The sequence below is a fragment of the Pseudomonas sp. HLS-6 genome, from assembly GCF_002753995.1.
GTDB classification, from domain to species: Bacteria; Pseudomonadota; Gammaproteobacteria; order Pseudomonadales; family Pseudomonadaceae; genus Aquipseudomonas; species Aquipseudomonas defluvii.
Map to the genome: position 1 here is coordinate 4,470,172 of NZ_CP024478.1, position 230,686 is coordinate 4,700,857.

The 230,686-nt window shown below is 59.2% G+C and carries 210 protein-coding genes, 7 tRNA genes, 3 rRNA genes, 1 other RNA gene and 10 pseudogenes (2 of these 231 running past the window's edge); 76 read left to right on the forward strand and 155 right to left on the reverse strand.

Features of this window, described 5'->3' with window-relative positions:
- From dnaJ to grpE, 3 genes are all read right to left on the reverse strand, one after another.
- Positions 1 to 842, reverse strand: partial view of a molecular chaperone DnaJ gene (gene dnaJ / locus CS390_RS21015; RefSeq protein WP_065758253.1) — the 5' portion only. 283 nt of this gene lie to the left of the window's left edge; 842 of the gene's 1,125 nt are visible here — the first part of the coding sequence; it begins with the start codon at positions 840 to 842; its stop codon lies beyond the left edge, outside the window.
- A 192-nt stretch (positions 843 to 1,034) separates the two neighbouring features.
- A complete protein-coding gene (dnaK, locus tag CS390_RS21020) occupies positions 1,035 to 2,951 on the reverse strand; it encodes a molecular chaperone DnaK (protein ID WP_065758252.1) in 1,917 nt (638 codons plus the stop codon).
- Positions 2,952 to 3,052: 101 nt separating this feature from the next.
- On the reverse strand, positions 3,053 to 3,619 hold the full coding sequence (gene grpE / locus CS390_RS21025) for a nucleotide exchange factor GrpE (RefSeq protein WP_065758251.1): 567 nt from the start codon (positions 3,617 to 3,619) through the stop codon (positions 3,053 to 3,055).
- A gap of 229 nt (positions 3,620 to 3,848) precedes the next feature.
- On the opposite strand from grpE, the gene recN reads away from it, so the two are divergent.
- Positions 3,849 to 5,522, forward strand: a complete 1,674-nt coding sequence (recN, locus tag CS390_RS21030) for a DNA repair protein RecN (protein ID WP_099775844.1) — start codon at positions 3,849 to 3,851, stop codon at positions 5,520 to 5,522.
- Between the two features lie 74 nt (positions 5,523 to 5,596).
- On the opposite strand, the gene fur is transcribed toward recN, so the two are convergent.
- Complete coding sequence (gene fur, locus CS390_RS21035) at positions 5,597 to 6,001, reverse strand: ferric iron uptake transcriptional regulator (RefSeq protein WP_065758249.1); 405 nt, start codon at positions 5,999 to 6,001, stop codon at positions 5,597 to 5,599.
- Between the two features lie 97 nt (positions 6,002 to 6,098).
- Here fur and CS390_RS21040 point away from each other — a divergent pair, with 97 nt between their 5' ends.
- A complete protein-coding gene (locus tag CS390_RS21040) occupies positions 6,099 to 6,620 on the forward strand; it encodes an outer membrane protein assembly factor BamE (RefSeq protein WP_065758248.1) in 522 nt (173 codons plus the stop codon).
- Positions 6,621 to 6,672: 52 nt separating this feature from the next.
- Here CS390_RS21040 and CS390_RS21045 read toward each other — a convergent pair whose 3' ends face one another.
- Genes CS390_RS21045 through CS390_RS21055 form a run of 3 tightly spaced genes read right to left on the reverse strand, consistent with a single transcriptional unit; the run spans position 6,673 to position 8,828 of the window.
- A complete protein-coding gene (locus CS390_RS21045; RefSeq protein ID WP_065758247.1) occupies positions 6,673 to 6,990 on the reverse strand; it encodes an RnfH family protein in 318 nt (105 codons plus the stop codon).
- A complete protein-coding gene (locus CS390_RS21050) occupies positions 6,983 to 7,417 on the reverse strand; it encodes a type II toxin-antitoxin system RatA family toxin (RefSeq protein WP_065758246.1) in 435 nt (144 codons plus the stop codon). Before CS390_RS21050 ends, CS390_RS21045 begins: the two co-directional genes overlap by 8 nt.
- Before the next feature lie 7 nt (positions 7,418 to 7,424).
- Positions 7,425 to 8,828 carry a sodium-dependent transporter gene (locus CS390_RS21055; protein ID WP_065758245.1) on the reverse strand — a complete coding sequence of 468 codons (1,404 nt, stop codon included), beginning with the start codon at positions 8,826 to 8,828 and terminating at the stop codon, positions 7,425 to 7,427.
- Positions 8,829 to 8,942: 114 nt separating this feature from the next.
- On the opposite strand from CS390_RS21055, the gene smpB reads away from it, so the two are divergent.
- Positions 8,943 to 9,425 (forward strand): SsrA-binding protein SmpB, encoded by a 483-nt coding sequence (smpB, locus tag CS390_RS21060; protein WP_065758244.1) that lies wholly within the window; start codon positions 8,943 to 8,945, stop codon positions 9,423 to 9,425.
- Positions 9,426 to 9,498: 73 nt separating this feature from the next.
- Here the strand turns inward: smpB and CS390_RS21065 are convergent, their stop codons facing one another.
- A complete protein-coding gene (locus tag CS390_RS21065; protein ID WP_065758243.1) occupies positions 9,499 to 10,266 on the reverse strand; it encodes a GntR family transcriptional regulator in 768 nt (255 codons plus the stop codon).
- Positions 10,267 to 10,520: 254 nt separating this feature from the next.
- On the opposite strand from CS390_RS21065, the gene CS390_RS21070 reads away from it, so the two are divergent.
- The 7 genes and pseudogenes from CS390_RS21070 to CS390_RS21100 form a co-directional block, all read left to right on the forward strand.
- Positions 10,521 to 12,209 (forward strand): lactate permease LctP family transporter, encoded by a 1,689-nt coding sequence (locus CS390_RS21070; protein ID WP_099775846.1) that lies wholly within the window; start codon positions 10,521 to 10,523, stop codon positions 12,207 to 12,209.
- Positions 12,210 to 12,359: 150 nt separating this feature from the next.
- On the forward strand, positions 12,360 to 13,184 hold the full coding sequence (locus CS390_RS21075; RefSeq protein WP_065758241.1) for a (Fe-S)-binding protein: 825 nt from the start codon (positions 12,360 to 12,362) through the stop codon (positions 13,182 to 13,184).
- Positions 13,181 to 14,635, forward strand: coding sequence for a LutB/LldF family L-lactate oxidation iron-sulfur protein (locus CS390_RS21080; protein ID WP_099775847.1), 1,455 nt, complete (start codon positions 13,181 to 13,183; stop codon positions 14,633 to 14,635). The genes CS390_RS21075 and CS390_RS21080 overlap by 4 nt, the downstream gene beginning before the upstream one ends.
- Positions 14,635 to 15,306, forward strand: a complete 672-nt coding sequence (locus CS390_RS21085) for a lactate utilization protein (protein ID WP_099775849.1) — start codon at positions 14,635 to 14,637, stop codon at positions 15,304 to 15,306. The genes CS390_RS21080 and CS390_RS21085 overlap by 1 nt, the downstream gene beginning before the upstream one ends.
- Positions 15,303 to 18,113 (forward strand): FAD-binding and (Fe-S)-binding domain-containing protein, encoded by a 2,811-nt coding sequence (locus CS390_RS21090; protein ID WP_099775851.1) that lies wholly within the window; start codon positions 15,303 to 15,305, stop codon positions 18,111 to 18,113. The genes CS390_RS21085 and CS390_RS21090 overlap by 4 nt, the downstream gene beginning before the upstream one ends.
- Before the next feature lie 124 nt (positions 18,114 to 18,237).
- Positions 18,238 to 18,629: a transfer-messenger RNA gene (gene ssrA, locus CS390_RS21095) on the forward strand.
- Between the two features lie 76 nt (positions 18,630 to 18,705).
- Positions 18,706 to 18,915 (forward strand): annotated as a pseudogene (locus CS390_RS21100) (integrase); the annotation flags it as partial.
- A 36-nt stretch (positions 18,916 to 18,951) separates the two neighbouring features.
- Here CS390_RS21100 and CS390_RS21105 read toward each other — a convergent pair.
- Positions 18,952 to 19,236 (reverse strand): DNA-binding transcriptional regulator, encoded by a 285-nt coding sequence (locus CS390_RS21105; RefSeq protein ID WP_177442425.1) that lies wholly within the window; start codon positions 19,234 to 19,236, stop codon positions 18,952 to 18,954.
- Positions 19,226 to 19,421, reverse strand: a pseudogene (locus CS390_RS21110) (hypothetical protein). Before CS390_RS21110 ends, CS390_RS21105 begins: the two are co-directional and overlap by 11 nt.
- Positions 19,422 to 19,774: 353 nt before the next feature.
- Here CS390_RS21110 and CS390_RS21115 point away from each other — a divergent pair.
- From CS390_RS21115 to CS390_RS25445, 8 genes and pseudogenes are all read left to right on the forward strand, one after another.
- Positions 19,775 to 20,251: a Bro-N domain-containing protein gene (locus tag CS390_RS21115; protein WP_099775853.1), complete on the forward strand. Its 477-nt coding sequence runs from the start codon at positions 19,775 to 19,777 to the stop codon at positions 20,249 to 20,251.
- 545 nt (positions 20,252 to 20,796) lie between these two features.
- Positions 20,797 to 21,485 (forward strand): annotated as a pseudogene (locus CS390_RS21120) (DUF3987 domain-containing protein); the annotation flags it as partial.
- Positions 21,469 to 21,798 carry a hypothetical protein gene (locus CS390_RS21125; RefSeq protein ID WP_099775854.1) on the forward strand — a complete coding sequence of 110 codons (330 nt, stop codon included), beginning with the start codon at positions 21,469 to 21,471 and terminating at the stop codon, positions 21,796 to 21,798. The pseudogene CS390_RS21120 and the gene CS390_RS21125, both read left to right, overlap by 17 nt.
- Positions 21,785 to 22,765: pseudogene (locus CS390_RS21130) on the forward strand (integrase domain-containing protein). Before CS390_RS21125 ends, CS390_RS21130 begins: the two are co-directional and overlap by 14 nt.
- Before the next feature lie 279 nt (positions 22,766 to 23,044).
- Complete coding sequence (locus tag CS390_RS21135; protein WP_177442426.1) at positions 23,045 to 24,115, forward strand: ABC-three component system protein; 1,071 nt, start codon at positions 23,045 to 23,047, stop codon at positions 24,113 to 24,115.
- Positions 24,103 to 24,606 (forward strand): ABC-three component system middle component 2, encoded by a 504-nt coding sequence (locus tag CS390_RS21140; RefSeq protein WP_218195290.1) that lies wholly within the window; start codon positions 24,103 to 24,105, stop codon positions 24,604 to 24,606. The genes CS390_RS21135 and CS390_RS21140 overlap by 13 nt, the downstream gene beginning before the upstream one ends.
- Positions 24,597 to 26,405 carry a hypothetical protein gene (locus CS390_RS21145; protein ID WP_099775857.1) on the forward strand — a complete coding sequence of 603 codons (1,809 nt, stop codon included), beginning with the start codon at positions 24,597 to 24,599 and terminating at the stop codon, positions 26,403 to 26,405. Before CS390_RS21140 ends, CS390_RS21145 begins: the two co-directional genes overlap by 10 nt.
- 551 nt (positions 26,406 to 26,956) lie before the next feature.
- A pseudogene (locus CS390_RS25445) lies at positions 26,957 to 27,082 on the forward strand (integrase); the annotation flags it as partial.
- Positions 27,083 to 27,177: 95 nt separating this feature from the next.
- Here CS390_RS25445 and CS390_RS21155 read toward each other — a convergent pair.
- The 19 genes and pseudogenes from CS390_RS21155 to CS390_RS21250 all read right to left on the reverse strand — a co-directional run bounded on the left by CS390_RS21155 (position 27,178) and on the right by CS390_RS21250 (position 54,927).
- Positions 27,178 to 30,216 carry a DEAD/DEAH box helicase gene (locus tag CS390_RS21155; RefSeq protein ID WP_099775859.1) on the reverse strand — a complete coding sequence of 1,013 codons (3,039 nt, stop codon included), beginning with the start codon at positions 30,214 to 30,216 and terminating at the stop codon, positions 27,178 to 27,180.
- Positions 30,217 to 32,262, reverse strand: a complete 2,046-nt coding sequence (locus CS390_RS21160; protein ID WP_099775861.1) for an EH signature domain-containing protein — start codon at positions 32,260 to 32,262, stop codon at positions 30,217 to 30,219.
- The gene (locus tag CS390_RS21165) at positions 32,259 to 33,023 is read right to left on the reverse strand and encodes an OmpA family protein (RefSeq protein ID WP_099775862.1); all 765 of its coding nucleotides are present in this window, start codon (positions 33,021 to 33,023) and stop codon (positions 32,259 to 32,261) included. Before CS390_RS21165 ends, CS390_RS21160 begins: the two co-directional genes overlap by 4 nt.
- On the reverse strand, positions 33,023 to 35,368 hold the full coding sequence (zorA, locus tag CS390_RS21170) for an anti-phage ZorAB system protein ZorA (RefSeq protein WP_099775864.1): 2,346 nt from the start codon (positions 35,366 to 35,368) through the stop codon (positions 33,023 to 33,025). Before zorA ends, CS390_RS21165 begins: the two co-directional genes overlap by 1 nt.
- 46 nt (positions 35,369 to 35,414) lie before the next feature.
- Complete coding sequence (locus tag CS390_RS21175; RefSeq protein WP_099775865.1) at positions 35,415 to 37,388, reverse strand: DUF262 domain-containing protein; 1,974 nt, start codon at positions 37,386 to 37,388, stop codon at positions 35,415 to 35,417.
- Between the two features lie 29 nt (positions 37,389 to 37,417).
- Positions 37,418 to 39,112, reverse strand: coding sequence for a restriction endonuclease subunit S (locus CS390_RS21180; protein WP_099775867.1), 1,695 nt, complete (start codon positions 39,110 to 39,112; stop codon positions 37,418 to 37,420).
- Complete coding sequence (locus CS390_RS21185) at positions 39,109 to 40,593, reverse strand: class I SAM-dependent DNA methyltransferase (protein WP_099775869.1); 1,485 nt, start codon at positions 40,591 to 40,593, stop codon at positions 39,109 to 39,111. Before CS390_RS21185 ends, CS390_RS21180 begins: the two co-directional genes overlap by 4 nt.
- 2 nt (positions 40,594 to 40,595) lie before the next feature.
- Positions 40,596 to 41,915 carry an HNH endonuclease gene (locus CS390_RS21190; RefSeq protein WP_256587523.1) on the reverse strand — a complete coding sequence of 440 codons (1,320 nt, stop codon included), beginning with the start codon at positions 41,913 to 41,915 and terminating at the stop codon, positions 40,596 to 40,598.
- 38 nt (positions 41,916 to 41,953) lie between these two features.
- Positions 41,954 to 44,329, reverse strand: coding sequence for an EcoAI/FtnUII family type I restriction enzme subunit R (hsdR, locus tag CS390_RS21195; protein WP_099775871.1), 2,376 nt, complete (start codon positions 44,327 to 44,329; stop codon positions 41,954 to 41,956).
- 249 nt (positions 44,330 to 44,578) lie between these two features.
- Positions 44,579 to 44,941 (reverse strand): annotated as a pseudogene (locus CS390_RS25450) (hypothetical protein); the annotation flags it as partial.
- 825 nt (positions 44,942 to 45,766) lie between these two features.
- Positions 45,767 to 47,302 carry an IS66 family transposase gene (locus tag CS390_RS21210; RefSeq protein WP_099773211.1) on the reverse strand — a complete coding sequence of 512 codons (1,536 nt, stop codon included), beginning with the start codon at positions 47,300 to 47,302 and terminating at the stop codon, positions 45,767 to 45,769.
- Between the two features lie 61 nt (positions 47,303 to 47,363).
- On the reverse strand, positions 47,364 to 47,690 hold the full coding sequence (tnpB, locus tag CS390_RS25455) for an IS66 family insertion sequence element accessory protein TnpB (protein ID WP_145991801.1): 327 nt from the start codon (positions 47,688 to 47,690) through the stop codon (positions 47,364 to 47,366).
- 5 nt (positions 47,691 to 47,695) lie between these two features.
- Positions 47,696 to 48,013 (reverse strand): transposase, encoded by a 318-nt coding sequence (locus CS390_RS21220; protein WP_079761861.1) that lies wholly within the window; start codon positions 48,011 to 48,013, stop codon positions 47,696 to 47,698.
- Between the two features lie 59 nt (positions 48,014 to 48,072).
- Complete coding sequence (locus CS390_RS21225) at positions 48,073 to 49,047, reverse strand: HNH endonuclease (RefSeq protein WP_256587524.1); 975 nt, start codon at positions 49,045 to 49,047, stop codon at positions 48,073 to 48,075.
- A gap of 227 nt (positions 49,048 to 49,274) precedes the next feature.
- On the reverse strand, positions 49,275 to 50,831 hold the full coding sequence (locus CS390_RS21230; RefSeq protein WP_099775873.1) for a methyl-accepting chemotaxis protein: 1,557 nt from the start codon (positions 50,829 to 50,831) through the stop codon (positions 49,275 to 49,277).
- Positions 50,832 to 51,243: 412 nt separating this feature from the next.
- Positions 51,244 to 52,500: an amino acid permease gene (locus tag CS390_RS21235; protein ID WP_099775875.1), complete on the reverse strand. Its 1,257-nt coding sequence runs from the start codon at positions 52,498 to 52,500 to the stop codon at positions 51,244 to 51,246.
- 316 nt (positions 52,501 to 52,816) lie between these two features.
- On the reverse strand, positions 52,817 to 53,416 hold the full coding sequence (locus CS390_RS21240) for an HAD family hydrolase (protein WP_065760943.1): 600 nt from the start codon (positions 53,414 to 53,416) through the stop codon (positions 52,817 to 52,819).
- Positions 53,413 to 54,282, reverse strand: a complete 870-nt coding sequence (gene tesB / locus CS390_RS21245; protein ID WP_065760942.1) for an acyl-CoA thioesterase II — start codon at positions 54,280 to 54,282, stop codon at positions 53,413 to 53,415. Before tesB ends, CS390_RS21240 begins: the two co-directional genes overlap by 4 nt.
- Positions 54,283 to 54,357: 75 nt before the next feature.
- On the reverse strand, positions 54,358 to 54,927 hold the full coding sequence (locus CS390_RS21250) for a GNAT family N-acetyltransferase (protein ID WP_065760941.1): 570 nt from the start codon (positions 54,925 to 54,927) through the stop codon (positions 54,358 to 54,360).
- Positions 54,928 to 55,023: 96 nt separating this feature from the next.
- On the opposite strand from CS390_RS21250, the gene CS390_RS21255 reads away from it, so the two are divergent.
- Complete coding sequence (locus CS390_RS21255; protein WP_065760940.1) at positions 55,024 to 55,935, forward strand: histone deacetylase; 912 nt, start codon at positions 55,024 to 55,026, stop codon at positions 55,933 to 55,935.
- 149 nt (positions 55,936 to 56,084) lie between these two features.
- Positions 56,085 to 57,323, forward strand: coding sequence for a TIGR03862 family flavoprotein (locus CS390_RS21260; RefSeq protein WP_256587525.1), 1,239 nt, complete (start codon positions 56,085 to 56,087; stop codon positions 57,321 to 57,323).
- A gap of 48 nt (positions 57,324 to 57,371) precedes the next feature.
- Here CS390_RS21260 and CS390_RS21265 read toward each other — a convergent pair whose 3' ends face one another.
- Positions 57,372 to 58,703 (reverse strand): DEAD/DEAH box helicase, encoded by a 1,332-nt coding sequence (locus tag CS390_RS21265; RefSeq protein ID WP_099776795.1) that lies wholly within the window; start codon positions 58,701 to 58,703, stop codon positions 57,372 to 57,374.
- A 98-nt stretch (positions 58,704 to 58,801) separates the two neighbouring features.
- Positions 58,802 to 59,734 (reverse strand): drug/metabolite exporter YedA, encoded by a 933-nt coding sequence (yedA, locus tag CS390_RS21270; protein ID WP_099775879.1) that lies wholly within the window; start codon positions 59,732 to 59,734, stop codon positions 58,802 to 58,804.
- 149 nt (positions 59,735 to 59,883) lie between these two features.
- Between yedA and CS390_RS21275 the strand changes: the two genes are divergently transcribed.
- The gene (locus tag CS390_RS21275; RefSeq protein ID WP_065760938.1) at positions 59,884 to 60,342 is read left to right on the forward strand and encodes an Lrp/AsnC family transcriptional regulator; all 459 of its coding nucleotides are present in this window, start codon (positions 59,884 to 59,886) and stop codon (positions 60,340 to 60,342) included.
- Here the strand turns inward: CS390_RS21275 and CS390_RS21280 are convergent.
- From CS390_RS21280 to CS390_RS21290, 3 genes are all read right to left on the reverse strand, one after another.
- Positions 60,339 to 60,944, reverse strand: a complete 606-nt coding sequence (locus CS390_RS21280; RefSeq protein ID WP_065760937.1) for a PolC-type DNA polymerase III — start codon at positions 60,942 to 60,944, stop codon at positions 60,339 to 60,341. The genes CS390_RS21275 and CS390_RS21280 overlap by 4 nt on opposite strands.
- A 19-nt stretch (positions 60,945 to 60,963) precedes the next feature.
- On the reverse strand, positions 60,964 to 61,443 hold the full coding sequence (locus CS390_RS21285; RefSeq protein WP_099775881.1) for an NYN domain-containing protein: 480 nt from the start codon (positions 61,441 to 61,443) through the stop codon (positions 60,964 to 60,966).
- Between the two features lie 94 nt (positions 61,444 to 61,537).
- Positions 61,538 to 62,287 carry a DUF2076 domain-containing protein gene (locus CS390_RS21290; protein ID WP_099775883.1) on the reverse strand — a complete coding sequence of 250 codons (750 nt, stop codon included), beginning with the start codon at positions 62,285 to 62,287 and terminating at the stop codon, positions 61,538 to 61,540.
- Between the two features lie 239 nt (positions 62,288 to 62,526).
- Between CS390_RS21290 and CS390_RS21295 the strand changes: the two genes are divergently transcribed.
- The gene (locus tag CS390_RS21295; protein WP_099775885.1) at positions 62,527 to 63,606 is read left to right on the forward strand and encodes an endonuclease/exonuclease/phosphatase family protein; all 1,080 of its coding nucleotides are present in this window, start codon (positions 62,527 to 62,529) and stop codon (positions 63,604 to 63,606) included.
- On the opposite strand, the gene hrpB is transcribed toward CS390_RS21295, so the two are convergent.
- Complete coding sequence (gene hrpB, locus CS390_RS21300) at positions 63,607 to 66,132, reverse strand: ATP-dependent helicase HrpB (RefSeq protein ID WP_099775886.1); 2,526 nt, start codon at positions 66,130 to 66,132, stop codon at positions 63,607 to 63,609. It lies immediately after the preceding gene.
- A gap of 118 nt (positions 66,133 to 66,250) precedes the next feature.
- Between hrpB and CS390_RS21305 the strand changes: the two genes are divergently transcribed.
- Both CS390_RS21305 and CS390_RS21310 read left to right on the forward strand, forming a co-directional pair.
- A complete protein-coding gene (locus CS390_RS21305; protein ID WP_065761251.1) occupies positions 66,251 to 66,670 on the forward strand; it encodes a polyribonucleotide nucleotidyltransferase in 420 nt (139 codons plus the stop codon).
- Between the two features lie 28 nt (positions 66,671 to 66,698).
- Positions 66,699 to 67,574 carry a cation diffusion facilitator family transporter gene (locus CS390_RS21310; protein ID WP_099775888.1) on the forward strand — a complete coding sequence of 292 codons (876 nt, stop codon included), beginning with the start codon at positions 66,699 to 66,701 and terminating at the stop codon, positions 67,572 to 67,574.
- 9 nt (positions 67,575 to 67,583) lie between these two features.
- Here CS390_RS21310 and CS390_RS21315 read toward each other — a convergent pair whose 3' ends face one another.
- On the reverse strand, positions 67,584 to 68,405 hold the full coding sequence (locus CS390_RS21315; protein WP_099775890.1) for a DUF6515 family protein: 822 nt from the start codon (positions 68,403 to 68,405) through the stop codon (positions 67,584 to 67,586).
- Between the two features lie 439 nt (positions 68,406 to 68,844).
- On the opposite strand from CS390_RS21315, the gene CS390_RS21320 reads away from it, so the two are divergent.
- Positions 68,845 to 69,321 carry an Lrp/AsnC family transcriptional regulator gene (locus CS390_RS21320; RefSeq protein ID WP_065761248.1) on the forward strand — a complete coding sequence of 159 codons (477 nt, stop codon included), beginning with the start codon at positions 68,845 to 68,847 and terminating at the stop codon, positions 69,319 to 69,321.
- 56 nt (positions 69,322 to 69,377) lie between these two features.
- Positions 69,378 to 69,581 (forward strand): DUF2788 domain-containing protein, encoded by a 204-nt coding sequence (locus CS390_RS21325; protein WP_065761247.1) that lies wholly within the window; start codon positions 69,378 to 69,380, stop codon positions 69,579 to 69,581.
- On the opposite strand, the gene CS390_RS21330 is transcribed toward CS390_RS21325, so the two are convergent.
- The 4 genes from CS390_RS21330 to CS390_RS21345 form a co-directional block, all read right to left on the reverse strand.
- Positions 69,578 to 70,207, reverse strand: a complete 630-nt coding sequence (locus tag CS390_RS21330) for a pseudouridine synthase (RefSeq protein ID WP_099775892.1) — start codon at positions 70,205 to 70,207, stop codon at positions 69,578 to 69,580. The two genes, CS390_RS21325 and CS390_RS21330, sit on opposite strands and share 4 nt — an antisense overlap.
- Positions 70,208 to 70,213: 6 nt before the next feature.
- Positions 70,214 to 71,686: an AMP nucleosidase gene (gene amn / locus CS390_RS21335; protein ID WP_371918209.1), complete on the reverse strand. Its 1,473-nt coding sequence runs from the start codon at positions 71,684 to 71,686 to the stop codon at positions 70,214 to 70,216.
- 66 nt (positions 71,687 to 71,752) lie between these two features.
- Positions 71,753 to 73,405 (reverse strand): acyl-CoA dehydrogenase family protein, encoded by a 1,653-nt coding sequence (locus tag CS390_RS21340; RefSeq protein WP_099775893.1) that lies wholly within the window; start codon positions 73,403 to 73,405, stop codon positions 71,753 to 71,755.
- Between the two features lie 79 nt (positions 73,406 to 73,484).
- A complete protein-coding gene (locus CS390_RS21345; protein WP_099775895.1) occupies positions 73,485 to 75,479 on the reverse strand; it encodes a sensor histidine kinase in 1,995 nt (664 codons plus the stop codon).
- A gap of 265 nt (positions 75,480 to 75,744) precedes the next feature.
- Between CS390_RS21345 and CS390_RS21350 the strand changes: the two genes are divergently transcribed.
- The 4 genes from CS390_RS21350 to CS390_RS21365 all read left to right on the forward strand — a co-directional run bounded on the left by CS390_RS21350 (position 75,745) and on the right by CS390_RS21365 (position 79,275).
- Positions 75,745 to 76,542, forward strand: a complete 798-nt coding sequence (locus tag CS390_RS21350) for a hydroxymethylpyrimidine/phosphomethylpyrimidine kinase (RefSeq protein WP_065761254.1) — start codon at positions 75,745 to 75,747, stop codon at positions 76,540 to 76,542.
- A gap of 36 nt (positions 76,543 to 76,578) precedes the next feature.
- A complete protein-coding gene (thiE, locus tag CS390_RS21355; RefSeq protein ID WP_099775897.1) occupies positions 76,579 to 77,205 on the forward strand; it encodes a thiamine phosphate synthase in 627 nt (208 codons plus the stop codon).
- Positions 77,206 to 77,220: 15 nt separating this feature from the next.
- Positions 77,221 to 78,501 carry a glutamate-1-semialdehyde 2,1-aminomutase gene (hemL, locus tag CS390_RS21360; protein WP_065761241.1) on the forward strand — a complete coding sequence of 427 codons (1,281 nt, stop codon included), beginning with the start codon at positions 77,221 to 77,223 and terminating at the stop codon, positions 78,499 to 78,501.
- A gap of 225 nt (positions 78,502 to 78,726) precedes the next feature.
- Positions 78,727 to 79,275, forward strand: coding sequence for a tetratricopeptide repeat protein (locus tag CS390_RS21365; RefSeq protein ID WP_065760372.1), 549 nt, complete (start codon positions 78,727 to 78,729; stop codon positions 79,273 to 79,275).
- Between the two features lie 19 nt (positions 79,276 to 79,294).
- Here CS390_RS21365 and CS390_RS21370 read toward each other — a convergent pair whose 3' ends face one another.
- A complete protein-coding gene (locus CS390_RS21370) occupies positions 79,295 to 79,621 on the reverse strand; it encodes a DUF1820 family protein (protein ID WP_065760371.1) in 327 nt (108 codons plus the stop codon).
- A 130-nt stretch (positions 79,622 to 79,751) separates the two neighbouring features.
- On the opposite strand from CS390_RS21370, the gene miaB reads away from it, so the two are divergent.
- From miaB to lnt, 5 genes are all read left to right on the forward strand, one after another.
- The gene (gene miaB, locus CS390_RS21375; RefSeq protein ID WP_099775899.1) at positions 79,752 to 81,080 is read left to right on the forward strand and encodes a tRNA (N6-isopentenyl adenosine(37)-C2)-methylthiotransferase MiaB; all 1,329 of its coding nucleotides are present in this window, start codon (positions 79,752 to 79,754) and stop codon (positions 81,078 to 81,080) included.
- Positions 81,081 to 81,204: 124 nt separating this feature from the next.
- Positions 81,205 to 82,206, forward strand: coding sequence for a PhoH family protein (locus tag CS390_RS21380; protein WP_065760369.1), 1,002 nt, complete (start codon positions 81,205 to 81,207; stop codon positions 82,204 to 82,206).
- Positions 82,199 to 82,693: an rRNA maturation RNase YbeY gene (gene ybeY / locus CS390_RS21385; protein WP_065760368.1), complete on the forward strand. Its 495-nt coding sequence runs from the start codon at positions 82,199 to 82,201 to the stop codon at positions 82,691 to 82,693. The genes CS390_RS21380 and ybeY overlap by 8 nt, the downstream gene beginning before the upstream one ends.
- A gap of 5 nt (positions 82,694 to 82,698) precedes the next feature.
- Positions 82,699 to 83,538 (forward strand): HlyC/CorC family transporter, encoded by an 840-nt coding sequence (locus CS390_RS21390; protein ID WP_065760367.1) that lies wholly within the window; start codon positions 82,699 to 82,701, stop codon positions 83,536 to 83,538.
- Positions 83,539 to 83,546: 8 nt separating this feature from the next.
- Positions 83,547 to 85,064 carry an apolipoprotein N-acyltransferase gene (gene lnt / locus CS390_RS21395; RefSeq protein WP_099775900.1) on the forward strand — a complete coding sequence of 506 codons (1,518 nt, stop codon included), beginning with the start codon at positions 83,547 to 83,549 and terminating at the stop codon, positions 85,062 to 85,064.
- Here lnt and CS390_RS21400 read toward each other — a convergent pair.
- A complete protein-coding gene (locus CS390_RS21400) occupies positions 85,061 to 85,822 on the reverse strand; it encodes a YdcF family protein (RefSeq protein ID WP_099775901.1) in 762 nt (253 codons plus the stop codon). The two genes, lnt and CS390_RS21400, sit on opposite strands and share 4 nt — an antisense overlap.
- Positions 85,823 to 85,936: 114 nt before the next feature.
- A complete protein-coding gene (locus CS390_RS21405) occupies positions 85,937 to 86,251 on the reverse strand; it encodes a hypothetical protein (RefSeq protein WP_099775902.1) in 315 nt (104 codons plus the stop codon).
- Between the two features lie 233 nt (positions 86,252 to 86,484).
- Here CS390_RS21405 and leuS point away from each other — a divergent pair, with 233 nt between their 5' ends.
- The 5 genes from leuS to CS390_RS21430 all read left to right on the forward strand — a co-directional run bounded on the left by leuS (position 86,485) and on the right by CS390_RS21430 (position 92,557).
- Entirely contained in the window at positions 86,485 to 89,091 is a 2,607-nt protein-coding gene (leuS, locus tag CS390_RS21410) for a leucine--tRNA ligase (RefSeq protein ID WP_099775903.1), read from the forward strand.
- A gap of 73 nt (positions 89,092 to 89,164) precedes the next feature.
- Positions 89,165 to 89,770, forward strand: coding sequence for an LPS assembly lipoprotein LptE (lptE, locus tag CS390_RS21415; RefSeq protein ID WP_065760362.1), 606 nt, complete (start codon positions 89,165 to 89,167; stop codon positions 89,768 to 89,770).
- Between the two features lie 36 nt (positions 89,771 to 89,806).
- Positions 89,807 to 90,844 carry a DNA polymerase III subunit delta gene (holA, locus tag CS390_RS21420; protein WP_065760361.1) on the forward strand — a complete coding sequence of 346 codons (1,038 nt, stop codon included), beginning with the start codon at positions 89,807 to 89,809 and terminating at the stop codon, positions 90,842 to 90,844.
- A 162-nt stretch (positions 90,845 to 91,006) separates the two neighbouring features.
- Positions 91,007 to 91,171 carry an alternative ribosome rescue factor ArfA gene (gene arfA, locus CS390_RS21425; RefSeq protein WP_065760360.1) on the forward strand — a complete coding sequence of 55 codons (165 nt, stop codon included), beginning with the start codon at positions 91,007 to 91,009 and terminating at the stop codon, positions 91,169 to 91,171.
- Between the two features lie 60 nt (positions 91,172 to 91,231).
- Complete coding sequence (locus CS390_RS21430) at positions 91,232 to 92,557, forward strand: lytic murein transglycosylase (RefSeq protein WP_065760359.1); 1,326 nt, start codon at positions 91,232 to 91,234, stop codon at positions 92,555 to 92,557.
- A gap of 110 nt (positions 92,558 to 92,667) precedes the next feature.
- On the opposite strand, the gene lipA is transcribed toward CS390_RS21430, so the two are convergent.
- The 12 genes from lipA to CS390_RS21490 all read right to left on the reverse strand — a co-directional run bounded on the left by lipA (position 92,668) and on the right by CS390_RS21490 (position 104,004).
- Entirely contained in the window at positions 92,668 to 93,702 is a 1,035-nt protein-coding gene (gene lipA / locus CS390_RS21435; protein WP_099775904.1) for a lipoyl synthase, read from the reverse strand.
- 2 nt (positions 93,703 to 93,704) lie between these two features.
- Entirely contained in the window at positions 93,705 to 94,352 is a 648-nt protein-coding gene (lipB, locus tag CS390_RS21440) for a lipoyl(octanoyl) transferase LipB (RefSeq protein WP_099775905.1), read from the reverse strand.
- Entirely contained in the window at positions 94,352 to 94,627 is a 276-nt protein-coding gene (locus tag CS390_RS21445) for a DUF493 domain-containing protein (protein WP_065760356.1), read from the reverse strand. Before CS390_RS21445 ends, lipB begins: the two co-directional genes overlap by 1 nt.
- 76 nt (positions 94,628 to 94,703) lie before the next feature.
- The gene (locus tag CS390_RS21450) at positions 94,704 to 95,864 is read right to left on the reverse strand and encodes a D-alanyl-D-alanine carboxypeptidase family protein (protein ID WP_099775906.1); all 1,161 of its coding nucleotides are present in this window, start codon (positions 95,862 to 95,864) and stop codon (positions 94,704 to 94,706) included.
- Positions 95,865 to 96,033: 169 nt separating this feature from the next.
- Positions 96,034 to 97,023, reverse strand: coding sequence for a septal ring lytic transglycosylase RlpA family protein (locus tag CS390_RS21455; protein ID WP_099775907.1), 990 nt, complete (start codon positions 97,021 to 97,023; stop codon positions 96,034 to 96,036).
- A complete protein-coding gene (gene mltB, locus CS390_RS21460) occupies positions 97,024 to 98,034 on the reverse strand; it encodes a lytic murein transglycosylase B (protein ID WP_099775908.1) in 1,011 nt (336 codons plus the stop codon). It lies immediately after the preceding gene.
- Between the two features lie 17 nt (positions 98,035 to 98,051).
- Positions 98,052 to 99,155, reverse strand: a complete 1,104-nt coding sequence (rodA, locus tag CS390_RS21465) for a rod shape-determining protein RodA (RefSeq protein ID WP_177442453.1) — start codon at positions 99,153 to 99,155, stop codon at positions 98,052 to 98,054.
- Positions 99,156 to 99,193: 38 nt separating this feature from the next.
- Positions 99,194 to 101,083 carry a penicillin-binding protein 2 gene (mrdA, locus tag CS390_RS21470; protein WP_099775910.1) on the reverse strand — a complete coding sequence of 630 codons (1,890 nt, stop codon included), beginning with the start codon at positions 101,081 to 101,083 and terminating at the stop codon, positions 99,194 to 99,196.
- Between the two features lie 16 nt (positions 101,084 to 101,099).
- Positions 101,100 to 101,567 carry a 23S rRNA (pseudouridine(1915)-N(3))-methyltransferase RlmH gene (rlmH, locus tag CS390_RS21475; protein ID WP_065760351.1) on the reverse strand — a complete coding sequence of 156 codons (468 nt, stop codon included), beginning with the start codon at positions 101,565 to 101,567 and terminating at the stop codon, positions 101,100 to 101,102.
- 9 nt (positions 101,568 to 101,576) lie between these two features.
- Positions 101,577 to 101,996, reverse strand: a complete 420-nt coding sequence (gene rsfS / locus CS390_RS21480) for a ribosome silencing factor (RefSeq protein WP_065760350.1) — start codon at positions 101,994 to 101,996, stop codon at positions 101,577 to 101,579.
- 48 nt (positions 101,997 to 102,044) lie between these two features.
- Positions 102,045 to 102,731: a nicotinate-nucleotide adenylyltransferase gene (nadD, locus tag CS390_RS21485; RefSeq protein WP_065760349.1), complete on the reverse strand. Its 687-nt coding sequence runs from the start codon at positions 102,729 to 102,731 to the stop codon at positions 102,045 to 102,047.
- A 1-nt stretch (position 102,732) separates the two neighbouring features.
- Positions 102,733 to 104,004: a glutamate-5-semialdehyde dehydrogenase gene (locus CS390_RS21490; RefSeq protein ID WP_065760348.1), complete on the reverse strand. Its 1,272-nt coding sequence runs from the start codon at positions 104,002 to 104,004 to the stop codon at positions 102,733 to 102,735.
- A gap of 156 nt (positions 104,005 to 104,160) precedes the next feature.
- Here CS390_RS21490 and CS390_RS21495 point away from each other — a divergent pair, with 156 nt between their 5' ends.
- Positions 104,161 to 104,847, forward strand: coding sequence for a DNA-3-methyladenine glycosylase (locus CS390_RS21495; protein ID WP_099775911.1), 687 nt, complete (start codon positions 104,161 to 104,163; stop codon positions 104,845 to 104,847).
- Between the two features lie 4 nt (positions 104,848 to 104,851).
- Complete coding sequence (locus CS390_RS21500) at positions 104,852 to 106,168, forward strand: bifunctional DedA family/phosphatase PAP2 family protein (protein WP_099775913.1); 1,317 nt, start codon at positions 104,852 to 104,854, stop codon at positions 106,166 to 106,168.
- Between the two features lie 4 nt (positions 106,169 to 106,172).
- Here the strand turns inward: CS390_RS21500 and CS390_RS21505 are convergent, their stop codons facing one another.
- From CS390_RS21505 to CS390_RS21515, 3 genes are read right to left on the reverse strand one after another with little or no spacing between them, the layout of a single operon-like run.
- Entirely contained in the window at positions 106,173 to 106,763 is a 591-nt protein-coding gene (locus tag CS390_RS21505; protein ID WP_065760346.1) for an LON peptidase substrate-binding domain-containing protein, read from the reverse strand.
- 9 nt (positions 106,764 to 106,772) lie between these two features.
- Positions 106,773 to 107,483, reverse strand: coding sequence for an LrgB family protein (locus CS390_RS21510; RefSeq protein WP_176717438.1), 711 nt, complete (start codon positions 107,481 to 107,483; stop codon positions 106,773 to 106,775).
- A 2-nt stretch (positions 107,484 to 107,485) separates the two neighbouring features.
- Entirely contained in the window at positions 107,486 to 107,848 is a 363-nt protein-coding gene (locus tag CS390_RS21515) for a CidA/LrgA family protein (RefSeq protein ID WP_065760344.1), read from the reverse strand.
- A 169-nt stretch (positions 107,849 to 108,017) separates the two neighbouring features.
- Here CS390_RS21515 and CS390_RS21520 point away from each other — a divergent pair, with 169 nt between their 5' ends.
- From CS390_RS21520 to CS390_RS21530, 3 genes are all read left to right on the forward strand, one after another.
- Positions 108,018 to 108,473, forward strand: coding sequence for a MaoC family dehydratase (locus CS390_RS21520; protein WP_065760343.1), 456 nt, complete (start codon positions 108,018 to 108,020; stop codon positions 108,471 to 108,473).
- Between the two features lie 91 nt (positions 108,474 to 108,564).
- Positions 108,565 to 110,292, forward strand: a complete 1,728-nt coding sequence (locus CS390_RS21525; protein WP_065760342.1) for a C13 family peptidase — start codon at positions 108,565 to 108,567, stop codon at positions 110,290 to 110,292.
- Positions 110,293 to 110,318: 26 nt separating this feature from the next.
- A complete protein-coding gene (locus CS390_RS21530) occupies positions 110,319 to 110,963 on the forward strand; it encodes an oxidoreductase (protein WP_099775914.1) in 645 nt (214 codons plus the stop codon).
- A gap of 39 nt (positions 110,964 to 111,002) precedes the next feature.
- On the opposite strand, the gene CS390_RS21535 is transcribed toward CS390_RS21530, so the two are convergent.
- The 4 genes from CS390_RS21535 to CS390_RS21550 form a co-directional block, all read right to left on the reverse strand.
- Positions 111,003 to 111,272: a YceK/YidQ family lipoprotein gene (locus CS390_RS21535; protein ID WP_099775916.1), complete on the reverse strand. Its 270-nt coding sequence runs from the start codon at positions 111,270 to 111,272 to the stop codon at positions 111,003 to 111,005.
- 20 nt (positions 111,273 to 111,292) lie between these two features.
- Positions 111,293 to 111,922: a flavin prenyltransferase UbiX gene (gene ubiX / locus CS390_RS21540; protein ID WP_065761866.1), complete on the reverse strand. Its 630-nt coding sequence runs from the start codon at positions 111,920 to 111,922 to the stop codon at positions 111,293 to 111,295.
- Positions 111,919 to 113,268: a UDP-N-acetylmuramate:L-alanyl-gamma-D-glutamyl-meso-diaminopimelate ligase gene (gene mpl / locus CS390_RS21545; RefSeq protein WP_065761865.1), complete on the reverse strand. Its 1,350-nt coding sequence runs from the start codon at positions 113,266 to 113,268 to the stop codon at positions 111,919 to 111,921. The genes ubiX and mpl overlap by 4 nt, the downstream gene beginning before the upstream one ends.
- 62 nt (positions 113,269 to 113,330) lie before the next feature.
- On the reverse strand, positions 113,331 to 115,256 hold the full coding sequence (locus CS390_RS21550) for a sigma-54-dependent Fis family transcriptional regulator (protein ID WP_099775918.1): 1,926 nt from the start codon (positions 115,254 to 115,256) through the stop codon (positions 113,331 to 113,333).
- A 267-nt stretch (positions 115,257 to 115,523) separates the two neighbouring features.
- On the opposite strand from CS390_RS21550, the gene CS390_RS21555 reads away from it, so the two are divergent.
- The 7 genes from CS390_RS21555 to CS390_RS21590 all read left to right on the forward strand — a co-directional run bounded on the left by CS390_RS21555 (position 115,524) and on the right by CS390_RS21590 (position 122,609).
- Positions 115,524 to 117,044: an aldehyde dehydrogenase family protein gene (locus CS390_RS21555; protein WP_099775920.1), complete on the forward strand. Its 1,521-nt coding sequence runs from the start codon at positions 115,524 to 115,526 to the stop codon at positions 117,042 to 117,044.
- A 279-nt stretch (positions 117,045 to 117,323) separates the two neighbouring features.
- Positions 117,324 to 117,782, forward strand: a complete 459-nt coding sequence (locus CS390_RS21560; protein ID WP_065761984.1) for a GNAT family N-acetyltransferase — start codon at positions 117,324 to 117,326, stop codon at positions 117,780 to 117,782.
- Between the two features lie 209 nt (positions 117,783 to 117,991).
- On the forward strand, positions 117,992 to 118,642 hold the full coding sequence (locus tag CS390_RS21565; protein ID WP_065761985.1) for a DedA family protein: 651 nt from the start codon (positions 117,992 to 117,994) through the stop codon (positions 118,640 to 118,642).
- 9 nt (positions 118,643 to 118,651) lie between these two features.
- Entirely contained in the window at positions 118,652 to 119,467 is an 816-nt protein-coding gene (locus CS390_RS21570) for a zinc-dependent peptidase (RefSeq protein ID WP_065761986.1), read from the forward strand.
- Positions 119,468 to 119,558: 91 nt separating this feature from the next.
- Positions 119,559 to 120,086 carry an inorganic diphosphatase gene (ppa, locus tag CS390_RS21575; protein WP_065761987.1) on the forward strand — a complete coding sequence of 176 codons (528 nt, stop codon included), beginning with the start codon at positions 119,559 to 119,561 and terminating at the stop codon, positions 120,084 to 120,086.
- A gap of 225 nt (positions 120,087 to 120,311) precedes the next feature.
- On the forward strand, positions 120,312 to 121,016 hold the full coding sequence (locus CS390_RS21580) for an XRE family transcriptional regulator (protein ID WP_099775922.1): 705 nt from the start codon (positions 120,312 to 120,314) through the stop codon (positions 121,014 to 121,016).
- Between the two features lie 387 nt (positions 121,017 to 121,403).
- Positions 121,404 to 122,609 (forward strand): integrase arm-type DNA-binding domain-containing protein, encoded by a 1,206-nt coding sequence (locus tag CS390_RS21590; protein WP_099775926.1) that lies wholly within the window; start codon positions 121,404 to 121,406, stop codon positions 122,607 to 122,609.
- Between the two features lie 101 nt (positions 122,610 to 122,710).
- Here the strand turns inward: CS390_RS21590 and CS390_RS21595 are convergent, their stop codons facing one another.
- A complete protein-coding gene (locus CS390_RS21595) occupies positions 122,711 to 123,268 on the reverse strand; it encodes a TetR/AcrR family transcriptional regulator (RefSeq protein ID WP_090519109.1) in 558 nt (185 codons plus the stop codon).
- Positions 123,269 to 123,447: 179 nt separating this feature from the next.
- Here CS390_RS21595 and tmexC point away from each other — a divergent pair, with 179 nt between their 5' ends.
- The 8 genes from tmexC (at position 123,448) to CS390_RS25115 (ending at position 133,152) form a co-directional block, all read left to right on the forward strand.
- Complete coding sequence (gene tmexC / locus CS390_RS21600) at positions 123,448 to 124,611, forward strand: multidrug efflux RND transporter periplasmic adaptor subunit TMexC (RefSeq protein WP_090519108.1); 1,164 nt, start codon at positions 123,448 to 123,450, stop codon at positions 124,609 to 124,611.
- Positions 124,612 to 124,626: 15 nt separating this feature from the next.
- On the forward strand, positions 124,627 to 127,761 hold the full coding sequence (tmexD, locus tag CS390_RS21605; RefSeq protein ID WP_090519107.1) for a multidrug efflux RND transporter permease subunit TMexD: 3,135 nt from the start codon (positions 124,627 to 124,629) through the stop codon (positions 127,759 to 127,761).
- A gap of 4 nt (positions 127,762 to 127,765) precedes the next feature.
- Complete coding sequence (gene toprJ / locus CS390_RS21610; RefSeq protein ID WP_090519106.1) at positions 127,766 to 129,199, forward strand: multidrug efflux transporter outer membrane subunit TOprJ; 1,434 nt, start codon at positions 127,766 to 127,768, stop codon at positions 129,197 to 129,199.
- Between the two features lie 316 nt (positions 129,200 to 129,515).
- Entirely contained in the window at positions 129,516 to 129,845 is a 330-nt protein-coding gene (locus CS390_RS21615; protein WP_099775928.1) for a hypothetical protein, read from the forward strand.
- Positions 129,846 to 129,942: 97 nt separating this feature from the next.
- The gene (locus CS390_RS21620; protein WP_099775929.1) at positions 129,943 to 130,911 is read left to right on the forward strand and encodes a DUF932 domain-containing protein; all 969 of its coding nucleotides are present in this window, start codon (positions 129,943 to 129,945) and stop codon (positions 130,909 to 130,911) included.
- Between the two features lie 72 nt (positions 130,912 to 130,983).
- Positions 130,984 to 131,988 carry a YqaJ viral recombinase family protein gene (locus tag CS390_RS21625; protein ID WP_099775931.1) on the forward strand — a complete coding sequence of 335 codons (1,005 nt, stop codon included), beginning with the start codon at positions 130,984 to 130,986 and terminating at the stop codon, positions 131,986 to 131,988.
- A gap of 91 nt (positions 131,989 to 132,079) precedes the next feature.
- Positions 132,080 to 132,979 carry a hydrolase or metal-binding protein gene (locus CS390_RS21630; RefSeq protein WP_099775933.1) on the forward strand — a complete coding sequence of 300 codons (900 nt, stop codon included), beginning with the start codon at positions 132,080 to 132,082 and terminating at the stop codon, positions 132,977 to 132,979.
- Entirely contained in the window at positions 132,976 to 133,152 is a 177-nt protein-coding gene (locus CS390_RS25115; RefSeq protein WP_177442427.1) for a hypothetical protein, read from the forward strand. The genes CS390_RS21630 and CS390_RS25115 overlap by 4 nt, the downstream gene beginning before the upstream one ends.
- Positions 133,153 to 133,368: 216 nt before the next feature.
- Here CS390_RS25115 and CS390_RS25545 read toward each other — a convergent pair whose 3' ends face one another.
- From CS390_RS25545 to CS390_RS21660, 5 genes and pseudogenes are all read right to left on the reverse strand, one after another.
- Positions 133,369 to 136,266 (reverse strand): EAL domain-containing protein, encoded by a 2,898-nt coding sequence (locus tag CS390_RS25545; protein WP_218195291.1) that lies wholly within the window; start codon positions 136,264 to 136,266, stop codon positions 133,369 to 133,371.
- Positions 136,267 to 136,309: 43 nt separating this feature from the next.
- Positions 136,310 to 137,875, reverse strand: a complete 1,566-nt coding sequence (locus tag CS390_RS21640; RefSeq protein ID WP_047306259.1) for a PAS domain-containing methyl-accepting chemotaxis protein — start codon at positions 137,873 to 137,875, stop codon at positions 136,310 to 136,312.
- A 234-nt stretch (positions 137,876 to 138,109) separates the two neighbouring features.
- Positions 138,110 to 138,580: pseudogene (locus tag CS390_RS21645) on the reverse strand (IS5 family transposase); the annotation flags it as partial.
- A gap of 59 nt (positions 138,581 to 138,639) precedes the next feature.
- Positions 138,640 to 139,907, reverse strand: a pseudogene (gene ltrA / locus CS390_RS21650) (group II intron reverse transcriptase/maturase).
- A 521-nt stretch (positions 139,908 to 140,428) separates the two neighbouring features.
- A pseudogene (locus tag CS390_RS21660) lies at positions 140,429 to 140,695 on the reverse strand (transposase); the annotation flags it as partial.
- A 17-nt stretch (positions 140,696 to 140,712) separates the two neighbouring features.
- Between CS390_RS21660 and CS390_RS25475 the strand changes: the two are divergent.
- Positions 140,713 to 140,949, forward strand: a pseudogene (locus tag CS390_RS25475) (DUF4113 domain-containing protein).
- Positions 140,950 to 140,962: 13 nt separating this feature from the next.
- Here CS390_RS25475 and CS390_RS21670 read toward each other — a convergent pair.
- The 3 genes from CS390_RS21670 to CS390_RS21680 all read right to left on the reverse strand — a co-directional run bounded on the left by CS390_RS21670 (position 140,963) and on the right by CS390_RS21680 (position 143,843).
- The gene (locus CS390_RS21670; protein WP_099775935.1) at positions 140,963 to 141,934 is read right to left on the reverse strand and encodes an inovirus-type Gp2 protein; all 972 of its coding nucleotides are present in this window, start codon (positions 141,932 to 141,934) and stop codon (positions 140,963 to 140,965) included.
- A 316-nt stretch (positions 141,935 to 142,250) separates the two neighbouring features.
- Complete coding sequence (locus tag CS390_RS21675) at positions 142,251 to 142,481, reverse strand: AlpA family transcriptional regulator (protein WP_033937793.1); 231 nt, start codon at positions 142,479 to 142,481, stop codon at positions 142,251 to 142,253.
- A 69-nt stretch (positions 142,482 to 142,550) separates the two neighbouring features.
- Positions 142,551 to 143,843: a hypothetical protein gene (locus tag CS390_RS21680; RefSeq protein WP_047306265.1), complete on the reverse strand. Its 1,293-nt coding sequence runs from the start codon at positions 143,841 to 143,843 to the stop codon at positions 142,551 to 142,553.
- A 357-nt stretch (positions 143,844 to 144,200) separates the two neighbouring features.
- Here CS390_RS21680 and CS390_RS21685 point away from each other — a divergent pair, with 357 nt between their 5' ends.
- Entirely contained in the window at positions 144,201 to 144,731 is a 531-nt protein-coding gene (locus tag CS390_RS21685) for a hypothetical protein (protein ID WP_234292963.1), read from the forward strand.
- Positions 144,732 to 144,892: 161 nt separating this feature from the next.
- Here the strand turns inward: CS390_RS21685 and CS390_RS21690 are convergent, their stop codons facing one another.
- From CS390_RS21690 to CS390_RS21710, 5 genes are all read right to left on the reverse strand, one after another.
- The gene (locus CS390_RS21690) at positions 144,893 to 145,360 is read right to left on the reverse strand and encodes an FAD/FMN-containing dehydrogenase (protein ID WP_065759156.1); all 468 of its coding nucleotides are present in this window, start codon (positions 145,358 to 145,360) and stop codon (positions 144,893 to 144,895) included.
- Between the two features lie 61 nt (positions 145,361 to 145,421).
- A complete protein-coding gene (locus CS390_RS21695) occupies positions 145,422 to 146,636 on the reverse strand; it encodes an RtcB family protein (protein WP_099775937.1) in 1,215 nt (404 codons plus the stop codon).
- Positions 146,637 to 146,736: 100 nt separating this feature from the next.
- Complete coding sequence (locus CS390_RS21700; protein WP_099775938.1) at positions 146,737 to 147,945, reverse strand: SGNH/GDSL hydrolase family protein; 1,209 nt, start codon at positions 147,943 to 147,945, stop codon at positions 146,737 to 146,739.
- Position 147,946: 1 nt separating this feature from the next.
- Positions 147,947 to 149,059, reverse strand: coding sequence for an SGNH family hydrolase (locus tag CS390_RS21705; RefSeq protein ID WP_065759158.1), 1,113 nt, complete (start codon positions 149,057 to 149,059; stop codon positions 147,947 to 147,949).
- A complete protein-coding gene (locus CS390_RS21710; RefSeq protein ID WP_065759209.1) occupies positions 149,046 to 150,449 on the reverse strand; it encodes an MBOAT family protein in 1,404 nt (467 codons plus the stop codon). Before CS390_RS21710 ends, CS390_RS21705 begins: the two co-directional genes overlap by 14 nt.
- A 242-nt stretch (positions 150,450 to 150,691) precedes the next feature.
- Between CS390_RS21710 and CS390_RS21715 the strand changes: the two genes are divergently transcribed.
- The 3 genes from CS390_RS21715 to dxs all read left to right on the forward strand — a co-directional run bounded on the left by CS390_RS21715 (position 150,692) and on the right by dxs (position 153,883).
- Positions 150,692 to 150,934 carry an exodeoxyribonuclease VII small subunit gene (locus tag CS390_RS21715; RefSeq protein ID WP_065759159.1) on the forward strand — a complete coding sequence of 81 codons (243 nt, stop codon included), beginning with the start codon at positions 150,692 to 150,694 and terminating at the stop codon, positions 150,932 to 150,934.
- Positions 150,931 to 151,818, forward strand: a complete 888-nt coding sequence (ispA, locus tag CS390_RS21720) for a (2E,6E)-farnesyl diphosphate synthase (RefSeq protein WP_065759160.1) — start codon at positions 150,931 to 150,933, stop codon at positions 151,816 to 151,818. Before CS390_RS21715 ends, ispA begins: the two co-directional genes overlap by 4 nt.
- 166 nt (positions 151,819 to 151,984) lie before the next feature.
- The gene (gene dxs / locus CS390_RS21725; RefSeq protein ID WP_099776799.1) at positions 151,985 to 153,883 is read left to right on the forward strand and encodes a 1-deoxy-D-xylulose-5-phosphate synthase; all 1,899 of its coding nucleotides are present in this window, start codon (positions 151,985 to 151,987) and stop codon (positions 153,881 to 153,883) included.
- A 63-nt stretch (positions 153,884 to 153,946) separates the two neighbouring features.
- Here dxs and CS390_RS21730 read toward each other — a convergent pair whose 3' ends face one another.
- The 11 genes from CS390_RS21730 to nrdR all read right to left on the reverse strand — a co-directional run bounded on the left by CS390_RS21730 (position 153,947) and on the right by nrdR (position 161,821).
- Positions 153,947 to 154,366, reverse strand: coding sequence for an MFS transporter (locus CS390_RS21730; RefSeq protein WP_065759162.1), 420 nt, complete (start codon positions 154,364 to 154,366; stop codon positions 153,947 to 153,949).
- A complete protein-coding gene (ribA, locus tag CS390_RS21735) occupies positions 154,363 to 154,980 on the reverse strand; it encodes a GTP cyclohydrolase II (protein ID WP_065759163.1) in 618 nt (205 codons plus the stop codon). The genes CS390_RS21730 and ribA overlap by 4 nt, the downstream gene beginning before the upstream one ends.
- A gap of 132 nt (positions 154,981 to 155,112) precedes the next feature.
- On the reverse strand, positions 155,113 to 155,844 hold the full coding sequence (locus tag CS390_RS21740) for an ABC transporter substrate-binding protein (RefSeq protein WP_065759164.1): 732 nt from the start codon (positions 155,842 to 155,844) through the stop codon (positions 155,113 to 155,115).
- Positions 155,845 to 155,856: 12 nt separating this feature from the next.
- Positions 155,857 to 156,354 carry a phosphatidylglycerophosphatase A gene (locus tag CS390_RS21745; RefSeq protein WP_065759165.1) on the reverse strand — a complete coding sequence of 166 codons (498 nt, stop codon included), beginning with the start codon at positions 156,352 to 156,354 and terminating at the stop codon, positions 155,857 to 155,859.
- 9 nt (positions 156,355 to 156,363) lie between these two features.
- The gene (gene thiL, locus CS390_RS21750; RefSeq protein WP_099775940.1) at positions 156,364 to 157,323 is read right to left on the reverse strand and encodes a thiamine-phosphate kinase; all 960 of its coding nucleotides are present in this window, start codon (positions 157,321 to 157,323) and stop codon (positions 156,364 to 156,366) included.
- Between the two features lie 18 nt (positions 157,324 to 157,341).
- On the reverse strand, positions 157,342 to 157,842 hold the full coding sequence (gene nusB / locus CS390_RS21755) for a transcription antitermination factor NusB (protein ID WP_065759167.1): 501 nt from the start codon (positions 157,840 to 157,842) through the stop codon (positions 157,342 to 157,344).
- On the reverse strand, positions 157,839 to 158,315 hold the full coding sequence (gene ribE / locus CS390_RS21760) for a 6,7-dimethyl-8-ribityllumazine synthase (RefSeq protein WP_065759168.1): 477 nt from the start codon (positions 158,313 to 158,315) through the stop codon (positions 157,839 to 157,841). Before ribE ends, nusB begins: the two co-directional genes overlap by 4 nt.
- An 89-nt stretch (positions 158,316 to 158,404) precedes the next feature.
- Entirely contained in the window at positions 158,405 to 159,496 is a 1,092-nt protein-coding gene (gene ribBA, locus CS390_RS21765; RefSeq protein WP_065759169.1) for a bifunctional 3,4-dihydroxy-2-butanone-4-phosphate synthase/GTP cyclohydrolase II, read from the reverse strand.
- Between the two features lie 18 nt (positions 159,497 to 159,514).
- Positions 159,515 to 160,180, reverse strand: coding sequence for a riboflavin synthase (locus CS390_RS21770; protein ID WP_065759170.1), 666 nt, complete (start codon positions 160,178 to 160,180; stop codon positions 159,515 to 159,517).
- Positions 160,181 to 160,223: 43 nt separating this feature from the next.
- Positions 160,224 to 161,354, reverse strand: coding sequence for a bifunctional diaminohydroxyphosphoribosylaminopyrimidine deaminase/5-amino-6-(5-phosphoribosylamino)uracil reductase RibD (gene ribD / locus CS390_RS21775; RefSeq protein WP_099775942.1), 1,131 nt, complete (start codon positions 161,352 to 161,354; stop codon positions 160,224 to 160,226).
- Positions 161,355 to 161,356: 2 nt separating this feature from the next.
- Positions 161,357 to 161,821 (reverse strand): transcriptional regulator NrdR, encoded by a 465-nt coding sequence (gene nrdR / locus CS390_RS21780; RefSeq protein ID WP_065759210.1) that lies wholly within the window; start codon positions 161,819 to 161,821, stop codon positions 161,357 to 161,359.
- Positions 161,822 to 161,927: 106 nt separating this feature from the next.
- Here nrdR and CS390_RS21785 point away from each other — a divergent pair, with 106 nt between their 5' ends.
- The 3 genes from CS390_RS21785 to trxA are packed head-to-tail and all read left to right on the forward strand — an operon-like array spanning position 161,928 to position 163,940.
- On the forward strand, positions 161,928 to 162,374 hold the full coding sequence (locus tag CS390_RS21785; RefSeq protein WP_065759172.1) for a YbaY family lipoprotein: 447 nt from the start codon (positions 161,928 to 161,930) through the stop codon (positions 162,372 to 162,374).
- Positions 162,371 to 163,036, forward strand: a complete 666-nt coding sequence (locus CS390_RS21790; RefSeq protein ID WP_065759173.1) for a methyltransferase — start codon at positions 162,371 to 162,373, stop codon at positions 163,034 to 163,036. The genes CS390_RS21785 and CS390_RS21790 overlap by 4 nt, the downstream gene beginning before the upstream one ends.
- 31 nt (positions 163,037 to 163,067) lie before the next feature.
- On the forward strand, positions 163,068 to 163,940 hold the full coding sequence (gene trxA / locus CS390_RS21795; RefSeq protein ID WP_099775944.1) for a thioredoxin: 873 nt from the start codon (positions 163,068 to 163,070) through the stop codon (positions 163,938 to 163,940).
- Between the two features lie 44 nt (positions 163,941 to 163,984).
- Here trxA and CS390_RS21800 read toward each other — a convergent pair whose 3' ends face one another.
- Complete coding sequence (locus CS390_RS21800) at positions 163,985 to 164,329, reverse strand: hypothetical protein (protein WP_099775946.1); 345 nt, start codon at positions 164,327 to 164,329, stop codon at positions 163,985 to 163,987.
- 130 nt (positions 164,330 to 164,459) lie between these two features.
- Here CS390_RS21800 and CS390_RS21805 point away from each other — a divergent pair, with 130 nt between their 5' ends.
- The 5 genes from CS390_RS21805 (at position 164,460) to CS390_RS21825 (ending at position 168,331) form a co-directional block, all read left to right on the forward strand.
- Complete coding sequence (locus CS390_RS21805) at positions 164,460 to 165,035, forward strand: DUF2796 domain-containing protein (protein ID WP_065759176.1); 576 nt, start codon at positions 164,460 to 164,462, stop codon at positions 165,033 to 165,035.
- Positions 165,036 to 165,755 carry an ABC transporter ATP-binding protein gene (locus CS390_RS21810; RefSeq protein WP_099775947.1) on the forward strand — a complete coding sequence of 240 codons (720 nt, stop codon included), beginning with the start codon at positions 165,036 to 165,038 and terminating at the stop codon, positions 165,753 to 165,755.
- The gene (locus tag CS390_RS21815; RefSeq protein ID WP_099775949.1) at positions 165,755 to 167,020 is read left to right on the forward strand and encodes an ABC transporter permease; all 1,266 of its coding nucleotides are present in this window, start codon (positions 165,755 to 165,757) and stop codon (positions 167,018 to 167,020) included. The genes CS390_RS21810 and CS390_RS21815 overlap by 1 nt, the downstream gene beginning before the upstream one ends.
- A gap of 11 nt (positions 167,021 to 167,031) precedes the next feature.
- On the forward strand, positions 167,032 to 167,544 hold the full coding sequence (locus tag CS390_RS21820) for a DUF3299 domain-containing protein (protein WP_065759179.1): 513 nt from the start codon (positions 167,032 to 167,034) through the stop codon (positions 167,542 to 167,544).
- 109 nt (positions 167,545 to 167,653) lie between these two features.
- Positions 167,654 to 168,331 carry an OmpW family protein gene (locus CS390_RS21825; protein ID WP_099775951.1) on the forward strand — a complete coding sequence of 226 codons (678 nt, stop codon included), beginning with the start codon at positions 167,654 to 167,656 and terminating at the stop codon, positions 168,329 to 168,331.
- 48 nt (positions 168,332 to 168,379) lie between these two features.
- On the opposite strand, the gene CS390_RS21830 is transcribed toward CS390_RS21825, so the two are convergent.
- The 11 genes from CS390_RS21830 to CS390_RS21885 all read right to left on the reverse strand — a co-directional run bounded on the left by CS390_RS21830 (position 168,380) and on the right by CS390_RS21885 (position 181,696).
- On the reverse strand, positions 168,380 to 169,309 hold the full coding sequence (locus tag CS390_RS21830; protein ID WP_099775953.1) for an NAD-dependent epimerase/dehydratase family protein: 930 nt from the start codon (positions 169,307 to 169,309) through the stop codon (positions 168,380 to 168,382).
- Positions 169,302 to 170,186 carry a sugar nucleotide-binding protein gene (locus CS390_RS21835; protein WP_065759182.1) on the reverse strand — a complete coding sequence of 295 codons (885 nt, stop codon included), beginning with the start codon at positions 170,184 to 170,186 and terminating at the stop codon, positions 169,302 to 169,304. The genes CS390_RS21830 and CS390_RS21835 overlap by 8 nt, the downstream gene beginning before the upstream one ends.
- A gap of 78 nt (positions 170,187 to 170,264) precedes the next feature.
- Positions 170,265 to 170,360 (reverse strand) — tRNA-Sec (locus CS390_RS21840).
- Positions 170,361 to 170,363: 3 nt separating this feature from the next.
- Positions 170,364 to 172,286, reverse strand: a complete 1,923-nt coding sequence (selB, locus tag CS390_RS21845; RefSeq protein ID WP_099775955.1) for a selenocysteine-specific translation elongation factor — start codon at positions 172,284 to 172,286, stop codon at positions 170,364 to 170,366.
- Positions 172,283 to 173,713 (reverse strand): L-seryl-tRNA(Sec) selenium transferase, encoded by a 1,431-nt coding sequence (gene selA, locus CS390_RS21850; protein WP_099775957.1) that lies wholly within the window; start codon positions 173,711 to 173,713, stop codon positions 172,283 to 172,285. Before selA ends, selB begins: the two co-directional genes overlap by 4 nt.
- 92 nt (positions 173,714 to 173,805) lie before the next feature.
- Entirely contained in the window at positions 173,806 to 174,729 is a 924-nt protein-coding gene (gene fdhE / locus CS390_RS21855) for a formate dehydrogenase accessory protein FdhE (RefSeq protein WP_099775959.1), read from the reverse strand.
- Positions 174,730 to 174,733: 4 nt separating this feature from the next.
- Positions 174,734 to 175,387, reverse strand: a complete 654-nt coding sequence (locus tag CS390_RS21860) for a formate dehydrogenase subunit gamma (protein ID WP_099775961.1) — start codon at positions 175,385 to 175,387, stop codon at positions 174,734 to 174,736.
- Positions 175,384 to 176,334, reverse strand: a complete 951-nt coding sequence (gene fdxH, locus CS390_RS21865) for a formate dehydrogenase subunit beta (RefSeq protein ID WP_099775963.1) — start codon at positions 176,332 to 176,334, stop codon at positions 175,384 to 175,386. The genes CS390_RS21860 and fdxH overlap by 4 nt, the downstream gene beginning before the upstream one ends.
- A complete protein-coding gene (gene fdnG / locus CS390_RS21870; protein WP_157767163.1) occupies positions 176,334 to 179,399 on the reverse strand; it encodes a formate dehydrogenase-N subunit alpha in 3,066 nt (1,021 codons plus the stop codon). The genes fdxH and fdnG overlap by 1 nt, the downstream gene beginning before the upstream one ends.
- 383 nt (positions 179,400 to 179,782) lie before the next feature.
- Positions 179,783 to 180,292, reverse strand: a complete 510-nt coding sequence (locus tag CS390_RS21880) for a single-stranded DNA-binding protein (RefSeq protein WP_065759190.1) — start codon at positions 180,290 to 180,292, stop codon at positions 179,783 to 179,785.
- Positions 180,293 to 180,301: 9 nt separating this feature from the next.
- Positions 180,302 to 181,696, reverse strand: coding sequence for an MFS transporter (locus tag CS390_RS21885; RefSeq protein ID WP_065759191.1), 1,395 nt, complete (start codon positions 181,694 to 181,696; stop codon positions 180,302 to 180,304).
- 129 nt (positions 181,697 to 181,825) lie between these two features.
- Between CS390_RS21885 and uvrA the strand changes: the two genes are divergently transcribed.
- Positions 181,826 to 184,660 carry an excinuclease ABC subunit UvrA gene (gene uvrA / locus CS390_RS21890; RefSeq protein WP_065759192.1) on the forward strand — a complete coding sequence of 945 codons (2,835 nt, stop codon included), beginning with the start codon at positions 181,826 to 181,828 and terminating at the stop codon, positions 184,658 to 184,660.
- Between the two features lie 58 nt (positions 184,661 to 184,718).
- Here the strand turns inward: uvrA and bfr are convergent, their stop codons facing one another.
- The 56 genes from bfr to tyrS all read right to left on the reverse strand — a co-directional run bounded on the left by bfr (position 184,719) and on the right by tyrS (position 228,361).
- A complete protein-coding gene (gene bfr / locus CS390_RS21895) occupies positions 184,719 to 185,183 on the reverse strand; it encodes a bacterioferritin (RefSeq protein ID WP_065759193.1) in 465 nt (154 codons plus the stop codon).
- Positions 185,184 to 185,338: 155 nt separating this feature from the next.
- Positions 185,339 to 186,787, reverse strand: coding sequence for a catalase (locus CS390_RS21900; RefSeq protein ID WP_099775967.1), 1,449 nt, complete (start codon positions 186,785 to 186,787; stop codon positions 185,339 to 185,341).
- Between the two features lie 172 nt (positions 186,788 to 186,959).
- A complete protein-coding gene (gene rplQ / locus CS390_RS21905) occupies positions 186,960 to 187,346 on the reverse strand; it encodes a 50S ribosomal protein L17 (protein WP_065759195.1) in 387 nt (128 codons plus the stop codon).
- A gap of 41 nt (positions 187,347 to 187,387) precedes the next feature.
- A complete protein-coding gene (gene rpoA / locus CS390_RS21910) occupies positions 187,388 to 188,389 on the reverse strand; it encodes a DNA-directed RNA polymerase subunit alpha (protein ID WP_017901544.1) in 1,002 nt (333 codons plus the stop codon).
- A 22-nt stretch (positions 188,390 to 188,411) separates the two neighbouring features.
- A complete protein-coding gene (rpsD, locus tag CS390_RS21915; RefSeq protein WP_065759196.1) occupies positions 188,412 to 189,032 on the reverse strand; it encodes a 30S ribosomal protein S4 in 621 nt (206 codons plus the stop codon).
- Between the two features lie 15 nt (positions 189,033 to 189,047).
- Positions 189,048 to 189,437, reverse strand: coding sequence for a 30S ribosomal protein S11 (gene rpsK, locus CS390_RS21920; protein WP_065759197.1), 390 nt, complete (start codon positions 189,435 to 189,437; stop codon positions 189,048 to 189,050).
- 30 nt (positions 189,438 to 189,467) lie between these two features.
- Positions 189,468 to 189,824, reverse strand: coding sequence for a 30S ribosomal protein S13 (rpsM, locus tag CS390_RS21925; RefSeq protein WP_065759198.1), 357 nt, complete (start codon positions 189,822 to 189,824; stop codon positions 189,468 to 189,470).
- Positions 189,825 to 189,955: 131 nt separating this feature from the next.
- On the reverse strand, positions 189,956 to 190,072 hold the full coding sequence (gene rpmJ, locus CS390_RS21930; protein WP_002555468.1) for a 50S ribosomal protein L36: 117 nt from the start codon (positions 190,070 to 190,072) through the stop codon (positions 189,956 to 189,958).
- 28 nt (positions 190,073 to 190,100) lie between these two features.
- The gene (gene secY, locus CS390_RS21935) at positions 190,101 to 191,432 is read right to left on the reverse strand and encodes a preprotein translocase subunit SecY (protein WP_065759199.1); all 1,332 of its coding nucleotides are present in this window, start codon (positions 191,430 to 191,432) and stop codon (positions 190,101 to 190,103) included.
- Positions 191,433 to 191,867 carry a 50S ribosomal protein L15 gene (gene rplO / locus CS390_RS21940; protein WP_065759200.1) on the reverse strand — a complete coding sequence of 145 codons (435 nt, stop codon included), beginning with the start codon at positions 191,865 to 191,867 and terminating at the stop codon, positions 191,433 to 191,435.
- Between the two features lie 3 nt (positions 191,868 to 191,870).
- Positions 191,871 to 192,047 (reverse strand): 50S ribosomal protein L30, encoded by a 177-nt coding sequence (gene rpmD / locus CS390_RS21945; protein ID WP_010220317.1) that lies wholly within the window; start codon positions 192,045 to 192,047, stop codon positions 191,871 to 191,873.
- A 2-nt stretch (positions 192,048 to 192,049) separates the two neighbouring features.
- On the reverse strand, positions 192,050 to 192,550 hold the full coding sequence (gene rpsE / locus CS390_RS21950) for a 30S ribosomal protein S5 (RefSeq protein WP_065759201.1): 501 nt from the start codon (positions 192,548 to 192,550) through the stop codon (positions 192,050 to 192,052).
- Positions 192,551 to 192,553: 3 nt separating this feature from the next.
- Entirely contained in the window at positions 192,554 to 192,904 is a 351-nt protein-coding gene (gene rplR / locus CS390_RS21955; protein ID WP_011531893.1) for a 50S ribosomal protein L18, read from the reverse strand.
- Positions 192,905 to 192,914: 10 nt separating this feature from the next.
- On the reverse strand, positions 192,915 to 193,448 hold the full coding sequence (gene rplF, locus CS390_RS21960) for a 50S ribosomal protein L6 (protein WP_065759202.1): 534 nt from the start codon (positions 193,446 to 193,448) through the stop codon (positions 192,915 to 192,917).
- Between the two features lie 12 nt (positions 193,449 to 193,460).
- On the reverse strand, positions 193,461 to 193,853 hold the full coding sequence (gene rpsH, locus CS390_RS21965) for a 30S ribosomal protein S8 (protein ID WP_010220313.1): 393 nt from the start codon (positions 193,851 to 193,853) through the stop codon (positions 193,461 to 193,463).
- 206 nt (positions 193,854 to 194,059) lie between these two features.
- Entirely contained in the window at positions 194,060 to 194,365 is a 306-nt protein-coding gene (gene rpsN, locus CS390_RS21970) for a 30S ribosomal protein S14 (RefSeq protein ID WP_065759203.1), read from the reverse strand.
- Between the two features lie 13 nt (positions 194,366 to 194,378).
- A complete protein-coding gene (gene rplE, locus CS390_RS21975; protein WP_009397500.1) occupies positions 194,379 to 194,918 on the reverse strand; it encodes a 50S ribosomal protein L5 in 540 nt (179 codons plus the stop codon).
- Between the two features lie 20 nt (positions 194,919 to 194,938).
- Positions 194,939 to 195,253, reverse strand: a complete 315-nt coding sequence (gene rplX / locus CS390_RS21980; protein WP_008374158.1) for a 50S ribosomal protein L24 — start codon at positions 195,251 to 195,253, stop codon at positions 194,939 to 194,941.
- A gap of 11 nt (positions 195,254 to 195,264) precedes the next feature.
- Positions 195,265 to 195,633 (reverse strand): 50S ribosomal protein L14, encoded by a 369-nt coding sequence (rplN, locus tag CS390_RS21985; RefSeq protein WP_002555479.1) that lies wholly within the window; start codon positions 195,631 to 195,633, stop codon positions 195,265 to 195,267.
- A 23-nt stretch (positions 195,634 to 195,656) separates the two neighbouring features.
- Positions 195,657 to 195,923: a 30S ribosomal protein S17 gene (gene rpsQ / locus CS390_RS21990; RefSeq protein ID WP_008374160.1), complete on the reverse strand. Its 267-nt coding sequence runs from the start codon at positions 195,921 to 195,923 to the stop codon at positions 195,657 to 195,659.
- 2 nt (positions 195,924 to 195,925) lie between these two features.
- Complete coding sequence (gene rpmC, locus CS390_RS21995) at positions 195,926 to 196,117, reverse strand: 50S ribosomal protein L29 (RefSeq protein WP_065759204.1); 192 nt, start codon at positions 196,115 to 196,117, stop codon at positions 195,926 to 195,928.
- Complete coding sequence (rplP, locus tag CS390_RS22000) at positions 196,117 to 196,530, reverse strand: 50S ribosomal protein L16 (RefSeq protein ID WP_003255479.1); 414 nt, start codon at positions 196,528 to 196,530, stop codon at positions 196,117 to 196,119. Before rplP ends, rpmC begins: the two co-directional genes overlap by 1 nt.
- A gap of 12 nt (positions 196,531 to 196,542) precedes the next feature.
- The gene (gene rpsC, locus CS390_RS22005; RefSeq protein ID WP_010220308.1) at positions 196,543 to 197,229 is read right to left on the reverse strand and encodes a 30S ribosomal protein S3; all 687 of its coding nucleotides are present in this window, start codon (positions 197,227 to 197,229) and stop codon (positions 196,543 to 196,545) included.
- 13 nt (positions 197,230 to 197,242) lie between these two features.
- Positions 197,243 to 197,575, reverse strand: coding sequence for a 50S ribosomal protein L22 (rplV, locus tag CS390_RS22010; RefSeq protein ID WP_003103908.1), 333 nt, complete (start codon positions 197,573 to 197,575; stop codon positions 197,243 to 197,245).
- Between the two features lie 11 nt (positions 197,576 to 197,586).
- Complete coding sequence (gene rpsS, locus CS390_RS22015) at positions 197,587 to 197,862, reverse strand: 30S ribosomal protein S19 (protein WP_002555486.1); 276 nt, start codon at positions 197,860 to 197,862, stop codon at positions 197,587 to 197,589.
- Between the two features lie 16 nt (positions 197,863 to 197,878).
- On the reverse strand, positions 197,879 to 198,703 hold the full coding sequence (gene rplB, locus CS390_RS22020) for a 50S ribosomal protein L2 (protein ID WP_065759205.1): 825 nt from the start codon (positions 198,701 to 198,703) through the stop codon (positions 197,879 to 197,881).
- Between the two features lie 14 nt (positions 198,704 to 198,717).
- A complete protein-coding gene (gene rplW, locus CS390_RS22025) occupies positions 198,718 to 199,017 on the reverse strand; it encodes a 50S ribosomal protein L23 (RefSeq protein WP_065759206.1) in 300 nt (99 codons plus the stop codon).
- Entirely contained in the window at positions 199,014 to 199,616 is a 603-nt protein-coding gene (rplD, locus tag CS390_RS22030) for a 50S ribosomal protein L4 (RefSeq protein WP_065759207.1), read from the reverse strand. Before rplD ends, rplW begins: the two co-directional genes overlap by 4 nt.
- Positions 199,617 to 199,628: 12 nt before the next feature.
- Positions 199,629 to 200,264, reverse strand: coding sequence for a 50S ribosomal protein L3 (gene rplC, locus CS390_RS22035; protein ID WP_065759211.1), 636 nt, complete (start codon positions 200,262 to 200,264; stop codon positions 199,629 to 199,631).
- 81 nt (positions 200,265 to 200,345) lie between these two features.
- Positions 200,346 to 200,657, reverse strand: a complete 312-nt coding sequence (gene rpsJ / locus CS390_RS22040; protein ID WP_003186070.1) for a 30S ribosomal protein S10 — start codon at positions 200,655 to 200,657, stop codon at positions 200,346 to 200,348.
- A 142-nt stretch (positions 200,658 to 200,799) separates the two neighbouring features.
- Complete coding sequence (tuf, locus tag CS390_RS22045) at positions 200,800 to 201,993, reverse strand: elongation factor Tu (protein ID WP_099775969.1); 1,194 nt, start codon at positions 201,991 to 201,993, stop codon at positions 200,800 to 200,802.
- Between the two features lie 30 nt (positions 201,994 to 202,023).
- A complete protein-coding gene (fusA, locus tag CS390_RS22050) occupies positions 202,024 to 204,156 on the reverse strand; it encodes an elongation factor G (protein ID WP_065761366.1) in 2,133 nt (710 codons plus the stop codon).
- 30 nt (positions 204,157 to 204,186) lie between these two features.
- Positions 204,187 to 204,657: a 30S ribosomal protein S7 gene (gene rpsG / locus CS390_RS22055; RefSeq protein WP_003246741.1), complete on the reverse strand. Its 471-nt coding sequence runs from the start codon at positions 204,655 to 204,657 to the stop codon at positions 204,187 to 204,189.
- A 120-nt stretch (positions 204,658 to 204,777) separates the two neighbouring features.
- Positions 204,778 to 205,149: a 30S ribosomal protein S12 gene (gene rpsL, locus CS390_RS22060; protein WP_003186084.1), complete on the reverse strand. Its 372-nt coding sequence runs from the start codon at positions 205,147 to 205,149 to the stop codon at positions 204,778 to 204,780.
- Positions 205,150 to 205,352: 203 nt separating this feature from the next.
- On the reverse strand, positions 205,353 to 209,552 hold the full coding sequence (rpoC, locus tag CS390_RS22065) for a DNA-directed RNA polymerase subunit beta' (RefSeq protein WP_065761367.1): 4,200 nt from the start codon (positions 209,550 to 209,552) through the stop codon (positions 205,353 to 205,355).
- A gap of 65 nt (positions 209,553 to 209,617) precedes the next feature.
- On the reverse strand, positions 209,618 to 213,691 hold the full coding sequence (rpoB, locus tag CS390_RS22070; protein ID WP_065761368.1) for a DNA-directed RNA polymerase subunit beta: 4,074 nt from the start codon (positions 213,689 to 213,691) through the stop codon (positions 209,618 to 209,620).
- 218 nt (positions 213,692 to 213,909) lie between these two features.
- Complete coding sequence (gene rplL, locus CS390_RS22075; protein ID WP_065761369.1) at positions 213,910 to 214,272, reverse strand: 50S ribosomal protein L7/L12; 363 nt, start codon at positions 214,270 to 214,272, stop codon at positions 213,910 to 213,912.
- An 80-nt stretch (positions 214,273 to 214,352) separates the two neighbouring features.
- Positions 214,353 to 214,853, reverse strand: a complete 501-nt coding sequence (gene rplJ, locus CS390_RS22080) for a 50S ribosomal protein L10 (protein WP_065761370.1) — start codon at positions 214,851 to 214,853, stop codon at positions 214,353 to 214,355.
- 200 nt (positions 214,854 to 215,053) lie between these two features.
- On the reverse strand, positions 215,054 to 215,749 hold the full coding sequence (gene rplA, locus CS390_RS22085; RefSeq protein ID WP_065761371.1) for a 50S ribosomal protein L1: 696 nt from the start codon (positions 215,747 to 215,749) through the stop codon (positions 215,054 to 215,056).
- Positions 215,749 to 216,180: a 50S ribosomal protein L11 gene (gene rplK, locus CS390_RS22090; protein ID WP_065761372.1), complete on the reverse strand. Its 432-nt coding sequence runs from the start codon at positions 216,178 to 216,180 to the stop codon at positions 215,749 to 215,751. The genes rplA and rplK overlap by 1 nt, the downstream gene beginning before the upstream one ends.
- A gap of 117 nt (positions 216,181 to 216,297) precedes the next feature.
- On the reverse strand, positions 216,298 to 216,831 hold the full coding sequence (gene nusG / locus CS390_RS22095) for a transcription termination/antitermination protein NusG (protein ID WP_065761373.1): 534 nt from the start codon (positions 216,829 to 216,831) through the stop codon (positions 216,298 to 216,300).
- Positions 216,832 to 216,840: 9 nt separating this feature from the next.
- Positions 216,841 to 217,209, reverse strand: coding sequence for a preprotein translocase subunit SecE (secE, locus tag CS390_RS22100; protein ID WP_065761374.1), 369 nt, complete (start codon positions 217,207 to 217,209; stop codon positions 216,841 to 216,843).
- Between the two features lie 45 nt (positions 217,210 to 217,254).
- Positions 217,255 to 217,330 (reverse strand) — tRNA-Trp (locus tag CS390_RS22105).
- Between the two features lie 54 nt (positions 217,331 to 217,384).
- Entirely contained in the window at positions 217,385 to 218,578 is a 1,194-nt protein-coding gene (gene tuf, locus CS390_RS22110) for an elongation factor Tu (protein ID WP_099775971.1), read from the reverse strand.
- Positions 218,579 to 218,663: 85 nt separating this feature from the next.
- Positions 218,664 to 218,739: transfer RNA gene (locus CS390_RS22115), tRNA-Thr, on the reverse strand.
- A 26-nt stretch (positions 218,740 to 218,765) separates the two neighbouring features.
- Positions 218,766 to 218,839: transfer RNA gene (locus tag CS390_RS22120), tRNA-Gly, on the reverse strand.
- A 23-nt stretch (positions 218,840 to 218,862) separates the two neighbouring features.
- Positions 218,863 to 218,947: transfer RNA gene (locus CS390_RS22125), tRNA-Tyr, on the reverse strand.
- A gap of 144 nt (positions 218,948 to 219,091) precedes the next feature.
- Positions 219,092 to 219,520, reverse strand: a complete 429-nt coding sequence (locus CS390_RS22130) for a hypothetical protein (protein WP_065761970.1) — start codon at positions 219,518 to 219,520, stop codon at positions 219,092 to 219,094.
- Positions 219,521 to 219,527: 7 nt separating this feature from the next.
- On the reverse strand, positions 219,528 to 220,277 hold the full coding sequence (locus tag CS390_RS22135) for a pantothenate kinase (protein ID WP_099775973.1): 750 nt from the start codon (positions 220,275 to 220,277) through the stop codon (positions 219,528 to 219,530).
- Positions 220,267 to 221,226, reverse strand: coding sequence for a bifunctional biotin--[acetyl-CoA-carboxylase] ligase/biotin operon repressor BirA (birA, locus tag CS390_RS22140; RefSeq protein ID WP_099775975.1), 960 nt, complete (start codon positions 221,224 to 221,226; stop codon positions 220,267 to 220,269). The genes CS390_RS22135 and birA overlap by 11 nt, the downstream gene beginning before the upstream one ends.
- A gap of 266 nt (positions 221,227 to 221,492) precedes the next feature.
- Positions 221,493 to 221,608: ribosomal RNA gene (gene rrf, locus CS390_RS22145) — 5S ribosomal RNA — on the reverse strand.
- 137 nt (positions 221,609 to 221,745) lie between these two features.
- Positions 221,746 to 224,636: ribosomal RNA gene (locus tag CS390_RS22150) — 23S ribosomal RNA — on the reverse strand.
- 243 nt (positions 224,637 to 224,879) lie between these two features.
- Positions 224,880 to 224,955, reverse strand: a tRNA-Ala gene (locus tag CS390_RS22155).
- Positions 224,956 to 224,985: 30 nt separating this feature from the next.
- Positions 224,986 to 225,062, reverse strand: a tRNA-Ile gene (locus tag CS390_RS22160).
- Positions 225,063 to 225,127: 65 nt separating this feature from the next.
- Positions 225,128 to 226,664 (reverse strand): 16S ribosomal RNA (locus CS390_RS22165).
- The 16S, 23S and 5S rRNA genes sit together here with 2 tRNA genes alongside, the layout of an rRNA operon.
- Before the next feature lie 497 nt (positions 226,665 to 227,161).
- Entirely contained in the window at positions 227,162 to 228,361 is a 1,200-nt protein-coding gene (tyrS, locus tag CS390_RS22175) for a tyrosine--tRNA ligase (protein ID WP_065759002.1), read from the reverse strand.
- 209 nt (positions 228,362 to 228,570) lie between these two features.
- Here tyrS and CS390_RS22180 point away from each other — a divergent pair, with 209 nt between their 5' ends.
- Both CS390_RS22180 and CS390_RS22185 read left to right on the forward strand, forming a co-directional pair.
- Positions 228,571 to 229,983, forward strand: coding sequence for a peptidoglycan DD-metalloendopeptidase family protein (locus CS390_RS22180; RefSeq protein ID WP_065759003.1), 1,413 nt, complete (start codon positions 228,571 to 228,573; stop codon positions 229,981 to 229,983).
- Positions 229,984 to 229,986: 3 nt separating this feature from the next.
- Positions 229,987 to 230,686, forward strand: partial view of an anhydro-N-acetylmuramic acid kinase gene (locus CS390_RS22185; RefSeq protein WP_099775977.1) — the 5' portion only. 398 nt of this gene lie beyond the right edge of the window; only the first 700 of its 1,098 coding nucleotides appear in the window; the start codon lies at positions 229,987 to 229,989; the stop codon falls past the right edge of the window.

Here is a 230,686-nt window from a genome sequence, read left to right on the forward strand (position 1 = left end):
TCGCCACCCAGCGCAGCATCGGTGTAACTAATCGGCACTTCGCAGTACAAATGCTTGCCATCACGCTGGAAGATCGCATGCTCGCGCACATTGATCACAACGTAAAGGTCGCCGGTAGGCCCACCATGGCTACCCGCCTCGCCCTCGCCAGACAGGCGGATGCGGTCTCCGGTATCGACACCGGCCGGCACCTTGACCGACAGCGTCTTGTACTCTTCGACACGCCCTTCGCCATGGCATGCATCGCAAGGATCGGTAATGATCTTGCCTTGGCCATGACAACGCGGACAGGTCTGCTGGACCGAGAAAAAGCCCTGCTGCATGCGCACCTGGCCAATACCACCACAGGTCGGACAGGTCGAGGGCGAAGAGCCCTTCTTGGCACCGGAACCCTCGCACGGCGAGCAGTTCACCAGTGTCGGCACACGGATATTGACCGTGGTGCCGCGCACCGCTTCTTCGAGGTTCAGCTCCAGGGTGTAGCGCAGGTCGCTGCCACGCTGGGCACCGCCACGGGAACCACCCCGACCACCACCAAAGAAGTCGCTGAACACATCACCGAAGATATCGGAGAAGTTCGCACCGCCAAAGCCAGCACCGCCACCACCCATGCTAGGGTCGACGCCGGCATGGCCATACTGGTCATACGCCGCACGCTTGCTGCTATCGGACAGCACTTCGTAGGCCTCGTTGGCCTCCTTGAATTTTTCTTCCGACTCTTTGTCATCGGGATTACGGTCCGGGTGATGCTTCATCGCCAGACGACGATAAGCCTTCTTCAGCTCCGCCTCGCTGGAGCCGCGCTCTACACCCAGAACCTCGTAATAATCACGCTTTGCCATAAGTCTTTGTACTCTTGAGGACGTTCGGCAAACCTCTGCGCTATTCGCGCTATGCCGCCAGCATTCAAACCCGGTCGAATGCCGTAAAAATTCGGGTATTCCAGACACGCCAACGCGGGAGCAAGCCCCCGCGCGGCGACATCCTACCAGCCACCGCTAAAATGCAGTCAACCGGCCGACAACCTGTAGTAATTACTTGTTGTCTTTGACTTCTTCGAACTCGGCGTCGACTACATCGTCATGCTTGCCAGCTTCTTCCGCAGGCTTGGCAGCAGCTTCAGGCTTCTCGCCCTGCTCAGCGTACATTTTCTGAGCCACTGGCGCGGAGACCTTCGACAGCTCTTCGACCTTGGCATCGATGGCAGCTTTGTCATCGCCTTTAACGGCAGCTTCCAGCGCTACGACCGCAGCTTCGATAGCAGCCTTCTCTTCGGCAGTGACCTTGTCACCGGCATCAGCGACCATCTTGCGAGTCGAGTGCACCAGCGCATCACCCTGGTTACGGGCAGCGGCCAGCTCTTCAAACTTGCGGTCTTCCTCGGCGTTAGCCTCGGCATCACGCACCATGCGCTCGATTTCTTCGTCCGACAGACCGGAGTTGGCCTTGATCACGATCGACTGAGTCTTGCCAGTGGCCTTGTCTTTCGCACCAACGTGCAGGATACCGTTGGCGTCGATGTCGAAGGTCACTTCGATCTGAGGCACGCCACGTGGTGCTGGTGGAATGTCAGCCAGGTCGAACTTGCCCAGGGACTTGTTCTGTGCGGCTTGTTTACGCTCACCTTGCAGCACGTGAATGGTCACGGCGCTCTGATTGTCATCAGCGGTCGAGAACACCTGCGACTTCTTGGTCGGAATGGTGGTGTTTTTCTCGATCAGCGCGGTCATCACGCCACCCATGGTTTCAATACCCAGGGTCAGCGGGCTAACGTCCAGCAGCAGAACGTCTTTCACGTCACCTGCCAGAACGGCACCCTGGATAGCAGCACCCATGGCAACGGCTTCGTCAGGGTTGACGTCTTTACGCGCTTCTTTACCGAAGAAATCGGTAACGGCTTTCTGTACCAGCGGCATACGGGTCTGGCCGCCAACCAGGATCACGTCGTTGATCGAACCTACGTCGATACCGGCATCTTTCAGCGCGATACGGCAAGGCTCGATGGTGCGCTGAACCAGGTCTTCAACCAGCGATTCCAGCTTGGCGCGGGAGATCTTCACGTTCAGGTGCTTAGGACCGGTGGCATCTGCAGTGATGTACGGCAGGTTGACATCAGTCTGCTGGCTCGAAGACAGCTCGATCTTGGCTTTCTCAGCGGCCTCTTTCAGACGCTGCATGGCCAGCGGGTCACCCTTGAGGTTCATGCCGCTTTCTTTCTTGAACTCGTCAACAAGGTAGTCGATCAGACGGATATCGAAGTCTTCACCACCGAGGAAGGTGTCACCGTTGGTTGCCAGTACTTCGAACTGGTGCTCACCATCAACCTCGGCGATCTCGATCACCGACACGTCGAAGGTACCGCCACCCAGGTCATAAACGATCACGGTGTGATCGCCCTTGGCCTTGTCCATACCGTACGCCAGCGCAGCAGCGGTAGGTTCGTTGATGATGCGCTTGACGTCCAGACCAGCAATACGACCGGCGTCCTTGGTAGCTTGACGCTGGCTGTCGTTGAAGTAGGCAGGCACGGTAATAACCGCTTCAGTCACTGCCTCGCCGAGGTAGTCTTCGGCGGTCTTCTTCATCTTTTTCAGGATTTCAGCCGAGATTTGTGGCGGCGCCATTTTCTGGCCGTTCACTTCAACCCAGGCGTCGTTGTTGTCTGCCTTGACGATCTTGTAAGGGACCATCTGGATGTCTTTCTGAACGACTTCTTCATCGAAACGACGACCGATCAGACGCTTTACTGCGTACAGGGTGTTGTGCGGGTTGGTGACAGCCTGACGCTTGGCCGACTGACCGACCAGAATCTCGCCATCGTTGGCGTAAGCGATGATCGATGGGGTGGTACGCGCGCCTTCGGCGTTCTCGATAACCTTGACGTTACCGTTTTCCAGAATGGAGACGCAGGAGTTGGTGGTCCCCAGGTCGATACCGATGATTTTACCCATGTTAACTCTCCCGAAACTTGAATAAGGTTGCCGCAGCAGTGCTGGCTAACTGCGGTAATACTTGAATGCTTGACACCTAAATGGGGACGCCCCGGACGATTTCAAGCCTGCTCGTCAATCGACGGCGAAACCGGCGCCGGCGCCTTGCTGACCACAACCATGGCTGGGCGCAGCAGACGGCCATTGAGCTGATAGCCCTTCTGGAACACTTTCAACACGCTGTTAGGCTCTACCTCAGCGCTTTCCTGCATGGCCATGGCCTGGTGATGCTCGGCATTGAACGGCTCGCCATGCGGGTCAATGGCTTCAAGGTTGAAGCGCTTGAGGGTGTCGTGGAACATTTTCAGCGTCAGCTCAATGCCTTCACGCATTGGGCGAATGCTTTCATCATCGGCGCTGGAAAGCTCCAGACCGCGCTCCAGGCTATCGATGACCGGCAGCAGGTCGCCAGCGAACTTTTCCAGGGCGAACTTGTGGGCCTTCTCGATATCCTGCTCAGCACGACGGCGAATGTTCTGCAGATCGGCTGCAGCACGCAGAGATTGATCCTGGGCCGCCGCCAGCTGCTCTTCGAGCACCTGAACGCGAGCATTGAGGTCGTCGCCGGTCGCGCCTGCGGATTTGTCGGCGTTCAGATTCTGTTCGTCCAGCATCTGTTCGTCAGCCATAAAATCTCTCCTTTCAATTTTGTCAGCGAGCTGAACTCGCGCATCTGCCGCCTATATGGGGTCGCAAAATGCAGGTTCAAGGGCTGAAATCAGCAGAAGCACACCCGCGCTATGATCACTCGCGATCAAAAGCCACCTCACTCAAGCAAACAGAGCTAAAACCAGGCATTGTCAGCCGATTTGAAAACACTGTATAAATAACCAGACTTAACACTTGGGAGCCGCCCCAATGCTGGTGCATCTGTCTGTACATAATTACGCCATCGTCGAACACCTGGACCTCGAACTGTCCCGTGGCATGAGCGTCATCACTGGCGAAACCGGGGCCGGCAAGTCGATCATGCTTGACGCCTTGGGCCTGACACTCGGCGACCGGGCCGACAGTGGCGTGGTACGCCCAGGCGCAGACAAAGCCGACATCCTGGCCACCTTCGACCTGGTCGACATCCCCGAGGCTCGAGCCTGGCTGGCCGAGCGCGACCTGGACACCGACGGCCCCTGCATCCTGCGGCGCGTCATCACTGCCGAGGGGCGCACCCGCGGCTACATCAACGGCACCCCCTGCCCGCTGAGCGACCTCAAGGCACTGGGCGAACTGCTGATCGACATTCACAGCCAACACGAACATCAGTCGCTGCTGAAATCCGACACCCATCGCCGCCTGCTTGACGAATACGCCGGCGCCACCGACCTCGCCCGCCAGGTGCAACTGGCGGCCCAGCGCTGGCGACAAACGCGCCAGGAACTGGAGCGCCTGTCCAATTCCAGTGAAGAACAGCAGGCTCGTCACCAGTTGTTGAGCTATCAACTGGAAGAGCTGGACAACCTGGGCCTTGGAGAAGATGAGCTGGAGCAACTGGAGCAGGAACACAAGAACCTGACCAACGCAGAGGCCCTGTTCGGCATTTGCCGCCAGGTCATCGACCATTGCAGCGAAAGCGATTCGGGCAATGTACTCAGCGCACTGACCGCCAGCCTCAACCGCCTGACCGCCGTACACAATGCCCCCAAAGCACTGGGCGAAGCTGCCAACCTGATTGCCAGCGCGCAGATTCAGGTCGAAGAAGCCGTAGGCGAACTCAATCGCTTCCTCGACAACTTCGATGCCGATCCAGCGCGCCTGCAACAACTGGAAGAACGCCTCGACACCATCTATACGCTGGCACGCAAGCATCGGGTTCATCCCACTGAACTGACTCAGTTGCAGTGCAAGCTGAGCAGCGAGCTTGGAACGCTCGACGCCAGTGATGAAGCCATCGAACGCTTGAGCGAAGAACTCGCCGCCTATGCCCGCCATTACCAGGAAAAAGCCAGTGAGCTCAGCACGCTGCGCAGAGCGGCCGCGGACAGCCTGGCCTGCGCCGTGGAGCAAGAAATCCAGCGCCTGGGCATGCCCGGGGGGCGTTTCAACATTGCACTGCAGGCCAGCAACAGTGACGAACTACTGCCCCATGGGTTGGAGCAGGTCGAACTGCTGGTCAGTGCCAACCCCGGCCAACCGCTCAAGGCGCTGGCCAAGGTAGCCTCCGGGGGCGAGTTGTCGCGCATCAGCCTGGCGATTCAGGTCATCACCGCACAAACATCACGCATCCCGACACTGGTGTTCGATGAAGTCGACGTAGGTATTGGCGGCCCGACAGCCGAGATCGTCGGCCAACTGCTACGCCGACTGGGCGAGCGCGGCCAGGTACTTACGGTTACCCACCTGCCGCAAGTCGCCGCCCAAGGCCATCATCATTTATTCGTACACAAAGTACGCAACAGTGATGCTACCCACACGGCGGTCGCCAACCTGAGCAAACGTGAGCGCGTGGAGGAAGTGGCACGAATGCTCGGCGGCATTGACCTGACCAAAGAGTCCCTGGCCCACGCGCGCAAAATGGTCGTCACCAGCAAGGCCTGAAATATCCACTCACCAAAAATCACGAAGGCGACCCCAGGGTCGCCTTCTATGCCGTGCCTTAATGCTGGAAACGATTAACGCTTCTTGCGCACATACAGCACCAGATTGTGATCCACGAGCTCAAAGCCATGCTCGGCAACAATTTCTCTCTGGCGCTTTTCGATCTCGCTGTCGAAGAACTCGATCACTTCACCGGACTCCACATTGACCATGTGGTCGTGGTGGCCGCCATCAGCGAGCTCGAATACCGCGTGACCACCATCAAAGTTATGACGGACCACCAGGCCTGCCGCTTCGAACTGGGTCAGCACCCGGTAAACAGTGGCCAAGCCGACGTCCTCGCCTGCCTCCATCAACGCTTTGTAGACGTCCTCGGCGCTCATATGACGCTGCTCGGTCGAGTCAAGCATCTGTAGAATTTTGACTCGAGGCAGGGTCACCTTGAGACCGACTTTGCGTAGTTCGCTATTTTCAACCATGGTCAGCTTTCTCGCCGATGCTGCTTCGCAGCTTCTCTTAATACGGGTATGATCGGGGTTTACGTTGTCCAGCCAAGATAGTGGAAGTCGCCCACCGATGCAAAACACCAAGCTCTTGCTAACCAGCCTCACGTTTGTGGGACTGCTCGCACTCGCCGGTTGTTCATTCCCCGGGGTTTACAAAATCGACATCCAGCAGGGCAATGTCGTAACGCAAGACATGATAGACCAATTGCGCCCGGGAATGACCCGCCGGCAAGTGCGGTTTATCATGGGCAACCCACTGATTCAGGACACGTTCCACCCTAATCGCTGGGACTACCTGTACAGCCTGCAACCTGGTGGCGGCCAACGCCAGCAGGAACGCATGAGCGTTTTCTTCAACGAGAACGACCAACTGGCCAACCTGTCCGGCGACTTTATGCCAGGCGTGAGCCGTGACCAGGAGATCCTGGGGAGCGACGGCAATACCACCATCAGCCCGGCGCGCGGCAACGAAGCGGCTAAAGAAAAGCCCGCCAAAGCCGGCTCGCTGGAAGAGAAGCTGCAACGCGACGTGGATACCATCGAAGTTATCCCAGTGCCCGTGCAGCAGCCGCTGGACACCTCGCCGCAATAAGGCACACATAAAAAAGCCCGGATCATTCCGGGCTTTTTTATATCCGTTGTTTTTAGCGCTTGGCTTTTTTGAACACCCGAGCCACCTTGGCTGCACGCTGCTTGCGCACCTCTTTAGGGTCAACAAGCAGCGGCCGGTACAACTCGATACGCTCCCCTGCCTCGACCAGGCGCTCAGCCGGATTGGGCACGACACGCCCAAAGATACCCAACGGGCACTCGCTCACGTCGACCCCTGCAAGCTGCTCGGCAATGCCGGACAGGCGCACCGCCTCGCTCACCGAAGTCCCTTCTGGAACACTGCACGCCAGCAACCACTGACGCTCGGCAGTTGCATAGACCACTTCAATTTCAAGCATCGTCTCAGCCATTGAGTTGCTTTGCCCGCTGACAGAACGCATCAACCAGGGTATTGGCGGCCTGATTGAAGAGTGGGCCCAAGGTGGCCCGCACCAGCGGACCAGCATAGTCGAACGACAGGTCAAGGCTGATCTTGCAGGCCTTTTCGTTCAATGCCTTGAACACCCAGACACCGTGCAACTGGTTGAACGGCCCCTCCTCCAGGTTCATTTCGATCGACTGCCCAGGCACCAGCACATTACGCGTCACAAAGCGCTGGCTCATGCCACCCTTGGCAACCTCGAGGCTGGCGCGCATCTGCGTATCACTGGCCTCAAGTACCGTGCTCGAAGAACACCAAGGCAGAAACTCCGGGTAACGCGCCACGTCATTGACCAGATCGTAAAGCGCCTGGGCAGGGTAAGGCAGCAGGGCCGAACGTTGAATATGGGTAGTCATCCAGGCGTCACTTCCAAAGCTGAGCGGCAAACACAATCAGAATGCCGAGGGGCGCCACATAGCGCATCAAGAAGAAGGTCAGAGCAAACAGCAGCGGGCTGCGCATGGCCAATTCCTCGCGCACCGCCTCACGCCCCATGATCCAACCCGCGAATATCACAAAGCACAAACCACCCAGCGGCAACATGATGCGCGAGGTAAAGAAGTCGATCACCCCGAAAAAGTCCAGGCCGGCCTTGGCGCCCCATTCATAGAGCCGAAAGCCACTTTCATCGCTCACAAAGAACTTTGCCTGCTGCCAGACGTTGAACGAGAACACCGTGCCCAGGCCCACCAACCAGCAACTGAATGCCAGCCACGTGGTGATCCAGCCACGCCGCACACCCGTACGCTCAACCAGGTAGGCAACCATTGGCTCAAGCAGTGAAATTGCCGAGCTCCAGGCAGCCACCGCCACTAGAACAAAGAATACGACGCCCATCAACTGGCCGAAGGCCACATTGCCGAAGGCGAATGGCAACGCGACAAACATCAACCCTGGCCCTTCGCTGGGGTTCAAACCGGCGGCAAACACAATTGGAAACAACGCCAGGCCGGCAAGCAACGATACAAAGGTATCAAGCAGGGCCACCGACACAATCGTACCGGCAATCGATGATTGCTTCGGCATGTATGCGCCATAAATCAGCAGAGAACCGACACCGACACTCAGCGAGAAGAACGCATGCCCCATGGCTGGAAGCAGGCCATCCATCAGGCGCGACGGATCGAAGTCGAACATGAAGTGCACGCCCTGCATGAAGTGCCCGGTGGTCAGGCTGTAGCCCAGCAGGATTACCAGCAGCAGAAACAGCAGCGGCATCATGATGCGTAGGCTGCGCTCCAGCCCGGCGACAACACCCCTGGCGATCACGACCGCAGACAGCGCCATGAACAGGCTGTGCCAGAGCACCAGGCGCCAAGGATCACTGATCACACCATTGAAGTAGGCGCCCACCTGGTCGGCCGTCACACCTTGAAAATCACCCCGCCCCATGTCGAGGATGTAGTCAAACGACCACCCGCCCACAACGCTGTAAAACGAGAGAATCAACAATGCGGTAAGCATGCCGGCGAAGGCCCACCAGGACCAGCGCGGCGAGTGACCGGTTTCAACTGCCAGATCACGCAAGGCATTGGCCGGGCTTTGCCGGGTACGCCGCCCGATCAAGGTTTCGGCCAGCATCACCGGAATACCGATCAAGGCGATGCAGGCAAGGAAAACCAGGACAAAGGCACCACCACCGTAAACCCCGACCATGTAGGGGAATTTCCAGATGCTCCCCAGGCCTACCGCTGCGCCTGTCGCCGCCAGCACGAATACCCAGCGACTGGCCCAGCCACCATGGACAGAAACCTTGTCCGTCGACATCGACACACTCAACTCAGAAAAAAGAGCGCGCATTGTCCGGGATTCACTCCGGCGGCTCAAGCGCACCGCAACCCCGTAGCCGACAGCGCAGCGACTGCCTATAATGCCGCCCCTATGGCTAAAAAAACGAAACACCCAACAGGGACCATCGCGCAGAATAAAAAGGCGCGACACGATTACTTCATCGAGCACAAGTTCGAGGCCGGTCTGGTCCTGGCCGGTTGGGAAGTAAAGAGTCTGCGTGCCGGCAAGGCGCACCTGACGGACAGCTACGTGGTGCTCAAGGATGGCGAGGCATGGCTGATGGGTAGCCATATCACGCCACTGACCACGGCCAGCACCCACGTCATTGCCGACCCGACACGTACCCGCAAACTGCTGCTCAACCGCCGCGAGCTCGAGCGCCTGCATGCGGCTGTGCAGCAGAAGGGCTACACCTGCGTCGCCTTGTCGATCTACTGGAGCAAGCACTTGATCAAGTGCGAAATTGCGCTAGGTAAAGGCAAGAAGGAATACGACAAGCGCGATACCCAGCGCGAGCGTGATTCCGACCGCGAACTGCAGCGCGCAGTGCGCAGCAAGGGCCGGGAAGACTAAGGCCTGGGGCGGGCACGCTCTAACGCCCGCCACACCCTGGCACCGGCATGGCCGGCCCCTGAAAAGCGGCCGGCTAGCGGCCTTTGCGGCGCTCGGCCCGGGCAACCCGTTGCACTTCCTGACGCACCTCTTCGAGGACTTCCTGCACATACAGAATGTGCCGGCTAGACACCTCACGGGCATCTTGCGCACGCCCCTCGACAATCGCCAGATACAAATCACGGTGCTGAGCAATCAGCATGTCGCGTGTCTCGCTGCGCTGCTTGTACATACCGCCAATGTTGGTCACAACGTTGCGCTTGAGCAAGTCGAACAACCCACGAATGGTATGCAGCAGAACAGCATTGTGGCTGGCCTCGGCAATCGCCAGGTGAAAACTCGCATCGGCAGCCCCCTCCTCGGCCCGGCTGACTTCATCGGCACGGGCGTAGCAATCCTGAAGCGCATCGAAGGCGGCTTTCAGTCGCTCGCGATCAACCTCGGTTGCACGAATCGCCGCATAGTAGGCACACGAGGCCTCCAGGGTGTGCCGGAACTCAAGCAGATCACGCTGCGCTTCAGGATTATTCTCAAGCAGCAGCAACAATGGATCACTGAACGTCGAACCCAGCGACTCAGCCACGTAGTTACCGCCACCCTGGCGACTCACCAGCATGCCTCGGGCCACCAGTTTCTGGATGGCTTCACGCAACGACGGCCGTGAAACACCAAACTGCTCAGCCAGCAACCGCTCGGCCGGCAATCGCTCGCCAGCAGTCAAAGTGCCTTCAAGAATCATCCCCTCAAGCCGTTCGACGATGTCATCGGACAAACGGCGCTGGCGGACCTGATCGAAAACCATCACGTACTCTCCACTATCCCGGGCACCTCCGGAGCCGCCTATTCTGGCGTATCCACACCCGATCGACACCCATCAGTTTGCATCTTTCCAGACCACTCAGGCGCCTTTTCCTACGTCCTGATACGAAAGTTTCGCCGAGGCAAATTGACACACCCCCGGCACGGCTTTTAACCTAGCGCCACGACATTGTAAATTGGTATTACCAATTAACCAACTGTCAGCGCACGACCAACAACAATTAGGGGCCACCCCATATGCAAACCTGGCAACAGATCTACAGTCCGCTTGGCAGTCTTGGCTTGTCCGCTATGGCGGCAGTCATCCCCATCGTGTTCTTCTTCCTGGCTCTGGCCGTATTCCGCCTCAAAGGCCACATCGCTGGCAGCATTACCCTGGCGCTGTCGATCCTGGTAGCGATCTTTGCGTTCCAGATGCCTGCCGACATGGCGTTCGCCGCTGCCGGCTATGGCTTTGCCTATGGCCTGTGGCCCATCGCCTGGATCATCGTCGCCGCCGTCTTCCTGTACAAATTGACGGTCAAGAGCGGTCAGTTCGAAGTCATCCGCAGCTCGGTGTTGTCGATTACCGACGACCAACGCCTGCAGGTGCTGCTGATTGGCTTCTGCTTCGGTGCGTTCCTTGAGGGTGCGGCCGGCTTCGGCGCGCCTGTGGCCATCACCGCAGCGTTGCTGGTAGGCCTGGGCTTCAACCCGCTCTACGCTGCCGGCCTGTGCCTGATCGCCAACACCGCGCCAGTAGCCTTCGGTGCCTTGGGCATCCCGATCATCGTGGCCGGACAAGTCACCGGCATCGACGCGTTCAAGATTGGCGCCATGACCGGTCGTCAACTGCCACTGCTGTCGATGTTCGTACCGTTCTGGCTGGTGTTCATGATGGACGGCCTGCGCGGCGTCAAAGAGACCTGGCCAGCAGCGCTGGTCGCCGGCCTGAGCTTCGCCGTCACTCAGTACTTCACCTCCAACTTCATCGGCCCGGAACTGCCGGACATCACCTCGGCCTTGGCCAGCCTGATCTCCCTGACCCTGTTCCTGAAGGTCTGGCAGCCCAAGCGCTCGTTCGCAACAGCCAACGCCAGCGTAGGCGCGGCTGCAGTTCAGAGCGCTGGTGGCTTTGGTCAGCCACGCACGACCCAGCCATCGCCTTACAGCCTGGGTGAAATTTTCAAAGCCTGGTCGCCGTTCCTGATCCTCACCGTGCTGGTCACCATCTGGACCCTGAAACCGTTCAAGGCGATGTTCGCCGCTGGCGGCTCGATGTACAGCTGGGTGTTCAACTTTGCCATCCCGCACCTGGATCAACTGGTCATCAAGAGCGCACCGATCGTTGCCAACCCAACGGCGATCCCGGCGGTGTTCAAACTTGACCCGATCTCGGCCACCGGTACGGCGATTTTCTTCTCTGCCCTGGTCTCGATGCTGGTACTGAAGATCAACGTCAAAACTGGTCTGACCACTTTGAAAGAGACCTTCTACGAGCTGCGCTGGCCTATTCTTTCGATTGGTATGGTGCTGGCCTTTGCCTTCGTCACCAACTACTCGGGCATGTCCTCGACGATGGCTCTGGTGCTGGCCGGTACAGGCGCTGCGTTCCCGTTCTTCTCGCCGTTCCTGGGTTGGCTGGGCGTATTCCTGACCGGTTCGGACACCTCGTCCAACGCACTGTTCAGCTCGCTGCAAGCCACCACCGCACACCAGATCGGGGTCAACGACACCCTGCTGGTTGCGGCCAACACCAGCGGCGGCGTTACCGGCAAGATGATTTCGCCACAGTCCATCGCCGTCGCCTGCGCCGCCACCGGCCTGGTCGGCAAAGAGTCGGATCTGTTCCGCTTCACGCTTAAGCACAGCCTGTTCTTTGCCACCATCGTCGGCCTGATCACCCTGATCCAGGCGTACTGGCTGACCGGCATGCTGGTGCACTGATTCACGTTACGCTTGATGCAATAAACCTGGCGCGGGCACGCTCGCGCCAGTTGTTCAACAACCCCGCCTGCAAGGTTGCCGAAAGCTTCGCTGGATAAAGTGCCGGCAGCACGCAGGATGGATAACCGGGCCCACCCGGAGACACGCCTGATGAGCGACCTGTTTTACAACGCCGTGCCTAACGCCACCCGCGTCGCACCGCCACTGCCCCAACCACGGGAATACCCACAACACAAACCCGCGAAGGTCTACCTGTTCGGTACCTGTGTGGTCGATCTGTTCTACCCGGAAGCGGGCATGGACGCGATCCGCCTGCTGGAGCGTGAGGGCATTCGTGTCGAGTACCCCCAAGGCCAGAGCTGCTGTGGTCAACCGGCTTACACCAGCGGTTACACCGAGCAGGCCCGGGAAGTGGCCAGGGCACAACTGGCGCTGTTTGCCGGCGATTATCCGGTGGTCGTCCCGTCGGGCTCGTGTGCGGGCATGATTCGCGAACACTATGCGGACCTGTTCCACGACGAACCGGCCACGCTGCAACAGGTCAAGGCGCTCGCGGCGCGTACCTATGAGCTGGCCGAATTCCTGCTGCATGTGTGCAAGGTGCAACTGCAGGACAGCGGTAATCCGGTCAAAGTGGCGCTGCACACGTCATGCTCGGCACGCCGGGAAATGAACACCCATGTACACGGGCGTGCGCTACTGGCACAACTGGGTAATGTGGAACGGGTCGAACACGACCATGAAAGCGAATGTTGTGGCTTTGGCGGCACCTTCAGCGTCCGTATGCCAGACATTAGCGGTGCAATGGTCGCAGACAAGACCCGCGCCCTGAAAGACTCCGGTGCCCACCAGGTGGTGAGCGCCGACTGCGGTTGCCTGATGAACATCAACGGCGCCCTGGAAAAACAGCGTGAAGCGCTACGCGGTCAACACTTGGCCAGCTTCCTCTGGCAACGTACCGGGGGTGGTCAATGAGCACGCCATCGCTGATTCCGACCGTCGAGGTGCAAGACGATTTTCGCGCTCGGGCTCACAAGGCCCTGGGCGATCAACAACTGCGGAACAACTTCCGCAGTGCCATGGACTCGCTGATGACCAAGCGCGCCGTGGCCTTCAGTGATGCTCATGAACGTGAGCATCTGCGCGCACTGGGTAACGCCATTCGCGCTCGTGCATTATCCAAGCTGCCCGACTTGCTCGAGCAGCTTGAGCAGAACCTGACTCGCAACGGTGTGAAGGTACACTGGGCGGAAACGGTGGACGAAGCCAATGGCATCGTCCTCTCGATCATCCGGGCTCACGAGGCCCGGCAAGTGATCAAGGGCAAATCGATGGTCAGCGAAGAAATGGAGATGAACCATGTCCTCGCTGAACAGGGCATTGAATGCCTGGAATCGGACATGGGCGAGTTCATCGTCCAGCTCGACCACGAGAAGCCTTCTCATATAATTATGCCGGCAATCCATAAGAATGCCGGCCAGGTCGCGTCCTTGTTCCACGACAAACTTGGCGTGGAGTACACCAAGGACGTTGACCAACTTATTCAGATCGGCCGCCGGGTGCTGCGTGAAAAGTTCTTCGAGGCTGATGTCGGCGTCTCCGGGGTCAACTTCGCCGTTGCCGAAACCGGCACCTTGCTGCTGGTAGAGAACGAAGGCAACGGGCGTATGTCTACCACCGTGCCGCCGGTGCATATTGCCGTGACCGGCATCGAGAAAGTGGTCGAGAACCTGCGCGATGTGGTGCCGCTGCTGTCGTTGCTGACCCGCTCCGCGCTTGGCCAGCCGATCACCACCTACGTCAACATGATCTCCGGCCCACGCAAGGCAGAAGAGCTCGACGGCCCACAGGAAGTCCACCTGGTGCTGCTCGACAACGGCCGCAGCCAGGCCTTCGCCGACAGCGAGCTGCGCCAGACCCTGAACTGCATCCGCTGTGGCGCCTGCATGAACCATTGCCCGGTCTACACCCGCATTGGTGGCCACACCTACGGTGAGGTCTACCCCGGCCCTATCGGCAAGATCATCACCCCCCACATGGTCGGCCTGGCCAAGGTTCCAGACCACCCGAGCGCGTCATCGCTGTGCGGTGCCTGTGGTGAAGTCTGCCCGGTGAAGATCCCGATTCCGGCCCTGCTGCGCCGCTTGCGCGAAGAAAACGTGAAAGCGCCGGACAGCCCGCATCAAGTCATGCGTGGCCAAGGCAGCAAGTACTCACGCAAGGAACGGATGATCTGGAACTTCTGGGCTCGCCTGAATACATCGCCTGGGCTTTACCGCCTGTTCGGTTTCTTCGCTACCCGCTTGCGCCAGTGGGTGCCGAACAACGTCGGCCCCTGGACACAGAACCACAGCGCCCCGAAACCGGCTGCCCGCTCGCTGCATGAGCTGGCGCGTGAACACCTGGCCAAGCAGGACAAGCACTGATGAGCGCAAAACAGAACATCCTCGCCAAACTGCGCAAGAGCCTCAGCGGCACCACACCGCTGGCCGACAATTTCGATGAAGCGCTGGTCACCGAACCTTGGCGCTATGCTCCCGAGCAACGGATTGCCCAACTGCGCAAGTTGATGGAAGCGGTGCATACCGAAATCCACCTGACGACCGCTGCCGATTGGCCGCAGCGCGTGGCGCAACTGATGCGCGAACGCCAACTGCCGAGCCTGCTGATCGCCCCGGCCACGGCTCACGGCCAGCAGCTGTCGGCCTACTGGCAGCAATGCGGCGACCTGCCGCCACTCAAGGCCTACGACCGGCCCGTGGAAGAGTGGAAGGCCGAGCTGTTCAATGACACCCCGGCCAGCCTCACCGGTACCTTGGGCGCAATCGCCGCGACTGGCAGCCTGATCGTCTGGCCAACCCCGCAGGAACCACGCTTGATGAGCCTGGTGCCGCCGGTGCATTTCGCCCTGCTCAAGGCCAGCGAAATCCATGACAACTTCTACGAGGTCCAACAGAAGTTTTCCTGGGCCGCCGGCATGCCGACCAACGCCCTGCTGATCTCCGGCCCCTCGAAAACAGCCGACATCGAGCAGGTACTGGCCTACGGCGCCCACGGCCCGAAAGACCTAGTGGTGCTGATTCTGGAGGACCAATGAGCCTGCCTGCCACGTTTCTGCACGACGTTCAGCGGCTGATCCCCAAGGACCGCCGCTTCGATGATCCAACCTCAACGTTAGCCTTCGGTACCGACGCCAGTTTCTATCGGCTGATCCCCAAGCTGGTGATTCGTGTCGAGTCTGAGGATGAAGTGGTCGCCCTGCTCAAACTGGCTCAACGTGACCACGTGCCGGTGACCTTCCGAGCGGCGGGCACCAGCCTGTCCGGGCAAGCCATCAGCGACTCGGTGCTGATCGTCCTGGGCGACAACTGGAACGGGCGCGAAATCCGTACCCAGGGCCAGCAGATCCGTCTGCAACCCGGGGTGATTGGCGCGCAGGCAAACGCCTGGCTGGCCCCCTTCGGGCGCAAGATCGGCCCTGACCCGGCCTCGATCAACGCCTGCAAGATCGGCGGCATCGTTGCCAACAACGCCAGCGGCATGTGCTGTGGCACCGCCCAGAACACCTACCACACGCTGGCCGGCATGCGCCTGGTGTTGGCCGATGGCACGCGCCTGGACAGTGAAGACCCAGCCAGCGTCCGCGCCTTCGAGCAGAGCCACGCCGCACTGCTGGACGAACTCGCCCGGCTTGGCCGCGAGACACGCGCCAACACCGAACTGGCTGCGAAAATCCGCCACAAATACCGCCTGAAGAACACCACCGGTCTCTCGCTCAATGCCCTGATCGACTACGACCAACCGCTGGATATCCTCTCCCACCTGATGGTCGGCTCCGAGGGTACCTTGGGCTTCATCAGTGCGGTCACCTACGACACCGTCATCGACCACCCGCACAAGGCTTCGGCTCTGATCGTCTTCCCGGATGTGGAGACCTGCTGCACCGCCGTCAGCGTCCTGAAGAGCCAGCCCGTTTCAGCCGTCGAACTGCTTGACCGTCGCAGCCTGCGTTCAGTGCAAGACAAGCCGGGAATGCCGGCCTTCGTCCAGCAACTGTCGGAAAACGCCTGCGCGCTGCTGATCGAGTCACGCGCCGCCAGCCAGGCACTGCTGCATGAGCAGCTTGCACAGATCATGGCCTCGCTGGCACCGTTTCCGGTGGAAAAGCAGGTGGACTTCACCGAAGACGCCAAGGAAAACGCCAAGCTCTGGGCCATTCGTAAAGACACCTTCCCGGCCGTCGGCGCCGTGCGCAAAACCGGCACGACGGTAATCATCGAAGACGTGACCTTCCCAGTGGAACAACTGGCCATCGGCGTGAACCGCCTGATCGCCCTGTTCGACAAACACCACTACGACGAAGCGATCCTGTTTGGTCATGCACTGGAAGGCAACCTGCACTTCGTCTTCACCCAAGGCTTCAACAGCGCCGAGGAAGTCGCACGCTACCAGGCGTTCATGGACGACGTGGCACACCTGGTGGCCGTCGAGTTCGGCGGCTCGCTGAAGGCCGAGCACGGCACCGGGCGCAACATGGCACCGTTCGTCGAACTGGAATGGGGCGAGGACGCCTACCAATTGATGTGGTCGCTCAAGCGCCTGCTTGACCCCAACGGCATCCTCAACCCGGATGTGGTGCTCAGCCAAGACCCACAGATCCACTTGAAGAACCTCAAGCCGTTGCCGGCGGCCGACGAAATCGTCGACAAGTGCATCGAGTGCGGGTTCTGCGAGCCGGTCTGCCCATCCAAGGGGCTGACCCTCAGCCCACGGCAACGCATCGTCATGTGGCGTGACATCCAGGCCAAGAAGCGCGCCGGCATTGATACCCGAGAACTGGAGCGCGACTACCAGTACCAAGGCATCGATACCTGTGCCGCTACCGGCCTGTGTGCACAGCGTTGCCCGGTAGGCATCAACACGGGCGAACTGGTGAAGAAACTTCGCGGCCAGGCCGCACAGCATGTAAAAACCGCGGACTGGCTGGCCGAGCACTTCCACTCGGCGCTCAGCGGAGCCCGCCTGACCCTGATGGCCGCCGATACGGCACGCAAGCTGCTCGGCGCACCGCGCCTGGCCCGTATCAGCAACACACTGAGCGAGCTCAGCAAGGGCCGTATACCGCAGTGGACGGCAGCCATGCCGCAGCCGCTCAAGGCCATGCGCTTCAGCCCGAGCAGCCACGATGCCCGCCCCCGCGTGGTGTACCTGGCCGCCTGCGTTTCGCGGGTCATGGGCCCAGCCGCGGGCGACCGTGAGCAGACCTCACTGCTGGACAAAACCCGCGCGCTGCTGGAAAAGGCCGGTTACCAGGTGGTCTTCCCCGAGAATCAGGATGGCCTCTGCTGCGGCCAGCCGTTTGCCTCCAAGGGCTACGCCGAGCAGGCCGAGCACAAACGCCAGGAACTCATCAGCGCGCTGCTGCATGCCAGCCGCGGCGGGCTCGACCCTATCTACTGCGACACCAGCCCCTGCACCCTGCGCCTGGTTCAGGACCTGACCGACACACGGCTGGACCTGTACGACCCAGTGCGCTTCATACGCACCCATCTGGTCGACAAACTGGAGTTCACCCCGCAGGACGAACCGATTGCCGTCCACGTGACCTGCAGCACCCAGCACCTGGGCGAAAGCCAGGCCCTGATCGACCTGGCGCGGCGCTGCAGCAAGCAGGTGGTGATTCCGGAAGGCATTCACTGCTGTGGTTTCGCTGGCGACAAAGGCTTTACCACACCGGAACTCAATGCCCACTCACTGCGCAGCCTGAAGGATGCGGTGCAGCATTGCAGCGAAGGGATCTCCACCAGCCGCACCTGTGAAATCGGGCTGTCCAACCATGGCGGCATCGACTACCACGGCCTGGTTTACCTGGTGGACCGGGTGACACGCGCTCGCGCAATCTGAGTGCAACCATGGATCGCCAGCCTGGCCGGCGATCCATGGTGCCAGCAGACAGTCGACGTTACCCCAGCGAAAGCGTATACTCCCCTGTGAACGCCTAGAAAGCGTTCCAGCTAGAGCAGCAAATGGGGCCGATTAGGATTCGACGCCGGTAGCGAAACTCTAGGTGCATGCCGAGTTGGTAACAGAACTCGTAAATCCACTGTTGCAACTTTCTATAGTTGCCAATGACGAAACCTACGAGGGCTACGCTCTCGCTGCGTAAGCAGCTGAGCCCGCTCTTCTGGTAGCTTCGGCTCCAGCAATCACCAGGGGATGCCTGTAAACCCGAAGTGATTGTCATACAGAACAGGATCGCCGCGTAGTACGTTGTGGACGAAGTGGCTAAAACTTACACAACTCGCCCAATGCACCCTGCCCGTCGGGCCGCTGAGGGTTAACTTAATAGACACGGCTAAGCATGTAGTACCGACAGCGGAGTACTGGCGGACGGGGGTTCAAATCCCCCCGGCTCCACCAATTTGTCTTCCCAGGAAGACCCAGAAAAGCCGTAAAGCCTAGAGAAATCAAAGCTTTACGGCTTTTTTATTGCGGACATGGATGGGCCCCTTAGTTGATCGAAGTCGCCCTCGCCCACGTCGATAAAGTCGAAGCCCGAAGCGCATACAACCGAGCGGACTACATCGAGCGTCGGCGCCCGATGATGGTTTGGTGGAGCGAGTACATTCAAAAAGCAGCGACAGGGAATCTATCGGTTACGGCCATCCACGGCGACCGAAGCGGTAACGTCGTACCGATTCGTTGATCGGACAACCGTCGCTGGCGGTGATGGAACGGGCTGTCAGATGGCCTGGAGGTCTCGCAACGCTTCCGGGTGCTGGCTGGCAACCCGCAACAGGGTCTGTGCCGCACCGGCAGGTCGCCGACGACCTTGCTCCCAATCCTGCAGCGTGCGCAGGCTGACGCCCAGTAGCTCCGCAAATGCACTTTGAGACACGCCGACTTTGGCCCGGGCCTCAGCCGCAGCCGAAAGCTTCACCTCGGTTGTGCGTGCGGCCTTGCCAGCCTTCATTTGACGTACCGAAGCCAGCAAGTCCTTCTGAAAGCTTTCCATTTCATGGTCCATTACTGATTTCCTCTTTCAATTGATTCAGGAAGGCTGTCGGCAAGTTGTCGAACTTCGCCTTGGTGTAAGCGATCAGCAGCCAGCGGGTTTGCCGCCAACCAAGTGATGAATTCCTGGCGCTCGTCATAACGCCAGATTGATTCGGCGTAACGCTTGAATATTTCGGTTTCGATGATCGTGTACATGGCAAAAACATTCGGCAAGGCAGTATAGCGGTGCAAGGTTCGCTGGTCGGATGCTTGCAATGCCGAGCACCAGCACCTCCAGGACCTTGCTCTTGCAGGCATCAAGCAGTAAGGTCTATGCATCGCTACCCATTAGCGATACAGGATTGGCGTCCTGTCTGGTTCGGAAGACACAAAAGCCGCTGTCGCGGCTTTTTCGTGTCCTGCATGTGGCTGCCTGTTATGGGCGGGCCGTATGTGGGCATCTTCGGATGCGCCGGGGTCCGACTAGCCGGTACGCCAACCCATACGGTTCCGCCCACCCTGATTGGCGTCAGGAGGCGGTGTTATCACCTCTAGCGGACAATTCAAAAATGAACGAGCATTTCGAACCCATGCGGTTCACGCGCAACAATCGTTTCATCCATGCATTGATACTCGATGCTCAAGCCTGGTTTAGCGTTGTTGATCTCGGCAGGCTTATGGGCTACTCCCTGAACGAGCGCCTCATTCGCAAACTCGACACCGACCAATATCGTGTTCTCTCGCTGAACTACCACGGGGAAATTCAGGATACGTTGATGGTGAGCGAGTCCGGCATGTATGCGCTCATGATCTATCACCAGATCCCTGAAAATCGAAACCTTCGGCAGTGGTTGACGCATGACGTCATCCCCGCACTACGAAGAACCACAGCCTCCACAGCAGAGAATGGGCCAACGCTCACCACACTGCATTGGGCGGGTCGTTCCGTGAGTCTTTTGCATTGGCAAAACACCGCCTGGATTCAATGGCGGGATATGCCAGTGCTGATGCCATCAGTCGAGCATGCCAACGGACTCAGTCGGTAAATTGACCTCTTACGGCCCATCTCACGACGCCGTGCAACTTTCATAGGCAGCAGTGGCGCGGAACATCTCGAAAGTTTGCCCTCTTCGATATCCGTCAGGCCAGAGCAAAAAGCCTCCCGTATTTCCCCCGTGGCGACAGTCGCCACTATTTTTCTGCTGTCGCTGGGCTTTTAGAGCCAAGCCCCTGAGGACAGGAAGGCTTTGCCTTCGCGCCCTCAGGGGCTTACAAAAAATACGGCAAGCGGTCATCAGGCCAGGTAGCCAGGACCTTTAAGGCTACGCCATACCCTGGTGCTCCCTGCCCATGCGCGCTCGCTTCCAATTAGGCGCGCAGTCACGCCCAACGTGATCGTCGCAAAGTTATCCACCGTACGGCTACGGCAGATCACGCCCGTGTCACCCGCAGCAGCGATGAGGAGATGGTGCCGCACGCAGCCCACGGAATGGACTGTACCTGACTGACAGTCAGGCATGCCCGGTCATCGCATAACTGCCTGCCGCTACCGACTCAGGATCTCGCGGCGCTGGTCTCATCAGCCAATGCAGTCTCCAACCAACTGCTCAAAGACCGGATGATCAATGGCCAAGGCATCCTGAGCCGCTGCTTGATCAGTTGGCCCGAACGTCTGGTCGCCGGCGCTTGTACAAGGCAGTCGAACTGACGCGAGATACCAAGGTCCAGCGCTACCAAACGCGCATCACCTCCCTGCTGGATAAGCGATTGTCGCTGGACAAAGACGGTTCATTTAACCCCGCTAAGCTGGAACTGACGCCCAGCGCTCGCACTGCCTGGATTGATATTCACGACACCATCGAATGCCAGTCTGGCGAGTTCGGTGAGCTGGCGGGCGTCCAATCCGTCGCAGGAAAAGCGGCGACCAATGTGCTGCGCATCGCCGGTGTGCTCGCGGTTACTGAAGATACGAGTGTAGTGAGTGATGCCCATATTCAACGCGCCTCAACACTGATGGATTACTACCTGGCGGAGATCCAACGCCTGACCGAACAAGAGCCAATCAACACTTTACGTGAGGATGCGGATCGACTGCTGCGCTGGCTGACGCAAAAAGGCTGGACCCAATTCACTACCCGCGATCTCAATCGCAACGGCCCTCGTTTTGCACGCAAGAGCAGCCATCACACCGCCAAACTGCTCGTCGAGTTGATCACGCATAACTGGCTGAACAGTCGCGATGCCAAAACTTTCGAGGTCCGCCATGTTTCGCCTCAATGACGCGGTGCGCTGCTACCAGGCGCAACATCAATCGCAATCAGAAACACGGCGTGTCGCCACCTTGTCGCCACGCGCCAGGCCAAGAATGAAGCGGGTTGTCGCCACTGTCGCCACACCACCTCTTGCCCCCGCCGACATCGCCCTGTTGATCGAGCAACTGCGTGAGGAAGGGGCACGGCTAGAACACCAGGAGAACGCCCTCCTGATCCGCCCAACACACTGGCAGCAGGTGGACAGGTTCAGCCCCCACTGGAAAGCCCTGCTTCTTTTTCTGCAAACAAACGAAAACGGTGATGACGATGACCTTGATTAGTCGACGTGATGGTCGCAACTTTGGCTATGGCCGCCAGCTGAGCTATGCCGGTTCACAAGCGCTAAAGGATTTGTTTGCCGGCGGCCACTTTGCCACGGTCAAAGCGCATAGCGATCGCTGGCGAGCGTTCGTGCGTTGGTGTCGATCAGAGGACGGTCCCGGTTACAACGATGCGCGCCAGATCGATCGACAGACGCTCCAAGACTACGCCGCATATCTGCGCCAGCAGATCCAGCAAGGTGAACTCTGCATCGCCACCGCGCAGAACCGCCTGAGCAGCGTAAACCGCACCCTCGCTGCGCTGCGCGGTGATCAGGACGTGAGGATCGCCAGCCCGAGTCAGGCGTTGGGACAGAAGCGCTCGACCGTACGCACCCGCGCGCCAGATGGCCAAGACCGCCAACAGGTGCAGCGAGTGCTTGAGGTACTTGGCGAACAGCACCACGAGCGGGTGGCCGCGATTGTCCTATTGGCTCGAACAACCGGTATGCGCCTGCGCGAAGCAATCCTGGCGGACCTGCCACGATTGCACCGCGAAGCCGAACACTTCGGCCGCATCAACATTCAGGACGGCACCAAAGGCGGCCCCTCAGGGGCTTCCGCGCCGCGATGGATCGTGGCCAATGAAGCGGTGAAAGCGGCGCTGCAGTTGGCTCGTAAGGCGTCGCCGACCAGCAGCCGCAACTTGCTGGCCCGAGACGAAAGCTACGCCGCGTTCCTGTAACAGACCGTACTCCCCGCCCGCGAAACGCTGCATGAATACGGGCTGAAGGGTTTTCATGAACTGCGAGCGGCCTACGCCTGCGAGCGTTACGAACAGCTCACGGGCCACGCTGCACCGATCAATGATGGCCACTGCTATCGCATTGACCGCGACCTTGATCAACAGGCGCGCTAACAGATCAGCCTTGAGCTCAGGTATAACCGGATCGATGTGGTTTCGGCCTACATTGGAGGTCGAGTGTGACCAGGCGCTTCAATATGGCGCTGTTCCTGAGCGGCGTAATAAATCACGCCCGCAGTGAAGTCTCCATCCCTTTCCCGATCCCCGCTTGGCAGCAACCGGTTCAGCCTGGGCCAGTAGAGGAGCGTGCTAAAAATCCGTGGAGGGGTCGCTTACTTATGGCACTATCGCGCCAGTGGAACAAATTGGCGCAATCTGGATCGATTCCGGATTCTGCTGCGTGCCAACGACGCAAATATGGAGGCTCGGCTGCCACCGCTTAAGAGCGCGGCACCCGATCGTATGGAAACTAATCCGACTCAGAAGCTGATGCGGAGGAACCGCTTTGCGGTAAAGCGCGGCGTCATTCCTCCTTCATCCCAAGTCTTGCTCATTCACGCCGACCAATGGGAAAAGCTCATTGAGGACGCATGTCGCAATCGTCCTTTGGGTGGCGATGCGAAATACGTATTCGTCAAACAACTGGGCGGCGCAGGCGACGGTGGGCGCGATGTCGAAGCTCGTCTAGTGTCCGCTTTGTCCGAGAGGCAATGGGATCTCTTTCAAGGCAAACATTACAACCACGCCTTGACGCCTACCGACGTATTCAAAGAATTGGTCAAATTCTTCAAGCACTTGGAGGCAAAGACTTACCCTGCGCCGCGGTACTACTACCTCTGTGCGCCGCGCGGCGTGGGCAATGACCTTCACAACCTTCTGAGCAAACCCGACGAGTTCAAGCAGCGCTTGCTGGATGACTGGAGGGCGGGGAAGACCGGGCTCAAGGGACGCGCTACAGAGCTAACCCCGGCACTCGAACAGTTAGTCCTGGCCTTCGATTTCAAGAACATCGCGGAGTGCCAGACACGAGACATCCTGGAGTGGCATGCGCTGGATCAGAAGGCGCACTTCGAGTTGTTTGGTTTTGAGGGTCAGCGCGGTGATGATCCCTTGGCCCCCGTCGCCCCCACAGTACATGAGCAGGTCTACATCGAAGAATTGCTGAAGGTCTATTCCGAACTAACCGGCAAGGGCTTGACGCTGGATGAACTAATGGCCTCGGACTCCTGCGGTGAGCACTTCCAGAGTCAGCGCGCACTGTTCTACTGCGCCGAAGGTTTGAAGACATTCAGTCGGGACACCTATGGCGAGGCTGAGTTCGAGGCGCTGTTGGGCATGGTGCTGACGGGCATCAAGCCTAAGATCAAGAGCCCTCGGCATAAGACCGGTCTGGACCGACTCGAGGCTGGCACCGAGGGTGCGCAACAGTTGGTCGTCAATGACAGTCCGCTGGCTCCTAAGCTGCGGCCCGGCGACCTGCCGGGCACCTGCCACCACTTAGCAAACCAGAGGAGGCTCCAGTGGGTCAAGTAAAACGACACGCGTTGCCTGTGTTCAATTCACCATTTGAACTCGGCATCCGCATGGTCTATCTCCTACAGGCACTCCTGCCGCACGGGTCGGACCTTCAGAAGCTGGTGCTGCTGGACTATGCCATTGTGTACTCCGCGGATCTGAACGGGCCGAGCAGCCTACACACTCCCATTCCATTCCGCGGAGCAGAACTCATGAGCAGGCGCGAGCTGATTGAGCAAGGGCTCTACCTCATGAGCACGCGAGGCCTGGTGACGGCCACATGGGACACAGATGGCATCACTTACTTCGCGGGCGAGGTCGCGAGGACGATGACGGGCGCTTTGACGTCAAGCTACTTGCGTGAATTGGAGCAGCGCTGCGCATGGGCAGCCGAGCGCTATGGTCAAGCCGACTCCTCCGCACTGACTGCCCAATTCGCCGCGAGCGGTCACCTGTGGGGCGCAGAACTCGAATTGATGGCGCGAAATGGAGGTGGCGCATGGGCATAGTTCTCACGTCGCTGTCAGTCCACGGACCAGATCGCGAGATCGCCGAGGTCCTATTCCACCACAGGCGACAGCTGATTCGAGGCCCCAGCGAGACTGGCAAGTCCTATATTTACGACTGCCTTTGGTACATGCTGGGAGGTAACGACCTTCCCGAATCATTCCCGCTGACGCAGGGCTACCAGGAATTCCGCCTGCGGTTTAATGCAGCCGACGGCGAATACGAAGTACGCCGCGGGATGTCTGGCGGAGGCGCCGCCGTTTACACGCGCGTGCTCGGCGACACTGAGGATCAAGCGTTCGAACCGCTGGATCAAGACCTCGGGGAGTTACTCGTAGCGTTGTGCGGCGCGAGTGGCAAACAAATTCTTCGCAATCACAGCAAGCGTGGTGCCGTAACGGGCGACGATCTTCGCCACTGGTCGTTGTGGTCGCAGTCCGACATCCCTGCCAAGCAACCCAGTGCTGGCAGCGGGCATGCCGCATCGAAGCATGAAGCGGCGTTCCACTTGTTTTTGACAGGCACCGATGATTCGGCCATCCAACTGCGGAAGTCCGCAACAGACGCTGAACGTGCCCGCGGCGAGCTACAGGCTGCCGAAACTGCCCTGAAGCGCATCGAAACCCTTATGCCGAAAGACCTGAGGCGCCACGAGGTGGCAGAGGCGCTGGAGCGGGTGGATACAGCCCTCTCGGCAATGACGAGCCAATACGACGCGCGTGCTTCCGCGCTGAAGGACTTGCGCAGGCAGCTTGCTGAAACGTCCGATGGATTACGCCAGGTTGAGAACGAGCGGAATCACACGCAGTCCATGATTGGCCGCTTCGAGCTGCTCGACAAGAAGTACGCGAACGACCAAGCTCGCCTTGGAGGTACTAATGAAGGCGTCGCGTTCTTCCAGGAACTACCGACTGTAGATTGCCCATTGTGCGGAACCCCGGCAGAAAGCCAAGTGGACCCTAACGATCTGCGCCCCGCGGCGCCAAGTCGCTACCGAGCAGCCATCGCCGCTGAAGCAGAAAAAATTCGTGCTCTCCGCGTGGGCTTACTCGCTGCACTCCAACATGAACGAGGCCGCTACCAAGATCTCAAAGCAAAGACTTCGAATCTGGATGCTGCCCTCAACGTGCTGCAGAACCGCGAAGCGATGGTGCTCCAGAACGTCCGCGTCGAGTTCACTGCCAATCCAAAGACATTGGCGTTGCGACGTTCAGAGCTGTCCGAGCAGCTGAGTAATTTCGACGAGATACAGCACCTGACGGCAGAAATTGATCGCCTAAAAAAGGCAAGCGTGCGCAAACGTATCAATGTGACTCGCGAGAGCGGTACGTTTGGCCGTGAGGTGGCCAACCGCGCAAAGGAGTTGCTGAATACTTGGGGTTTCACTGCCATCCAGAACATCGCTCTCGAAGACGGATCTTGCGATCTGCGTATCGACGACCGTTCTCGCCTCAGCTACGGCGCCGGTGTGAGAGGCCTGTACCTGTCCTCTCTGGTGGTCGCGCTCATGGAACACGCGCTTGAGAAAGGGCACCCGCATCTCGGCGTCGTCGTGCTCGATTCGCCGCTGAAGACGTACGCCGATCCGGACTCGACCGAAGAGCATGAGGTGCTGCCTTCGACGGTCATTGACCGGTTCTATGGTTGGATGGCGACTTGGCGTGGGCGCGGACAAGTCATCGTTCTCGAAAACGAACCGATCAAACCAGAAACAGCGGAAGCGCTCGAACCCATCACGTTCACGCGTATTCATGGTAAGGGCCGATACGGCCTTTACCCAATTAGCGCAAAGCGGACCTAGGTCAACCGTCCGTTCTTAGCCGATCTTGTTGAAAAAGTCGGCTTTGGTTTCCACGGCATTAATTTACGAGTCTGAGATTGAAATCCGTGTTTCTCGCAGAAGGTTCAGGGCTCAGATTTTACGTTACAGCGTGCAAAAGAGGTGTTTTCACCACTCATTGCATCGTTAGTCAGGCCGGGACGAACTTTTCGACACAACCGGCCGATTTCTTCCTGTCACCACCGGCAGCTATGGGCAGTTCACTGCCAATCATGGTTACGAAACGTGCTGGTCAGATCGAATGCAAACGGGTGGTCAAGTGGAGTGCAGTATTCCAACTGGTATTCCAAGTAAAAATTAAAATCGTTATATATTTTATAAATCAATAACTTACTGAACAGATTCAAATCCCCTGTCCCAAATGATCAATCAAAGACGTCCACGGACGTCTTTTTTGTGCCTGATACCCAGTAAATACGGGGCTTTCAGCGTCATCACGATCCGATAGCGTCCAGCAAGGTCCACGAAATCCGGTATTCCAAGTCATCTACTGGTAATTTTTGGAATACCGCATGTGCGCTCAAGCCACCCGCCTCTCGGACTTCAAAGTCAAAGCCGCCAAGCCTCAAGAGAAGGGCTATGTCCTAAGCGATAGTGACGCCCCTAAAATACGAGTGGGAAGCAATGACCTTAAACTCTGAAACTTCAACTTACGTGGAGATCGATTGGCTTTTCTGGTTAGGGCTGCCGATCAATAAACCTGTCCCCCTTTCAGCTCGCCCATACAGATTCTTTAAAGGCCCATCGACTGAATCATCTCCCCCTCACTGACCGACTCCGGTGTCACAACGGCATCCTTGAGCATCAGTTTTCCGCGTAACAAGCGGTCAAGGTGCACATCGAACGAATCAAACTGGGGATGAGTGACAGCAGGCAGGTGAATGAACACCGGTTTGGTCTGGCCGATCCGGTAAACCCGGTCAGATGCCTGCGCCTCCTTGGCCGGGTTCCAGTGGCGCTCCAGATGCACCACATGATTGGCCCCGATCACGGTCAGACCGACCCCCGCAGCGACTGGCGACATGATCAGCACATTGAAACCGCTGTGGGCTTCAAATTCGGCAATCAGCCGCTTTCGCGTCATGTCTTCCGCACGTGTCGCGACCGCTTTGGTATCGCCATTGATCACAGATACACTCAAGCCATAGATCTGATCAAGCCAGAGCTTGAGGACTCGCTGCAGACGCTTGGTCATCATGAACAGGATGACCTTTTCACCCTTGCTACGGATCTCATCGAGCAACTGCAGCATCACCGCCAGCTTGCCGGACTCCATCATCAATTGCCGCGCTTGCTTGCCGTCCTCGCTGTACAGCGCCGGCTCATTCTCCAGGCGTGGGTGCAGGGAAATCGAGCGCAGCTGAGTCAATGCCGCCAGTGCGGTACCCCGCATATCCTCAGCACTCGCACGTCGCGCCCGGTAGCTGTTGAGGACTTCATCGTAGGTCTGCAACTGGATGCCTTTCATCACCACACCCAACTGCGTCGCATGCCGTTGCAAGCCATGATCAGCTTGCTCGACACCACTGAGAATGGTCTTGGTTGGCAGGCCCTTGAGCTGATCCTCTTTCACCCGCCGCAGCATAAATATGCCAACCGCACGCCGCAGCTGCTCGCCTAAATGCGCCCGGACCTCATCTCGCTCATCATCGCTGGCAGCCAGGATCGGCTTGATCCAGGTATCGCGGAAGTTTTCCCAGCCCCCCAGCAAACCGGGCTGCACCGTATGCATCAGGCACCAGAAATCGCCCAGGCTGTTTTCCACCGGCGTGCCGGTTGCCAGCAGTTTGAAATCCGCCTTGAGCCCTTTGGCCGCAATAGTCTGTAGCGCATTGGGGTTCTTGATGTTCTGCGCCTCGTCGAAGATGACCATGCCCCAGTCGATACGGCACAGAGAGAACTGATAATCGCGCAGGGTCTGGTAGGTCATCAGTACCAAGCGGCGATCCATATCCAGACGATGCACACCAGCTTCCGGCCCTACATGCAGCGCATAGCGAATGCTCTGCTCATCCACCATGCCACTGCTGTCATCGATCATAGACGCCAACTGCACCGATTCGCGCTCAGCACCGTTGACGCGATAGTCGCGCAGACTCCGCCCCGACTGCAGCACCACCACATCGCGGAACGGAATGCCGGCGAAAGTCTTGTCGACTTCATCCTCCCAGTTTTCCAGCAGGCTCAGCGGCGCCACCACCAGAACTGGTTTCTGTGGCTTGTCAGCCGCGCGCTGACTGGCCAGATATTCCCCGACCGTAACCAGCGACATGTAGGTCTTGCCGAGGCCCATGTCATCAGCCAACAGACCACCCTGCAGGCGATACAGGTCATCCGCTTCATCCTGCAACGCAGCGCCCATCAGTTTCAACATCCACTCGATCCCCTCACGCTGATGAGGGAACGGCTGCCGGGCATAAACCGACCAGTCGGGCACAGTCAACGGCGTTGCAGCCGCCGCCTTGTGCAACAGTGCAGAATTTATCTCGTCGACATCCTTGAGAATGACCCCGACCTTTTCCTTGCCTTCCGGGGGCTCGTACTCCTCGTCACGCGATTCGCTATCGCTGACCGGGTGCATGTTCTGGCGAGCCTTGGCCAGCTCCTGCTGAACGGCCGGGGCATCGGAGATATCGATCACCTCGCCAGCAAACGCCACACTCGTCGCGCCCTGTTCATTAGCCGCCTGCAGTACCCCTTCGAAGCGCTGCAAATCCTCGGGAGACTGAATCAGCTTGCCCAGAATAGCGGCAGGTGCCGGGCGTTTGTCCAGTGCAAACCAGTCATTCTTAGTTGCATCCAGCGCGCCGAAGTCCATGTGCTGAAGCTTGCCGATGCCCGCAACCCGGGCGGAGAAGCCCACCTCCAGATTGACCAGCGCAGCATCGAGAAACGCCGTGGGCGTCGCAATAAACTCGTTTACCTGGTTAGCCGGAATACGCTTGTTCGCCAGCACATTGCGGATACCCTCCATCCTCGCCTGATCCAGCAACAGCACACGATTGTCAATCCGCAGCACGCCGCCATCGGCCGTCATGTCCAACTGCGACCAGCGTTTCTCCAACTGATCAGCAGTGGAGCCATCCCCCAGGCTAGGGCAGAGCTGAAGGCTGCCATCTGGCAAACGCGTGGCGATAACCCCGATGTTCTCCGGCACCACCACATCCAGCCGCTCGAAGTGGCTCAGGTCAATGCGCATACCGCTGCGTGCGGCGGTCTGCAGTTCAGCCATCAAACGCAGATTGGCCGCCTCACCACGCTGCTCCGGCAGCAGCGCCTCATGCCGCTCCCAGGCCTGCAAACCCATCATTTCAGCCGGCGTCAGCCAGTAGCACTCACTGCTGGTCAGGAACAAATAAGGGCCTTTGCGTGTGAAGCTGGCAGCGCCATCCGGCATTTCCAAGGTGATCGCCACACGAAAACCACTGTTGCCTGTGCGTCCACTGATCGAGGTCAGAAAGCGCCCCGGCAAGCGCCTTGGCAAGCGCAGGATTTCCGCCTGCTCAAGGTCCATCCCCGAAACATCTTCGGCACCGATGTGGAAACCGTTAGCGGTGGTTTCAGCAATGCCCTGCTCAGTCAGCATGTTGAACACGATCAACTGTACTTTTGCCAGCGCACTACCCTGCCCAGTTTGCAACGCCTGGAAGGCCGGCATGGGCATGAAGAAGTTCAAGCCATTGGAGTCCGGTTGCGACTGAAAGCCCTGCTGAGTACTCAGCGCGCCATCCCGCTCACCGATGAGCGAGCGGAAAATATCCATCAACCCCATCTATTCGGCCCCTTCCTGTTCATCCAATGCCTCAAGCGCGAGACGTGCTGCCTCATTCACCGTCCAGCCGTACTGCTCATCACGCACGCACATGTCCTTCAATGGGCCATACAAGATCTGATTGATTTCTCGCGTATCGACACCGAACACATTCGCCGCATAGCGGACTTTATCGCCTGGGTTATCCACAAAGTAGCGCAGTATCTTCAGGGCCGAGGGTTTCAACCCTGCCAGCCGTCCTTCGCTTGCCTGCATCGGAGGCGCCGTGACAGGAGCATTCACTACGGAAGGACTTACATAGCGCGGCACTACGGGATAATGCTGCTGAGTGCCTTGCCTTACTGAAGAAGACGGAGAAGGCGTCACAGCACGCGAAGCCAATGGTTCTTGTGCAGGAGTAGCTCTGGATTCTCTCGTTACCTGTGCTACAGGCGCACGCCCCTGAGGCGCTGACAGCATTGTCGCCTCAGTCCTGTCAGCAGCGGAACGCGCCGGCTCTGCAGGAGAATCTACCTGTCGAGGAGGCGGCACTGCCGTACGCCTGGCATTGACCACAGGCATACCAAACTTGCGCAGGTAAGACTGGTAGTCACTGCGATTGAGCAACTGCTCGATATCCAGAGCGATACCGTTATCAGCCAGGAAGCTGAACACTCTGTTCTGCCAGGAAAGCGGCGGGTGATGCGTGAAGGCATCATAGGGCAGGCTGGGATAAAGCAGCTTATAGGCTTGAGGAATAGCCGTGGTCAGATCAGCGTGACTGAAACTTGAGCGCTCATAGGAGCGCAGAGCCTCGCCCGGCGAGGCGAGATAAACCCAAACTCTGAAGCTGTGCGAGCCCTCGACCAGGTGGAAATCTCCGCAATCGAGATAGATCACCGCCTTGTCGTTCATCTGCCCGTCCATACGAGCAAATGTGGTCTTGACCTCTTTGCCGAGGATGCGGTTGACTGAATGCTGCGCCCGCCCACCAAGCAGCAAACGGGTATTGCGGATCAGCTTGAGCTTGAAGAGGCCTTCCAGGAACTGCTTGCGTGCAGGGAACATTCGCTGCAGATCGTCGTTCTGAGTTTCGATACCGTACTGTTCCACCGCCTGCAAAAACAGACGCAAGTCTTCCTTGGACAACCAACCCCGAACCTTATGCACCCGCTCGTCACCGAGGAACTGCCACCACTCTCGGTAGTTGGCCGAGTTGCGGGAAATACGCGGATCCCCAGCCAGATTGAGGATAAAGTTCAACCAGGCATCGCCCGGTTCCTGCCCGACGCGGTCGATCAAAATCTCCAGCGCGATATGTCCGATTCGCCGCTCGCCCTCGTAGGGCGCCTTGGCCACAGAGGGTTTCTGCAGTTCGTCCAGCACCGGGTCATACTCACCGGGCGAAAGCCCTCGCAGGGTCTCCAGGTAGAAGTGCGCCCGGCAGATATCGCCATAGCGCCCATCGTCAAAGCCCTGAAGACCCAGAGCCTCAAAGGTTGCACTCAGCTCATGGCCGCTGTCGCGAACCTGCTCGACCAGTTGTACCGGGCCGTCAAGCGGCAACAACCAATGTCCATCACGCTTGAGGGTTAACAGCGGATCGGCTTGCGGCCCGCTGACTCTGGGTTCAGGCAACAATTGCAGTTGCTGCAGCAAAACCTGCTCAAGCTTCTCACGCAGCCCCTCGTGCTCGTCCAGCTTGTCGAAGCGACGGAAGTAGAACTGCGCCAGTTGCTGCAGAGTAATGCGCGTCAGCCTCGGCTGCTGCGCCTCCACCAGCACAGTGAGCAAGCGGACACTGAACAGCCGCCTGCCGATAACCTCGTCGTTCAACCACAACCAGGTCAGCGCTCGCGCGGTAAGCCGGCGTTTGAGCAACGCCGGCAAGCCGTCAAAACGCCCGGTGCTGGCCATATCGCGCAAACGCGCCAGCATTGCCTCGAACGCATCACCCTGCCCTGTCGCTGCCGCCATCCTGGCCCCCTTTTCGATCAGAGTCTGCCAGACTTCAATTGTCCTGGCAGGCCACTCGACCACGGGCATATGCAGCGGGGGCAACTTCACGGCTGCACCTCTTCCAGGCGCTCACGCACCTGCTCGTACTGAGCGCTGTCCGGGCGGCGAATGGTGAAGCGGATGTCGATACGGCGGTTACGCTTGAAGTCTTCTTCCGCCTGCTGGTCTACCACCACCGGCCGGGTTTCACCGTAACCACTGACCGAGAACAGCGGCTTGCCATCCTTGTTGTTCAGACTGGCCAGTTGCTCATCACCTGGCAGGGCAGCGCCCCAGAACTGCCACAAAGAAATGGCGCGGAAGGTTGAGAGCCCCCAGTTGCCCTTGCCCATAAACCCCGGGAACGGCCGATTGTCGGTATGGCCCTCGATGAAGATGGTATCGAGATACTCAATCCTGTCATCACGGGCGATCACCTCATAGATCACCTTGCCGATCTCCAGCGCACGTTCCTGGTAAGCGGCATGAATGTCATAGGCGCCGCTGTCGAACCCGAGCAGATCGTTGGGAATACTCAGTACCGTATGATTTTCGCTGACCTCGACCTTGATGCCGCGACGGCGCAGGGCCTCAACCGCTTCATCCAGAATGGTGCGGCGCACCTGCTCAGCTTTTTTCAGCTCGACGATTTCTTCCTCGAACTGAACCTGCCGCTCCTTCAGCTCCTGCTGAATCTCCATCAACTGCAGGATCAGAATCACCGAGGCCAGAATAAAGATCACTAGCAACGCCGACATGATGTCCGAGAAGGACATCCAGTACGGATTTTCCTCGTCGACGCTGACCTCTTTGGCTTTGCCCAGACGCATTAGCGTGCCTCCAGCTCATCCAGAATGCTGCTCATGTTCTGCACGATGCGGTGCATCTGATCCGCATAGTTCTGAGAGACCTCATTCCACTTGTTCATGCGGTCATCCGTCTGCACGCGCACCTCACCGGCATAGCTACGCAGCCACTCCTCGGCCTGCTTCTCCACCGCCTCGACCTGCTCACGCAGCGCCACACCCAGCGAGATAAACTCATGGCGCACCCCGGCGAGGAATTCCTGCTGGGTCGTTTTCATCTCGCGAAAGCCGTTACGCGCCTCGCTGGCAGCCTGTTCGAAGCGCTGAGCGCCTTCCAGCAGGGTGCCCTGCAACTGCGCCAGGATCGTCGCCTGCTGCTGCAGCTGGCCAGCCAGTTCGGCGTTCTGCCCGCCTGCCTGCTCGATGCGTGCAGTCACCTGTTCCAGGCGCTGGCCCAACAGTTCGGCGGCCGAGCGCACGTTGGTCGATAGCAGGCCAAGCTGATTGGCACTGCTGTCCATATGCTTGCTGCTCTGCGCAGCCGCCTCGGTTGCCTGCTTGAGCTGGCCGAGCAACTGCTGGTGCTGCTCCGCCATCAGGCGGCTCTGCTGCTGAGTGGCCTGCACGGCACTGGCCAAACCGGCCAGCAACTCCTGCTGCTGCAGGGCAACCTGCTCAAGCTGCTGCTGGAAGCGCTCCTGCCGCGCCAGCTCGCGAGCCTCGGCCTGCTCACCCTGGGTGCCGATCTGCGTGGTCAGGCCACCCAGCAGCTTGTCCACGGTGCTCTGCAATTCACGTTGTTGCTGCGCCGCCGCCTCGTTGAGTGCATTGATCTGCTGCTGGCTGCTCTGCCCCAGGCTGCCCAGCATCAGCTGCTGGCGTTCGAGCAGCTCGGCCTGTTGCTGCTCATGCCGTTGCGCGCGAGCCTGCTCACGCTGCTCGGCGGCGCCCATCTGCGTATCGAGCTGAGTGTTGAGGTTCATCATCAAACGGGAGAACACCTTCTCCAGATTGTTATGGCGCTCGTTGCCGGCCTCGGCCATCGCCTGCATCTGCTCACGGGTCGAATGGGAGAACTGCTCCAGCATCGCCGTCTGGCTGCTGCTGGCCTGCCCCAATACCCGCTCGAACAGCGCCTGGCGCTCTTCGTCACGCTGCTGCGCCGCACCCAGTTGACTCTGTAGCTGGCCGCTCAGGCCCGCCATCAACTCGCTGAAGCGCTGCTCCATCTGCGCCTGACGATCATCAGCAGAACCGCTAATGCGCTGCAATTGCGCCTCGAAGGCCGAGCTTTGCTGCTGCGCCACCGCCATCTGCTGGCTCTGCTGCTCGCTGAGGCTGCTAAACAACTGATTCAGCTGCTCGCTCATGCCACTCACGGCGGCATTCACATTAGCCGCTGCCTGCTGCATCTGCTGGCCCTGCTCACGGCCAACCGAGGTCATGCCTTCCATAAAGTTGCCTACCAGGCTTTCCAGCACCTGAGTGGACTGCTGGCTGGTGGTGCTGACCAAGGTCTGAATGGCCGGCGCCATGATGTTGTTCAGGGCATCAGTGAGTGCGGTCTGCATCGCCTCGTTCATGCCGGTCAGGGTTTCCTGCAGGCGCTCGCCGATGCGCTCGTGCAGCTCCTGCAGCGCCTCCTTGCTCTCCTTGCCGTATTCGGCGATGTGCACCAGCGACTGCTCGGCGGGAATGCGCGGATACAGCGCATCCACATCGTGCTGTAGCGCTTGAATCCCCTGCAGCGCCGCACGCTCGAACATCTTCTCGATGAAGTTGAGCAGCAGGCTGAACAGCACACCCCAGACCGAGGTCATAAAGGCCACGGCAGCACCGGAGATCAGCTTGTTGATACCGCCCTTGAGCGCTTCGATCTCGCCCGTGCTGCCTACCAGCCCTTCCAGACCAACGGTCAGGCCGACGAAGGTACCCAGCACGCCGATGGCCACCAGAAAGCTTGGCGCTGCCGCCAGCAACCGGCTGGCCGTCAAACCACCAGCCAGCGTACGCGGGTTGAAGAAGTGCTCGGCATCCAGCGTGTTGAACAGCTGCTTCTGATCCGAGGACAGCACTAGGCTCTCGTCGAACTCACGCCAGAGCATGCCTACATTCGGCGCCTTGAGCTCCCCCGCCCTCTGTAGGGTTTCCCGGCGGTTCTGCGCTAGCGTCTCCTTGCTCTGCCCTTCCAGCAGTGAGTGCAGAGCCTGCATCCGCGCGCTGAAGCGGCGGTAATGCACCACCAGCGCCCAAAGGGAAAAAACAAAGACAAGCGCAGTGGCCAACCAGAACCAGGCACTGATGCCATTGGGGTTGGCGCTGAACATATGGGCGAAGTCAGGAATCAGGTGTTGCAGCAGGTCCATCATGTCAGGGCACCCAGAAACGTTATTCGAATAATCAGTAATTCCAGCATCACTTCGGCATCGGCCAAATCTTCAGCGCGGATGCAAACAGGCTGTCCGCTCGCACCACGATATCTTCCTCATCCCAGGAATCGTTGTCGCCATAGCGCTGGAAGTGGGTGTTGAGCATCAGCAGGCTGGTGGTCACGATCTCTTGCCGCTTCACGGCAAAGGGTTCGTTGCTCAGGGCGGAGTTGAAGGCTTGGGTCACCAGTGTGAGGTTGCCGATACTGTGCAGCAGGCGACGGCGCCTTTCCTGGCTCTCTGGTGTGTCCTCGGCGAGCGGCCAGTTCGTTTGCCACTTCTGCGGCAACACATGCTCCACGGTCAGGCCATCAGGTAGCACCAGGCTCTCCTGCTTGCTACCGCGCATGGACAGCTCCAGCGCCTCTAGAACCGCACGGACCTTGCTGGTGTTGCGGCCCTGGTAAAGAGCGCGATGGCACCAGTTAAGGGCGAAGGCCTCGTCATCCGGCCAGCACTGGCTGTCGCCCTGCAGGGACAGCAACTTGTCGCGCAATGTCGCGGCATCGGTCTTCTGCTCGCGCACCATCTCCACCAGCAAGCGGTTGAGGAAGGTGCGGTTGTAGCTCTTGGTGGTGTAGCCACAGATAAAGCGGCGCACCAAGTAAGACTCCAGATCACCAATGGCCTGCAGGAACTCCGCGGAATCCGGCTTATGATGCTCCAGTAGATACAGCACAAGCGGCGTCACCGTGGATACATCCAGCAGCTTCAGACGCCGGCAGAACAGATCGAGGCGACTCGCCTGCCCCGGCACCATAAAGGTCTGGAAATACCCCGCCAGGTGCGTGATGCGCGCCAGCTCGCGCTGAGTGTCGCGCGGCTCATCCTGCCACCAGTCCTTGAACTCGTTGAATACGTGGGCCACCTTCAGATCCTCGCACTTGCGCATGCCCACGTAGTGGTAAAGCAGCAGGTCCAGTCGCGAGTTCTTCAGGCGGCCCTGCCGCTCCTGCTGCTTCCAGAACTTGGCGCCCTTGCCGGTGCTGGTGTCCACCGTCTCGTCGAAGTGCTGCCAGCCCTGGCGATACAGCTCATCCACGTCTTCGCCGTTACGTGTAGCGTGGAGGAAGATGAAGTTGCGGATCAGGTCGCTCGGCAGCAGCGGTGCGCCCCGGGCATTGAGGGTTTCGAAGATGATCTGCGGGTCGTCCTCGTCCTCCAGCTCCAGCGACATGATCTGGAAGCCCTCGCGCAGGGTGACCAGCAGCGCATGGGCGCGCTCCACCTGCAGCGGCAGGTCGGCGCCCGGCAGTTTCAGCTGGTTGTCCGCGTCAATGGAGCGAATCACCGCATAGGCCACGGTGCGCTCTTCATCCGCCGCGGCGCCCGGCAACGGGTCATCGTAGCGCAGGCCACGCAGGTGGCAGACCAGCATGGCGTGGAAGAACAGGTAGGCACGCACCATCGCCGGGCGTTCCTGATACTGCCGACCAACCTTGGCCGGGAAGCGCTCGCAAACCTTCTCCGCGCTGCCCAGCTCGGCCAGCGCTTGCATCACATCGCGGCCGACATTGGTCGGCAGCACCTTGAGCGAATCGCTACTCTGACGGTACTTACCGATATTCTGCGTCAGCGGCTTGAGGTCGTAGCTCAGCGCCTCGTCATCCAGCGGCACCACCAGGTCGCGAAACGCCAGCAGCAGGATCTGCAGGGTGGTGATGCGCTGCTGGCCGTCGATCACATCGCGGTTGCCCACGGCATCACTGCTGCCGCCCTTGAGGCTGCCGATCACCACGGTGCCGAGAAAGTGCCGGCGTAGCGGCCTGAGCCGGCCAGCCCCGACCATGGCTGCATCGGCCTGATGCTGGACGATAGCCTCCAGGCGGTCAACGAGGTCTTCCCAGAGCGGCTGCACCTGCTCGTTCAGCGTCCACACGTAACCGCGCTGGAACAAGGGGATCAGGTACTGCGCGCGCTCGGTAAACAGGTCGGTGACGGCTTTCTTGTCGGGACGCATAGGATGTCCTTATCGGTGTGCTTGTTAAATCAGGCCACGGCCTGCTCGACCAGCGCATTGGCCAGATGTTCGTGCACCTGCAGGGCCTGGTTAAGGCGGGTTTTAAGTTGCTCGCAGAGGGCCATCAGTTGATCGACTTTGGCGACGATGCGGTGTTGTTCAGGGAGAGGCGGGACGGAAACCAGCATGTTTTTCATGATCGTCCCATTAACGTTTGCCTGCCCACATTGTTGCTTCAAATGCGGGTTTATTTGGGTTTCACGAAAGCCTGGCGCATTCATCGAAATATTCAGGTAGAGCGGAGAAAACAGCTCCTTCAGGCATCTGATACGAATCAAGTAAGAAGCAAAGGAGTATTCCCCCGCTTGCCCCAAGAAAACTCCAGTTTTACCGACCAGTTCAGCGCTGTTTGTTCGGTTGTAAAGCAAATCTTCCGTTTCCAAAAAGAGCCCTGGTAGACCCTCTGTATTCTTGCTTACGGCCATCTGCCCGCCAAGTAAAACTCTTCCTTCTTGTATGTCACCCATTTTCAAAACGGGAACTCCATCCTGTAGGTCAAAGGTTTTCTCAGACAGGCCGTACTCCGTATTAAGCGAAATTTCTCCAATTCGAGACCACGCCCAATTATCTGGTACATCAAACGGGATATCGGAAATAGCAATATCGCCCAGAGGCTTCTGCTTCTTGAGCTTCCCTTCTGCCACCAACCGCGCCTTTTCCTCCGAAACCCGCTTCAGCAACTCACTCGCAGGCTCATCTCTAGAATCTTGGGGCAACAGCTTGCCCATCACCGCCAGTTGCAGCAGGGTTTGCTTGAGGGCGTCGATGCTGGAGTCGGTAGTGAACAGGGTGTGAAATTGTTTGGAAAGACGCTGCCAGCTTTGCGCAAAGTCTTCGGCATCGCTGGCCTGAGTCAGGCTACCCAGCAGCGCCTGCACCAGTTGGAAGTGGGCGCTGTCGGCATCGGCCTGCCGCGCTTCCAGCCGGTCGCACAGGGCCATCAGCTCATCGACTTTGGCGACGATGCGGTGTTGTTCGGCGAGAGGGGGGAGAGGGAAAAGGGCTTGCCTACCGTCTTCAGTTCCTAGCCTAGGCATTTTCATACCGTAGCTTTTAGCATTCACATAGCTGAGGAAGTACGGGCTTTTCAGCGCGACCATAAAGTAGTGCGCTACAAAAGGTCCGTGGCACCTGAACGGGAGAATTTCGGTTGTGCAAAATCCGTCATCCTCAGCTACTAGAATTTTATTCAGATACGGACGGAGCTTGCCATATAGCACATCGCCTTTAGCGAAGCTGTTCTTGTCACTGAGAGAGTTGCGCTCGTAAAAGCGAGCCTTCTGTAAAAGTCTTGAAGTGTCTTTCTCAATATCCTCAAGATCGAGCACCCAAGCGTCATCTGGGATTTCGTCTTTTTTGGTTGTAGTACCAAAGTTGGTAATTTCGCCAAGACGAGCCCAAACCCAGGCCTCTGGCAATTTAAACGGTAGTGCTGCCTCTTCAACGCCGGCCAGCGGTTTCTGCTTCTTGATTTTCCCCTGCGCCACAAGCCGCGCTTTTTCTTCAGCAATCCGCTTCAGCAACTCACTGGCCGGCTCATCACTCGGATCTTGCGGCACCAGCTTACCGCGCACCGCCAGCTCCAGAATCAGCTCACGCAGCTTTTTGATGCCATTGGGCGCGTCGGCCAGCAGCGGCAGGTTGTCGGTCAACACTGCGCTCATGCTTGACGCTCCGCAACCTGATCGGCAAAGGCCTCGGCCAGTACGGCCTTGAGCTGGTCGCGCAGTTCGCCAATCTCGTCTTGCAGCGCGGCGTAGTCGCGCAGCAGCTCGTCCGGGTCGTGGCTGATCTGTTCGCCGACGTGAGGGTTCTTGCAGTCGAGGTTCCAGTTACGGTTTTGCAGCTCGTCGAAGCTGACCTTCCAGGCGAACTCGTTCTCCTGCCGCGCGGCAAAGCCATCGGCCTCGTTACCCCACCAGGCTTCCTCGACGGCAAACTCTTCGACGCGCATGGGTTTGGTCTTGGAGTAGCTTTTGTAACCGGCAGGGTACCGGTGCTCGTAGAACCATACGTCCTTGGTGGGCGTGCCTTTGGTGAAGAACAGCAGGTTGGTCTTGATGCCGGTGTAGGGGTTGAACACGCCGTTGGGCAGGCGAACGATGGTGTGCAGGTTGCACTCAGTCAGCAGCTTTTCCTTGATGCGACTCTTGATGCCTTCACCAAAGAGGAAGCCGTCGGGCAGCACTACGGCGGCGCGGCCGCCGTCCTTGAGCAGGTGCATGATCAGCACCAGGAACAGGTCGGCGGTTTCGCGGGTGCGGAAGGCCGTGGGGAAGTTGGTTTCGATGCCGTCTTCTTCCATGCCGCCGAACGGCGGGTTGGCGACGATGCACTCGACCCGCTCAGCCGGCCCCCAGCTGATCAGCGGGCGGCCCAGGGTGTTGTCGTGCTTAATCTGGTTGGGCACCTCGATGCCGTGCAGGATCATGTTGGTGGTGGCCAGCAGGTGCGGCAGCGGCTTCTTCTCCACGCCAAAGATGCTCGCCTGCAGGGTGCGTTCGTCCTCGGCGGTTTGCACATAGCGCTTGCGCTTGTGCTCGATGCTGCAGGTGAGGAAGCCGCCGGTACCGCATGCCGGATCCATGACCTTTTCATCCAGCTTGGGGTCGACCATGCGCACCATGAATTCGGTGACCGGGCGCGGGGTGTAGAACTCACCGGCATTGCCGGCGTTCTGCAGGTCGCGCAGCAGTTGCTCGTACATGTCGCCAAAGGCGTGGCGCTCCTGCGCCTTGTTAAAGTCCACCCCTTCCTGAATCTTGTTGATCACCTGGCGGATCAACTGGCCGGACTTCATGTAGTTGTAGGCATCCTCGAACACGCCACGCACCACGTAGGTGGCTGGCGTGGTACTGTATTCGTGGAGGTTCTGCAACTGCGGGAACAGGTTGTTGTCGATGAACTCCTTCAGGGCATCACCGGTAATGCCCTCCGGGTTGGCCGCCCAGGTGCGCCAGCGGCAGCTTTCCGGAATCGGCGAGCGGTAGGCGTCATCGAGCAGCTCCCACTCCTGCTCGCGGTCGTCGAAGATTTTCAGGAACAGCATCCATACAAGCTGGCCAATACGCTGCGCATCACCGTCGACGCCGACGTCTTTGCGCATGATGTCCTGGATGGATTTGATGGTGGAGCTGATGGACATGCTTACTTCCTGAAAAGGTGTTCACGGTGCCAGGCCAGATAGCCGCGATGCTGCGGTTCGATCTGGCGCAAGCGCAGAGAGGGGGTGATGTTGAGCGCACGGGCGCTGTCGGGGTTGAGATCTTCACCGAGGAGAATCTGCCCCTGATCGTCAAAGCTGATCAGGCCACGGTCGAAGGCCAGATCGAGATTGGGGGTGAGCAACAGCCCGTTGAACGGATCAAGCCGCTCGGCCGGGCTGGCAGCACGCCAGGGTTTGATATGCGACGCCCGCAACAGCTCCGGTACGCAGCAGTCGGTAACCGCACAACCGCCCCAGTAGGCCAGCAGGTCGTCGCGGTAGCCGCTCTGACCGATGCGCGCCTTGATCAGGGCGTCGCGTTCGGTGTCGCTGTGGGCCTGCTCTGACAGATCAAGCACCTCAGCCTCGACTAATTCTTGCGAGGCGGGCAAGGCCACCGCGACAGCGGTTTTTGCGCCCAGGAGATATTCAAGGGTCTGTTCCAAGGCAGTGGCATGGCTAAAGCCAAGATCGATGCCATAAGCAATATCGGCTTCCCCGCCGTTACGGCGCTTGGGGAAACCACGCAGATTGGAGTTGTGGTAGTAGCTCGTACTGCCACGCTCGACACCGGCAATCGCCAATATCTGTTGCAAGCGCTCCTCATAGCGAGGGAGTAGAACCAGCGGTGCTTGCAGACGGGATTCCAGGCTGGTGCTTTGTTTGACAAACAGAGCCTCGCCAAGGCGAGGATGCTCCATTCTGACGACCTTCAGCCCTGACTGCTGAGGACGCTGGAAACCCGCACGTAGCAGAGCGGACAGCACCTCCTGGATACTCGGCCGGGCATTGGACAGTGTCCGAGCGGCCGACCCTGACCGGCTGCAAGCAGGCACCTCTAACCAACCCAGTTCCCGCAGCGCATCTACCAACTCCGGGTACATATACGCCCGGCTGTGGGACGTTTCAGGGTCTGCATCAAATCTGGCGATGACGTAGACCAGGAATTTTGGTCGAGCAATGGCAAGGCTGTCTGCCAGTTTTCCGGCCAGCAGGCCGTACTGCAAATTGGCTGCACTGTAGCTGGGAAAACCAACCTGCTCTGCCAACTCTGACATGGTCAAGGCATGTTCTTTAGCCTGGGCATGGCCGATCAGCATGCGTCGCTGCTTGTCAGCAATTTCAGGTTCAATAAGACGCAGCGCCTGCACATACTCCCGAGTACTGACCTGACGAATTGCCCGCGCAGATGTAACAGGCGGGGCTGTGTCCATAGCGGTCGCCAGGAAGTCGCGCCATTGATCCTTGCTCTTAGGTTCCATCTTGCAAACTCACGAAGTGGTTAACGCGAGGGGGTACGTCACGATGCATAAAGCTCGCTCTCCAGCGCCTGTATGGCTTCCTGATAACCAGGTTTGCCACCAAAGGCCCTGACCAGCTCAATCGGCGCACCGATCTGGCTGAACGGCGCCAGCTGCAGAATCTTGATGTCTTCGATGTGCTCGACGCCAGTGTCAGCGTATTTATCGAGCAGGGCTTCCAGCACCTGGCGGGTGGCGCCGGAGTATTTGGCGAAGTAGTTGCGCTTTTTCACCTGCTCGGCGCGCTCCTTGCGGGTGAGCGGCGGCTGGTCGAAGGCGATGTGGCAGATCAGGTCGAAGGGGTCGAGCGGCTGGCCGCGCTTGGCTTCGACTTCCTCGGCCAGGGCTTCCCACATCACGCCTTGAGCGGCTAGCTCGTCGATGATGGCCTTCTTCTGCTCGGCATCGGTCCAGCGGCGTAGGAAGTCATCCAGCGAGGCAAACTGTTTCTTAACGCAGGCGCGGGTGTAGTCACGTAGCGATTCGGTGATCAGCTTGCCGTCCGGGCCGTAGTACTGCACGCGCTCGGCAATGACATGCACGGCGACGTTGTTGATCACGTATTTGACTCGCTTCTTGCCGCCATCGTCGTCAGCGCCGCCGGTGGTTTCGTCACCTTCGGTTGCCCCAGCACCACCGTCGATCACGTCACCCTCTTCGCCCTCGGTTTCTTCCGGCGGCACCGGTGAGGAGTCGCCCTCGGGGTTGTAGATCACCACCGGCTCACCGTCGAAGGCCGGGTCGGCAAACAGTTCGGTGGCTTTCTTGAAGTCCATGATGGTGAACCAGTACTTGCCGTAATCCTCGTTGATACGGGTGCCACGACCGATGATCTGTTTGAACTCGGTCATGGATTTGATGTGCTGGTCGAGCACCACCAGTTTGCAGGTCTGGGCATCAACGCCGGTGGTCATGAGTTTGCTGGTGGTGGCGATCACCGGGTAGCGCGACTCGGGGTTGATGAAGTTGTCCAGCTCGGCCTTGCCTTCCTTGTCGTCGCCGGTAATGCGCATCACGTATTTGCGGTTTTCCTCAACGCGCTTGGGGTTGAAGTTGACCAGGGCCTGGCGCATGCGCTCTGCGTGGTCAATGTCGTCGCAGAAGATGATGGTTTTCTGGAAGGGGTCGGTGGCGGTCAGGTATTCGGTGACCTTGCGGGCGACCAACTGGGTGCGCGCTTCGATCACCAGGTCGCGGTCCATGTCCTTGAGGTCATAGACGCGGTCTTCGATCAGCTCACCGTTCTTGTCGCGCGTGTCCTTGGGCGGACGCCAACCTTGCAGGTCTTTGTCGAAGTCGATGCGCACCACTTTGTACGGGGCGAGGAAGCCATCTTCGATGCCTTGCTTGAGGGTGTAGCTGTACACCGGCTCACCGAAGTAGGTGATGCTGGAAACCTCTTTGGTCTCCTTCGGTGTAGCAGTCAGGCCGATGTGGGTGGCACCTGAGAAGTAGTCGAGAATCTCGCGCCAGGCCGAGTCTTCGGAGGCGCTGCCTCGGTGGCATTCGTCGATCACCACGAGGTCGAAGAAGTCGCGGGAAAACTGCTTGTAGATATTCTTCTCTTCTTCGTTGCCGGTCACAGCCTGATACAGCGACAGGTAGATTTCGTAGGACTTTTCGATCTGCCGTTTGGCAATCTTGGTCATCGCCTGGCCGAAGGGCTTGAAGTCGTTGTTCTTGGTCTGGTCGACGAGGATGTTGCGGTCGGCGAGGAAGAGGATGCGTTTCTTCTGCCCGGACTTCCACAAGCGCCAGATGATCTGGAAGGCGGTGTAGGTCTTGCCGGTGCCGGTGGCCATGACCAGCAGGATGCGATCCTGCCCGCGCGCCACGGCCTCGACGGTGCGGTTGATGGCGTTCATCTGGTAGTAGCGCGGCATGCGCCCGGAACCGTCGTCGTAATACGGGGCTTCGGCTTTCTGCTGGCTTTCGCCACTCAGGCCCTTCCACTGGCAGTAGCGCTGCCAGAGCTCATCGGGGCTGGGGAACTGCTCCAGGCTCAGCTCGGTTTCCTTTTGCGCGCCGGTGCCACTGCGATCATGGAAGAGGAAGCCGTCGCCGTTGCTGGAGAATACGAACGGCACATCCAGCGCCTCGGCATAACCGAGCGCCTGCTGCATACCGGCGCCGAGCGCGTGCTTGTTGTCTTTGGCCTCGATAACCGCCAGTGGCAGGTTGGCCTGGTGATACAGGATGTAGTCGGCGCGGCGCGATTCGCCTCGGCTGTGCAGCTTGCCACGGACGATGATGCGCCCCTTGGTAAAGCTGACTTCCTCGCGAACCTGCTTGTGCAAATCCCAGCCCGCCGCGGTGATGGCCGGTGTGATGTATTTGCTGCAGATGTCACGTTCAGTCAGTGAATTCTTGTCCATGTATCCGTCCCGTTGAACTGCCTTGACCTCGCATATCTGGTTGGCGAGGCGATTATTGGGACGGCGTAAAAGTGTACGCTAGAACCCTTGATTACGTCCCTGGTGGCTCTTTGACCTAACTGTGTGCGAACGACGTCACAATATCTATCCAGCAAGAATGGGTAAAGATCGCGCCCCATCAAAACGCGGCTTTTTTGCCCAGAGGTAACACCAGTAGTCCACTCAAGCTACTCGCGCGGCATTGTGACGCCAGCGCATGGGGAAATGCACATTCCCCCGTGCGTTTGGATCACGCCGCTGGATCATCCCAATCCCCCGCCTGTCCCGGTGCTTTTCTTTCTCGCGGTTGCAGTTTTGGTAGCAGCCCTGACCACGAGTGATGCGTTCCCACAGCTCGCCAATCTGCTGCGCTCTTTAGATGTCAGCACTCACCTCTGAGCCGTTGAAGAAGAAGGCCGCATGGATGTGGTACCCACGATCCTCACCCTGCTCAACACTGCAGATGTAGCCGGTCTCATGGTCGAAAATCGCATTGCGTTCACGCGCCTTAATCAACCGTCTCAGATCATCGCACACACGCTCTACACACAGCCTTGCCTGGGCCTCTTTCCGGGTAATACAGCTGCGTCATTGCCTGAAGCAGCTCGCCTTATGGGAGGCAACAATGGGAGGCAAGCTGCCGGAGGCTGCCCACGGTGAGAAAGCAAAGGCAGTTGCGCTCACAAAACAGCGAATTCGAGTAATCCAATAGGCCATCGATGCCGCCGTCACGAAGCATGCGATGCTGAGTCCGAGGTCGCTCTGAGCAAATTGCGATCCTAAATTCTAAACGCGAGCTCTCGTGCGCCCCTCAATGTTCCAGAATCCCGAGTTCAAATTCCGTAACGCGGTATTCCAAAAGGTGTTCCACAGAAAAAACAAACCGAAATTTTATGTTATTTTTAAATAAGATAAAAAATCATTTCAGCTTCCCCCGGCTCAACAAAAAAGACGCCAAAGGGCGTCTTTTTTTGTGCCTGGAATCCAGTTAAATCAAAGGTTTCAGCGCCATTGGCTTCCGCAGAAGAATCTTGAGTTCCGGTCGTTTTGGTGTTCCTAGCTCCCTAGCGCTAATTTTTGGAAAACCCAAACAGCGACTGAAGTAGCTCTCAAATACACTAGGGCGCAACAGCCGTCATAAGCAGCTTACGGCTCACATGGCGACACCTGCGACAAACCACAGAAGTCCATGAGCGCAGCTTGGCACAACGACTCCATCAGCCTTCAACTGCCTCCAACCGTTGCTTCAGCCGCTCATTCACCAACGCTCCGTGCACCCCAGAATGAATCTCCCGATGGCAACTCGGGCATACAGCCCCCACATAACGTGGGTGATCTAACCCCCCATCCGAGAGCCGGTTTACATGATGCGGCTCTAAGTAGGTAAGCGAACGGGCATTACACCTTGCCGACGGATACCCAGCTGTGCGGCAGCAGCTCGGCCAGAGCGCTGGCCTTCTGCGTCGGCAGTCGCGTTAGCACATCCTTGAGATAGGCATACGGATCATGCCCATTCATCCGCGCCGACTGGATCAGGCTCATGATTGCCGCCGCCCGTTTGCCGCTGCGTAGCGACCCGGCAAACAGCCAATTGGAGCGACCTAGAGCCCACGGGCGGATCTGGTTCTCGACTTGGTTGTTGTCGATGGGCACAGCGCCATCGTCCAGGTAGCGCGTCAGCGCTACCCAGCGTTTGAGGCTGTAATCCAAAGCTTTCGCCGTGGCTGAGCCGTTGGGCACAAGATCACGCTGGGCCAGCATCCAGTCATGTAGTGCGTCGAGGAGCGGTGAAGCCTTTTCCTGCCGTATTCGCCAGCGTTCTTCATTGCTCATGTCGCGCACTTGGCGTTCGACTTCGTACAGCCCAGCGATAGAGTGCAGCGCCTGTTCGGCCAGTTGGCTTTTGTTCGCCGCGTGCAGATCGAAGAACTTGCGGCGGGCGTGAGCCATGCAACCGATTTCGGTGATGCCTTGCTCGAAGCTGGCCTTGTAGCCAGCGAAGTCGTCGCAGACCAGCTTGCCATTCCACTGGCCAAGAAAATTGCGCGCATGCTCGCCGGCACGGCTGGGGCTGAAGTCGTAGACCACGGCCTTCAGATCGGCGAAGGGCGTGGTGCTGTAGGCCCAGACGTAGGCACGGTGGGTCTTCTTCTCGCCGGGCGCGAGCATCGAAACCGGGGTTTCGTCGGCATGGATCACGCGCTGGGCAAGCACCGCTTCGCGCAGCGCATCGACTAGGGGCTGGAGCTGCACGCCGGTTTGCCCGACCCACTGTGCCAGTGTCGAACGAGCGATGGCCAGGCCGGCACGGCCAAAGATCTTCTCCTGCCGGTACAGCGGTAGGTGGTCGGCGAACTTGGCCACCATCACGTGAGCCAGCAGGCCGGCGGTAGGGATCCCCTTGTTGATCACCTGGGCCGGCACGGGCGCCTGGATCAGCGTTTCGCATTGGCGGCAGGCCCATTTCCCACGCACGTGCTGTTCGACGGTGAACACGCCCGGCGTGTAGTCGAGCTTTTCGCTGACGTCTTCGCCGACGCGCTGAAGCTGGCAACCGCAGGCGCACTGGGTGTTCTCCGGCTCGTGACGGATCACGGTGCGCGGAAATTGCGGTGGCAGCGGTGTGCGCTTGGGTTGTTGGCGTGGTTCGGCTGGGGTAACCGGAGGATTGACGGCTTTCAGCTCGGCCTCGATGGCGGCGATGTCGGTGTCGAGCAGGTCATCAAGCAGGCTGCCCTGATCAGGGCTTAGCTGCTCGCTGCGCTTGGCGAACTTGTGCCGTTTGAACCATGCGATTTCGTGGGTGAGCTGCTCGATGACTGTTTGATCGCGGTGGATCTTTTTGCCCATCGCATCGACTTGCGTGAGCAACTGCGCGGCCAGTGCGCGCAGCTGGTCAGGTGTCAGTTGGTCGAGATTGGGCGAGGAAGTCATGCCGCTGATTGTGCCAGAGCAGGCGGTCAGCGGAGATAAACCGATGGGCTAATGGCAGGTGCTACAGCACTGTGATCGCGCCGGCTGCGCCGACTCGCTGCCAGGGCAACCCCAGTACCAAAGCCTGAAGTTGCTCGGTGTCGAGTTCGACTTCCGAGCCGTGCCGGATGCCTGGCCAATGAAACTTGCCCTGGTGCAAGCGCCGCGCGGCGAGCCAGATACCCACGCCGTCATGCACCAGAACTTTCATGCGGTTGGCGCGGCGATTGGCGAACAGATAGGCGCAGTGCGGCTTCGCCGCACCGAACACCGCCACCACGCGGGCCAACGCGGTTTCAGTACCCGCACGCATATCCATCGGCTCGGTGGCGAGCCAGATACTATCCACGCGGATCACTGGGCGAGCCCACGGACAAAGCGGGCGCAACCTTCAGGATCGGAGGCTGGCCATTTCACCGTGACCGATTGCGCGCCCAGCGGTAGCTCGATAATCACCGCTGCTTCAGCTGGTCGTTTGGGCGTAACCCTCGCAGGAACGAACGCCGGCAACGCCGCTGGCAGTTGATCCCGATAAAGCGGTAGCCACTTGCGAATGACGTTGGCGTTGATGCCATGGCGTATGGCCACGCTGGAGACGGTCGCACCAGGTTGCAGGCACTCCTGAACAACCTGGGCCTTGAACGGTTTGGGGTAAGAGCTTCGTTGGCGCATGGAAATCCCGGCGATAAGGGCTATCGCGTCCGTTTAAAAATACGCGGACACCATCGCCCTTAATGCGGGATTGCGGAAGGTGACTTGGCTGGACGCTTACCTAAGTAGGGCGTGCCGTCCTTTTTCATAAATGGCGCCGGTTTTTCACAGCTTTCGCACGCCCCCTGGGCGCGCATCAATACATAGTGGGCGACCTTTCGGCTTCGCTGGTAGATCTTACGCGGCGCAGATTGGCCCAACTCATCACTACTTGGCTGGCATGCCGCCAACGCAGCCAACCGCGCGGCGGCCAGAGAGTCGGAAAGGTCAGTATCGTCCTCTACTTCAGCCTCCATGATCCCGCTAGGAATACCTACAGGCACTAACCGAAAAACAAGCGCCGCACGATCCTGTCCATCTACATCCGGCTGGATTCGCGTAAACATGTCGGCGCATGAAAACTCGCCCACGTAGGCATTGCCATTTCCTTTACCGAGGGACTTAAACAAGTGAAGCGCACGACCATCCTTGGCATGCTCAGCAATGGCTCGGTTGCCACGGGTCAAGGTCATTGCCCCGCGTTGCCCCTCACCGGTGTAAAAGTAAGCGCCCTCCTCCCAATGGTCGGCATACCCATATTGCTCACCGCTATCGCCTGTAAACAAAAAAATCGCAGGGTAGATAGCAGATGCGGCAATGCCACTCTGTAGGCTTCCGCCGAACGGCCCGTTGATCTCAGTTTTGCGGTCGTATATCGCTCCCGGCGTGAACTGCAACACTGGCTCGCCTTCCCCGCGTGGCAACTCAACAACGGTGAAGCCTCGCTTCTCTAGGTAGCTGTTGGTCGGATGCCCACCGGAGAATTCACCTACGGCAATACCGGTAGCTAAGGAGACGATTTTCTTAGCGGGATACAGCTCACCTCCGGCATGAACGGCGTAACGGTGGGCCTGGTTATTTTCCCACCCCTGCCACTCGCGCTTACTTCGGCATTTACTGTCAAACTCCAGTAGAGCTTTGCCAATTCGTTCCTTCGAAACCGATTTTATCGCCACGATCCATGCCCTTTTTCGTCAAGAGTTGTAGGAAAACTCCTATCGTCGCCGTACTACAAAAGGGTTTCAACACGTAACAGAGCGCAAGGCACAAAGGGGAACTCTACTGAGCGTTAAATTGCAGGTTCGAGGGATGCCGTATTTCGTTCTTTACACAAAACAGAAAAGGCACTTAGCGAACCCCGCAAGTGCCTTTTTGTGTCGACAGGGGCGGCGTTTGTCTCAGCTCAGACCTTAAAACGCCCCACCAACACTTCCAGTTCATGACCGAGCCGCGCCAGTTCGATGCTTGACGAGGCGGTCTCTTCACAGGCGCTCGCCGTCTGGTCGGAGATGTCGCGCACGTTGATCACACTGCGGTTGATCTCCTCCGCCACAGCGCTTTGCTGTTCCGACGCGGTGGCAATCTGCTGGTTCATCAGTTGGATGGTGGAGACCGTGCGGGTGATGTTCTCCAGCGCGGTGACTGCACGCCGGGTGGATTCCACACTGCTTTCGCTCATCTGCCGGCTGCTGTCCATGCTCACGGCAACCGCTTGGGTACTGCTTTGTACACCGGCGACCAAGGACTCGATTTCCTCAGTAGACTGCTGGGTGCGCAAAGCCAGGTGGCGAACTTCATCGGCAACGACCGCAAAGCCACGCCCGGCCTCACCAGCGCGGGCGGCTTCGATCGCTGCGTTCAGGGCCAGCAGGTTGGTCTGCTGGGCCACCGCTTTGATCACATCCAGCACGCCGCCAATCTTGTCGCTTTGTTCCTTCAAATGGCCCACGGCATCTGCCGAGTGCCCCACTTCCTGGGCAAGGCGCTCGATCTGTTCAATGGCCTCGGCCACGACGCGCTCACCTTCGCTGGCTTGCTGGTCGGCCATGGAGGCCGCTTCAGAGGCTTCTTCGGCGTTGCGTGCAACATCCTGCACGGTAGCAGTCATTTCGTTCATGGCGGTGGCGACATGGTCGGTCTCGGCCTTCTGGCTGTTCACGCCGGCACTGGTTTGCTCGGTCACTGCTGACAGTTCTTCAGCTGCGCTGGTCGCCCGGATCACACTGGTGCGAATGCCATCGATCAACTCACGCAGGCTGACGGTCATCTGGTCGAGCCGGGACTGCAGTTGGCCCAACTCGTCGCGTCGATTGACGTGCACGTCCTGGCTCAGATCGCCATGAGCAATGCGCTCCACCACCTGGAGGGTATGCTGCAGCGGGTTGACGATCTGCCGGGTAATGACCCAGGCCGACAGGACGCCGAACAGCATCGCCAACACGGTGACAATACTCAGCAGGGCCTTGGCAGACGCTGCATCACTGTCACGCTTGGCATTTTGCGACTGGATCAGTTGCTGCGTGGTGTTGATGAGCACATCGCCCAATTGCGCCATGTGTTTGAACAAGGACGCGGTATCCGCGTTGGGCTGGCTCAACACCTGCAGGATCTGCCGGTACTCATCGACCGACTGGCGCTGCTGGCGGATCAAGTCCAGGTCGGCGGGCGCTTCGAAATGATGTTCGATGCTTTCCAGATGGGCCGCCAATTTATCCAGAATCTGCTGTAAGGGGCTCAAGCCTTCAGCTTGAAGGTTGCTCCCCATGCGCAGGCGCTGAATACGCAGGTCTTTGGTGTAGTCGCTGACCAGCGCAATCTTCTCGATCTTCTCGCCACGCTCGGTAAGGGTGTTGAGCGCATACCACCCTGTGATAGCCAGTAACAACGTAAGCCCCAACACCAGGCCAAAACCCCAACCCAATTTGGCGCTGACACGGATGTTGCTGATCCAGCCGAACATAAAGACTCCAGGCAGAAATGCAGGTGCACATTGAAAAAGTAGTGACCTGACTATCGGCCAAAGGCTTTGCTGCTTAACCCCGAGAAAACCTTCCAGGGCGGCTGTAACCCGCAGGATAGACCGCTCGTCAGAAATTTTTTAAGCGCCACGAGGCATGTCAATCCACGCCTGATGCCTTGCAGGCCACGCTGCCCGGGGCTTTTTACGTGCCACCCGCAACGACTCAAGCAGCGCTTACCCAGGAACCGGGAGGCCAGACAGCCGCTTCGATGCTTTGGTCGAATGTCCGTCGAGGCAAAAATCATGTCACGCTCAATGCCAGGTGATGAAACCTTTCACCAACACCCTGCAGCCCTTGAGGCCAGAAACAACAAAGCCCGCACGAAGCGGGCTTTGTTGTTTGCGTAGGTGCTTACCAGCCGGATGGCAACCAACCCAACGCGCTGGAAATCGCATACAGCATGCTGCACAGGTACAGCACCACCACCATGCACTGCAGCACAGGATGGGCGATCCAGCCGCACTTCCAGGCGGGCTCGATGTCACCGTATTTGCGTGCCGAACGCAGCATCAGGATCGGCATGATCGACAGAATCACACCACTGAATACGCCGGCAAAGTACAACGCGCTGACGAAACCCACCATACCGCTATAGGCCAGCAGGAATGGCGGTACGCAAACGATGGCCAATACCATCAGGCGGCTCTTTGGATGGCTCTCGGCGCCCAGCTTCGGGAACTTGTCGAAGATGTTGGTCAGGAAGCTACCGCCCAGGCCCCAGTAGGAGGTCATCATCGCGCACAGGGCAAAGGTGTTGGCGGTGTAGAACGCCCACTGGCCCAACGCCTGCCCCCAGGCCAGGGTCGCAACTTCCGTCTGGTTTTCCAGACCGTTCAGCGAGATAACCGACATTGGCACAATGGCCAGCAGCACGAAGGTGATCACCATGCCGGTAATGACAGCCACCGGCAGGCGCTTGGGCGCATGGCTGAAACCACGGGCCATTTCCGGCACTACGTACTGGGCCGAGAAGCAGAACACGGCAATGTTGAACACCGGAATCATGTAGACCCAGTCGCCTTCGAGCAGGTTGGCGAAGTTCGTGTTCTCATGAACAAGCGTTGCGACGACCAGCACCAGGGTCATCGAGACCATACCGATACTGATGAACTTTTCACCCTTGCCAATGGCTTTCAAGCCCAAGTACAGCACCAGCGCCGCAGGGGCGAAGAACAACAGGCTGCCCAGCGCAGGGCTGATACCGAAGAACTGGCTGAGAATCTTGCCGCTGCCACTCATGTAGGCGATCAATGCGCCAATACTGTTGACCGCTACCGACAGAAAGATTGCCCAGGCACCGAACGAGCCGACATAGCGTTGAGCCAGGCCGCTGAGCTGGTGATGGCTACGGGTACGCAGCGCCGTTTCCGAGACATACAACATGGAGATGGTGGTGAATATGCCCGCCACGGCCAACCACAGCAGCAGCGGCATGTAGCCGGCCTTGCGACTGGCATAGGCCATGGACAACACACCGGCACCAATGTTGGTACCCACGATCATTGCCACAGCCTCGACGAAGGTCAGCCGTTTGACCTCCAGGCCTGAGGACTCAGTCGCCTCGGCGTGGTCCGCGCCTCGTGCGGCTGCGTTAGGGGATGTACTCATGATCAATCACACTCACTACGTATTTGATACCGGATGCACCTGAATTGGTGCGTCACAGAACCCGCCTTTGTGAGACGACTTCCGTGTCTTGATTTCTAGAGCGGCGCGCAAAATATCACACAAGGTGTTTGAAATAACCCCCACATAAGGCGAAACGCCATGCACAGACACGGCCTGTAACACTTGATATAGAGCGGTTTCATTGAGGGGCAGCTCGTTTCGCCCGACATATGCCGGGCGAAACGAGCGCTGCAGGAGCGAGGGGAAAACTCAGGAGATCAGATCGCTTTTTGCCGATACGACGGATGCGCTGAACCTACAAGCCAGTGCGCAGCAGGGCATGCAATGCCCGGCAATCTGCCGCATGCCAGTCCGTGAGCGCTGGCCAGGGATTGTCCGGCAGGTTGACCAGAATGGTGCGTGTACCTGCCGCACGACCGCAGTCGAGGTCAAAGCGGTAGTCACCCACCATGACCATCTCGTTCGGCGAGACATCCCAGGCCTCGGCCAGCTTGAGCAACCCTCCCGGATGCGGCTTGGGTGGTGCTTCGTCGCGGCCCAAAATGCTCTGCACGGGGAAACAGTCCGCCAGGCCAATGGCCTCCAGCGTGACATGCGCCAGCTCACGGGCATTACGGGTGAGGATGCCCAGCTGGCAATCGCGCGCGACCAGTTCACGCACCAGTTCAACCGCCCCCGTCGCCGGGCGCGAAGCGATGGCAAGGTCACGCTCATGTTCCAGCAACCAGGCATGCTTGGCGGCGGCTTCCTCTGCTGGAAGGGCCGCCAGATGGGTCAAGATGTCGTCTTCGGCGGGAATGTCCAGCGCTTCGCGGATGGCGGCAAAATCGTGCACGGCAACCGTCAGGGTGCCGTCCATGTCAAACACCCAATGACGAATGTGGTGCAGGTTCATGCCCAGTCCTTGCGATGGCGAATCAGCCCTTCCTGGCACGACGATGCCACCAGTTGCCCAGCCCGGTTGAAGATATTGCCGCGCGAAAAACCACGGGCATTGCCCGCCCAAGGGCTGTCCATCGCGTACAGCAACCAGTCATCGGCGCGCAGGTTGCCGTGAAACCACAAGGCATGATCAAGACTGGCCAGTTGCATGTCCTTGTGCCAGACCGATTTGCCATGCGGCATCAACGAGGTGGTCAGCAGGCCAAAATCCGACGCATAGGCGAGGATGTATTTGTGCAATGCCGGCGAGTCAGCCAGGTTGCCATCGGCACGGAACCAGGCGTATTTGATCGGGTCACCGGGCTGCGGGTTGAACGGGTCTTTCTCGGTCACCGGGCGCACTTCGATCGGCTTGGCGCAGAGCAGCTTTTCGCGCAGTTGCTCTGGTATGTGCTCGGCCATACGTTCGGCAATTTCCACTTCCGACGGGAGGTTTTCCGGGCCGACCACGTCCGGCATCTGCGCCTGATGCTCGAACCCTTCTTCGTCGTACTGGAATGAAGCGCTGCAGGTAAAGATGGGCTGCCCTTTCTGGATCGCCGTTACCCGCCGGGTGCTGAAACTGCCGCCATCACGCACACGGTCTACCGAGTACACCACCGGCATCGACGCATCGCCTGGGCGCAGAAAGTAACCGTGCAGCGAATGCACATGGCGTGCTTCTTCTACGGTCTGGGTGGCGGCGGAAAGCGACTGGCCGAGTACCTGGCCACCATACAACTGACGAAAGCCGAGGTCTTGGCTACGCCCACGAAACAGGTTTTCCTCGATCGCTTCCAGACTCAGCAGGTCGACCAGATCGTCCAACACGTGGCTCATTCGAGATTCTCCAAAGCAATGCCCAGTGGTCAAATGATACAGGGTTTGTCATTGCTGGCCGTTATGTTCGGTGATTCACCCGCGCAGGGTTGTTTGCCATTGCGTCCGATTGATCCGGTACAGAACATGCGGGCGCAGTGGATGCCCCGGTGGAATTCTCGGGTGCTCGAAGTTGCTGTCAGGGTCAGCCTGCATGCCGATGGCCTGCATGACTTTCTGCGACGGCAGGTTGCTTTCGCTGGTAAATGAAACCACCTGCTCCAGCCCCAACTGTGCGAACGCGCAGCGTAGGCAGGTCCAGGCCGCCTCACTGGCAAAGCCTAGCCCCCAGTGACGCCGCGCCAAGCGCCAACCGATTTCCACCGCAGGAGCGAAGCCCGCATTGAAGTTGACGTTGAGCAGGCCGGTCATACCGATAAACGCACCACTGTCCTTGCGCTCCAGCGCCCACAAACCAAAACCGTATTCCGCAAAATGACCACGCAGGCGCCCAATCAGCGCGGCGCTTTCCAGGCGCGTCAGCGGCGCCGGGAAATAGCGCATTACCTGGGGGTCGGCACACATCGCAGCAAACTCGCGCAAGTCGTCATCCTGCCATTGGCGCAACACCAGCCGCGCGCTTTCCAGCTCCAGTATGGGGGTCATGGTCTGTTCCTCTCTCTACCGCTATGCCTGTACAACGCTGGCACCGCAGCCCCCACAACTGGCAAGATCAAGGCTTGATCTCGTCGCGAAGCTGCCATGCCCCTTCCCCTGATTTACCATGACGACTACAGCCCGGACTTTCCCGCCGAGCACCGTTTTCCGATGGACAAGTTCCGTCTGTTGCGCGACCACCTGATCGACAGTGGGCTGACTACCGATCAGGCACTGCTGCGCCCCGAACTGTGCCCGAACGAGATTCTCGCGCTGGCCCATGATCGCGACTACATCGCGCGCTACATGGACGGCGCACTTTCCCGAGAGGACCAGCGCCGCCTTGGCTTGCCGTGGAGCGAAGCACTCGCGCGTCGAACCGTACGGGCGGTCGGCGGCTCATTGCTGGCCGCCGAACAGGCACTTAAGCACGGTATCGCCTGCCACCTGGCGGGAGGGACCCATCATGCTCATTATGACCATCCTGCCGGATTCTGCATTTTCAACGACCTGGCCGTGATCAGCCGTTACCTGCTGGAAGCCGGGCGCGTGCATCGCGTCCTGATCTTCGATTGCGATGTTCACCAGGGCGACGGCACCGCACGCATCCTTCACGACACACCGGACGCCATCACCGTTTCACTGCACTGCGAGCAGAATTTCCCGGCGCGCAAGGCCCAGAGTGACTGGGACATTCCGCTACCTCGGGGCATGGGCGATGCCGACTACCTGAGGGTGGTCGAGGATGCACTGAACTACCTGCTGCCCCTCTACCAGCCCGACCTGGTGCTTTACGACGCGGGGGTCGATGTGCACAAGGACGATGCCCTGGGCTACCTGCAACTGACCGACGCAGGGGTTGCCGCCCGCGATGAATGCGTGCTGCGCCACTGCCTGGGGCGTGATATCCCGGTGGTTGGCCTGATTGGCGGCGGCTACAGCAAGGATCGCCAGGCCCTGGCACGGCGCCACGGCATTCTGCACCACAGCGCACACCGGGTACTTTACCCACAATGACTGTGGAGCCGCCTGTGGATAACCTGAGTGAAAGCCAGCCCAGCCCTTGATCGGCGTGGCCTGTAGAATGCCGATCATTTTTTGTACAGTGTTTCCCGGCCCCCGCCTCAGGTAGAATGCCGGCTCTTTTCAATCGCTTGCAGCCCACCATGACTGAGACCTCTCACCCGCACCGCCCACACGTCGCTATCATCGGGGGCGGCCCGGCTGGGCTGATGGCCGCCGAAGTGCTCGGCCAGGCCGGGATTGCAGTCGACCTTTACGACGCCATGCCCTCGGTGGGCCGCAAGTTCCTGCTGGCCGGCGTCGGCGGCATGAACATTACCCATTCAGAACCCTACCCGGCCTTTGCCTCGCGCTACGCCGAGCGTGCCGACGAGATCAAGGCACTGCTCGACGACTTTGACGCAGACGCCCTGCGCCAGTGGATTCACGGCCTGGGCATCGAGACCTTCATCGGCAGCTCCGGCCGGGTGTTCCCCCGCGACATGAAAGCCGCGCCCCTGCTACGCGCCTGGCTCAAGCGCTTACGCGACAGCGGTGTGGTTATCCACACCCGTCACCGCTGGCTCGGCTGGACCAGCGAAGGCAGCTTACGCATGAGTTACCCACAGGGTGAGCTATCGCTCAAACCGGATGCGGTGTTGCTGGCACTCGGTGGCGGCAGTTGGGCACGGCTCGGATCAGACGGCGCCTGGTTGCCCTGGCTGAAAGCGCAAGGCATCGAAACAGCACCGCTACAGGCGGCCAACAGCGGCTTCGAGGTCGAGGCCTGGAGCGCGCTGTTGAAAGAGAAGTTTGCCGGTGCGCCACTGAAAAACATCGCCATGAGCCTGCCAGGCCAAGCACCGCGCCTGGGCGAGTGCGTGGTCACTGAACTCGGCCTTGAGGGCAGCCTGGTCTATGCCTTGTCGGCGCAGATCCGCGAGACCATCAACCGCGACGGTCATGCCACGCTGCTATTGGATCTGTTGCCCAACAAGCCAGTGGATAACATTGCCGCCGCACTGGCCAAGCCCCGTGGATCGCGCTCAATGGCCAAGCACCTGCACAACCAGTTGGGCCTGGACGGGGTCAAGGCCGCCCTGTTGCGCGAGCTGACCGACCAAACGACCTTTGCCGACCCGCTGCTACTGGCTCGCGCGATCAAAGCGCTGCCGGTCACGCTGGTGCGCCCTCGCCCACTGGACGAAGCCATCAGCAGTGCCGGTGGGGTGACCTTCGAAGCGCTGGACGAACACTTGATGCTGCGCCAGTTACCTGGGGTGTTCTGCGCGGGGGAAATGCTGGACTGGGAAGCGCCCACCGGTGGCTATCTGCTCACCGCCTGCTTTGCCAGTGGGCGTCGGGCCGGGCTGGGCATGCTGGAGTGGTTGAAGCACCCATAAGCCACACATGTAGCGTCGGCAGCGCCGACGCTCACGATGACCGAGCGATTACGGCTTGCGCTTGCGTGGGCCGGTGTTGAAGGTCGGCACCTTACGTACAGGCTTGGCCTGTGGTGCAGCTGCAGGCGTTTCACCGCTGTCCAGCCAACGACCAAGGCTGCGCTTGGCCCCACCCTCTTTCGGCTTTTTCGGTTTCTTCGGCTTTTTCAGGATCTGCCCACTGGCGTCGGTCACCGGTACCCGGTGCTCTGGCGCGAAATCCGGCTCTTCGTGACGCGGCAGGGTCTTGCGGGTCAGGGTTTCAATGGCCGAGAGCAGTTGCACTTCATCAGCACACACCAGCGAGATCGCTTCACCGGTGTTGCCAGCACGACCGGTGCGGCCAATACGGTGAATGTAGTCTTCAGCCACGATCGGCAGGTCGAAGTTCACCACCAGCGGCAGGTCGTCGATGTCCAGGCCTCGGGCGGCCACATCCGTCGCCACCAGGATCTGGATTTCGTTGGCCTTGAAGCTGTCCAGTGCCCGCTGGCGTGTCGCCTGTGGACGGTCGCCGTGAATACCGTCGGTATTCACACCTTGACCGCGCAGGCGCTCCACCAGTTGATCGACACCATTGCGGGTCTTGGCAAACACCAGCACCTGCTTCCAGCGCTGCTTGCGCATCAGGTGGATGAACAACTCTGGCTTGCGCTTCTTGTCCACAGGGACAATCCACTGTTTGACCGTGCTTGCCGCAACGTTACGCGGACTGACTTCGATGCTCAGCGGTTCATTGAGCATCTGCCCGCCCAGCAGGCGAATCTCGTCGGAGAAGGTGGCCGAGAACAGCAGGGTCTGGCGACGGTTAGGCAACACGGCATAAATCGCCCGCAGCTCCTCGGAAAAGCCCAGATCAAGCATGCGATCGGCCTCATCCAGCACCAGCGCCTGAAGCTGATTGAACTTCAGTGCATTCTGCCGGAACAGATCCAGCAGGCGCCCAGGCGTTGCAACCAGCAGGTCGACGCCTTTGCGCAGCTTCATCATCTGCGGGTTGATGCTCACCCCGCCGTACACCGCATAAGTGCTGAGCGGCAGGTGTTCGGCATAGTCCTGGATATTGCGGTGAACCTGCTCGGCCAGTTCACGCGTCGGCACCAGCACCAGCGCACGCACCGAGTTGCTGGCAACCTTGGCACCTTCCATCGTCAGGCGCTGCAGCAGCGGCAAGGCAAACCCGGCCGTTTTGCCGGTACCGGTCTGGGCGGCCGCCATCAGGTCGCGCCCGGCCAGCACTGCCGGAATGGCTTGCGCCTGAATCGGCGTCGGCGAGTGGTAGTCGAGGCGCTCAAGCGCGCGCAGCAAAGGTTCAATCAGGCCAAGTTTGGCGAATGTCATGGCAATACCGTCAGGGGAATTCAGCAATGGCGGCAGTTTACCTTGTTCGACGCCCCGGCATGCAGCACGCCGTTGTCAAAACTGCCACAACGCCCCCTTTACTTGGAAAACGCTTCCTTGCCCACCTCGACAGCCGGAACGCTGGCAGCACTTGGCTTACGCCACTGTGGAACACCAATCAGCACGACGGCACCAATGATCACCGCCATGGCCAGACACTCCTCGAAGCCAATCTGCTCGCCCGCAAAGACAATGCCCAGCAGCACCGCCACTGCCGGGTTGACGTAGGCGTAGCTGGTGGCCGCTGCCGGGCGCACATGCTTGAGCAAGTACATATACGCGCTAAAGGCCAGGATCGAGCCGAAAAACACCAGATAGGCCAATGCTCCCCAACCCGCAGCGGTCGGCATCTGCGTCATGCGCTCACCGCTGAGTGCGCTACCCAGCAACAACACCAAGCCACCCACCAGCATTTCCGCCGCACTGGCCATCGGCCCCTGAGGCAGTGGCAGGCTTTTGCTCCACACTGAACCAAATGCCCAGGAGGCTGCCGCAAACAGAATCAGGGCCGCACCCAGCGGGCTCGCCTGAAGGTTCGAGCCCAGGTTAAGCAAACCGATACCCAGCAACCCGAGGAGAATCCCTGCCCACTCCAGACGCGTGTTGCGTTGCCCCCACAACAGGCCAAACAACAGTGTGAACAATGGCACGGTCGCAACCGCCAAGGCCGCAACCCCGGAGGCGACCCCGGCATGCTCGGCGACCGTTACGCCTCCGTTACCGCAACTGAGCAGCAATACGCCGATCGCTCCGGCCGCGCGCCATTGCGGCCAGGTCGGTGCGGGCACCCCACGCCAGCGCAGGAACGCATAAAGCAGTGTACCGGCAATCATGAAACGCACGCCGGCCATCAACAACGGCGGCCAGGACTCCACACCGATGCGAATCACCAGGTACGTCGAGCCCCAGACCAGATACAACGCGAGGAAGGCACCGATCAATAACAGTGGAAAGCGACGAGAGGCAGGCATGGCAGGCTCGAAATCGAGTAAGTAAGGGGATTAGTTTAGAAAGCAGTCCCACTAAACTTAAGCTACAAAACCTGTTTATAGTGCCGTAACAGTTTCTAAACAAAGGTTGTTCAGGCCCATAACCTTCTTTTCAAAAGATCTCTCGCACCATGGATAAATACGATCGGATGCTCCTCGCCGCGCTGCTGGAAAATGGCCGCGCGTCGTTCGCTCAATTGGCCCGCAAGGTTAACCTGTCGGCACCGGCGGTCGCCGAGCGGGTGGCCAAACTGGAAGCCAGCGGGGTAATAACCGGCTATCAAGCCAAGGTCGACATGAGCAAGATAGGCCTGCCTATCCAATGCGTGATCGAACTGCGCCTGGCCAGCCATGGCAATCAACAGGCTTACGAAGCGCTGACGCAGATCCCTCAGCTCACCGAGTGCCACCGGGTCACGGGCGATCCCTGCGTGATCATGCAGGCGGCTGTCGGCTCGATGCCGGAACTGGAAGAGCTGATCAACCGGGTTGCCCAGTTCGGCTTCAGCAAGACCTCGATCATTCTCTCGAGTGCGGTCGAGCGGCGCGTGCCCTTGGGGCAGCTGGATAACCCGGCGAAAAAAGCCTAGCGATAGCGCTTGAGCGTTTCGGCGATTTTCGCCGCGGGCACTTTCTGCAAACTGCAGAACAACGGGTGCGAGACTGCACTCACGCCGTGGCGCAAACGCAACTCATCGGCCAGGTGCTGAGCCAGGTTGGCAGCCATCTCGGCGTCGGCCATGGCCCGGTGAGCGGTGCCGGTGTCCGGCAAGCCAGCCCAGCGGGTCAGGGTGCCCAGTTTGTGGTTCGGCGCGGCTGGCAGCAGGCGTCGGGACAGCAACATCGAGCAGGCAAAGTGCTGGGTACGCTGACGGTTGATCTGTGCCAGCTCGTAATCCCAGAACTTCTGGTCGAAGGCCGCGTTGTGCGCCAGCAATGGCGTGTCGCCCACAAACTCAGCGACCTCGTTCATGACCTTGGCGACCGGCGGCGCACTGCGCAGCATGGCAGTGGTGATACCGGTCAGCCCGGCGACAAAGGCAGGCACCGCAAGCCCGGCATTCATCAGGCTCTGGTAACGCTCGACAATACGCCCGTCTTCAAGCATGACCACGGCCACCTCGGTGGCGCGGCAACCGGGGCCCGGAGAAATACCGGTGGTTTCAAAGTCGATGACAGCGATACGTTCCACAAGAACCTCTGGTTTGAACTCAATGCTTGAGCAGCAACTCGCCTTCGATGGGCACGTAGCGACTGGCGGCGCGGATCAGTGAATTGGCGGTGAGCCCCGGCACGCCATAAGCGACCGCTTCGACCCCATGACGGCTGATAATGCGTTCAAGCAGCAGGTCGAAGTCGCCATCGCCCGAGGCGAGTACCACTTCATCAACCCGTGCGGCGGCATCCATCACATCCAGGGTGATGCCCACATCCCAATCGCCCTTGGCCGAGCCATCGCTGCGCTGGATGTAAGGCTTGAGTTTGACCGTAAAACCGAGGTTGCGCAGGATCTGCTGAAACTGCTGTTGCTTGCTGTCACCACGGTCGATGGCATAGGCAACGGCCTCGACGATCTGCCCGTGTTGGCTGACATCAGCCCAGAACGCGGCATAGTTGAAGTGACAGCCATAGGCCTGGCGCACGGTGTAGTAGAGGTTCTGCACATCGGCGAACACTGCGATTTTCTTCACCGTACTTCCTCATTACGCCCAGGGACCGGCCACCTGTGTCAGCCGTTTCGGCGCACAGTATGCCAGCCCCAGGGCGAATGCGGGTACTCGCGGCTCAGACGTAGGAGTCGTCGTCGCTGAAGAAGCCGCCATCGTCGTTGTAGTCGGTGCCCATGAAGCCGCCCTGATCATTGCCATAACCGCTATTGTCGGCGGTCAAGCGCTGCTCATCATTGCTTCCCCAGCCGCTGTCGCTGGCCGGTGCCGGTTCTTCCTTGATCACCTCGGTAACGGTTTCAGGCTGCGAGTGATGATTGAACAGGCTGCTGATGCCTTGTGCGAGCATCACCCCACCGGCAACGCCAGCGGCGGTTTGCAAGGCACCACCCAGGAAACTGCTGGCACCGCCACGGGCTGGCGCAGCAGCAGGCTGTGCATACGCTTGCGGCTGCGGCGCGACACCCGGCGCGTTGAACGAACTGGCCGGAGCCGGCTCGCGCCAACCGCCAGTGCTGGTGGGCGGAGGCGAGACTGGCTGACTGGCAACCGGTTGAGGTTGAGGCTGTCGAGTGCCGCTGCCGAAGATGCCGGACAGAAACCCACCGCTGCTTTGGGTCGTCGCCGCGACTTGGGCCTTCGCCTGGGTGAGTTCAGCTTGCAGCTGCTTGTTCTGTTCGTCGAGGCGCTTGATGGCAGCCTCCTGAACCAGAATTGCCTGAGTCATGTAGTACGGGGCCGCACTCTGCTGTTGCAGGTGCTCGGCGATCCGCGCTTGAGCCTGGGCGTCTCGTGGCGCAGACGTGGCCTCAACCTGCTTGAGCTTGGCAAACAGGCCATCGATCAGGGCTTGCTCTTCGCTGTTCATGAACAACCTCGTTGGATAACTGGAGAAACAGACTCACTGAAAATAGGGGCCGCGGCCAGTGATTCAATGCACCTGTAGGATGAAACTTTTTTCAGGTCAATGGCCCTCGGGGATGCGATATGGACTAAAGAATCTACTCCACGTTCGCTTCACCGCACGGTATTTCTTTCTGACCAACGGTAGAGACCCCGTAGCTAGGGTATGCTCAGGGATCACCCGGAACCCGCCAAGCCGCGCCGATGATCCGATTACTGCGCAATACCCTGCTGACGCTGTTACTGACCATTGCCCTGCTCTGGACGCTGGCCTCACACCTGAGCTGGCAACCTGCCCCCCGCGAAGACCTGCCCGTCAGTTGTACGGCCAGCAGCACGCCGCTGGTGCCTGGTCAGGCACTCAAGGTCATGACCTGGAACGTGCAGTATCTGGCCGGCAAGCGCTACGTCTTCTGGTACGACGAAGGACGCGGCAGCGATACACGGCCCACCGCTGAAGACCTCGCGCATAACCTCGACGAGGTAGCCCGCGTGATTCGTGCCGAACAACCCGATATCGTTCTGCTCCAGGAACTGGACAACAATGCCAAGGCCACGGGCTATCACGATCAACTGGCGTTGTTGCGTGAACGCCTGGTCGACCTCTATCCGTGTGCGGTACAGGCCTACGACTGGAAAGCGGAGTTTGTCCCGGACTGGCATGTTTTCGGCAGTGTTGGCCGCAGCCTGGCAACCCTGAGCCGTTACCCGATCAGCAAGGCTCAACGCCTGCAACTGCCGACAACCGCGAGCAATGCACTGAGTCGCCTGCTCCAGCCCCAGCACGCGGTGCTGGCCAGTTACCTGCCACTGCGTGACGGCGGCCAATTGGCGGTGCTCAACACCCGCCTGGCGCACTATGAAACGCAGAGTGATGTTCAGCGCCAACAGGTTCAGGCGCTGGTTAAACAACTTGGCAGCCTGGAACGCCAAGGCGCGGCATGGTTGATTGGAGGGGATTTCAACATGCTGCCACTCGGACAGTACCGGCGCCTCACGCCCCAGCAACGCGGGTTGTACGCGGCTGACAGCGACCTGCACCTGCTCTGGGACACGTACCCCATGATCCCCAGCAATGCCGAGGCCAGCGGTGCAGATCGCGCCCGCTGGCTTACCCATTATCCCAACGACCCCAATGTGAGCGCTCCGGACCGAACCCTCGACTACCTGTTCCACAGCCCCAAGCTCACGCGTTTAAGCGCACAGGTGCTGCAGCAGGACACCCTGGAAATCTCCGACCACCTCCCTGTGAGCGCTCGCCTGCTGCTGCCGGTAGCGCCTTGACTATTTGCGCGGTTTGGCTCGCGCCGTGGCTTCCGCCACCAATGGGTCATCGGGCCAATAGTGCTTGGGGTAACGGCCCTTCAGGTCTTTTTTGACCTCGCTGTACGTGCTGCGCCAGAAGTTAGCCAGATCTTGAGTGACCTGCACAGGTCGACGCGCAGGCGACAGCAGGTGCAGCTTGACCTGTAGGCGGCCCTGAGCAATACGCGGCGTTTCCGCCAGGCCGAACAACTCCTGCAGGCGCACGGCAAGGATCGGTGGATGCTCGCTGTAATCCAGACGAATGCTGGAACCCGACGGCACACTCAGGTGCATCGGAGCCCACTCGTCCAGGCGTTGCGGCAACGGCCAGGGCAACAGGTTGCGGACAATTGAAGAGAGGTCGAGCTGGGCGAAATGGCTCAAGCGCGTGACCTTGCCCAGATAAGGCTGCAACCACTGCTCAAGGCCCGCCAACAATGCCGCATCACTCAGGTCCGGCCATTCACTGTCGCCCCCTGTGGCCAGGTCCAGCTGACGCAGCAACGCCACCCGGGCCTGCCATTGGCGCAACTCCGGCGTCCACGGCAGCAACTCCAGCCCCTTGCGCCGAACCAGGTCAAGCAATGCGCGGGCACGGGCGTCATCATCCAGGCCGGTCAGCGGCTCGCGCGCCAAAATCAGTTCCCCGACCTTACGCTGGCGCTCGGCACGCAGCACGCCTTCACGCTCATCCCAGTCGAGCACATCGAGGCACTCGACCTGCTCGGCCAGCACCCCATCGAACAGCGCCGGGTCGAACTCAGCCGCCAGGTAGATACGCTCCTCACGCTGGCCCTGACGACTGCCCAGATCAGCAACCACCAACCACGGGGCCTTCATCAGCGCATCGACCTCACCAAACAGGGCCGCTCGCCCATTGGCCAGCCGGTACTCCGCGCCCCCGGCACGGCGCTGCTGTGCAACACGGTCTGGATACGCCAAGGCCAGCAACGCGCCAAGCCAGCGAGGATGCTCAGGGTCTGGCACTGCGCTCGATGCTTTTCCTCGCAAGTAGCCACGGTACTGCCGGGCCAATTGCCGCGCGCGCTGAACACCACCCTGCCCACCACGGGAAGCACGGGTCTCACCACTGAGCAGGGTCAAACGGCTATGCAGGTCGGCGCCCGCACCGCGCAGAATGTCGCGCTCCCCCAGCAGGGCCGCAACATCGCAGGCCATCTCGGCCAACCCAAGCGCCTGGCCACGCAATAGCAAATGCGCAATACGTGGATGCGCCGGCAACTCAGCCATTGCCTGGCCATGAGCGGTCAGGCTGAGCAGTTGCCCGGGCTTGAGCGCGCCAAGCCGCAGTAACAGGTCCTGGGCCTGTGCATACGCCGCCGCAGGGGGTTGATCGAGCCAGCTCAATTGCCCCGGCGTCACACCCCAGCGGGTCAGTTGCAGCGCCAACCCGGCCAGATCGGCCTGGAGTATTTCCGCACTGGCGTATGCCGCCAACTGATCATGTTGCGCTTCGGACCAAAGCCGGTAGCACACGCCAGGTTCAAGACGCCCGGCCCGGCCCGCCCGTTGGGTAGCACTGGCGCGGGAAATTCGCTGGGTGTCCAGACGCGTCATGCCACTGCCAGGGTCGAACCGAGGCACCCGTGCCAACCCCGCATCAATGACCACCCGAACACCGTCGATGGTCAGGCTGGTCTCGGCGATGTTGGTGGCCAATACCACCTTGCGCACGCCCGGCGCGGGTGCATCGATGGCTGCACGCTGGGCACTCAGTTCGAGCTCACCGTGTAGCGGGCAGAGCAGGATGTCCTGCCGCCCACCCAGCGACGCCTGCAACGATTCATGCACGCGGCGAATTTCCGCCTGCCCCGGCAGGAACACCAGCAGGCTGCCCGGCTCGTCGGCCAGTGCCTGATGGACCGTATCGACCACGCGCGGCTCGATGAACTCGCCGGGCTGGAACGGCCTGCCCCAACGCACGTCAACCGGGTACATGCGCCCTTCGCTGCTGACCACCGGCGCGTCACCGAGCAACGCCGACAGCCGCTCGCCCTCCAGCGTCGCCGACATCAGCATGATCTTCAGCGGCGGCTCGTCGCGCAGCAGGTCACGCCCATTGAGACTGAGGGCCAAGGCCAGATCCGCATCCAGACTCCGTTCGTGAAACTCGTCGAAGATCAACAAACCCACGCCATCGAGGGCAGGGTCTTCCTGAAGGCGCCGCGTCAGGATGCCCTCTGTCACGACTTCGATGCGCGTACGCGGGCCGACTTTACTGTCCAGGCGAATGCGATAGCCCACCGTTTCGCCGACCGATTCCCCCAACTCACTGGCCAGTCGCTCCGCTGCGGCACGTGCGGCCAGGCGGCGCGGCTCAAGCATCAGGATCCGCTGCCCGGCCAGCCAAGGCTCGTTCAGCAACGCCAGTGGCACGCGGGTTGTCTTGCCTGCGCCCGGTGGCGCCTCCAGCACCACTTCATGGCGTTGGCCCAGCGCTTGGCGCAGAGCGGGAAGTACGTTGTCGATCGGTAATGAAATCATGGTGGCCCTCAAACAATGGGCCGAGTATAACGGCGAACCTAGGATGCCTTATCATGGTCTGATCAGCAGTTGCAGGTGCACTGCCTGCTCCTTTGTAACCTCAATTGCGGAGATTTCTATGCGTATGCCTTCCCGCCTCATTGGCGGTGCTCTGATCACCTGCTTACTGACCCAACTGACGGCCTGCGGCACCCTGTTCTACCCGGATCGACGCGGCCAGATTTCCGGCAAGATCGACCCGGTGATTGCCGCCATGGATGCCATCGGCATCCTGTTCTTTGTCATCCCCGGCCTGATCGCCTTCGGCATCGACTTTGCCACCGGCGCTATCTACATGCCGGGCGGCAGGCACGCCCAGATCTCACCGGAAAAACTGCAACCGGCCCTGGGGCCTGACGGCAAAGTGGACCTGGTAAAGCTGCAAGCCATCCTCCAGCAGGAGCTGAACCAGCACCTGCCACTCAATGACCCGCGCCTGATCCAGCACAAAGGCAGTGTCGAGCAACTGGCAATGTACGGCCTCAAGCCTGCTGCCTGAAACAACCCTCCACGGACATAGATACCCCATGAGTGAAGCCGCTGAACATGAACGGTTGTTGCGCCTGGCCACCCGCGCGTCGCTTGCAGTGGCCTGTACTCTGGTACTGGCCAAGGCCATCGGCTGGTGGCTTAGCGGGTCAGTCAGCCTGCTGGCAGGCTTGACCGACTCGCTGCTCGATAGCGTGTCGTCCTTTCTCAACCTGCTGGCAGTGCATTACGCCCTGCGTCCTGCCGATGACAATCACCGCTACGGTCACGGCAAGGCGGAAACATTGGCCGGCATGGCTCAGGCGCTGTTCATCGGGGTCAGTGCCGTATTGATCGGCATCCAGGCCTACCATCGGCTGGAAACCCCAGAACCGCTCGGCAACACCAGCGTCGGTATCGGGGTGATGGTGTTGTCGCTGGTGCTGACGGCGGCCTTGTTGATGCTCCAGGCACGCGTCATCCGTATCACCGGCTCCACGGCCATTCGCGTCGACTCGCTGCATTACCGCTCCGACATGCTGCTCAATGGCAGTATTTTGCTGGCGCTGGTGCTGGCCATGTTCGGCTGGCCGCAACTGGATGCCTACTTCGGCCTGGGAATCGCACTGTACATCCTCTGGAGTGCACTGCAGATCGCTCGCGAAAGCACGGCGATCCTGATGGACACGGCATTACCAGAAGACGTCAGCGAGGAAATGCTGGCGCTGGCCTGTTCCGTCAAAGGTGTCGTGGGCGCTCATGACCTGCGTACGCGCATCTCTGGACAGCACTGGTTCGTTCAGTTGCATCTGGAGTTGCCGGGCGACTTGCCGTTGCGCGAAGCCCATTCACTCTGCGAAGAAGCGGCAGCGGCAATCAACGAACGCTTCCCCAGGGCCGAAGTGCTGGTACACGCCGACCCGGCGCCACACTAAGCACAGGAATCAGTTCACGCTGTAGCCACGCCCGCTCAGACACGCGCCTAGCGCACGCCGGTAGTTGTCAGCCACATAGGCAGCCGGCGCGTAGCTGGCCGCTGCCGGATCAAAACCACTCTGCTCCACAGCCCAGCGGTGACACTCGTAGCGGTCCTGCTGGATCTGCTGCGGCGTCTGCCCCTCGGCCGGGTAGGCAATCACGTCATAACCGTTACTCGGTTCAGCCTGAGGTGCCGTATTGGCCTGCGGTGGATTGACCACCACATACTCCTGGCGGTCGTTGAGGTACTGGTAATAAGTACCCGCGACCATAAACAGCAACGCGTTGCCAACCCACACCTCGCGCGCGTAGGGCGGCAAATAGGTCACCCTTGCCCCGTAAGGCGGTGCCACGACCACATAGCGCGGCCCTTGCGGTCGATACCAGTAACCACCTGAGTAGAAGTAATCATGACCTCGGTAGGGGACTTTCCAGGACTGCTCTGGAAAGCGATCGATCACATGCCCCGGTCGATACTGCGGGCCTTCACCCCAGCCATTGCCATGCCCATCAGGCCGCCCCGGCCAATCCTCATGCGGTCGCTGCCCGGCACCACCCGCCTGCCAGTGCTGGTTGTAGCCATTGCGTCGTGGAATGTCCTGATAGTATCCCTGCCGCGGTTGCTGCGTCTGACGCACTTCATCCGGACGTGACTGGATCGGTAGCGAGGCGGTGGGCTGCTCCTCGCCATTGGACGGCTGTTGGCCATAACGCTCACCCTGCGCAAAGGCGCTCATACTCACACAAAACAGACCAACACCGGCCAGGCGCCAGATGCACGACTTCATGCTGTTCCTCACGGGGTCAAGATGGGCCTGTAGCGAATACAGCAGAACCACAGGCGTGTTCTGCCATCACTCTATCAGGCCTGCCAGGGCGGGTAATCGACCGGTAGATGAAAAATTCAGGGCATAAAAAAGGGAGGCCCTTAGGCCTCCCCTTGATAATTTTGTCCGTGCTCGACGCTTTTGACGCCGGCTCACCTCACGCCGTCTTCTGGACAGTGTGTAGCCCGGGGGCCGAGCACAACCCTGTGGGATTGCTGGCCGCGGCTGTCCTGATTGGGTCAGCCGCCGTGGACTGATGTCCGGGCAGTGATTCTGGAAATAAGAATACGGCGACAGCTGCGGCAGCGGATTGCGAATATTGCTGATCAAAACACTAGTTGCGCAATTTTTAACTAAAGATAGATAATTCAGCGCAATCGAAACAGAAAAGGCCTGATCCATGAGCAAGCTGGACCGCTATGACCTGAGTATTCTTGCCGAATTGCAGCGCGATGCGCGCATCTCCAACCAGGAGCTGGCCGAGCGTATTGGCCTGTCGCCGTCGCCCTGCTCACGGCGGGTCAAACAACTCGAAGATGACGGTTACATCGCCCGCCAGGTTGCCCTGCTCGACCGCAAGATGCTCGGTTTAAGCCTGACCGCTTACGTCCTGATCGGTATGGACCGGCACACACCTGAGCGTTTTGAAACCTTCGAGGCAGCCATCCGCAACCTGCCGCAAGTGCTCGAATGCAGCCTGGTCACCGGGATGGACGCTGACTACCAGCTCAAAGTCGTGGTGCCCGACATGGACCACTACCAGAAGCTGCTGCTCGGCCACCTGACGCGTATCGAAGGGGTGACCAGCGTACGCTCAAGCTTCGTACTCAACCAGGTACTGGCCAGCACCGAACTACCGTTGACGCACCTGCGTTAGTCAGGCCATTCGTACAGGCGTATAATGCCGCGCCTCAGCCTGCCTGGAGAAGATCGATGGATCCTGCGGTATTTGAAGAGTGGATGATGACCGGCCTGGTCACCATCTTGATTGGCTTCATGGGTTTTATCGTCTGGGACCTGGCGAAAAAATCCAATGCTGGCAAATTCGGCACGTTCATTCTGTTCTTCGTGCTGGGCCTGGGCATCCTTGCCTTCATCATCAAGAGCGTGGTGATCGGCTACATCGAAGGGGTCTAGAGCTTGGCCGGGACTTCCCGCCAGCAGCCCTGATCAAGCCCATCGAGCGTCCAGTTGCCGATCCTGACCCTGACCAGCCGCAGGGTCGGCAAGCCTACCGCTGCGGTCATGCGCCGCACCTGACGGTTACGCCCCTCCTTGATCACCAGCTCCAGCCAATGGGTCGGCACGCTCTTGCGAAAGCGCACCGGCGGATTGCGCGGCCATAATTCCGGCTCATCCAAGGCGCGTGCCTGTGCTGGCAAGGTCATGCCATCGTTCAACTCAACACCATCACGCAACCGCTGCAATTGCTCATCGCTCGGTTCACCTTCGACCTGTACCCAGTAGGTCTTTGCCAGCTTGTGCTTGGGGTCGGCAATGCGGGCCTGCAACTGACCGTCATTGGTCAGCAACAACAGCCCTTCACTGTCACGGTCCAGGCGCCCTGCCGGATAGATTCCGGGGATGTCGATGTAGTCCTTGAGCGTTGCTCGCCCCTCGCCGTCACTGAACTGGGTCAGGACGTCGAAGGGCTTGTTGAACAGGATCAGCCGCGGTTCGGCCGGCGGCGCCTTGGCTTGGCGACGCGGGGCGAACGGTTTGGCCGCTGGGCGGCGCGGCTTGGTACGAGGGGGTAACGGCATGGGGCCTCAGCGGAACGGCGGCTCATCGAAACTGCGCAGTTTACGCGAGTGCAGCGCGTTCAGTTGGTTACGCAGCAGGTCCAGTGCCGCGATGCCAATCTTCAAATGCTGGCTGACCGCTCGATTGTAGAACGCGTTGGCCGAACCAGGCAGCTTGATTTCACTGTGCAACGGTTTGTCCGAGACACACAGCAACGTGCCATAGGGCACCCGCAAGCGATAACCCTGCGCCGCAATCGTACCGCTTTCCATGTCGACTGCCACGGCTCGCGAGAGGTTGATCAGCGGTCGCTCCTGGGCCCAGCGCAGCTCCCAGTTGCGGTCGTCATAGGTCAATACCGTGCCGGTACGCAGGCGTTTTTTCAGCTCATCGCCACGCTCACCCGTGACCTGTGCGGCGGCTTCCTGCAGTGCCAGCTGGACTTCAGCCAACGCCGGTATCGGGATGTTAGGCGGTACCACGCGATCAAGAATCCCATCGCGACGCATATAGGCGTGAGCCAGTACGTAGTCACCAATGGTCTGCGACTGCCGCAGGCCGCCACAGTGGCCGATCATCAACCAGCAATGCGGACGCAGTACCGCCAGATGGTCGGTGATGTTCTTGGCGTTGGACGGGCCGACGCCAATGTTGACCAAGGTAATGCCATGCCCATCGGCCGCGATCAGGTGATACGCCGGCATCTGGTAACGGTGCCAGACCACTCCGGCAACCAGCGCCTGGGCTTCACCGTTGTCCATGGCCTTTTCGATGATGACATTGCCCGGCAGGATCATCCGCACAAAACGTGGATCGTCGCGCAAACGCTCCAGGCCATGGCTGATGAACTGGTCGACGTAACGGTGGTAGTTGGTCAGCAGAATCCACGGTTGCACATGACGCCAGTCGCTGCCGGTGTAATGCACCAGACGACGCAATGAGAAGTCCACCCGCGCCGCATCGAACAACGCCAGCGGCAGCGGATCGACGTTGGCCCAGTCATACAGGCCGTCGGCAATACCATCGGTGGCTGCCGACAGGTCGGTACTGGGGAAGACCCGTGCCAGCACGGCGGCGGTAATGCCACTGCCCGCCAACTCATCGCCCTGCTCAACCACGTAAGGGTATGGAATGTTCTGCTCGCTGACACCCACTTCCACCGTCACGGTGAAATCTCGCATCAGCGGGCGCAGTTGCTCCAGCAGATAACTGCGAAACGCCGCCGGGTGAGTCACGGTAATGCTGTAGGTGCCGGGTAACTGGACCTTGGCGTAGGCCCGCGTGATGGCTGGCACTTCACCTTGATACTGATAGGTCAGACGTAATTCAGGATATCGGAACTGTGCGCGTTCGGCGGCGCTCGGCTCGGTACGGTCCTTGAGGTAGCGCTTGAGCGCCTGACTCAAGGCCCCGGTTGCCTGCTCATGCAGGGCGGCCAGACGATCAACCGCCTCCTCGGCGGTTTCTACGACAACAAAGGCTTCAACAGTGCGGTTCACAATGTACTTCCTGTCTGACATGCAGGTTTCCATCTTGCCTACATCTGCGCCTAAAGGCACGCCTGTTTAGAGTGGCCAATGCGGCGTCGAACGCTGGACCAACGCAGCGACGTCTAGACCACGTGGCAAGGTCCCGTACACGCGACCATCGCCACTCAGACGACTGGCAATAAATGCATCGCTGACAGCAGCATTACCGGCCTCCAGCAGCAACTTGGCTTGCAGCCCCAAGGCGATCGCCTCAGTCAGTTGCCGGGCCCGGTACTGGATATCACTGACATCACTGAATGCTTTCTTCAGCGCGACGATGTGCGCCGCCAGACGCGCATCGCCATGGCCATCACCAAGCTCGGCAAACAGCGCATCGAGTACGCCCGGCTCTTTCGACAATGCCCGCAGTACATCCAGACACTGCACGTTACCGGAACCTTCCCAGGTCGAATTGACCGGTGCCTCGCGGTACAGCCGCGGCAAGATACTGTCCTCGACATAACCGGCACCGCCCATGCATTCGGCCGCTTCGTTGATCATTGCCGGGGCGCGCTTGCAGATCCAGTACTTGCCCACTGCTGTCACCAGGCGAGCAAATCGCACCTGCTGCGGATCATCCGGCTGATCCAGGGCGTGCGCCATGCGCAGGCTGAGGGCCAAGGCGGCCTCGCTTTCCAGGGCCAGGTCGGCAATGACGTTCTGCATCAGTGGCTGCTCAGCCAGCAGGCGCCCACCCACCTGGCGGTGAGCACAGTGATGCGCAGCCTGGGTCAACGCCTGGCGCATCAACGCACTGGAGCCAACCATGCAATCGAAGCGGGTCATGCCGACCATTTCGATGATGGTTGGCACCCCGCGCCCCTCTTCACCCACCATCCAGGCAAGGGCGCCGCGAAACTCCACCTCACTGGACGCATTCGAGCAGTTACCCAGTTTGTCCTTCAAGCGCTGGATATAGAATTGATTGCGGCTGTCGTCAGGGCGGTGACGCGGCAGCAGAAAACAACTCAACCCCTTATGGGTCTGCGCCAAGGTCAGGAAGGCATCGCACATGGGCGCGGAACAGAACCACTTGTGCCCGACCAGTTCGTAGGCCTGGCCCGGGCCTGCCGCACCGACGGGGTAAGCCCGGGTGGTGTTGGCACGCACATCGGTGCCGCCCTGCTTCTCGGTCATGGCCATGCCCAGCGTAACGCCCACCTTGTGCCGATCTCCGATGTTGCGCGGGTCGTACTCGGTAGCGAGTACCTTGGGCAGCCAATACTGGGCCAGCTCTGGCTGCAACTTGAGGGTCGGCACCGCTGCAAAGGTCATGGTCAACGGGCAACCACTACCGGCCTCGGCCTGGCTGTGTAGATAAGTCATCGAAGCACGTGCGACATGAGCGCCCTCGCCCGGTGAGGTCCAGGGCAGTGAGGGCAAGCCATGTTCGATGGCCGTTCGCATCAGCTCGTGATAAGCCGGATGGAACTCCACCAGATCGATCCGGTTGCCGTAGCGATCATGGCTCTTGAATTGGGGCTTGTGCTGGTTGGCAAGGAACCCGGCGGCCATCAGCGGCCCACCGGCAAGAGCACCGTAGGCGTCGATCCGTGCTTGCGCCCAGCCCGCGCCGAAGCGTTGCGACCACTGCTGCAAAGGCAGATCAATGCGGTACAGGTTGACGCCATCCAACGACGGTGGCTGGTTGGTGACCTCATGGGTTTCAGCGTACTGGTGCAGGTTCATCGGGGGCTCCTGACAGATTCACGCATGACTTAACCTCAGTGAATCACGCGCCGCCCCCGGGTCAAAGTGACAAAAGCGCCTAACTGACCGGGCTTTGGCCTCGATTAAGGCTCATGTCGGCGATTTGCACGGGGTTGGCCGCCACACACAGGGACAACTCGAAACAACTGCCTTCGCCCGGCTGCGACTCATGAGTCAAACGGGCCCCGATCAATTCGGCCAATTGCCGACAGATCGCCAAACCGATGCCTAACCCGCCGTACTCACGGGTCATCGAACCATCAATCTGGAAAAAACGCTGATACACGGTCGATTGGTCCAGGCACGCAAAACCGATTCCAGTGTCACGAACACTGATGGTCAGGCACAACTGCCCAGAACCTTGTGGCACGCCGTTGATGTGCACGGTCACACCACCACGATGGGTGAACTTGATGCCGTTATCGAGCAAGTAACCCAAACATGAGGCCAGCTTCTGTCGATCACCGATCACGGTATCCGGCAAGCCGGCAGCGATCTCGAGGCGAACGTACAAGCCCTTGTGCAACGCCTGAGCGGTGAACTGCCCACGCAACTCATGCAAGACGCCACGCAGGCTGAAGGGTTCGTTGTGCTGCTGCAGCCGCCCGGCCTGGAGTTCCGTCAGCACCAGGATGTCATCGACCATCCGCATCATGTCCCGCGCCGAGCCGCTGGCCGTTTGCTGGTACTGCGCAAGCTCTGGCTCCATTGGCAGGGTCTGCATCAGTTCCAGACAACCAATGACACCGTTCATCGGTGTGCGCAGCTCATGCGTCACGGTGGCGAGGAACTCATCCTTGAGCCGATTACTCTTGGCCAATTGCTGATTGAGCCGCTCAAGGCTCTCCCCGGTTTCGCGCAAGGTTCGCGCCTGCAGGTCGCGCATGCTGTTGATTCGGTCGGCAAGCGCCAACGACAGCAGACCGACCTCCAGCGCAGAACCGATCTGGCTGGCATACATCGTCAGGAAGACGTTCGGCAGGTAGCCCAACACCATCAGGGTGTTCACCAAACCACCGAGCAAAAACGCCGACCAGGCAATGATGAAGTAACGCGCAACCCTCAACCCGCGCCACCAGGCGAACACACCGGCGGTAAAAATACTGAGGGTGAACATCAACGCCAGCAAGGTCGCCAGGCGCAGGGCTATGCCGTAGCTGAGGGTCAACGACATCAGCACGACCGCGACCGCACAGGCCATCAAGGCAAGCAACAAACGGTCAAGCACTCGGCTGTGTTGCGCCATCTGGAGAAAACTTCGGGCGAACTGACAACCGAACAAACCCGCCGCACCAATGAAGAACGGCGTGGCCGCATTGGCCCACCAGGGGTTTTCCGGCCAGAAGTAAGCCACCCCGGCGCCGTTTACCGAAACCTGATACAAACCAAACGAGGCGATGTAGAGGATGTAATAGAGGTAACTGGTGTCGCGCACACTGATGTAGATGAACAGGTTGTACACCAGCATCCCCAGCAGCACGCCATAGATCAGGCCCAGCACATACAGGCGTGTCGGCTGTGCCTCCAGATAGGCATCGGTAGCCCACAAGGTCAACGGCGCCTGAACCGACCCTTCGCTGTGCAGGCGCAGGTAGACCGTCATTGATTGATCAGGCTTGAACGGCAATTCGAACAGGTAGTTGTTCTGCTTGATCTGACGGCTGTCATAAGGCAACGCATCACCGGTGCGCTGAGCCAGCCGGTAGGTGCCGCTATCGTCGGGGAGATACAGTTCCAGATGATCAAGCGGCGGGTAGGCCAGCTCCAGCAACCAGCTACGTGCACTTGCCTGGGGCATTGCCAGGTAGTGCAGGTCCACCTTGAGCCAGAACACCGATCTTGAATAGCCTGCGTTGAGCACGTCAGCGTCATGGGAGCTGAATCGATCGCTGAAGGCCGCAGCACTCACCTGAGCAATATCGGCATGGCCCTCACGGTCTTCATAGACCTGCATCAAGCGCCCTAGCGGCAGGTTGCGAGTGGCGTCGTCAAAGTCGACCGCGCCAGCAAAGGTTGGCAGGCAGCCCAGCAAAAAAATCAGCAAATAGCGCATACAGCCCCAGCATGGTCTGCCCCGGTTGCGTCGCGTTCGCCTCCTTTCCTTTTGAGACGACGAAATCCGGCGGTGCCTGTTATCAGTATTGAGAGCACTCTAGCATAGCTGTCGCGGCTTACTAGCCGCCACTCCAAAATACAAAGAAAAGGCTCTATTTCGGGCATTACAGACAACCAACGCAAAAATACCTGACCCCTTTGCCAAAAAATCAACCTGGCAGGGGAAGACCCGCAAAATGCGTTTGGTGTTAAGCTCGCGCACCATGAATACCTACAGCTCCCGCCCCGTTGTCCTCTGTCTCTCCGGCCACGACCCCAGTGGCGGCGCCGGCTTGCAGGCAGATATCGAAGCCCTGATCGCTCAAGGCTGTCACGCTGCACCCACCGTGACCGCCCTGACCGTGCAGGATACCGTCAATGTCAGCGACTTCCGCGTCCTTGATCGTGAGTGGGTGTTGGCCCAAGCCAATGCCGTGCTCAACGACTCGCCGGTAGCCGCCGTCAAGCTGGGCATGCTCGGCTCACTGGAAATGGTTGATACCGTGGTCGAGCTACTGGCCGCCCATCCGCACCTGCCGATGGTCTGTGACCCCGTGCTGCGCGCAGGCGGCGGCGGACGGCTGGGCAAGGATGAAGTGGGTTACGCCATGCGCGAACGCCTGCTGCCGATTGCCACCATCGCCACGCCGAACCTGCCGGAAGCACGCATTCTGGCTGAACTCCCGGAAGGGACTGCCGATGAATGTGCGGAAAAGCTCCTGCCCTTCTGCAAGTACCTGCTGATCACCGGCGGCCACGGTGACGAGCACGAGATCCATAACCGCCTGTACAGCCGCGATGGCCAGCGCCACACCTGGACCTGCCAGCGCCTGCCTGGCAGCTACCATGGCTCCGGCTGCACCCTGGCCAGTGCCCTCGCGGGCCGTCTGGCGCTGGGCGAACAACTGGAGAGCGCCGTGCGATCCGCGCTGGACTACACCTGGCGAACGCTGCGCGATGCCGAGCAATTGGGCAAAGGCCAGTACGTACCGCGCCGTCTGCCCCTGGATTTCTGTTCCTGACGACTGGTTTCCGGTCACGGCCACGAGGCTCAAGCAATGAAGTTACGCGGTTTGTACGCCATTACAGATAGCCAGTTACTGGCCGGTCGGTTCTTGTCTCATGTCGAAGCCGCGCTGGATGGCGGCGTGACCCTGTTGCAGTACCGCGACAAGAGTGACGACGCGGCGCAACGTCTGCGCGAAGCCGAAGCCCTGGCCAAACTCTGCGAACGCTACACCACCCAGTTGATCATCAATGACGATGTCGAGTTGGCCGCACGCCTGGGTGTCGGCGTGCATCTGGGCCAGACCGACGGCCCGCTGACGCCGGCCCGCACGCTGCTGGGGCATCAGGCGATCATTGGCTCCACCTGCCACGCCCAGCTTGAACTGGCGGAGCAGGCCGCGCGCGAAGGCGCCAGCTATGTGGCCTTTGGTCGTTTCTTCAACTCCGTAACCAAGCCCGGCGCGCCGGCCGCCAGCGTCGAACTGCTGGAACAGGCACGCCGCCGGGTCAACCTGCCGATTGCCGTGATCGGCGGCATTACCCTGGACAATGCCGCACCGTTGGTCGCCCATGGCGCCGACCTGCTGGCCGTCATCCACGGGCTGTTTGGTGCCGACAGCGCGCAGGAAGTCACCCGCCGCGCCCGCGCCTTCAACGCCCTGTTCGAATCTGTTTGATTGAGAGAGATCCTCATGTCCCGTTCCGAAGCCCTGTTTGCCAATGCCCAGAAGCACATCCCAGGTGGCGTGAACTCGCCAGTCCGCGCATTCCGCAGCGTTGGCGGCACCCCGCTGTTCTTCAAGCACGCCGAAGGCGCCTACGTTACCGATGAAGACGACAAGCGTTATGTCGACTACGTCGGTTCCTGGGGGCCAATGATTCTGGGCCACAGCCACCCAGACGTCCTTGACTCGGTGCGCAAGCAACTGGAGCACGGCCTGTCCTATGGCGCCCCGACCGCGATGGAAACCGAGATGGCCGATCTGGTCTGCTCGATCGTACCGTCGATGGAAATGGTTCGCATGGTCAGCTCCGGCACCGAAGCCACCATGAGCGCCATCCGTCTGGCCCGTGGCTACACCGGCCGCGACAGCATCATCAAGTTCGAGGGCTGCTACCACGGCCACTCCGACAGCCTGCTGGTAAAAGCCGGCTCTGGCCTTCTGAGCCAGGGCGTACCGAGCTCTGCAGGCGTGCCCGCCGCGTTCGCCAAACATACATTGACCCTGCCGTTCAACGACCTTGCTGCCGTCGAGAAGATGCTCAATGAAGTGGGCAACGAGGTCGCCTGTATCATCGTCGAGCCGGTCGCCGGCAACATGAACTGCGTGCCGCCCGCCCCCGGCTTCCTTGAAGGCCTGCGCACACAATGCGACAAGCACGGCGTGGTCCTGATTTTCGACGAAGTCATGACCGGTTTCCGTGTTGCCCTGGGCGGTGCGCAAGCCTATTACGGCGTTACCCCTGACCTGTCGACCTTCGGCAAGATCGTCGGCGGCGGCATGCCTGTCGGCTGCTTCGGTGGCAAGCGCGAAATCATGTCGCAGATCGCGCCGCTGGGCCCGGTGTATCAAGCGGGCACCTTGTCGGGCAACCCACTGGCCATGGCCGCTGGCTTGACCACACTGAAGCTGATCAGCCGACCTGGGTTCCACGACGAACTGAGCGACTTCACCCGCCGCCTGCTCCAGGGGCTGCAGGAGCGTGCCGATGCTGCAGGCGTACCGTTCGTCACCACCCAGGCGGGTGGCATGTTTGGCCTGTACTTCAGCGCTGCCGACGATATCGTGACCTTCGACGACGTCATGTCCAGCGATGCCGAGCGCTTCAAGCGCTTCTTCCACTTGATGCTGGAAGGTGGCGTGTACCTGGCACCAAGCGCCTTTGAGGCGGGCTTTACCTCTATTGCACATGGCGACGCCGAGTTGAAGGTCACCCTGGACGCCGCTGAGCGGGCATTCGCCAAGCTCTAAGCGCCCGCCTGCAACAGACCGTCTTGTCGCCGCTGCGGGGCCGACGCGATGCCAATGAGCACGCGTTGCCCGCAGCGCCAACAAGGCCGGCACATGCAAATAGCGAGCACCAAACACCCCTTCAAGCAGAAAATCGAGTAAAGACTTTGTAAGGTTGGCGCAGGTTATCCCATAATGTGCCACCAGACACATTGGCCGCAGCTTTGCAGAGGTAAGTCGATCCCCATGAACCGCACCGGCCGCGCCCTTGCCCTGGGCTGCCTGTTGCTTCTTCAGCCCCTGCTGGCTACAGCAGGCGGTAACTCGTTGCTGATCCCGGCAACCGGCCGCTGCACCCTCGACTCCCAGCCCGAAGACCTGGCGCAAGCACTCGCTGACTGCCAACAAGCGGCACAGGGCGGGGATGCCCAGGCGCAGTACGAGTTGGGTGAGTTCTACTACGTGGGTAAAAATGCACCGCGCGACCTGAGCAAGGCACTGAGCTACTTCGAACAGGCCTCATTGCAAGGGCATGCTGAAGCGCAGTACCGCCTGGGCACCATGTTTTTCCGCGGAGAAGGCGTGGCGGCCAACAATGTGCAAGCCTACATCGTGCTGAAAATGGCCGCAGTCAATGGCGCCGAAGACGCCCTGGACATGGCCGACGAGGTGTCGGCACAAATGCCACGTGACGAGCTGGAGGTCGCAACCCAGGTACTGGGGCAGATCTTCCGCAAGTACCTGCTGGAACTGCAGAGCGCCGAAGGGCGCACCCCCTTCTCGCCACTCCCCTGACGCCGGGGCAGCGTCCTGCTTACTTCTCGGGCATCGGCATTGGGAACGGCATCACGTTACCGCCCCCGCGCGCTTCACTGATCTTGGGTGTCCCCAGCCGCTCGACTTCATCGATACGCACGATCGAATGCATCGGTACGAAGCTGCGAACCACACCCTCGAATTGCGCCTTGAGCTTCTCTTCACTGGGATCGACCACCACTTGGGTGCGCTCTCCGAAGATAAACTCCTCCACTTCGAGAAAGCCCCACAGATCACTTTGGTAGATCTGCTTGGCGTACATCTCGAATACCTGGCCCTGGTTGAGAAAAATCACTTTGTAGATCGGATCGGCACGTTTGGTCATTTTCGGCGGGAACGAAGACAGGTGGTAAAGAGGGCGCAAACTATAGCATAGCCACCTGATCGACAACGCTAGGAACCATCGCTGACGCCCCTTATAATGCGCGGTTCTTTGAATTACCTGATGATCTCCCATGGCCAAGAAGCTTTATATCGAAACCCACGGTTGCCAGATGAACGAGTATGACAGCTCGCGCATGGTCGATCTGTTGGGCGAACATCAAGCCCTGGAGGTCACCGCCCGGGCAGAAGACGCCGATGTCATCCTGCTCAACACCTGTTCGATCCGCGAACGTGCACAAGACCGGGTCTACTCCCAGCTGGGCCGCTGGCGTGAGCTGAAGGAACAGAACCCGGAAATGGTCATTGCCGTCGGCGGCTGCGTCGCCAGCCAGGAAGGCGAGTCCATCCGTAAGCGTGCGCCTTATGTCGACGTGGTGTTCGGCCCGCAAACCCTGCACCGCTTGCCGGAGATGATCGACGCCGCCCGCACTACCCGGCAACCACAGGTAGACGTCTCGTTCCCGGAAATCGAAAAGTTCGACCACCTGCCGGAACCCCGTATCGACGGCCCTACTGCCTACGTTTCAGTCATGGAAGGCTGCAGCAAGTACTGCACCTTCTGCGTGGTGCCTTACACCCGCGGCGAGGAAGTCAGCCGCCCATTCGACGACGTACTGGCCGAGGTCATTCACCTGGCCGAGAACGGTGTACGCGAGATCACCCTGCTGGGGCAGAACGTCAACGGTTACCGTGGCCTGACCCACGATGGGCGCCTGGCCGACCTGGCCGAGCTGATCCGCGTGGTTGCCGCAGTAGACGGCATCGGTCGCATCCGCTACACCACCTCGCACCCTCTGGAGTTCTCCGACAGCCTGATCCAGGCGCACGCTGACGTGCCGCAACTGGTCAAGCACCTGCACCTGCCAGTGCAGTCGGGCTCGGACCGTGTACTGGCCGCGATGAAGCGCAACCACACCGTTCTTGAGTACAAGTCCAAGCTGCGCAAGCTCAAGGCGGCGGTGCCGGATATCTGCATCAGCTCCGACTTTATTGTCGGCTTCCCCGGCGAAACTGAAAAAGACTTCGAACAAACCCTGAAACTGGTCAGCGATGTCGGCTTCGACTTCTCCTACTCGTTCGTCTACAGCCAGCGCCCGGGTACACCGGCCGCCGACCTGCCGGACAACACGCCGGAAGAACTCAAGAAGGAACGCCTGCAGGTACTGCAGCAGCGCCTTGACCATCAAGGTTTTGAAATCAGCCGGCGCATGGTCGGGACCGTTCAGCGCATTCTGGTAACCGATTACTCACGCCGTGACCCTGGGCAGTTGCAAGGGCGCACCGAAAATAACCGTATCGTCAACTTCCGCTGCGACAATCCCAAACTGATTGGGCAGTTTGTCGACGTGCAGATCGACGATGCACGGCCTCACTCGTTGTTCGGCTCGCTGCTACCGTAAAGGCATGGCCGGGCCCTGCACACCGGGCCCGGTAACCCTTGAACGTTTCAGCGCTTTCGCACGTGAGCCTCTGGGGTTATCCTTGAATTCACTCTCATTGCCGTTGGGCGGCTAAAAAACGACCTTGAACGCACCCATAGAACCTCATCGTTTCATCCTCGAGCCCTTTGAGGCTCGCCGCTTCGCCAACCTGTGCGGGCAGTTCGACGAGCATTTGCGCCTCATCGAGCAGCGCATGGCCATTGAAATCCGCAACCGCGGCAATCAATTTGAATTGATCGGCGAACCCCAACTCACCTCTTCCGCCGAGCAACTGCTTCGACGCCTGTACCGCGAAACCAAGGCTACCGAGCTTTCGCCGGACATGGTTCACCTGTTCCTGCAGGAGTCGTCGCTGGAAGCCATGGAAAACCCGGCTGCCGCCGAACCGAGCGTGACCCTGCGCACACGCAAGGGCAATATCCGCCCGCGCGGGCTCAACCAGCAGCGCTACGTCAAGGAAATCCTGGCGAACGACATCAACTTCGGCATCGGCCCGGCGGGTACCGGCAAGACCTACCTGGCTGTGGCCTGTGCGGTTGATGCGCTGGAGCGTGAACAGGTGCGGCGCATTCTGCTGGTGCGTCCGGCGGTCGAAGCAGGCGAAAAGCTTGGCTTCCTGCCCGGCGACCTGGCACAGAAAATCGACCCGTACCTGCGACCGCTGTACGACGCCCTCTATGAAATGCTGGGTTTCGAACATGTGGCCAAGCTGATTGAGCGCCAGGTCATCGAGATCGCGCCATTGGCCTACATGCGCGGCCGTACCTTGAATAACAGCTTCATCATCCTCGACGAAAGCCAGAACACGACCGTCGAGCAGATGAAAATGTTCCTCACTCGGATCGGCTTCGGCTCGACAGCCGTGATCACCGGGGACATCACCCAGGTCGACCTGCCGCGCGGCACCAAATCAGGGCTGGCGCATGTGATCGAGGTTCTTGACGGGGTGCCGGGCATCAGCTTTACCCACTTCAAGCCGAAAGACGTTGTACGCCATCCGCTGGTGCAACGCATCGTCGAGGCCTACGAGCGCTTCGACAGCAAGCAGCAGGACAAGCACGAAGGCAACCGTCACGATGGTTGAACTCGACCTGCAACTGGCTACTGATGCCGCCGCCCCTGATGAAGCCACGTTCCGTCGCTGGTGTGAGCTTGCCCTGCGTCAGCGCAGCGCCGACTCCGAGCTGACCATACGCCTGGTTGATGAAGCCGAAGGCCGCGAGCTCAACAACACCTATCGGCACAAGGACTACGCCACCAACGTGCTGTCCTTCCCGGCCGATGTGCCCGATGACATGCTCGACATTCCACTGCTCGGCGACCTGGTCATTTGCGTCGCCGTGGTCGAACGCGAAGCAGCCGAACAAGGCAAGTCGCTGGAGGCACACTGGGCGCACCTGGTCATCCACGGCTGCCTGCACCTGCTGGGCTACGACCACATCGAAGACGATGAGGCCGAAGAGATGGAAGCACTGGAACGAACGTTGCTTGCCGAACTGGGTCACCCTGACCCGTATGCCGACGACGAACACGATTTCCCCGACACCGATACCTGTAAGGATCACGAGTAACCGCCATGAGCGAAGATCGATCGAGCAATGGGCAAAAGTCCTGGCTGGGTAAGCTGACCCAGGCTTTTGCCCATGAGCCGAAAAACCGCCAGGAACTCCTGGAACTGCTGCGCGAAGCCCATCAGAACAAGCTGCTCGACAGCGAAGCCCTGACCATCGTGGAAGGCGCAATCCAGGTCGCAGACCTGCAAGTGCGTGACATCATGGTCCCGCGCTCGCAGATGATCAGCATCAAGGCGACCCAAACACCCCGCGAGTTCCTGCCAGCGGTGATCGACGCTGCGCACTCACGCTACCCGGTCGTGGGCGAGAGCCACGATGATGTCCTCGGCGTACTGCTCGCCAAGGACCTGTTGCCACTGATCCTCAAGGAAAATGGCGACCGCTTCAACATCAAGGACCTGCTGCGCCCGGCCACCTTTGTGCCCGAATCCAAGCGTCTGAACGTGCTGTTGCGTGAATTCCGTGCCAACCACAACCACATGGCCATCGTGATCGATGAGTATGGCGGCGTGGCCGGCCTGGTAACCATCGAAGACGTGCTCGAACAAATCGTCGGCGACATCGAGGATGAGCATGACGTCGAGGAAGACAGCTACATCAAGCCGTTGCCTAGCGGCGACTTCCTGATCAAGGCCTTGACGCCCATCGAGAACTTCAACGAGTTCTTCGACAGCGAGTTCTCCAATGACGAGTTCGACACCGTCGGCGGTTTGGTGATGAGCGCATTCGGGCACTTGCCCAAGCGTAACGAGACAACCGAAATCGGCCCCTACCGTTTCCGGGTTCTCAACGCCGACAGCCGCCGGATACACTTGCTGCGACTGACACCTATCACCCGCTAAGGACAACCATGCGTTGGATCACCCGCCCCGGCTGGCCCGGTAACCTGCTGGCCGTGGCGGCCGGCGCCATCACCACCCTGGCCCTCGCGCCGTTCAACATCTGGCCACTGGCGCTGGTGACCCTGGCGATGTTCTACCTGGGCCTGCGCGACCTTCGCCCACGCCAGGCTCTGGCGCGCGGCTGGTGTTATGGCTTCGGTGTGTTCGGCGCGGGAACCAGCTGGATCTACGTGAGCATCCATACCTACGGCGGCGCCTCGGCACTGCTGGCAGGCCTGCTGATGCTTGCCTTCATCGCAGCGATAGCGTTTTTCTTCGCCCTGCCTGCCTGGGTCTGGGCGCGCTGGATTCGACGCAACGAAGCACCGCTGGCCGACGCCCTGGCCTTTGCCGCGCTCTGGCTGGCCCAGGAAGCATTCCGTGGCTGGTTCCTGACCGGCTTCCCATGGCTCTACGCAGGCTACAGCCAGCTTGACGGCCCCTTGGCCGGCTTGGCCCCACTGGGTGGAATGTGGCTGATCTCCTTCAGCCTGGCACTGAGCGCCGCACTGCTGTGCAACCTGAACCGCCTGCGTGAGCGCAAAGCCTTCCTGATCGCCGCGCTGGCCGTCTTGCTGGCCCCGTGGGCGATCGGCATGGCACTCAAAGGCCACGCCTGGACCCGCCCGGCGGGCGAGCCACTGAAGGTGGCCGCAATCCAGGGCAACATCGAGCAGTCGCTAAAGTGGGATCCGACCCAGCTGAACGCCCAGTTGGCGCTGTACCGCGACATGACCTTCACGTCCAAGCAGGTCGACCTGATCGTTTGGCCGGAGACGGCTGTGCCAGTGCTCAAGGAGTCCGCTCAGGGCTACCTGGACATGATGGGCAGCTTTGCCAGCGACCGACGCTCGGCGCTGATCACTGGCGTACCAATCCGCCAGGTTGTGCATGACCAACGGCGCTACTACAACGGCATTACCGTCACCGGTGAAGGCGACGGCACCTACCTGAAACAGAAACTGGTGCCTTTCGGTGAGTACGTGCCACTGCAAGACCTGCTACGCGGGCTGATCACCTTCTTCGACCTGCCGATGTCGGACTTCGCTCGCGGCCCCTCAGACCAGACACTGTTGCAAGCAAAGGGCTACCAGATCGCGCCCTACATTTGCTACGAAGTGGTGTACCCAGAGTTCGCCGCCAGCCTCGCGGCACGCAGCGACCTGTTGCTCACCATCAGTAACGACACCTGGTTCGGCACCTCGATCGGACCGTTGCAACACCTGCAGATGGCACAAATGCGCGCCCTTGAAGCAGGACGCTGGATGATCCGTGCAACCAACAACGGCGTCACCGGCCTGATCGACCCCTTCGGCCGGATCACCGCGCAAATCCCACAATTTGAGCGCGGCATCCTCTACGGCGAAGTGGTTCCGATGCAAAAACTCACGCCATACCTGAAATGGCGCTCCTGGCCGCTGATCATTCTCAGCACCCTGCTGCTGGGCTGGGCATTGATAGCCGGCCGCATCGCCAGAACAGTCTAGTAAAACAAGCGATAAGCGAGCAGACCAACGGCTTCGTTAAGCAGTTGGCTGCTCTGCCAGAGTGATTTGTTTTCAGGCATCCAGCCGCCAAACGGGCGAGCATGATTGCGCCCCATGTAGCCTACTGGCGCTGGCACCACAGTGAACCCGACGCGCTCAAAGCTCCAGCGCGAACGCTGCATGTGCCATGCCTGGGTCACCAACACCACGCGCTTGTAGCCCTCTGGCAGCAGCAGCTCTGCGCTCATCTGCGCATTCTCCCAGGTCGTACGGCTACGCTCCTCTTTCCAACGCACCGAGACACCAAAATCGCGCGCGAGCGCGTCGGCCATCAACTGGGCCTCACTGGGCGGCGTACCGTAGTGCAATCCGCCACTGATGAGTACAGGCAAACCGGAAGCCTTGGCCAGTTGCGCGGCATAGCGCATACGTTCAAGCGCGACAGCACTCGGCTGATCCTTGGCGCCCCAGGCGGGGTCATCGCGCTCTCGGCCCGCGCCCAGCACGACGATGGCATCGGCACGCTCAGCAAGGCCCTCCCACTGGCCATAAGCCAGCGCAGGGTCGCGCTCCAGCAGGCGTGCGGCCTGCTCCACAATGACAGGCAAGCTCATCAGCCACAGCCCGCCCAAGCCCAGCGTGAAACATGCACAGGCCGTACGAGGCCAGGTGTTACGCAACCACCATGCCGCGATCAACAGCAGAAACAACACGCCAGGCGGCATGATCAATTGTTTGATGAAATAACGAAACGGCATCGGCACCTCCATGGATGCGCGAAGCCTAAGAAAATCGGCACCTGACAACAATAGCCAGGTGCCGATCATGGAAAATTTAACGGCCCGGTCGTACAGCCTGAAGGGCTCGTACGATTACTTGAAATGCAATGCGCTGAACTTTTTCGTGGCTGAAGAACGCGCGCTGTCTTTAAGCCAGACCACTCTGCCGGCAGGTACCTCAGGCTGCTGCAGCGCATCTATATGTGCTCTGTAGCGCTCTGGGTTCGATGCCAGGTAAGCCTTGATCACTTCAAATTCGGCGTAGCTCAATCCACGTAGTTCCAATTCGGCGGGCATCTCATCGCGCAGTCGAACAGAGGCTCTGGCGACATCCAGTGCCAGCCCCAACCGGTCGATCAAACGCTCGCAAAGCTCGGGCTCTAGTGCTTGTAGCGGCGACTCACCCATCCGTTCACCTCATTTGAGATAAAAATACCGCCCCCAAGAATCAGCTTAGCGGTACTCACAAAAGCAGTGAGACGCCACGACCAACGGCCCGCAGCCAGTCTGAGGATGCAATCAGGGTTTCCCTCGATAGAGACGGGTCATGTATGCTACTGCGTTCATTATATTGACACCGAATTGCCGGGCGCAGCGGTTCTGCCTGGATAAGGTCTCCCATTTCTCAGCGCAAAGTAGCCATGCACGAACTCTATCAGCCCCGCGAAATTGAAGCCGCCGCCCAGTCGTTCTGGGACGAGCAAAAGTCTTTTGAAGTCAGTGAACAACCAGGCAAAGACACCTTCTACTGCCTGTCGATGTTCCCGTACCCAAGCGGCAAGCTACACATGGGTCACGTGCGCAACTACACCATCGGCGACGTCATCGCCCGCTATCAGCGCATGCAGGGCAAGAACGTCCTGCAGCCGATGGGTTGGGACGCCTTTGGCATGCCGGCCGAAAACGCGGCGATGAAAAACAACGTCGCCCCGGCCAAGTGGACCTACGAAAACATCGAGTACATGAAGACCCAGCTCAAGAGCCTGGGCCTGGCCTTCGACTGGTCGCGTGAAGTCACCACCTGCAAGCCGGACTACTACCGCTGGGAGCAGTGGCTGTTCACCCGCCTGTTCGAAAAAGGCGTCATCTATCGCAAGAACGGCACCGTCAACTGGGACCCGGCTGACCAGACCGTACTGGCCAACGAGCAGGTCATCGACGGCCGTGGCTGGCGTTCGGGCGCGCTGATCGAGAAGCGCGAAATCCCGATGTACTACTTCAAGATCACCGATTACGCCGACGAGTTGCTGGAAAGCCTCGACGAACTGCCGGGCTGGCCTGAACAGGTCAAGACCATGCAACGTAACTGGATTGGCAAGTCGCGCGGCATGGAAGTCCAGTTCCCGTTCGACAAGGCCTCGATCGGCCACGACGGTACACTGAAAGTCTTCACCACCCGTCCAGACACCCTGATGGGCGCGACCTACGTCGCCGTTGCCGCCGAGCACCCGCTGGCCACGCAGGCTGCCCAGGGTAACCCGGCGCTGCAAGCCTTTATCGACGAGTGCAAGAGCGGCAGCGTTGCTGAGGCCGACGTTGCCACCCAGGAAAAGAAAGGCATGCCGACGTCGCTGTTCGTCGAGCATCCGCTGACTGGCGAAAAACTGCCCGTGTGGGTCGCCAACTACGTCTTGATGCACTACGGCGACGGCGCGGTCATGGCTGTTCCTGCCCATGACGAGCGCGACTTCGAGTTCGCACACAAGTACAACCTGCCGGTCAAGACCGTGGTTCGCACCCGTGCCGGTGATGTGGTTGGCACCGAGTGGGACGCCGCCTACGGCGAGCACGGCCAACTGATCAATTCTGCTGAATTCGACGGCCTGGACTTCGCTGGCGCGTTCGATGCCATCGAAGCCGCCCTGATCAAGAAAGAACTCGGCAAGTCGCGCACCCAGTTCCGTCTGCGCGACTGGGGTATCAGCCGCCAGCGCTACTGGGGTTGCCCAATCCCGATCATCCACTGCCCATCCTGCGGCGACGTACCGGTACCGGAAGACCAGTTGCCGGTCGTCCTGCCAGAAGACGTAGTGCCGGATGGTGCGGGATCGCCGCTGGCGCGCATGCCTGAGTTCTACAACTGCAGCTGCCCGAAATGCGGCGCCGCAGCCAAGCGCGAAACCGACACCATGGACACCTTCGTCGAGTCGTCCTGGTACTTCGCGCGTTACGCCTCGCCAAACTACGAAGGCGGCATGGTCGACAAACAGGCTGCCAACCACTGGCTGCCGGTTGACCAGTACATCGGCGGTATCGAACACGCCATTCTTCACCTGCTCTATGCACGCTTCTTCCACAAGCTGATGCGTGACGAAGGCCTGGTTAGCTCCAACGAACCGTTCAAGAACCTGCTGACTCAGGGCATGGTCGTCGCAGAGACGTACTACCGCACTGCCAGCAACGGTGGCAAAGACTGGTTCAACCCGGCCGACGTTGAAGTCGAACGCGATGCCAAGGCCAAGATCATTGGCGCCCGCCTGAAAACCGACGGCCTGCCCGTAGAGATCGGCGGCACCGAGAAGATGTCCAAGTCGAAGAACAACGGCGTTGACCCTCAGGCCATGATCGAAGCCTACGGTGCTGACACCTGCCGCCTGTTCATGATGTTCGCCTCGCCGCCCGATATGAGCCTGGAATGGTCCGACTCCGGCGTAGAAGGCTCGAACCGCTTCCTGCGCCGCGTCTGGCGCCTGGCGCAAAGCCACGTCGCGCAAGGGCTGCCTGGCGCCCTGGATGTCGCTGCGCTGGACGATGCCCAGAAAGCCGTACGCCGTTCGATCCACTCGGCCATCAAGCAAGCCAGCCAGGATGTGGGCCAGCACCACAAGTTCAACACCGCCATTGCGCAAGTAATGACCCTGATGAACGTGCTGGAGAAGGCACCGCAAGCCACGGCACAAGACCGCGCACTGATTCAGGAAGGCCTGGAAACCGTGACCCTGTTGCTGGCACCGATCACGCCGCACATCAGCCACGAACTGTGGAAGCAGTTGGGCCATGAAGGCGCAGTCATCGACGCTGGCTGGCCAGCCGTGGATGAAAGCGCGCTGGTACAGGACAGCCTGCAACTGGTAATCCAGGTCAACGGAAAACTGCGCGGCCAGATCGAGATGCCGGTTGGCGCCAGCCGTGAAGACATTGAAGCCGCGGCCCGCAGCAATGAAAACGTGCTGCGTTTCACTGAAGGCCTGACCATCCGCAAGGTCATCGTCGTACCGGGCAAGCTGGTCAATATTGTCGCCAGCTGATGGAATGTGGCGCCCTGCTCACCTCAGGGCGCCCGCACAGAATCGGCTTACAAGGTTTCAAGGGAGCAACAACATGATCAAACGCAACCTGCTGGTGATGGGCCTGGCCGTAATGCTCAGCGCCTGCGGCTTCCAACTGCGCGGCACCGGCACCACCGACCTGGCGCTCAAGGAGCTCGATGTCAGTGCTCGCGACGCCTATGGCGATACTGTGACGCAACTGCGCCAGGTTCTGAAAAGCAGCGGCGTGAACGTGCATGCCGGCGCCCCATACAAGCTGTTCCTGGCCCGTGAAGACAATACCCAGCGCGCCGCCAGCTATGCAGGCTCTGCTCGCTCGGTCGAGTATGAACTCACCGACACCCTGAGCTTCGAGATCCGCGGCCAGAACAACACCAGCCTCCTTGCCGACAAGCTGGAAGTACAAAAGATCTATGTGCATGACAGCAACAACCTTACGGGCTCCGACCAGGAAGCCAGCCAGGTTCGCGATGAAATGCGCCGCGAGATGGTCCAGAAGATGGTCCTGCGCTTGCAGTTGATCACCCCGGCCCAACTTGAAACCCTGCAAATGGAAGCCGAGGCGCGCGCCAAGGCCGAGGCTGATGCCCTCGAAGCCGCCCGTCGCGCCCAGGACGAAACGCCGCAGCAATCCCCGCTGGAAATCCCAGCCAACTGAGCCTGAACGGGGCACTTCGGTGCCCCGCACTCCGCGATGAAACTCACACCTGCCCAACTCAACAAGCACCTGCAAGGTTCGCTCGCCCCGGTCTACGTGGTTAGCGGCGATGACCCGCTGCTGTGCCAGGAAGCCGCCGACGCGATTCGCGCGGCAGCTCGCCAGCAAGGCTTCGACGAACGCCAGGTGTTCAGCGCAGATGCCAACTTCGACTGGGGCACGCTGCTTCAAGCGGGCGCCAGCTTGTCGCTGTTCGCTCAACGACGCCTGCTGGAACTGCGCCTGCCTTCAGGCAAGCCCGGTGACAAAGGCGCCGCGGCGCTGATTGAGTACTGCTCCAACCCTGCCGAAGACACCCTGCTGCTGATCAGCCTGCCAAAACTCGACGGCAGCGCGCAAAAAACCAAGTGGGGCAAGGCGCTGGTTGACGGTCAGCACGTCCAGTTCATTCAGATCTGGCCGGTGGACAACAATCAACTGCCGCAATGGATCAGCCAACGCCTGTCTCAAGCCGGCCTGGCAGCCCAACGCGATGCAGTAGAGCTGATTGCAGCGCGCGTGGAGGGCAACCTGCTCGCCGCCGCTCAGGAAATCGAAAAGCTCAAGTTACTGGCCGATGGCAATCAGATCACCGTCGAAACGGTACAGGCCGCCGTGGCCGACAGTGCCCGCTTCGATGTCTTTGGCCTGGTCGACGCCATTCTTAATGGCGAAGCTGCCCATGCCCTGCGCATGCTCGAAGGCTTGCGCGGTGAAGGGGTTGAGCCACCGGTCATTCTCTGGGCATTGGCCCGGGAACTGCGCCTGCTGGCTGGCCTTTCCCAGCAGTACAGCCAGGGCGTGCCGCTGGACAAGGCATTCAGCCAGGCCAAACCGCCGGTCTGGGATAAACGCCGGCCGCTGATGAGCAAAGCCTTGCAACGTCATTCGGCGCAACGCTGGAGCCAGCTGCTGCAGGATGCCCAACGCATTGATGCACAGATCAAGGGGCAGGCACAGGGCTCTCCCTGGACCAGCCTGGCACGTCTGTCGCTGCTGATGGCCGGCCAACGTCTGACATTACCTGCCGAATAGCATCACGCCAAACCTGGCGATACCAGCCCCGCCAGCGATGTATGCATCGCGCAACAACCCATGCCACAACGAGCAGATAGCCGGTAAGCCCGTAAGATTGCCCACACGAATGCAAGGGCCTATAGTGCGCGCCAACACCCCCCCATCGCAGGAGCTCCTGTAATGAGCAAGAAACCGGCCAAACCCGGCCCCAACAAAGCCAAGTCCATCATCGCCCAGCCCCTGTTCCGTAGCCGCCAGGAACGCTCAGGCAAGGGCAAAGGCAGCTACCGCCGCGAAGCCTTCCAATCGAGAGATTGGGAGGCTTCTTACTTTTTGGCCGCATGAAGGCAGGAATCCGGCAAGCATGGTATGGTCAACACCTGACTTGAATTACTGGACCTGTGCATGCCCTTTTGCCTTTCCCGCCGTTGGCAACCCCGCCAACTGATCGCTGCCTCCAGCCTCATCCTGCTTGTCGCCTGCGCGGAGAAGCCGACCGCCGCCGATGCGCTGCCGCTAGCGCCGACACAATCCGCTTCTGCTGCACCCCAGCCCACTGCCAGCGCCGATCCGATCGACGATGTGCAACCCCTGCAGAGCTTCGCTCAATGGCAAGCCGGCTTCCGCCAGCAGGCCCTGCAAGCCGGTATCAATCCGGCGACCTTTGACCGCGCGTTTTTTAATATCACCCCTGACATGAGCGTGATCAAGGCCGACCGCAGTCAACCCGAATTCACACGCCCCGTCTGGGAATACCTCGACGGCGCTGTCTCGCCTGTACGTGTTCGCAAAGGCCAGGCCCTGCTCAACCAGAACGCCGAGCTGCTGGCACGTATCGAACAACGGTATGGCGTCGACCGCACCACACTGGTGTCCGTCTGGGGCATGGAAAGTAACTTCGGCCAGTTCCAGGGCAGCAAATCGGTGATCCGCTCGCTCGCCACCCTGGCCTACGAAGGCCGTCGCCCGGCCTTCGCACAGGCGCAGCTCCTCGCTGCCCTGCAGATCCTGCAGAACGGCGACATCCAGCCCGAGGCCATGCTGGGCTCATGGGCCGGCGCCATGGGTCAGACCCAGTTTATCCCGACGACCTACAACACCCACGCGGTAGACTTCGACGGTGACGGTCGCCGTGACATCTGGAACAGCACCGCCGACGCCCTCGCATCGACCGCCCACTACCTGCAAAGCTCAGGCTGGAAACGCGGCGAGCCTTGGGGTTTTGAAGTTGGCCTGAAACCCGGCTTCGACTACTGGCTGGCGGACGGCTCTCAACGCAAGACGGTCGCAGAATGGCTGCAACTGGGCCTGCAACTTCCCCCTGGAACGCAAGTACCCGCGGGTAGCGAACAACTGTCTGCAGCCCTGCTGCTGCCTGCCGGCGCTCGCGGCCCGGCCTTCCTGGTACTGGACAACTTCCGCGCCATCCTCAAGTACAACAACTCATCGTCGTACGCCCTGGCCGTCAGCCTGCTGGCACAGCGTTTCGATGGGTCTGGCTACATCCGCGGTGACTGGCCAAAAGATGATCTGCCGCTGAGCCGTAGTGAGCGCATGGAATTGCAGAACCTGCTCAGTGCCAGCAACTACGACGCCGGCAGCGCCGACGGCATCATCGGGGCCAATACCCGCAAGGCAATTCGTAGCGCACAGCAAGCCCTGGGCTGGCCGGCAGACGGTTACCCGACCCATAAGCTGCTGGAGAGCCTGCGCAACCAGCAGGCACGCTAGCACGCCCAACGGGGCGGTTCAGGCTGCCAGCGGCAGACTTTCCTGTAGCGCACACAAAAATGCCGACACCCTCATGAAGACGGGCGTCGGCATTTTTCGTTCATGTCGAATCAGAGCTTGATCTTGGCCTCATGAGCCTGCTGATCGGCATGGTAGGACGAACGCACCAGCGGGCCGGACGCGACGTTCTTGAAGCCCATCCGATAACCTTCCTCGGCGAACCAGGCGAAGGTATCCGGGTGAACAAAGCGCTGTACCGGCAGGTGGCTGCGCGACGGCTGCAGGTACTGGCCGAGGGTCAGCATGTCGATATCGTGCTCGCGCATGCGCTGCATGACCTCAATGACTTCCTCGTCCGTCTCGCCCAGGCCGAGCATCAGGCCGGACTTGGTCGGAACGTGCGGTACCAGTTGCTTGAACTTTTGCAGCAGGTCCAGCGACCACTCGAAATCAGACCCCGGACGCGCGGCCTTGTACAGGCGCGGTACGGTTTCCAGGTTGTGGTTGAACACGTCTGGCGGCTCTTGCGCGGTGATGGCAAGGGCCACGTCCATACGACCACGGTAGTCCGGAACCAACGTCTCCAACTGCACGCCTGGAGACAGCGCGCGGATCTCGCGCAGGCAGTCGGCGAAGTGCTGAGCACCACCGTCACGCAGGTCGTCACGGTCCACCGAGGTGATGACCACGTACTTCAGGCGCAGGTCGGCGATGGCAACTGCGAGGTTCTTCGGCTCATCGACATCCAATGGTTTGGGACGGCCATGACCCACGTCGCAGAACGGGCAACGGCGGGTGCAGATATCACCCATGATCATGAAGGTGGCGGTGCCACCCGAGAAGCACTCACCCAGGTTCGGGCAGGAGGCTTCTTCACACACGCTGTGCAGCTTGTGCTTGCGCAGCAGTTGCTTGATACGGTCGACTTCCGGCGAAACCGGGATGCGCACGCGGATCCAGTCAGGTTTCTTCGGCAGCTCTTCGGTAGGGATGATCTTCACCGGAATACGCGCAACCTTTTCGGCGCCACGCAACTTTACACCGGCTTCAACTTTCGCCCGCGGGGCCGGCGCAGCCGACGCGTCCACCGCAACGGTCACGTTCGGCGCGCTGCTCTCCAGCGGTTCTTGCACAACAGTAGTCATAATCAGTCGATTCCGCCCGTAAGGGTCGTCTGCTCAGCATAGTCGAGGTGCTTGACCAGCTGCGCACGCAGCCTTGCCCTTACCTCGGAGAGTTCGATCGGGCCTGCCTGGTCGCGCAGCTGGGTCATTGCCAGCCCCGCATACCCACAGGGATTAATACGACGGAATGGCGCAAGGTCCATGTCCACGTTCAAGGCAAGGCCATGGAATGAACAGCCATTGCGAATTCGCAAGCCGAGGGAAGCGATCTTTGCTCCATCGACGTAGACACCCGGGGCGTCCGGCTTGGCGGCAGCTTCAACATCGTAGCCTGCCAACAGATCGATCAGGCAGCGCTCAATGCGGCTTACCAGATCTCGTACGCCGAAACCCAACCGGCGCACATCAAGCAGCAGATACGCCACCAACTGGCCAGGACCATGGTAGGTCACCTGGCCTCCGCGATCGACCTGCACCACCGGAATATCACCCGGCAACAGCAGGTGCTCAGCCTTGCCAGCCTGCCCCTGGGTGAACACCGGAGGGTGTTCAACCAGCCAGACTTCATCGCCGGTCTGCGGCCCACGCGTATCGGTAAACCGACGCATGGCCTGCCAGACAGGTTCATAAGGCAACAGGCCGAGTTCGCGAAAGCCCAGGCTTGCGGGCATCAAAGCACCATATGCACGATGCCAGTAGCACGCAGGGCGCTATTGATATCTCGCAGTTGATCTTCACCGGTCGCTTCGATGTGCAGTTGCACCGTGGTGTACTTGCCATTGCTGCTCTGGCGCTCGGCCAGTGTCTGCAGGTCGATCTTGGCATATTTGCTCAGGATCTCGATGACCGTGTCCTTGAAATTGACCACGGTATCGCCGATTACCTTGATCGGGTAATCGAGGCAGGGGAACTCAATAGTGTGCGACTTGACGTCAGGTACGCTCATGGCAGTAACGGCCTCGTAAGCCGTGGCAACAACAACGCCCTCACCTGAATATGGCGAGGGCGTGCAGGTCACGATATCAGTTGAACAACCCGTAGAAGAATAGCCGAATGCTATCCCACACACGACGGAAGAAACCACCCTCTTCCACGCCGTCCAAGGCAATCAGGTCGGCGCTATGCACCACATTGTCATCCAGTTTGACTTCCACTTTACCGATTACGTCACCTTTGGCGATAGGCGCAGTCAGCTGCGGGTTCATGGTCATGCTGGCAGCCAGCTTCTTCAATTGGCCTTTAGGCAAAGTCATGCTCAGGTCTTCGGCCAAACCGGCCTTGACCTGACTGGTGGCGCCCTTCCAGACCGGCGCCTGTGCCAACTCGGTACCCTTCTGGTAGAAGGTCTGGGTTTCGAAGAAACGGAAGCCGTAGGTCAGCAGTTTTTGCGTTTCGGCTGCACGAGCCTGCTCGCTGTTAGTGCCGAAGACCACCGCGATCAGGCGCATGCCGTCGCGTACAGCCGAGGATACCATGCAGTAGCCGGCTTCGTCGGTATGGCCGGTTTTCAGGCCGTCGACGGTCTTGTCACGCCACAGCAGCAGGTTGCGGTTCGGCTGCTTGATGTTGTTCCAGAAGAACTCTTTCTGCGAGTAGATCGCATAGTGAGCAGGGTCTTCGTGGATGATCGCACGGGCCAGCAGGGCCATGTCGTGCGCCGACGAGTAATGCTCTGGGTGCGGCAGGCCGGTCGGGTTCATGAAGTGGCTGTTGCTCATGCCCAGATCGCCAGCCGTCTTGTTCATCATGTCGGCGAACGCATCTTCGCTGCCCGCGATGTGCTCGGCCAGCGCCACGCTGGCGTCGTTGCCCGACTGGATGATGATGCCGTGCAGCAGGTCGCTGACGCTGACCTGGGTACCCACCTTGATGAACATGCGCGAACCACCGGTACGCCAGGCGTTCTCGCTGACGGTCACAGGATCGTTCTCGCCAATCTGCCCGCGACGGATATCCAGGGTCGCGATGTAGGCGGTCATCAGCTTGGTCAGGCTGGCCGGCGGCAGACGCTCGTCGCCATTGTTCTCAACCAGAATGTTGCCGCTGGAGGCTTCCATGAGCACGTAGGACTTGGCTGCCAGTTGTGGCGGCGACGGCATCATCTGCTCCGCCGCGAATGCGGCAGGGGTGATCATCAGCGGGACAAGCAGGCAAAGGCGTTTGGCAAAGGTGGTGATGTTCATCCGTCTCTCGAAATGGCTAATGGGCTCATGCCCGCAAGGGCAAAACGTTTCCAGGCGCGTGGCCTGATGAGCAAAACAGGCATTGTACAGACTGTTTTGCCGCGCCGGTCGTTCGCACTTGAGCACACCGACCGGCGTATTTCACAACAGACTGATCAGCCCCCCTGAGTCAGTCTGCCGTGACAACTTTCGGCTGGCCCAGATTGGCCAGACGCACACTGTCCTGCATTTGTTGGGCTTCGCCCGGGTTGCTGATCGGGCCCATGCGAACCCGGTGCAGGGTCTGCTGATTGCGCACGATCGAACTGATGAACACCGGAGCGCTCACCATGGTGCTGAGCTTGGAACGCAGCAGTTCGGCGGCATCCGGGTTGGCAAATGCGCCGACCTGCAAGTACATGCCAGCGCCGGCCGGGGCCGTGTTGCTGGCGACCTGAACCGGCACCACCGCCGCCGCATGCTGCTGCGGTGGTGGCGTCCACTGCTCGACCGTCCCGGTACTGCTCGACAGCGGCTGGGCCTGCGCTACCTGTGGCTGCTCCAGCACCAGCGGTGCAGGCCGGCCGCGCTGGGCCCACCACTGTTGCGGATCAATACCTTCAACACGCACACGCGCCGTGCCGGTCTCAGCGTAGCCAAGCTTTTTCGCTGCGGCATACGACAGGTCAATGATCCGGTCGGAGTAGAACGGGCCACGGTCATTGACCCGCAAAATCACACTGCGGTTGTTGTCCAGGTTAGTCACCCGCACGTAGCTCGGCAGCGGCAAGGTCTTGTGCGCCGCGCTCATGCCATACAGGTCGTAGACCTCTCCGTTGGCGGTGTTCTGCCCGTGAAACTTGGTGCCGTACCAAGAGGCGGTACCTTGGGCCACGTAGTTGCGCGACTCGCCCATCGGATAGTAGGTCTTGCCCAACACCGTATAGGGGTTGGCCTTGTACGGGCCATTGTGCACCGTAGGCGTCGCATCGGGGATCTTCGAGACATCGACATCCCACCAGGGCGCGCCGTCCTTGTGAGCACGGTTGATATCCAGGCCGGGCTGCGAGCGGATACCGCCCTGTTGTTGCGGTGAACGACCGGTGGAGCAACTGACCAGCACCAGCCCCAGCGCGGCCACGCCGAGCAGTTGTAACGAAGTAGTGAGCGATACGCGCATTTATTTGGCGCCTCGTGCTTGAACCAGCAGGTCCGAAAGTTGATGTACCGCCATGGCGTACATCACGCTGCGGTTGTAGCGCGTGATCGCATAGAAGTTCTTGAGGCCCAGCCAATACTCAGGGCCGTTGTCGCCTTCAAGCCGAAAAGCGGTGACCGGCAGATCATCGCGCAGCACATCATGGCTTGACCAGCCCAGTGCCCGCAACTCCCCAACCGTACGAACCGGCTCGATTCCAGTCGTCAGCCCTTCATCCACCCGTTCACCGCGGACCATGGCACGGCTGACCACACCCTCGCCGGCCACCCAACCGTGGCGCTTGAAATAACTGGCGACACTGCCAATGGCATCGTCCGGGTCGTTCCAGATATTGATATGGCCATCGCCATCGAAGTCCACGGCGTAGGCCCGAAAACTGCTCGGCATGAACTGCGGCAGCCCCATGGCGCCGGCGTAAGAACCCTTGAGGGTCAGCGGGTCGACCTGTTCTTCACGGGCCAGCAACAGGAACTCACGCAGCTCCTTGCGGAAAAACTCGGCACGCGGTGGATAGTCGAAGCCTAGCGTCGACAAGGCATCAATGACCCGATAGTTGCCTGTATTGCGCCCAAAGAAGGTTTCAACGCCAATGATCGCCACAATGACCTGGGCGGGGACACCGTACTCCTGCTCGGCGCGGGCCAGCGCAGCCTCGTGCTGGCGCCAGAAATCCACGCCGCGGGCGATACGTGCATCGGTCAGGAACATCGGGCGATATTCCTTCCAGGGTTTTACCCGCTCAGCTGGTCGGGAAATGGCATCGAGAATCGACTGTTTGCGCTCGACCTCACGAAATACCCCGATCAACTGCTCACCAGCAAAACCGTAGTCACGGGTCATTTCGCCGACGAACTCGGCCACCTGAGGCGAGCCGTCATAGTCGCCAGCCACAGCCTGTTGCGCCGAGCCGAGCAGGCCGAAAAGGCCAACCCAAGGCGCGCAACGAGCCGCCCAGCCACGCATTGCTTGCATGAAATTCTTCACCTTATTCAAGCTTGTGCGATCCATTTACGGTGCGTATGAATCGACATTAAAACCCCAAACGCTGACAGCAGCGTCACCAACGAAGTTCCACCATAACTAATGAAGGGCAGCGGCACCCCCACCACAGGGAGCAAGCCGCTGACCATACCGATATTGACAAAAACATAGACGAAGAACGTCATGGTCAGGCTGCCCGCCAGCAGTTTGCCGAACAGCGTTTGCGCCTGGGCAGTAATCACCAGGCCGCGTCCGATCAACAACATGTAAATCAGCAACAGCGCGCAGATCCCTACCAACCCGAACTCCTCACCCATGACGGCGATAATGAAGTCAGTATGGCTTTCCGGAAGAAAGTCCAGGTGCGACTGCGTGCCCAGCAGCCAGCCCTTGCCGAACACACCGCCCGATCCAATGGCTGCCTTGGACTGGATAATGTTCCAGCCCGTGCCTAATGGGTCGCTTTCCGGGTCGAGAAAGGTCAGCACGCGCTGCTTCTGGTAGTCGTGCATGACGAAGAACCACATCGCCACCGCCACAGGCACAGCAGCGGCGACCACACTGATAATCCAGCGCCACTTCAGCCCGCCCATGAACAGCACGAATGCACCCGAGGCCAGAATCAGCAGTGCAGTGCCCAGGTCCGGTTGACGGACGATCAAAATGAACGGCACGCCAATCATCACCAGACTGATCGCCACATGCTTCAAGTGCGGCGGTAGCGTGCGCTTGGCCAGGTACCAGGCAATGGTGGCGGGCATGATGATCTTCATGAATTCCGAAGGCTGGAAGCGGATCACCCCCGGGATGTTGATCCAGCGCGTGGCCCCCATGGCGTTGTGCCCCATGACATCCACCACGACCAGCAAGAACACGCCGAAAACGTAGGCCAGTGGTACCCAACGCGCCATGAACCGCGGCTCGAACTGCGCGATGATGAACATTGAGACCAGGCCAATACCGAATGAACTGGCCTGCTTGAGCAACAGGTCCCAGTTCTTCCCGCTGGCCGAATACAGCACGAACAGGCTGCCCGCAGCCAAGGTCAACAAGAGAACGAGCAACGGGCCATCAACGTGGATGCGCTGGAGGAACGTCGCCCGACGGCGCATGACGTCCTCACTGGAAAGCATGCGATCGAAATTGCTTTTCACTGGGCAGGTTCCTGAGCGACAGAAGGTGTGACGTACTCCGGTTTGAGCCGCCCATGTTCATCGAGCAGCCAGGCATCCATGACCTGCCGCACGACTGGCGCGGCAACGCCCGAGCCAGACTCGCCGTTCTCAACCATCACCGATACGACAATCTTCGGATCGTCAGCCGGTGCAAAGCCGACAAACAGTGCATGGTCACGGTGGCGCTCCTGCAACTTGTTACGGTCGTACTTCTCGCCCTGCTTGATCGCCACCACCTGAGCCGTACCACTCTTGCCTGCAATCCGGTACTGGGCACCAATCGAGGCCTTGCGCGCAGTACCCCGCGCACCTTGCATTACCTGCTCCATGCCGTGGGTGACCTTGTTCCAATCGGACTTGTCACGCAAAACGATGTCTTCCATCGGGTTCTCATCTACCGGTGGCTTACCTTCGATGGTCTTGGCCAGGTGCGGACGGTTCCACTTGCCCTTGTTGGCAATCAACGCGGTGGCCTGAGCCAACTGCAACGGGGTCGCCTGCATGTAACCCTGGCCAATACCGAGAATCAGCGTTTCACCCGGGAACCAGGCCTGACGACGGGTCGCCCGCTTCCACTCACGGGACGGCATCAACCCAGGCGACTCTTCAAACATGTCCAACGCCACTTTTTGGCCAATACCAAAGCGGTTCATGTAGTTGGCCAACCGGTCGATGCCCATCTTGTGCGCCAGGTCGTAAAAGTAGGTGTCGTTGGAGCGCATGATTGCCGTGTCCAGGTCGACCCAGCCATCGCCGGTACGGTTCCAGTTACGGTACTTGTGGTCGTAGTTGGGCAACTGGTAGTAGCCAGGGTCAAACACCCGCGTACCGGCAGTCACCACACCCGTGTCGAGACCGGCAATCGCCACAGCCGGCTTGATCGTCGAGCCCGGCGGGTAAAGACCACGCAGCACACGGTTGAACAGTGGCCGATCAATGGAATCACGCAACTCGGCATAGGCCTTGAAACTGATGCCGGTCACGAACAGGTTCGGGTCGAAGCTCGGCTGGCTAACCATCGCCAACACCTCGCCGGTACGAGGATCAAGGGCCACAATGGCACCTCGGCGCCCGCCCAGCGCAGCTTCTGCGGCCTCCTGCAGCTTGATGTCGAGGCTTAGAACGATATCTTTGCCCGGCACCGGGTCAGTGCGTTTGAGTACACGCAGCACACGGCCCCGGGCATTGGTCTCGACTTCCTCGTAACCCACCTGACCATGCAATTCCGGTTCATAGAATCGTTCGATACCGGTTTTGCCAATGTGGTGGGTACCGCTGTAGTTGACCGGGTCGAGGGTCTTGAGTTCTTTCTCGTTGATCCGCCCGACGTAACCCACCGAATGAGCAAAATGCGGCCCTTGCGGATAGTGCCGGACCAACTGCGCAACCACTTCGACACCCGGCAGGCGGAACTGATTCACCGCAATGCGGGCAATCTGCTCCTCCGTCAGCTCGAACAGGATGGGCACCGGCTCGAAAGGACGACGCCCTTGCTTCATGCGTTTTTCAAACAACGCACGGTCATCGGGGGTCAGTTGCAGCACTTCGACGATTACATCGAGCACCTGACGCCAGTCGCCAGCCCGCTCACGGGTCATGCTCAAGCTGAAGCTTGGTCGGTTATCGGCGATGATTACCCCATTACGGTCGAAGATCAGCCCACGGGTCGGCGGAATCGGCTGTACATGCACCCGATTGTTTTCCGACAGCGTGGAGTGATAGTCGTACTGAATGACCTGCAGGTAGTAGAGGCGAACAATCAGCACGCACACCAGCAAGACGACCGCCACTGCACCGACCACGACGCGGCTACGCACCAGACGGGCGTCTTTTTCGTGATCCTTGAGGCGAATCGGCTGCGACATTACGGAGGCTTACGGCTTATTTGTGGTAAGGGTGCCCGGACAGAACCGTCCAGGCGCGATACAGCTGTTCGCCAATGAGTATCCGTACAAGCGGGTGCGGCAGGGTCAAGGGTGACAGCGACCAGCGCTGTTCACTGCGTGCACAGACTTCCGGCGCCAGCCCCTCGGGGCCACCGACCATGAAGTTGACCGTACGCGAATCCAGCCGCCAGCGGTCCAGCTCGACCGCCAGCTGTTCGGTGCTCCAGGGCTTGCCATGGACCTCCAGCGTGACGATACGTTCCCCCGGCTGGACTTTGGCCAGCATGGCTTCGCCCTCCTGACGGATCAGGCGGGCGACATCGGCATTCTTGCCTCGGGTATTGAGTGGAATTTCCACCAGCTCCAGCGACAGCTCAGAAGGTAGACGCTTGGCATACTCATGCCAGCCGTCTTCAACCCACTTGGGCATGCGCGAGCCAACCGCGATCAGACGCAGACGCACGACGCTTCCTTATTCCTTGTCGCGGAGCTTGTCGAAGTGCTCGTGCGAATGCTCCGGCGAGTGGTGCTTGCCGTCGGCAGCACGGCTCTGCTCAGCGCCCTGCCACAGACGTTCCAGGTCATAGAACTGACGTGCGGCGGCGGTCATCATGTGAACAATGACATCACCCAGGTCCAGCAGAACCCAATCGCTTTCGCCCTTGCCTTCTTCGCCCAGCGGCTGAGCGCCGTGCTTCTTGACGTTCTCGCGAACCTTTTCCAGCATCGCGTTGATCTGACGGTTGGAGGTACCGGTAGCGATGATCATGTAGTCGGTGAGGCTGTGCTTGTCACGCACGTCGATCACCAGGATGTCCTGGGCCTTGACGTCAGCCAGTGCCGCTTGGGTCAGTTCGACCAGTGTTTCGGCGTTGATTGCTTGGTTCTTCATATAAAACTCATTCAGCTCGTAAGTAGGGGCCGCCTCGCGGCGTGCCCTTCAGTTCGGCGTACGGTACAAGCCGTGCGCCTCGATATAGGCCAGTACTGCGTCTGGAACCAGAAAACGCACCGACTTGCCATTGGCCAGCAGCTGTCGGATTTGCGTGGCGGAAACCGCCAGCGGCGTTTGCCAGACGAATGCAATTTGCCCGGCAGGCCCAACCAGGGCCTGTGGATCGCTGACCGAGCGTGCGGCCAGCAGGTTGCGCAACGCATCCGGCGGCTCAACGTCGGCATCCGGGCGTTGCAGCACCAGGATGTGGCAGTGTTTCAGCAACTCATCCCAACGGTGCCAACTGGGCAAGCCACAAAAGGCATCCCAACCCAACAACAGGAACAACTGGTCTTCAGCAGCCAGCTCGGCCCGCATCAGCTCCAGCGTTTCAATGGTGTACGACGGTCTATCACGGGACAACTCCCGGGCATCGACTGTCAGCAACGGCACGCCACGCACCGCCTGTTCGACCATTGCCAAACGGTCGAGCGCCGACACCTGCGGGGTATCGCGGTGCGGCGGTCGAGCATTGGGCATCAGCCGCAACTCATCGAGCCCCAGCACTTCGGCAACCTCCAGCGCACTGCGCAGGTGACCGATATGCACGGGGTCGAAGGTTCCGCCGAGCACGCCAATGCGCCGCTGGGGCGGCACGCTGACAGCAGCGGCGAGTGGGGCATGCTCAACCAAGTCAGAGCGACTCCTGGCCGCGTAACTGGCCGTCGCCGATCACAACATATTTCTCGCAGGTCAACCCTTCCAGGCCAACCGGACCACGGGCATGCAGCTTGTCGGTGGAAATACCGATCTCGGCGCCCAGGCCATACTCGAACCCGTCGGCAAAGCAGGTCGGGGTATTGAGCATGACCGACGCCGAGTCGACCTCGGCAATAAAACGCCGGGCCAGGCCCTGATGCTCGGTCACGATGGAATCGGTATGGTGCGAGCCGTAGTGGTTGATATGTTCAATAGCCTGATCCAGGCCATCGACCACTCGGATCGACAGAATCGCATCCAGGTACTCAGTGTGCCAGTCTTCTTCCGTGGCAGGCAGCGCCTCGATGTACTGACGGGTACGTTCGCAACCACGCAACTCAACGCCTTTTTCCCTGAACAGGGTCGCCATTGCCGGCAGGAACTCCGCCGCAACACGCTGATCGACCAGCAGGGTTTCCATCGCGCCGCAGATGCCATAGCGGTAGGTCTTGGCATTGAAGGCAATACGCCGGGCCTTTTCCAGATCAGCATGCTCGGCCACATACACGTGGCAGATGCCGTCCAGGTGCTTGATCACCGGTACGCGGGCTTCGCGACTGACCCGCTCGATCAGGCCCTTGCCGCCACGGGGCACGATCACGTCGACATACTCCGGCATGCTGATCAGCGCGCCGACCGCCGCACGGTCAGTGACCTCGACCACTTGCACCACCGCCGCAGGCAGGCCGGCTTCAGCCAGGCCACGCTGGATGCAGGCGGCAATCGCGCGGTTGGAATGAATGGCCTCCGAGCCGCCACGCAAGATGGTGGCGTTGCCGGACTTCAGGCACAGGCTCGCAGCATCGATGGTCACGTTAGGCCGCGACTCATAGATGATCCCGACGACACCCAGCGGCACACGCATCTTGCCCACCTGAATGCCCGAAGGGCGGTAGCTCATGTCGCGAATCGCCCCGACCGGGTCTGGCAGGCTGGCGACCTGACGCAAGCCGACGATCATGCTGTCGATACGTGCTGGCGTCAGCGCCAGGCGCTCGAGCATGGCCGGCTCAAGGCCGTTGGCACGGCCAGCAGCCAGGTCCTGCTCGTTGGCAGCGGACAGTTCGGCGCGGGCAGCGTCCAGCGCATTGGCAGCAGCCTGCAACGCGCGGTTCTTCTGCGCAGTGCTGGCACGGCCAATGACGCGGGCCGCCTCACGGGCAGCGCGACCCAGGCGGGTCATGTAGTCAAGAACGGACTCAGTCATGGGGCTCAGTGTCTTGGCGAAGGGGAAATCGGCTGATTATAACTGTCATGCAGGTGAACGCCCAGCGGTGGCTGGCGGATGGTCGAAATCAACCACCCAAAACGGCCCTGACGATAAGTTGCTATGATCGGCGCCAGCTTCCAACGATGATCGATAATGCCTACGCCGAACGCTTGCCGGCCACTGCCCGATACATTTTTTGACCGTGATGCGCAAACCCTGGCCAAAGCCTTGCTCGGCAAGGTCATCCGTCACCGACAGGGCCCCTACTGGCTCTCGGCGCGCATCATCGAAACCGAAGCCTACTACTGCGCCGAAAAAGGCAGCCACGCCTCGCTGGGCTACACAGAAAAGCGCAAAGCCCTGTTTCTCGAGGGTGGGCACATCTATATGTACTACGCCCGCGGTGGCGACTCGCTGAACTTCAGCGCCCAAGGCCCTGGTAATGCCGTGCTGATCAAATCCGGCTACCCATGGCTAGACGCCTGTTCCGATGCCGACAGCCTGGCGCAAATGCAAGCGAACAATCCTGATACCCGCGGCCAGCCACGCCAACCTGAACGCCTGTGCGCCGGGCAAACCCTGCTGTGCAAGGCACTGGGGCTGAAGGTGCCCGAGTGGGACGCCCAACGCTTTGACCCCGAGCGACTGTTTGTCGACGACTGCAGCATTATTGTGAAACACATTATTCAGACCACTCGCCTGGGCATTCCCCACGGCCGCGATGAGCATCTGCTGTATCGTTTCGTTGATGCCGAATTCGCCCGTTACTGCACCCGCAACCCGTTGCGCCGAGGGCAGGTCGAGGGGCAAGACTACCTTTTACTGACACAAGGAATTTGAACCTATGGGCGCATGGCTCGACAGCCTGACCGGCTGGCTGACCACCCACCCGCAGTGGCTTGGCCTGGCGATTTTTGTGGTCGCCTGCATCGAGTGCCTGGCGATTGCCGGGATCATCGTACCCGGCACCGTGCTGCTTTTCGCTATCGCCGTACTGGCAGGCAGCGGCGCCCTGTCGCTGGGCGAAACGCTGTTACTGGGCTATCTGGGCGGCCTGCTCGGCGATGCAATCTCCTATACCCTGGGCCGGCACTTCCACCAGAACATCCGACGCCTGCCATTACTGCGCACACACCCGCAATGGATCGGCAGCGCTGAAACCTACTTCCAGCGCTATGGTATCGCCAGCCTGCTGGTCGGGCGTTTTATCGGCCCGCTACGCCCAATGCTGCCGATGGTGGCGGGCATGTTCGACATGCCGATTCCGCGCTTTATCATGGTCAGCCTGGTTGCTGGTGCCGGCTGGGCTATCGCCTACCTGCTGCCAGGCTGGGCGACCGGTGCAGCCATGCGCCTGCCATTGCCGGACGGTTTCTGGCCGCAGGCCGGTATCGTGGCGGGTAGCATGGCCGTGCTGATTGCACTGAGCATCAGTGGCAGCCTGCGCAGCCAACGACGTGGTACCCGGCTGATGGCCGGGCTGAGCCTGTTGGCGCTGATTGCGCTGTTTTTCGGCTGGCCGTACCTGACACAGTTGGATCAAGGCTTGATGGCCGTCATTCAGGAAAACCGCAGCCAAGCGATCGATGATATAGCCGTCATGGTCACACGGCTGGGAGACTTCCGAACGCAGCTAATAGCAGGAGGCCTGCTGACCGCGCTTCTGCTACTGGCCCGGCAATGGCGACACGCCCTTTTTGCCGCCACCACCCTGATTGGCACCGCACTGCTCAACGGTACCCTGAAGTGGTTCTTCGCCCGCGCCCGCCCGGACGTACTGACCGACCCTTTGGGCACTTACAGCATGCCCAGCGGGCATAGCTCTGCGTCGTTTGCGTTCTTTCTGGTGCTTGCGGTGCTGGCCGGGCGCGAACAACCACCACGCATGCGTCTGACCTGGGTCATGCTGGGCTGCCTGCCGGCCCTGGCCATCGCCTGCTCACGCGTTTACCTGGGCGCACATTGGCCCACCGACATCCTCGCTGGGGCACTGCTGGCCTGCTTTGTATGCGCGAGCAGCCTGACACTGATTCAGGACCGCGCACCACTGAACGCCCTGCCACGACGTGCCTGGTGGCTGATCCTGCCAGCCTGTACGGCACTGCTCGCCTTTTTTACCTTGCATGCGTTGCCACAAGCCCTGGCCCGCTATCAGTACTGAGTGGTCAGGCGAACAGCTCACCCTGTAAACGATCAAGCAGTGCCTGGATAGCATCCAGGCGCTGTTGGGGCGCATCAATGGCCAGCAGGTCGAGCTTGTCTTCCTCGACAAACGGCAGCAGGTAGGCCAATTGATTCGCCAACGCCTGCTGCCCGAGAATGGCTCTCGGCATGTTCAGCGCCTCGACCATCGGATGTTCGGCCAACGCAACGAGCAACGCTCGCAGGTCTTCGTCCTGATCACGCAACGGGCGATCCGGCTGTTCGGCCAGCCACTGCACCTGCGCCAGCAGCAACTGATCCTTCTGCACCTCGGCCTGGGTCACGCGAAAACGTCGTGTGCCTTCGACACGAATACCGAGCAGGCCGTTGTCCTGCTGCTGAAAATCGCGAATCAGCGCCTCGCAGCCGATCGAGGCATAGCCCTGCGCAGCCCTACCGACTTCGGCACCGTCCAGAATACAGACCACACCGAAACCACCGCCCTGCTTCATGCAACGGCCAATCATGTCCAGGTAGCGCGCCTCAAAGATCTGCAGATCCAGATAGCAGCCGGGAAACAGCACCGTATTCAGCGGAAACAGCGGTAACGTCATGGCAACTCCTCACGCGACCAGGCTGACCGCCAACGGCAGGAAGACCGCCGTGGCAACGCCCATCAGGCTCATGGCCAGGGCCGCAAAGGCCCCGCACTCCTCACTTTCCTGCAACGCCACTGAAGTACCGACCGCGTGTGCCGTCAAGCCCAGCGCCATGCCACGAGCCTCTGGGCTATGAACACCACAACGGGACAAGAGCGCCGGGCCAAAAATGGCCCCAATCACCCCAGTGATCAATACGAACACGGCCGCCAATGGCGCAACGCCGCCAATCTGCTCGGCCACCAACATGGCAATCGGCGAGGTCACCGACTTCGGCGCCAGGGTCATCAGAATCATGTGCTCGGCGCCAAACCACCACCCCAACAGCAGGCAGGCGCCAGTCGCCACCACGCCTCCGATTACCAGCGTAGTAAAGGTCGGCCAAAACAGCTGGCGAATACGCCGCAGATTCAGGTACAGCGGCACCGCCAGCGCGACGGTCGCAGGCCCCAGAAGAATATTGAGAATTTCGGTACTTTTACGGTATTCGCTGTAGGTCAAGCCACACAGCAGCAGTACGCTGATGACGACCAGCATCGACATCAACACGGGCTGCAGAAAGATCCAGCGCGTCTTCTCATAGGCTGCAAGCACCAGTTGATAGGCACCCAGCGTGATACCGATACCGAACAAAGGGTGATGAATGACCGCCTCGACGGCGCCGTGCCAATCCAGGTTCATGGCCGCTCCTCATCCCGCGCCTGACGGGCGATGAGCTTCTGCATCAAGACACCTGCGAAGACGATGGAAATAAGTAGCGAAAGCACCAATGCACCGGCAATCGCCCAGAAATCCGCCGCAATATCGGCGGCATAAACCATCACCCCTACTGCCGGCGGCACCAGCAACAACGGTAAATAGCGCAGCAGGCTGCTGGCGGCTTCGCTCAGTGGCGCACCGACCTCACCTCGGACGATCAGGTACGTCAGCAGGAGCAAGAGCCCGATAATTGGCCCCGGCAGTATCGACAGGAACAAGTGATTAATCGCTGTCCCCAACAACTGAAACAACACCAGCCACGTCAAACCACGCAACAGCATAGAAATCTCCCTCAGGCCCGCCGGCCATTATAAGCACCCTACTGGTGTGCCTATACCGAGATATTCGTTCAAGTCATGCTGACTTGACCGGCCCCCTCCGACGTGCTGATCTTAAACGCTTGAACCTACCGTAGTCATAAGAAAACCAACGACAATCAGGAGAGTCTCGATGCCCTATGTACCCGTTACAGCGCTCAAAGACTATGTCGGCAAGGAACTGGGACGTTCCGCATGGCTGAAGATCGACCAAGAACGCATCAACCTGTTCGCCGAAGCCACCGGCGACTTTCAGTTCATCCACGTTGACCCCGAGAAGGCGGCAAAAACGCCATTCGGTACGACCATTGCTCACGGCTTTCTGACCCTGTCACTGATCCCTACGCTGATGCTGGACATTCTGGTGTTGCCTGAAGGCTTGAAAATGGTGGTCAACTACGGCCTGGACAGCGTCCGCTTTATCCAGCCGGTAAAGGTCAACAGCCAGGTAAGGCTCAAGGTTGATCTCACCGAAGCCACCGAAAAGAAACCAGGGCAGTGGTTGCTGAAGGCTACCGCCACCCTGGAAATCGAAGGTGAAGAAAAACCTGCGTACATCGCCGAACCGCTGTCACTCTGCTTCGTATGACGAAACATGGCCGGTAGAAACACGCCGGCGCGGCTGTTTCCACCGGCGCATTCTGCGGCATACTCGGCGGCTAACCCACCCGGACCCCGTTATGCGCCCACTTGCCCCACTCGCCCTGACCCTGCTGCTCACCGCCTGCGGTGACGGCGAACCACTTTCGCCGCCCGATGCCCGCCTGCCCGACGGTGGTCGCTATCGCGGAGAGGTGGTGAATGGCCTGTTGCAGGGCAGTGGACGCATCGACTACCCCAATGGCAGCTGGTACGCCGGAGGCTTCCTGAACGGCCAATGGCACGGCCAGGGTGAATGGCACGGCAGCAACGGCGAAGTCTATGTTGGCCAGTTTGAGCAAGGCCTGTTCCATGGCCAGGGCCGACTGAAGACGGCAGACAGTAGCTACCAAGGTGGCTTCAAGCTTGGTCGTCGTGAAGGTGAAGGCACGCTCAAAGAGGCCGGCCAGGCCTATCGAGGCCAGTTCAAAGCCGACCAGTACAGCGGCGCTGGCCACCTGGAGCTGGAAGACGGCAGTCAGTACCAAGGACTGTTCGCCCATGGCAAACCCAACGGCGAAGGGGTGCGCAGCGATGCAAGCGGCAACCAGTTCAGCGGGCGTTTCGTCAACGGCCAACTGGAGGGCAGCGGCACCTTCAACAGCGTCGATGGTGATCAGTACATCGGTGAGTTCCGCGACAACCGCCTGGAAGGCCGGGGCCGCTACGAAAACGCCGACGGCGATGTCTGGATCGGCCAGTTTGAAGACGGCTCGCTCAGCGGTAAAGGTGAGCTGTTCGCCACCGACGGCAGCCACTACAAAGGCGATTTCCGCGACTGGCACTTTTCCGGTTACGGTCGCCTGCAACTGGCAGACGGTAGCGTTTATGTGGGTGGCTTCGAGAACGATACGTATCAAGGCAAAGGCCTGCTGACCCTGCCAAACGGCCAGGTCGAGAGCGGACACTGGATCAACGGCCAACGGGTTCGTGACGATCAGGGGCGACCACTGTCCGACCCACTGGAACTGGCACTGCTCAACCAAGGCAAGCTGCTCGAACAAGCCCTCGACAACGTGCCGCGCTCCACCGCCGAGGTAGAACTCTACAGCCTGGTCCTGGCCGGCGACGGCAAACAGAGCGTGTTCCTGCGGGAGGCCGACTACGTCAGCAGCATGCTCAAGAGCCGATTTGGTGCCGTTGGCCAAATCACCCTGGCCAATCACCGCGATCATTTGACCGACCGCACGATGGCCACCCGGGAAAACCTGACCCGTGCCGCGCGCACCCTCGCCGAACGCACCGGCCCGGAAGACCTGGTATTCATCTACCTGACCAGCCACGGCAGCCAGACTCACGAACTGGTGCTCGATCAGCCGCGCCTGCAACTGGCAGACCTGCCGGCCGGCGAACTGGCCACAGCGCTTGCGCCCCTGAAAGGGCGAGACAAAATTGTTGTCATCTCTGCGTGTTACTCAGGTGGCTTTATCGACTCCCTCAAGGACGACAAGACCCTGATCATGACCGCCGCGCGCTCGGACAGAGTGTCTTTCGGCTGCTCCGAAGAGGCCGACTTCACCTACTTCGGCGATGCCCTGTTTGCCCAGGCACTGAACCAGACCGACGACCTGCAAAACGCCTTCGAACTGGCCCGCACCCAAGTAGCCTTGCGTGAGCACAACGAAGACTTCGACGCCTCGGAACCGCAGATCTGGGCCCCCAAAGGCGTCCTTGCGCACTGGCAGCGTTTGCGTCAGCAGCAGGCCCGCAAAGCCCTGCAGAGTGACGAAAAAACAACTGAACAAGCAAAGAGCGCCCGGAGCCACTAAGCTGACTGTATCAAGGGAGAGACATCATGTACTTGACGCCTCAGCACATCCTGCTTGCCGGAGCCACCGGACTGACCGGTGAACATTTACTGGATCGGCTGCTCAGCGAACCCACCGTCAGCCGCGTTCTTGCCCCTACCCGTCGACCACTGGCCAAACACCCACATCTAGAGAACCCGGTGGGTGACCCTGCGGTTTTTCTGCCCCAACTCAGCGGCCGTGTCGATATCGCCTTCTGCTGCCTGGGCACCACCATCAAACAGGCAGGCTCAGAAACGGCATTCCGCGCGGTCGACCTGGACATGGTTGTTGCTTTCAGCAAGCGCGCCCGCGAAATGGGCGCGCGCCACTTGCTGGTGGTGAGCTCACTCGGCGCAGACCCAAAATCGTCGGTGTTCTACAACCGGGTAAAAGGGGAAATGGAAGAAGCGTTGAAAGCACAAGACTGGCCGCAACTCACCATCGCCCGGCCGTCCCTGCTGCTCGGCGAACGCATCGAACCACGCACCGCTGAGCGCTTGGCAGCACCGCTGGCACGACTGCTACCGGGCAAGTACCACGGGATTGAAGCCTGTGAACTGGCGCGGGCATTGTGGCGCCTGGCGCTGGAAGAGCAGGACGGCACTCGCGTGGTGGAGTCCGATGAACTGCGCAGGCTGGGCAAGAAGTAAGCCCTGCCCGGCCATCGCCGGCACGGCGGCGATGGCCGGTTACAAACCGCCGGTGGCCTGAAAGCTGACACCCAGCACGGTCAACAACGACAGCGGCAACAGCAGCGTGTCGAGCAACGCGCTCGCGGGCAGATCAAGCCCGGGATACGCCGGCGCCTCAGCACCAAAACGGTCCATGGGGCAACACCCGCCCTGCATGGCATACAGATCAAGGCGCGTACCGGAGTATACAATCGGTGCCCCTGGCTTGGCCGCGTCCAGCGTGCGTACGCTGGCGCAACCACTGAGCAGCGCCAGCGCCAGCACCATCACCAGTAAAACTGAACGTTTCAATCCTCACCGCCGACATGGTGCTCACCCCAACGCGGCAACATGTCCTGAGGAATGTTCAGCACATTGAGAATGCGCGCGACGACAAAATCAATCAGGTCGTCAATGGTTTGCGGCTGATGATAGAAACCTGGAGCCGCTGGCAGAATCACCGCGCCCATGTTCGACAGCTTGAGCATGTTCTCCAGGTGAATGGTGGAGAACGGCGCCTCACGCGGTACCAGAATCAACTGCCGACGTTCTTTCAGAGTGACATCCGCCGCCCGCTCGATCAGGTTGTTACAGGCGCCGGTCGCAATGGCCGAAAGCGTGCCCGTGGAGCACGGCACGACCACCATCGCTGCCGGTGCACCGGAACCTGAAGCCACCGGCGACATCCAGTCTTCCTTGCCGTACACACGAATCTGCCCTGCGGCGGCGCCGGTGTACTCGGTCAGAAAGGCCTGCATTGCCTGTGGCTTGGCCGGCAGCAGCACATCGGTTTCCGTCGCCATGACCAACTGCGCAGCCTTGGAGATCAGGAAATGCACCTCTCGGTCTTCGCGCACCAGGCAATCAAGCAGGCGCAGGCCGTACTGCGCCCCCGAGGCCCCGGTCATGGCCAGCGTGATGCGTTCCGGCCCGCTCATCGCAGGGCCTCGGCCAACTTCCCATGCAGGCCACCAAAGCCGCCATTACTCATGATCACGACTTGAGTACCGGGCTTGGCCTGGCTTTTCACCCGGGCAATGATCGCTTCCAGGCTGTCAGCCACCACCGCAGGTACCGGGCACTGGGCTGCCGTGGCCGCCAGATCCCAACCCAGGTTAGGCGGTGCATACCAGATCACCTGATCGGCCTGGCGTACGCTTTCCGGCAGGCCATCGCGGTGCGCGCCCAGCTTCATTGAGTTCGAACGCGGTTCAATCACGGCGATCAGTGGTGCATCGCCAATACGCTTGCGCAGGCCATCCAGCGTGGTGGCGATCGCCGTCGGATGGTGTGCAAAGTCGTCATAAATCGTCACGCCTTGTACTTCAGCGACTTTCTCCATGCGCCGCTTCACGCTTTTGAAGGCGCTCAGCGCGGCGATACCCATCGACGGCACCACACCAACATGGCGAGCAGCAGCCAACGTGGCCAAGGCGTTGGCGACGTTGTGCTGACCGGTCAGTTCCCACTCGACCACCCCTTGCGACTCGCCTTCAAAGCTGACTTCAAAACGCGAACCGTCAGCACTGAGCAGCTTGACCTGCCACTGACCGCCAACACCCGTGGTCTGGACCGGGGTCCAGCAGCCCATCTCAATCACGCGCTGCAAGGCTGGCTCAGTGGTGGGGTGAATGATCAGGCCTTCACTCGGGATCGTGCGCACCAGATGGTGGAACTGCCGCTCGATAGCTGCCAGATCCGGGAAAATATCCGCATGATCGAATTCAAGGTTATTCAGGATGGCAGTACGCGGACGGTAGTGGACGAACTTCGAACGCTTGTCGAAGAAGGCGCTGTCATATTCATCAGCCTCAACCACGAAGAACGGCGTATCGCCCAAGCGCGCCGACACCGAGAAGTTCTGTGGCACGCCGCCGATCAGGAAGCCTGGGCTCATCCCGGCATGCTCCAACACCCAGGCCAGCATGCTGCTGGTGGTGGTTTTGCCATGGGTTCCGGCCACGGCCAGCACCCAACGCCCTTGCAGCACATGATCGGCCAGCCACTGCGGGCCGGATACATAAGGCAGGCCTTTATTCAGCACATACTCCACCGCGGGATTACCACGCGACAGGGCATTGCCGATGACCACCAGGTCCGGTGCCGGATCCAGCTGGCTGGCATCATAGCCTTGGGTCAGCTCAATGCCCTGGGCCTGAAGCTGAGTGCTCATCGGTGGATAGACGTTGGCGTCGGAGCCCGTGACGCGGTGGCCAAGCTCCTTGGCCAACACCGCCAGCGAACCCATGAAAGTGCCGCAAATACCGAGAATGTGAATGTGCATGGTCGACCTCGCAAAACATCGAGGCAGGGTAGCCCAGGGCGGGGAAAATCGCATCCTTTCGTTCAGGCGTCCCGGGCAATACCATGCTTGCGCAGTTTTCGGTACAAGGTATTGCGACTCACGCCCAAGTGCGCCGCCACATGGCTCATGTGCCAGCGTTGCTGCTCCAGCACAGCCAGCAAAGCGCTGCGTTCAGCATCCTCAAGTGGATGTTCAGGCGCCTCGCTGGAAACCGTGGGTATCGCAGCAACTGGCGGCCGACGAATCAATGGCGGCAGGTCGTTGAAGGTAATCTCTTCGCCCTCCGCGAGCGCAACCAATGTGCGCAGGACGTTGCGCAACTGGCGCACGTTGCCGGGCCAGGCGAAATCGAGCAAGGCATGTCGCGCCTTCGCCTCCAGACGGACAACCTGCCCCGCAGCTTCCTCCGCCAGCAGAAAATCTAGCAACTGGGCCTTGTCACTGCGTTCACGCAGAGCCGGCAAGGCCACTTCCAGGCCGTTCAGCCGGTAGTAGAGGTCTTCGCGGAAACTGCCGTCCTCGACCCGCTCCAGCAGGTTGCGGTGGGTGGCGCTGATGATGCGGACATCCACGGCCTGGGGTTCACCACCAATCGGCACGACCCTGCGCTCTTCAAGCACACGCAGCAGGCGGGTTTGCAGCGCCAGCGGCATATCACCGATTTCATCCAGCAACAGGGTGCCGCCATCGGCCTGTTGCAGCTTCCCACGCATCCCCTCCTTACGTGCACCGGTGAACGAGCCGCCGCGATAGCCAAACAGCTCACTCTCGATCAGGCTCTCAGGGATCGAGGCACAGTTCAGGGCGACGAACGGCTTTGCCGCACGCTGACTGGCCTGATGCACGGCCTTGGCAAAGGCCTCCTTGCCACACCCGGTCTCGCCATTGAGCAGCAATGGCACATCGCGCTCGAACACCCGCACGGCGCGACGAAAATCGTTCTGCAATGCAGGGTCGACCAGGCAAATCGAACCCGTAATCGGTGCTGGCGGCGGCAACGCCACCGCGGCCAATGACGACGGTTGTGGCGCCCGAACCTGACCGCGCACACTGGCAAACAACTGGCGACCATCACGCGTACGCAACGGCCAACTGGCATTGGCCTGAGCCGTAGCACGCCCCAGCAACTCATCCAGTGAACACTCGAAGAACATCTCCACAGGCTTTCCAAGCAGGCCGCCGCGAACATGCCCAAGCAAGTTCAGGGCGCTCTGGTTGGCCGCGCAGATACGTCCATCCCCCTCAAACGCCAGCAACCCCTCGCTGAACAGGCCCACCGACTCGGCCTGCAAATGAAAGCGCAGTAGCCACTGGTTTTCGAAATGGCGCAGGAAGTAACAGCTCTCGATCATCTTCGCCGAGAGGTTGACCAACGCCATGGTGTGAAACTGACTTTGCCGCGAGACCTCAGGGCGTGCCGACGATACGTCAAGCACCGCAAGCAGTTCGCCATGGGGGTCGAACACCGGGCTGGCAGAGCAGGTCAGGCCGGTATGACGGCCACGAAAATGCTCTTCCTGATGAATAGTGACGGCTTGACGCTCGACCAGACAGGTACCAATCCCGTTGGTGCCTTCACTGGCCTCGCTCCAGTCGGCGCCGAGCCAGAGCCCGGCACGCTCGAAGATTTTGCGCTCGGTCGGCGCCGTTACACAGTTGAGGATTACCCCACGCGCATCGGTCAGCAGCACCGCATGGCCTGCGCCGGAAAGCTGTTGATGCAGCGTGTTCATCTCGTTGCCGGCAATCTGCAGCACCTGCTGCAGGCGCTCTCGGCTTTCCAGGAGACGCCCATGCTCAAGCACGGTCGGTGCCATCGCCATGGCCGGATCGAGATGATAGTCCTCCAGACAACGCAGCCAGGAACGGGCGATGGATGGATCGCTGCCCGGCCCCTGCAAGTGGGCCTTGCCCTGAGTCACCGTAAGCACTTGCCGAGCGTGCCGGCTCAAATGATTGCTCTGCACTTTTTATTGTTCTCCCCGGAAGCGGTACAACCCAGCATCCTCCAGCCGCTGACGCTTTGCAATGTCAGTACGACCGCTGAGTCACAGGTTGTCCCGCATCTGGCACAAAGTGTCACCCCCACCGTCCCAGAAATGCGACAACCAAGCCCGCGCGCACCCGCAGAATCCCATCAAGCCCTTGATTTACATAGACCTGCCAGCAGTGGCCCGCGCTTTGCTCTACGCTCTATATCCTCCCCAACAAGCACAAAAGCCAGGAGACACACCATGCGTTACGCACACCCAGGTACCGAAGGCGCAATCGTTTCCTTCAAGAGCCGTTACGGGAACTACATCAATGGCGAGTTCGTCGCCCCGGTCAAAGGTGAGTACTTCACCAACACCTCGCCAGTGAACGGCCAACCGATCGCCGAATTCCCGCGCTCCACTGCCGAAGACATCGAAAAAGCTCTGGATGCCGCCCATGCCGCCGCCGACGCCTGGGGCAGCACCTCGGTACAAGCCCGCTCGCTGATCCTGCTGAAGATCGCCGACCGTATCGAGCAGAACCTTGAACTGCTGGCCATCACTGAAACCTGGGACAACGGCAAAGCGGTTCGTGAAACCCTGAACGCCGATATTCCGCTGGCAGCTGACCACTTCCGTTACTTCGCCGGTTGCCTGCGTGCCCAGGAAGGCAGCGCCGCCGAGATCGACGGCAACACCGTGGCCTACCACATCCATGAACCGCTGGGTGTGGTCGGACAGATCATCCCGTGGAACTTCCCGATCCTGATGGCGGCCTGGAAACTGGCTCCGGCACTGGCTGCCGGTAACTGCATCGTGCTCAAACCCGCCGAGCAAACCCCGCTGGGCATTACCGTGCTGATGGAAGTCATTGGTGACCTGCTGCCACCTGGTGTACTCAACGTGGTGCAAGGTTTCGGCCGTGAAGCCGGTGAAGCACTCGCCACCAGCAAGCGCATCGCCAAGATCGCCTTCACCGGCTCCACGCCGGTTGGTTCGCACATCATGAAATGTGCGGCTGAGAACATCATTCCGTCCACTGTTGAGCTGGGCGGCAAATCGCCGAACATCTTCTTCGAAGACATCATGCAAGCCGAACCGGCCTTCATCGAAAAAGCCGCCGAAGGCCTGGTGCTGGCATTCTTCAACCAGGGCGAGGTCTGCACCTGCCCATCGCGTGCGCTGGTACAAGAGTCGATCTACCCGGCGTTCATGCAAGAAGTGATGAAGAAGATCAAACAGATCAAACGTGGCGACCCACTGGACACCGACACCATGGTCGGCGCCCAGGCCTCTGAGCAGCAATTCGACAAGATCCTGTCCTACCTGGAGATCGCCGAGAAGGAAGGTGCTGAACTGCTGACCGGCGGCAAGGTGGAGAAGCTCGAAGGCAGCCTGGCCACCGGTTATTACATCCAACCGACCCTGCTCAAAGGCAACAACACGATGCGGGTGTTCCAGGAAGAGATCTTCGGCCCCGTGGTAAGCGTCACCACCTTCAAGGACGAGGCGGAAGCCCTGGCCATCGCCAACGACACCGAGTTCGGGCTGGGCGCGGGCGTATGGACTCGCGACATCAACCGTGCTTACCGCATGGGCCGCGGGATCAAGGCCGGTCGCGTGTGGACCAACTGCTACCACCTGTACCCGGCACACGCCGCTTTCGGTGGCTACAAGAAGTCGGGCGTGGGTCGTGAAACCCACAAAATGATGCTTGATCACTACCAACAGACCAAAAACCTGCTCGTGAGCTACGACATCAACCCATTGGGCTTCTTCTAACCCAGTGTACGGTGCGGCCTTCAACAGATTGAAGGCCGCACTGGCTTGACCTCACCGCCCCCTCAACTGCAGCTACCTTATCGCCCGCCTTGCCGCCCCACGCCGGCGCACAGGCAGGATTCAGAAATAACCTCCGCCAGAAACTGAAATTTCCTAATCGACAAGACCCGGATTCGGGTCCATTTTTGCCAATTGCGCTTTTTTTCCGCTTTAGGCAGCATCGGGGCTACGGCTGCCCTGCGATTCGCCGCCACCCCCAAAGGAACCTGAGGACTGCTTATGCGAATCATCAAAGCAACCCTTGAGCATCTGGATCTGATTGCTCCGCTTTTCGTCAAATACCGCGAGTTCTACGGCCAACCGCCTTACCCCGAATCCTCACGCAAATTTCTCGAAAAACGCCTGAAGCGTGGTGAGTCGGTGATTTACCTGGCACTGGCCAACGATGACGACAGCAAACTGCTTGGTTTCTGCCAGCTGTATCCGAGTTTCTCCTCGCTGTCGCTCAAGCGCGTCTGGATCCTCAACGATATCTATGTGGCCGAAGACTCGCGCCGCCAACTGGTGGCCGACCACCTGATGCGCGCCGCGAAAAAGATGGCCAAGGAGACCAATGCCGTGCGCATGCGGGTTTCCACCAGCACCAACAACGACGTGGCCATGAAAGTCTACGAGTCCATCGGCTTTCGTGAAGACACCGAGTTCAAGAGCTACATCCTCCCCATCCAGTCGGACTGACCTGGCAGCCGGGCGGGCCTTGAGCCTGCCCGGTATGCACCAGCAAAACCCTCCGCTACAAACAGCACAGGAATAATCCGTTTGCGGCCGTATAATACGGCACCACACGTTGAGTGGAGGCTTTCGCACGCCGCTGTGTCGCGCGCGAAACACCCCACTGCCAGTCATCGCAGGCCCGCCAGCACGGGCTTTCACCACAGGTGCCGTACATGGATTTCAACCCGCTGGACATTATCCTGCATCTTGATACCTACCTCGATTTACTGGTCAACAACTACGGCCCCTGGATCTACGCCATTCTGTTCATGGTGATCTTCTGCGAGACAGGCCTTGTGGTGACGCCCTTCCTGCCAGGCGACTCACTGCTGTTCATCGCAGGCGCAGTAGCCGCTGGCGGCGGCATGGACCCATTGCTGCTTGGCGGCCTGCTGATGGCTGCGGCAATCCTGGGCGACAGCACCAACTATGTGATTGGCAGAACCGCTGGCGAACGACTGTTCCGCAACCCCAACTCGAAGATCTTCCGCCGCGATTACCTGCAACAAACCCACGATTTCTACGACCGCCACGGTGGCAAGACTGTCACCCTGGCGCGCTTTCTGCCGATCCTGCGGACCTTCGCACCGTTCGTCGCCGGTATCGCCAAAATGACCTATAGCCGTTTTCTGGCGTTCAGCGTCGCCGGTTCCGTCCTGTGGGTAGGTGGCCTGGTCACCCTCGGCTACTTCTTTGGTAATGTGCCGTTCATCAAGAAAAACCTGTCGCTGATGATCGTCGCGATCATTCTGGTGTCGATGCTGCCGATGATCATCAGCCTGGTGCGCAACCGCATCAACCGCAACGCCGCCAAGGCCAACTAAGCCCCGCTCATGTGGTCCCTGAGCGCCTGGCGACGCCGCCGTACATTGGCCCGGTACCCACTCGATGCGCAGCTGTGGCAGCGCATCCGTGAACGCCTGCCGCTGCTCGACGGTCTGAGCGAGGCAGAAGATCACTGGCTGCGCGACGCCTGCGTGCTGTTCTTGCGCGAAAAACACCTCACCGCACTGCCCGGCGTCGAACTGGATGCCGAACAGCGCCTGTACCTGGCGGCTCAAGCGCAGTTGCCCCTACTGCACCTGGGTGAACTGAACTGGTACCAGGGCTTCCATGAAATCATCCTCTACCCCGACGACTTCATCAGCCCACAGCGTCACCGCGACGCCAGCGGCGTGGAACATGAGTGGGATGGTGAGCACAGTGGCGAAGCGTGGTTGCAGGGCCCGGTAATCCTGGCCTGGCCGGGCGTTCTGGCCAGTGGTGGCTGGGAAGGCTATAACCTGGTCATCCATGAGTTGGCGCACAAACTCGACATGCTCAACGGTGATGCCAACGGCCTGCCACCGCTGCACAGCGACATGCGCGTCAGCGATTGGGCGTCAGCCATGCAACACGCCTATGACGACCTCAATCGTCAACTTGACCGCCACCCGGATGCCGAAACCGCCATCGACCCCTATGCCGCAGAAAGCCCGGCGGAATTCTTCGCGGTCACCAGCGAATATTTCTTCAGCGCCCCCGACCTGCTGGCCCGAACCTACCCCAAGGTCTACCAGCAACTGCGCGCGTTCTACCGCCAGGACCCGCTGCTGCGTCTACAGCAACTACACAGCCATCATCCCCACTATCGCCACGCCAAGGACTGAGCATGCCAAGCATCCGGGTGGGCGTGGCAAGCGCGTGGGAATGTGCCTATAATCGCGACCAATTTTTGGCCAAACATGGGGGCAATGCCCAATGAGCTACAGCAAGATTCCGGCTGGCAAAGACCTGCCGAACGACATCTACGTCGCCATCGAGATTCCAGCCAATCACGCGCCGATCAAATATGAAATCGACAAGGACAGCGATTGCCTGTTCGTCGACCGTTTCATGGCCACCCCAATGTTCTACCCGGCCAACTACGGTTTCATCCCGAACACCCTGGCTGATGACGGTGATCCGCTGGACGTGCTGGTTGTAACCCCGTACCCAGTGGCTCCAGGTTCGGTCATCCGCGCCCGTCCGGTCGGCATCCTGAACATGACTGACGACGGCGGCGGCGACGCCAAAGTCATCGCCGTACCGCACGACAAACTGTCGCAACTGTACGTCGACGTCAAAGAGTACACCGACCTGCCAGCCCTGCTGCTGGAGCAGATCAAGCACTTCTTCGAGAACTACAAGGATCTCGAAAAAGGCAAATGGGTGAAGATCGACGGTTGGGGCAACGCAGACGCCGCCCGCGCCGAAATCACCAAGGCCGTTGCCGCCTACAAAGGCTAAGCACCGCGCTGAACAAAAAGCCCCGCTCGCGGGGCTTTTTGTTGCCTGCAAAGATAGCCCCCTGTAGGAGTAGGCTTGCCTACGATGGCATCAGCAGGGTGCCAGCCAACACCTAGGGCCGCGAGAAACATCCGGCAAATCCCTCGGAAACACCCTTAACTCCGAGAAATTCTTCAACCCAATGTTTATATCCTGATCGCACAGAGCCCCGTAAAATCGGGCCTCATGAATACTTCTGGCAGCCGTTTGAAAGCCCTCCTGCGCGAGTGCAACCTGACACCCTCCGACTTTGCCGCCCACCGCAAAGTGACACCGCAGCACATCAACAACTGGTTCAACCGCGGTGTTCCCCTGGCGCGTATCGATGAGATCGCAGAACTCCTGTGCGTCTGCAGCAAATGGCTACGCAGCGGCGAAGGGCCCAAGCATCCGCCACCCGCACCGCGCATCACCCCGACCGAAGTCGAAGTCGAACCACCCGACACCAGCCTGATGGCCGCGCACAAAGAGGATGACGCGCAACTGCCCTTCTACCGCGTGAAGGACAAACAACTGAGCGTGATCGCCGACCGCCACCTGCGCCTGCCCGCCTGCAGTCTCGAGCGGCTTGGTGTCGATCCCGCGCGAGCATTCTGCTTGAGCATGCCCGACACCAACATGGCCCCGCTGCTGTCACAGGGTGCGACCCTGGCCATCGACCGCAGCCTGACCCGCATCGTCGAAGGCGAACTCTATGCCCTGCTGCACAATGGCCGACTGCGCATACACACCCTCAGCCGCCTGCGGGGTGGTGCCATCGCCCTGCACAGCTACGACAATCGGCAATTCCCCAGCGAAAGCTACAGCCCGGCCCAGGCCAAAATGCAGCACCTGGAAATTCTCGGTTGGGTCTTCTGGTGGGGACAACGGCGTACCGAACGGCCAGCCTAAAGCGCTCAAGGTGAATTTCCACTAGGCATACCGCGCCATTGTCAGTATGCTACGCCGCACATTTAGCCCCTGGCAGCCGAGCGCCTGCCAACGGGTTTGGCGACGCAATACATTCGCGTCCAGCCACCTTCGGCCCTCGCGCCGACGCAACGATTTGAAGGCGGTTGCGGCTTACCAAAAATAAGCCAAGACCGTCCCCGAGAAGCCGGCCACAAGCCGGCTTTTTTATTGCCCGAAGAAATCCAGCAAGATCCTACAGCCCTAGCAAATACGCGCCTTACAGCTTAGCATCCGTCCCAAGACATCCCGTAGCCATCCATAAAATCCGCAACCAAGGTGTGGGTCAGAGTGTGGGTTGAGGGGTGTGGGTTGGAGTAGGAGCGAGTAATGGGCAAGCTGACCAGCAAGACCGTAGAGTCGATAGCCAAGGCTGCAACGCCAGGAAAAACCAATGATGGCGATGGCCTGTACTTCCAGGTATCCAAGAGCGGCGGCACCAGCTGGATCTTCCGCTACAAGCTGGATGGCCGCAGCCGCGAAATGGGGCTAGGCCCCTTCCCTGCCATCACACTCGGCCAAGCACGGCAGTTGGCCGCCGACCAACGCAAGCTCCTCGCCTCCGGAAGCGACCCACTGGCAACCCGCGACGCGGCAAAGGAAGCCAAGCGCGAGGCCGAACGCCAAGCCGCAGCACGTCGCACGACGTTCGAAGATCTCGCTCGCGAATACCAACAGGCACATGGCGGCAGTTGGTCTGAGAAGTGGCGGAAAGGCTGGCTACGCAAGCTGGAGCTCTACGCCTTCCCGACTATGGGCAAGCTGTCGGCTGACATCATCAGCACCGAGCATGTGCTTGCTGCGTTGCAACCCATCTGGGTAACCAAAACCCGCACTGCTGATGAAGTCAGGGGCCAGATCGAGCAAATACTGGATGCAGCCAAGGCTCGGCGCTTACGCGAGGGAGACAATCCTGCCCGCTGGCGCGGACATTTGGACAACTTGCTAAGTAAGGCAGAGAAGAAGAAGGCCAGGCAGCGCCAGCACTTTCCGGCACTGCAATGGAAAGACACTCCGAAGCTGATAGCCTCCCTGGCCAACATCAATACACGTGACGCCATCGCAGCCAGGCTGCTGATTCTGACCGGCGCTCGTTACCACATGATCCAACATGCTCAATGGTCCGAGTTTGACCTCGAAGCGGGCATCTGGGCACTTCCGGCCGGGCGTATGAAGATGCGAAAACCTTTCGTCATCCCGCTATCCCCACAGATAGTCGAGATGCTGAAAAATATGAATAAGACGCATTCTAATTACATTTTTCCTGGACAAGGGAAACGCGGCGTCATGCATGGCAACGCATTACGCAATCTATTGCAAAAGCTGGGGTATGCAGACATCACGAGGCACGGCTTTCGATCCACCTTCCGGGATTGGGCAAACGAATGCACCAACTACCCGCGCGAGGTATGCGAGCTGGCGCTTGCCCATGACGAACGCGACCAGACGGAGGCGGCCTATTCGCGCTCCGATCTTCTGGAGAAGCGCAGGGCACTGATGGCGGAATGGGCAGAGTTCTGCACGAGAGAAAAATGACCATCCACAGTCAGCAACAAAGCAGCCGGTAGCAACAGTCAGAAACCGGCCAAAAACGGACACCGCCAACCCGTTGGAAAAAAACTGAGCGTTGCTTTCCGTTAAGTTTGGTAGTTGCAAGCCCCGTTCAGGAAGAATTGCTCGATCAACGCCGCCATACCTGCGCGTGCGATACGGCCGCGGCGCTCGGCGTCTACCAGGCCGAAGATCAAGGAGGAGAAGATTTCGGTAAGCGCCGGGGCACCGATATCGATACGGAATACGCCCAGTTTTTGCCCGCGGAGAAAGAACTCGTCCAGCGTTTCCGAGTAAGGCAGCCATCGGCAGCCGCCTGCATCTAAATCAAACGTGTCCGGGCGCCACTGGAATGAGAGGAATACCAACAACTCCCTGTGAATCAAATGGCCTTCGATCAGACGATGCAATGCGTCCAAGGGCGCCGCCTCAAGATCGGCATCGGCAATGACCCTATAAATAACCACCGAACCATGATTCAGAAGCATCTCGATCAGGTTGTCGCGGGTGCCGCAAAACCTGTTGAGCGTCGCCTTGCTGACCCCCGCTGCCTGGGCTATTTCTTTGAACGTGGCTCGCGGGTGGTCAACGATGGCGATCGCCAGGGCCTTCAGCAATTTCTCATCGGCAGCAGTTAAATCCATCGGTCACTCTTTATCTATCGCGGGCAGATGCGGGTATTTTGCCTAGAACACTCATTTTTCTCAAAGAGGATACTAGCTTTGTTCACACCAAAATCAAATGAGTCAATATTGACTCATTTGATTTTTGCGTGGATCATGCGCGGCTTCGACTACGTACTGGCTTCGCGCTTGGGTGAGATATGAACAAATTCCGCGAATGGATCACTTTTTCCGTGATCTCCTATTTGATCGCCGTGACCCTGGTTGGCTGCGACAAGCCCGAAGAGCAACGGGAAGAGGCGCCAGCGCGTGAAGTCGATGTGCTCAGCGTGAAGACCGAGCCCTTCACAGTGTTCGCCGAGCTACCAGGGCGCATCGAGCCGGTGCGTGTCGCCGAGGTGCGCGCGCGGGTGGCGGGGATCGTGCTCAAGCGCACCTTCGAGGAAGGGGCCGACGTGAAGGCCGGTGACGTGCTGTTCCAGATCGACCCTGCGCCGTTCAAGGCGGCCCTGTCGCGGGCGCAAGGTGAACTGGCTCGCGCCGAGGCGCAGCTGTTCCAGGCTCAGGCGATGGTTCGCCGTTACGAACCACTGGTGAAGATCGACGCCGTCAGCCAGCAGGATTTCGACAACGCCAAGGCCGCTCTGCAGAGCGCCCAGGCCGACAAGCGCTCGGCCCAGGCCAATGTCGAAACTGCCCGCCTGGACCTGGGTTATGCCGAGGTTCGCGCCCCCATCGCCGGGCGTATCGGTCGCGCCCAGGTCACCGAAGGGGCTCTGGTAGGCCAGGGCGAAGCCACGCTGCTGGCACGTATCCAGCAACTCGATCCGGTGTACGCCGACTTCACCCAGCCTGCTGCCGATGCCCTGCGCCTGCGCGCGGCAATCGCCGAGGGCAAGGTTGCCGGTGCGAGCGACCAGCCGCTGTCGCTGCGTGTCGACGGTACCGATATCGAGCGCAAGGGCACGCTGCTGTTCACCGATATCTCGGTGGATCGCAGCACCGGGCAGATCGCCCTGCGAGGCCAGTTCGACAACCCCGAGGGCGTGCTGCTGCCGGGTATGTACGTGCGTGTGCGCACACCGCAAGGGCTCGACCAGAACGCCATCCTGGTGCCGCAACGTGCCGTGCAGCGTTCGGCTGACGGCCAGGCCAGCGTGATGCTGCTGGGGGAGGGCGATACCGTCGAGGCGCGCCAGGTCACCACCGGTGCCATGCAGGGCTCGCGCTGGCAAATCAGCGAGGGCCTGCAGGTCGGCGACAAGGTGATCACCAGCTCGCTGGCGGCTATCCGTCCGGGCGCCAAGGTCATCCCCCGCGAGCAAGATGCCGCCGAAGCCGCTCCACAGTCCCAGGCGCAGTAAGCCGGAGAACCTCTCATGTCCCTGTTTTTCATCCGGCGCCCCAATTTCGCCTGGGTAGTCGCCCTGTTCATCTCGCTGGGTGGCCTGCTGGCCATCCCGTTCCTGCCGGTGGCGCAGTACCCCAACGTGGCGCCGCCGCAGATCACCGTGACCGCCACCTATCCCGGCGCTTCGGCGCAGGTGCTCACCGACTCGGTGACCAGCGTCATCGAGGAAGAACTCAACGGCGCCAAGAACCTGCTGTACTTCGAGTCCACCAGCAACGCCAACGGCATCGCCGAGATCACCGTCACCTTCCAGCCAGGGACCGACCCCGAACTGGCCCAGGTTGACGTGCAGAACCGTCTGAAGAAGGCCGAGGCACGCATGCCGCAGGCCGTGCTGACGCTCGGCATCCAGACCGAGCAGGCCACCGCCGGCTTCCTGCTGATCTATACGCTGAGCTACACCGATGGCGACAAGGACGCCAACGTCACGGCGCTGGCCGATTACGCCGCGCGCAACATCAACAACGAAATCCGTCGCGTGAACGGCGTCGGCAAGCTGCAGTTCTTCGCCTCCGAGGCGGCCATGCGCGTGTGGATCGATCCGCAGAAGCTGGTCGGCTACGGCCTATCCATCGATGACGTGAACAACGCCATCCGCGCGCAGAACGTGCAGGTGCCGGCCGGTGCCTTCGGCAGCACGCCGGGTTCCAGCGAGCAGGAGCTGACGGCGACCCTGGCGGTCAAGGGTACCCTGGACAACCCGCAGGAATTCGCCGCCATCGTGCTGCGTGCCAACCAGGACGGCTCGCGCCTGACCCTGGGCGACGTGGCGCGCATCGAGGTCGGCAGCCAGGACTACAACTTCGGCTCGCGCCAGGACGGCAAGCCCGCCGTTGCCGCCGCCGTGCAGCTGTCGCCCGGTGCCAACGCGATCCAGACCGCCGAGGCGGTCAAGCAGCGTCTGACCGAGCTGTCGGCCAACTTCCCGGACAACGTCGAGTTCTCCGTGCCGTACGACACCTCGCGCTTCGTCGACGTGGCGATCGACAAGGTCATCATGACCCTCATCGAGGCCATGGTGCTGGTGTTCCTGGTGATGTTCCTGTTCCTGCAGAACGTGCGCTACACCCTGATCCCGTCCATCGTCGTGCCGGTGTGTCTGCTCGGTACGCTGACCTTCATGTACCTGCTTGGCTTCTCGGTGAACATGATGACCATGTTCGGCATGGTGCTGGCCATCGGCATCCTGGTGGACGACGCCATCGTGGTGGTGGAGAACGTCGAGCGGATCATGGCCGAGGAAGGCCTGGCGCCGGTGCCGGCGACCATCAAGGCGATGGGGCAGGTGTCCGGGGCGATCATCGGTATCACCCTGGTGCTGTCGGCGGTGTTCCTGCCGCTGGCCTTCATGGCCGGCTCGGTGGGGGTGATCTACCAGCAGTTCTCGCTGTCGCTGGCGGTGTCGATCCTGTTCTCGGGCTTCCTCGCGCTGACCTTCACCCCGGCGCTGTGCGCCACGCTGCTCAAACCGATCCCCGAAGGCCATCACGAGAAGACCGGTTTCTTCGGCTGGTTCAACCGCAAGTTCACCGCCCTGACCGGCCGCTACACCAAACTCAACGGCAAGCTGGTGCCGCGCGCCGGGCGGGTGATGTTCATCTACCTGGGCGTGGTGGTGCTGATGGGTTTCTTCTACCTGCGCCTGCCGGAATCCTTCGTGCCGGTGGAAGACCAGGGCTACATGATCGTCGACATCCAGTTGCCGCCAGGCGCCACCCGTGAGCGCACCTCGGCCACGGGTGAGGAGCTGGAAGAGTTTCTGATGGCCCGCGAGGCCGTGCAGACGTCCTTCCTGGTCCTCGGCTTCAGCTTCTCCGGCATGGGTGAGAACGCGGCCATTGCCTTCCCGCTGCTCAAGGACTGGTCCGAGCGAGATTCTTCGCAGTCGCCGGAAGCCGAGTCGGCTGCGGTCAACCAGCACTTCGCCAACCTCGATGACGGCGCGATCATGGCGGTGCCGCCACCGCCGGTCGAAGGCCTGGGCAACTCGGGTGGTTTCGCCCTGCGCCTGCAGGACCGCGCCGGCCTTGGCCGCGATGCCCTGTTGGCAGCGCGCGATGAAGTGCTGGGCAAGGTCAACGGCAATCCGAAGTTCCTCTACGCCATGATGGAAGGTCTGGCCGAGGCGCCGCAGCTGCGCCTGGTGATCGACCGTGAGCAGGCGCGCACGCTGGGAGTCAGCTTCGAAGCGATCAGCAGCGCGCTGTCCACTGCGTTCGGCTCGTCGGTGATCAACGACTTCGCCAACGCCGGCCGCCAGCAGCGCGTGGTGGTACAGGCCGAACAGGCCGAGCGCATGACACCGGAAAGCGTCCTGCGCCTGCATGTGCCCAACGACAGCGGCAGCCTGGTACCGCTGAGTGCTTTCGTCACCACGAGCTGGGAAGAAGGCCCGGTGCAGGTCGCGCGTTACAACGGTTACCCGTCGATCCGCATTGCCGGTGACGCCGCGCCCGGCGTGAGCACTGGCGAGGCGATGCTCGAACTGGAGCGCATCGCTGCCGAGCTGCCCGAAGGTATCGGTTACGAGTGGACCGGGCTGTCGTATCAGGAGCGGGTCGCCAGCGGGCAGGCGACGATGCTGTTCGCCCTGGCCATCACCGTGGTGTTCCTGCTGCTGGTGGCGCTCTACGAGAGCTGGGCGATCCCGCTGACGGTGATGCTGATCGTGCCGGTCGGCGCACTCGGCGCGGTACTGGCGGTGACTGCTATCGGCCTGCCCAACGACGTGTACTTCAAGGTCGGCCTGATCACCGTGATCGGCCTGGCGGCGAAGAACGCCATTCTCATCGTCGAGTTCGCCAAGGACCTGTGGGAAGACGGCTACTCGCTGCGCGATGCTGCTGTCGAAGCCGCGCGCCTGCGTTTCCGCCCGATCATCATGACCTCCATGGCGTTCATGCTCGGCGTGGTGCCGCTGGCCATCGCCACTGGCGCCGGCGCTGCGAGCCAGCGCGCACTGGGCACCGGGGTGCTGGGCGGGATGCTCAGCGCGACCATGCTCGGGGTGATCTTCGTGCCGATCTTCTTCGTCTGGGTGCTGTCGCTGCTGCGCACCAAACCTCAGCAAACCGACAACCATCCCCTGCATAAAGCGGAGTAATGCGATGACCTCTCACTTCATGCTCCGTCGCGCTCTGCTGCCCCTGGCCATCGCCGCCCTGGCGGGTTGTTCGCTGGCCCCGACCTACGAGCGCCCGCAGGCACCGGTCGCGTCGCACTGGCAAGCCGCCGACGCGGAGGGCACCCGTGCCCAGGCGCTGGACTGGCAGACCTTCATCGTCGATGCCGACCTGCGCCGCGCGGTGGATACGGCGCTGAGCAACAACCGCAGCCTGCGCCAGGCGCTGCTGGATATCGAAGCTGCGCGTGCCCAGTACCGCATCCAGCGTGCTGATCGCCTGCCTTCGATCAACGCCAATGCCAGCGGCAACCGCCAGCGCCTGCCTGCCGATCTGTCGCAGACCGGGCGCTCGGAAGTGACCAGCAACTATCAGGTCGGCCTCGGCCTCGCGGAGTACGAAGTCGACCTGTTCGGCCGCGTGCGCAGCCTCTCCGAGGCCGCGCTGGAGACCTACCTGGCGACCGAGGAGGCGACCCGTGCCACGCAGATCAGCCTGGTTGCCGAGGTCATCCAGGCCTACCTGACCCGCGATGGTGCGCTACGCCGCATGGCCCTGGTCGAACAAACCCTGGACAGCCGCCTGGCCTCGCTGGAGCTGGTCAGCCAGCGCCGTGCAGCGGGGGCCGCCACCGCCCTGGATTACCAGGAAGCGGTCGGCCTTGCCGAACAGGCGAGGGCCGAGCGCGAGAGCACCGAACGCCAGCTACGCCAGGCGGACAACGCCCTGGTCCTGTTGCTCGGCACGCCAGATGCCACTCGCCTGCTGCCCGCGACGCCCCGCGACGACCTGATGGTGCTGCAGGACATCGCCCCCGGCACCAGCTCGGAACTGATCGAACGGCGCCCGGACATTCTCGCCAGCGAGCACCGCCTCAAGGCGCGCAATGCCGATATCGGTGCAGCTCGCGCCGCGTTCTTTCCCCGGATCAGCCTGACCGGTTCGGTGGGCAGCTCCAGTGCCGAGTTGTCCGGGTTGTTCGATGGCGGCTCGCGGGCCTGGAGCTTTGCCCCGACGCTGTCGCTGCCGATCTTCGCCGGTGGCCGCAACCGCGCCAACCTGGACCTCGCTGAAGTGCGCCAGGACGCGGCGGTGGTCGACTACGAAGGCACCATCCAGACCGCCTTCCGCGAAGTCGCCGATGCCCTGGCCGCCACTGACACCCTGCGCCGCGAAGAGGGGGCTCGGCGGGCGCTCGCCGACAGCAGCGAACAGGCGCTCAAGCTGGCCCAGGCCCGTTATGAAGGCGGTGTGGACGACTACCTGCGTTATCTTGACGCCCAGCGCAGCACCTTTAGCAACCAGACCACACTAATTCAAATCAGCACGGAACGGCAGATTGCGCTGGTTGACCTGTTCAGGTCTCTGGGCGGTGGCTGGGGCCAAACTGAACCGATGGCCGGGATCGGCGCTGAGTGAGCAAAGCCAGGAGTCCTGCATCCGAAGACCGGACTCTGGCTCCATCACCGGTGAGCTACTGGTCATCGACGGGGCAATCGCCTGATCGAGAATAAGACTGTCTGACGACTGGCAGCCCTATGGATTATTGGTGGCAGCAGCTAACGGCTCTATAAAGAGCTGCAAAAAATCACTGTAACGCATGATTGACTGACTGCTTCTGGCCGACTGTAGCCTGTTCCCCCCTTGGTTTCGCAGCTGCAAAGCAGCCATTCGATTCGAAAAATTCTCAGCAACACATTACCGCAATGACATCAGCACCAAGGAGGTTCGTCCCATGTCATTGCAGTGCCCCCGCTGTCACTCCCCAAAAGTCGCTTCTTTCCATCACGCCATGAAAACCGGCGCAGCCATCGGCGCTGTCGGTGGCCTCGCCCGTGGCGTCAGTGCTGCTCTTGCAGGCGGCAAGGCCGGCGCAGCGCTCGGCGTAATCGCCGGCCCTGTCGGTATCACACTTGGTTCGGTATCCGGCGCCATTCTCGGCGGCCTGGCCGGAAGCGTCGGCGGCTGTGCGATTGGCGCTCAGCTCGGCGAGTCACTCGACCGTCACGTCCTGGCCCACAACCTCTGCCTGCTCTGCGGTCATCGCTTCAATCTGCCGGCCTGATCCGGCCACCGTTCCCCTCTTACTTATACATCACTGATTGCCGGTGCTGCGCTCTGCGTGGCGCTTTATGCCGGCCCGCACCCAAAGGAAATTCGTCATGGCTCATCAAATCGAACAAATGGCCTACGTTGGCGCTACTCCGTGGCACGGCCTGGGCAACAACCTGCCGCAGAAACAGCCCATCGAAGTCTGGCAACGCGAAGCCGGCATGGATTGGCAGATCCTGGAAAGCCCCGTGCACTTCAAGTCGGACGCAATCGGCCATCTGGGCGCGATCCACTCCTTCCCCGAACAGAAGGTGCTCTACCGTTCGGACACCAAGGCACCGCTGTCGGTGGTGTCGCAGCGATACCACACCGTCCAGCCTCGTGAGGTGCTGGAGTTCTACCGCGATTTGACCGAGGTCTCCGGCTACGAGCTGGAAACTGCTGGCGTGCTTAAGGGCGGTCGCAAATTCTGGGCGTTGGCGCGTACCGGACAGGGCGCCGCAATCAAGGGCAACGACCAGGTGAATGGCTATCTGCTGTTGGCCACTTCCTGCGACGGCACCCTGGCCACCACGGCAACGCCCACCACCATCCGCGTAGTCTGCAACAACACGCTGACCATCGCCTTGGACGGCACCAGCCGTGCGATCAAGGTGCCTCACAGCACCCGCTTCGACAGCGATCTGGTCAAGAAGCAGCTCGGTATAGCCGTCTCGCAATGGGACGACTTCATGTACCGCATGCGCCACCTGGCTGAACGCAAGGTGCAGTGGCATGAGGCACTGGGCTTCTTCATGAACGTGATGTGCGAGACCAGCCCGACCGGCGCCCTGCCGGAGCAACTGCCCAACGAGCGCGCTCTGCGCAAAGTGCAGGAGCTGTACGAAGGTCGTGGCCGTGGCAGCCAGCTGGACTCAGCACGCGGCACTGCCTGGGGCTTGCTCAATGCCGTAACCGAGTACGTCGATCACGAGCGCCGGGCACGCAGCACGGAGTACCGCCTCGACTCCGCCTGGTTCGGCCAGGGTGCCCAGATCAAGCAACGCGCATTGGATACAGCCCTGCAATTGGTCGCCTGACCTTTTACCCCCCATAACGCCCGACCCGCTTCGTTGCAGGTCGGGCGTTTCTATTTCTGCAAGGTGAACGTTATGAAAGCCACTTCATTGAATCGCAGCACCAGCAAAGCCCGCCCTGCACTACGCCTGGTCAGCACCAAGGAACTGCCACGCGAGGACTGGCTGCAGATCCGCAAGCAAGGCATCGGCAGCTCAGACGCTGCGGCTGCCGTAGGCCTCAACCCCTACAAGTCGCAGTTGGAGCTGTGGCTGGAGAAGACCGGGCGCGATGCCGGCATGCCCAAGGCTGATCCTCAGGATGAGGAAAGCCCGATGTACTGGGGCAACGTACTGGAGCCAGTCGTTGCTTGGCACTACAGCAAGCGCACGAAGAACAAGGTGCGGCGTATCAACGCCGTGCTGCAGCACCCGGATCCGGAGTTGCCCTGGATGCTGGCCAACATCGACCGCGAGGTGATCGGGGCGGACGATGTGCAGATCCTCGAATGCAAGACAGCCGGCATAAACGGGGCACGCCTCTGGAAAGAGGGCGTGCCGGAGTATGTACAGCTGCAGGTAATGCACCAGCTCGCCGTCACCGGCAAGCAGGCGGCGGATGTGGCGGTACTGCTGGGTGGTCAAACACTGGAGATCCACCGCATCGAGCGGGACGAGCAGATGATTGCCCGCCTGATCGAGCTGGAGCGCCAGTTCTGGCACTACGTGGAGACTGATACGCCGCCACCGGCTGATGGCACCGCTTCGGCAGAGTCAGCACTGCGCTGCCTCTACCCGGAGGACAACGGTCAGATCGTCGACTTCAGCCAGCATGCCGGGCTCAGCGCGGCTTACGTCGAGCTGAAGGCTGTTCGTCAGTCGATTGCCGACAAGGAAAAACGCGAGGCTGAGCTAAAGCAGATGCTGCAGCAGACCATGGGCGATGCTAGCCGGGCGGAGTTCGCCAACGGTTACATCACCTGGCGCAAGGCCAAAGACAGTGTCGGCTTCGACGTCGCGCAACTGCTCAAAGACAAGCCGCACCTGCAGGCCAAGTACCCACTGCTGAAGCAGGGTGCACGGCGCTTCCTGGTCGGCTGAAACCAACCTCATTCATCCCTTCCCTCCCCTTGGCCAGTCCATGCAGTTCGCGCTGCGTGGCTGGCCTTTTTTCATTTCCAGGAGACTCACCATGCTCAAAGGTCTGGCTATCACTCCACCGGTACTCGGGCGGATTTCCATCGGTAAGGTCATCGAGAAGAACGGCAAGAGACTGCCGGAGAAGGATGACCAGTTCACCATCACATCCCAGGTACAAGGTAAGGACGGCTGGCTGCTGCACCCTCTCAATGACGAGCTACGTAAGGGCAAGGACGACAAGCTGCGCAGCATTCCGGTACGCCTGCTGTTCAACGAGCCTGAGCTGAATTTTCGCGCCGACTACACATTGTTCGACCGGCAATCTGGGCGCCCGGTTTGCGTCGGCAATGGCGAGACCTGCAAGCGAGTCACCCAGGACGGCATGCAGTCGTTGCCTTGTCCATCGCCGGATGCTTGCCAGTTAGCCAAAGGTGGTGGCTGCAAGCCCTATGGCCGACTGAACGTAGTCATTGGTGATGAGGATCCGCTGGGCAGCTTTGTGTTTCGCACCACTGGCTTCAACAGCATCCGCACCTTGGCCGCTCGCCTGCATTACTTCCAAGCCATCTCTGGAAACCGCCTGGCCTGTCTGCCTCTGGAGCTGCGCCTGCGTGGTAAGTCGACACGCCAGAGCCATGGCACGCCGATCTTCTACGCCGACCTGACAGTACGCGGCGGCATGGACATGGCCGAGGCTCTGGTAACCGCCAGTGAACTCGATTCGCGACGGCAGGCAGCAGGCTTCAATCAGGCTGCTTTGGATGAAGCCGCACGACGCGGATTCGGCAACGGTGCCTTTGAGGACAGCGAGGAGGATGTAAGCGCCATCGTTGAGGAGTTTTACCAGGAAGGTGAAGTGCCCGTCTCAACAACCACACCACAAGTCACCTCCAGCAGGCCCAGCCTGGCTGAAAAGTTGGAAGCGCAAGCCGCACGGAAGGAGGAGGTATGAAACGGCTGCTACGTACTTTCGGTGCTGCGATGATGTTTGCCGGGATCCTGACAGGCTGCCTGGCGGTCTTGTTGCTGGCGATTATGATGGTACGCTTTCCACCATTGCTGATAGCGGTGGTACTGGCGTGCTGGATCCTCTGTCGACTGCAGGCAGCACGATCAAGCAAGTAACTGACGTCAGCGAAAATGGATGTCCCGCTCCACTGAGGGCGGGACATTCTTTATTTTTTGTCTTTCACTGATAAGGCCCGATGTGCGATTGCTAATCAACAAAGCCCGAGAGGGACTCAGCTATCTGCGTCCCTGATCTTAAACTCAGGTTTCACCTTGACGACTGCTCCCGACGGCGCACCAACAAGCTCAACGTCATCCTCGCAGTCATCGGCGTCAGCGAAGGTCATCTGTTTCATCGGAAAACTCGATGGTATGGCGAAGTGGTTCCGGTTTTCCGAACAGGTAACCCTGGAACGCACGGCAGCCAATAGATACTAGCAGATCCAGCTGTTCGCGCTGCTCCACGCCTTCGGCTACCACCTCCAGGCCGAGGTTTTGCGCCAGGGTCACCACGGTGTGGACGATGGCGCTGTCGGTGTTGTCGGTGAGGATTTCGTCGACGAAGGACTTGTCGATCTTCAGCTGATCCAGCGGCATGTGCTTGAGGTAGCTCATGGACGAATAGCCGGTGCCGAAGTCGTCCAGCGAGAAGCGCACGCCGACCTGGCGCAGCGCCTGCATCTTGCCGATGGTTACCGTCAGGTCGTGTTGCAGCATGGATTCGGTGATTTCCAGGCGCAGGCGGTTGGCCGGTGCGCCGCTGCTGGCCAGCACCTGCAGCACCTGCTGGACGAAGTCATTCTGGCTGAGCTGGCGCGCGCTGATATTCACGGCAATGGTCCAGGCCTGGCGCATGGGGTCGTGCTGCCACTCGGCCAGCTGGCGGCAGGCGGTGGTCAGTACCCATTGGCCGATCGGAATAATCAGGCCGCTTTCCTCGGCCAGGGGAATGAACTGCGCCGGGGAAACCAGGCCGCGCTGCGGGTTTTGCCAACGCAGCAGGACCTCAAAGCCGAGGATCTGCTCGTCGACGTCGACTACCGATTGGTAGAACAGGCGCAGCTCATCCTGCTCCAGGGCCAGGCGCAGGTCGCGCTGCAGCAGGGCGCGCTGGTTGATTTCGCTCTGCAGGGCGTTATCGAAGAAGCACAGCTGGTCGCGCCCGGCATCCTTGGCTTTGTACAGCGCCATGTCGGCCTGCTTGATCAGTTCGTCGGCGTTCTGCAGCGTGCCATCGAACAACACCACGCCAATGCTCGGGGTGATCTGCGCCATATGGTCGCGGAGCTGATAGGGCGCGGACAGCACCTGGCGGATCTTCTCGCCAGTATCGCTGGCATGGTGCATGGCGCTTTCCTGGCTGTTGCCCAGCTCTTCGATGATCACCACGAACTCGTCGCCGCCCAGGCGCGCCACCGTGTCGCTCTGGCGCAGGGTGCCCTGCAGGCGCACGGCCACTTCCTTGAGCAGCTGGTCGCCGATCGGGTGGCCGAGGGTGTCGTTGATTTCCTTGAAGTGGTCCAGGTCCATCAGCAACAGGGCGCCGTGCTGATTATGCCGTTGGCTTTTGTGCAGGGCGCGGATCAGGCGTTCGCTCATCAGGCGGCGGTTGGCCAGGCCGGTGAGGGCGTCGTGCAGGGCCATGCGCTGGGCGGCTTCTTCGATGCGCTTGCGCTTGGTGATGTCGGCGCGGATGGCGATGTACTGCTCGGGCAGGCCATCCTTGCCGATGAAGGGCATGATGGTGCTCTGCACCCAGTACAGCGAGCCGTCCTTGGCGCGGTTGCACACCTCGCCACTCCACACCTTGCCATGGCTGATGGTGCGCCACAGGTCCTGGAAAAATTCGCGCGGATGATGGCCGGAGTTGATCATTTTGTGGGTGCGGCCGACCAGCTCGCTGCGGGCGTACTGGGAGATGGCGCAGAACTTGTCGTTAACCTGGGTGATTACCCCGCGGGCATCGGTGATGGCGACGATGGCGTGGGCATCCAGGGCGGCCTTGATCTCGGCGATTTCACGCAGTGAGTCAATCAACTGTCGGCGATTGTGCTCGCGTTCGCTGGTGTCGGTGAAAATCGCCAGCACCCCGGCTTCGCGGCCGCTGACCTGGCGTTCCGGCACCACCAGGCAGGAGGCATAGGCGCTGTTGCCGTCCGGGCGCAGGTATTGCAGGTCCAGGTCGCTGCGTATGCCGTCGAGGGCTTTGATCAGGTGTGGTCTGATCTGCTCGGCAACGTCGTCCAGCAGCAGATCGCCGATGGTTTGGCCGATCACGCTTTCCGGACGACGATACAGGCTGCGGATTAGCGTCGGGTTGGCATAGCGCAGGTGCAGGTGCTCATCCAGGCGGGCGATGCCAACCGGCAGGTTGCTCAGCAGGTTGTGCAGTTCGGTTTCCTGTTCGCGAATGCGCTGCTCACGCACTTCCAGCAAACGATAGGGTTTGCGCACGGCAATCTGGAAGGCAGCCAGGTAGAAGAAGCAGTAGGCGGCCACCTTATAGATGTGGCCGTACAGGTTGATGAATTCCGAAGTCGTTCGGTATTGGGTAAACGCCAGGCCGCCCATCGCGGTAATGAAACAGGCCGCGCCCAGCCATAGATCGCGGCTGCTCTGAGTCTTGCGGCTACGCAGGAAGAACCACAGGGCCAGGCCCAGGTTGGCGACGCACAGGATGAGTTCGCAGGCGTTCTTCAGCGGTGTCAGGCCGCTGCCGGGGATATAGGTCACCGGCAGCCACTGCGGAAGCAGGATGGCGATCAGGAGCAGGGCCACGACCAGGGTAATGCCCGCCACCAGCCAGAAACTACGGCTACCCGGCAGGCGCAGTTGCAGGGCCGCCAGGCAGAGAACGCTAACTTCAACCGCGCGGCTGCTGAGCCAGAAGAAGAGCGAGGTGTTGAGGCTGCCATCCACCACCAGCCCCGGCATGCCGGCCAAATACAGGGTATGCAACATGTCCAGGCCGGCCACGCTGGCGAAGCCGAAGACCAAGGTCTGGGCTATGGGCTCGGCGTCATGATCCGGTGTGTTCCAGGCGATAGTGACGATCATCAGCGAGACGCTGATGGCGAACATTTCCAGCAGGATATGCACCGACAGGTAGTCGGCCGGACGGGCAGTGAAGATGGCAATCGGAGGCAGGCTCAGGGCCAGGGCCATCAGTACCAGGGCCAGGGCGCAGGTGCTCAGCGCCAGACTGCGCTGGTTCAGATAGAGAGGCTGCAAGGCGTTATCCGGGGGCGCTGCTAGCGCCCGTTGTGCAGGATTATTAACTGTTGAAACGCTCGACCAGCGCGTGCAGGGAGCCTGCAGTGGACTGTAGCTGGCTGCCTAGGCGCGCGCTATTGCCGGTGACTTCGGCATTGTCGTTGGTGGCCTGGGAAATCGAGTTGATCTGCCGGGCAATATCCTCGGCGACCAGGCTCTGCTGTTCGGCAGCAGCGGCCATTTGCTCGGCCATCTGGTGGATATTGTCGACGGTCTGGCTGATGCCTTGCAGCGATTGTTCGGTTTGCGCTACCCGCGCCACGCCGTTACGCGCTTCCTCGCTGCCGGCGCGAGCGACGCTCAAGGCACGTTCGGTTTCCTTATGCAGGCCCGTGATGATGCCCTGGATGACGTCGGTAGACTGGCGGGTCTTGGAGGCCAGGGCGCGCACTTCGTCGGCCACTACGGCAAAGCCACGGCCCTGCTCACCGGCGCGGGCTGCTTCGATGGCGGCATTCAGGGCCAGCAGGTTGGTCTGCTCGGCAATCGCGTGGATCATGCTGGCGGCTTGCTGGATGGAAGCGGTTTCATCGGCCAGTGACTGCACCGATTGGCCGATGCCATCGACAGTCTGCGCCAGTTGCTCGATGACCTGGCGGCTTTGCTGCGACTGCTGGGCGCCGGCCATAGCCAGTTCACTGGCCTGACGTGCTTCCTGAGCGGTTTGCTGGACGTGGCTGGAGACCTGATTGATCGACGCGGCCATCTCGTGCATCGCCGTGGCGGCCTGGTCAGCTTCATTGCGCTGGGCCTGCAGGGCACGTTCGGCCTGCTCGTTGAGGCGGCCGTTTTCCTTGGCCAGGGCGGCGGTCTGGTCGGCGAAATCTCCCAGGCGGCAAAGCGCCGTGCGAATCCGTGCATCCTCGCTGATCAGTGCCAGGTGCAGCAGCGCCAGTGGCCCGGAGGCATCGCTGTAGGTGCGGGCCACCAGCGGGCTGTCGAATGTTTTTGGCGCTACTGCACGAGCCCGGCCGAGCAGCTGGCTGGAGTTGTGCAGGCTGGCAAAACCCTGCAGCCCAAGCAGGACCAAGGTCAGCAGCAACGCCGTGCCGGGCAATTCCAGGCTCCAGAGCGCCGCGCCGCTCACTACACCGAGCAGCGGCAGCACGAAGAAGCGTGCCAGTTGCGCGAATGCCTCGCCACGGCCGATGGCCGGGCGCCCCTGGTTCAGGCGCGCGTAGAGCGCTTCGGCACGGCGCACCTGCTCGCTGTTGGGTTTGCTGCGCACCGACTCGTAGCCGACGACCCGGCCGTTTTCCTGGATGGGCGTGACATAGGCGCTGACCCAATAGTGATCGCCGTTCTTGCAGCGGTTCTTGACGATGCCCATCCAGCTGCGTCCGGATTTTAGGTAGTCCCACATATGAGCGAACACGGCAGGCGGCATATCCGGGTGACGCACTAGGTTGTGCGGGCTGCCGACCAATTCCTCGCGGGTAAATCCGCTGATCTCGGCGAACTCGTCGTTGCAGTACGTGATGATCCCGCGGGTATCGGTGGCGGAAATGAGGTGCTGCTCAGCCGGGAAGCTACGTTCGCGACCGCTGTTGGGTTGGTTTATGCGCATTGGCTTGGCTCGTTACGGCTGAGTAGCGATGTGCCCTAATATAAGCAAAAGGATGTTTCAGTTCATCCCTAAGCGGGACGTTATTTAGGGATGGTCTGAAGTAGCCATGCATTTCTGGCTGACTTCAGCCTCCGCCGATTTTGAAAGCGGCAAATCGAGCAAAAACGATCAGATAACCCGCTTATTTCGGTGTTTCTAGCCGCCGAGACCACCTCGCGGCGGCCATTTCCTGCATTACAGACGCACCTCTCCTGCATTCGTCAGTAAATGTCGGCGTGCCATCCACAGGTTCGACAGCGCGAACAGTGTCACCAGCTGTGCCGTGTTCTTCGCCAGGCCACGGAAGCGTGTCTTCACATAGCCGAACTGGCGCTTGATCACCCGGAACGGATGCTCGACCTTGGCACGCACCTGGGCCTTGGCTTTCTCGATCTTGCGCTTGGCTTTGTACAGCGCGCTGCGCTTACTCAGCTTCTTGTACGTACTACGACGGGCCGCGATCTGCCAGATCACCTCACGACCTTCATGTTCCGGGCGCTTCTCTACGCCAGTGTAGCCCGCGTCGGCACCGACCATGTTTTCCTCGCCGTGCAGCAGTTTTTCGACCTGGGTGATATCCGCCACATTGGCCGCCGTGCCCACCACGCCACGCACCAGACCTGACTCATCATCGACACCGATGTGCGCCTTCATGCCGAAGTGGTGAGTCGGCCACAGGAACTGCCCCCGTAGCCGCTCGCAGAACCGTACGTGACACTCTCGCGTCATACGGCTCCCGTTATCCAACCTGTTGCTCGGTTACTTGCCAGTGATAAAACAGTCGAGGGGCAGCCTTATGCACCGTGTCCAACCATTCAGATATACGCCGCTTGCGCCCGTGAAGTATTTTGTACTTACGACCGGCCCAACGCTTGAGCGCGCTATCGATATGTCGAAAGATACCAAGCATGGCCGTCCGATAGAACGCGCCATAGTACTGCCACCAACCTTGTATCACTGGGTTGTAAAGCCGAGCCACAGCAGCCAGCGTCACATGAGTTTGGCGGCTGACCCGCCACTCGCGCACTGCTCGCCGCATCCGCTTCAACGCTTGCGCACTGACTCCCGGAAGGAAGCTGGTGAAAAGCTTGTTCTGCTGGCCGATTGCCTTCCTAGGTCTAAAAGTGAAACCAAGGAAGGTAAAGCTCACATGCGGATACCCTGCGCGTCGATTGCTGTCCTTGCAGTACACGATTTTCGATTTCTCGGGATGCATCGTGAGGCCACAAACCGCTAGACGTGAAGCGATTGAACGCATCACGTGTTCTGCTTGCCTCTGGCTACGACAATGCACTACCGCATCATCGGCATACCGGGCAAAAGGACAGTTTGGGCTATTTCGTTGCATCCATGCGTCAAAGGCGTAATGCATGAACAGATTCATCAACATGGGACTGATCACGCCGCCTTGCGGGGTGCCACGTTCGCGTTGAATGCGAACGCCATCTGCTGCCTCGAATGGAGCAACCAGCCATCGTTCGATGTACAGCAGTATCCAATCCTCTTTGATATGGGTTCGCACCGCTTTCATCAGCAGTTCATGATCAATGTGATCGAAAGCCGCCTTGATATCAAACTCCACCACCCAGTCGTATCGCCAGCAGCGTTCGCGTGTGATCGCTATGGCCTGTTTGGCTGAACGTCCTGGTCGGTATCCATATGAGTCCGGATGGAAAAGCGCATCCAGCTTTGGCTCGATGAGGAGTTTGACTACAGTTTGTGCGATACGGTCGCTGACCGTCGGCACTCCCAACCTGCGTATACCCCCCGATGCCTTCGGTATCTCAACAGCCTTGACCGGCGGCGGGAAATAAGACCCCGACGACATTCGATTCCATAGCTTGTAAAGATTCTTCGGCAGGTTCCGCTCAAAATCGGCAATGGTCTCATCGTCGATTCCAGCAGCTCCCCGGTTGGTTCTGACCTGCTGATAGGCCTCCCATATCACGCGCTTCGCTATGTTGTAAGGTTTGTTCGAACTCACACCGCTCATCCCCTGAGGTTGGCGGCGTTCGTTGACAGGATAACGCCTCCCCTTCGCTCCAGCTTCATTACAAAGCCTTCATCACTACTACAGGAGGCTCCGCCCCTTATTCCAGCATTGGTATTCTTCCTCATGGTTTTAGCCATTTGTCATTTTCCTTTGCATCTGGAACAAGGTTCTCACGTTCCGTACCCAAGCCTGTATGAAGATCATGCCGCCTTTACACCGGCTGCCACTGGGGCCGTAAGCAGGTAACGCCCCAACTCGTCCTGAAGCCAATACTCAACCTCAGTTTCGACAGCACTTTAGGGAATAACGATGCGTCATCGGACGGTTTGCTCTCGCTCATCTTCTCCATACTCACCTGCCATCATCATGGGATGACTTTTCCTCGGTCGCTCACCACCGCACCTTTTGGATGCAGCAGCACCGGGTGGTTTGAAGCCTGCTCCTGCAAGCCGACTTCGGAAGGCCTACTTCCATCTTCGGTACAGCATCACAGGTCATACGACCTGTGTTCGTGACACACAGTACTGGTTACCCTTCTTGGCCTGGTGCATCTCTGGGTCGCGTTTGCCGTCCTTGTTCTTGGTCGAACTCGGCGCATTGATCAGCGTGGCATCGACGATGGTGCCTTGGCGCAACGACAGGCCTCGATCACCCAGATAGCCATTGATCACCGCCAGGATGCCAGCAGCCAGCTCGTGTTTCTCCAGCAGACGACGGAAGTTGAGGATGGTGGTTTCGTCGGGGATGCGCTCCAGGCTCAAACCCGCGAACTGGCGCAGGATGGTGCTACGCCAAGGCTCAGGTGATGCTGTTGGATCTGTGTCGCAAGAATGAGTACACCCCGGATCTGTTCGCCCCTGGACAGCCCGTGAAAGCCGAGCGACTGATGAGCACCTTGGACGCGATCAACAATCGCTGGGGACGTGGAACGCTGCAGCCGGTACGCATTGCCAAGCCAGCCGAGTGAGCTATGCGCAAAGATTTGCTCTCCCCCGCCTACACCACTCGCTGGTCTGAATTAATGGTCGCAAAGGCCAAGTAGCCTTGCCATTCACTTATCCGCGACGAGCACGGCTCAGAGTCCCCTTACGCAGGCAGCGTGCCCCTGCAGGCTTCAAGCGCAGGTGCTGATCGTCCTTGACTAGGTATTTCATGGCGTAGTGCGTATGAGGCCGTATTGACTGATCATCCCTCTGGATCAGGCCGATGCCGCACTCGTCACCATACCCCTCCTTGTCGTGGTTGCAGCTATGGGCATAGCCCTGACCACGCGTTACCTCCTCCCATAGCTCGCTGATCTCAATCGCCTTCCAGACATCACGGCACACCTGGTTGCCATTGAAGAAGTAGGCCGCATGGATGTGGTAGCCACTCCCGTCATTGCGATCCCCTTGCTCGACTGAATAGGTGTAGCCAATCAGGTGCTCGAAAGTCCGGTGACGGCTGTGCTCGTAGATCAGATCATCCAGGTGATCGAATACCTGCTCGACGCGCTGCCTGGCCTTAGCTTCAGGTCGGTAGTAGAGGTCCAGTCTGATGACCGTAGTGCGGGAGTAAAGGCTCATCACAGCATCCGTGTACGCGATGATCTCCGCCTCCTGCTTGCGTGCCTCATAGGCACGCCCCCCAGGCCTACGCCGATACCACTGCTCTCGTGTCAGCTCACGGATTCGTTCGGTCAGGACGTTCATGCTCTGCTCATGACTGAGCCAGTACGTCCCCGTCTCGCTCATGCAGACAGGGCCATTGGGTGAACGCTGAAGGCCGATGTCGTCACAGGCTTCCCGGAACGCCTGCAGGTGCTCGCTGTAGTCGTATGGCACTCGGTCATCGAACAGGTTGTACATCTGCTGGACGTTGGTGAAGTACCGGGAGAGTCTGGTCTGCTCGACCTGCTCATAGCCTGACCGTTTGTGCGTAATCCGATATGCGGGTGTATCGCTGCGCTCGATAGCCTGGACGAGTGATTCGATCTTCAGGGCTATGTCGGACTGTGAGAGGTGGGTGTTGTGCTTGCGGTTGTTCATGGCTGAGTACCTGGTTGGTTGTTGGTGCATACCAGGTAAGTGGTCTTTTTCTTTTTTTACTGGTCTTCTTTCCCTCTGGTGTAGTCAGTGGTGATGGGTAGTGATGGTTAGTAAGAGTTGGTAGTTAAAGCTATAGATGCAGCCCTGACCAGAGCAGTCCCTCCCGAGCAGGCCGGGCAATGGGGAGCAACATTGCCGAGCCTGTCGAGAGATTTTCCGGATTGAGCTTTGGGAGAGTTAGCTGAGAGCCAAAAGCTATTCGAGTCGGCATAAGCGCCATGACCAGCCGAAGCCGATCATGGCGCAGGTGGCTGCTCTAGCTGGCCATGCTCAGATGACCGATAGGGCGCGTAGCGGCACCCTCGGCTTGGTCACGCTCCTCGATCCGAGCCAGGATCCAATCGTGCACCTCGCTATCGACCCAGCCGACGCAGCGGTCGCCCAGCGATACCGGTTTCGGGAAGGTGCCTTCCGAGATGTACTTGTACAGGGTCGACCTAGACAGGCCAGTAGCAGTGATCACGTCTTGTAAGCGGAAAATTCGCATCAGCAGGGCTCCTCTGTATGTCCCAGAGGATCTGCGAGGGCAGTAAAAAATCACCTGCCCTAGCTTGGCCTAGGGCGCCTTGGCCTTGGTCAAGAGCGCCAGCGCGTAGCGCTGCTCCAAATCCAATGCTTGCTCTCCCACATATAGGTCAGTCCTCCCGCCGGGCAAGTCCCATACCCAAAGGCATGTATTGCTAGCTTTGGGCGCTGGATAGACAATCAGCGACACCGCACTCCAGATATCACTTGTTTCTGGTGCAGGTAGGAGCCTAACCATCTGCGGCCTGTATTCTGGCCAAACGTTCCTGTGGCGCAGCCCCTTATAGATACTTTCGGCCCACCGACACGCCTCAGCATGCAACCTTTCCTTAAAGTCACCCCATCGGTCAGGCTCGTTGGATTCAGGGCCGACTGGCAGTGTCGCGCTTGACTTACCAGCAATGCTTTCGAAACCTCCCGCCTTGAGATCGGTAATGGCGCACTCAGGGTCAGACCAGAGAGCAGTCAGCAGGTGTGAAGTGTGGCTCGCCAGCCTGTGATAAACCATCTCTTGGACAGCCCTATCCTTTAGCTTCGTCGCAGGTAGCGCCGCTTCGATAAGGTCGTGCTTTAAATGCACTTGTGTTGCGTACACCACCAAACCCAGCTGCTGCTTCCTCTGGCCCGCCTGCAGCTGCGGGTGATCAAGGTTCAGGTAGTAGATGCTCATAGTCTTTGAGCCAACCAAAACCCCATGCGACACACCCGGCACATAGCTACGAAGAAAGCCCAAGCTCAATAGACGATTCAATTGATGCTTGATTGATGGGGAGTCGAGCCCTGTCATTTCCCTCAGCTTGCGCCCACTGAGCTCCGTCACTACGCCGCACTGATCAGCCTCACTGAGAAGAGCAGCCAATAAAACACGACTTGCAGCGCCCAGCCTTCCCTTGGCGCCTGGAGCAGCAGGCCGACCATCTTTGCGGACGGCTGGCCGGGATGACTTCTTCTGCTGAGTCTCGGATGTCGACTTTGCCTCCAGGCCAGAGGCATTGATATTCGGCTCAAGAAAAAGGCGAGCGATGAGCTCTTGGTGGGCGAGATCTCTGTTTTCTGCAGACAGCACTCTGAGAATGTAATCCGAGGCTACGTAACCGACACCCGGACGCCCAATGCCACCGTGCTGCTTGTTTTCCCTCAGAAGCCCTGCCCTGGCTAGCACCCGTGATGAATCTCTAACGAACCTCTCCGTCAAGCAGAGCTCCTTGGCTAGCGACTTGATGTCATAAGGCGCTTCCAGCCAGCCAGGCTTTCTAAACATCAAAGCTTGAAGGAGAAATCTTGATTCAGCATCCACATCAATCAGTGTAGATATAGCTATCATGCTTGGAATGCCAGGGTAAACACGTGATATTAAGTGATTTTATACCTATAAATTGCCATAATCAATTCAGTTAACAGATGCGTTAACCATTCAGTTAACAGGTACGTTACCAATACTTTTAACAGCGACGTTAACCAGTCTGTTAACATCACTGTTAACGATTTAGTAATCGGACACCTGCGAGTAACGACCCACTCGACAAGATGAGAGAAGTGGATGGGAGCAATCAGGAAGACGCCGAAATGGCTAAAGAAGATCGATCAAAAAGAGACGGGATGGGCCGCAGAGTACCTACTGAATCGATGGCCTAAAGGACTCAACCCTAGGCCGTCATCATGGGTCCCCATAGCCGCTAACTTGGACGAAACGATCCGCACCCTAGAAGTAGATGCTGGCGGGGTAAAGCTCATTGAGCGACTGAGAAACGCTATCAGACAGCGGCGCTATCGCCTGGCAGGAGGGGGTCGAGTAACGTGCTCCTTCACCCTGCCAATTCTGACTAGGGACAAGCTAAAAGCCCTTGCAGCAAAGGATGGCACAACCGAAACAGCCATCCTTGAAGCAATGATCAATGAAGCTCAGCAAGCGAGCGAAGATCAGAAAGAGGAAGAGCGACGCGAGGCTCTGAACAAAAAAGTCACCCGTAACTCCGACAAGCTTGCGCAGGAGCTGATCAAGATCAGGCTCGAAGCGACCACAAAGCATCTGGACGCCTGCCTGAAAAAACTTGCTGGATGGCAGGTATACCTCAACGAGCAGAGCCCCGAGCTTTCGCCTGAGCAAGAGTCCGAAGCTAACAGGATTGCCGAGAAGCGAATGCGCGAGATTCAGGAGGCAATCAGGGCAGCCGTAGCGAAGCATGAAATGATGAGCCCAAGGAACATCTGAAATCATCCCCCAGGGCAGCGACCCGCCTCAGTGTGGGTCAAAGTGTGGGTCTATACGACAAGTAGAAATAAAGTACTTTAAAATCAACAACATATTTAATAAGAACACCGGCCACAAGCCGGCTTTTTAATGCCCGAAATCCACCCACCGCATCACACCTATCAATGCGACGCCTTCTCCAGCGCCTCACGCAGTGCAGCCGCCGTGGCGTATTCCTGTTGCGCGACCAACCGGCCGTTGTCCAGTTGCAGCCACAGCACCTTGTCTTCGGCACCGGCATAACGGGTTGCCACGCGCGCGTCGCGGTCAAGCAGTACCCGGTAGTTGTAATCACGCATGGCGGGGATGGCGAACATTTTTGCGATCAGTGCAGGCATGCGCTGGATGTCGGCAACGAACACGGTATGTCGTGCTTCCAGGTAACCCTTGGGACGGTCTTGCAGGGCCTCTTTCACCAGTTTGGCGCCGTCCATGCCACGGGCTACCAACAGGGTTCGGGTTTGATCGTCCAGGCTATAGGGCTGATCGAACTGATCGAGCAGGGTCCAGGGCGCAAGGCGCTCTCCGACTTCGACCGCCTGGGCCAACAATGGCAATACGCTCAACAGCAGAATCGACAGATATCTCACAGCAAACCTCGTTGTAGTGGTTGCACAGCCAGGCCAGCAGTCTACACCGCCGCGCATGCACCTAGCCTTTCACGCACACCACTTGACGCAGGGTATGCACCACTTCCACCAGATCACGCTGGGCCTGCATGACCGCGTCGATGTCCTTGTAGGCCATGGGGATCTCGTCGATCACGTCTTTGTCTTTGCGGCACTCGACGTGCGCGGTGGCACGCGCCTGGTCTTGGATGGTGAAGCGCTTCTTCGCCTGGGTGCGGCTCATCACACGCCCCGCGCCATGGCTGCAGGAGCAGAACGCTTCTTCGTTACCCAGGCCGCGAACGATGAAGCTGCGTGCGCCCATCGACCCCGGAATGATCCCCAACTGGCCTTTTTGCGCAGAAACCGCGCCCTTGCGGGTAACCAGCACCTCATGGCCGAAATGCTGTTCTTTCTGCACATAGTTGTGGTGGCAGTTCACCGCTTCGAGGTTGGCCTTGAAGGGTTTGTTGATCACCTTACGCGCGGCTTCGATCACCGCGTGCATCATCAGCGCACGGTTCTGCCGGGCAAAGTCCTGGGCCCATTCCACGGCTTCGACGTAGTCGTGGAAATGCCGGCTGCCTTCCTCGAAGTAGGCCAGGTCCTTATCCGGCAGATTGGCGATGTGCTGGCGCATATCGGCTTGGGCCAGCTCGATGAACAGGTTGCCTATAGCGTTACCCACGCCACGCGACCCACTGTGCAGCATGAACCAGACACGATTGGCCTCGTCCAGGCATACCTCGATGAAGTGGTTACCCGTGCCCAAGGTTCCCAGGTGCTGACGGTTGTTGGTGCGTTCCAGCGTCGGATACTTGTCAGTGATGGCCTTGAATCGGCCAGCCAGTGCGCGCCAGGCATGATCGGCCACGCCGGGTACGGTGTCCCAGGCGCCTTGATCGCGACGGCCGAAGGTCTTGCCGTGCGGTACCGCCTTTTCGATGGCCGTACGCAGGCCATGGAGGTTGTCCGGAAGGTCCGCGGCGTGCAATGAAGTGCGTGCGGCGATCATCCCGCAGCCAATGTCCACGCCCACCGCTGCCGGGATGATCGCGCCACGCGTGGGAATCACACTACCAATGGTCGAGCCTTTGCCCAGATGGACATCCGGCATCACCGCCAGGTGCTTGAAGATGAACGGCAGTTTGGCGGTGCTGATCAATTGCTGTCGCGCTTCCTCCTCCACCGGCACGCCCTGGGTCCAGAGCTTGATCGGTTTGCCGTTGGCGACTTCGAGGATGTTCATGGTTTTCATCTGGCTGCTCTGTTGCCTGGCGGGTTACTCAGACTGCACCACACCATTCAACACCTTATCCCACCCGCCGCACACCGAAATTCGATCGTCAGCGAGGGCGTCACTGCAACCCGAGCTGCCCACGCAGGAAGTCATACAGGCCTGAGGCACTTTTGCGGTAACCATCGGCGGATAAATGCACCAGGTCGTTCCGGGCCAGACCTTCAGTCTGCCAGTTGACGATAGAACAAGGGCCGCCCATGTACGCCTGCCAATCCCAGAACAGGCCGTTGAACTGCTTGGCGGCCTGGCGCTGAATACGGATGATCTGGGCCAATGGTTGCGGCTGACGGGCGGCGCACGTACGCGCTTTGCGCTGTTTGATCGAGTCTGGTGGGCCGACCAGCAGAATGGCGGCACGCGGCATGTTGCGGCGCAACTCGGCCAGGGTCTGGTTCAGGTGGTCACGGTACTGGTTCAAGTCGAGCTTGTCGTCGAAGGCTTCGTTGGTACCGTACGCCAGAATGATCAGATCCGGGCGCAGAGCCTTGAAGCTCTCCTGCCAGCCGGGCTGCCACTTATCCACAACATCCAGCCGCGCGCCGTTGATCCCCAGAGCTGAATAGGTCACACCGGCATTCTTCTGGCCCTGGATGAACCAGCCACCTAGCGCTACGTCCTTGCGGTTGCTCAAGGTGAGGTCCAGCGGCAAGCTGACACTGTTGAACACCGGGCTGAAGCGCCACTGCCCATTGGTTGCTGCCAGCAGGCGCCGGTTCTGGGTAGTGCCGTCGCGGGCGAGCAATGTCGTGTTGGCCGTTGAGGTGTAGAGGGCCGACACGCGGTAACGCTGGGCCGTGGGCTCACGCGCCTCGATGCGTACGGCTGCGTTGGCCGTCAGCGGTAATGACAGGTAACCGCCCAGGGGAAACTGAGTGCTTTGCTGGTTCCGTGCCGAAACCAGTTCCCACTGGCGCTTGGCGGCCTTGAGGATCACCGTTTCATAGCGCGTCCCCGGTACCGGTGAGCCTGCAACCAGGCCGATACCGCCATCGCCATACTGGGCCTGCAACAGGCGCCGCATTTCCCCGCTGAACAGGTCGGCGGCGGTGTGTGAGTCACCCAGTTGCACGATATTGATCGGGGTGCGGTTTGCAGTGCGGAACTTGCCCGCCAGCAGCGCCAAATTACCGTTGGCAGGGGCTTGAACCGCCTTTTGAGGCACCTGAAGTGGACGTGCTGCCGGCCCATTGACCGCCGCTACCGGGCTACAGCCCGGCAATGCGCAGATCAGTGCCACCAGGGCCAGGATGTTGTGCAATCGACGCATTTCAGTGTTCCGTCACGGTCAAACCCGGGAAGGTAATCATCGACAGCACTTGCTGTGCAATGAGCTTCTGCCCGGTGGGGGTAAAGTGAATGCCGTCATCGACCCGGGTCTTGACCCGTTTGCCTTGGTCATCCTGCAAGGTGTAGGAGAACTCATCAGCCTTGTAACCCAACACGCCGTTAGCAGAGACATAATGCTGCTGGTAGAGCCTGGTCTGGGTTTCATAGAGCGTGCTCAGGTAGGCCATGGCGCTGGACAGCTTGGTTTTCTGCATGTTCGGCGGGCCAACCCAGATCACTTGCACATCATGCGCACGCGCCTGCTCAAGAATCGAATCAATACGCTGACGGTACTGCTCCTCCCACTCGGCAGTTTTAAAGCGCAGGAACGGCTTACCTTTGGCAACCGGCATGTCCCAAGGGTCATTCGGCCCCAGGAACACCACCATCAGGCGAATGTTCGGCTGGCTTTGCAAGGTCTTGGCCACCGTCTGTGGCCAGTTGAAAAAGCCCGGATAGGCAAGCCCGGTACTCTGCTTGCTGAGGTTGACGCTTTTGATCTGGTAACGCTTGTGCAAGGTATTGGCCAGGTGCGGCGCCACCCCTTGCATCAGCGAATCGCCGACCAGAAAGACTTCATCGCCCGCCGACAGGGTCACCGGCATCGGTTGTACTGGCTGCGGGATGGGCGCAGGCAATGGCGTCGCCGCCACCTTGACTGGCTTGGCGCTCTCATGTGCCGGAGCGGCATGCACCGGGGTCGCATGCTTGCCATCCAGCGTCACCGGCACGACAGGCACCGTAGCGGGCATCGTCACGGTTTCGCTGACGGGAGCCTGCGCAATCAATGCTGGCGGAGCAGGCTGGGTCAGGCTTTCAATAAAACTGTCACGGGCACTGCCCAAGGCCTGAGTCAGGTTGCTGCCCATCCGCCAGGCAGCACTCTGGCCCAGTAGCGGCAGTTCACAGCCCTGGTGGTACTTCTGCTCGCAGTAAAGGCGGATTGAGTCCTGGTTGAACCAGAACAACAGCAAGGTGGTCACCACAATGGCATACAGCACCTTGGCCGCGCCCACCTGCGTTTCGAACAGCTTGCTGGCACTAGAAACTGGCATAGATGAACCCCGGAACGCCCGACTGCGATGCAAAGATGACCAAGGAAATGAATACCCCCAGCGGAACGGGGTACAACTGCCAAGGCAGGCGCGTGGTGGCGGCGAAGAGCTGGCGCAGAAGCGCGATCAGTTGCCGGTAGACAGCGATGTACACCACACAGGCCAGCAACAGGGCGCCCGTAGGCGAGAACAGTGCCTCCAGACGCAAGCCAGCAATACCGGCGAGCATGTCCTTGGCATCATCGAGGCTGGCGCAACGGAAGAAAATCCAGGCAAACGCCACATAGTGGAAGGTCAGCAAGCGTGCGGCGATACCCGCCCCCGGCCAACGCATCGGCTGCGGCAACCAATAGGTCGAGGCTTTGTACAACGCCAAACCCAGGCCGTGCAGCGCCCCCCAGATAATGAAGTTGATGCTCGCGCCATGCCAAAGCCCGGAGATCAGCATGGCCAGCAGCATGTTCAGGTTGCCGCGCCAGACGCCCTGACGGTTGCCGCCCAACGGGATGTACACGTAGTCACGGATAAAGGTCGACAGGCTGATATGCCAACGGCCCCAGAACTCCTTGAGGTTGTTCGCGGCATAGGGCGCATTGAAGTTCTCCGGCAAACGGAACCCCAACAACAAGGCAATGCCGGTCACCAGGTTGGTATAGCCACTGAAGTTGAAGTAGATCAGAAAGCTGTAGCCGTAGACGCTGAGCAGGATCTGCTCGGCCGAATAGCTGCTGGGCGTCTCGAACACCGGATCAACCCACTCACTGGCCAGCCAGGCGCTGAAGAAGAACAGCTTCACCACCGCCAACGCAATCAGCCCCAATGCACGTTGTGGCTCCAGCACCTGACGCATCTGCCCGGCCTGAATCTGCGGCAGCATGTGCGAAGCACGGTTCACCGGCCCGGCAATCAGGCTCGGGAAGAACGCCAGGTAAAGGGCCAGATCAAACACCGGCGCAGGCGTCATCTCGCGCCGGTTGATCGACACCAGGTAGCTGACCGAATGGAAGGTGTAGAACGACAGGCCGATAGGCAGCAGCACTTCCAGAATAGGCAGCGAGACATCAAGCCCGGCACTGGCCAGCGCCGACTGAACGCCACCGACGAGGAACTCCTGGTACTTGAACAGGTAGAAACACCCCAGCACCAGTAGCGCAACCAGCCCGTAACTGAAGCGTCGCCCCGGATAACGCGCACCCAGAAGCCCCAGCAGATAGACCAGCGCTGTATACCCCAGCAGGATATAGAGAGAATTCAGACTGAAGCTGGCAACAAGGCCGTAACTGGCGGCCAGAAGCATGACGTTCTGCAAACGAACGCTCCAGCACAGGCTCCAGTAAATAGCAAAGAACAGGATGAAGCAGAGGCCGAACTCGATCGAAAGGAAGCTCACAACGTAGTCCATTACGCGACATCAGGAAGGGAGAGCCTTGCCGGGCAACGCCGTAGCGCAAAGCTGCAGCAATTATGGCAGAGAGCCACAACCCCTCACAATGACGGGCTCACAGAAAAAGCAAGATAGTGAACAAAGGCTTTATGCAACAGAATGCGACGAAAGATCATCGGCACTGATTTGCTCCCCCTGCCCCGCTCTGCTAGTGTCGCGCCGTTTAAACCGCCACAGAGACAGCCGCCATGGCCCGGAAAAAAGCCGCCGTTGATTTCGAGCAATCCCTCGCCGACCTGCAAGCCCTGGTCGAACGCCTGGAGAACGGCGAACTGTCGCTGGAAGACTCGCTGACCGCCTTCGAGCAAGGTATCCGTCTGACCCGTGACTGCCAGGGCGCCCTGGCACAGGCCGAGCAGAAAGTGCAGATCCTCCTCGAGCGCGATGGTGAGTTGGCCGCCGAACCCTTCAGCGCAGAGCAGCCGGAATGATCGCCCGCTACCAAGCCACCTGCCAGGCCCGTGTCGATGCGGCGCTGGAACAGTTGTTTGTCGCCCCTTCGGCCGAACTCACCCGCCTCTACGCCGCCATGCGCTATAGCGTCATGAACGGTGGCAAACGGGTCCGCCCGCTGCTCGCTTATGCCGCCTGCGAAGCCTTGGGGGCGCCAGCCGAACAGGCTAACGGCGCGGCCTGTGCGGTTGAACTGATCCATGCCTACTCACTGGTTCACGATGACCTGCCGGCCATGGACGACGACGACCTGCGCCGTGGCCAGCCAACCACCCATAAAGCCTTCGACGAGGCCTGCGCGATCCTTGCAGGCGATGGCCTGCAAAGCCTGGCCTTCAGCGCCTTGCTCGACCCGCGCCTGAGCCCGCAAAGCGACAGCAACCGCCTGACCATGGTCCAGACGCTGGCCTTGGCTGCCGGCCCGGCCGGGATGGTCGGTGGCCAGGCCATCGACCTGGGCTCAGTGGGCCTGAAGCTTGACCAGCAAGCGCTGGAATTCATGCACCGGCACAAGACCGGCGCCCTGATCGAAGCCAGCGTGCGCCTGGGTGCTCTCGCCAGCGCCCGTGCGGGCAACACCGAACTGGAGGCCCTGCAACGCTACGCTCAGGCAATCGGCCTGGCATTTCAGGTACAGGATGACATCCTCGACGTCGAAAGCGACACGGCCACACTCGGCAAACGCCAAGGCGCGGATATCGCCCGCGACAAGCCGACCTATCCGGCGCTGCTCGGCCTGGATGCCGCCAAAGCCTACGCGCTGGAACTGCGCGATCAAGCACTGCAGGCGCTGGAAGCCTTCGACGGCGCGGCCGAACCACTGCGCGATCTGGCCCGTTACATCGTAGAACGCAAGAACTGAGTGCACTTCACGTAGGCGCCGGCCTTGGCAGCGGTAAGACATATCGCTGGCAGGACCGGCTCCCGCGAAAGACGATGCACAGGTGTCGCAGAAGCACCATGCCATGGGCAGCCATCACCGCAATAAGGTAAACTGCCGCCTCTTCACACCTATAATGATTCGCCTGATGCCCACGACGTTTCAAGAGATTCCCCGCGAACGCCCGGTCACGCCGCTGCTCGACCGTGCTGATACGCCCGCTGGCCTGCGCCGGCTGGCTGAAGCCGATCTGGAGAGCCTGGCCGACGAACTGCGCCAGGAGCTGCTCTATACCGTTGGCCAGACCGGCGGGCATTTCGGTGCCGGCCTGGGCGTCATCGAGCTGACGATCGCCCTGCACTACGTCTTCGACACCCCGGATGACCGGCTGGTGTGGGACGTGGGCCATCAGGCCTACCCGCACAAGATCCTCACGGGTCGACGCAAGCGCATGAATACCCTGCGCCAGAAGGACGGTATTGCGGCCTTCCCACGTCGCTCCGAGAGCGAGTACGACACCTTTGGCGTCGGCCACTCAAGCACCTCGATCAGTGCCGCACTGGGCATGGCCATCGCCGCTCGCCTGCAGAACGAGGCGCGCAAGTCCATTGCGGTGATCGGCGACGGTGCACTGACCGCCGGCATGGCTTTCGAAGCGCTCAACCATGCGCAGGAAGTCAACGCTGACATGCTGGTGATTCTCAACGACAACGACATGTCGATTTCACGCAATGTCGGTGGCCTGTCCAACTACCTGGCCAAGATTCTCTCCAGCCGCACCTACGCCAGCATGCGCGAAGGCAGTAAAAAAGTGCTTTCACGCCTGCCCGGCGCCTGGGAAATCGCTCGCCGCACCGAAGAGTATGCCAAGGGCATGCTGGTACCCGGCACCCTGTTCGAGGAACTCGGCTGGAACTATATCGGCCCGATTGACGGCCACGACCTGCCGACCCTGATTGCCACCCTGCGCAACATGCGCGACCTCAAGGGGCCACAGTTCCTGCATGTGGTCACCAAGAAAGGCAAAGGCTTCAGGCCGGCCGAAGTCGACCCGATCGGTTATCACGCAATTACCAAGCTTGAGCCGGTCGATGCACCGGCTGCTGCGCCGAAGAAAGCAAGCGGGCCGAAGTATTCGGCGGTATTCGGCCAGTGGCTGTGCGACATGGCTGCGGCTGACCCGCGCCTGGTTGGCATCACCCCAGCCATGAAGGAAGGCTCGGACCTGGTGGCCTTCAGCGAACGTTTCCCGGCGCGCTACTTCGATGTGGCCATCGCCGAGCAACACGCTGTCACCCTCGCCGCCGGCATGGCGTGCGAAGGCGCCAAGCCCGTGGTGGCGATCTACTCGACCTTCCTGCAGCGCGCCTATGATCAACTGATCCATGACGTTGCGGTACAGAACCTCGACGTCTTGTTTGCCATCGACCGCGCCGGCCTGGTCGGCGAAGACGGCCCGACCCATGCGGGCAGCTTTGACCTGTCGTTCCTGCGCTGCATCCCCGGCATGCTGGTGATGACCCCGAGCGACGAGAACGAACTGCGCAAAATGCTCAGCACCGGTCACCTGTACAACGGCCCGGCAGCGGTGCGCTACCCGCGCGGCACCGGCCCGAATACGCCGATTGAAAACGACCTTGAACCCCTCGAAATCGGCAAGGGCGTAGTACGCCGCCAAGGCCGCACCGTCGCCTTGCTGGTCTTTGGTGTTCAGTTGGCCGAAGCACTAAAGGTTGCCGAACAGCTCGATGCCACCGTGGTTGACATGCGTTTCGTCAAACCGCTGGATGAAGCGTTGGTACGCGAGATGGCTGGCCAGCACGAGCTGCTGGTGACCATCGAAGAGAACGCCATCATGGGCGGCGCCGGTGCGGCTGTCGGTGAATTCCTGGCCCGCGAGAACCTGATCAAGCCGATCCTGCACCTGGGCCTGCCTGACATTTATGTCGAGCACGCCAAACCGGCACAGATGCTTGCTGAATGTGGTCTGGATGCAGCGGGAATCGAAGCAGCAGTACGTCAGCGCCTGCAGTTGTTGGGCCTCTGACCCCCTATCGTCATGGTCGGCTCCGCAAGGAGCGGCCATGACGACAATAGGCCTGCCGACCTATCAGCCGAGCTGACGCGGAATACGGTAGAGGTAGAGCACGACCACGCTTGAGACCGCCAACAGAATCTGCGGCACGGCCTCCAAGCCAACGAATACCGACACAGCCGCAAGCCAGGCCGGCAAGCAGGCATAGAGCATGGCCACCCGACGTACGCGCGCCAGCTCAATCCAGGCCGCAGGCTCCGCCTCGCTGTTCAGCGCCTTCTCCATTGCAATCAGCCCGTGCTTGTAAGCGCCAAAGCGCGGCAGGCTGAGGAACATCGAAGAAACACTGGCGATGAACATCGGCATGGCGAGGATTGGCAGCAACGCTTCACGATCACCGAACGCCCAATTGAAGACAAACAACGGCGCCAATGCGATCAGCAGATGCTGCCACCAGGCAATGCTGAGACGGCGACGAACCTGAGCCCGGGTCACGCCCGACCAACCTCACCCTGATGCTCGTTGCCCATCATGTGGCCAAGCTTGCCGGCCTTGGTGGCCAGGTAGTGTTTATTGTGCGGGTTGTGGCCGGTATGCAACGGCACTCGCTCAGCCACCGCGATACCCATCGCAGTGAGGGCTTTCACCTTGCGCGGATTATTGGTCATCAGGCGCAGCGACTTCACGCCCAGGTGCTCAAGCATCGGCAGGCACATGGCGTAGTCACGCTGATCGGCAGCAAAACCCAGACGTTCATTGGCTTCAACCGTATCGGCACCGCCATCCTGCAGCTCGTAGGCGCGAATCTTGTTCAACAGACCAATGCCGCGACCTTCCTGACGCAAGTACAGCAATACACCGCGCCCTTCATGAGCGATCGCCTGCAGCGCCGCTTCCAGCTGCGAACCGCAATCGCAGCGCTGGCTGAACAGCGCATCGCCCGTCAGGCACTCGGAGTGCAGGCGTCCCAGTACCGGCGCGCCGTCGGCCACATCACCCAGACTGAGCACCACGTGCTCGCGACCGGTGGCCTCATCGAGAAAACCATGCATGGTGAAGGTGGCAAAGGGTGTAGGCAGCTTGGAGGCAGCAACGAAAACGACGGGCACCTTGTGCTCCTGAAATAACGTGAATATTTGACGTGGACTGGATTGTAACAGCAGCGTGGCACCGGTGCTTATGCTGAATTTTTGTGCAGACATATCGAAAAGTTCGATGCGCCTTGCCGATCTGAGGGCAACCTAGAACGGATACGGCTGCTTCCAGCGCGTGAATATCTCGCGCAACTGGCCACTTGGCACCAGCTCATCCATGCGCTGATCGAAAATTTCCTTGAGGGCACGGCCTTCCGGGGTTTTGGCAAATGCCAGGTACAACGGCAGTTCAGCCAGGTGGGTACGCCGAAATGCCGACGGATTCTGCGCCTGCGACAACACATAGTCGACCTCGGTCAGGGCATCGATGTAGAAATCGACGCGACCATACTCAAGCATCGGCAGAATGCCCTCACGCCGCTGAACCTCGCGGTAACGGTCAACATAGGGCAGGTAACTGTTGAAATCGTAACCACGCACCCAAGCCAATTGGAACTGACCCAGCGTTTCCTGGGTAGGTACCGGCCGACTGGCCAACCCCAGGGCATAGATATGGTCTTGGTCAAAGTGCCAGCGCGGGTAGATATTATCGGCGCTTTCCTCATGATAAGAGCCGACCCAGGCATCTGCTTCGCCACGCTTTACCAAGCCGATGGCGCGACTGTAAGGCACGCTCGCCGTCTTGACCTTGACACCTACGGGCTCAAAAACCTTGCGCAGCAGCTCCCAGGCCAGGCCTGTGCCGTCGGCATTGGTGTAGTCGAGCCACACCTCGCTGGCCAAACGAGCGTGCAAAGGCTTTTTCGGCAAGGGCTCTGCTGCCCACGTCACACCTCCTGCCAAAAGCAGGACCAGTAGCAACCATCGGCATCCTTGCATCGCCCTATCTCCTTAGGTAAAGCTCCATACTAGCCCTTGCATCGTCAGCCAGGCGAATACACCGGCAAGCACATCGTCAATCATGATGCCGACACCTCCATGCACATGCCGATCAAGCCAACTGATCGGCCAGGGCTTGAGTATGTCAAAGAAGCGGAATACCAAGAACCCGACCAACAACCATTGCCAGCCTTGCGGCACCAGCCACAGGGTAATCCACATCCCCACCATCTCGTCCCAGACGATACCCTCATGGTCGTGCACACGTAAATCGCTGGCAACCTTGCCGCACAGCCAGAAACCAAACAGCATGGTCAGGCCCAGCATCAGCCAGTAACCCCAGTCTGGCAGCATTTGCCACAAGGGCATGAACGGCAAGGCAACCAGAGACCCCCAGGTCCCCGGCGCCTTCGGCAAAGTACCCGAGCCGAAGCCGAATGCCATGAAATGCCAAGGGTTGCTCCAGACCGAAGGCGGAACAGGCTTCACCTGATTACGGTGATCGGTCACGGTGTCTCCCTAATCGCTAAAGTGTTGATAGCCCCGAACAGCCGGGGTGATGTTGCGCCCTTCCCGATCGTACAGGCTGACACCGGAGCCAACCTCGACCCTGCCAACCACGTGAATCGGCCAGCCGTCGGCCAGCAGCCCCGGGAGTTCGGCATCGGGAAGCGTGAAGGCCAGCACATAATCGTCGCCACCGGTCAATGCGGCGTGACGCGCACCCTCCAGCCCCAAAAAGCCGCGTAATGCCTGGCTCATCGGTAGCGAGTCCACCTGCAAATGCAGCGCCACGCCAGAGGCTTTGGCGATATGCCCACAGTCAGCCAGCAAGCCGTCGGAGATATCCAGCGCCGAGGACGCCTTGCCGCGTAACGCCTGGCCGAGTGCCAACTGCGGTGCTGGCGACCAGTAGTGCGCCAGCAGCGGTGCCGCCAGCGACGGCTCGGCTTGACGTTCCGCAAGCACCAGCGGCAGCGCGCCAGCAGCGTTGCCCAGTTCACCCCCCACACACACCAGGTCGCCTGGTTGCGCACCGGCGCGGGTCAGCGCCTGCCCGGCAGGCACCCGGCCAAACACGGTCATGGTCAGGCTCAAGGGGCCACGGGTGGTATCGCCACCGACCAGGCTCAGGTTGCACTGCCTGGCCATCTGATTGAGGCCTTCTGCGTAAGCGCGCAACCAGTCCGCCGACGTGTCCGGCAGGGTCAGGGCAAGGGTAAACGCGAGGGGGGTAGCGCCCATCGCCGCCAGGTCACTGGCGGCAACGGCCAGCGAACGCTGGCCGAGCAGGAACGGGTCACTGTTGTGCGGGAAATGCACACCGACAACCAGCGTGTCGGTAGACACCGCCAACTGTTCGCCCGCTGGCAAGGCCAGCAGGGCACAGTCGTCACCGATGCCCAAGGCAACTCCTTCGCCACCTTGCGCACACGGTGCGGCGGCGAAGTAGTGACGGATCAGCTCGAACTCACCCATTGGCCAGCAGCGCCGAGATCAGCGCTTGTATGCCCGTACTTCGGCTTCACGAAGCCGTGGAGCCAGCTTGTCGAGCACACCGTTGACGAACTTGTGGCCATCGGTGGCACCGAAGACCTTGGCCAGCTCAACACCTTCGTTGATCACAACGCGAAACGGCACGTCGACCCGCTTGATGAACTCCCAGGTCGACAGCCGCAGCACAGCCAGCTCTACCGGGTCGAGTTCTTCCAGTGGCAGGTCCAGGCACGGAGCCAGGGCCTTGTCGATCTCTTCCTTCATGACCGGAACCCCGTGCAGGATCTCCCGGAAGTAGGCGCCGTCGACATCGCTGAAATCGTTATCGACCCGGAACTGCGCTTCGATCTCGTTCAGCGACTGCTTGGCCATGTGCCACTGATACAGGGCCTGGGTCGCGAGCTGACGGGCTTCGCGACGCTTGGCGCTTTTCGATGGTTTGCCAGCATCCGCAGGTTTTGGATCGCGCGGGTTGAAACGATCGCTTTCGTCGCTAATCACTTGGCCTCCAACTGCGCCAGCAGGCTGACCATTTCCAGGGCGGACAGGGCTGCTTCAGCGCCCTTGTTGCCGGCCTTGGTGCCGGAGCGCTCGATGGCCTGTTCGATCGAATCGACAGTCAATACACCGAAGGACACCGGTACGCCGAACTCCATGGACACCTGGGCCAGGCCCTTGGTGCACTCGCCTGCCACGTATTCGAAATGCGGAGTGCCGCCACGGATCACCGCGCCCAGGGCGATGATGGCCGCGTATTCACTTTGCTGGGCGACTTTCTGTGCAACCAGCGGGATCTCGAACGCACCCGGGGCACGGATGATGGTGATGTCGCTTTCGCTGACGCCATGGCGAACCAGGGCATCAACGGCACCGCTCACCAGGCTTTCGACGACGAAGCTGTTGAAGCGGCCAACCACCAAAGCATAGCGACCTTTGGGGGCGATGAAGGTACCTTCAATGGTCTTCAGAGTCATTCCGGGATTCTCATCTTAAAGAGCCAGGCCGCACCGACGCGGCCTGTGGGAGGTTTGGTCACGAACACGCAGTGCAACAAACGCCTGCTTTATTCGGAGGGCACGTATTCTACAACTTCCAGATCGAATCCGGATATCGCATTAAATTTCATCGGCGAACTCATCAGGCGCATTTTGCGTACGCCGAGGTCACGGAGAATCTGCGAACCCGCACCGACGGTGCTGTAGGTTGTCGGGGTTTTCACCTGAGCGCTGTCGGCGGTCTCACGGATATGCGCCAACAGCACGTCACCGTCCAACGGGTGGCCGAGCAACAACACAACACCACTGCCCGCCTCTGCCACCGCGCTCATTGCGGCACGCAGGCTCCAGCGGCCGGGCTGCTTGACCATCAGCAGGTCACGCAGCGGGTCCATGTTGTGAACCCGAACCAGGGTCGGTTCTTCTGCGCAGATATTGCCCAGGGTCAGTGCCAGGTGCACATCACCCTCGACCGAGTCACGGTAGGTAACCAGGTTGAATTGGCCCAATTCGCTGTCCAGCGGCTGCTCGGAAATCCGCTGAATGGTACGTTCGTGGATCATCCGGTAGTGAATCAGGTCGGCGATGGTGCCGATCTTGATGCCGTGCTCGGCGGCAAACGCTTCCAGCTCCGGGCGACGGGACATGGTGCCGTCGTCATTCATGACCTCGCAGATCACGCCACTTGGCTCAAAACCGGCCATGCGCGCCAGATCACACGCAGCCTCGGTATGGCCTGCGCGGGCCAGCGTACCGCCGGCTTGCGCCATCAGCGGGAAGATATGGCCTGGGCTGACGATGTCTTCGGCCTTGGCATCACGCGCGGCGGCAGCCTGAACGGTACGCGCACGGTCAGCAGCGGAGATACCGGTAGTGACACCTTCGGCAGCCTCGATCGAGACCGTGAACTTGGTGCCAAAGCCCGAACCGTTGCGCGGTGCCATCAACGGCAACTTGAGCAGTTCACAGCGCTCGCGCGACATCGGCATGCAGATCAGGCCCCTGGCATGCTTGGCCATGAAGTTGATGTGCTCAGCCTTGCAGGCCTCGGCGGCCATGATCAGGTCGCCTTCGTTCTCGCGATCTTCGTCATCCATCAGGATGACCATTTTGCCCTGGCGGATGTCTTCAACCAGTTCTTCGATGCTGTTGAGCGCCACGCGGCACCCCCTTCTCATTCAGGATTTCAGGTAGCCGTTGGCGGCCAGGAAACTTTCAGTGATACCGCTGCCCTTGGTCGACTCGGCGGCTTTGTCGCCGAGCAACAGACGCTCCAGGTAGCGGGCCAGCAGGTCGACCTCAAGGTTGACCCGACGACCAGCGCGGTAGTCGGCCATGATGGTTTCGGCCAGGGTGTGGGGCACGATTGTCAGCTCGAACTCGGCGCCATCGACGGCGTTCACCGTCAGGCTGGTGCCGTCGACGGTAATCGACCCCTTGTGCGCAACGTACTTGGCCAGTTCCTTTGGCGCACGAACACGGAACTGGATGGCGCGAGCGTTATCGCTACGCGATATGATTTCGCCGACACCGTCGACGTGGCCGCTGACCAGATGACCGCCCAATCGGGTGGTCGGCGTCAGGGCTTTTTCCAGGTTGACCCGGCTGCCGCTCTTGAGGTCGGAGAAGGCAGTGCAGTCCAGGGTTTCGCGGCTGACATCGGCCCAGAAGCCGTCGCCAGGCAGCTCGACTGCCGTCAGGCAGACGCCATTCACCGCAATGCTGTCGCCAAGTTTCACATCGCCCAGGTCCAGCTTGCCGGTTTCGACATAAACCCGCACATCGCCACCTTTTGGGGTCAACGAGCGAATGCTGCCGATAGATTCGATAATGCCTGTGAACATGAGTCCTCCTCGAGAACGGGCCGCGCGTGGCGCAAGCCGAAAATTATACGCCGGACGTCGGCACAGGGATCGCGGTGACTCGCCAGTCATCGCCAACCGCTCGCATTTCAGTGATTTTCAGCGCCGGCGCCTCGCTCATGCGGGCCAGCGGCCAATCAAGCAGCGGCCTGGCGCTGGAGCCGAGGAACTTGCCGGCAATGAACAGTTGATACTCGTCCACCAGCCCAGACTGCGCAAATGCCCCAGCAAGCCCCGGGCCGGCCTCGACCAGCACCTCATTGACGCCCCGGGCAGCCAGCTCACGCAGCAATGCACGCAAGTCGACCCGCCCCTCCTGAGTGGGCAGTCGCAGCAGCTCCAGGCCCGCCTGAGCATAGCGCTCATCGTGCGCGGCGGCAGTCGCCACCAGCGCAGGACCGGCCTGATAGAACGCGGCCTCCAACGGCAGGCGCAAACGCCCATCGATCAGCACCCGCAGCGGCGGGCGAGCCAGCGCCAAGGCGGTATTTTCCGCATCCAGCCCCAGTTCTTCGCCACGCACAGTCATCCGGGCATTGTCCGCGATCACGCTTTCAGCGCTGGTCAGCACCACACTGGAACGCGCACGCAAACGTTGAACGGCCGAGCGTGCGGCAGGCCCGGTAATCCACTGGCTCTCGCCACTGGCCATGGCGGTGCGGCCATCAAGGCTCATCGCCAGTTTGACCCGCACATAAGGCAGGCCATGTTCCATACGCTTGAGAAAGCCCGGGTTCAACGCGCGTGCCTCGGCCTCAAGCACCCCGCTGGACACGTCAATACCGGCATCGGCCAAGCGCTTCAGGCCTTGACCGGCAACCTGTGGATTGGGGTCCTGCATGGCCGCAACAACCCGCGCCACACCGGCGTTGACCAGCGCTTCGGCGCAAGGCGGCGTGCGGCCATGATGGCTGCACGGCTCAAGGGTGACATAGGCGCAGGCGCCACGGGCCAGTTCGCCCGCCTGGCGCAATGCATGAACCTCAGCATGCGGTTCACCGGCACGAACATGCCAGCCTTCACCCACCACCTGACCATCACGCACAATCACGCAGCCGACGCGAGGATTAGGGTGGGTTGAGTACAGCCCCTTGCGCGCCAGTTCCAGGGCGCGGGCCATGTAGTGAGCATCCAGCACAGCGCGTTCAGTGGGCATGATCACTCTTTAGCCGGCTCTCGGGCCAGACGGTCAATCTCTTCACGGAATTCATCGAGGTCCTGGAAGCGTCGGTAAACCGAGGCGAAACGGATGTAGGCGACCTCATCGAGTTTCTGCAGCTCGGCCATCACCAATTCGCCCACGACCAGCGACTTGACCTCACGCTCGCCGGTTGCCCGCAGCTTGTGCTTGATATGCGCCAGTGCCGCTTCCAGTCGCTCGACGCTGACCGGGCGCTTCTCCAGCGCACGTTGCATACCGGCGCGCAGCTTGTCTTCATCGAACGGCTGTCGGCTGCCATCCTGCTTGATCAAGCGAGGCAGGACCAATTCGGCGGTTTCAAAGGTGGTAAAGCGTTCACCGCAGGCGACGCATTCGCGCCGACGGCGCACTTGCTCACCCTCGGCGACCAGTCGCGAGTCGATGACTTTGGTGTCGTTGGCACCGCAGAAGGGACAGTGCATGGTGGCAGGCAACAAAAAAAGGGAGGGCCATGGTAGCGCATCTCACTGGCAAGACAAGCCAAAGGGTTTACCATCCAGTGAGGAAACGTCCTCAAGGAACCTCTTCATGCGCTTTCGAGCACTCATTCTGCTCAGTTTTGTCGGCCTGCTCGTCGCCTGCAGTAGCGATGCGCCCAAACAGACGCAGACAGACACCTCCCCAACCACCAGCACGTCACCTGCGGCCCCCGGCCCTCTGCCGGCCTATCAGCGCGAACTCAGCGGCACCCTGCTGGGCATACCGGCCAACGCCGATGTTGAGCTGGCGTTGCTGGTCATTGACGAACGCGGTCGTCCGCAGCGCTTGCTGGCCAGCAGCTCACTCGCAGGTAACGGTCAGGCACTGCCCTTTCATTTACGCTTCAACCCGGAAGCCTTCCCCAGTGGAGCACGTGTTGAACTGCGCGGTCGGGCCAGTCAGTCAGGGCAACTGATCCTGCACTTGCCGGCACTGCGGGTTACCCAGGCAACCACCCAGGCCACTGGGCCGCTGCGTTTTGAGAAGGCGCCATGACGGCAGCACCGTCATCACTGCAAGGGGCATTGAGTGAACTGCTCGGCGATGCGCGACTGGTCGCCAGCCACCTGCCGGGCAGTGACCTGAGGCTCTGGCTGATCGATGCGGACAACATGGACCGCGCCTTCAGCCCCGAAGAGACCCGACGCATCCTCCATGAGCCGCCATATTGGAGCTTTTGCTGGGCCAGCGGCCTGGCCATGGCGCGCTTTTTGTGTGAGCGACCGGAGTGGGTTGAAGGCAAGCGCGTGCTCGACTTCGGCGCAGGCTCTGGCGTTGCGGGTATTGCAGCGGCCAAGGCCGGCGCCCTTGAAGTGGTGGCCTGCGACCTCGACCCTCTGGCGCTGGACGCATGCCGGGCCAATGCCGAACTGAACGGGGTGAACCTGAACTACTCCACGGACTTTTTTGCCGAAGCCGACCGCTTCGACCTGATTCTGGTCGCCGACGTACTCTATGACCGGGCCAACCTGCCGCTGCTCGACGAATTCCTCAGCCGTGGCCGTGAAGCCTTGGTGGCCGACTCCCGCGTGCGCGACTTCAGCCACCCGCTGTATCAATCACTGGGCGTCCTCGAAGCCCTGACCCTGCCGGACCTGGCCGAGCCTCACGAATTCCGCCGGGTCAGCCTGTACCACGCCAGCCGACAGCCTTTATAGTGCTGCCATTCAAGGATTTGCGAGAGTCGCGATGAGTCAAGAAACGCCGTACATTTTCGACGCCAGCGCTGCCAACTTCGATCAGCTGGTGATCGCCAACTCCCATCACAAACCGGTGCTGGTGGATTTCTGGGCCGAATGGTGTGCGCCGTGCAAAGCGCTGATGCCGCTGCTTGCACAAATCACGGAGAGCTACCAAGGCGAGCTGCTGCTGGCCAAGGTCAACTGTGACATCGAACAGGATATCGTTGCACGCTTCGGTATCCGCAGCCTGCCGACCGTAGTGCTGTTCAAGGATGGTCAACCGGTTGATGGCTTCGCGGGTGCCCAGCCCGAGTCGGCAATCCGAGCGCTGCTCGAGCCTCATGTTCAAATGCCGCCGCCACCAGCCGCCGACCCTATGGTGCTGGCTCAGGCACTGTTTTCTGAAGGGCGCTTTGGTGAAGCCGAGGCCACCCTCAAGGCACTGCTCACTGAAGACAACAGCAATGCCGGTGCACTGATTCTCTACGCCCGCTGCCTGGCAGAACGCGGTGAGCTGGGCGAAGCCCAGACCGTCCTCGATGCCGTGAAAAGCGATGAGCACAAGGCCGCACTGGCAGGCGCCAAAGCCCAGTTGACCTTCCTGCGGCAAGTGGTGGACTTGCCTGACGCCGCCACCCTCAAGACACGCCTGGCGCAGAATGCAGAGGATGATGAAGCGCTTTACCAGCTGGCGATTCACCAACTGTCACGCCAGCAATACGAAGCGGCGCTAGAGGCACTGCTGAAACTGTTCGTGCGCAACCGTGGCTATGACGGTGGCCTGCCGCACAAGACATTGCTGCAGGTGTTCGACCTGCTCGGCAATGATCACCCGCTGGTGGGTACCTATCGACGCAAACTGTTTGCAGCGCTGTACTAAGCAGCCTATCGCCGGCGCCTGCACACGCGGCAGGCGCCGGACGCTCATTCAAGCCAGCGATACACCGGCGCATCCGCCCCGCTTTCAACCTTCACCTGTGCACTGTGGCGCAAGCGCACCAGCAGTCGCTTGCCGGCCGCCGTACTGCCAGCAAGCGCAGCCAAGCCTTCCAACAACGCCGGCCCATTGAGCTGCCCGGCCTGACGCAACAAGGTCAGCGCCGCTTGCCACTGCACATCATCCGGACGCACGCTCGACACACTGGCTTCGGTAGGCGGAGTCGCGGGCAGAGCACGTTCCAGATGCCCACCCAACTGCGCCCACTCGGCCGGATCAAGTTCGAGTGTCAGGTCCACCGGCCAGTCACCAATATGTCCACGAATACGCACAGGCCTCTCCTTCAGATCATCCGATAGCCCATGCTCCCACGGCAACAGGCTGCCGCCAAGCACACTGGCAACCACTCGACAACTTGTTATAACATTGCGATTCAAGCCCCACCTCTACGGAGACCGTTCCATGCGCCGTCTGCTGCTCGCCTTGCCGTTTGCCCTGTTGCCACTCACGGCAGCACACGCCGAGAAAGACCATGATCATGCCCATGGCAGCCTTGACGCCCATGAGCATGGCGTGGCGCATCTCAATGTCGTGCTCGATGACAAGACACTTGAGCTGGAACTGGAAAGCCCAGCCATGAACCTCGTGGGCTTTGAGCATGCGGCCATCAGTGCGGCCGACAAGGCCAAGGTCGCGGCCGTCCGCAAACAACTGGAGCAGCCGCTGACGCTGTTTGGCTTGGCCAATGCGGCGCAGTGCACGGAAACCGACGAAGCCCTGGAAAGCCCATTGTTCGGTGATACCCCATCTGACGATGACGCCACCGATGATCACCACGCCGCCCACGAAGACGAACACAGCGAGATCCACGCCCATTACCAACTGACCTGTGAACAGCCAGGCAAACTGGCCAACCTGGATTTGGGCCCACTGTTCAAAACCTTCCCCGCCACTCAGAAAATTACGGTGCAGTTGATCGGCCCCAATGGCCAGAAAGGCCTGGAAGCAACCCCGAACAAGGCCATGGTTGCGTTCTGAATGCGCCAGCCACTGATCGAGTTGACAGACCTGGCGTTCGCCTGGCCGGGCCATCCACCCTTGCTGGATATCCCGGCCTTCCATTTGGATACGGGTGAATCGCTATTCCTCAAAGGCCCCAGTGGTAGCGGAAAAACCACCCTGCTCGGCCTGCTTGGTGGCGTGCAGCAACCTGACCACGGCAGCATTCGCCTGCTCGGTCAGACGCTGAGCACGCTCAAGCAAGGCGCTCGCGATCGCTTTCGCGTTGACCATACCGGCTACATCTTCCAGCAGTTCAACCTGCTGCCGTTTCTCTCGGTCCGCGAAAACGTCGAACTGCCCTGCCGCTTCTCCAAGGTTCGCGCAGCCAAGGCCTGTGAGCGCTACGGCAGCGTCGATCAGGCTGCCGCCAGCCTGCTGGCTCATCTGGGCCTGAAAGACCCCGCCTTGTTGATGCGTCGTGCCGACAGCCTATCGATTGGCCAGCAGCAACGCGTCGCCGCAGCCCGCGCATTGATTGGCCAACCTGAGCTGGTGATCGCCGACGAGCCAACCTCAGCCCTCGATGCTGACAGTCGTGAGGCGTTTATCCGCTTGCTGTTCGCAGAGTGCAGAGCGGCCGGCTCCAGTTTGCTGTTTGTCAGCCATGACCAGAGCCTGGCGCCCTTGTTCGACCGCCACCTGTCGCTGCCAGAACTCAACCGCGCGGCCCGTCCGGCCAATGACCTGGAGGCCTGATGTACCTGCTACGCCTTGCACTGGCCAGCCTGGCCAATCGACGCTTCACCGCCTTCCTGACCGCCTTCGCCATTGCTTTGTCTGTATGCCTGCTGCTGGCAGTGGAACGCGTACGCACTGAAGCCCGTGCCAGCTTCGCCAGCACCATCAGCGGCACCGACCTGATCGTCGGCGCACGCTCCGGCTCGGTGAACCTGCTGCTGTATTCGGTGTTTCGCATTGGCAATGCCACCAACAACATTCGCTGGGACAGCTATGAGCATTACGCCAGCGACCCACGGGTGAAATGGGCGATTCCGATTTCCTTGGGTGACTCGCACCGTGGCTACCGCGTGATGGGCACTTCCGAGGCCTACTTTGAGCACTACCAGTACGGCCACAAGCAATCCTTGCAACTGGCTCAAGGCCGCGCCTTTGCCAATGACCCATTTGAAGTGGTACTGGGCGCCGAAGTCGCGCAGGCCCTGCATTACACCCTGGGCGACAAGCTGGTACTGGCTCACGGCGTGGCGGCAATCAGCCTGGTCAAACATGACGACAAGCCGTTCACGGTAGTCGGTATTCTGCAGCGGACCGGCACACCGGTAGACCGCACACTGCACATCAGCCTGGGCGGCATGGAGGCGATCCACGTTGACTGGCACAACGGTGTTCCCGCACGCGGGGCCGGTCGTGTCAGCGCCGATCAGGCGCGCAACATGGACCTGACGCCCAGTGCCATTACCGCGTTCATGCTCGGCCTGAACAACAAAATCGCCACCTTTGCTCTGCAACGCGAGATCAGCGAGTACCGCAATGAACCACTGCAGGCCATTCTGCCAGGCGTCGCCCTGCAGGAACTGTGGAGCCTGATGAGCACTGCCGAGCAGGCGCTGTTCGTGGTATCCCTGTTTGTCGTGCTGACCGGCCTGATAGGCATGCTGACCGCCATTCTCACCAGCCTGAACGAACGACGCCGGGAAATGGCCATACTGCGCTCGGTGGGTGCCCGCCCTTGGCACATCGCCGGCCTGCTGGTACTGGAAGCCTTTGCGTTGTCGGTTGCAGGCATACTCGCAGGCCTGTCCCTGCTTTACCTGGGCATCGCCCTGGCCCAAGGGTATGTGCAAGCCAACTATGGCCTGTACCTGCCACTGGCCTGGCCCAGCAGCCACGAATGGACATTGCTGGCAATCATCCTGGGCGCCGCGCTATTGATGGGCAGCGTGCCCGCTTGGCGTGCCTATCGGCAGTCACTGGCGGACGGTCTGTCGATTCACTTATGAGACCAATACCCATGGCCCGCGCCTTGTTCTTGTTGCTACTGGTTGCCACACCGCTGTGGGCGGGCGAACCCCGCACCCTGGAATGGCCACAGCTGATCCCTCCTGGCGCACCGGTGATCGAGCCGCAGATGGCACCCTTGCATGACCTGTCACAACTGGGCAATGCGCTGGCGGCAGAGAGTGCCCCGGCAGCGCACCAGCAAGCACCGGATGCGCCGGTCGTCCAGGCGCTGGACGGTCAGCAGGTCAAGCTACCTGGCTACATCGTACCGCTGGAGGTCAACGAGGAGGGGCGTACGACTGAGTTCCTTCTGGTGCCTTACTACGGCGCGTGCATTCATGTGCCTCCGCCCCCGTCCAACCAGATCGTGCATGTGGTCAGTGAGCTCGGCATCAAGGTCGAGGAGCTTTACCAGCCGTACTGGATCGAAGGCCCGATGCGTGTCCAGTCGTCGAGCAGTGAGCTGGCTGAAGCGGGTTATCAGATGGACGCCGAGAAAATCTACGCCTATGAACTACAATAACAGCCGCTCTGGAGCGCTATCGCGGTTTCATTGAGCTGAGTCAAATTCTCCCCGCTGCTGGCTCTTTACCATTGGCACATTACATTCTAAATGTCCTTTGGGAGCTTCCATGAACAAGTCCTTGCTTGGCGCCTCGCTGATTGCCCTGGCGCTTACAGCCCCTGTTGCCCACGCCCACAAGGCGGGTGAATTTATTATGCGTGCTGGCGCTATCACCACCGCTCCTAACGAAGACAGCGGCAACCTCAAGCTGGACGGCAACAAGGTTCCCGGCACCAAAGCGACGCTGGACAGCGATACCCAACTGGGCTTGACCTTCGCCTACATGCTGACCGACCACGTTGGCCTGGAACTGCTGGCAGCGACGCCATTCCAGCACACCGTTAGCGTCAAGGGCGCAGGCCTGGACGGCAAACTGGGCGACATCAAGCAACTGCCACCGACCCTGTCGCTGCAGTACTACCCGCTTGACGCGAGCTCCAAGTTCCAGCCGTATGCCGGTATCGGCCTGAACTACACCATGTTCTTCGATGAAGACCTGAGCAGCAACCGCAAGGCCCAGGGCTTCAGCAACCTGAAACTGAAGGACTCGGTGGGCCTGGCTGGCCAACTGGGCATGGACTACATGCTGACCGACAACTTCCTGGTCAACGCCGCGGTCTGGTATGTCGACATCGACACCGAGGCCAGCATCGATGGCCCGAGCGCGCTGACCGTAGGCAAGACCAAGGTCGACGTGGATGTCGATCCATGGGTCTACATGGTCGGCGTCGGCTACAAGTTCTAAGGCTTGGCCTTAATCAAAAAACGGCGATTAAATCGCCGTTTTTTTGTTTCAGCGCCCCAGAAGCCGGGCAAGGCCTTCGGCCATTGGCGTAGGTTCAGGAAAGCGGAAGCGCTGCAGCAGACGGGTATTGTCAGCACGCGAATGGCGGATATCGCCAGAACGCGCAGGCCCATGACTGATCGCAGGCAAGCTGCCGACCACCGTTTTCAGGGCAGCCAACAGTTGATTCAACGAGGTGGCCTGATTCAAGCCGACGTTCACTGCACCTTCTTCCACCTGATCCAGCGTCAGCGCCTGCAGCATCACACTCACCAGATCACCGACATAGACGAAGTCGCGGGTCTGCTCGCCATCACCAAACACAGTAATGGGCTGCCCGCTGAGCGCCCGCTCGCTGAAGATGCTGATCACGCCCGAATACGGCGATGAAGGGTCCTGGCGCGGACCGAAAATATTGAAGAAGCGAAACACTACGGGCTCCAGGCCATGCTGACGGCGGTAGAAGTCCAGGTAGTGTTCACTGGCCAACTTATCCACGGCATAAGGCGTGAGGGGCGCCTTGGGCGTCTCCTCACTGATCGATTCGCCTTCACCGTTGTTGCCATACACGGCTGCACTGGAGGCAAAGAGCACCCGCCGAATGCCGGCCAGGCGCATGGCCTCACACACATTCAGCGTGCCGATGAAATTGCTCTGGTGAGTTTTCACCGGGTCTTCGACCGACGCCTGGACCGAGGCCACCGCAGCCAGGTGAACCACCGCCTGGCACCCTGCCGCTGCCTGTGCGACCAGCGCCGCGTCGGCGACATCGCCTTCGATCAGTTGCAGCTTGGGGTGCTGCAACTGCAGGTTGCTGCGCTTGCCAGTGGACAGGTCATCCAGCACCCGCACCGCGTAGCCGTTTGCCAACAACGCGTCGCTCAAGTGAGAGCCGATGAAGCCTGCGCCGCCGGTAATCAGAATAGGTGCATCAGCCATGTCGGTAGAATCGATCCAGTAGTGTCGGCAGGCCAGCACGCCAGGCGCGCGGCTTGATACCGAAGGTGTGCAGAATTTTCTTGCAGGCCAGTACCGCGTGCTGTGGCTCTTCAGCCGCATCCGGGCGTGCCGCGTGCGCCTGTGCAGTCGGTGCTTCGACAGCAAGCTTGTGAAGCTGCGAGGCCTCACTGAGAATCGCCTGGCCTAGCGCGAGCGGCGTAGTCGCCTCATTGCCCGCGTAATGGTAAGTGCCCCACAGTGGGGCCGCGCAATCCAGCTGCTTGAGCACGGAGAGAATGACCCGTGCGGCATCATCGACCGGCGTCGGGTTTCCACGCCGGTCGTCCGCCAGCAGTAACTCCTGAGCCTGTTCGGCGCGCGTCAGGAAGCGCCCAAGAACGCCGTCCAGGCTTTCGTCGAGCAACCAGCCAAAGCGCAGCAGTACATGCTGCGGGCAGGTGGCGCGGACGCTCTGCTCGATCCGCCAGAGCGCTTGCCCGCGCAGGCCCAACGGCACTGGCTCGTCCTTCTCACTGTAGGCCGTGGCCCGAGAGCCATCGAACACGCGGTAGCTGGAAGGCTGTACCAGGATAATGCCGTGGTGCTGGCACAGCTCAGCCAGACGCTCTACCGAGCGCTCCTGCTGTGCCAGTCGTTGCTCGCTGACCGACTCGGCCTGAAACCAGTCGAAATAATAAGCCAGATTCACCAACGCATCGGGGCGGGTATCATCCAGTAACTGGGTCAGGCTGGCAGCGTCCCACCCCTTATCCGGCGGACGCGGCGCCAGAAAGCCGATGTCTTCCTCGGCTCCAAGGCGAATCAGCGCTTGCCCGAGGGCACTTCCACCACCCAACAGCATCAGGCGCATTCGCATAGAGTCAGCAGGTCCGGTCAGAAATAGGGGAAAGCGGATATTTTGCGGCTTCCTGCGGGGGATGTCCAACCTGCGGGTTGGCGGAAGGCAGCGGGAGTCGAACCTGCCCGGGAACGGCTGCCGTCCCCAACCGGGTTTGAAGCCCGGCCGCGCCACCGGGCGCGATTGCCTTCCTTGTCATACGTCGCGGGGTACGTGGGCCAGCGCATTGTCCTGCCGTATGCGACGCTGGTCGCCGAGACGGCGGGTCAAGCCGACACGGTCGAAATACTCGAGAATCTGAATACTGCGTTTACGGCCGATCCCCAGCACATCGCGAAAACGCACCACCTGCACACTCAGGTCCTCGGTAGCCACCTGCATGAGCATAGCCGCCATTTGTCGCACTGTGGCGTCCGGGTAAAACAGGTCGCGCACCACCTGATGAACTTGCCCCAAGCGCGCCATCTTGCGTAACAGCAGCCGTACCGCAGCCTCCTCGCTGTGGGTTGCACGGGCCAGGTCACGCACCCAGGGCGGGTCGAAACCGGACGCCTGCACGTACGGCTGCAACTGCGCCCACAACGCCATGTCCGCATCGCTCAGACGCGCCTGGTGTTCCGGCAAGTGCAACCAAGGCCCACTGCTGGCAAGTAACCCGGCGGCCAGCATCTCCTCAATCAAGCTGATGAACACCGGGCGCTCCAACGGCAACGCCACGAAACGTCGCAAGCGGTCACGGTCTGGGCCTAGTTGATCGGGCTCCAGCGTATGAAACCGGGCCAATTGCACCAGCACCTCCTGCTTGAGCGCCTGCCAATGGGCTGTCGCGAACAACCGTGCGCCCTGGCGCGTGGCAACAACACTGACGTCCTCAGGTAAACGCCAACTGCTGCGCAGGCGATTGAACTGACGCTCCAGCTGTTGCGGGTCCAGCCCGGTCGCACCCTGCGCAAGCAGGGCCGGCAGCGCCTGCTCCAGGCTCTCGGCCTCGGCCAGCGCGTGCAACTGCGCCAGCCGCGCCGGGCTGCGACGCTGCCTGGCCGGGGCAAAGGGGTCCAGCACCTTACCGCCACCGAGGGTGCGCTGAGCGCGCTGGTCGCGCAGCACAAGGTGATCACCATGCACGGCGTGCAATGGGGCGTTGAGCAGCAGTTGCGCGAACATGCGTCCACCGGGCGCCAGGTATTCCCCCTGCAACAGAGCGACCCTGGCGGTGACATCCTGGGTGCCAAGGTGCACATGCACCGAACTGAAATGCTCAAACTGGCGTGTTTCGCTGCCCAGCAACTGCAACTCGATATCCACACGCTGAGTCGTGGCATACAACCACTCGGCCAGTAGCCAATCACCCCGGTGAATCTGCTCTATCCCCAGGCGCTCGGCACTGATGTTCAAGGCCACCCGCTGCCCGGCCCATGCTTCGACTGCGGCCTGGTTCTGGGCATGCAGGCCACGCACGCGCACCGGTTTGCCGGCCCTGCCCAACAGCAACGTGTCACCCACCTGCACATGTCCGGCCAATGCCGTGCCGGTCACCACAATACCTGCGCCAGTAACGCTGAATGCGCGGTCGATGGCCAGGCGAAAACCTCCTGCACTGCTGCGCCGTTGAACGTCACGCTGCGCGCTCAAGAGCGCCTGACGCAGTGCTTCGATACCGCTACCAGACACACTCGACACCACGAATTGAGCTGCGCCCGCATAAGGCCCTGGCGCCAGCAAGGTGCGCACCTCGCGCTGCACCTCCTGCACCCTGGCAGGCTCGACGCGGTCACACTTGCTGATGACCACCAGCGCCCTGGGGATACCCAGCAGCTCGACAATCGCCAGATGCTCACGGGTCTGCGGCATCACCCCGTCGTCGGCCGCTACGACCAACAACACAAGGTCAATACCGTGCGCCCCGGCGAGCATGTTGTGGATAAACCGCTCATGCCCAGGTACATCAATAAAACCGGTCTGTTCGGCCCCCGCCTGCAACGACGCATAGCGATACCCCAGGTCGATGGTGATACCGCGTTCGCGCTCCTCCCGGCGACGATCACCTGCCTGCCCGGTCAATGCTTCCAGCAGCGCAGTCTTGCCGTGATCGATATGCCCGGCCGTTCCGACAATCACCTTGCCATCGCTCCCTGCCGCAGTTGCGGCAACTGCTCAACCCAGCCCGCTTCGTCATCCAACTGGCGCAGGTCCATCCACAACGCATCGTCATCAATGCGCCCAAGCACGGGAATCGGCAAGGCGCGCAAGGCCGCCTCCAGCGCGAGCAAGTGACGCCCGCGCAAACGCTTGGACGCTTGTGCGCGCACACACAGGGCGGCGCTGGGCAAGCGGGCCACAGGCTGACTGCCGCTGCCGATCATGCCGAGTGCGGGTTCCACACTGACCGTCCACAACTCACCCAGCGCGTGCGCCAGCACCGGTGCCAGGCGCTCGGCTTGCGCCAGAATGTCGGCCTGAGGGCGGGTCAGCAGGCGCAGGCTGGGCAAGCGCTCAGCCAGCCGCTCAGGGTTGCGGTACAGACCCAGCACAGCTTCCAGTGCAGCGAGGGTCAACTTATCCACACGCAGGGCACGCTTGAGCGGGTTTTTCTTGATCTGTGCAATCAACGCCTTGCGGCCTACGATCAAGCCCGCCTGAGGCCCACCCAGCAGTTTGTCGCCGCTGAAGGTGACGATATCGGCCCCGTCAGCCAAGGCCTGGCGAACCGTCGGCTCGGCGGGCAGCCCCCAGCGCGTCAGGTCCAGAAGGCTTCCACTGCCCAGGTCCTCCAACAGCGGCAGACCATGCCGGTGGGCCAGTTCCGCCAGCGCTTGGGTCGGTACCTGATGGGTGAACCCCTGGATGCTGTAATTACTGCAATGCACGCGCATCAACAGGCCGCTGCGCGGGCCGATGGCGGCTTCATAGTCACGCGTATGCGTGCGGTTGGTTGTGCCCACTTCATGCAGTTTTACGCCAGCACGCGCCATGATGTCGGGTATCCGAAAGGCGCCACCGATCTCGATCAACTCACCGCGTGAGATGATCCCCTCCTTGCGCGCCCCCAGACTGTTGAGTGCCAGCAACACCGCTGCAGCATTGTTGTTCACCACCGTGACGGCTTCGGCACCGGTGAGCTCAAGGATCAGGTCCTCGATCAAGTCATCGCGGTCGCCGCGCTTGCCGCTCTCCAGGTCAAACTCCAGGTTCAGTGGATAGCGCGCAGCCTGCTGCACTGCATGAATGGCTTCTTCCGGCAGCAGTGCTCGCCCCAGGTTGGTGTGCAACACCGTACCGGTCAGGTTGAACACCCGACGTACCTGGCTTTGATGCTGCACCGCCAAACGCTCACCCACCCTGCCAGCCAGCACCTCGGGTATCAGCTCAATGGCCTCCAACTGCCCCAGCCGAGCGGGTTCTCGCAGGTCATCGAGTACGTGCCGTAGAACACTGAGTAACGCCTCGCGCCCATAGCGCTCCGCCAACGGCTGGCAGGCCGGGCTACGCAACAGGCTATCGACGGAAGGAAGGCGCGCGGGCAGCGGGGCTAAACTGGAAGGCATCAAAGACTCTCCGGTCATCGCGCTCTCGACGCACGGCAGCGGTCGACTCTGCCGACGAAGGGAGCCGGGAACCCTGAGTGTAGCCGCTGGGCTCAGTCCCCTCCTGGCGCCAGCAGCAGGTTCGGTGCCAGGCGCTGATACCCCTCCTGATCCAGACGCAAATCAAGGGCCAGGCTGGCCAGGTCGGCACTCAAGGCTTCCGCTTCGGCGTCATGCTCCAGATAGACCAGTTTCAAATAACTGTTACACCCCGCGCAGCACTCGGCACGCAGCGGTGCCTGGCCGGCAGGGTGGCGGTCATCCTCGAAACTGTAGTAACGCAGCCCCTTGCTCTGTTCGCAGTAGATGCATTTCACCCGAACCACATGCCACTCGCAGGCACACAAGGAGCAGACCAGATAACGCAACCCATTGAATTTGCCCCGATGGCGAATCACCCCTGCCATGGCCGGCGAGCCACAGGCCGGGCATTGCCTGAGGGTATCAACGGGCCTGAGTAGATCTTCCGGCAAACTCAATAGCCAGTGGCTCCAGGCCACTTGCAGCGCAGCACCGAGAAAGGGCACCAAGGCCGCCGGCAGCCCAGCGTACTGCCCGCCGAGCAAGGCCAATGCCCACACCTTGCGCTGCCCGGGGCTGGCAGCGCGCAACTGTGCCAGTGCCGCACGCACAGGTTCCGAAGAGGCCTGATACTGCTGCAGCAATGCCTCCAGGTACGGCTGCCAATCGGCTTCGCGCACCAGGCTGTCTGCGGCCAGCGGTGGCAGACCGTGCTCAAGACACAGGCGGATGCGCTCAGGGTCTGGCGCGCAGATGTCCGGGGGCTGATCCAGCAAGCCTTGCTGGAGCTGACAAAGGCTGGCAGCAAAGCGCAGATAATCAGCCAGAGGATGCCCTGCAGCCATGTGCTCAAGACGCACACGGCGCAGGTCAAACAGGTTCGCAGGAGGCAAATGGATGAACGGCGGGGCACTCGCTGCCGCCTCGATATGGCCCGGTTCAAGGATCCTGCTCAAGCCGTCACCTCTTCTTGCCGATGTGACTGTCCGACCGATCTTCACCGGTCACGTCCCGAAACCATAGCCCATGGTGCTTTTTCGCCCAGGCACGGCTCACCCAACCATGCACCATGGCACCGTTCGAGCCCTTGATCCAGATACCGGCATAGATATGCACGATGATGCTCAATACCAGCACGAATGCAGCCAATGCATGCAGCAGTGTCGCCAGACGAATACTGCCAATGCCGAAATACTGGCTGAAGTAGGCGCGCCAAATCACCACACCGCTGAGCAGCAACACCAGCATGCAAAGCAGCAACGTCCAGAACAGTAGCTTCTGCCCGGCGTTGTACTTACCCACAGGCGGCACGCCCTGCTCTTCATTGCGCATCACCCGGTCGACCCGCCGGAGCCAGAGTCGATCATTCGCCGTGAGCATGTTCGCCCGCCAGAAACGTATTACCAGACCCAGGAACAACACAAACATCAGCACCCCCATAAAAGGGTGCAATATCCGCGTCCAGGGCCCGCCACCAAACAGATGGCTGAGCCAGAACAATGCAGGATGAAACAGCGCCAGCCCGGACAACGCCGCCATGAAGAACAGAATGGCCACCGCCCAGTGGTTGCTGCGCTCATTCGCGGTGTAACGCAGGATCGGTTTGTCTTTCATGGCCGATCCTCCCCTTGTGCCCCGGGCTTGTTCGGATCGAAGACATGCACTGCCGGGTCGACCTCATGCACGCTGGGGTCCTTGCCAGCCGGATGCTCATCGTCCTCGATCCGCTGCGGGCCAATACGCACATAGTGGAAGAACCCCGCCAACACCGCCGCGCCCATGGCCAGCAACGCCAACGGCTTGCTCATGCCCTTCCACAAACCGACCAAGGGGCTGATCACCGGTTGATTCGGCAGGCCAGCGTAGAGCTGAGGCTGATCGGCATGGTGCAGCACGTACATCACATGAGTACCACCAACACCGTCTGGATCGTACAAGCCGGCCTGTTCGAAACCGCGCGACTTGAGATCGACGATGCGTTCGGCGGCATGCTCCTTCATGTCCGCCTTGCTACCAAAGACAATCGCACCGGTTGGGCAGGTTTTGACGCAAGCCGGCTCCAGCCCGACGGCGACCCGATCCGAACACAGGGTGCACTTGTAGGCCTTGTGGTCCTTCTGTGAGATCCGCGGAATATTGAACGGGCAGCCCGTGATGCAGTAACCACAGCCGATACAGTGATCCTGATTGAAGTCGACGATGCCATTGGCGTGCTGGATGATCGCCCCCGGGCTAGGACAAGCCTTCAGGCACCCCGGATCGGCGCAGTGCATGCAACCGTCCTTGCGAATCAACCACTCCAGGTTACCCACCGTATTCTCATGTTCCGTGAAACGCATCAGGGTCCAGGTTTCGGCGCTCAGGTCCTGAGGGTTGTCATAGGTGCCGAGGCTATGCCCAACATCGTCACGCAACTCGTTCCATTCCGAGCACGCCACCTGGCAAGCCTTGCAGCCGATGCACTTGGACGTGTCGATCAGCTTCGCCACCTCCTCTTGCTGGCGCACCGAAGGCGGTAAGGTGGTGGTGGCTGAACGGGCAATAATGTCTTGGCTGGCCATCAGATTTTCTCCAGGTTGACCAGGAACGACTTGGATTCTGGGGTCTGGGTATTACCGTCACCGAGGTACGGCACCAAGGTATTGGTCAGGTAGCCGTGACGGGTGGCGCCGGTGAAGCCCCAGTGCAAGGGAATGCCGATTTGATGCACGGTCTGGTTGTTGACCTGCAGTGGACGGATCCGCTTGGTCACTACGGCCACCGCCTCGATATGCCCTCGCTTGCAGGTCACCCGAACCCGATCCCCTGCGACAATGCCCTTCTCCTTGGCCAGTGCTTCGCCAATTTCAACGAACTGCTCTGGCTGCGTCACGGCGTTGATCGGGCAATGTTTGGTCCAGAAATGGAAGTGCTCGGTCAATCGGTAGCTGGTGGCGGCATAGGGGAAGTCCTTGGCCTGCCCCAGCGAGTCCCAGACCGAATCGAACACGCGTCCGGCCGGGTTGCTGGTCGCCTGCTTGTTGCCCGGGTGCAGCGGGTTGATGCCAATTGGCGTCTCGAACGGTTCGTAGTGCTCGGGGAACGGGCCTTCGGCCATCTTGTCCAGCGCGAAGAAGCGCGCTACCCCTTCGGGGTTCATGATGAACGGGTTCATCCCCGCCTCTGGAGCGACATCCGCTTTGTAGTCCGGCACGTCGGTACCGCCCCAGGTCTTGCCGTTCCACCAGACCAGTCGCTTGTTCGGTGCCCAGGGCTTGCCTTGCAGATCAGCCGAGGCGCGGTTGTACAGAATCCTTCGGTTCATCGGCCAGGCCCATGCCCACCCCAGGTTCTGCTTCATGCCATAGGGATCGCTATTGTCACGCCGGGCCATCTGGTTGCCTTGCTCGGTCCAGCTGCCGCAGAAGATCCAGCAGCCCGAGGCGGTGCTACCGTCGTCCCTGAGCTGGGAGAACCCAGACAGTTGTTGCCCCGCCTTGAACGTCATACCACTGGCGTCGGTGAAGTCGGCGGTGACATAGCCGTTGACCTCCTTGGCGATTTCTTCCGGCGACGGCTCATCCGCTACCTTGTAAGGCCAGTTGAGCTTGAGTATCGGCTCTGCCCAGGCTCCGCCCTCGCGCTGGTAGCGCTCGCGCAAACGCAGGAACAGTTCGCTCATGATCTTCACGTCGGTGCGAGCCTGGCCCGGGCCTTCGGCCCCCTTCCAGTGCCATTGCAGCCAGCGGCTGCTGTTGACCAACGAGCCGTCCTCCTCGGCAAAGCAGGTGGTCGGCAGGCGGATGACCTCGGTCTGGATATTGGCGGTTTCAACGTCGTTGTACGGCCCCACATTGCGCCAGAACTCAGATGTCTCGGTGGCCAACGGGTCCATTACCACCAGCCATTTGAGCTTGGCCAGCGACGCCATTACACGGTTCTTGTCCGGCAGCGCAGCAATCGGGTTGAAGCCCTGGCAGAAATAGCCATTGACCTGCCCCTTGGCCATCATGTCGAACATCTTCAGTACGTCGTAGCCGGGAACATCCAGCTTGGGCAGCCAGTCATAACCCCAGTGGTTTTCCGCTGTCGCATTGGCTCCGTACCAAGCTTTCATCAAGCTGACATGGAACTTGCCGTAGTTCTGCCAATAAGACATCTGCCCGGGACGCAAAGGCTTGAGCGCTCGCTTGGCGATGTAGGCGTCGTAATCCTGCTCGGCATCGGACGGCAGGGTCAGGTAGCCGGGCAACAGATTGGACAACAGGCCCAGGTCTGTCAGCCCCTGGATATTGGAATGCCCACGCAAGGCGTTGACACCGCCGCCAGGCATGCCGACGTTACCCAACAGCAACTGCACCATGGCCGCACTGCGAATGATCTGCGAGCCAATCGAGTGCTGTGTCCAGCCCAGGGCATAGAGGATCGTCATGGTTTTGCCCGGCTGCGAGCAGGTGGCGATCTCTTCCCAGATCTTGCGCATGCTGTCTTCCGGCATGCCGCAAATCTGGCTAGCCAAGGCCGGGGTATAACGGCTGTAGTGCTGCTTCATCAATTGGTAGACACAACGTGGGTTCTGCAGCGTTGGGTCGACCTTGGCAAAGCCATCCTCACCGATCTCATAGCCCCAGCCGGACTTGTCGGTATAAGTGCGTTTGGCTGCGTCGTAACCTGAAAACAGCCCGTCCTCGAAAGCGAAGCCGGCTTTTACGATGAACGAAACATCGGTGTAGTTACGCACGTACTCGTGCTGAATCTTGTCCTCAGTCAACAGGTAATTGATCAACCCGCCCATGAAGGCAATATCACTGCCCGTGCGAATTGGAGCATAGTAATCCGCTACTGAGGCAGTACGGGTGAACCGTGGATCGACCACGATCAAACGAGCCTGGTTGTGCGCCTTGGCTTCGGTCACCCACTTGAAGCCACAAGGGTGGGCTTCAGCAGTATTACCGCCCATCACCAGAATCAGATTCGCGTTGGCGATATCGGTCCAGTGGTTGGTCATGGCTCCACGGCCATACGTCGGGGCAAGACTTGCCACCGTCGGGCCATGTCAGACACGTGCCTGGTTATCGAACCCCAGCATGCCGAAACTGCGAACGACCTTATGGGTCATGTAACCGGCTTCGTTGGACGAAGCGGACGCGGCGAGGAAACCCACCGTCAGCCAGCGGTTGACCGTCTGCCCCTGCGCATTCTTCTGCACAAAGTTGGCGTCACGGTCGGCCTTCATCAGGTCGGTAATGCGATCCAGTGCATCATCCCAGGAGATTCGCGTCCACTCACTGCTGCCCGGCTTGCGCACCTGTGGGTACTGCAACCGGCTAGGGCTGTGGATAAAGTCGAGCAAGCCCGCGCCTTTGGGGCACAACGTGCCGCGATTGACCGGGTGATCGGCGTCGCCTTCGATATGGATGATGTTCTGCGCGACATTCTTGGCTGCATCGCCCTGGCTGTACATGATCAGGCCGCAGCCGACAGAACAGTAAGGGCAAGTGTTGCGGGTCTCGTGGGCGTGGGCCAGCTTGAAGTGGCGCACCTGCTCGGCGAAGGCCGGGGTCGGGGCCATTCCCAGCGCAGCCAGGCTTGAGCCTCCAAGGCCAATAGCGGCGACCTTGAAGAACTGACGACGGTTGAGGTCCATCGTGCACTCCTGATCAGGTTTGGGACGCCTGGAGAAATGCCAGGCATCTCTTGAGCGATCACAGTGGCGACGTTATGGCCATCGCCAGTTGATACTTTAGTCAAGATTGCCCACAGCGTAGTGAAACCGGATCGTCGGTGCCGATCCTATGCAGACGAACGCCCGAATGAGCATCTCTCAGTTCTTTGGCGAACCATTGAACATCCCTGTGCTTTTTGAAAAAGCCGTCCTTCGTGTAAAGCGCATTGCTCGCCTTCACAGACAAAAAAGCCCTGATCTCCTCATGAAGATCAGGGCTTTTCCATTTTAAAACGTACTGCTTGGCCTATAAGGCGCCGGACCACACCACGCCTTGTGAAGCCATTGCATTCAACGTCTATCCATTAGAACGGAATATCATCATCAAAGCTGTCGAAGTCCGGGGCCGGCTGTGGTGCTGGCTGTTGCGGAGCTGGACGCTGTGGTGCCTGCTGTGGGCGTGGCGCCTGCTGACGCGGGGCCTGGTTGTAGTTGTTACCACCACCCTGCGGAGCACCATCCTGGTTCTGTGGACGACCACCCAGCAGCTGCATGGTGCCCTGCATGTCGACGATGATCTCGGTGGTGTAACGCTTGATGCCGTCTTTTTCCCACTCGCGGGTTTGCAGCTTGCCCTCGATGTAGACCTGGGAACCCTTACGCAGGTATTCGCCAGCGATCTCGGCAACCTTGCCGAACATCGATACGCGGTGCCACTCGGTGCGCTCGACCTTCTGACCGGTTTGCTTGTCGGTCCACTGCTCGCTGGTCGCCAGGCTCAGGTTGGTCACGGCGTTACCGTTGGGCAGGTAGCGGACTTCGGGATCCTGGCCGCAAGTACCGACCAATATGACTTTGTTAACCCCACGGGCCATAACGTTCTCCTAGGCTTCGCACGCCGCGGATGCCGGATTGACCAGGCGCTCCAGGGTCGAACGATCCAAAATTTTTGTATCCAGTTTGATATAGATGGCGGCTTCATCTGCCACCACCACTGCGTCGGTCACACCCGGGACGGCCATAAGCCGCTCGGTCAGCCCCGCTTCACGGACGGCCTCGGCCGACAGCGGCATGCGCAGGCTGGTCACGTACGGCGGCTCGCGCATGCCTACCGCAACCACCCACCACAGGGCACAGAGCAACGCACATCCGAGGAAGACCATGCTCAAGCCACCGTGCTGGAACAACCAGCCACCGATAATTCCCCCTAGCGCGGCACCCAGGAACTGACTGGTGGAGTAAACCCCCATTGCAGTTCCCTTGCCACCGGCAGGCGACACCTTACTTACCAGCGAAGGCAACGACGCCTCCAACAGGTTGAAGGCGGTGAAGAATATCACGGTGCCGATCACCAGTTCTTGCAAGTTGTCTGCCGATACCCAGAAGAATAGTTCAGTGAGCATCAATACACTCACCGCCCCGAGCAACACACGCTTCATCTTGCGCTTTTTTTCGCCGTAGATGATGAACGGAATCATTGCGAAGAATGAAATGAGCAGGGCCGTCAGGTACACCCACCAGTGCTCCTCCTTCGGCAAGCCGCCACGCTCGACGAGCGCCAGCGGCAAGGCCACGAAACTGGCCATCAGGATGGCGTGCAGAACAAAGATACCGACATCCAAACGCAACAGATCAGGGTGCCGCAAGGTCGGGCCAAGTGCCTGTTTCGCCACACCCGACTCACGGTGCTGCAAGGCGCCGTGGGAGGCTGGAACGACGAACGCGATCAGCGCGATGCCGACAAGCGCCATCGCCGCTGTGGCCAGAAACAACCCCGACAAGCCAAAGGCCCGCGTCAGCAAGGGCCCTACCACCATGGCCACCGCAAAGGACAAGCCGATACTCATGCCAATCATGGCCATGGCCTTGGTTCGATGTTGCTCACGGGTCAAATCCGACAGCAGCGCCATGACTGCCGCCGAAATAGCACCGGCGCCTTGCAGGACGCGCCCGGCAATCACGCCCCAAATGCTATCGGCGTTGGCTGCCAGCACACTCCCCAGGGCAAAGATGACCAGGCCGAGGTAAATAACCGGACGCCGACCAATCCGATCGGAAATGATCCCGAACGGGATCTGCAGGAATGCCTGGGTCAGGCCATAGGCACCAATGGCCAGGCCAATCAGTGCCGGCGTGGCGCCGGCCAGGTCCATGCCATAGGTCGCCAGAACCGGCAACACCATGAACATGCCTAGCATACGGAATGCGAACACCAGTGCCAGGCCGCTTGCGGCGCGAGTCTCGCTACCACTCATGCGTTCGCTGTGGGGATCGTGCATGGATAAACCTCGTGTGAACCGGCGGCGATTCTACCAGCCCGATCGATTGTCAGCATATACGTGACGCTTTGCCGCGTGCTGGCATGCAGCCTTATACTCACCGGTTTATGCCCGCCAAGCGAGGCCGCAGTGGACAAGATCCTGATTCGTGGGGCACGAACCCACAACCTTAAGAACATCGACCTGACCCTGCCCCGGGACAAACTGATCGTCATCACCGGCCTGTCTGGCTCCGGAAAGTCGTCGTTGGCGTTCGACACCCTCTATGCCGAAGGCCAGCGCCGTTATGTCGAATCGCTGTCGGCCTATGCCCGGCAGTTCCTCTCGATGATGGAAAAGCCTGACGTCGACACCATTGAAGGCCTGTCGCCAGCGATTTCCATCGAGCAGAAGTCGACCTCGCACAACCCACGCTCGACTGTCGGCACCATCACCGAAATCTACGACTACCTGCGCCTGCTTTACGCACGTGTTGGTACGCCACGCTGCCCGGACCACGACATTCCGCTGGAAGCACAGACCGTCAGCCAGATGGTCGACCTGGTGTTGGCGCAGCCTGAAGGCAGCAAGCTGATGCTGCTGGCGCCGGTGATTCGAGAGCGCAAGGGCGAACACCTGGCGATCTTCGAGGAGTTGCGCGCTCAGGGCTTTGTCCGCGCCCGGGTCAACGGCAAGCTGTTCGAGCTCGACGAACTGCCCAAGCTGGACAAACAGAAGAAGCACACCATCGAAGTGGTGGTCGATCGCTTCAAGGTGCGTGAGGACCTGCAGCAACGCCTGGCGGAGTCCTTCGAAACGGCTCTGAAGCTGGCCGATGGCATCGCCCTGGTTGCGCCAATGGATGAAGAGCCCGGCGAAGAGCTGATCTTCTCCGCCCGCTTCGCCTGCCCGATCTGCGGCCATGCCATCAGCGAACTGGAACCTAAGCTGTTTTCCTTCAACAACCCCGCCGGCGCATGTCCAACCTGCGACGGCCTCGGCGTGAAACAGTTCTTCGATGTCAAACGTCTGGTCAATAATGAACTGACCTTGGCAGAGGGCGCGATACGCGGCTGGGACCGACGCAACGTCTATTACTTCCAGATGCTTGGCTCCTTGGCCGCGCACTATGGGTTCAGTCTCGAGGTGCCATTCGGCGAGCTGCCAGCCGACCAGCAGAAGGTCATTCTGCACGGCAGCGGCAACCAGAATGTCGACTTCAAGTACCTCAACGACCGCGGCGATATCGTCAAGCGGTCACACCCCTTCGAAGGCATCGTGCCGAACCTGGAGCGCCGCTACCGGGAAACCGAATCGGCCACCGTCCGCGAAGAGTTGGCCAAGTTCCTCAGCACTCAGCCCTGCCCTGACTGCCGCGGCACACGGTTGCGACGCGAAGCACGGCACGTATGGGTTGGCGAGAAAACCCTGCCAGCCGTTACCAGCCTGCCAATCGGCGATGCCAGCGAGTACTTCGGCGGCCTGAAACTGACCGGGCGACGCGGTGAAATCGCCGACAAGATCCTCAAGGAAATCTGTGAGCGCCTGCAGTTCCTGGTGAACGTGGGCCTGGATTACCTGACGCTAGACCGTAGTGCCGACACCCTGTCGGGCGGCGAAGCACAGCGTATTCGGCTAGCCAGCCAGATCGGTGCCGGGTTGGTCGGGGTGATGTATATCCTCGACGAGCCGTCCATCGGCCTGCATCAACGGGACAACGACCGCCTCCTGGCGACCCTCAACCACCTGCGCGATATCGGCAACACCGTGATCGTGGTGGAGCATGACGAGGATGCCATTCGTCTGGCTGACTATGTGGTGGATATTGGGCCTGGTGCTGGCGTACACGGTGGACAAATCGTCGCCGAAGGAACGCCCGCCGAGGTAATGGCACACCCTGACTCGCTGACCGGTAAATACCTCTCGGGCCGGGTCAAAATTGCCGTACCGGCCACCCGCACGCCGCGTGACAAGAAGCGCTCACTGAAGCTCAAGGGCGCGCGCGGCAACAACCTACAGAACGTTGACCTGGAGATTCCGATTGGCCTGCTGACCTGCGTGACCGGCGTTTCCGGCTCAGGCAAGTCAACCCTGATCAACAACACGCTGTTCCCCTTGGCCGCGACCGCCCTTAATGGTGCGACCAGCCTCGAAGCGGCACCGCATAGCAGTTGTGATGGCCTGCAGCACCTAGACAAGGTCGTGGACATCGATCAAAGCCCGATCGGTCGCACGCCGCGCTCCAACCCGGCCACGTATACCGGCCTGTTCACACCGATTCGTGAACTGTTCTCCGGCGTGCCGGAGTCGCGCTCACGCGGCTATGGCCCGGGACGCTTCTCCTTCAACGTCAAGGGCGGACGCTGTGAGGCGTGCCAGGGCGATGGCCTGATCAAAGTCGAGATGCACTTTCTACCTGACATCTATGTGCCGTGCGATGTCTGCAAGAGCAAACGCTACAACCGCGAAACCCTGGAGATCAAATACAAGGGCAAGAACATCCACGAAGTTCTTGAGATGACCATCGAGGAAGCGCGGGAGTTCTTCGATGCGGTACCGGCGCTGGCGCGCAAGCTGCAAACGCTGATGGACGTGGGGCTCTCCTACATCAAGCTGGGGCAATCTGCGACCACCTTGTCCGGTGGTGAGGCTCAGCGGGTGAAGCTGTCGCGCGAACTGTCCAAGCGTGACACCGGCAAGACCCTGTACATCCTCGATGAGCCGACCACCGGTCTGCACTTCGCCGATATTCAGCAGTTGCTCGATGTGCTGCACAGGCTTCGTGACCACGGCAACACCGTGGTAGTGATCGAACACAACCTGGATGTCATCAAGACGGCCGACTGGTTGGTCGATCTCGGCCCGGAGGGTGGCTCCCGAGGAGGCCAGATCATCGCCTGCGGGACGCCTGAAGAGGTCTCGGAGATGGAGCAGTCGCACACAGGTCATTACCTAAAACCGTTGTTACTGCGCGACAGGGCCTGACGCCCATGAAAAAGCCCCTGCCGCGCAAACGGCAGGGGCTTTTTTGCAGCATCGCGAACTACATCTGCGATTGCAGGTAGTTTTCCAGGCCGATGGACTTGATCAGGCCCAACTGCTTCTCCAGCCAGTAGGTGTGATCTTCCTCGGTGTCAGCCAGTTGCGCACGCAAGATATCGCGGCTGATGTAGTCCTTGTGCAGTTCGCACAACTCGATGCCTTTGCACAGTGCTGCACGGACTTTGTACTCGAGGCGCAAATCGGCTGCGAACATATCCGGCACGGTAGCACCGATGTCCAGATCGTCAGGACGCATACGCGGTGTGCCTTCAAGCATGAGAATACGGCGAATCAGGGCGTCAGCGTGTTGTGCCTCTTCTTCCATCTCATGGTTGATACGCTCGTAGAGCTTGCTCAAGCCCCAGTCTTCATACATGCGCGAGTGGATGAAATACTGATCACGTGCCGCCAGTTCTCCCGTCAGCAACGTGTTGAGGTAGTCGATTACGTCCGGGTGACCTTGCATCGCCCTGCTTCTCCCTAAGTGAAAGTGACAGTGTGAACCAGGATGACGGAGAGGTCACTGCGATTAACGTAAAATCAGGTAAAAAGGGGCGCAAACAGTAGTCAATTGCATTGAAAAACCGCCCTAATGCGGGCGGTTCTGCTTATCACTTCGACTTATGCCAGTTTGACCCCCAACGCCTTGGCGACACCTTCACCGTAAGCCGCATCAGCCTTGAGGAAGTGCTGCAACTGACGTTGAACAACATCCTGCGACACACCCTTCATCGCGCCCGCGATATTACTGATCAGCAGCGCTTTCTGTTCACTGTTCATCAAACGGAACAGGGCACCGGCATAGCTGTAGTAGTCACCATCCTCACGATGATCGTAACGGTCCGCAGCGCCATTGAGTGCAAGCGCTGGTTCGGCGTACTGAGGCGCCTGCTTGGGGGCGTTGCTGTAGCTGTTTGGCTCATAGTTCGGTGCTGCTCCGCCATTACTGCCCAGGGCCATCGCACCATCACGCTGGTAACTGTTCACAGGGCTCTTCGGAGCGTTAACAGGCAACTGCTGATGGTTGGTCCCTACACGGTAGCGGTGAGCATCGGCATAAGCGAACACACGCCCCTGCAGCATACGGTCTGGCGATAGGCCAACACCCGGCACCTGATTGCTCGGCGCGAAAGCCGCCTGCTCAACCTCGGCAAAGTAGTTCAGCGGGTTACGATTGAGCTCAAGCTCACCCACTTCAATCAGGGGGAACGCCTTCTGCGACCAGGTCTTGGTGACATCGAATGGGTTATCGCTGTGCGCAGCGGCCTGATCCTCGGTCATGACCTGGATACAGACACTCCATCTAGGGAAGTCGCCTCGTTCAATCGCCTCGAACAGATCCCGCTGGGCGTAATCCGGATCGGTGCCAGCAAGGCGAGTCGCCTCGGCCGGCGCCAGGTTCTTGATACCTTGCTTGGTCTTGAAGTGCCACTTGACCCAATGACGCACACCAGCCGCGTTGATCAGGCTGAAGGTATGGCTACCAAAGCCGTGCATATGACGGTAGCCATCCGGAATGCCCCGATCAGAGAACAGGATGGTGACCTGGTGCAATGCCTCTGGCGAATGCGACCAGAAGTCCCACATCGCCTGCGGGCTCTTCAGGTTACTTTGTGGCAAGCGCTTCTGGGTATGGATGAAGTCGGGGAACTTCAGCGGGTCCCGAATGAAGAAAACCGGCGTGTTGTTGCCCACAATGTCCCAGTTACCTTCCTCGGTGTAGAACTTCACGGCAAACCCACGAGGATCGCGCTCGGTATCGGCAGAGCCCCGCTCGCCGCCCACCGTAGAGAATCGCAGGAACGTTGGCGTCTGCTTGCCTACTGCCTCGAACAGTTTGGCACTGGTGTATTGGCTGATATCCCGGGTGACGGTGAAGGTGCCATAAGCGCCCGAGCCTTTAGCATGTACACGACGCTCCGGAATGTTCTCACGGTTGAAGTGCGCGAGCTTTTCAATCAGGTGAAAATCTTCCAGCAGCAGCGGACCACGTGGGCCGGCAGAACGCGAGTTCTGGTTATCGGCAACCGGAGCACCGCTGGCGGTGGTCAGTGTCTTGTTCTGGCTCATGCTCTCTCCCTTTTCAGAATAATGCTGCCGGCTAGTCGGCTGAGAGGGAGTATTGAGCATGAAGACGACACGATCAAATTCATTAATTGATCAAGATCAATAGCTTATTTCAATCACAATGAAAACAAAAAACCGGGCACTAGGCCCGGTTCCTTGTTTCAGACTGTTCGTCTTACTCAGCAGCTTCTACTACGCCACCGACAGGACGATCAACCAGCTCGACGTACGCCATAGGTGCGTTATCGCCAGCGCGGAAACCGCACTTGAGGATACGCAGGTAGCCGCCCTGACGGGTGGCATAGCGCTTGCCCAGATCGTTGAACAGCTTACCAACGATGGCTTTCGAACGAGTACGGTCGAAGGCCAGACGACGGTTAGCTACGCTGTCTTCCTTGGCCAGGGTGATCAGCGGCTCGGCAACGCGGCGCAGTTCCTTGGCTTTAGGCAGGGTAGTTTTGATCAGCTCGTGCTCGAACAGCGACACCGCCATGTTTTGGAACATGGCTTTGCGGTGCGCGCTGGTGCGGCTCAGGTGACGACCACTTTTACGATGACGCATGGTTCATTCCTTACCAAACTTACGTTCGGTGATTACGACGATCAGGCAGTCGCCTTGTCGTCTTTCTTAAGACTTGCAGGCGGCCAGTTGTCGAGGCGCATGCCGAGGGACAGACCACGGGAAGCCAGAACGTCCTTGATTTCAGTCAGGGACTTCTTACCCAGGTTCGGAGTTTTCAACAGCTCTACTTCGGTGCGCTGAATCAGATCACCGATGTAGTAGATGTTCTCCGCCTTCAGGCAGTTGGCCGAACGTACGGTCAATTCCAGATCGTCAACCGGGCGAAGCAGGATCGGATCGATCTCGTCTTCCTGCTCCACTACCACAGGCTCACTGTCACCTTTGAGGTCGACGAACGCAGCCAACTGCTGTTGCAGAATGGTTGCTGCACGACGGATTGCCTCTTCAGGATCCAGAGTACCGTTGGTTTCCAGATCGATAACCAGCTTATCCAGGTTGGTACGCTGCTCGACACGGGCGTTTTCCACCACGTAGGCGATACGGCGAACCGGGCTGAACGAAGCGTCAAGCTGCAAGCGACCAATGCTGCGGCTCTCATCTTCATCGCTCTGACGCGAATCGGCCGGCTCATAACCACGACCACGAGCTACGGTGAGCTTCATGTTCAAAGCGCCGTTAGACGCCAGGTTAGCGATTACGTGATCGGGGTTAACGATCTCGACATCATGATCCAGCTGAATATCGGCAGCGGTAACCACCCCCGAACCCTTTTTCGACAAGGTCAGCGTAACTTCGTCACGACCATGCAGTTTGATAGCCAGGCCTTTCAGGTTCAACAGGATCTCAATAACATCTTCCTGTACACCTTCAATTGCCGAGTACTCATGGAGTACGCCGTCAATTTCGGCCTCGACTACTGCACAGCCAGGCATAGAGGACAACAGGATGCGACGCAGCGCGTTGCCCAGGGTATGGCCGAAGCCACGCTCGAGAGGCTCGAGCGTGATCTTGGCGCGGGTTGGACTGACGACCTGCACATCAATGTGGCGGGGCGTCAGAAACTCATTTACCGAAATCTGCATGGATGCACCTATTTTCTAGCCCTTACTTGGAGTAGAGCTCGACAATCAGGTTTTCGTTGATGTCGGCAGACAGGTCGCTGCGAGCCGGGACGTTCTTGAAAACACCGGATTTTTTTGCAGCATCTACTTCTACCCACTCAACGCGGCCACGCTGGGCGCACAGTTCAAGGGCTTGAACAATGCGCAGCTGGTTCAACGATTTCTCGCGAACTGCGACCACGTCACCCGGACGAACTTGGTAGGACGGAACGTTTACAGTCTTGCCGTTGATGCTGATCGCTTTATGCGAAACCAGCTGACGGGATTCGGCACGAGTAGCGCCAAAGCCCATACGATAAACGACGTTGTCCAGACGGCACTCGAGCAGTTGCAGCAGGTTCTCGCCGGTAGCACCCTTCTTGGAGGCTGCTTCCTTGTAGTAACCGCTGAACTGACGCTCGAGAACGCCGTAGATACGACGGACTTTTTGCTTCTCACGCAGCTGGGTGCCGTAGTCGGACTGACGACCACGACGCTGACCGTGAATACCTGGGGCTGCTTCGATGTTGCACTTCGATTCCAGAGCGCGAACGCCGCTCTTCAGGAACAGATCAGTGCCTTCACGACGAGACAGTTTGCATTTTGGACCAATGTAACGTGCCATTTATCTGTCTCCTGATTACACGCGGCGCTTCTTCGGCGGACGGCACCCGTTGTGCGGGATTGGCGTCACGTCGGTGATGCTGGCGATCTTATAGCCACAGCTGTTCAAAGCACGAACAGCGGACTCACGACCTGGACCTGGACCCTTGACGTTAACGTCGAGGTTTTTCAGACCGTACTCCAGCGCAGCTTGACCAGCACGCTCTGCAGCAACTTGGGCCGCGAACGGGGTGGATTTGCGCGAACCACGGAAACCCGAACCGCCGGAGGTAGCCCACGACAGTGCGTTACCTTGACGATCGGTGATGGTCACGATGGTGTTGTTGAAAGACGCGTGGATGTGGGCGATCCCATCAACCACTGTCTTTTTGACTTTTTTACGAGGACGAGCAGCAGGTTTTGCCATGTCTATTTTCCTGTCGATTCGCTGGTGCGATTACTTGCGGATCGGCTTACGCGGACCTTTACGGGTACGCGCGTTGGTCTTGGTACGCTGACCGCGTACTGGCAGACCCCGACGATGACGCAGACCGCGGTAGCAGCCCAGGTCCATCAACCGCTTGATTTTCATGTTGATGTCGCGACGCAGATCACCTTCGGTGGTGAACTTCGCAACTTCGCTACGCAGCTGTTCAATCTGCTCGTCGCTCAGATCTTTGATCTTTGCGGCTGGGTTGACCCCAGTCTCTGCACAGATTTTCTGTGCAGTAGTGCGACCAACACCATAGATGTAGGTCAGCGAGATAACAGTGTGCTTGTTATCTGGAATGTTGACGCCTGCAATACGGGCCATTCAGTGGGACTCCAATTGACAGCTACCTACGCCCCGGAAGCCAAGAAATAGGGCGCGAGATAATATCGCTGTAGAAACAAATAATCAACCCAGCAGCGCACTAGCTGCTGGGCTTGAAGCACAGATCACACTCAGCCTTGGCGCTGTTTGTGACGTGGTTCCGCGCTGCAAATTACTCGAACGACACCTTCGCGGCGAATAATTTTGCAGTTACGGCACAGCTTTTTCACCGATGCACGAACTTTCATCACCAACTCCTCGAACCTTAAGGGACTATCAACGCAGCAGACCGCTGCCACCGTAGCCTTTCAGGTTGGCTTTCTTCATCAGGGATTCGTACTGGTGCGAAACGAGGTGCGATTGTACTTGGGACATGAAGTCCATCACAACCACTACCACAATCAGCAACGAGGTCCCGCCAAGGTAGAACGGAACGTTTGCAGCCACCACCAGGAACTGGGGCAGAAGGCAGACGGCCGTCATATAAAGAGCACCGAACATGGTCAAACGGGTCAGAACGCCATCAATGTAGCGCGCCGACTGCTCGCCTGGACGGATGCCCGGAATAAAGGCACCGGACTTCTTCAGGTTTTCCGCTACGTCTTTCGGATTGAACATCAACGCCGTATAGAAGAAGCAGAAGAAAATGATCCCTGCACTAAACAGCAGAATATTCAATGGATGACCAGGAGCGATCGACTCCGAGATGTCCTGCAGCCAGCCCATACCTTCGGACTGACCGAACCAGGCACCCAGCGAAGCCGGGAACAGCAAGATGCTGCTCGCGAAAATGGCTGGGATAACCCCGGCCATGTTCACCTTCAACGGCAGGTGGCTGGTCTGCGCAGCAAAGACCTTACGGCCCTGCTGACGCTTGGCGTAATGAACGGCGATACGACGCTGACCACGCTCAATGAACACCACAAAACCGATGATCGCTACTGCCAGAAGACCGATAACGATCAGGGCGATAATGTTGATATCACCCGTACGCGCAGACTCGAAAGACTGCCCGATTGCTCTCGGAAGACCGGCAACGATACCCGCGAAGATCAACATCGAGATACCGTTGCCGACACCGCGCTCCGTGATCTGCTCACCCAGCCACATCATGAACATCGCGCCCGCCACAAAAGTGGAGACCGCAACGAAATGGAAGCCAAAATCAGCAGAAAACGCTACGCCCTGACCGGCCAAGCCAATAGACATGCCAATAGCTTGAACCAGCGCCAGAACGACGGTGCCGTAGCGGGTGTACTGGCTAATCTTGCGACGGCCAGATTCACCTTCCTTCTTCAACTGCTCCAGCTGCGGGCTCACGGTGGTCATCAGCTGCATGATGATCGATGCCGAAATGTACGGCATGATCCCCAATGCAAAGATGCTCATCCGCTCCAGCGCGCCGCCGGAAAACATGTTGAACAAGCTAAGAATGGTCCCCTCATTCTGTCGAAACAGTTCCGCCAGCCGGTCCGGATTGATACCTGGAACAGGGATGTGTGCGCCGATCCGATAGACGATAATCGCCAGGAACAGAAAACGCAGACGAGCCCAGAGTTCAGACATCCCGCCCTTGCCGAGCGAAGAGAGAGCACCTTGCTTAGCCATTTATTCCTCGAACTTGCCGCCAGCTGCTTCGATAGCCGCACGCGCACCTTTGGTGGCAGCGACGCCCTTGATGGTGACTGCGCGAGTAACTTCACCGGACAGCATGATTTTCACGCGCTGTACGTTTTGGTTAATCACGTTGGCATCCTTCAGGGATTGCACGGTGACGACGTCGCCTTCCACTTTAGCCAGCTCGGACAGACGCACTTCTGCGCGGTCCATGGCTTTCAGCGAAACGAAGCCGAACTTCGGCAGACGACGATGCAGCGGCTGTTGACCGCCTTCAAAGCCTGGAGCGATGGTGCCACCGGAACGGGAGGTCTGACCTTTGTGGCCACGGCCACCAGTCTTACCCAAACCGCTACCGATACCACGACCCGGACGATGCTTCTCGCGACGGGAACCCGGCGCTGGACTCAGATCATTGAGTTTCATCGATTAACCCTCGACGCGCAGCATGTAGTAAGCCTTGTTGATCATCCCGCGGTTCTCGGGAGTATCCAGGACTTCTACAGTGTGACCGATGCGACGCAGACCCAGGCCTTTAACACACAGTTTGTGGTTAGGCAGACGGCCAGCGGTACTTTTGATCAACGTTACTTTAACGGTAGCCATGATCAGATGATCTCCTCAACACTCTTGCCACGCTTGGCGGCAATGGACTCAGGAGATTGCATGGCTTTCAGACCCTTGAAAGTGGCATGAACCACGTTCACTGGGTTGGTCGAACCGTAGCACTTGGCCAGAACGTTCTGAACACCAGCAACTTCCAGGACAGCACGCATTGCGCCGCCAGCGATGATACCGGTACCGTTAGAGGCAGGCTGCATGTAAACCTTCGAGGCGCCGTGGGCGGCCTTGGTAGCGTACTGCAGAGTGGTGCCGTTCAGGTCCACTTGAATCATGTTGCGACGAGCAGCTTCCATTGCCTTCTGGATCGCAGCAGGCACTTCACGCGACTTGCCACGGCCGAAGCCAACACGACCTTTACCATCACCAACCACGGTCAACGCGGTGAAAGTGAAGATACGGCCGCCTTTTACGGTTTTAGCTACGCGGTTAACTTGAACCAGCTTCTCGATGTAGCCTTCGTCGCGCTTTTGGTCGTTATTTGACATAACTTAGAACTCCAGCCCGCCTTCACGAGCAGCATCAGCCAGTGCCTTGACACGGCCGTGGTACTTGAAGCCAGAACGGTCGAAAGCAACTTGAGAAACGCCAGCGGCTTTCGCACGCTCGGCAACCAGCTTGCCAACCTTAGTGGCCGCGTCGATGTTGCCAGTGGCGCCATCACGCAGTTCTTTGTCCAAAGTCGAGGCGCTGGCCAGGACTTTGCTGCCGTCGGCCGAAATGACCTGGGCGTAGATGTGCTGCGAAGAGCGGAACACGCAGAGACGCACGGCTTCGAGCTCGTGCATTTTCAGACGTGCTTTGCGAGCGCGACGCAGTCGAGTAACTTTTTTGTCGGTCATTTGCTAGGCCCTACTTCTTCTTGGCTTCTTTACGACGGACGACTTCATCCGCGTAACGCACACCCTTACCTTTGTAAGGCTCTGGCGGACGGAAATCGCGAATTTCAGCGGCCACTTGACCAACCAGTTGCTTATCGATGCCCTTGATCAGGATATCGGTCTGGCTTGGGGTCTCAGCAGTGACGCCTTGCGGCAGCTGATAATCAACCGGGTGGGAGAAACCGAGAGCCAGGGACAGCACTTCGCCTTTGGCCTGAGCCTTGTAACCAACACCGACCAGCTGGAGCTTACGCTCGAAGCCTTGGCTTACGCCCTGGACCATGTTGTTAACCAGAGCACGGGTAGTACCGGCCATGGCGCGAGTCTGTTGATCGCCATTGCGAGCAGCGAAACGCAGCTCACCGGCTTCTTCGACGACTTCTACGGACGAGTGAACATTCAGTTCGAGAGTGCCCTTGGCACCCTTCACCGAAAGCTGTTGGCCGGCGAACTTAACTTCGACGCCTGCTGGCAGCTTTACGGGGTTCTTAGCGACGCGAGACATGCTTATCCCCCCTTAGAACACAGTGCAGAGAACTTCGCCGCCGACACCGGCAGCGCGCGCAGCACGATCAGTCATCACACCTTTGTTGGTGGAGACGATAGACACGCCCAGACCGCCACGTACTTTCGGCAGTTCTTCGACGGACTTGTACTGACGCAGGCCTGGACGACTTACGCGCTTGACTTCTTCGATGACTGGACGGCCTTCGAAGTATTTCAGCTCGATGGACAGCGACGGTTTAACTTCGCTGCTGACCTGGTAACCCGCGATGTAACCTTCGTCTTTCAGAACTTTGGCTACAGCCACCTTCAGGGTAGAAGAAGGCATGCTTACGACGGACTTTTCAGCCATCTGGGCATTACGGATTCGAGTTAGCATGTCCGCTAACGGGTCCTGCATACTCATGGGCTAGACGCTCCTGATACAAGAATAATTAGCCTTTCGGCTACTACAGACACCCGAACGACCCAGGAAAAACCCGGGCTCAGGTGAGCCGGTCATTCTAGACACATCCCAGAAACGAAACAAGCCCCATAAGGGGCTTGTTTCGTTGCCAGGTCACCGGCGGTCGGAAGATTGCTCCTCCTCCGCCAGGACACTGTCGGCACGTCTTACCAGCTGGCTTTAACCAGACCTGGGACGTCACCGCGCATTGCTGCTTCACGCAGCTTGTTACGGCCCAGGCCGAACTTGCGGTAAACGCCGTGTGGACGGCCGGTGATGCGGCAGCGGTTACGCATGCGCGAGGCGCTTGCGTCACGTGGCTGCTTCTGCAGAGCTACAGCTGCTGCCCAACGCTCTTCTGGAGTTGCATTCAGATTAACGATGGTAGCTTTGAGCTCAGCACGCTTCTTGGCGTATTTAGCAACCGTGAGCTGACGCTTCAGCTCGCGGTTTTTCATGCTCTTCTTGGCCATTTTCCTACTCCAATCAGTTGCGGAACGGGAATTTGAAAGCACGCAGCAGGGCGCGACCTTCGTCATCCGTACGAGCAGTAGTGGTCAGGGTAATGTCCAGACCGCGGAGAGCATCGATCTTGTCGTAATCGATTTCCGGGAAGATGATCTGCTCTTTCACGCCCATGCTGTAGTTGCCACGACCATCGAAGGACTTGGCATTCAGGCCGCGGAAGTCGCGAACCCGAGGCAGGGAGATCGCCAGCAGGCGGTCCAGGAATTCGTACATACGATCGCGGCGCAGAGTAACTTTAACGCCAATCGGCCAGCCCTCACGGACTTTGAAGCCCGCGATGGATTTCCGTGCGAAAGTCACAACGGCTTTTTGACCGGTGATCTTTTCCAGGTCAGCAACAGCGTGCTCGATGACTTTTTTGTCGCCGATCGCTTCGCCCAGACCCATGTTCAGGGTGATTTTGGTAACGCGCGGAACTTCCATCACGTTCGCCAGCTTAAGTTCTTCCTTAAGCTTGGGAGCGATTTCCTTCCGATAAATCTCTTTCAGTCGTGCCATGGTCTTCTACCTAGCAGTGTTCAAGCATCAACCGCTTTTTGGGTCGACTTGAAGACACGAATTTTTTTGCCTTCTTCTACTTTGAAACCAACGCGGTCAGCCTTGTTGGTTTCGCCGTTGAAAATGGCGACGTTGGAAGCGTGCAGTGGCGCTTCTTTCTCGACGATACCGCCTTGTACGCCCGACATAGGGTTAGGCTTGGTATGACGCTTCACCAGGTTGATCCCACCAACGACCAGACGGTCGTCAGCGAGCACCTTCAGCACCTTACCGCGCTTACCTTTGTCTTTGCCGGCGATCACGATGATCTCGTCGTCACGACGAATCTTTTGCATGTCGGATCTCCTTACAGCACTTCTGGGGCGAGCGAGACGATCTTCATGAACTTCTCAGTACGAAGTTCACGGGTCACTGGCCCAAAGATACGGGTGCCGATTGGCTCTTGCTTGTTGTTCAACAGAACAGCAGCGTTGCCATCAAAGCGGATAATCGAACCATCGGCACGGCGAACGCCGTGACGGGTGCGGACTACAACAGCAGTCATCACCTGGCCCTTTTTCACTTTACCGCGAGGAATTGCTTCCTTGACGGTTACTTTGATGATGTCACCGATACCGGCGTAACGACGGTGGGAACCGCCGAGCACCTTGATGCACATGACGCGACGAGCGCCGCTGTTATCGGCCACATCGAGCATGGATTGAGTCTGAATCATAAAATTTCTCCGACCCTTAGCCCTTAGACTTCAACAGCGCGTTCGAGAACTTCAACCAGTGCCCAGGACTTGGTCTTGGCCAGCGGACGGGTCTCGCGAATGGAGACCTTGTCGCCGATGTGGCACTGATTGGTTTCGTCGTGCGCGTGCAGCTTAGTCGAACGCTTAACGTATTTACCGTAGATCGGGTGCTTAACGCGACGCTCGATCAGTACGGTGATGGTCTTGTCCATTTTGTCGCTGACGACACGGCCAGTCAGCGTACGGACGGTTTTTTCAGCTTCAGCCATGATCACTTACCTGCCTGCTGGTTGAGCACAGTTTTCACGCGAGCGATGTCACGCTTAACTTGCGAGAGCAGGTGCGACTGCCCCAACTGGCCAGTTGCTTTCTGCATGCGCAGATTGAACTGGTCGCGCAGCAAGCCGAGCAGTTGCTCGTTCAGTTGCTGTGCTGATTTGTCACGAAGTTCATTCGCTTTCATCACATCACCGTCCGCTTAACAAAGGAGGTGGCGAGAGGCAGCTTTGCAGCCGCCAAGGCGAATGCCTCACGCGCCAGCTCTTCAGAAACACCCTCGATCTCGTACAGGACTTTGCCTGGCTGGATCTGGGCAACCCAGTACTCCACGGAACCCTTACCTTTACCCATCCGCACTTCGAGAGGCTTCTTGGAGATCGGCTTGTCCGGGAATACACGGATCCAGATCTTGCCGCCACGTTTTACGTGACGAGTCAGAGCACGACGTGCCGACTCGATCTGGCGAGCGGTGAGACGACCGCGAGCAACAGCTTTCAGAGCAAATTCGCCGAAGCTGACTTTGCTACCGCGCAGTGCCAGACCACGGTTGTGGCCGGTCATCTGCTTGCGGAATTTTGTACGCTTTGGTTGCAACATTTGGCGTACCCCTTACTTAGCAGCTTTTTTACGAGGCGCTGGTGCTTGTGGTTTCAGTTCTTCTTGGCGACCACCGATAACTTCGCCTTTGAAGATCCAAACCTTGACACCGATCACACCATAAGTGGTGTGAGCTTCGTAGGTGGCATAGTCGATATCGGCACGCAGGGTGTGCAGTGGCACACGACCTTCGCGATACCATTCAGTACGTGCGATTTCAGCACCGCCGAGACGACCGCTCACTTGGATTTTGATGCCTTTGGCACCAATACGCATGGCGTTCTGTACAGCGCGCTTCATGGCGCGACGGAACATCACACGACGCTCCAGCTGCTGAGCTACGCTCTGAGCAACCAGCATACCGTCGAGTTCCGGCTTGCGGATCTCTTCGATATTGATGTGCACAGGCACACCCATTTGCTTGGTCAGGTCCTGACGCAGTTTTTCAACATCCTCACCTTTCTTCCCGATAACGATACCTGGACGAGCGGTGTGGATGGTGATGCGTGCAGTTTGGGCCGGACGATGGATATCGATACGGCTAACGGACGCGCTTTTTAGTTTGTCTTGGAGATACTCACGCACGTTCAGATCTGCGAGCAAATAGTCCGCATAAGTCCGACCGTCTGCATACCAGACGGAGGTGTGCTCCTTGACGATTCCCAGGCGAATGCCAGTGGGATGTACTTTCTGACCCATCTGATCGACTCCGTTACTTGTCCGCAACCTTGACAGTGATATGGCAAGACCGCTTGACGATGCGATCAGCGCGGCCTTTGGCACGCGGCATGATACGCTTCAGCGAACGCCCTTCGTTGACGAAAACGGTGGAGACCTTCAGGTCATCAACGTCTGCGCCTTCGTTATGCTCGGCGTTGGCTACGGCCGACTCGAGGACTTTCTTCATGATTTCAGCGGCTTTCTTGCTGCTGAAGGCCAACAGGTTGAGCGCTTCGCCCACCTTCTTCCCGCGGATCTGGTCGGCGACCAAGCGGGCTTTCTGGGCGGAGATGCGAGCGCCCGACAACTTAGCGGCTACTTCCATTTCCTTACCCCTTAACGCTTGGCTTTCTTGTCAGCCACGTGCCCGCGGTAGGTGCGGGTACCGGCGAACTCGCCCAGTTTATGGCCGACCATGTCTTCGTTCACGAGAACTGGGACGTGTTGGCGACCGTTGTGTACCGCGATGGTCAAACCGACCATTTGTGGCAGGATCATGGAACGGCGCGACCAGGTTTTAACTGGTTTGCGATCGTTCTTTTCCGCCGCCACTTCGATCTTCTTCAGTAGGTGAAGATCAATAAAAGGACCTTTTTTCAGAGAACGTGGCACTGTCGTATCCCTCTATTTACTTGCGACGACGGACGATCATATTGTCGGTACGCTTATTACCACGAGTCTTAGCACCCTTAGTCGGGAAGCCCCATGGCGATACCGGATGACGACCACCGGAGGTACGACCTTCACCACCACCGTGCGGGTGGTCAACCGGGTTCATGGCAACACCACGAACGGTTGGGCGAACGCCACGCCAGCGTTTAGCACCAGCTTTACCCAGCGAACGCAGGCTGTGCTCGGAGTTCGAGACTTCACCCAGGGTCGCACGGCATTCAGCCAGGACTTTACGCATTTCACCAGAGCGCAGACGCAGGGTCACGTAGACACCTTCGCGAGCGATCAGCTGAGCCGAAGCACCAGCGGAACGAGCGATTTGTGCACCTTTGCCCGGCTTCAGTTCGATGCCGTGAATGGTGCTACCCACTGGGATGTTACGCAGCTGCAGGGAGTTGCCTGGCTTGATTGGAGCCAGAGCACCTGCGATCAGCTGGTCGCCAGCACTCACGCCTTTAGGGGCGATGATGTAGCGGCGCTCGCCGTCTGCATAGCACAGCAGTGCGATGTGAGCAGTACGGTTCGGATCGTATTCAATACGCTCGACAGTGGCGGCGATGCCGTCCTTGTCGTTGCGACGGAAGTCGACCATACGGTAATGCTGCTTATGACCACCACCTACGTGACGAGTAGTGATGCGGCCATTGTTGTTACGACCACCAGTCTTCGATTTCTTCTCGAGCAGCGGTGCGTGAGGAGCGCCTTTATGCAGCTCCTGGTTGACCACCTTGACCACGAAACGGCGGCCAGGGGAAGTCGGTTTGCATTTAACGATTGCCATGATGCACCCCTTCCTTACTCAGCACTGCTGCTGAAATCGAGATCTTGGCCTGGCTGAAGGGATACGATCGCCTTCTTCCAGTCATTGCGCTTGCCCAGACCACGAGCGGTGCGCTTGGTCTTACCCAGAACGTTCACGGTAGTGACGTTCTCGACCTTGACACCGAACAGACCTTCGACAGCCTTCTTGATTTCCAGCTTGGTTGCATCAGTAGCAACCTTGAATACGAACTGGCCTTTCTTCTCAGCCAGAACCGTGGCCTTCTCGGAAACGTGCGGGCCAAGTAGAACTTTAAATACGCGTTCCTGGTTCATCCCAGCAGCTCCTCGAATTTCTTCACGGCCGACACAGTGATCAACACTTTGTCGTATGCGATCAGACTGACCGGATCGGAACCTTGTACGTCACGTACATCGACGTGCGGCAGGTTGCGAGCAGCCAGGTACAGATTCTGATCAACAGCCTCAGAAACGATCAGTACGTCGGTCAGACCCATACCGTTCAGCTTGTTCAGCAGGTCTTTGGTTTTCGGTGCTTCAACAGCGAAGTCCTGAACCACGACCAGACGGTCGGTACGCACCAGCTCAGCGAGGATGGAGCGCAGTGCTGCGCGGTACATCTTCTTGTTGAGCTTCTGCGAGTGGTCCTGAGGACGAGCTGCGAAAGTGGTACCGCCGCCACGCCAGATTGGGCTACGGATAGTACCGGCACGAGCACGGCCAGTACCTTTCTGACGCCATGGGCGCTTACCGCCACCAGCAACGTCGGAACGGGTTTTCTGCTGCTTGGTACCTTGACGGCCGCCAGCCATGTAGGCCACGACTGCTTGGTGAACCAGCGTCTCGTTGAATTCGCCGCCGAAAGTCAGTTCGGAAACTTCGATCGCTTGAGCGTCATTTACATTTAGTTGCATGTCAGCTTCCCCTTAACCGCGAGCCTTGGCAGCCGGACGCACAACCAGATCGCCGCCAGTAGCGCCAGGAACGGCACCCTTGACCAGCAACAGATTGCGTTCAGCGTCGACGCGCACTACTTCGAGGGACTGAACGGTCACGCGCTCGGCGCCCATATGACCGGACATTTTTTTGCCCTTGAATACACGACCAGGAGTCTGGCACTGGCCGATAGAGCCCGGGACGCGGTGGGAAACGGAGTTACCGTGGGTGTTATCTTGACCGCGGAAATTCCAACGCTTGATGGTACCGGCAAAGCCTTTACCTTTGGACTGACCGGTAACATCTACCAGTTGGCCTGCAGCGAAGAGTTCAGCATTGATCAAGTCGCCAGCCTGGTACTCGCCTTCTTCAAGGCGGAATTCCCAGACACCGCGACCAGCGGCAACGTTCGCTTTAGCGAAGTGACCTGCCTGAGCAGCAGTCACGCGCGAAGCACGACGCTCACCTACAGTGACTTGCACTGCACGATAGCCATCGGTTTCTTCAGTTTTGAACTGGGTGACGCGATTCGGCTCGATCTCAATGACCGTGACCGGAATGGAGACACCTTCTTCGGTGAAAATACGGGTCATACCGCATTTACGACCGACTACACCAATAGTCATGTTGTAAACCTCATGAGTGTACGGGGCTTTCACCCGCTATGGCCGCCCATTTCAGAGCGTTACACGACTAAGACCCGAGTCTTAGCCGAGGCTGATCTGCACTTCCACACCTGCCGCAAGATCAAGCTTCATAAGTGCATCAACGGTTTTATCCGTTGGCTGGACGATGTCCAGTACGCGCTTATGAGTACGGATCTCGTACTGGTCACGCGCGTCTTTGTTGACGTGCGGGGAGACCAGAACGGTGAACCGCTCTTTACGGGTAGGCAGTGGAATTGGACCACGCACTTGAGCACCAGTACGTTTCGCGGTTTCCACGATTTCCTGGGTGGATTGGTCGATCAGGCGATGGTCAAAAGCCTTCAACCTGATACGGATTTGCTGATTTTGCATTGGATTTCAGACTCCAGGCTGCTATTCCCACCGGGCGCACTACGCCCGTTAAAAGGAGGCGTGATTCTATAGACGCCCCAGTTGGGTGTCAACCCAATAAAAAAAGCCCCCGCTGAGCGGGGGCTTTTCAAAGCATCGAATATTACTCGATGATTTTGGCTACGACGCCAGCGCCGACGGTACGACCGCCTTCACGGATAGCGAAACGCAGACCATCTTCCATTGCGATGGTTTTGATCAGAGTGACAGTCATCTGGATGTTGTCACCTGGCATTACCATTTCAACGCCTTCTGGCAGCTCGCAGTTACCAGTCACGTCAGTAGTACGGAAGTAGAACTGTGGACGGTAGCCTTTGAAGAACGGAGTATGACGGCCGCCTTCTTCCTTGCTCAGAACGTAAACTTCTGCGGTGAACTTGGTGTGCGGCTTAACCGAACCTGGCTTAACCAGAACCTGACCACGCTCAACGTCGTCACGCTTGGTACCACGCAGCAGAACGCCGCAGTTCTCGCCAGCACGACCTTCGTCCAGCAGCTTGCGGAACATCTCAACACCGGTGCAGGTGGTGGTGGTGGTGTCACGCAGACCAACGATTTCCAGAGCGTCTTGAACGCGGACGATACCACGCTCGATACGACCGGTAACAACAGTACCACGACCAGAGATCGAGAATACGTCTTCGATTGGCATCAGGAACGGCTTGTCGATAGCGCGCTCTGGCTCTGGGATGTAGCTGTCCAGAGTTTCAACCAGCTTCTTGACAGCGGTGGTGCCCATGCCGTTGTCGTCTTTGCCTTCCAGCGCCATACGAGCAGAACCGATGATGATCGGAGTGTCGTCGCCTGGGAAGTCATAGGTGGACAGCAGGTCGCGAACTTCCATCTCAACCAGTTCCAGCAGCTCTGCGTCGTCTACCAGGTCAGCCTTGTTCAGGAAGACCACGATGTACGGAACGCCTACCTGACGGGACAGCAGGATGTGCTCACGGGTTTGTGGCATCGGACCATCGGCGGCCGAGCAAACCAGGATAGCGCCGTCCATCTGAGCAGCACCGGTGATCATGTTCTTCACGTAGTCAGCGTGACCTGGGCAGTCAACGTGAGCGTAGTGACGAATGTTCGAGTTGTACTCGACGTGCGCGGTGTTGATGGTGATACCGCGAGCTTTCTCTTCTGGAGCGCTGTCGATCTTGTCGAATTCGACAACAGCCGAACCGAAAACTTCGGAGCAGACGCGAGTCAGAGCAGCAGTCAGAGTGGTTTTACCATGGTCAACGTGACCGATGGTGCCAACGTTGACGTGCGGAAGGGAACGATCAAATTTTTCTTTAGCCACGACAATTAACTCCTAGCCTAAAGGACTGAATCAGCCTTGTTTTTTAACGAGCGCTTCGACGATGTTCGACGGAGCCTCAGCGTATTTGGAGAATTCCATGGAGTAGCTCGCGCGACCCTGAGACATGGAACGAACGTCGGTCGCATAACCGAACATCTCTCCGAGCGGAACTTCAGCACGGACAACCTTGCCGGACACCGAATCTTCCATACCCTGGATCAGACCACGACGACGGTTCAGGTCACCCATCACGTCACCCATGTAGTCCTCAGGGGTCACAACTTCCACCTTCATGATCGGCTCAAGCACTTTACCGCCGCCTTTCGTGGCCAGCTGCTTGGTCGCCATGGAGGCCGCCACCTTGAACGCCATCTCGTTGGAGTCGACGTCGTGGTAGGAACCATCAAACACGGTTGCCTTCAGGCCGATCAGCGGATAGCCGGCAACGATGCCGTTCTTCATCTGCTCTTCGATACCCTTCTGGATAGCCGGGATGTATTCCTTCGGAACCACACCACCCACAACCTCGTTAGTGAAAACCAGGCCTTCAGTGATGTTGCCCTTATCGTCCACGTCTGGCTGCGAGAAGCGAATCCAGCAGTGACCGAACTGACCGCGACCACCGGACTGACGGACGAACTTACCTTCGATCTCGACGTTGTCCTTGGTGATCTGCTCGCGGTAGGAAACCTGCGGCTTACCGATGTTGGCTTCAACGTTGAACTCGCGCTTCATGCGGTCAACGAGGATGTCCAGGTGAAGCTCGCCCATACCCGAGATAATGGTCTGGCCGGTTTCTTCGTCGGTCTTGACGCGGAACGACGGGTCTTCCTGAGCCAACTTGCCCAGTGCGATACCCATCTTTTCCTGATCCTGCTTGGTTTTCGGCTCAACAGCTACCGAAATTACTGGCTCAGGGAAATCCATACGCTCAAGGATTACCGGCTTGTCGGCATCACAGAGGGTATCACCAGTGGTGACATCTTTCATGCCGATCAGCGCAGCGATGTCGCCTGCACGTACTTCCTTGATCTCTTCACGCTGGTTGGCGTGCATCTGCACCATACGACCAACGCGCTCTTTCTTGCCCTTGACCGAGTTGATCACGGAGTCACCAGAGCTCAGGAAGCCCGAGTAGACGCGCACGAAAGTCAGAGTACCAACGAATGGGTCGGTAGCGATCTTGAACGCCAAAGCCGAGAACGGCTCATCATCGCTAGCGTGACGCTCGATTTTCGGAGCGCTTTCGTCGTCGATGTTATCCGGATGGATACCCTGAATTGCAGGGATCTCGGTCGGAGCAGGCAGGAAGTCGATAACGGCGTCAAGAACCAGAGGAACACCCTTGTTCTTGAAGGAAGAGCCGCAGACAGCCGGAACGATCTCGCTAGCCAGGGTGCGAGCACGCAGACCAGCCTTGATTTCTTCGACGGACAGCTCACCTTCTTCAAGGTACTTGTTCATCAGCTCTTCGTTGGCCTCAGCAGCAGCTTCGACCATATTGGCGCGCCACTCTTCAGCCAGCTCCAGCATATCAGCAGGAATTTCTTCCTCGCGATAGGTGGTGCCCTTGTCGTCTTCGTTCCAGTAGATTGCCTTCATCTTGATCAGATCAACCTGACCTTCGAAGTTCTCTTCCGAACCGATAGCCAGCTGGACAGGAACCGGGGTGTGACCCAGACGGTTCTTGATCTGACCAACTACGCGCAGGAAGTTAGCACCTGCACGGTCCATCTTGTTCACGTAAACAACACGTGGAACACCGTACTTGTTGGCCTGACGCCATACGGTTTCGGACTGAGGCTCAACACCGGAGGTACCGCAGAACACAACGACAGCGCCGTCGAGTACACGCAGGGAACGCTCTACTTCAATAGTGAAGTCAACGTGGCCTGGTGTATCAATGACGTTTACGCGGTAGTTGTCGTACTGACCACGGGAACCTTTCCAGAAGGTAGTAACGGCAGCAGAGGTAATGGTAATACCCCGCTCCTGCTCCTGAACCATCCAGTCGGTGGTCGCGGCGCCATCATGCACCTCGCCCATTTTGTGGCTCAGGCCTGTGTAGAACAGGATCCGCTCGGTAGTGGTAGTCTTGCCCGCATCAACGTGCGCACAGATACCGATGTTACGGTAGCGGTTAATTGCTGTAGTACGAGCCATAAAGCCCTCGCAAAAAAATTGATGCTGTGATTAGAAGCGGTAGTGCGAGAAAGCCTTGTTGGCTTCAGCCATACGGTGTACGTCTTCACGCTTCTTGACTGCAGCACCTTTGCCTTCAGCAGCATCCAGCAGTTCGCCGGCCAGGCGCAGCGCCATGGACTTCTCGCCACGCTTGCGGGCGTAGTCTACCAGCCAGCGCATTGCCAGCGCGTTACGACGGGATGGACGAACTTCAACAGGAACCTGGTAAGTGGCACCGCCAACACGGCGCGACTTTACTTCGACCAGCGGAGCGATGGCGTCGAGAGCTTTCTCGAAGATTTCCAGGGGATCGCTGTTCTTGCGTGCTTTGACGGTATCCAGAGCACCGTAAACGATGCGCTCGGCTACGGCCTTCTTGCCGCTTTCCATCACGTGGTTCATGAACTTGGCGAGAATCTGGCTTCCGTATTTCGGATCGTCCAGAATCTCACGCTTGGCTGCTACACGACGTCTTGGCATTGATAAGCCCTCAAACGGTCTTCAGGTTAGCCCGGGACACCTGACCCACTGGGTGCGTGCCCGACCTTACTCTTATCGACTCAATAAAATGAATAACTGCAAACTGCTGCAAACGGCCGATTACTTCGGACGCTTGGTACCGTACTTCGAACGGCCTTGGTTACGACCTTTGACGCCGGAGGTATCCAGGGAACCGCGAACGGTGTGGTAACGAACACCTGGCAAGTCTTTTACACGACCGCCACGAATCAGCACCACGCTGTGCTCTTGCAGGTTGTGGCCTTCACCACCGATGTACGAGGAAACCTCGAAACCGTTGGTCAGACGCACACGGCATACTTTACGCAGTGCCGAGTTAGGTTTTTTCGGCGTGGTGGTGTACACACGAGTGCATACGCCACGACGTTGCGGGCAGTTCTGCAGCGCAGGAACGTCGGATTTCTCGACGATACGCTTACGCGGCTGACGTACCAGCTGGTTGATAGTTGCCATCTACTAGCTCCACTGTTGTCTTGCGACGCTATTGTCTTGCAAGAAAAGCAAAATGGCAGGACGAAGTCCCACCAAATTTAGGGGTACAAGAGTCTAAAGAGGATCTTGTCCCCAGTCAAGGCAAGGCCCCAGCCTCCCCTCCCCGGCTGTCGGTGACAATAACAGTCACCGACGACCGGAGTGAGGCCACCAGGGCCCTACGCTTAGTTGCCGCTGGAGTTCAGCGCTTCAGTCAGTGCGGCTTCCACCTCACTGGCACTTACACGCAGCGGCTTGTCGGCATCACGGCGACGCTTGCGCTCGCTGTGGTAAGCCAGACCGGTACCGGCCGGGATCAGACGACCTACGACCACGTTCTCTTTCAGGCCGCGCAGGTAATCGCGCTTGCCGGTTACCGCCGCTTCGGTCAGCACTCGGGTGGTCTCCTGGAAGGAGGCCGCCGAGATGAACGACTCGGTGGAGAGCGAAGCCTTGGTGATACCCAACAGTACGCGCGAGAACTTGGAGACGAACTTGTCTTCAGAAGCCAAGCGCTCGTTCTCTACCAGTACCTGGGTCAACTCCATCTGGTCGCCCTTGATGAAGCTGGAATCACCCGACTCGGCGATCTCAACCTTACGCAGCATCTGACGCAGGATGGTCTCGATGTGCTTGTCGTTGATCTTAACGCCTTGCAGACGGTAAACGTCCTGAATCTCGTTGACGATGTACTTGGCCAGCGCGCTCACACCCAGCAAACGCAGGATGTCGTGCGGATCGCTTGGACCGTCGGAGATAACTTCACCACGGTTCACTTGTTCGCCTTCGAAGACGTTCAGGTGACGCCACTTCGGAATCAGCTCTTCGTACGGCTCGCTGCCATCGTTCGGAGTGATAACCAGGCGGCGCTTGCCCTTGGTTTCTTTACCGAATGCAATGGTACCGCTGACTTCCGCGAGAATCGACGCTTCCTTCGGACGACGCGCTTCGAACAAGTCGGCAACGCGCGGCAGACCACCGGTGATGTCACGGGTCTTGGAAGTTTCTTGCGGGATACGTGCAATAACGTCACCCACACCGATTTGCGCACCGTCAGCAACACCAACCAGGGCGTTCGCCGGCAGGAAGTACTGAGCTGGTACATCGGTACCCGGCAGCAGCAGATCCTTGCCATTGGCGTCGACCATCTTGATTGCAGGACGAATTTCCTTACCTGCAGCCGGACGGTCTTTAACGTCCAATACTTCGATGTTGGTCAAACCAGTCAATTCGTCGGTCTGACGCTTGATGGTAATGCCTTCTTCCATGCCCACGAAGGTCACGGTACCTTTCATTTCGGTAACGATCGGGTGGGTGTGCGGGTCCCACTTGGCAACGATCGCGCCAGCGTCGACCTTGTCACCTTCCTTGACCGAAATCACAGCACCGTAAGGCAGCTTGTAGCGCTCACGCTCACGACCGAATTCGTCGGCAATGGCCAGCTCACCGGAGCGCGAGACCGCGACCAGATTGCCATCGGCACGCTCAACCTGCTTGAGGTTGTGCAGGCGAACCATACCGCCGTTCTTCACCTGGACGCTGTCGGCAGCCGAAGTACGGCTCGCAGCACCACCGATGTGGAACGTACGCATGGTCAGCTGGGTACCAGGCTCACCGATCGACTGGGCAGCGATAACGCCGACAGCCTCACCGATGTTGACCTGATGACCGCGAGCCAGGTCACGACCGTAGCACTTGGCACAGATACCGTAACGGGTTTCACAGCTGATCGGCGAGCGCACGATAACTTCATCGATGCTGTTCAGCTCGATGAACTCAACCCACTTCTCGTCTACCAGAGTGCCAGCAGGGACGATGACTTCGTCGGTGCCAGGCTTGAATACGTCTCGGGCAATTACACGACCAAGTACACGCTCACCCAGCGGCTCAACGACGTCGCCACCTTCAATGTGCGGCGTCATCAGCAGGCCCTGTTCGGTGCCGCAATCGATCTCGGTCACTACCAGATCCTGCGCAACGTCTACCAGACGACGCGTCAGATAACCGGAGTTCGCAGTCTTCAACGCGGTATCCGCAAGACCCTTACGAGCACCGTGAGTCGAGATGAAGTACTGCAGTACGCTCAGACCTTCACGGAAGTTCGCGGTGATCGGCGTCTCGATGATCGAGCCGTCCGGCTTGGCCATCAGACCACGCATACCGGCCAACTGACGAATCTGAGCTGCCGAACCCCGAGCACCGGAGTCAGCCATCATGTACATGGAGTTGAAGGACTCTTGCTCGACTTCGTTGCCATCACGGTCGATAACCTTCTCTTTCGAGAGGTTGGCCATCATCGCCTTGGAAACTTCGTCGTTCGCCTTCGACCACAGGTCGATTACCTTGTTGTACTTCTCGCCCTGGGTTACCAGGCCGGAAGCGTACTGGCTCTCGATCTCTTTCACTTCGTCGGTAGCAGTACCGATGATGCGGGCTTTCTCATCCGGGATAACGAAGTCGTTAACACCGATGGAAACGCCAGAAATGGTCGAGTAGGCAAAACCGGTGTACATCAACTGGTCAGCGAAGATCACGGTCTCTTTCAGACCAACAACGCGGTAGCATTGGTTGATCAGCTTGGAGATCGCCTTTTTCTTCATCGGCTGGTTGACCACGTCGTACGACAGGCCGGCCGGAACCACCTGGAACAGCAGCGCACGGCCAACGGTTGTGTCGACGATACGGGTGTTCTTGACGCTGCCACCATCACGATCATTGACGGTTTCGTTGATACGAACCTTGATCTTGGCGTGCAGAGCGGCCTCACCAGCGCGGAACACGCGGTCGACTTCCTGCAGGTCAGCAAAAACGCGACCTTCGCCCTTGGCGTTGATGGCTTCACGGGTCATGTAGTACAGACCCAGTACCACGTCCTGCGAAGGAACGATGATCGGCTCACCGTTGGCTGGCGACAGGATGTTGTTGGTCGACATCATCAGCGCGCGCGCTTCCAGCTGGGCTTCCAGCGTCAGCGGCACGTGAACGGCCATCTGGTCACCGTCGAAGTCGGCGTTGTACGCAGCACAGACCAACGGGTGCAGCTGGATAGCCTTACCTTCGATCAGTACCGGTTCAAAAGCCTGGATACCCAGACGGTGAAGGGTCGGTGCACGGTTAAGCAGTACGGGGTGTTCGCGAATCACTTCGGCAAGAACGTCCCAGACCTCTGGCAGCTCGCGCTCGACCATTTTCTTGGCCGCTTTGATGGTGGTCGCCAGACCGCGCATCTCCAGCTTGCCGAAAATGAATGGTTTGAACAGCTCCAGAGCCATCTTCTTCGGCAGACCGCACTGGTGCAGACGCAGGGTCGGACCTACGGTAATTACCGAACGGCCAGAGTAGTCAACGCGCTTACCGAGCAAGTTCTGACGGAAACGACCTTGCTTACCCTTGATCATGTCAGCCAGGGATTTCAGAGGACGCTTGTTCGAGCCAGTGATGGCGCGGCCACGACGGCCGTTGTCGAGCAGTGCGTCGACCGCTTCCTGCAGCATGCGCTTTTCGTTGCGCACGATGATATCTGGCGCGGACAGGTCGAGCAGGCGCTTCAGACGGTTGTTACGGTTGATCACCCGACGATACAGATCGTTCAGGTCGGAGGTCGCGAAACGACCGCCGTCCAGCGGAACCAATGGGCGCAGATCTGGCGGCAGAACCGGCAGAACGGTCAGAACCATCCACTCAGGCAGGTTGCCGGAGCCCTGGAAGGCCTCCATCAGCTTCAGACGCTTGGACAGCTTCTTGATCTTGGTTTCCGAGTTGGTCTGCGGAATCTCTTCGCGCAGGCGGCCAATTTCGTGCTCCAGATCGATAGCGTGCAGCAGCTCACGTACAGCTTCGGCACCCATACGAGCGTCAAAGTCGTCGCCGAACTCTTCCAGCGCTTCGAAGTACTGCTCATCGTTCAGCAGTTGACCCTTTTCAAGGGTGGTCATGCCTGGATCGATAACGACATAGCTCTCGAAGTAGAGAACACGTTCGATATCACGCAGGGTCATGTCCATCAGCAAGCCGATACGCGACGGCAGGGACTTCAGGAACCAGATGTGGGCAACCGGAGAGGCCAGCTCGATGTGCGCCATGCGCTCACGACGAACCTTGGCCAGGGCGACTTCAACGCCGCACTTCTCACAGATAACACCACGGTGCTTCAGGCGCTTGTACTTACCGCACAGGCACTCGTAGTCCTTGACTGGACCAAAAATCTTGGCGCAGAACAGACCGTCACGCTCGGGTTTGAACGTACGGTAGTTGATGGTTTCCGGTTTTTTAACTTCACCGAACGACCACGAACGGATCATCTCAGGCGAGGCCAATCCGATACGGATGGCGTCGAACTCTTCGACTTGACCCTGGTTTTTCAGCAAATTCAGTAGGTCTTTCAAGGCCTTTCCTCCTGGCGGAGCAGGGAGCGGGCTTGTTCAGCCACGCTCCCGATTCGCGTCACGTGTTATTCGGTTTCCAGATCGATATCGATACCGAGCGAACGAATCTCTTTGATCAACACGTTGAAGGACTCGGGCATGCCCGGCTCCATACGGTGATCGCCGTCCACGATGTTTTTGTACATCTTGGTCCGACCGTTCACGTCGTCCGACTTCACTGTGAGCATTTCTTGCAGGGTGTATGCCGCGCCGTATGCTTCCAGCGCCCACACTTCCATCTCCCCGAAACGCTGACCACCGAACTGCGCCTTACCACCCAGCGGCTGCTGAGTAACCAGGCTATAAGAACCAGTGGAACGCGCGTGCATCTTGTCGTCCACCAAGTGGTTCAGCTTGAGCATGTACATGTAACCAACGGTCACTGGACGCTCGAACTTGTTGCCGGTACGACCGTCGAACAGCTGCATCTGGCCGCTTTCTGGCATGTCTGCCAGTTTCAGCATGGCCTTGATTTCTTGCTCCTTGGCACCATCGAAGACCGGAGTTGCCATTGGCACACCGCCTTTCAGGTTTTTGGCCAGGTCAAGGATTTCCTGGTCGGTGAACGACTCCAGGTTCTCCTGACGACCACCGATTTCGTTGTAGATCTCGGTGAGGAACTTACGCAGTTCAGCGACTTTACGCTGCTCTTCGAGCATGCGGTTGATCTTCTCGCCCAAGCCCTTGGCCGCGAGGCCCAGGTGGGTTTCCAGGATCTGACCGACGTTCATACGCGATGGTACACCCAGCGGGTTGAGTACCACGTCTACCGGCGTACCGTTGGCATCGTGCGGCATGTCTTCGACAGGCATGATCACGGAGACCACACCCTTGTTACCGTGACGACCAGCCATCTTGTCGCCCGGCTGGATGCGACGACGGATTGCCAGGTAGACCTTGACGATCTTCAGTACGCCAGGAGCGAGGTCATCGCCCTGCTGCAGCTTGCGTTTCTTGTCTTCGAACTTGTCGTCCAGCAGACGGCGACGATCAACGATGTAGGCCTGGGCCTTCTCCAGTTGCTCGTTCAGCGCGTCTTCGGCCATGCGCAGTTTGAACCACTGGCCGTGCTCCAGACCGTCCAGAACTTCGTTAGTGATCTCGGTGCCTTTCTTCAGGCCCGCACCACCTTCAACGATCTGACCATTCAGGGCTGCACGCAGACGCTCGAAGGTTGCCCCTTCGACGATACGGAACTCTTCGTTGAGGTCTTTACGGATTTCGTCCAGCTGCATCTTCTCGATGGACAGCGCACGGCTATCGCGCTCGACACCATCACGGGTGAAGACCTGAACGTCGATGACAGTACCTTTGGTGCCGGTCGGCACGCGCAGGGAGGTGTCTTTAACGTCGCTAGCCTTCTCACCGAAGATCGCACGCAGCAGTTTTTCTTCCGGAGTCAGTTGAGTCTCGCCTTTTGGCGTGACCTTGCCGACCAGAATATCGCCAGCGCCAACCTCAGCACCAACATAAACAATACCGGCTTCGTCCAGCTTGTTCAGCGCAGCTTCACCCACATTCGGGATGTCCGCGGTGATTTCCTCTGGGCCAAGCTTGGTGTCACGGGCCACACAGGTCAGTTCCTGAATGTGGATCGTGGTGAAACGGTCTTCCTGAACCACACGCTCGGACAGGCAGATGGAGTCTTCGAAGTTGAAGCCGTTCCATGCCATGAACGCGATGCGCATGTTCTGACCCAGTGCCAGTTCACCCATATCGGTGGACGGGCCGTCAGCCATGATGTCGCCACGCTCGACGCGATCACCTTTGCTCACCAGCGGACGCTGGTTGATGCAGGTGTTCTGGTTAGAACGGGTGTACTTGGTCAGGTTGTAGATGTCGACACCCGCTTCGCCGGTTTCGACTTCATCATCGGCAACACGGACCACGATACGACTGGCATCGACGGAGTCGATAACGCCACCACGACGAGCCACAACGCAAACGCCGGAGTCGCGTGCTACGTTGCGCTCCATACCGGTACCGACCAGCGGCTTGTCAGCACGCAGGGTTGGTACAGCTTGACGCTGCATGTTCGAACCCATCAACGCACGGTTGGCGTCATCGTGCTCGAGGAACGGAATCAGCGACGCTGCAACCGAAACTACCTGCTTCGGCGAAACGTCCATCAGGGTGACGTCTTCCGGCGCCTTGACGGTGAATTCGTTCAGGTGACGAACGGCTACCAGTTCATCGATCAGTTGCTTCTTATCGTTCATCGCGGCCGAAGCCTGAGCGATGACGTGATCTGCTTCTTCGATCGCCGACAGGAACACGATTTCGTCGGTAACAACGCCCTCTTTCACCACACGGTACGGGCTTTCCAGGAAGCCGTACTGGTTGGTGCGCGCATATGCGGCCAAGGAGTTGATCAGACCGATGTTCGGACCTTCAGGGGTCTCGATCGGGCAAACGCGACCGTAGTGAGTCGGGTGTACGTCACGAACCTCAAAGCCCGCGCGCTCACGAGTCAGACCGCCAGGGCCGAGTGCAGAGACACGACGCTTGTGGGTAATTTCGGAGAGCGGGTTGTTCTGGTCCATGAACTGGGACAGCTGGCTCGAACCGAAGAACTCTTTCACCGCAGCCGCAACCGGCTTGGCGTTGATCAGGTCTTGCGGCATCAGGCCTTCGCTTTCTGCCATCGACAGACGTTCCTTGACCGCACGCTCGACGCGCACCAGGCCAACACGGAACTGGTTCTCAGCCATTTCGCCAACACAACGTACACGGCGGTTACCCAGGTGGTCGATGTCATCGACGATACCTTTGCCGTTACGAATGTCGACCAGGGTCTTCAGAACCTCGACGATGTCTTCCTTGCTCAGTACGCCCGAACCCTCGATCTCGGTACGACCGATACGACGGTTGAACTTCATGCGGCCAACAGCGGACAGATCGTACCGCTCGGCGCTGAAGAACAGGTTGTTGAACAGGGTCTCGGCAGCGTCCTTGGTTGGCGGCTCGCCTGGACGCATCATGCGGTAGATCTCGACCAGGGCTTCCAGCTGGTTGCCGGTAGAGTCGATTTTCAGGGTATCCGAAATGAACGGACCGCAGTCGATATCGTTGGTGTAGAGCGTCTCGATACGGACAACCTGAGCCTTGGCGATCTTGATCAGCAGCTCGGTGGTCAGTTCGGTGTTGCACTCACACAGGATTTCGCCGGTAGCCGGGTGCACGATGGCCTTGGCGGTGGTGCGACCCAAGACGTATTCCATTGGAACGTCCAGGTGCTTGACGCCTGCCTTTTCGAGCTGGTTGATGTGGCGGGCAGTAATACGACGGCCCTGCTCCACGATCACCTTCCCGGTCTCGTCATGGATGTCCATGACTGCGATTTCGCCACGCAGACGCTGAGGAACCAGTTCCAGGCTGAGTTTTTCACCGGAAACATGGAAAACGTTGGTGGTGTAGAAAGCGTTCAACACTTCTTCAGTGCTGTAGCCCAGCGCGCGCAGCAGCACCGAAGCCGGCAGCTTGCGGCGACGGTCGATACGAACGAATACGCAGTCTTTCGGGTCGAATTCGAAGTCCAACCACGAACCACGGTAAGGAATGATCCGAGCCGAGTACAACAGTTTGCCAGAGCTGTGAGTCTTGCCACGGTCGTGGTCGAAGAACACACCTGGCGAACGGTGCAGCTGGGAAACGATAACACGCTCGGTACCGTTAATAACGAAGGTACCGTTTTCAGTCATCAGGGGGATTTCACCCATGTAGACTTCTTGCTCTTTGATGTCCTTGATCGCTTTGTTCGACGACTCTTTGTCGAAAATGATCAGACGCACCTTCACCCGCAGTGGTACGGCGAAGGTTACGCCGCGCAGTACGCATTCTTTGACATCAAAAGCCGGTTCGCCCAGACGATAGCCAACGTACTCCAAGGCAGCATTGCCGGAGTAGCTGATGATCGGGAAAACCGATTTGAAGGCCGCATGCAGGCCCACGTCGCGGAACTGATCTTTGGTCGCTCCCGCTTGCAAGAATTCACGATACGAATCCAGCTGGATGGCCAGGAGGTAAGGCACATCCATGACGTCCGGCAACTTGCTAAAGTCCTTGCGGATACGTTTTTTCTCAGTGTATGAGTAAGCCATCAGCGTTCCCCAGCTTGGTCACCTGCTTGTTTGGCTCCTCCCGACGGAAGCAGCCAGAAAATCGTGCAAACCCCTTGGTTTGCGCCACCGTCTCGGTGGTTGCAGCTCGTTATCGGGGCCGACCTGGTCGGCCGCCAATAACGGAAAAAGGCCGGTGGCAAGAGCCACCAGCCATCAGCCGTTCGCTTAACGCTTGGGCTGGATACGCAAAGTCGGAGTTACTTAACTTCGACTTTAGCGCCTGCTTCTTCCAGAGCTTTCTTCAGAGCTTCAGCTTCTTCTTTCGAAGCGTTCTCTTTCACGACGCCCAGGTCGTCAACAACAGCCTTGGCTTCTTTCAGGCCCAGACCGGTGGCTTCACGAACAGCCTTGATGACGTTTACTTTCTTGTCGCCGGCTTCAACCAGTTTAACGGTGAACTCGGTTTGCTCTTCAACAACGGCAGCGGCAGCAGCTGGGCCAGCAGCGGCAACAGCAGCGGTAACGCCGAAGGTTTCTTCCATTGCTTTGATCAGCTCAACAACTTCCAGAACGGTTTTCTGGCCGATTGCTTCGATGATTTGTTCGTTAGTCAGAGACATGACTATAAATTCCTGTATTGGGGTGACAGCCTACGCAGCCATCAAATTAAACGTATGATTTCGAAAGCGCTTGCGGTGCCTTAGGCAGCAGCAGCTTCTTTCTGGTCGCGAACGGCCGCCAAAGTACGAGCCAGCTTGCTGGTAGCGCCTTGAATCACGCTCATCAGCCTTGCAATGGCTTCGTCGCGAGTTGGCAGCGAAGCCAACACGTCGATCTCGTTTGCTGCGAGGAACTTGCCCTCGAACGCAGCTGCCTTGATCTCGAACTTGTCCTGACCTTTAGCGAATTCCTTGAACAAACGGGCAGCAGCGCCTGGATGTTCGTTGGAGAACGCGATCAAGGTCGGGCCGGTGAAGGCGTCGTTGAGGACACTGTATTCAGTGTCAGCAACTGCACGCTTGAGCAGGGTGTTACGTACAACACGTACGTAAACGCCAGCTTCACGAGCCTCTTTACGGAGTCCGGTCATAGCGCCTACAGTCACGCCACGGGCATCAGCCACGACAGCGGACAGAGCAGCTTTGGCAGCCTCGTTGACTTCAGCGACGATGGCCTTCTTGTCTTCGAGTTTAATTGCCACGGGTTTAACTCCTGCTTGTTACCGTTTCATTCGACCGAGGCCGAATGTCGTTTTGGTGTCTGATTCGGTAAGGAATCGGGAGCACCATCTGCGTAGGCTTGAGGTTTAAGACTTGCGTCGCCTACGGTCTTGGATAGCCCCCGCCAGGCAGGGACCCCAATTTTGCAAAGCGGGCGCGATCGCTCGCACCCACCGATGTCTTACGCGCTCAGCGAGCTCTGATCGATGACCAGACCTGGGCCCATAGTGGTGCTCAGGGTAACGCGCTTGACGTAGATACCTTTCGAAGAAGCTGGCTTGATACGCTTCAGATCAGCGATCAGGGCTTCAACGTTTTCCTTCAGCTTGACAGCATCAAAGCCGACTTTGCCAACGGAGGTGTGGATGATGCCGTTTTTGTCGGTGCGATAACGAACCTGACCAGCCTTGGCGTTTTTAACCGCGGTAGCTACGTCTGGAGTTACAGTACCAACCTTCGGGTTTGGCATCAGGCCGCGAGGACCCAGTACCTGACCCAACTGACCTACAACACGCATTGCGTCCGGGGAGGCAATAACGACGTCATAGTTCAGATCGCCGCCTTTCATTTCGGCAGCCAGATCGTCCATACCTACACGGTCAGCGCCGGCAGCCAGAGCGGCCTCAGCAGCTGGACCCTGAGTGAAGACAGCTACGCGTACGGTCTTGCCAGTGCCGTGCGGCAGCACAGTTGCGCTGCGAACAACCTGGTCAGATTTACGCGGGTCAACACCGAGGTTGACTGCAACGTCGAAGGACTCGCTGAACTTCACGGTGGACAGTTCGGCCAGCAGAGCTGCTGCGTCTTCAAAGTTGTAAACTTTGCCAGCTTCAACCTTCGAAGCGATGGCCTTTTGGCGCTTGGTCAGCTTAGCCATTACACACCCTCCACGTTGAGGCCCATGCTGCGAGCAGAACCGGCGATGGTACGCACGGCTGCTTCCAGGTCAGCGGCAGTCAGATCAGCTTTCTTAGCTTTTGCGATCTCTTCCAGCTGAGCGCGGTTCACAGTACCAACCTTGACAGTGTTCGGACGAGCCGAACCGCTGGTCAGGCCAGCTGCTTTCTTCAGCAGAACCGAAGCAGGGGTGCTCTTGGTTTCGAAGGTGAAGCTGCGGTCACTGTAAACAGTGATGATCACTGGAGTCGGCAGACCTGGTTCTTGACCCTGAGTACGGGCGTTGAAGGCCTTGCAGAATTCCATGATGTTCACACCGTGTTGACCCAGTGCAGGACCAACGGGTGGGCTTGGGTTGGCCTGGCCGGCCTTTACTTGCAGCTTGATGTAAGCCTGAATCTTCTTAGCCATGAGCTACTCCAATATCGGGTACGAACGCCTAATGGCTCCCCGGATTACTTACGTTTTATCCCAGTGACGACAAAACCCCGCAGCACAAGGCTGCGGGGTATGGGATGCTGGGTTCAGTTAGACCTTCTCGACCTGACTGAACTCGAGCTCCACCGGAGTAGAGCGTCCGAAAATGAGCACTGCGACCTGCAGCCTGCTCTTCTCGTAGTTAACTTCTTCGACAGTGCCGTTGAAATCAGCGAACGGACCGTCGATGACACGAACGACCTCGCCCGGCTCGAACAACGTCTTCGGCTTCGGCTTGTCGCTGCCATCAGCAACACGACGGAGAATCGCTTCTGCCTCTTTATCAGTGATAGGCGCAGGTTTATCTGCCGTACCACCGATGAAGCCCATGACGCGAGGGGTATCCTTGACCAAGTGCCAAGTCCCTTCGTTCATGTCCATCTGAACCAATACGTAGCCTGGAAAGAACTTACGCTCGCTCTTGCGCTTCTGGCCATTGCGCATCTCGACCACTTCTTCGGTCGGGACCAGAATTTCGCCGAAACCGTCTTCCATGCCAGCCAGTTTTACGCGCTCGATCAACGAGCGCATGACATGCTTCTCGTAACCCGAGTAAGCATGCACGACGTACCAACGCTTAGCCACGGGACACCCTTAGCCGACAATCAACGAAATCAACCAACCGAGCAGGGAATCAAGCCCCCACAACAGTAGCGCCATAACCAGAACGACCGCCACTACGATAAGGGTGGTCTGAGTGGTTTCTTGGCGGGTTGGCCATACAACTTTACGAATCTCGGTACGAGCTTCCTTAGCCAGCGCAAAAAACGACCTACCCTTAGCCGTCTGCAGCGCAACGAAGGCAGCAGCAGCAGCAAGAACAAGGAGCGCGATTACGCGGTACAGAATCGGGGATGCGCTGTAGTATTGGTTACCAACAACGCCTACGATCACCAAAGCGACAACAGCAAGCCACTTGAGCAGATCAAAACGAGAGTCTTGGGCTTCAGACTTGGAAGTCATCTAGGAGGATCCTGTGAAAAGAAAGCCAGACACACGAGGTGAATCTGGCAGGTCAGGAGGGAATCGAACCCCCAACCTACGGTTTTGGAGACCGTCGCTCTGCCAATTGAGCTACTGACCTAAAAGCTTAATCAGGCCGACCATTATGCCGGCCCGATAGAAATAAATCAACTACTTATTCGAGAACCTTTGCAACCACACCAGCGCCGACGGTACGACCGCCTTCACGGATAGCGAAACGCAGACCATCTTCCATTGCGATGGTTTTGATCAGAGTGACAGTCATCTGGATGTTGTCACCTGGCATTACCATTTCAACGCCTTCTGGCAGCTCGCAGTTACCAGTCACGTCAGTAGTACGGAAGTAGAACTGTGGACGGTAGCCTTTGAAGAACGGAGTATGACGACCGCCTTCTTCCTTGCTCAGAACGTAAACTTCTGCGGTGAACTTGGTGTGCGGCTTAACCGAACCCGGCTTAACCAGAACCTGACCACGCTCAACGTCGTCACGCTTAGTACCACGCAGCAGAACGCCGCAGTTCTCGCCAGCACGACCTTCGTCGAGCAACTTGCGGAACATTTCAACACCAGTGCAGGTGGTGGTGGCAGTGTCGCGCAGACCAACAATTTCCAGAGCATCTTGAACGCGGACAATACCACGCTCGATACGACCAGTAACAACAGTACCGCGACCCGAGATCGAGAACACATCTTCGATTGGCATCAGGAACGGCTTGTCGATGGCACGCTCTGGCTCCGGGATGTAGCTATCCAAGGTTTCAACCAGCTTCTTGACAGCAGTTGTACCCATGCCATTGTCGTCTTTGCCTTCCAGCGCCATACGAGCAGAACCGATGATGATCGGAGTGTCGTCGCCCGGGAAGTCATAGGTGGACAGCAGGTCGCGAACTTCCATCTCAACCAGTTCCAGCAGCTCTGCATCGTCCACCAGGTCAGCCTTGTTCAGGAAGACCACGATGTAGGGAACACCTACCTGACGGGACAGCAGGATATGCTCACGGGTTTGCGGCATCGGACCATCAGCGGCCGAGCAAACCAAGATAGCGCCGTCCATCTGGGCAGCACCAGTGATCATGTTCTTCACATAGTCAGCGTGACCTGGGCAGTCAACGTGAGCATAGTGACGAATATTCGAGTCATACTCGACGTGCGCGGTGTTAATGGTGATACCGCGAGCTTTTTCTTCTGGAGCGCTGTCAATCTTATCAAAATCGACTTTAGCCGAACCGAAAACTTCGGAGCAAACGCGAGTCAGCGCAGCAGTCAACGTGGTCTTACCATGGTCAACGTGACCAATAGTACCTACGTTCACGTGCGGCTTGTTACGTTCGAACTTTTCCTTAGCCATCGAGACTGTCCCCCGCAGAAGAATTTAACTAGTCACGCCAACCATTAAAACAAAGGCAGATATTTTCATATCTGCCTTGTTAATATGGAGCTCTTGAGCGGATTTGAACCGCTGACCTCACCCTTACCAAGGGTGTGCTCTACCAACTGAGCTACAAGAGCCTTACACTTTGCAAAAACAGCAAACCTGGAGCGGGTAGCGGGAATCGAACCCGCATCATCAGCTTGGAAGGCTGAGGTTCTACCACTAAACTATACCCGCGGAGCTTGCAGCTCTCGCTAAACTGGTGGAGGGGGAAGGATTCGAACCTTCGAAGTCGTAGACGTCAGATTTACAGTCTGATCCCTTTGGCCGCTCGGGAACCCCTCCTGAACGTGGGCAGCATTTTCAACTCTTGCTGCCTTCCTGTCAAGCTTTTTCTCATTAAAATCTTGAGGTTAGCTAATTTGACAGTTGCTACACAGGCTTTCCAACTAGTGGTGTTCCCTGTGAAGCGGGCGCCATTCTATCAAGCTATTCAGCAGTTGCAATACCCTCGCACAACATTATTTTATGTTTTAAGTCTTTGAAATCATGGGAAAGTGTCGCGAGCAGCGCTTCGCCCAGTAAACGTCGGCTTTGGGGCGCCACCTGCAGCCAGAATCCCGGGCTGTCACCCAGCACCCCAACTACCTGTGCAGTCGCCACATCCAACGAAACCAAACGCTGACGAAGCGCATTCAATTGCTCAACCTTGGCAAGGCCACCGATGTAGAGACAATCTTCAGCCTGCTGCGCGCTGCGCCCTCCAGCCCCCGACTCACTCAAAAGGCGAATACCCTGCTGACTACCTTTATACAAAGACAGCGGGGCTACCTCCTTTGCCTTCAAAGGCGCTTCTTGCTGATGCCAGACGTAATAAACAGCATTGAGCACCACCAAGAGAAGAAACAACCAGCGCATAGATACCTCAATCCAGGGGGCAGGCTATCGCCAGACCAACAAACACTAGATCCGGTACCACGCGAGCACACGGAGCCACCTGATGAACCAGGGGCGCATCACCACCCGTGAGGAACAGTGTAAATGCCCCTCCAAAAAGCGAGTGAGCCTGCTCTACCTGTGTCAATACGAACCCTTGGAGCATTAACAGACAGCCGCGCTCAACCGCCTCGACAGTCGAACGCCCAGGCTCCACGCTTGAGAGCGCACGCTCTGCTGCGGCGTCGTCATAACGGATACGACGGGTATGGGTGCGCAGCTGATTACGCATCAACGGCAACCCAGGGCAAATAAACCCCCCAAGATGCGCCCCGTCAGCCGCGACAAAGTCGGCCGTTACCGCTGTACCGAAGTCGATAACCACACAAGCACCCTTGGCCAGATGATAGCCACCCAAAAGCGCCAACCAACGATCCAGCCCCAATCGCTGGAAATCATCATAGCCATTACGAACCCCGGCCAACTCTTTCGCTGGCTCAGCACTAACAACCAGCAGACCGAACTGCTCAACCAGAGCTGCACGCAGTCCTGCTGTCTCATCCTCTCCCCTGACACTGACCAAGCGACAGCATCGAGGGGCGCTACCTGGAACTGCATGGATCGAGGCAATCAATGCTTCATTGGACTCAACGACGCCACCAGCGACTATCGAGGCATCCTCAGAGCGAATGATTCGCCATTTGATAAAGCTGTTACCGCAATCGAGCTCAAGAATCATCGCGCAACCTCAAACTGAGCTCTCCGCCACTAAAGCTCTTTTCAACACCATCGACCTCAAGACGCAGAGCCCCCTGACGATCAATGCCTCTCACCACACCATCGACCTGATGATTACCTGCAATAAGCGATACCGCGCGACCTTGCCAGAGGTGCGCCTTCTCCCACTCACCCTGGAATACTGCAAATCCCGACTGGCGATGCCGAACCAGGTCTTCCTGCAGGTTCTGATTGAGCAGAGCGACCAGCTGATTGCGATCAACGACCTCCCCAACCTCTCGCCATATGGACGTCCATTGCTGATCCACTTCACTGCTGGCCTGCATGTTGACGTTGATCCCAACGCCCATCACCACGTGGCAAACATCTGCAGGATCACCTACAAGTTCTAGCAAGATACCGGCGATTTTTTGATTATTCACCAACACATCGTTTGGCCACTTAAGACCTGCGCCACTGACACCATAGGCATGTAGCGTGCGCATCACCGCCAAGCCAACGACCAGGCTAAGCCCTTCCAACTGGCGCATACCACCCTCTATCCGCAGTACCAGACTGTAATAAAGGTTCTCTGCAAACGGACTGGCCCAACTACGCCCACGACGGCCTCGCCCGGCCGTTTGCCGCTCAGCCAGAACAATAAAAGGAGCAACTCGCCCCTCATTGACCTCACGGAGCGCCTGGGCATTTGTCGAGTCGATTGAGTCGAAAATCAATGCCGGCCACGACTCGTCGACAGATCGCTCTGCAATTGCCGCCGTTTCCAGCAAGGACAATGGCGTCGCCAGCTGATAACCGCGACCGCGGACTTTATAAATAGGCAAGTTCAGCTCAGCCTCAAGGTGCTGCAACTGCTTCCAGACAGCACTGCGACTGACACCCAAGGCGGCCCCCAGCGCCTGTCCGGAATGAAACCGGCCATCTTTAAGGAGGTTTAACAACTTCAGCATGCCAATCTCGACTCACAATGAGGCAGGCATGATAGCCATGCCTCGAAGACTTGCATAGAAATCTGTAGCCACGAGAGACGACATGGGAGCCGGAAAGCCCAGCCATGGAGGGGCCTCCCTGAGTGGATCGCACACTGCCAGCCGCTTAGAGGCCACAAGCCAGCCCACAAACGTGAAATAGCGACAGCCGCCCTGCTGGCAATGTTTTCCAGGCCACAAAGACAAAACCCCTACCTGCATGCGCAGATAGGGGTTTCGGAATTTAATCTTGACGATGACCTACTCTCACATGGGGAAACCCCACACTACCATCGGCGATGCATCGTTTCACTGCTGAGTTCGGGATGGGATCAGGTGGTTCCAATGCTCTATGGTCGTCAAGAAATTCTGTGTACCAGACCGTCTTTCGACGCTCCAGCAAATCGGGTATGTGATAGTTGTGAGTCGCAAACTTTCGGTTCGTTTCGTCTTCACAACACCGCAATCTGGTCATTTCGACGCAAATTGCTTGGGTGTTATATGGTCAAGCCTCACGGGCAATTAGTATTGGTTAGCTCAATGCCTCACAGCACTTACACACCCAACCTATCAACGTCGTAGTCTTCGACGGCCCTTCAGGGAGCTCAAGGCTCCAGTGAGATCTCATCTTGAGGCAAGTTTCCCGCTTAGATGCTTTCAGCGGTTATCTCTTCCGAACATAGCTACCCGGCAATGCCACTGGCGTGACAACCGGAACACCAGAGGTTCGTCCACTCCGGTCCTCTCGTACTAGGAGCAGCCCCTCTCAAATCTCAAACGTCCACGGCAGATAGGGACCGAACTGTCTCACGACGTTCTAAACCCAGCTCGCGTACCACTTTAAATGGCGAACAGCCATACCCTTGGGACCGGCTTCAGCCCCAGGATGTGATGAGCCGACATCGAGGTGCCAAACACCGCCGTCGATATGAACTCTTGGGCGGTATCAGCCTGTTATCCCCGGAGTACCTTTTATCCGTTGAGCGATGGCCCTTCCATACAGAACCACCGGATCACTAAGACCTACTTTCGTACCTGCTCGACGTGTCTGTCTCGCAGTCAAGCGCGCTTTTGCCTTTATACTCTACGACCGATTTCCGACCGGTCTGAGCGCACCTTCGTACTCCTCCGTTACTCTTTAGGAGGAGACCGCCCCAGTCAAACTACCCACCATACACTGTCCTCGATCCGGATGACGGACCTGAGTTAGAACCTCAAAGTTGCCAGGGTGGTATTTCAAGGATGGCTCCACGCGAACTGGCGTCCACGCTTCAAAGCCTCCCACCTATCCTACACAAGCAAATTCAAAGTCCAGTGCAAAGCTATAGTAAAGGTTCACGGGGTCTTTCCGTCTAGCCGCGGATACACTGCATCTTCACAGCGATTTCAATTTCACTGAGTCTCGGGTGGAGACAGCGCCGCCATCGTTACGCCATTCGTGCAGGTCGGAACTTACCCGACAAGGAATTTCGCTACCTTAGGACCGTTATAGTTACGGCCGCCGTTTACCGGGGCTTCGATCAAGAGCTTCGCGTTAGCTAACCCCATCAATTAACCTTCCGGCACCGGGCAGGCGTCACACCCTATACGTCCACTTTCGTGTTTGCAGAGTGCTGTGTTTTTAATAAACAGTCGCAGCGGCCTGGTATCTTCGACCGGCATGGGCTTACGGAGCAAGTCCTTCACCCTCACCGGCGCACCTTCTCCCGAAGTTACGGTGCCATTTTGCCTAGTTCCTTCACCCGAGTTCTCTCAAGCGCCTTGGTATTCTCTACCCAACCACCTGTGTCGGTTTGGGGTACGGTTCCTGGTTATCTGAAGCTTAGAAGCTTTTCTTGGAAGCATGGCATCAACCACTTCGCGCTCTAAAGAGCACTCGTCATCAGCTCTCGGCCTTAAGATCCCGGATTTACCTAAGATCTCAGCCTACCACCTTAAACTTGGACAACCAACGCCAAGCTGGCCTAGCCTTCTCCGTCCCTCCATCGCAATAACCAGAAGTACAGGAATATTAACCTGTTTTCCATCGACTACGCTTTTCAGCCTCGCCTTAGGGACCGACTAACCCTGCGTCGATTAACGTTGCGCAGGAAACCTTGGTCTTTCGGCGTGGGAGTTTTTCACTCCCATTGTCGTTACTCATGTCAGCATTCGCACTTCTGATACCTCCAGCAAGCTTCTCAACTCACCTTCACAGGCTTACAGAACGCTCCTCTACCGCGTCACCTAAGTGACACCCGTAGCTTCGGTGCATGGTTTGAGCCCCGTTACATCTTCCGCGCAGGCCGACTCGACTAGTGAGCTATTACGCTTTCTTTAAAGGGTGGCTGCTTCTAAGCCAACCTCCTAGCTGTCTAAGCCTTCCCACATCGTTTCCCACTTAACCATGACTTTGGGACCTTAGCTGACGGTCTGGGTTGTTTCCCTTTTCACGACGGACGTTAGCACCCGCCGTGTGTCTCCCATGCTCGGCACTTGTAGGTATTCGGAGTTTGCATCGGTTTGGTAAGTCGGGATGACCCCCTAGCCGAAACAGTGCTCTACCCCCTACAGTGATACATGAGGCGCTACCTAAATAGCTTTCGAGGAGAACCAGCTATCTCCGAGCTTGATTAGCCTTTCACTCCGATCCACAGGTCATCCGCTAACTTTTCAACGGTAGTCGGTTCGGTCCTCCAGTCAGTGTTACCTAACCTTCAACCTGCCCATGGATAGATCGCCCGGTTTCGGGTCTATACCCAGCGACTAAACGCCCTATTAAGACTCGCTTTCGCTACGCCTCCCCTATTCGGTTAAGCTCGCCACTGAATATAAGTCGCTGACCCATTATACAAAAGGTACGCAGTCACCTAACAAAGTAGGCTCCCACTGCTTGTACGCATACGGTTTCAGGATCTATTTCACTCCCCTCTCCGGGGTTCTTTTCGCCTTTCCCTCACGGTACTAGTTCACTATCGGTCAGTCAGTAGTATTTAGCCTTGGAGGATGGTCCCCCCATATTCAGACAAAGTTTCTCGTGCTCCGTCCTACTCGATTTCATTGATAAGAGATTTTCGCGTACAGGGCTATCACCCACTATGGCCGCACTTTCCAGAGCGTTCCGCTAATCTCAAATCAACTTAAGGGCTAGTCCCCGTTCGCTCGCCACTACTAAGGGAATCTCGGTTGATTTCTTTTCCTCAGGGTACTTAGATGTTTCAGTTCCCCTGGTTCGCCTCTTGCACCTATGTATTCAGTACAAGATACCTAGGTTATCCTAGGTGGGTTCCCCCATTCAGAGATCTCCGGATCAAAGTCTGTTTGCCGACTCCCCGAAGCTTATCGCAGGCTACCACGTCTTTCATCGCCTCTGACTGCCAAGGCATCCACCGTATGCGCTTCTTCACTTGACCATATAACCCCAAGCAATCTGGTTATACTGTGAAGACGACATTCGCCGAAAATTCGCAATACTCTTAAGACTTAAGAGACACTCACAAATTTTACCTTAGCCTGAATAAACACCAGTGAAAGTGCTATTCAGTCTATTTCTATCACATACCCAAATTTTTAAAGAACGATTCTGAAAAAGTTCAGAAATCAATATTCGACGCGAATATTCATTTCTAAGCTTTGACGTGGTAAGCAAGTGGAGATGGTGGAGCCAAGCGGGATCGAACCGCTGACCTCCTGCGTGCAAGGCAGGCGCTCTCCCAGCTGAGCTATGGCCCCGTATTGCTACAGGCTTTCACCACAAGTAATTGGTGGGTCTGGGCAGATTCGAACTGCCGACCTCACCCTTATCAGGGGTGCGCTCTAACCAACTGAGCTACAGACCCAATCGTCTTCTTCAATGAATCAAGCAATTCGTGTGGGAGCTTATGAAGCAGCTGATGTCGTCGATTAAGGAGGTGATCCAGCCGCAGGTTCCCCTACGGCTACCTTGTTACGACTTCACCCCAGTCATGAATCACACCGTGGTAACCGTCCTCCCGAAGGTTAGACTAGCTACTTCTGGTGCAACCCACTCCCATGGTGTGACGGGCGGTGTGTACAAGGCCCGGGAACGTATTCACCGCGACATTCTGATTCGCGATTACTAGCGATTCCGACTTCACGCAGTCGAGTTGCAGACTGCGATCCGGACTACGATCGGTTTTGTGAGATTAGCTCCACCTCGCGGCTTGGCAACCCTCTGTACCGACCATTGTAGCACGTGTGTAGCCCAGGCCGTAAGGGCCATGATGACTTGACGTCATCCCCACCTTCCTCCGGTTTGTCACCGGCAGTCTCCTTAGAGTGCCCACCATTACGTGCTGGTAACTAAGGACAAGGGTTGCGCTCGTTACGGGACTTAACCCAACATCTCACGACACGAGCTGACGACAGCCATGCAGCACCTGTCTCAATGTTCCCGAAGGCACCAATCCATCTCTGGAAAGTTCATTGGATGTCAAGGCCTGGTAAGGTTCTTCGCGTTGCTTCGAATTAAACCACATGCTCCACCGCTTGTGCGGGCCCCCGTCAATTCATTTGAGTTTTAACCTTGCGGCCGTACTCCCCAGGCGGTCAACTTAATGCGTTAGCTGCGCCACTAAAATCTCAAGGATTCCAACGGCTAGTTGACATCGTTTACGGCGTGGACTACCAGGGTATCTAATCCTGTTTGCTCCCCACGCTTTCGCACCTCAGTGTCAGTATGAGCCCAGGTGGTCGCCTTCGCCACTGGTGTTCCTTCCTATATCTACGCATTTCACCGCTACACAGGAAATTCCACCACCCTCTGCCCTACTCTAGCTCGCCAGTTTTGGATGCAGTTCCCAGGTTGAGCCCGGGGATTTCACATCCAACTTAACGAACCACCTACGCGCGCTTTACGCCCAGTAATTCCGATTAACGCTTGCACCCTCTGTATTACCGCGGCTGCTGGCACAGAGTTAGCCGGTGCTTATTCTGTCGGTAACGTCAAAACAGCAAGGTATTAGCTTACTGCCCTTCCTCCCAACTTAAAGTGCTTTACAATCCGAAGACCTTCTTCACACACGCGGCATGGCTGGATCAGGCTTTCGCCCATTGTCCAATATTCCCCACTGCTGCCTCCCGTAGGAGTCTGGACCGTGTCTCAGTTCCAGTGTGACTGATCATCCTCTCAGACCAGTTACGGATCGTCGCCTTGGTGAGCCATTACCTCACCAACTAGCTAATCCGACCTAGGCTCATCTGATAGCGCAAGGCCCGAAGGTCCCCTGCTTTCTCCCGTAGGACGTATGCGGTATTAGCGTTCCTTTCGAAACGTTGTCCCCCACTACCAGGCAGATTCCTAGGTATTACTCACCCGTCCGCCGCTGAATCAAGGAGCAAGCTCCCGTCATCCGCTCGACTTGCATGTGTTAGGCCTGCCGCCAGCGTTCAATCTGAGCCATGATCAAACTCTTCAGTTCAATACTGCTTGGGTTTTGAGAAAACCCTAAACTTGGCTCAGCAATCTCAAATGACTATTTCGATTTCTCGTGTAGTCACTTGTGATGCTGATAATCTTTTTGACTATCAGTCTGACCTCACAAGCACCCACACGAATTGCTTGATTCGATTGTTAAAGAGCGGTTGGTTAAGAGCTTTTCGTCTCAACCGAGGCGCGCATTCTACGCTTTCCTCTGTCTCTGTCAAGCGTTTATTTTGAAGTTTTTCAGAATTTTCCGTTCAACTTCAACCACTTGACTCGCTTCGATCTCTCGTTAGCGGGAGGCGAATTCTACAGCGTTTCAACTCGCTGTCAACCACCTTTTTCACCGCTGCCGATCTATTCGACCGAAGCACTTCCAGCACCATCTTTAAACATCTAACTCGTTGATTACCAAGGAGTTTTCCGTTTCGACTACGCCGGAAGTGGGGCGAATTATAGACAGTTACAATTCGCCGTCAAGCCTTATTTACAAACTCACTCAGCCTTCAGCGTAATACGCGCAAAGGCCTTCTTGCCGGCCTGGCAAACATGAGTGGCGCCCAACGCGAATACGAAGCCACGATCAACGACCTCGCCATCAATGCGCACACTACCCGCCGCCAGAAGATCGCGAGCCGCAGCAGCATTCTTGACCAGCCCAGCCTTATTAAGGACAGCCGCAATCGGCATCTCTTCATCGGCAGGCACTACAACCTCGGGCAGGTCTTCTGGCAACTCGCCATCCTTCATGCGATTGCCCGCGGCACGGTGTGCGTTCGCAGCAGCCTCTTCACCATGGAAGCGCGCAACGATCTCTTCAGCCAGCTTGATCTTGATGTCCCGCGGATTAGCGCCCGCCTCTACCTCTGCACGGAATGCATTGATCTCTTCCATGGACCGGAAGCTCAACAACTCGAAGTAACGCCACATCAAGGTGTCCGGGATCGAGACAAGCTTGCTGTACATCACACCCGGCGCTTCCTGGATACCAACATAGTTCCCGAGGGACTTGGACATCTTCTTGACACCATCAAGCCCCTCAAGCAGTGGCATGGTGACAATATTCTGAGGTTCCTGACCGTAACCGCGCTGAAGTTCGCGCCCCATCAGCAGATTGAACTTCTGATCGGTACCACCCAGTTCAACATCCGCCTTCAGCGCTACCGAGTCATACCCCTGCACCAGCGGGTAGAGGAACTCATGGATCGCGATCGGTTGATTGGTGGTGTAGCGCTTATGGAAGTCATCCCGCTCCAGCATACGCGCAACCGTGTATTGGGACGCCAGGCGAATGAAATCAGCCGGGGTCAGCGCATCCATCCAGGTCGAGTTGAATGCAACTTCTGTCTTGGCTGGGTCAAGGATCTTGAACACCTGCTGTTTATACGTCTCGGCATTTTCCAGCACCTGCTCGCGAGTCAGCGGCGGACGCGTAGCACTCTTGCCACTCGGATCCCCGATCATCCCGGTGAAGTCCCCAATCAGGAAGATCACTTGATGCCCCAGATCCTGGAACTGACGCAGCTTGTTAATAAGGACGGTATGCCCCAGGTGCAGGTCAGGCGCGGTAGGGTCGAAACCCGCCTTGATCCGCAGCGGCTGACCGCGCTTGAGCTTCTCGACCAGTTCGGACTCGACCAGTACCTCTTCCGCACCACGTTTGATCAGCTCTAGCTGCTCTTCAACCGACTTCATGACAGACCCGTAAGGCTCAGATTAAAAGGCCCCAACCATACAAGATCAGCCGTCAATTACAAGTTTTTGGCCTGAATGTGACCCAACACCCGACTGATGACGTCTGCCCGCTTGCTTTGGAAGGGATTTGGTTATATTTTATACAGTTATTTCATCTTCATCATGTCATTCATCTTTTCCATTTCATCTTTTTCAAAGTCAATTTACCCATGAGCAACGAACCGCCTAAAGCGCCTCCGCTTTATCCGAAGAGCCATCTGTTGGCTGCGAGCGGCATTGCAGCCTTACTCAGCCTGGCTTTGCTGGTATTCCCATCCAGCGAAGTCGAGGCCAAGAAAACAACCCTGAACCTTGAGCTGGAAAGCCCAGTCGAGCAGCTTGAGCAACAACAAGCAACGCCACCGCTGGCCAGCGAAGAGGCTGCACCCTCACCGTTTGCCCAGATAGACAACGCTGACGAAAAAAACGAGCAAGCTGCCAAGGCGGAGCCTGCACCAACAGCAGAAACAGCTAAATCGCCTAGCCACCGCGAAGTCACCGTAGGCCGCGGCGATACGCTGTCGACACTGTTCAACAAAGTCGGCCTGCCAGCCAATGCGGTGCATGAGGTACTGGCCAGTAACAAGCAGGCCAAGCAGTTCAGCCAGCTCAAACATGGCCAGGTTCTGGAAATTGAACTGGACAAGGACGGCCAACTGTCCAGCCTGCACAGCAAGGTCAGCGACCTGGAAACCATCCGCCTGACCAAGACCAGCAACGGCTATGCGTTCAATCGCGAGATCAGCAAACCGACTGTACGCACTGCCTATGTGCACGGCGTCATCAAGAGCTCGCTTTCTGCGTCAGCACAACGTGCCGGCCTGTCTCACAGCCTGACCATGGATATGGCCGGTATCTTCGGCTACGACATCGACTTCGCTCAGGACATTCGCCAGGGTGACGAGTTCGATGTGATTTATGAACAGAAGGTAGTCAACGGCAAGGTCGTAGGCACCGGCAATATCCTTTCCGCCCGCTTCAGCAACCGCGGCAAGAGCTATAGCGCCGTTCGCTATACCAACAAGCAGGGCAACACCAGTTACTACACCGCCGACGGCAACAGCATGCGCAAGGCGTTCATCCGTACACCGGTTGATTTCGCACGTATCAGCTCGCGCTTCTCTGCTGGGCGTAAACACCCGATCCTGAACAAGATTCGCGCGCACAAAGGCGTCGACTATGCAGCGCCACGTGGGACGCCAATCAAAGCCGCTGGCGATGGCAAGGTGCTTCTGGCAGGGCGTCGCGGCGGCTATGGCAACACCGTCATCATTCAGCACGGTAACCGCTATCAGACGCTCTACGGGCATATGCAGGGCTTCGCAAAAGGCGTGAAGACCGGAGGCTCGGTCAAGCAGGGCCAGGTGATTGGTTATATCGGCACTACTGGCCTCTCCACCGGCCCACACCTGCACTATGAATTCCAGGTCAATGGCGTCCACGTCGACCCTCTGGGCCAGAAGCTACCCATGGCAGACCCTATCGCCAAGGCTGAACGCCAACGCTTCATGCAGCAGAGCCAACCGCTGATCGCACGCATGGACCAGGAAAAGGCCACCATGCTGGCCTCGAGCAAGCGTTAAGCGATGCCTCTCTATCTGGGGGTGATGTCCGGGACCAGCCTTGACGGCCTGGACATCGCATTGATCGAGCAAGCGCAACAGCTCAAGCCAACGCTACTCGCCACGCATTACATCCCCATGCCGGACACGCTTCGCCAGTCGCTACTGGCGTTGTGCGCCAGCGGGCCGGATGAAGTCGCCCGGGCAGCACTTGCCGAAAATGAGTGGGTGGCACTGGCAGCGACCGGAATCCAACAATTGCTGAGTACTCAGCACCTGCAACCCAGTGCCATTCGCGCCATTGGCAGCCACGGCCAGACCATTCGGCATGAACCGGCGCGCGGCTTCACTGTGCAGATCGGCAACCCAGCCCTGCTAGCCGAGCTCACGGGCATCAGCGTCGTCAGTGACTTCCGACGCCGCGACGTCGCCGCAGGCGGCCAGGGCGCCCCTCTGGTACCCGCCTTCCATGAATCGCTGTTCGAGCACCCAGGCGAACGCCTGGCAGTACTCAATGTCGGTGGTTTCAGCAACCTCAGCCTGATCGAGCACGGCATGCCAGTCAGAGGCTTTGACTGTGGTCCGGGCAACGTACTGCTGGACGCCTGGATTCAAGACTGCAAGGGGCTTAGCTTCGATGCAGGGGGTGCTTGGGCTGCGAGTGGGACGGTCATTCCGAGCTTGCTGTCTGCCTTGCTCAGTGACCCGTTCTTCGCGGAAACCG

Bases quoted from the DNA above. Each gene is read 5' to 3' on its own strand.
- CS390_RS21615 (WP_099775928.1), top strand. From the start codon at position 129,516: ATGTCATTGCAGTGCCCCCGCTGTCACTCCCCAAAAGTCGCTTCTTTC.
- CS390_RS21525 (WP_065760342.1), top strand. From the start codon at position 108,565: ATGCGCCCACTTGCCCCACTCGCCCTGACCCTGCTGCTCACCGCCTGC.
- CS390_RS21590 (WP_099775926.1), top strand. From the start codon at position 121,404: ATGGGCAAGCTGACCAGCAAGACCGTAGAGTCGATAGCCAAGGCTGCA.
- rplA (WP_065761371.1), bottom strand. From the start codon at position 215,749: ATGGCTAAGCTGACCAAGCGCCAAAAGGCCATCGCTTCGAAGGTTGAA.
- CS390_RS21680 (WP_047306265.1), bottom strand. From the start codon at position 143,843: ATGATAGCTATATCTACACTGATTGATGTGGATGCTGAATCAAGATTT.
- CS390_RS21350 (WP_065761254.1), top strand. From the start codon at position 75,745: ATGAATACCTACAGCTCCCGCCCCGTTGTCCTCTGTCTCTCCGGCCAC.
- CS390_RS21835 (WP_065759182.1), bottom strand. From the start codon at position 170,186: ATGCGAATGCGCCTGATGCTGTTGGGTGGTGGAAGTGCCCTCGGGCAA.
- CS390_RS21235 (WP_099775875.1), bottom strand. From the start codon at position 52,500: ATGAGTACATCCCCTAACGCAGCCGCACGAGGCGCGGACCACGCCGAG.
- rpmC (WP_065759204.1), bottom strand. From the start codon at position 196,117: ATGAAAGCGAATGAACTTCGTGACAAATCAGCACAGCAACTGAACGAG.
- CS390_RS21805 (WP_065759176.1), top strand. From the start codon at position 164,460: ATGCGCCGTCTGCTGCTCGCCTTGCCGTTTGCCCTGTTGCCACTCACG.
- arfA (WP_065760360.1), top strand. From the start codon at position 91,007: ATGAGCAAGAAACCGGCCAAACCCGGCCCCAACAAAGCCAAGTCCATC.
- CS390_RS21450 (WP_099775906.1), bottom strand. From the start codon at position 95,864: ATGAACATCACCACCTTTGCCAAACGCCTTTGCCTGCTTGTCCCGCTG.
- dnaK (WP_065758252.1), bottom strand. From the start codon at position 2,951: ATGGGTAAAATCATCGGTATCGACCTGGGGACCACCAACTCCTGCGTC.
- fdxH (WP_099775963.1), bottom strand. From the start codon at position 176,334: ATGGCCAGCCAAGACATTATTGCCCGTTCAGCCACCACCACCTTACCG.
- rpsD (WP_065759196.1), bottom strand. From the start codon at position 189,032: ATGGCACGTTACATTGGTCCAAAATGCAAACTGTCTCGTCGTGAAGGC.
- ispA (WP_065759160.1), top strand. From the start codon at position 150,931: ATGATCGCCCGCTACCAAGCCACCTGCCAGGCCCGTGTCGATGCGGCG.
- rpsC (WP_010220308.1), bottom strand. From the start codon at position 197,229: ATGGGTCAGAAAGTACATCCCACTGGCATTCGCCTGGGAATCGTCAAG.
- fur (WP_065758249.1), bottom strand. From the start codon at position 6,001: ATGGTTGAAAATAGCGAACTACGCAAAGTCGGTCTCAAGGTGACCCTG.
- CS390_RS21455 (WP_099775907.1), bottom strand. From the start codon at position 97,023: ATGCGCGTATCGCTCACTACTTCGTTACAACTGCTCGGCGTGGCCGCG.
- lipB (WP_099775905.1), bottom strand. From the start codon at position 94,352: ATGCCCGCAAGCCTGGGCTTTCGCGAACTCGGCCTGTTGCCTTATGAA.
- CS390_RS21145 (WP_099775857.1), top strand. From the start codon at position 24,597: ATGGGCATAGTTCTCACGTCGCTGTCAGTCCACGGACCAGATCGCGAG.
- rplQ (WP_065759195.1), bottom strand. From the start codon at position 187,346: ATGCGTCATCGTAAAAGTGGTCGTCACCTGAGCCGCACCAGCGCGCAC.
- CS390_RS21595 (WP_090519109.1), bottom strand. From the start codon at position 123,268: ATGGATTTAACTGCTGCCGATGAGAAATTGCTGAAGGCCCTGGCGATC.
- CS390_RS21045 (WP_065758247.1), bottom strand. From the start codon at position 6,990: ATGGCTGAGACGATGCTTGAAATTGAAGTGGTCTATGCAACTGCCGAG.
- CS390_RS21630 (WP_099775933.1), top strand. From the start codon at position 132,080: ATGCTCAAAGGTCTGGCTATCACTCCACCGGTACTCGGGCGGATTTCC.
- rplF (WP_065759202.1), bottom strand. From the start codon at position 193,448: ATGTCTCGCGTCGCTAAGAACCCCGTAAAGCTGCCAGCAGGCGTCGAA.
- zorA (WP_099775864.1), bottom strand. From the start codon at position 35,368: ATGATGGACCTGCTGCAACACCTGATTCCTGACTTCGCCCATATGTTC.
- CS390_RS21085 (WP_099775849.1), top strand. From the start codon at position 14,635: ATGAGCGCAAAACAGAACATCCTCGCCAAACTGCGCAAGAGCCTCAGC.
- toprJ (WP_090519106.1), top strand. From the start codon at position 127,766: ATGACCTCTCACTTCATGCTCCGTCGCGCTCTGCTGCCCCTGGCCATC.
- CS390_RS21305 (WP_065761251.1), top strand. From the start codon at position 66,251: ATGCGTATGCCTTCCCGCCTCATTGGCGGTGCTCTGATCACCTGCTTA.
- CS390_RS21400 (WP_099775901.1), bottom strand. From the start codon at position 85,822: ATGCCGTTTCGTTATTTCATCAAACAATTGATCATGCCGCCTGGCGTG.
- secY (WP_065759199.1), bottom strand. From the start codon at position 191,432: ATGGCTAAGCAAGGTGCTCTCTCTTCGCTCGGCAAGGGCGGGATGTCT.
- lptE (WP_065760362.1), top strand. From the start codon at position 89,165: ATGATCAAACGCAACCTGCTGGTGATGGGCCTGGCCGTAATGCTCAGC.
- CS390_RS21125 (WP_099775854.1), top strand. From the start codon at position 21,469: ATGTTTCGCCTCAATGACGCGGTGCGCTGCTACCAGGCGCAACATCAA.
- ribD (WP_099775942.1), bottom strand. From the start codon at position 161,354: ATGCCCACTGAACGCGCTGTGCTGGATGCTCACTACATGGCCCGCGCC.
- rpoB (WP_065761368.1), bottom strand. From the start codon at position 213,691: ATGGCTTACTCATACACTGAGAAAAAACGTATCCGCAAGGACTTTAGC.
- rpsJ (WP_003186070.1), bottom strand. From the start codon at position 200,657: ATGCAAAATCAGCAAATCCGTATCAGGTTGAAGGCTTTTGACCATCGC.
- miaB (WP_099775899.1), top strand. From the start codon at position 79,752: ATGGCCAAGAAGCTTTATATCGAAACCCACGGTTGCCAGATGAACGAG.
- CS390_RS21250 (WP_065760941.1), bottom strand. From the start codon at position 54,927: ATGACCCCCATACTGGAGCTGGAAAGCGCGCGGCTGGTGTTGCGCCAA.
- CS390_RS21290 (WP_099775883.1), bottom strand. From the start codon at position 62,287: ATGAACAGCGAAGAGCAAGCCCTGATCGATGGCCTGTTTGCCAAGCTC.
- CS390_RS21785 (WP_065759172.1), top strand. From the start codon at position 161,928: ATGCGCTTTCGAGCACTCATTCTGCTCAGTTTTGTCGGCCTGCTCGTC.
- CS390_RS21900 (WP_099775967.1), bottom strand. From the start codon at position 186,787: ATGAGCCAGAACAAGACACTGACCACCGCCAGCGGTGCTCCGGTTGCC.
- ybeY (WP_065760368.1), top strand. From the start codon at position 82,199: ATGGTTGAACTCGACCTGCAACTGGCTACTGATGCCGCCGCCCCTGAT.
- CS390_RS21175 (WP_099775865.1), bottom strand. From the start codon at position 37,388: ATGCGTCCCGACAAGAAAGCCGTCACCGACCTGTTTACCGAGCGCGCG.
- rplV (WP_003103908.1), bottom strand. From the start codon at position 197,575: ATGGAAGTAGCCGCTAAGTTGTCGGGCGCTCGCATCTCCGCCCAGAAA.
- birA (WP_099775975.1), bottom strand. From the start codon at position 221,226: ATGCTGAAGTTGTTAAACCTCCTTAAAGATGGCCGGTTTCATTCCGGA.
- mrdA (WP_099775910.1), bottom strand. From the start codon at position 101,083: ATGTCGCAGCCGATTCGCCTCAAGGATCACGAAAAAGACGCCCGTCTG.
- rpmJ (WP_002555468.1), bottom strand. From the start codon at position 190,072: ATGAAAGTTCGTGCATCGGTGAAAAAGCTGTGCCGTAACTGCAAAATT.
- CS390_RS21515 (WP_065760344.1), bottom strand. From the start codon at position 107,848: ATGCTGTTGCGTGGTTTGACGTGGCTGGTGTTGTTTCAGTTGTTGGGG.
- CS390_RS22180 (WP_065759003.1), top strand. From the start codon at position 228,571: ATGAGCAACGAACCGCCTAAAGCGCCTCCGCTTTATCCGAAGAGCCAT.
- selA (WP_099775957.1), bottom strand. From the start codon at position 173,713: ATGCCTTCCAGTTTAGCCCCGCTGCCCGCGCGCCTTCCTTCCGTCGAT.
- CS390_RS21365 (WP_065760372.1), top strand. From the start codon at position 78,727: ATGAACCGCACCGGCCGCGCCCTTGCCCTGGGCTGCCTGTTGCTTCTT.
- CS390_RS21530 (WP_099775914.1), top strand. From the start codon at position 110,319: ATGTACTTGACGCCTCAGCACATCCTGCTTGCCGGAGCCACCGGACTG.
- CS390_RS21275 (WP_065760938.1), top strand. From the start codon at position 59,884: ATGGATAAATACGATCGGATGCTCCTCGCCGCGCTGCTGGAAAATGGC.
- rodA (WP_177442453.1), bottom strand. From the start codon at position 99,155: ATGCGCCGTCGGGCGACGTTCCTCCAGCGCATCCACGTTGATGGCCCG.
- CS390_RS21310 (WP_099775888.1), top strand. From the start codon at position 66,699: ATGAGTGAAGCCGCTGAACATGAACGGTTGTTGCGCCTGGCCACCCGC.
- CS390_RS21405 (WP_099775902.1), bottom strand. From the start codon at position 86,251: ATGGGTGAGTCGCCGCTACAAGCACTAGAGCCCGAGCTTTGCGAGCGT.
- lnt (WP_099775900.1), top strand. From the start codon at position 83,547: ATGCGTTGGATCACCCGCCCCGGCTGGCCCGGTAACCTGCTGGCCGTG.
- CS390_RS21330 (WP_099775892.1), bottom strand. From the start codon at position 70,207: ATGCCGTTACCCCCTCGTACCAAGCCGCGCCGCCCAGCGGCCAAACCG.
- CS390_RS21625 (WP_099775931.1), top strand. From the start codon at position 130,984: ATGAAAGCCACTTCATTGAATCGCAGCACCAGCAAAGCCCGCCCTGCA.
- CS390_RS21535 (WP_099775916.1), bottom strand. From the start codon at position 111,272: ATGGTGCTGGCGCTGGCGCTGCTCAGTGGTTGCGCCAGCGTACGCACG.
- ribE (WP_065759168.1), bottom strand. From the start codon at position 158,315: ATGACTCTGAAGACCATTGAAGGTACCTTCATCGCCCCCAAAGGTCGC.
- CS390_RS21210 (WP_099773211.1), bottom strand. From the start codon at position 47,302: ATGACTTCCTCGCCCAATCTCGACCAACTGACACCTGACCAGCTGCGC.
- rplN (WP_002555479.1), bottom strand. From the start codon at position 195,633: ATGATTCAGACTCAATCCATGCTCGATGTGGCCGATAACAGCGGCGCT.
- hsdR (WP_099775871.1), bottom strand. From the start codon at position 44,329: ATGGACAAGAATTCACTGACTGAACGTGACATCTGCAGCAAATACATC.
- CS390_RS22135 (WP_099775973.1), bottom strand. From the start codon at position 220,277: ATGATTCTTGAGCTCGATTGCGGTAACAGCTTTATCAAATGGCGAATC.
- rplX (WP_008374158.1), bottom strand. From the start codon at position 195,253: ATGCAAAAGATTCGTCGTGACGACGAGATCATCGTGATCGCCGGCAAA.
- CS390_RS21815 (WP_099775949.1), top strand. From the start codon at position 165,755: ATGTACCTGCTACGCCTTGCACTGGCCAGCCTGGCCAATCGACGCTTC.
- CS390_RS21580 (WP_099775922.1), top strand. From the start codon at position 120,312: ATGAATACTTCTGGCAGCCGTTTGAAAGCCCTCCTGCGCGAGTGCAAC.
- CS390_RS21190 (WP_256587523.1), bottom strand. From the start codon at position 41,915: ATGGAACCTAAGAGCAAGGATCAATGGCGCGACTTCCTGGCGACCGCT.
- yedA (WP_099775879.1), bottom strand. From the start codon at position 59,734: ATGCCTGCCTCTCGTCGCTTTCCACTGTTATTGATCGGTGCCTTCCTC.
- CS390_RS21240 (WP_065760943.1), bottom strand. From the start codon at position 53,416: ATGAACCTGCACCACATTCGTCATTGGGTGTTTGACATGGACGGCACC.
- CS390_RS21180 (WP_099775867.1), bottom strand. From the start codon at position 39,112: ATGAGCGCAGTGTTGACCGACAACCTGCCGCTGCTGGCCGACGCGCCC.
- CS390_RS21080 (WP_099775847.1), top strand. From the start codon at position 13,181: ATGAGCACGCCATCGCTGATTCCGACCGTCGAGGTGCAAGACGATTTT.
- CS390_RS21230 (WP_099775873.1), bottom strand. From the start codon at position 50,831: ATGTTCGGCTGGATCAGCAACATCCGTGTCAGCGCCAAATTGGGTTGG.
- lipA (WP_099775904.1), bottom strand. From the start codon at position 93,702: ATGACTACTGTTGTGCAAGAACCGCTGGAGAGCAGCGCGCCGAACGTG.
- CS390_RS21295 (WP_099775885.1), top strand. From the start codon at position 62,527: ATGATCCGATTACTGCGCAATACCCTGCTGACGCTGTTACTGACCATT.
- bfr (WP_065759193.1), bottom strand. From the start codon at position 185,183: ATGCAAGGTCACCCGGACGTAATCGACTACCTCAACACGTTGCTGACG.
- rsfS (WP_065760350.1), bottom strand. From the start codon at position 101,996: ATGAAGAACCAAGCAATCAACGCCGAAACACTGGTCGAACTGACCCAA.
- CS390_RS21115 (WP_099775853.1), top strand. From the start codon at position 19,775: ATGAACGAGCATTTCGAACCCATGCGGTTCACGCGCAACAATCGTTTC.
- CS390_RS21320 (WP_065761248.1), top strand. From the start codon at position 68,845: ATGAGCAAGCTGGACCGCTATGACCTGAGTATTCTTGCCGAATTGCAG.
- CS390_RS25115 (WP_177442427.1), top strand. From the start codon at position 132,976: ATGAAACGGCTGCTACGTACTTTCGGTGCTGCGATGATGTTTGCCGGG.
- CS390_RS21445 (WP_065760356.1), bottom strand. From the start codon at position 94,627: ATGAGCGTACCTGACGTCAAGTCGCACACTATTGAGTTCCCCTGCCTC.
- nrdR (WP_065759210.1), bottom strand. From the start codon at position 161,821: ATGCACTGTCCCTTCTGCGGTGCCAACGACACCAAAGTCATCGACTCG.
- CS390_RS21185 (WP_099775869.1), bottom strand. From the start codon at position 40,593: ATGTCCATCAGCTCCACCATCAAATCCATCCAGGACATCATGCGCAAA.
- CS390_RS21155 (WP_099775859.1), bottom strand. From the start codon at position 30,216: ATGGGGTTGATGGATATTTTCCGCTCGCTCATCGGTGAGCGGGATGGC.
- CS390_RS21520 (WP_065760343.1), top strand. From the start codon at position 108,018: ATGCCCTATGTACCCGTTACAGCGCTCAAAGACTATGTCGGCAAGGAA.
- CS390_RS21040 (WP_065758248.1), top strand. From the start codon at position 6,099: ATGCAAAACACCAAGCTCTTGCTAACCAGCCTCACGTTTGTGGGACTG.
- rpsQ (WP_008374160.1), bottom strand. From the start codon at position 195,923: ATGGCTGAAGCTGAAAAAACCGTCCGTACGCTGACTGGCCGTGTCGTC.
- CS390_RS21165 (WP_099775862.1), bottom strand. From the start codon at position 33,023: ATGCGTCTGGGCAAAGCCAAAGAGGTCAGCGTCGACGAGGAAAATCCG.
- rpsH (WP_010220313.1), bottom strand. From the start codon at position 193,853: ATGAGTATGCAGGACCCGTTAGCGGACATGCTAACTCGAATCCGTAAT.
- tuf (WP_099775971.1), bottom strand. From the start codon at position 218,578: ATGGCTAAGGAAAAGTTCGAACGTAACAAGCCGCACGTGAACGTAGGT.
- CS390_RS21700 (WP_099775938.1), bottom strand. From the start codon at position 147,945: ATGCGTCGATTGCACAACATCCTGGCCCTGGTGGCACTGATCTGCGCA.
- rpoA (WP_017901544.1), bottom strand. From the start codon at position 188,389: ATGCAGATTTCGGTAAATGAGTTTCTGACGCCCCGCCACATTGATGTG.
- CS390_RS21325 (WP_065761247.1), top strand. From the start codon at position 69,378: ATGGATCCTGCGGTATTTGAAGAGTGGATGATGACCGGCCTGGTCACC.
- holA (WP_065760361.1), top strand. From the start codon at position 89,807: ATGAAACTCACACCTGCCCAACTCAACAAGCACCTGCAAGGTTCGCTC.
- CS390_RS21505 (WP_065760346.1), bottom strand. From the start codon at position 106,763: ATGACGTTACCGCTGTTTCCGCTGAATACGGTGCTGTTTCCCGGCTGC.
- tmexC (WP_090519108.1), top strand. From the start codon at position 123,448: ATGAACAAATTCCGCGAATGGATCACTTTTTCCGTGATCTCCTATTTG.
- rpsM (WP_065759198.1), bottom strand. From the start codon at position 189,824: ATGGCCCGTATTGCAGGCGTCAACATTCCAGATAACAAGCACACTGTT.
- mpl (WP_065761865.1), bottom strand. From the start codon at position 113,268: ATGCACATTCACATTCTCGGTATTTGCGGCACTTTCATGGGTTCGCTG.
- CS390_RS21390 (WP_065760367.1), top strand. From the start codon at position 82,699: ATGAGCGAAGATCGATCGAGCAATGGGCAAAAGTCCTGGCTGGGTAAG.
- CS390_RS21065 (WP_065758243.1), bottom strand. From the start codon at position 10,266: ATGGTTTTCGATCAGGTCCGCCAGCGCCGTTTGTCCGATGACATCGTC.
- trxA (WP_099775944.1), top strand. From the start codon at position 163,068: ATGAGTCAAGAAACGCCGTACATTTTCGACGCCAGCGCTGCCAACTTC.
- CS390_RS21370 (WP_065760371.1), bottom strand. From the start codon at position 79,621: ATGACCAAACGTGCCGATCCGATCTACAAAGTGATTTTTCTCAACCAG.
- rplL (WP_065761369.1), bottom strand. From the start codon at position 214,272: ATGTCTCTGACTAACGAACAAATCATCGAAGCAATCGGCCAGAAAACC.
- rplK (WP_065761372.1), bottom strand. From the start codon at position 216,180: ATGGCTAAGAAGATTCAGGCTTACATCAAGCTGCAAGTAAAGGCCGGC.
- CS390_RS21050 (WP_065758246.1), bottom strand. From the start codon at position 7,417: ATGACTACCCATATTCAACGTTCGGCCCTGCTGCCTTACCCTGCCCAG.
- CS390_RS21885 (WP_065759191.1), bottom strand. From the start codon at position 181,696: ATGCACGATCCCCACAGCGAACGCATGAGTGGTAGCGAGACTCGCGCC.
- CS390_RS21705 (WP_065759158.1), bottom strand. From the start codon at position 149,059: ATGCCAGTTTCTAGTGCCAGCAAGCTGTTCGAAACGCAGGTGGGCGCG.
- CS390_RS21820 (WP_065759179.1), top strand. From the start codon at position 167,032: ATGGCCCGCGCCTTGTTCTTGTTGCTACTGGTTGCCACACCGCTGTGG.
- fusA (WP_065761366.1), bottom strand. From the start codon at position 204,156: ATGGCTCGTACTACAGCAATTAACCGCTACCGTAACATCGGTATCTGT.
- rplB (WP_065759205.1), bottom strand. From the start codon at position 198,703: ATGGCAATCGTTAAATGCAAACCGACTTCCCCTGGCCGCCGTTTCGTG.
- CS390_RS21860 (WP_099775961.1), bottom strand. From the start codon at position 175,387: ATGAAAGACAAACCGATCCTGCGTTACACCGCGAATGAGCGCAGCAAC.
- hrpB (WP_099775886.1), bottom strand. From the start codon at position 66,132: ATGATTTCATTACCGATCGACAACGTACTTCCCGCTCTGCGCCAAGCG.
- rplP (WP_003255479.1), bottom strand. From the start codon at position 196,530: ATGTTGCAACCAAAGCGTACAAAATTCCGCAAGCAGATGACCGGCCAC.
- tesB (WP_065760942.1), bottom strand. From the start codon at position 54,282: ATGAGCCACGTGTTGGACGATCTGGTCGACCTGCTGAGTCTGGAAGCG.
- CS390_RS21555 (WP_099775920.1), top strand. From the start codon at position 115,524: ATGCGTTACGCACACCCAGGTACCGAAGGCGCAATCGTTTCCTTCAAG.
- rplR (WP_011531893.1), bottom strand. From the start codon at position 192,904: ATGACCGACAAAAAAGTTACTCGACTGCGTCGCGCTCGCAAAGCACGT.
- leuS (WP_099775903.1), top strand. From the start codon at position 86,485: ATGCACGAACTCTATCAGCCCCGCGAAATTGAAGCCGCCGCCCAGTCG.
- CS390_RS21810 (WP_099775947.1), top strand. From the start codon at position 165,036: ATGCGCCAGCCACTGATCGAGTTGACAGACCTGGCGTTCGCCTGGCCG.
- rpsK (WP_065759197.1), bottom strand. From the start codon at position 189,437: ATGGCAAAACCTGCTGCTCGTCCTCGTAAAAAAGTCAAAAAGACAGTG.
- ppa (WP_065761987.1), top strand. From the start codon at position 119,559: ATGAGCTACAGCAAGATTCCGGCTGGCAAAGACCTGCCGAACGACATC.
- CS390_RS21055 (WP_065758245.1), bottom strand. From the start codon at position 8,828: ATGTCGACGGACAAGGTTTCTGTCCATGGTGGCTGGGCCAGTCGCTGG.
- CS390_RS21560 (WP_065761984.1), top strand. From the start codon at position 117,324: ATGCGAATCATCAAAGCAACCCTTGAGCATCTGGATCTGATTGCTCCG.
- rpsL (WP_003186084.1), bottom strand. From the start codon at position 205,149: ATGGCAACTATCAACCAGCTGGTACGTCAGCCGCGTAAGCGTATCGTC.
- CS390_RS21315 (WP_099775890.1), bottom strand. From the start codon at position 68,405: ATGAAGTCGTGCATCTGGCGCCTGGCCGGTGTTGGTCTGTTTTGTGTG.
- CS390_RS21135 (WP_177442426.1), top strand. From the start codon at position 23,045: ATGGAAACTAATCCGACTCAGAAGCTGATGCGGAGGAACCGCTTTGCG.
- CS390_RS21490 (WP_065760348.1), bottom strand. From the start codon at position 104,004: ATGACTGAGTCCGTTCTTGACTACATGACCCGCCTGGGTCGCGCTGCC.
- smpB (WP_065758244.1), top strand. From the start codon at position 8,943: ATGGCTAAAAAAACGAAACACCCAACAGGGACCATCGCGCAGAATAAA.
- CS390_RS21770 (WP_065759170.1), bottom strand. From the start codon at position 160,180: ATGTTCACAGGCATTATCGAATCTATCGGCAGCATTCGCTCGTTGACC.
- rplD (WP_065759207.1), bottom strand. From the start codon at position 199,616: ATGCAACTAAATGTAAATGACGCTCAAGCGATCGAAGTTTCCGAACTG.
- CS390_RS21825 (WP_099775951.1), top strand. From the start codon at position 167,654: ATGAACAAGTCCTTGCTTGGCGCCTCGCTGATTGCCCTGGCGCTTACA.
- recN (WP_099775844.1), top strand. From the start codon at position 3,849: ATGCTGGTGCATCTGTCTGTACATAATTACGCCATCGTCGAACACCTG.
- thiE (WP_099775897.1), top strand. From the start codon at position 76,579: ATGAAGTTACGCGGTTTGTACGCCATTACAGATAGCCAGTTACTGGCC.
- CS390_RS21070 (WP_099775846.1), top strand. From the start codon at position 10,521: ATGCAAACCTGGCAACAGATCTACAGTCCGCTTGGCAGTCTTGGCTTG.
- CS390_RS21670 (WP_099775935.1), bottom strand. From the start codon at position 141,934: ATGAACAACCGCAAGCACAACACCCACCTCTCACAGTCCGACATAGCC.
- CS390_RS21340 (WP_099775893.1), bottom strand. From the start codon at position 73,405: ATGAACCTGCACCAGTACGCTGAAACCCATGAGGTCACCAACCAGCCA.
- rpsG (WP_003246741.1), bottom strand. From the start codon at position 204,657: ATGCCAAGACGTCGTGTAGCAGCCAAGCGTGAGATTCTGGACGATCCG.
- tmexD (WP_090519107.1), top strand. From the start codon at position 124,627: ATGTCCCTGTTTTTCATCCGGCGCCCCAATTTCGCCTGGGTAGTCGCC.
- rpsE (WP_065759201.1), bottom strand. From the start codon at position 192,550: ATGTCAAATAACGACCAAAAGCGCGACGAAGGCTACATCGAGAAGCTG.
- secE (WP_065761374.1), bottom strand. From the start codon at position 217,209: ATGACTTCCAAGTCTGAAGCCCAAGACTCTCGTTTTGATCTGCTCAAG.
- hemL (WP_065761241.1), top strand. From the start codon at position 77,221: ATGTCCCGTTCCGAAGCCCTGTTTGCCAATGCCCAGAAGCACATCCCA.
- CS390_RS21260 (WP_256587525.1), top strand. From the start codon at position 56,085: ATGACTGAGACCTCTCACCCGCACCGCCCACACGTCGCTATCATCGGG.
- CS390_RS21830 (WP_099775953.1), bottom strand. From the start codon at position 169,309: ATGGCTGATGCACCTATTCTGATTACCGGCGGCGCAGGCTTCATCGGC.
- CS390_RS21880 (WP_065759190.1), bottom strand. From the start codon at position 180,292: ATGGCCCGTGGGGTTAACAAAGTCATATTGGTCGGTACTTGCGGCCAG.
- CS390_RS21675 (WP_033937793.1), bottom strand. From the start codon at position 142,481: ATGCGAATTTTCCGCTTACAAGACGTGATCACTGCTACTGGCCTGTCT.
- CS390_RS21090 (WP_099775851.1), top strand. From the start codon at position 15,303: ATGAGCCTGCCTGCCACGTTTCTGCACGACGTTCAGCGGCTGATCCCC.
- rplO (WP_065759200.1), bottom strand. From the start codon at position 191,867: ATGAAACTCAATGATCTGAGTCCAGCGCCGGGTTCCCGTCGCGAGAAG.
- rpmD (WP_010220317.1), bottom strand. From the start codon at position 192,047: ATGGCTACCGTTAAAGTAACGTTGATCAAAAGTACCGCTGGCCGTCTG.
- CS390_RS21265 (WP_099776795.1), bottom strand. From the start codon at position 58,703: ATGACATTCGCCAAACTTGGCCTGATTGAACCTTTGCTGCGCGCGCTT.
- CS390_RS21570 (WP_065761986.1), top strand. From the start codon at position 118,652: ATGTGGTCCCTGAGCGCCTGGCGACGCCGCCGTACATTGGCCCGGTAC.
- CS390_RS22130 (WP_065761970.1), bottom strand. From the start codon at position 219,520: ATGCGCTGGTTGTTTCTTCTCTTGGTGGTGCTCAATGCTGTTTATTAC.
- CS390_RS21500 (WP_099775913.1), top strand. From the start codon at position 104,852: ATGGGCGCATGGCTCGACAGCCTGACCGGCTGGCTGACCACCCACCCG.
- CS390_RS21495 (WP_099775911.1), top strand. From the start codon at position 104,161: ATGCCTACGCCGAACGCTTGCCGGCCACTGCCCGATACATTTTTTGAC.
- CS390_RS21565 (WP_065761985.1), top strand. From the start codon at position 117,992: ATGGATTTCAACCCGCTGGACATTATCCTGCATCTTGATACCTACCTC.
- CS390_RS21255 (WP_065760940.1), top strand. From the start codon at position 55,024: ATGCCCCTTCCCCTGATTTACCATGACGACTACAGCCCGGACTTTCCC.
- CS390_RS21430 (WP_065760359.1), top strand. From the start codon at position 91,232: ATGCCCTTTTGCCTTTCCCGCCGTTGGCAACCCCGCCAACTGATCGCT.
- CS390_RS21220 (WP_079761861.1), bottom strand. From the start codon at position 48,013: ATGCGCCAACGAAGCTCTTACCCCAAACCGTTCAAGGCCCAGGTTGTT.
- CS390_RS21740 (WP_065759164.1), bottom strand. From the start codon at position 155,844: ATGCAAGGATGCCGATGGTTGCTACTGGTCCTGCTTTTGGCAGGAGGT.
- thiL (WP_099775940.1), bottom strand. From the start codon at position 157,323: ATGGGTGAGTTCGAGCTGATCCGTCACTACTTCGCCGCCGCACCGTGT.
- CS390_RS21695 (WP_099775937.1), bottom strand. From the start codon at position 146,636: ATGAAAACCATGAACATCCTCGAAGTCGCCAACGGCAAACCGATCAAG.
- grpE (WP_065758251.1), bottom strand. From the start codon at position 3,619: ATGGCTGACGAACAGATGCTGGACGAACAGAATCTGAACGCCGACAAA.
- CS390_RS21345 (WP_099775895.1), bottom strand. From the start codon at position 75,479: ATGCGCTATTTGCTGATTTTTTTGCTGGGCTGCCTGCCAACCTTTGCT.
- CS390_RS21790 (WP_065759173.1), top strand. From the start codon at position 162,371: ATGACGGCAGCACCGTCATCACTGCAAGGGGCATTGAGTGAACTGCTC.
- rplE (WP_009397500.1), bottom strand. From the start codon at position 194,918: ATGGCACGACTGAAAGAGATTTATCGGAAGGAAATCGCTCCCAAGCTT.
- rpsN (WP_065759203.1), bottom strand. From the start codon at position 194,365: ATGGCCAAGAAGAGCATGAAAAACCGCGAGCTGAAGCGTCAGCTCACG.
- rplW (WP_065759206.1), bottom strand. From the start codon at position 199,017: ATGAACCAGGAACGCGTATTTAAAGTTCTACTTGGCCCGCACGTTTCC.
- mltB (WP_099775908.1), bottom strand. From the start codon at position 98,034: ATGCAAGCAATGCGTGGCTGGGCGGCTCGTTGCGCGCCTTGGGTTGGC.
- CS390_RS21640 (WP_047306259.1), bottom strand. From the start codon at position 137,875: ATGCGCATAAACCAACCCAACAGCGGTCGCGAACGTAGCTTCCCGGCT.
- dxs (WP_099776799.1), top strand. From the start codon at position 151,985: ATGCCCACGACGTTTCAAGAGATTCCCCGCGAACGCCCGGTCACGCCG.
- CS390_RS21075 (WP_065758241.1), top strand. From the start codon at position 12,360: ATGAGCGACCTGTTTTACAACGCCGTGCCTAACGCCACCCGCGTCGCA.
- CS390_RS21715 (WP_065759159.1), top strand. From the start codon at position 150,692: ATGGCCCGGAAAAAAGCCGCCGTTGATTTCGAGCAATCCCTCGCCGAC.
- tyrS (WP_065759002.1), bottom strand. From the start codon at position 228,361: ATGAAGTCGGTTGAAGAGCAGCTAGAGCTGATCAAACGTGGTGCGGAA.
- rplC (WP_065759211.1), bottom strand. From the start codon at position 200,264: ATGACTATTGGTGTAGTCGGTCGTAAATGCGGTATGACCCGTATTTTC.
- ubiX (WP_065761866.1), bottom strand. From the start codon at position 111,922: ATGAGCGGGCCGGAACGCATCACGCTGGCCATGACCGGGGCCTCGGGG.
- CS390_RS21105 (WP_177442425.1), bottom strand. From the start codon at position 19,236: ATGGACCATGAAATGGAAAGCTTTCAGAAGGACTTGCTGGCTTCGGTA.
- CS390_RS21620 (WP_099775929.1), top strand. From the start codon at position 129,943: ATGGCTCATCAAATCGAACAAATGGCCTACGTTGGCGCTACTCCGTGG.